The sequence below is a fragment of the Enterococcus asini ATCC 700915 genome (assembly GCF_000407365.1).
GTDB classification, from domain to species: Bacteria; Bacillota; Bacilli; order Lactobacillales; family Enterococcaceae; genus Enterococcus_C; species Enterococcus_C asini.
Genome location: NZ_ASVU01000001.1, coordinates 230,687 through 461,372, shown reverse-complemented (window position 1 = coordinate 461,372; position 230,686 = coordinate 230,687). Strand labels below are relative to the sequence as shown.

The following is a 230,686-nucleotide window of genomic DNA, read 5'->3' as shown; positions in this document are numbered from 1 at the left end:
AATCTACATTTCCTATATCCAAGGGGTGGACGAGTCTTTGCTGGAAGCCGCCGATCTCGACGGTGCGACGGCTTGGCAGAAGTTTTGGAATGTGAAGTTCCCACTGATTATGCCGGGATTTACCGTAAGCTTGTTCATGACTTTGTCCAACTGTTTCAAACTCTACGACCAAAACTTGTCCTTAACTGGGGGCGGTCCATACAATTCGACACAAATGGTGGCTATGAATATTTACAACACCGCCTTTGTGGAAAATAAAATGGGCTACGCACAAGCGAAAGCAATCATCTTTTTCTTGTTTGTAGCGATTATCTCCTTAACCCAGGTCTATGTGACCAAGAGAAAAGAGGTTGAAGCATAATGGAAAAGAAAAAATATCCGCAGTTAATACGAGCGTTTTTCGGATTGTTACTAGGCTTGGTCTGGTTGATTCCTTTTTATTTAATGCTCAGTAACTCCTTTAAATCTAAACAAGAAATCTTTACCTCTCCGTTAAGCTTGCCTAAGGATTTTACTTGGAGTAACTATCCTGAAGCTTTCGAGCAATTGGACTTTTTGAAGACCTTGTTTAATTCTTTGTTAATCACCGTTATTAGCGTAGTGATTATCGTGATTTTCTCCGCCATGGCGGCCTACGCTTTGGAGCGGATCAAATCTAAAATGAGTTCGTTGCTGTTCATGGCTTTTGTGGCGGCGATGTTGGTACCTTTCCAATCGGTGATGATTCCGTTGATTTCGATCTTTGGGAAAATCGAAATGCTCAATCAAGTGGGGATTATCTTCATGTACCTAGGGTTTGGTGCTTCCATGTCGATTTTCTTATACCACGGAGCGTTAAAAGCGATTCCGAAAGCCTTAGACGAAGCGGCCATTATCGACGGAGCCAATCGTTTCCAAGTCTTTTGGAAAGTCATTTTCCCAATGTTAAAACCTACCACGGTTACGGTGGCCTTGTTGAATACCATGTGGATCTGGAATGACTACCTATTGCCATCATTGGTAATCAATTCACCGGAGACCCAGACGATTCCGTTGAAGATGTTCTTCTTCTTCGGTCAGTACACGAAGCAATGGCATCTAGCGTTAGCAGGTCTAGTTATTGCCATCTTGCCGGTTATCATCTTCTACTTCTTTATGCAAAAGCAAATCATCAAAGGGGTGGCAGAAGGTTCGGTGAAATAATCCAGACAAAGGAGTTATATACAGATGAAACGATTATTCGAAATCGATCCTTGGAAATTGGTCACTCATCAGTTAATCCCGACAGAAAAACGCCTGCAAGAATCTTTGACCGCAATTGGCAATGGCTACATGGGCATGCGGGGGAACTTTGAAGAGGGCTATTCCGGCGATCACCATTTAGGTACTTATTTTGCCGGAGTTTGGTACCCCGACAAAACCCGGGTGGGCTGGTGGAAAAACGGCTATCCTGACTATTTCGGGAAAGTAATCAATGGAGTGAACTTCGCCGGCGTAGCAATCCGGCTCAACGATCTCCCTGTGGACTTAGCACAAGTGCCCTATGACGATTTTTACTTGGAATTGGATATGCAAACGGGGATTTTGCAACGAAATTACACGGTGGAATTAGGCGGGGCCCGCGTCCGTTTTACCTTTGAACGTTTTTTGAGCATTGTAAAAAAAGAACTAGGGGCCATTAAAATTACCGCCGAAGTGCTAACCGGGGCCGCTGTGATTACCATGACTTCGAAACTGGACAGTGATGTGACCAACGAAGACAGCAATTACGAAGAACATTTTTGGGAAGAAATCGCCGCCGGACAAGTAAGCGGCTTCGATTATTTGACGGTGCGGACGATTCCTAATAATTTTGGCATTGAGCGTTTTACCATTACCGCCGCTATGCAACACAATGCAAAAGGTAGTTTTACCCAAGAGGCGTTAAAAGTCAGTGAAACGTTTACGTGGCAATTGGCGGCAGGAGAGTCTTGTGAATTAGTGAAGACCGTTTTGGTAGTCACTAGCCGGGATGTTCCAGAAAGTAAACAAGTAGCAAAAATAAAAGAACTCTATCAAGCGTATGGTACGGACTATGAAGCGTTAAAAACCGAGCAGATTGCGGCTTGGGGCCAGCGTTGGGAGTTGGCCGATGTGGAGATTGCTGGGGATGCTGAAGCCCAACAGGGGATTCGCTTCAATCTTTTCCAACTCTTTGCCACGTATTACGGTGAGGACAGCCGCTTGAACATCGGTCCGAAAGGTTTCACCGGTGAAAAATACGGGGGCGCTACTTATTGGGATACGGAAGCCTACGTGATTCCCATGTATCTTTCCGTGGCGCAACCGGCTGTGACGAAAAAACTATTGGAGTATCGGTTGAATCAGCTCCCTGGGGCGTATCTTAACGCCCAGCGCCAAGGTTTAAAAGGTGCTTTGTATCCCATGGTGACCTTTACCGGGGTGGAATGTCACAATGAGTGGGAAATCACTTTTGAAGAGCTCCATCGAAATGGGGCGATTATTCACGCAATCTACAACTACACCACCTATACGGGAGATGAAAGCTACCGATTAGGTGATGGCTTGGCGGTCATTGTGGAAATCGCTCGTTTCTGGGCGGACCGGGTGCATTACTCTAAGGCTAAGGATTGCTACATGCTTCACGGAGTTACCGGCCCTAACGAATACGAAAACAACGTCAACAATAACTGGTACACTAACTATATGGCTCGCTGGATTTTGAACTATGCCCATGAAAGCGTGACTTTGGCAGAAGGCAATCCTTTAGCGGTCACCCCAGAAGAACTCGCTACTTGGCAAGAAATCGCGGCTAAGATGTACTTGCCGGAAGATGAGGAGCGGGGGATTTTCGTCCAACACGATACTTTCTTAGACAAAGAACTGTTGCCAACAACCGCCTTGGATCCTAGTGAACGGCCGTTGAATCAGCATTGGTCCTGGGATAAGATTCTTCGTTCTTGCTTTATCAAGCAGGCGGATGTCTTGCAGGCTATGTACTTTTTCCCAGAGAACTTCACGAAGGCAGAAAAAGAACGGAATTTTGATTTTTATGAACCCATGACTGTCCACGAATCGTCCCTTTCTCCCTGTGTTCACGCGATTATTGCTGCCGAATTAGGGCGCGGAGAAAAAGCGGTGGAGATGTACAAACGTACGGCTCGCCTGGACTTGGATAATTACAACAACGACACGGAAGATGGGTTGCACATCACTTCCATGTCCGGTAGTTGGCTGGCCATTGTCCGCGGTTTTGCGGGGATGCGTACGGTAGGCGGCTTACACTTTGCGCCGTTTTGTCCCGCCGACTGGTCCGGGTATCGTTTCCGGGTGAATTATCGCGGTCGCTTGCTGGATGTGCAAGTGCGCTCGGATTTATTAACTTTGACCTTGAAAGCGGGAGCAGCGTTGGCGGTAACGGTTTTTGATCAAGAAATCGACTTGCAAGATACGGTGACGTTGATGCTGTGAGGACTTGAGACTCATAGGCGCAGTTTTTGTCGCGATTTTACTTACATGGATCCCTGATTGTTTGCCCGAGGGGGACAATCAGGGATCTCTTACTGTTTCAAGCTGTTTTTTTGCCTAGACCACTTCTTGTCGTAAGGTTAGTTTTTCTTAAGAAATCTAGGAGCGGGATCGGGCGCGATGTCGCATTCGTGGTATAATTTAAGTAAATGAAGAGGCTTTTGGAGGAGATTTTATGACGACTTTAGCAGACGTTGCCAAGCGTGCCAATGTCTCGAAAATGACAGTTTCCCGGGTGCTTAATCACCCGGAACAAGTCACCGAAGAACTGAAAGCTTTGGTTCATCAAGCTATGAAAGAGCTGGATTATCGACCAAATGTCGCGGCCAAGGCCCTCGTCAGCAATCGCTCTCAGGTGATTAAAGTGTATATTTTAGAAGAAATCGATACCACGGAGCCTTATTTCATGTATCTGCTAATGGGGATTGCCGCGGCGGTGGGCAAAACGCAATATTCCTTGCAACTGGTGACGAGCGAATTGGCGGATCAGGGTAACTGTGACGGCTATATTATCACCGGCTTCAGGCGGGGGGATTTCGAGTGGATCAAAGCGCTGGATAAGCCGGTGATTCTCTTTGGGGAAAATACGGCGGGGTTTGATTTTGTGGATAGCGATAATCGCCATGGTACTAGAAATGCTACGAAATACGCCCACAGTCGGGGGTATCAACGGTTGATTTACATTGGCATCGCTGTGGATGAGCCCTTTGAACTGTCCCGGGAGTCTGGGTATTTAGAAGTGGTGAAGGATTTGGGGCTCGCTCCAGAAATTCATCGTTTCGAGAATCGTTCCACCGTGACTGAAAATTTTATCGCCCAGCATTTTGACGAACTGGGCAAGGATACTTGTTTTATATGTAGTTCCGATCGCTTGGCTTTAGGGGTTGAGCGGGGCTTGTTGCAACAAGGAGGCAAAGTGCCTGAAGAATTTGGAATCATTGGCTTTGACGGAGTCTTTTTGGATCAAGTGAGCTCTCCTAAACTGACCACCTGTAAACAAGCAATTGTGAAGATGGGAGAAACTTGTGGGGAATTGTTGGTGAAGAAAATCAACGAAGAAGGAGCCCCCCAAGGAATTCGGCGTTTTTTACCCGTTTTAGAAATTCGCGAATCCACCCGTTGAAAAGAGTCTGTTAAAGGCTGTGACATGAGTAATTTCCAAGTGCTACCCAGCGCTTGAAATTTTTAGCAACGAAAAACCGATGTTCTTCCAATGAATGCAATGGAAGATCGTCGGTTTTTGTTTGCGTCTCACGTTTGGTCTGTTCACCTATCATTGTGTTAGTTCAGCCAAGTAGGCAGCCGGTAGGAAATCTCTCGGACCTAAGACTGATTTCTTGTGGCTGCTATTGACGATTGATACTATGCAACGTATAGTATTGTGTGTAAGGTGGTGTTGAGAGTGGACAGTCAGTTAAAACGGGGCCTGGTGGAATACTGTGTGTTGGCCAATTTGGCTGAGGGGGATTCCTATGGATATGAAATCGTTAAGTCCATCAGCAAGCTGATGCCCATTACCGAGTCGACATTGTATCCAATCTTGAAACGCTTGGAACAACAGCAAAAGGTTAAGACCTACTCAAAAGAGCACAACGGTCGCTTGCGCAAGTACTACCGGATTACCGGAGAAGGCCGCAACAGTATTGCCGATTTTTTAGTCAGCTGGGGAGAAGTGGAAAAGATTCACCAGTATATCAAAGGGAGTGTCGAGAATGGATAGAATTACGTTTATCAATGAGCTGAGTCAGGCTTTAAGCTATCGGGTGCGCCCCCGAGAGGTTCATCAATTGGTAGAATATTACGATGAAATGATCTTGGATTTAATGGAAGACGGCTTAAGTGAAGCAGAAGCCGTAGCCAAATTAGGCGATCCGGAAGTTTTAGCCCAAGAAGCAGCGGGAGAAATTCCTGATTTTGAAGTGGAAGTGCCCAAACGCTTTAATTGGCTTTTTGTTTTGATTGCAATTTTAGGTTTTCCTTTGTGGGGCAGCTTACTGCTAGCGGCGGTACTCCTAATCTTGAGTATGTACATCGTGATTTGGTGTGTTCCTTTTTGTACGGGAGTTTTTGGTTTGTCGGCGACTTTTGCGGGCTTAGTCAGTGTCGTATTGAGTAGCTTTGCACTTCAAGACGGACTCTTTGTGGCCATCACCCAGTTAGGCATAGGGGTCTTGTTCTTCGGCTTGGGCATCTTGTCACTAGTCGCTACGATGAAAATCAGTCTGTATTTTGTAAAAATCAGTCGCAATGTTACACGACGACTATTCCGTGGTAGAGGGAGGGTTCATGCATGAAAATCAATCAACGTTTTATCGTCAAACTGGCGCTCGGTTTTGTAGCCATGGGAGGGCTGTTGATCTTGGTAGGCTTTGCCATGTCGGGCTTTTCCTGGGATGCTTATGCCACGGACCGGCATGCGTGGTACCGGACATTTAACGTATCAAGTTCCCATCATGAATTTGGCGTAATGCTAGATGAGGACACAGCAGTACAGGAAGCCACAGAAGAGTCAGCGGAAAAAGCCGAGGAAAGCCGGGAACTAGCTGCTGAAAAAGAAGAAGAAGCGGCAGAGGCCATGAGCGATTTAGAAGAAACGTTGGCCGAACTCCGAAGTGAAGCGCAAGAGCTACAAGGAGTAGACGCCAAAAAAGCCGCAGAAGTGGAGGCTTTGATCAAAGAGTTAGAAGCAGCGCTAAAAAATTAATAAAAAAATCCCTGTACCGTGAGCGGAAAACCCACGTTACAGGGATTTTTTGTAGACTACCTTACCAAGGCTAACTCTGCGTGGCTTTACGAAATCGTTTTGCCTTTTTAGACGGTCATTTCGTTTTCAATGACGGTTTCGCGCAAAATCAAGCGGTGGGGCACGATGACTTTGACCCCGGTGGTCAGGCGATTGTTGAGTTGATCCATTAATTTTTGGGTAGCCAATTTACCAAGTCGCGCCACGTCCACGTCGATACTGGTGATATAAGGGTGGGTCAAAGTGGAGAATATCGAGTTGTTAAAGCTGATCACGGAGAGATTCTCCGGCACTTTATAGCCGTACATCGAAGCCAACTGCATAATGCGCATGGCAAACAGATCATCAATAACCACTAGGGCAGTAGGTTTCACGGTTTTTAATGTTTCCTCAAAGGCTAAGTAGTCTTCCGGTTCCTCAAATTTCACCCCGGGCCAAGTAGGTAACCCGGCCATCATCAGGGCTTTTTGATAACCAAAATAGCGTTCGAAGTAAAGATTTTCCCGAGTGGTATTGGTGACAAATAAAATACGCTCATGTCCTCGGTCCACCAGAAACTGCGTGGCTTGTTTCCCTAGCAACTGGTTGTCGTTGTCCACATAAACGATGTTTTCTTCGTGTTCGTAAGGCTGACCAATTAACGTAAAAGGAATCTTATTTTCATACAAGTAGGCAATTACCGGGTCATGATTTACAGAGTAAGTCAGGATAAAACCGTCCACTTGTTTTTGCAAGTGCATCCGTTTGACGTTTTCCAATAAAGTGGCAAAGTCCGGCGCCGAGGCGACTGCTACAGACATTTGCACCAAGCCGGCTTCTTCGTTTACCGCTTCGATGGTTTCAAGGTAAAAAGGATTTCCTAAGCGCTCCTTGGAGTCCAAGGGAGGCAAGATGACTCCGATGGCACTGGCGATTTGCTTGCCGAGATTGCGGGCCGCCACGTTGGGAACGTAGCCTAGTTCCGCCATGACTTTGCGAACTTTGCGCTTGGTTTCCTCGGAGATACTAGGATGGTCGTTGATTACCCGAGAGACGGTGGATGTGGCTACACCGGCTTTTTTGGCTACCTCTTTAACAGTAATACTCATCACTTTCGCTCCTTTTTTCAACAGTCCCTTTAGAAATTGGTCCAAGCCAACTTCTAAATCGTTCTAATCATAGCAAATTCTGAGAAAAGTTACTATGGTTATCCTTGATTTTAACAGGAAAACCAGCCCGCAAATTCTTCGGGCTGGTTTTTTCATAGGTTAGCGCTGCAATAGAAACTCGTCCTTCAAGGTAATCGTTTCGTCGTACAGGCCAAGTTCTAGCGCTTCACCTGAGACGAGTTCTAGACGAACCGCGTTTTTCGTTACCTGAATGAAGAGCAAGCGTCCCCGATAATTAATGTGGAAACTATAACTGTCCCAACCTTGAGGGACAAACGGTGCAAAGGAGAGTTTTCCTTGGGCGGTCTTCATTTGCGCAAAACCTTGCACGATGGCCAGCCAGCTACCGGTCATGGAAGTGATGTGCAGACCGTCTTCCGTATCGTTGTTGTAATTATCCAAGTCCAGTCGCGCTGTGCGTTCATACATTTCCAAGGCCTTTTCCTCTAGACCTAAATCCGCAGCTAAAATAGCGTGGATGCAGGCAGAAAGGGAAGATTCATGGACGGTCATGGGCTCGTAAAACTCGAAATTCCGGCGCAGTTCTTCTTTGGTGTAGTCATCCCGGAAGAAGTACAGCCCTTGTAAAACATCCGCTTGTTTAATGAAGCAAGAGCGCAAAATCTTATCCCACGACCAGTTTTGGTTCAATGGTAAATCACTTGGATTTAAGTCTGTTACCGGCATTAAGTCTTTGTCTAAGAAGGTATCATGCTGTACAAAAATCCCTAGGTCTTCGTCTTTTGGATAGTACATTTTAGCGATAATGTCTTCCCATTTTGCTTCTTCCTCAGGAGTTAAGGCAACCGTCGTACTAGCCGCGAATTTCCGGTAATTTTCCAAAGTGTAGCGCAAGACCCAAGTAGCGATGGTATTGGTGTACCAGTTGTTGTTCACGTTGTTTTCGTACTCGTTCGGACCGGTGACCCCGTGAATCATGTAGCGGTCTTTGGCCTTGGAGTAATGCACCCGATCTGCCCAGAAGCGAGCAATCTCCACCAAGACTTCCAAGCCTTCTTGGGCCAGGTAGCTTTCGTCTCCGGTGTAGTTTGTGTAATTGTAAATCGCATAGGCAATGGCGCCGTTACGGTGGATTTCTTCAAAGGTGATTTCCCATTCGTTGTGGCATTCCACCCCGGTAAAGGTCACCATAGGATACAAAGCGCCTTTTAGGCCTTGCCGTTGAGCATTAATGTGAGCTCCTGGCAATTGATTGTGCCGGTATTTTAAGAGATTTTTCGTCACATCTGGCTCTGCTAATGCTAGATACAATGGCACGGCATACGCTTCCGTGTCCCAATAAGTGGCACCGCCGTATTTTTCTCCCGTGAAGCCTTTAGGGCCGATATTCAAACGTTCATCTTCGCCATAATACGTAGCGAAAAGCTGGAAGAGATTGAAGCGGATGCCTTGTTGAGCCGCCGGATTACCTTCAATTGTTACGTCGGCTAATTCCCAGCGTTTGCCCCAAGCGGCGATTTGTTCAGCTTTCAACGCTTCATAATCATGACCGTAATCTTGGTATAGCCCTTTGATAGTAGCCACTTGTTCTTCAGGGAGCACATCTCGGCTGGTCACCACTAGGACTTCTTTGATTAATTCACAAGTTTCTCCAGCGGTTAAGGACCAAGTGAAGGTTTTGCTGACTTGTAAATGCTCCTTGTGGTAGGTGCCCGAAGCATTGTGCTTCATAGCAGCGGTCAAGGTAAAACGCTCAATGCCAAAGTTATTGGGAATCGTCCGCACGGTTAAATAGTCAAACTCAGTTTCTTGACCGGCTGCTAATTCTTCCCAAAAACGTTCGTCGTAGTTACTGTCCTCGTTGGTTACCGCGCTGTCCAATTTAGAAGTCATGGTGATATTCGCTGCACCTTCTAGCACTTCGGCGGTAATCTTAATAGCCCCTAGTTCCTTCTTCACGATACTTAAAAAGCGTTGGAAGGAAAAGCGAACCTTAGCAGCATCCACGGTTACGGTAAAGGAACGGTTGAGAATTCCGCCTTGCATATCTAATTCCAAATAGAAGTCTTCATAAGGAATCTTCGCTAAGTCGATGTCGGTGTCGTTGACTTTCAAATCCACGGCAATAAAGTTCACGCCATTAATGACTTTTCCGAAATAGTCGGGGTAGCCATTTTTCCACCAGCCCACCCGGGTTTTATCGGGGTACCAAACGCCGGCAAAATAAGTGCCGAGGTGATGATCGCCAGAATAGTGTTCTTCAAAATTTCCCCGCATTCCCATGTAGCCATTCCCGATGGCGGTCAAGGATTCTTGTAAGCGGCGATGGGTTGTATCTAAAGTCGTGGTGCTGATTTTCCACGGATCAATGTCGAATAAACGTTGAATCTGATTCATAAGATTCCCTCCTGTGCAGTTGTTACTCTCATAATATATGCAATCGGTTGCGTAGTCAAGAAAAGAATTGCTTTGTCCCTAAAAAAACTCTAGTAAAAGGGGAACTTTCGGGAGAAACTGATAGAAAACAGTTGAAAGGACATGATAATACTTGCAAGTATACCTAAAGCAAGGAAATGTTTTACTTCCATAGCCAAGAGGAAAAGCAACATTCGAAACGAAATCGGTTGCGCCAAAAGAGTGATTTAAGCGCAACAAGCAAGATTTTGGTAGAATAAATAGGTAAGGTGCCAGTTGGCCCAAAAGAAGGAAGGGAAAAGGGATGAAAATCTTAACCTTAAATACCCACAGTTGGGTGGATGAACAAAAAGCGCGACAAATTCCCGTTTTAGCGGCAGAAATCGCCCAAGGAGACTACGATATCATCGCTCTGCAAGAAGTCAACCAATCAAAAGAGGCGACGCAAGCATATTTGGATGGCTTTTACTGTCCCACCGCTACGGATGCGCCGGTGAAAGCAGATAATTTTGCTTTAAAATTGGTGGAGGCGTTGCAAGTCTTGGACAAAGAGTACTATTGGAGCTGGAGTTTTTGTCATTATGGCTACAAGCCTTATGAAGAAGGCGTGGCTTTACTGAGCAAAGAACCCATGATTGCCAAAGAGTTTGTCGTGACGGACACGGGGGATTACGAGGCGGATCACGCTCGGCGGATTTTAGTAGGGTTAACGGAAAGTAGTGGTCAGCTGATTCAAGTGGTCTCCGGGCATTTTGACTGGTGGCAAGAACATTTTGCCCAAGAGTGGCAGCGCACGCTAAAGGATGTAGGGCAAGCGTATCCGTTAATTGTGGCGGGGGACTTCAATGAATCTGCAGACGGGCCGGGTTATCACTTGATTATGGACAGTTCGGATTTGGTAGATGCTTTTGTGGTGGCAACTACCCGCATTGGAGAGTTCACCGTGCCGGGGGCGATTGCCGGTTGGGAAAAAGACGCTACACCGAAACGGGTGGATTACGTTTTTGCTGATCCGACATTTGCCGTCCAGCGCTACGAGGTGGTTTTTGATGGCCAAAGAACCCCGCAAATCAGCGATCACTACGGTGTGAGCGTAGAACTGACGTTAAACAACTAAAAAACCTCATGCAAATCGCCGAATCTCGGTGTTTGCATGAGGTTTTTTGTTTGCTTCAGTTAAGCGCTGATTTTCGCTTCAATGTCTGCAAACTCAGGAATATCCAAGTCTGCGCCATAGCGATTGGTTAAGGCAGTTTTCAGTAAACGATAGCCTAAGATTGGATTACGGGCCAAAAGAGGGCCGTGGAAGTAGGAACAAAAGACGTTTTTGTAAATAGCGCCTTCTGACTGATCTTCGTTGTTGTTGCCGTGACCTTCTTGCACGGTACCAAGAGGTCGTTCGTCTTTTCCTAAGAACGTGCGACCATTGTGATTTTCAAAGCCGTAGTAGGTTTCGTTAAACTCAGGGTTGTGGATCACGATATCCCCGATGTAGCGATTGTTGTCTTGACTCAAAGTGTAGTGATCCAAAGCGCCGATGCCTTCAATCTTTTCCCCGTGTGCGCCCATGTAATAGTGACCTAAAAGTTGATAGCCCCCACAGATGGCCAACATGACTTTCCCGGACTCGATATAGCGTGTTAAGTCCGCTTTTTTGTCTTGGATGTCTTGGGAAACAATCAGCTGTTCAAAATCTTGACCACCACCAAAAAAGGTCAAATCAAATTTGTCTGCCTCGAAAGGTTCGTGGATACTGACCACTTCACTGGTCAAGTTGATGTCCATTTTTTCTGCTAGGTATTTCAGCATCAGCAAGTTGCCGTTGTCGCCGTACGTGTTCAGTAGGTTGCCGTATAGATGGGCCATGTTCAATTGATACTTAGCCACGATCCATTCCTCCTTTGATGTAGCCTTTTTCCGCAAGTTTCTTGCGTAATTGCAAGACTGCGGTGTAAGTTGCGAGAATGTAGACGTGTTCTGTAGGCAATTGAGGAATCGCTGCAATCACATCGTCTAGCTCTTTGATTTCTGTTAGTTTATCGCTCGGAATGCCGGCGACTTTGAGGCGCAAAGCCATATCTTCATGGCGTTCACCCCCGGCAATTACCGCTGGCAAATTCATCTCGGCGAACGCTTCATGATTGCCATCCCAAATCCAGCTGACATCGATGCCGTCTGCGTAGTTGGCATTTAACAAAGCCACGAGAGAAAATGGATAAGGGGAGAGGCCAATCATATCGATGACTTGATTAAGTCCCACAGGATTTTTCACCAAGACTAAGGTACACTGCTTACCATCGATATTGATGATTTCTTGACGGCCAAAGACTTTTTCGTCGTAAGCTAAGCCTGCCCGAATTTTTTCTGGGGCTACTTGGTAGTATTCCGCCACACTGGCCGCGGCGAGGGCATTGTAGACATTGTACATACCGCCGACTTCGATGCCGTAGTTTTCCCCGTCAATCACAAAATCTGCGGAAGTATTATCCATATGAGTAACCGCGGTTAATTTGTAATCCAATTCCGGCCGGTGGAAACCACAGTTCGGGCAGTAGTATTTGCCTAAGTTGGCGTAAGTGATCATTTGATAGTGCAAAATGTGGTGACATTTTGGACACAAGACCCCGTCTGTATTGTAATGGGCGAGTTGTTCTTGATCTGGTAAGTGGTCAAATCCATAGTATTTTCTTGGGTTGACCGTGTCCAAAGAATTGAAAATCGGCGAGTCTCCATTGGCTAAAATCAAAGCTTCCGGTGCTTTTGCCGCGCCTTCAACGATTAAGCGATAGGTGGTGTAAATTTCGCCGTAGCGGTCCATTTGATCCCGAAAAATATTGGTAAAGACGAAGAGCTCCGGTTTGATGTACTCCGTTACTTTGGAAAGACTGGCTTCATCGATTTCCAGCACCGCAAAGTTTTTCTGATTTTTCTTCGGCTTTGCTCCAAGGAACGTGGAGACGATGCCTTGGACCATGTTCGCCCCAGTGGGATTGGTTAAAACTTCCTCGTATTGCTGTTTCAAGATATTCACGGTTAATGCAGTGGTTAAGGTTTTCCCGTTTGTACCGGTTACCACTACCACTTCATATAAGTCGGAATAGTGATCCAAAACATTGGGATCGATTTTCAAAGCCAATTTCCCTGGATAGCTAGAGCCACCCTTAAAAAAAGTTTTTAAAATCCATTGGGCGCTTTTACCAGCGGCAATGGCAATATGACTACGTAAACTCATGGACTGAGAGCCTCCAATAACAAGATGCGTTTGACGAAAAAATCCCGCCAAAGTTCAACTTATCATACCATAGGAACAAAAATGAGGAAAATGCTTTTCTCAAGTCTTAAGATTCCCTAGTAAAAAAGCACAAAAGACCCCAAGTTCGACCGCAATAATAGGCCGAACTTGAGGTCGTCGTGAACGCTGATTTTAAAATTGCACTAAAGGCGCCTTTTTAACGGCTTCAATGGTTGGGGTACCGGCTAATTGCATAGTAATGGCTAACTCCTTGTTTAGGTGATCAAAGACGGCTTTGACCCCTTGGGCACCGCCTAAGTTCAGTCCGTAAATCACCGGACGACCAATTGCCACTAAGTCCGCCCCGCTAGCCAAAGCTTTAAAGACGTGCTCTCCCCGGCGAACACCGGAATCAAAAATGACAGGAACTCGTTTGGCAACGACTTTGGCGATACCCGGTAGGACATCAAAGGAAGCGGGCCCGCCGTCTAGTTGCCGCCCACCGTGGTTGGATACCCAGATGCCGTCTGCACCGGCTTGAATGGCTACTTCGGTATCTAATGGAGATTGAATACCCTTAACGATGACTGGTAAACCGGACAAGTCTTTGATTTTTTGAATATCCTCAGGAACGAAATCTTGTTTGGCTGCCGCATAAATTTCGGCGATGCCTTTGCCTTCTCCGTCCCCGGAAGCACTTTGCGCACTATAAGCTGCCAAGTTCGGCATTGGTAGAGGGAATTGGAAATGATTGATCACGTCGGCTTCCCGATAGCCGCCTAATGTGGAATCTACGGTCAAAACGATGGCTTTTGCGCCGGCAGCCACGGCTTTTTTAATGATGAATTCATTGAAGCCGTCATCTTTACTCATATATAATTGGAAAAATTGAGGAGCGCCCGGTGCCGCTTGAGCCGCTGCTTCAATGGTTGTATTGGCATAGGTACTAATGGAGAAAATCGAACCCGCCGCTGCCACTCCTTTTGCAGTGTCCAACTCACCTTTTTCGTGAGCCAACCCTTGGGCTGCGGAAGGGGCTTCGATGATTGGTGTCTTCAAGTCAATGTCCCAAAGTTTCGTGGAAAGATCCGCAGAGGAAATACCTTGCAAAACGCGCGGTGTGATTTGCCGTTTGTTAAAGGCGGCGGTGTTTTCTTTCATGGTCCACTCAGTTTCTGCGCCACCGCGAATATATCCAAATGCGCCAGCTTCCATTCTTGGCCGAACTTCTTCTTCTAAACCAGCGACATTGACGATTTCAATATCCTTTTCTTCATTACTCGTTTGATAACTCATGAAAAACACTCCTTTTACTCAATCAATTTACTAACTTATTGTAAGTCTGTTGCTGTAAAAAGCCAAAGATTTTGTCTCGCAGAAAAAACGATGTGGTAAAATGGTGTTATGGAATAAACTAGGGATGTTCGGAGGGGAAGATGAAGCAAAAACTTGATTGGACGTTGTCTCTTTTGTTTGGTGTTTGCTTGGGAATAGGAATTTTCCCAGAGCTGATAGAAAGAATCTCCTTTTGTGTGACTTTGGGGATTTTGGGCTTGGTAGTTTTAGTAGTTATTTGGGATTTGTTATTAAAACAATGCGACTGGGGGAGGAAATAAGATGAATCGTTATTTGAAATTAGTGATAGGGGAGTTTGTGGTAGGGTTTGGTCTTTTGATTTTGGCGTTGGCCATCTATCCGAAGCTTTTTGATGGTGGGAATGAGGTTGTGCTCATAGTTACGTTGTTGATTATCGCGATTCTATCGACATTCGTGCAGAAGGTCTTTAATTGGCGATCTTGAGAGCGGGGAATGGGATAGTAAAAACTAGTCTGCTATAATAAGCGAAACAAGCCACGGGGAGGTGCCAATTATGACATTGAAAATCGATCAAGAAAAATTGACAATCATGGGGGTTCCTTTTGATAGCCAGAAAGAGTTTCGATTTGTTTGGTATGTGGTTAGTTCGAACATGATTGAAGGTTGGGAGCCATCGGTAGAAGACGTCAAACGGTTACGAGAACGAGCTATTAGTAAACGGGAGGATCCGCGACGTGGCGAGAGATGAATATTTTGAATATCACTATCTGGATCCAAGTAACGAATATATTGATTCCGGTAGTTTGGTTTTAAAGAATATCTTGAAACTTCAAGATGCAGAAATGCTTCAAGTAAGAGAGCACGAAATTTCTGCTAACCGACTTCTCGACTTACTTTTTGATCCGATTATGGTTCATTCCATGGAAGATGTACGAGCCATTCATCATTATCTTTTTCAAGATATTTATGCTTGGGCGGGGAAATATCGCAAAGTAAATATTTCAAAAGAAGGTAATGCTTTTATGGCGATGCAATCATTTGAAATGGGGGGAACAATACCTAGACGAGTTGATTAAACACTTTTGCGACGAAACAATGTCTAAACCAAGTCTAGCTGCTTCGTTAGCAGAAATTCTAGATAATTTGAATTACATGCACTCTTTTCGAGAGGGGAATGGCCGAACGCAGCGAGAAGTTGTTCGGGTATTGGCCTAGAGAAAGGTTACTACTGTGAAATTGATATACAGGGAAATGATGAAATTTACCACCTTTATATGGATGGTACGGTCTATGGCGATAAAGAAAGACTCAAGCAGTTATTTTTGAGAATCTTAACAGAGATAAAAAGGTAACCCATTCACTTAGAAACCAAGTGGGTGGGTTACCTTTTTTACTTCCGAACGAGAGGCAAAATATCTTTACGTACCATTTCATTCAATTCGGTGAGATATGTTTTTTGTATTGATTTGTCACCCAATAATAATCTGTTCTGTGGGGTATTCATACCCTAAGTCCTGCGTTTCTTTCGGTACAAATAGTAGCAAGGTATACAGCATACCGATACGACCGATAAACATCAAGGCGGCAATCACAGCTTGGCCGATTCCAGAGAGGTCGGCGGTGATGCCGAGAGACAGGCCAGTAGTTCCAAAAGCGGAACAGACTTCTACAATAATGGCGATTAGCGGTTCTTCTTCGGTGGCGGTCAGAAAGATCACACAGAAAAAGCACATGCCAAGGGACAGCATGAAGACTACCACGGATTTTCGCACGTCATCATCCGAAATACGCCGGCCAAAGATATTGATCTTGGCTTCCCCTTTTAAGAAGGAGTACAAGTACAAGCCAATGATCGCCAAAGTAGTCGTTCGAATACCCCCACCTACGGAGCTCGGGGAGCAACCGATAAACATCAATAATGAAAAAAGAATCAACGTGGTCACCTGAAAATCGTTCAGGTTGTGAATTTGTAGACCAGCGTTCCGTGTGGTCATGGAGTAAAAAGCACTGTTCATCCACGTTCCAAAGTCCGAAAGATTTCGGAAGAGGTGATCTTTTTCCAACAACCAAATAATCACGGTTCCCCCCACAAAGAGAATCACAAAGGCTAAGACAGCGATTTTTGTAAAGAGAGAAAAGCGAAACGGTAAGCCGGCTTTTTGCTTGGCTTTTTTTCGTAGGTGCCGCTGTTTGCGGTATTTTAGCCATTCTCGGAAATCCATCAATACCGGAAAGCCAATGCCACCGATAAAAATCAAAAAGATAATCCAAAATAAGAAGAAGTAATCATGGGACAAGGGCATAATCGAGTCTCCCGTAACGTCAAAGCCCGAGTTGGTCACTGCCGAAACGGCTTGATAGAAGCCGTAAAAGATCGCGTCACGCCAAGAATCGTAATAGCCTTGGAATTTGAAATACAAGGAGAAGAAAACGCCGAAGATTCCTTGAAAGGCCAGGATAATCGTAAAGGTAGTACGAATCAAGCGTACGATTCCACTTAAGCGAGGCTGGTTCATATCCGTCATGATCAACTGTCGCTGTTTCAAGGTGATTCGCCTTCTTGAGATGATGAAAAAGAAGGTAGAAATCATCATTACCCCGAGACCACCGATTTGAAAGAGGATTTCTAGTAAGACCACGCCTCGGTCATTGAAGACGCTATTGATATCAAAAGTGGTCAAGCCGGTGACGCTGACGGTGCTAATGGCCATGAAAAGCAAATCCATAAAGGTCACTTGGCCGTAGGAATCGACTTCACGGAAAAAGGGCAAATGAAAGAGAATCAAGGAAAAGATGGTCATTAAAATATAGTAGCTGACGATGATTTGAATGGAAGAAATCTTGTTGGTGACAAAATAACGGGCTCGTCGGCTAAAAACTTCATAAAAACGCTGAAGAGAGTCCATAGTATACCTCACAAATGTTTAGGATTGCTGAGTGTTGTCCGTGATGCTTTCACGAAGTAGCTTTGAAAAAAAGCGCTGAGTAGTGAAAGCTCCGTGTCTAAGAATCCCCGACACGGCTTAAGTCCAGTATAGCAGAAGCCTTAAGGAAAGGGGCGCTGGATCTAGATTTCAAAAGAAAATGCCAAGAAGTTCTTTGCGACTATAAAAAAAGCCGAGTTTCAGCTATAATGCTAACAGAAGAAATAGGGGGATTGGCATGGCACAATTGTTTTTTAAGTATGGGGCGATGAACAGTGGCAAGACCATTGAAATCTTGAAAGTAGCCCACAATTACGAGGAGCAAGACAAGCCCGTGGTGATCATGACCAGCGCTTTGGATACACGCTCTGGACAAGGTCGGGTTTCCAGTCGGATTGGCCTGGAACGGGAGGCATTGCCGATTTTTGAAGAAACCGATGTGTTCGCGGTGATTGAAAAAATGTCACCGGCACCTTACTGTGTTTTAATCGACGAAGCGCAGTTTTTGACCAAGGAACACGTTTTGGCTTTCACACGGATCGTGGATGAGCTGCAGATTCCGGTGATGGCCTTTGGTTTGAAAAATGATTTTCGTAATGAAATGTTTGAAGGCTCGAAGTACTTATTGCTTTATGCGGACAAAATCGAGGAGATGAAAACCATCTGTTGGTTCTGCCACAAAAAAGCCAGTATGAATTTGCACTACCTAGATGGCAAACCGGTTTACGAAGGGGATCAAGTCCAAATCGGTGGTAATGAAGCATACTATCCTGTTTGCCGGTACCATTATTTTCACCCTGAAATCTAAGAACCCAAACGGCCTTGCGCCGATTCACGAAAGGAGTACTCATGTACGATCAATTACAATCTATTGAAGACCGCTATGAAGAACTAGGAGAATTGCTCAGTGACCCGGAAGTCATCGCAGACACCAAGCGTTTAATGGAATTGACCAAGGAAGAAGCGAATACGAGAGAAACCGTGGCTGTTTACCGACGTTACAAAAAAACGGTGCAAAGTATCGCAGACGCAGAAGAAATGCTGTCGGAAAATCTCGATCCTGAAATGGCGGAGTTAGCCAAAGAAGAGCTAGCGGAATCGAAAAAAGAAAAAGAAGAACTAGAAGAACAAATCAAAATCTTACTTTTACCTAAAGACCCGAACGATGACAAAAACATCATTATGGAAATCCGCGGGGCGGCCGGGGGCGATGAAGCGGCCTTATTTGCTGGCGATCTCTTTAATATGTACCAAAAATACGCAGAATCTCAAGGCTGGAAAACGGAAGTCTTGGAATCCAATGTTACCGGTATCGGCGGTTTTAAAGAAGTCATCATGATGATTACAGGGGACAATGTCTTCTCGAAATTAAAATACGAATCTGGGGCACACCGGGTGCAACGAGTACCGTCTACGGAATCACAAGGACGGATTCACACTTCGACGGCAACGGTGGTGGTAATGCCGGAAGCCGAAGAAGTGGAAATCGAAATCGAGGACAAAGACATTCGGACGGATATTTACCACGCGTCTGGTGCGGGTGGCCAGCACGTCAATAAGACGGCGTCCGCTGTTCGTTTGACTCACTTACCAACAGGAATCGTGGTAGCCATGCAAGACGAGCGTTCCCAGTTGAAAAACCGGGAAAAAGCCATGAAGGTCTTACGGGCTCGGGTCTACGATCACATTAGTCAAGCGGCGCAAAGTGAGTACGATGCCAACCGGAAATCCGCTGTGGGGACCGGGGATCGTTCTGAACGGATTCGCACGTACAATTTCCCGCAAAACCGGGTTACGGATCACCGTATCGGCTTAACCATTCAAAAATTGGATCAAATTTTAGCCGGCAAATTAGACGAAATCATCGATGCTTTGGTGATTTACGATCAAACCGAGAAATTGGCAGAGATGCAAAATGGCTAAAATCAGCTACCGAGAAGCTCTTCAAAGGGCTTCTTCTTTGCTAGGTGCAAAAGGACTGGAACCGGAAAGCATGCTTTATGTTTTCTTGCGGCGCAAACAATGGGACACCACCCAATGGCTGCTACATTTTTCCGAGGAAATCCCTCCGGCAGATCAAGCGCAATTGGCGGCGGACTTAGAGGCGTTATTGGCTTTTCGTCCGGCGCAGTACTTGTTAGGGTATGAGGAATTTTGCGGCCATCGTTTCAAAGTTACGGAAGCGACTTTGATTCCTCGACCGGAAACGGAAGAACTGGTTATGGCGGCTATTGATAGTTTTCCACCAGACCAATCTGTTCGGGTAGCCGATATCGGCACGGGAACGGGCGCAATCGGTCTGTCGGTGAAATTAGCCCGGCCTCAGTGGCAGGTGGCGTTGACGGATTTGTCCCAAGAGGCACTAGCTGTGGCCAAGGAAAATGCCGAATTACTAGGTACTCAGGTCGCTTTTTATCAAGGGGATACCTTAGAGGCACTGCCCCCAGGTGATGTCGATTTACTCTTGTCCAATCCGCCTTATATCAGTGTTGCAGAGTGGGACTTAATGGATGAAAGCGTCCGACGCTACGAACCTAAAACCGCTCTTTTTGCTGAGGATGAGGGACTTGCCATCTATCGAAAATTAGCTCAACAAGCTCCAGCGCGGCTGACAAAAGACGGGCAAGTGTTCTTGGAAATCGGCTTTGCCCAAGGAAAAGCCGTTCAAGAGATGTTTCAAGAAGCATTTCCAGAAAAAGAAGTTGCAATTTTAAAAGACTTAGCCGGGCAAGACCGGATCGTTCACGTCTTTTAATCTTCAGCCGAGAGTTATCCTCCGGTTGTGGATAAAAACTTTTTTATTTTGTTTCACAAAAGCCAGGCTAGTTCTGGCAAGGTGTTCCACAAGAAAACACTTATCAACATGCTTTTCCACACTTGACAAAGGAGTTATCCACAAAATGTGCATAACTAACCGGAAATTGTTGATAACGTGGTGATTTTTCAAAAAAGGGATGTGTATAAACTGTGGAAACAATTTTATACGAAGGCAACCAAATCAAAGAAGCAGCGGCCGTGGTGAAAAACGGCGGCTTGGTGGCATTTCCTACTGAAACCGTCTATGGGCTAGGGGCCAATGCGCTTTTACCTGCTGCGGTGAAGTCGGTCTACGCTGCCAAAGGACGCCCCTCGGACAATCCGTTAATCGTTCACGTGGCGAACTTTGACCAGGTCAAAGCGTATGTGGACAACTTTCATCCATTAACGGAAAAAATCGTGGCAAACTACTGGCCAGGGCCCTTAACCTTGATCTTTTCCATTAAAAAGGACAGTCTCCCACAAGAAGTTACAGGAGGGTTATCCACAGCGGCATTTCGCATGCCAGATCAGGCCTTGACTCTAGCTTTAATCGAAGCAGCCGGCGTGCCACTAGTAGGACCGAGTGCCAATACTTCCGGTAAACCAAGTCCTACGACAGCGGATCATGTCTATCATGATTTGGCTGGAAAAATCAATGGAATCTTAGATGGGGGAGCTACCAAAATCGGTGTTGAATCTACGGTTTTAGATTTAAGTGATCCTACAAAACCGCCGATGATCTTGCGTCCGGGAGCGGTGACCCAAGAAGAGTTAGAAGCATTATTGGACAGTCCGGTTCTTTTGGATGGTCATCTGGTATCGGCCACAGAGGTCCCCAAAGCTCCGGGGATGAAGTACAAGCACTATGCCCCGGATACGGAAGTCCTCATGGTAAAACCGCAAGATTGGTCGACTGCTTTAAAATGGGTCCAAGAAAAGCAAAAACGGGCGGGAGTAATCGCGGGGCCAGCGGTTTCTGAAACCATGCGCTATGACACGGCGGCGGTCTTTATGTATGCCAAAGACACAGTGGAGGCCGCCTCCAAGAGTTTATTTGCCGGTTTGCGAGCTTTGGATGAACCTCTTTTGGCATTAGACGTCATCTTAGTAGAGACGTTCCCTGATGAAGGCCTGGGCACGGCCTATATGAATCGTCTGAGCAAAGCTGCTAATGGACGTTTTTTTGAAACGGGAGAGCAGTAAGCCAGACTTGAATCGAGCTTTCAGGTCGCCGTTATTTGTGGCTGAAAAGTCATAATTATGCGAATATTTCTTTAAACACTTTTTCGCTTTTGTGTTACAATGCCTGTAACCAAAGTAGAAGGGGTGTTTTTTTGCATGACTTACCGTGATTTCGATCCAGATTTGTGGCAAGCTGTGGATCAAGAGTTAAACCGCCAACGCAATAACTTGGAGCTGATTGCCTCCGAAAACATCGTTTCAGAAGGGGTCATGGCTGCGCAAGGCAGTGTGTTGACCAACAAATATGCAGAAGGCTATCCCGGGCGCCGCTATTATGGTGGCTGTGAATTTATCGATATCGTCGAAAATCTAGCCATCGATCGGGCCAAGGAATTATTTGGCGCAAAGTATGTCAATGTACAGCCACATTCCGGCTCCCAAGCCAATACCGCGGCGTACCTAGCATTGATTGAAGCCGGCGATACGGTTTTGGGGATGGATTTGTCGGCTGGGGGACATTTGACCCATGGTTCACCGGTGAACTTCTCCGGAAAAACCTATAACTTTGTCAGCTATGGAGTGGATCCTGCTACCGAAGTGATCGACTACAATGTGGTGCGGATCTTGGCTCGTAAGCACCAACCAAAACTAATCGTTGCTGGAGCTAGTGCCTATTCTCGGACGATTGATTTCGCGAAATTCCGTGAAATTGCCGATGAAGTAGGGGCTAAGTTAATGGTAGATATGGCTCATATTGCCGGGCTAGTGGCAGCCGGCTTGCATCCGTCTCCGGTACCATACGCAGATATCACGACCACCACTACTCACAAAACTTTGCGAGGACCTCGTGGGGGCATGGTTTTGACCAATGATGAAGACTTGGCGAAAAAGATTAATTCCGCTGTCTTCCCAGGTATTCAAGGGGGACCTTTGGAGCATGTAATTGCGGCCAAAGCTGTCAGCTTTAAGGAAGCTTTGGATCCAAGCTTTAAAGAATACGCTGAAAATGTGATCCAGAACGCTCAGGCTATGGCCAGAGTCTTCAATCAAGCACCGGAAGCGCGACTTGTATCAGGGGCAACGGACAACCATTTGTTGTTGATTGACGTGCGCGGTTTTGAGTTAAATGGGAAAGAAGCAGAAGCGATTCTCGACTCCGTTAATATCACGGCGAATAAGAATTCGATTCCTTTTGAAACCTTGAGTCCTTTTAAAACCAGTGGCATTCGTATTGGGACACCGGCGATTACCAGTCGTGGCTTTACCGAAGATGATGCGGTGGAAGTGGCAAAACTGGTGGTTAAAGCATTGCGAGAACATGAAAATGAAGCAAGCTTAGCAGAAGTAGTGCAAGGGGTAAAAGCCTTAGTGGACAAATATCCGCTGTATCCTGAATTATAAAAAATAGTTATACTCCAAGGGATAGACGATTATTTTGAATTGGAGTACACTATAGCATAAGAGAAAAGCTCACGTTTCGTGGGCTTTTTTGCTAGGAAAAGAACAGTTGGTATAAAGCGAAAAGGGTTTATGAAAAAGGGGGAAGTAGCAATGATTGAGTTTCAACATCTGACAAAAAAATACGGGAATAAAACAGCGCTAAATGATCTGAATTTGACCATTAAAACCGGAGAAATTTTTGGCTTTTTAGGTCATAATGGGGCCGGTAAATCCACGACGATTAAAAGTCTGGTCAGTGTGATTGAGCCGACGAGTGGTTCGATTACAGTGGAAGGGCTACCCTTGACGGAAAATCGTTTTGCTATCAAAAAAAGCATCGGCTACGTGCCGGATACGCCGGATATGTTTTTAGCCTTAACTGCCGGGGAGTATTGGGACTTGTTGGCGGCGGCGTATGAGATGAGCCAAGAAGACAAAAATCGTCGGTTAGAAGAGCTAGGGACATTGTTTGACATGCTAAGTCATCAAGAAGAAACGTTAAGCAGTTTTTCCCACGGGATGCGGCAAAAAGCGATTTTAATCGGGGCCCTCTTGCCCGATCCGGATATTTGGGTTTTAGATGAGCCCATGACTGGCCTTGATCCCCAAGCTTCCTTTGACTTAAAGGAAATGATGAAAAAACATGCAGCAAGAGGCAAGACGGTGATTTTTTCCACTCACGTGCTAGATACGGCCCAACAGCTGTGTGATGAAGTAGCTATTTTAAAAGCCGGGGAACTGATTTATAACGGTACCATGGACGATTTATTGGCGGCATCTCCAGGGGAGTCTCTAGAGTCCATTTACTTGAAAATGGCCGGCCGTAAGACAGACGCTCAGGTGGTTAGCGACTTGGAGGGATCGGGTCATGAATAAAACAAAGCTCTGGCAGTTGGTGTCCGTATCCCTACGTTACGCTTCCCCGCAAATGACGGATAAAGCCCGTAAAAAAGGCTACAGCCAGAAAAAAATGAATCGCTACTTGATTGGTCAATTTCTCTTAGTGGCAGTCCTTTTTCTAGTTTTGTACGGGGGCATGATGGCTACGGTGAATTTTAGCAAGATGCCTGGTTTTTTCACCATGTATCTAGGGCTGTTTGCGATTTTGGCGATTGCCCAGGGGATTTCGGTGATTTACAATATCTTCTTTGAAAGCCGGGACTTACCGGCATACTTGCCACTACCCTTTACTCAAGGAGAGATTTTCACCTCGAAGATTTTGGTAGTGATGCTAAATGTAGTCCCCTATTGTTTGCCTTTGTTAGCTTTGTTTGTCCTTACAGGGTTGCAGTCGCAGATTTTCTGGCCCTTGGCTCTGTTGCTCGGCTTTCTGGCCTTTTTACTACTGACAGGAACTCTGTTGTTTGTGGGGGCTTTAATCGTGCTAGGCTTAACTCGTACGAAAGTCTTTCAGCAACACAAAAAAGTTGCCATTACGGCCTTAATGACACTCTCCACAGTGGGCGCCGTGGCAGGGGTCTTGCTGCTCCAAGGTTCCATGAACGATACCGACTTTTCCCAAATGACGGACCGCAACACTTTGCCTATTTTTCTACCGACCTATTGGGCGCTAAAACAACCACTAACCGGTTTAGGGGCCCTTGGCTGGCTGGTTTTGTTAGGGGTCTTTGTCCTGTTGACCTTGGTGATTAAAAATGGCTTTTTGCCTAAGTTGTATGAGCAATTAACCGAAATTACTGCTGCCAATCAAGTCACTCGGCGTAGGAGTAAGCACAATCGCAATTTGCATCAACAGTTGCGTAGTTACAATCTCCAACTTTTAAAAGAGCCTAATTTATTGATGCAAGTTCTTTCTTCTTCAGTTTTGATGCCGGTAATTTTACTGATATCCATGGGCTTTAATTTCCGGGGCACGCTCACAGGTTTGTCGGGGAAATACGTGGGAGTGGCTTTTGTTGTCGGAATCTTCTTGGCGTACCTGATGACGAACCAAAATTCCTTTGTGGCCAATTTGATTTCGTTGGATGGACCGAACTACGAGTTTATTACGAGTCTACCGATTGAAAAGAAAGCCTATTTAAAGCAAAAATTTCTTTTAGGTTGGTTGATTCAAGCAATCTTAGTCAGCCTAATGGTGATTGCAGTAGGGCTGGTTATCGTACCGGTGCCCCTTTTAATTGGCGCAGGGCTTTTGGGAGGACTGTTCGGTAGTCTGATCTTTAGTCTGTACTTCTTTGCCCGGGATTATCGCTTGTTGCTAACCAGTTGGACCAATGTCACTCAATTATTCGGTCGGGGCGGTGGCTCTTTATTATTTGCTTTTGCCCTTTTCGGAGGAATGTTTATCGGGGCGATTTTGATTACAGTCTATGCTTTAGGAGTCGGAGCCTTTGCCTTTGCGCCTTTGAATCCTTTGGTAATCGGGGGCGTTTTACTGATTGGCACTGGCGTGATTCTTTATTTTAAGACCCAGTTTTGGAATAAATTGGATACTTTGGATTGGCGCAGACGGATTGCATTAGGCAAGAAAGCTCAGAAAAATTAGAAGCTGTTAAAGAATTTTCCGGCTTTTTATCCGGGAGTTGTCGGAATGGCCATCTTGCATTACAATATAGAAAAAACTAAAGGAGCCTACTCATGGGAAAATTCCAAGTCATTGATCATCCATTGATCCAACACAAACTAACCATTATCCGGGATAAAAATACGGGTACGAAAGTCTTTCGCGAGGTGGTCAACGAAATCGCCATGCTCATGGCTTATGAAGTATCACGGGACATGCCTTTAGAAGATATCGAAATCGAAACACCAATCGAAAAAACGGTGCAAAAAACTTTATCAGGTAAAAAAGTTGCCATCGTACCGATTTTACGTGCCGGCATTGGCATGGTAGACGGTATTTTAGAATTGATTCCGGCGGCAAAAGTCGGTCATATCGGCTTATTTCGGGATGAAGAAACCTTAGAACCTCACGAATACTTCTTCAAAATGCCAGAAGACATCGCTGCTCGTCAGTTGTTTGTAGTCGATCCAATGTTGGCTACAGGGGGTTCTGCGATTATGGCTATCGATTCTTTGAAACAACGGGGCGCATCAAACATCAAATTTGTCTGTCTAGTGGCGGCACCAGAAGGGGTTAAAGCTTTACAAGAAGCTCATCCCGACATTGATATTTACACCGCTGCTTTAGACGAACGTCTAAATGACCACGGGTATATCGAACCAGGTCTCGGGGATGCCGGCGACCGCTTGTTTGGAACAAAATAGAAAAATTATTGTTTTTATTTAATTAATAAAAAAGTATGATTAAACTTGTGTAAGTTGCAATGTTTAATCATACTTTTTTGTTTTGAATACTTTTAATATGATTCTACTTGTGCTAGTTAGTTCTAAAGTTTTTGTAGATTTAAAAGCAAAAAAGTACCGTAGGATAGCGTAAAATATTTTGTGTAAATAGAAATTTAGGGTAGAAAAAGAGAAAGTCCATTCTGTAAAATTAAAGTTACGACACCGAAATTTTATAGGAGGACTTTCTCATGACTAATTTTACTACAGAAATTATGCAAACACTACTCAATAAAGGCGATTTAGATGAATTATTTCGGGATCATTTAGAACGAGCGATTAATTCACTTCTACAAGCAGAGCTAACTGCTTTTTTAGACTATCTCAAATGTCAAATTAAGCTAGACAAATCGTCCTGACGCACATGACTCAAAAATACTTCCAATGGTGTCTTGTAATGCAGTGATTTTCTGGGAATATGGTTTCTTTTAGAAGCGACACTCTGAATGAATGATTCGGGGACTTCTCTGAAGTCCATTGACTTAGGAAGCCCATCTTTACGAAGCAACCCGTTTGAATGTTCGTTCAGCCCGCGTTGGGAAGGAGTTCCGGGATCAGCAAAAAAGATCTCGATATCATTAGTATTGCTGATCGATTTCCAGTTGGAAAACTCTTTGCCACAATCAAAAGTGATGGTCTTGAAAAGGTGTGGTGGAAAAGTTTGAAACCAATGATTCAATGTAAGTTCAATGTCTTTTGCCTGTCTACCAGCGGGTTTTAAGGTAATGATTGCTTTGGATAGGCGCTCCACTAGCGTAATCACAGCACTTTTGTGCTTCACTCCAACAATTGTGTCACCTTCAAGGTGACCGAATTCTTCATCGAAATTCTGATAGCGGGCGTTTCTTTCGTGAATCGTTCTTTTGTAAGCTTGCTTACCACGTTTCTCTTGGTGTCCATTGGGTTTACGCTTCCCTTTCATTGGCAAATCCAAAATATTGAACTCATTGTTTTTGAACTTCCGATACAAAGTGCGCGCCGAGCAATCAATTATTTTCTCGCCACGACCGATGAGCACATCTGGTGGCCACCCTTGATTGACCATCTTTTGAATGTATCTTGTTTGATCATCAGGCAAGACAATGGGGCGTCTGCCGCAGCGGGATTTGTTTTGCTTGTATTGTTTATAGTAATCCAGCGCATTCTTTCCCTGTTCCAATGCGTGATAGACATTGTAGATCGTTTGTCGAGAGCGTTTTAGAAGTCCCGCGACTTTGGAAGCGGGTTGGTGTATATGGAAATAAGACTCTATCAATACGAGTTCGTCTGGTGTAAGATGGGTGTAGGCCATTTGTGCTCACTCCTTATAATTCTTTCGACGGAACTATTTTGAGTGTAGCACAAATGGCTTTTTTCAACTGTCTAGCTTAATTTTACAATCGGCGCTACGAAAAATATGATCGAAATGGATTCAATTCAGGAAATTCCCGTAACGGGAATTATTCACGTACATTTAAAACAGAATATGGAGAGCTAAATTTAACTATTCCTAGAGATCGGAATGGCGAATTTTCTCAACAAACACTCCCAGCATATAAGAGAACCAATGATTCGTTAGAAACGACCGTTATCCAATTATTTCAAAAAGGCATTACGATGGCTGAAATTTCCGAATTAATTGAAAAAATGTATGGGCATCACTATACGCCACAAACGATCTCCAACATGAGTAAACTCGTGTCTGAAGACGTTTTAGCATTTAAAGAAAGAACGTTAGAAGCCAGTTATTCCGTTATCTTTATGGATGCGACACATATTCCTTTGAAGAGACAAACCGTTTCAAAAGAAGCCGTGTACATTACGATTGGTATCCGATTGGATGGAACCAAAGAAGTTCTTGGGTTCACTATCGCCCCAACAGAATCCGCGTATATTTGGAAAGAGGTTCTTCAAGATCTTAAAAACCGTGGGTTAGAAGAGGTTTTATTAGTGGTAACCGATGGTTTAAGTGGTATCGAAGAAAGTATCCATAGTGTGTATCCGAATGCACAATTTCAACAATGCTGTGTACATGTATCTAGAAATATCGCACATAAAGTGCGTATTCGAGATCGAAAAGAAATTTGTGAGGAGTTCAAAGCGGTTTACCAAGCAACGTCTAAAGAAGAGGCATTGGCTCAAGTGGACTTTATGGTCAAAAAATGGGGAAAGCAGTATCCAAGAGTTGTCAATCTGCTCTTGAATCCTGCCATAGTCACATTTTATAATTTTCCTCCCACTATCAGACGAACCATCTATTCAACGAACTTAATCGAAGGATTTAATAAACAATTAAAACGGTATACTCGAAGAAAAGAACAATTTCCAAATGAAGACTCTTTAGAAAGATTTTTAGTGTCGCAATTTAATCAATATAACCAAAAATTTTTAGGCAGGATTCACAAAGGATTTAAAGAAATTCAGGATACATTAGAGTCAATGATTTAACTGTAATTAACGGAATGGATTTTCCATTTACACATAATTCTTGACGCTACCTACCGTAGGATTGTTACCGATATTTTAGCAATATTGTAAGCGCATACTTGATATGATGAATATGTAAAAAAAAGAAGAAAAGAGGAAAGAAAATGAAGATTATTGGAATTACTGCGTGCACCGCGGGGATCGCACATACTTACATTGCAAAGGAAAAGTTAGAAAAGGCAGCAATTAAGTTTGGTGATGAAGTAAAAATTGAAACGCAAGGGTCCATTGGTGTCGAAAATGAATTGACAACTGAAGATATTGCTAATGCGGATATTGTGATCTTAGCAACAGATATCGGAGTTAGTAAAGACCGTTTTAAGGGGAAACCAGTGATTGAGATTCCAATTAGCTTAGTCATGAAATCTGCAGATGGGATTATTAAAAAAATCCATCAAAAGTTGACTACGACTGTTTAATTAATATGATTGGAGGTGCCGAAAATGAAAACAAAGAAAAAGATAGAGATAAAGAAGCACGTGCTAACAGGAATTTCTTATATGATACCTATTATTGTTGCAGGAGGGATTTTAGGAGCACTTGCGAAAGGATTTGGCGGGTTTGATATTGGAGATTTAGTAGAACCGGGGGTTACCCCCTTTACTAATATGGATCCATTCACTTGGACTGGTTTTTGGTGGGGAGTTAATAAAATTAGCTCATATGCTATGTCGTTTGCCGTTGCAGTTATGACCGCAGGGACGGCATATTCAATTGCTGGAAGACCTGCTATTGTTCCAGGACTAATTTTAGGTTATGTAGCTACAGAGACAAAAGCTGGCTTCATAGGAGGTCTATTGGTTGCTTTTATTATTGGATATTTAGTTAATCAGATAAAAAAATGGAACCTACCTAAATCTTTTCAAGGATTAATGCCAGTACTAATCATTCCTGTATTGTGTACTTTGTTGGCTGGTATGCTATTTTTAATGGTTCTATCTCCACCACTAGCCTTCATTATGGATAAGTTTCAATTATGGATTATTTCATTAAATGGGGGAGCGAAATCAATTATTGGAGGAGTAATTGGCGGTTGCATGGGATTTGATTTGGGAGGACCAATAAATAAAACGGCCTCTCTGGCAGCTAATGCATTAGGTGCGGATGGTGTTAATGGTCCAATGGCTGCAAAAATTATTGGTGGCATGACTCCTCCAATCGGTGCTTTCATTGCTACAGTATTAGCAAAAAAGAAATTTTCACAAACAGAAGTTGAAACAGGAAAAGCTGCACTTCCGATGGGATTGTGTTTTATTACTGAGGGAGTTCTGCCATTTGCAGCTGCTGACCCATTAAGATTTATCGTTAGCTCTGTACTTGGTTCAGCAACAGCAGGTGCTATTGCTGTTGGTATGGGTGTGGAATGTCCGGCAGCACACGGAGGGATTTTTGTTGTCCCTATGATGACTAACCCTATTTGGTTTTTAATTGCATTAACGATTGGATCATTTATCACGGGAATTGTGTATGCAGTATTGAAAAAACCTGAGACTATCACTGAGCAAAATGAAGAAGATGAAGAAATAGATTTGGAGTCCTTTGATTTTGATATAAATGTTGAGTAGAAGAGGAGAATTAATTATGTTAGTTAATATGAAAACAATATTGGATGATGCCAATAAACACAATTATGGGGTTATGGCGATGAATAGTGTCAATATAGAGATGGCACGTGGTGGAATTATGGCAGCAGCAGAAATGAATTCCCCAATCATTATCCAGTTTGGACCAGGTCAAATGAAAAATCATGCACATAAAGAAGAAATGCTACCTCTTATTAAGGAACTTGCCGAAAGAGTTCATGTGCCAATCGCTTTAAATCTGGATCATGGAATGGACTTTTCAGTTATCACTGATTGTATTAACTCTGGGTTTACAAACGTTATGTTTGATGGCTCGAGTTTACCTTACGAGGAAAACCTGTCCAAAACTGAAATGATCTGTAACCTAGCCCACGGAGTAGGTTGCTCCGTAGAAGCTGAACTTGGTCACGTAGGTCAAGCAATTGATGAAGATGATAATAATTTCGATTTATACACAGATCCAGAAGTAGCAAAAGAATTTGTGGAATACACAGGTGTCGATGCCTTAGCTGTAGCAATTGGAACTGCGCATGGACAATATCCGAAAGGGAAAATTCCTAAATTGGACTTTGATCGATTGAAAGAGTTGAAAGAAAAGCTTAAAATGCCCCTTGTTCTCCATGGAGGATCGGGAGCAGGAGAAGAGAATCTAAAAAAAGCAGTCAAATTAGGAATTAATAAAATTAATGTTGCTACAGATGCATTTGGTATTGCAAAAAAGACTATTGTAGAGGAGTTAGAAAAAGATCCTCACATGGACTATATGCATCTTTGTATGGCAACAGAAGAAGGAATTAAAAAATTTGTAAAAAGTTATATTAAAACAATTGGGTCAAACGATCGTTATATATTTGGTGAAGTTCCTTATACTGGTAATGAGTGATATATTGTTATTTACAGAGTGCTAGTAAGCACTCTGTAAATAACTTTTATAGGAGGTGCTTTTTTGAAAAAAGAGGAATTGCAAGAAAAGTCTATCCTCAAGTATTTAATAAAGAAATCACCAACTACGGTAAGAAAAATTGCAGAAATCACCGAACTATCTGAAAAAACTGTACGTGGAAGATTAGACAAAATTGATACTTTTTTAAAACAAAACAAAATAGGCGAGATTAGAAAGGAACCCGGGAAAGGAATTTCAATCATTGTTTTTGAAGACAGCAAAAATGAACTAGATAATTTCCTATATACTAATGAAACCTTGATTACTGAAAATGAAAGAGTAACGGAAAAGATTTTAATTTATTTGTTGACACTTCCTAAAGATAGTTTCGTTACTCAAGGATGGTTATCAAAAAAACTCTTTTTAAGTATTCCAACTTTGAGAAATGAATTATCCGAAGTAAAAAGGTGGTGCGTTTCTCATAATATTGAACTAGAAATAGTTCAACGAAAAGGTATGAGGATGAATGGAAGCGAATATGCTAAGAGAATTGGAATTATTGACTTAGTTCTGGCAAATAATAAAAATGTGGGTAAATCTTTGTTAGTATTGTGTCCAGGTCTAGATGTTGAAAAAGTAAAAAAAATAATTAAACAGGTTGAAAAGAATTGGAAAATTCAATTTAGCCGGAGCTCATTTAATAAAATCTGGATTATGATCTGTTTATCCATATATAGGGGGAGAAATGGTAAATCGGATGAGGGTGTTCCCGATGATTATAAAGGGATTGAAAGTTATAATGAGTACAATTTTTCTGAATCTATTTATCAATTGCTCAGCGAAAATGGTTATAGGGGATTTCAGGAAAGAGATACGAGACTACTTGCAATGTTAATCATTGGTGCAAGCAAATTGACATGGGATTTTGAATTGGATTCAAATGTTGGTGCCGAGAACAATAAATTAACAGACTTTATTAATCATCTGATAATCTCAATTTCTGATGTTTTGGGAGTTGATCTAAGAGATGATCAGATCTTAGCTAATGACTTGAAGGAGCATTTAAAATCAGCAATCTTTAGAATGAGATTTGGTCAGAAAAATGCTAACACTATGAGTAAACAATTGAAATCGGAATATTCAGATGCATTTTTGAGTGTGTGGTCAACCTCGCAATTATTTGAACAATATTTTGATATTCAAATAACTGAGGACGAAATTAGCTTCATAGTTCTATATGTAGAAGCGGCATTAATGAGACGGAAGAAAACTGTAAAAGCAATATTGTGTTCTAATCTAGGTCGCTCGCAAAGTTTTTTTGTTGCAGAATTAATAAAAAAGAATATTCCGGCAATTAGTGAAATTGAAATTATTCGTGAAAATAATTTTAATAGACCAGTTCCAGATGATGTGAAAGTAGTTTTGTCAAATACGGGAGTTCCATCTAGCAATGTTATACCAATTTCCCCCATCCCTACAAGGGCTGACTTCAATTTAATCAGTCAGTCAATTGATGATGAAGCTCAACAAACTACTACAGAGTTCTATTTTACAAAATGATGTTAGGATGATTTCATGGACACGATTTGGTAGAATCTAACTACTAAGAAAAGGACGTGTCCACGATGGCAAAAGCCAAGAAAAAATTTGATGAAGACTTTAAGAAGATGATCTTAGATTTAAACCAGTCTGGCCAATCGGTCGAGGAACTGGCAGCGCAATATGGTATCGCTACACAAACGATTTATCGTTGGAAGAAGCTTTATACAAAGAATGAAGCAACCGGCATGACTAAGGCAGAAATCCTAGCAATGAAAAAGGAAATGGCCCGCATGCAGGAGGAAAACACTATCCTAAAAAAGGCTTTAACCATATTCGCTCAAAAGTAAAAATGAGTGATGTCTTCGAATTTATTCAATCAAATGTTCATGATCATGACGTAAAACAAATGTGTACCGTTTTGGAAGCACCGAAATCCAGCTACTATGACTGGAAGAAAAAGAAGCCTTCCAAGCGCCAATCAGAAAACAAACGCTTAAACCGCTTGATTTCAGGAATCTACTTTGAAAACAAGGGTATCTATGGTGCGCCCAAAATTCATAAGATTCTTGTTGGCCGTGGCGAGACCTTGTCCCTAAAGAAAGTACAAATACTGATGAGAAAATTAGGCTTGCGTTCAATCACCCTCAAGAAGTACAAGCCTGGCAAACAAGCAAAAGTTAAAAGTGAAGGACGTAAAAACCTGTTAAACCAAGATTTTACCACTACGTCGATCAATCAAAAATGGGTGACAGACATTACCTATATTCATACCCTAAAAGATGGCTGGACCTATCTTTCCACCATCCAAGATCTTCACACAAAGAAAATCATCGGTTGGAAGTTTGGCAAGCAGATGACGAAAGAACTGGTTATCGAAACCCTTGACCATGCGCTCTTAAACCACACGCCCTCCGAGAACTTGATCATCCACTCAGACTTGGGTTCTCAGTACACTAGCGAAGCCTATGAGGCAAAGTTGAAAGAATTGAACATTCGGCACTCCTTTAGTCGTAAAGGCTGTCCGTATGACAATGCCGGTATCGAATCGTTTCACGCCTCACTCAAAAAAGAAGAAGTCTATCCATCAAAAGCGTATGAAAACTTTGAAGCTGCTCATTTAGCGTTATTTCAATACATTGAAGGATTTTACAATCGCAAGCGAATCCATAGTAGTATTAATTATTTAACACCAAATCAGATGGAAGAGTTGGCATTGCAAGCTTAGTTCCTAGCTACCACCTACATTTTTTTTGCGAGATTTCCACAGGGCTTCAACTTCATCGCTTCGATCAGCGGTCAAACGGTTTTGGTTTGACGGCTGGTCGAAACGATGAGATACTAACCCGCTGGAATCTCGAAAAAATTCTCACAAATCGTGTCCGAGGTATTGACTCAAATCCAAAAACAATACAACCGCTGTTTGATCCTAAATTTTTCTTTATTGATTTGGATCTTAAAAATAAAGAAATGATAGTTAAATACATGGTTACTAAATTGGAAGAAAACGGAATTGTAACCCCTTACTTTTTTGATACGTTATGGGAACGAGAGGAAAAAACATCTACATGTATTGGAGACGGCATTGCAATTCCTCATGGAAGTATGGATGAAGTTAATGAAGCGAGAATTTGTGTAGCAACTCTGAAAAGACCAATAGAATGGACACCAGGAGAAAACGTGAGAATAATTTTTTTGTTAGCTGTAAAGATGAACAGCCAAGCAAACATAAAGCGACTGAAAGACTTTTATATTGATTTAATTCGTTTTACTGAAAGTGAAGAGCTATTAAAAGAATTTAGCAATCAAAAATCTGCTATAGACAGTTTTCAATTTCTATTCAAATAACGAGGTGATAATTATGGAAGCAGTACAAATAAAGAGTATTTTAGAGGATGAATTAATCAATCTTACGTTACATGCAAAGAATAAAGATGAAGTGATTCAGTCACTTGTGAGCATGATGTATAATGCAGGTCATATTAAGAGCATAGAGGGATTTACCAATGATGTATATCTACGAGAAAAAGAAGGAATTACAGGAATGGGAAACAATGTTGCAATTCCTCATGGAAAATCAGCTGATGTAACGGAAGCTTGCGTGGCGATTGGGAGAACTAAGGAGCTTATCGAATGGGAGTCTTATGACAATCAACCTTCAAGGCTATTTTTTCTATTTGCAGTTCCCAATGGAAAAGAGGGAGCAAATCTACACTTGAAGTTGTTATCACAATTAGCAACAAAATTGGCAGATGATGAGATAATTGAAAAATTAAAGCAATCTAAAACAATAGAAGAATTTAAAAATTATTTAGCATAGAAAGATGGGAAAATAAATATGAAAATAGCTTTATTGAATGAATTTAGTCAGGCGCCAAAAAATGATATTATTTTTGATGCATTATCCGAAGTCGCTGAATCATTGGGACACAAAGTTTATAATGCTGGTATGAAAAAACCGTTACTAAATCAGGATACCCCTGATGCTTATACGCTGGATAACCCTCGACTAACATATTTGCATTTGGGAATACAAGCTGCTTTATTATTGAATTCTAAGGCTGTGGATTTTGTTGTGACGGGGTGTGGAACAGGACAAGGAGCTTTAATGTCATTGAACGCATATCCTGGTGTAGTTTGTGGGTACTGTGTGGATCCGACAGATGCGTATCTATTTTTGCAAATTAATAACGGAAATGCGCTCTCACTCCCATACGCTAAAGGCTTTGGATGGGGAGCAGAATTAAATTTAAAAACGATTTTTAATAATGCTTTTGCTTCACCAAAAGGGATGGGGTATCCTGCAGAACGCAAAGAGTCACAAAATAAGAATGCCGAATTACTTAACTCATTTAAAAAGAGTTTATCAAAACCTCTTTTAGAAGGATTAAAGTCATTAAACCAGGAGTTCATAAAGGAGTGTTTAACACCTTCATTCATTAATTGTTTTAGTGAGGGTTGCCAAGACACTGAAATTAAAAAATTTGTTGAAAAATTAATGTAAGAAATATAACTAGCGCTAACTTCTAAGAATGGCGCATAACTAAACGTAACAATTTGATAGGAAAATTTTAGAAAGTTCTGAGGGCAGACCAGTTTTTTGCTCTCTCAGAGCTTTTTTTGTTTATATAGCAAATTGGAATTATTTTATATCAAAATCGAAAAAAATGTTATCCAATGATAATATAGTGATATGAGGAGGGAGTTCTCCATGAAATTAACGGTACGGAAGCGTCAAATCGGTGCTATTCCAGTATTAGAAGTGGTGCCAGAAGACTTGGTTTATGAAGCGGTGCCTTTAGTGGTGTACTACCACGGTTGGCAAACGCGCAAAGAATTGGTTTTGACCCAAGGACGGAAATTAGCGGCTAAGGGAATGCGGGTGATTTTGCCCGATGCGGACAATCACGGGGAGCGCCTGCGACCGGTCTCTCCCATTATTTCTCAGACTTTTTGGAGCAGCATTTACAGCAATCTTTTTGAGTTTGAGTATTTGCTGGATTATTTTCGCAAACTGAATTTGGTAACGGATAAAATCGGAGTGGGGGGTGTTTCTATGGGAGGCATGACCACGTGTGCGCTTTTGACCCAGCACCCAGAGATCACCGCCGCAGCTTGTGTAATGGGGACACCTAGTCCGGTGAAATATCGGGACTACATGTTGCGCCGGGGAGCCAAAGAAGGAGTGAAATTGCCTAAGGATTTTGTTCACTTGCTTTCTTGGGTAGAGGATTATGACTTGAGTCGACACCCTGAAACATTGGAAAAGCGACCTTTGTACTTTTGGCACGGTCGTCAAGATGAAAAGATTCCTTTTGAAGAAGTCGCGGCTTTCGTGGACAAACATCCGGAGCAACGTCTGACCTTTGCCAAAGAAGATGCCCACCATTTGGTGCAAGTGGCGACTATGGAAGAAGTCGCAGCTTCTTTTGGCCAGCAGTTGCTTTAGTTTGGCACTAACAAGATACAAAAAACCTCCCAAACTCTGATTTAAAAGAGTTTGGGAGGTTTTCTTTATGCCGGCTATAGGACTTGAACCTACGACCTACGCGTTACGAGTGCGTTGCTCTACCAACTGAGCTAAGCCGGCCTAACGAATAAGATTATAGAGAAAAGATTGGCTTTTGTAAAGTGGAATCTACAAAAGAAGCAAAAATCACAAGTGCTTTGACCGGTTGATTTGTCCGGTTAAGCTCGTCCGGGAAAAAATAAAGAGAGCCTTTTTTTCTTAAGGGATTATTATTTTTGAAACCAAACTCCTGAAAATTTTCACAAAGTGTGCTATAATTGAAAATATGAAGGGGGTTATTTACTTTGGCTACATTTGGAAAGTTTGATGCAACAATCGTCCCGTCGGATATCGGTCAGAAGTTTAAGCCGGAAACCCATGTGAAGTTCTTAGTCTTTGGTAAACCTCAAACCGGTACGATCACTAAGCAATTGCAAAATTCAGCTGTCGTTGAACTAGATGAGACTCCTGAAAATCAAAGTTTGATGGTTCAATACAATGGGGTATTAATCATCAATTATAAAAAGCTTCAAAAACTGTAAAAGTCATCTTAAATAAATTTTCTAGGCAGTCCTTGGTCGTTTTGATCAAGGCTGTTTTTGTATGCTCAGAAGGTGTTTCTTAAGATTTTAATGGATTGCTTGGGACCGGACTTTCTTTTCTGAAGCAAACCCACTATAATGAGTGAATGAGTGTAACTTTACAGAAAAGAGTGAAAGTATGGAGAAAAGAATCTCCCAGAGAAATAGTCAATATCTGAGTAGCAATCGGATCGATTACGGTGTGATTCTGCCAGTTTTTTTATTGTGTTTGGTGGGGATGACCTCCCTGTACACCGCTTTAAGTCATGACCCCAATAATCCGTCTGTGCTTCGAGGGTTGCTAATGCAAGGCCTGTGGTACGCACTAGGGACTGTGGCCATCGTGTTGATCATGCAAATGAAGTCCAAGTGGCTTTGGCGCTTGACGCCGTATATCTATGGGCTAGGCTTGGCGGTTATGCTGGCGTTGCTGAAATTTTACGATAAGTCCTTAGCGGCTTCTACAGGTTCCCGGAACTGGTTCCGAATTACGGGGAATCTGACCTTCCAGCCGGCGGAATTAATGAAAATTGCGTTTATTATGATGTTGGCTTTGGTAGTGACTTCCCATAATGTGAAGCACAAAAATCGTACCTTGACCACGGATTGGGAATTAATCGGCAAAATGCTAGCGGTGACGTTACCAGTTGTCGGTCTGGTTTTGGCCCAAAAGGACTTCGGGACCATGTTGGTCTTCCTGGCGATTTTCGGTGGAGTCTTTCTGATGTCGGGAATTTCCTGGCGCATTATCATTCCCGCTCTAGCGATTATGGTGATCTTAGCCGGTGGGGTCTTGTTTTTAGTCATGACCGATACCGGGCGCGATATTTTGACCCATATTGGCTTCCAGGAATACCAGTTTAAGCGAATCGACTCGTGGCTCGATCCTTTCCATGATATTCAAGGAGACTCCATGCAACAAGCTTATGGGATGATGGCCATTGGCTCCGGTCAAATGGTGGGCAAGGGCTTCAATGTGTCTGATGTCTACGTACCGGTGCGGGAGTCGGATATGATTTTCACCGTTATCGGGGAAAACTTTGGCTTTATTGGCAGTGCCTTTGTGATTTTGTTGTATTTCTTGTTGATTTACCAAATGATCAAGGTTTGTTATGACACGAATAATGAATTTTATACGTATATTTCTTCAGGGATCATCATGATGTTGCTCTTCCACGTTTTTGAAAATATCGGAGCAAACATCGGCCTCTTGCCGTTAACGGGGATTCCGCTACCCTTTATCAGTCAAGGGGGGTCTTCCATCTTGTCTAATATGATTGGGATTGGGCTGATCCTGTCCATGCCTTATCAAGCCGGCGCAACAAAAGCGTAGGCGTATTTCTTTGATGTTTGATGAAAGAAGGGATTTTATTGTACACCTTATACTGGTACCCAAAATGTAGCACTTGTAAGAAGGCTAAGGCCTGGCTGGAAGCTCATCAGGTTGCGTTTGAAACCTATGATATGATCCAAACGCCTCCTGATGCCAAACAAATCGCGCATTGGATTGAAGCAAGTGACTTGCCTGTGCGCCGTTTCTTCAATACCAGTGGCATGAAATACCGAGAGTTGGGACTGAAAGACCAAGTTCCCCACTTGACAATTGAAGAAGCAAGTGTTTTATTGTCTTCAGATGGAATGTTAATCAAACGCCCGCTTTTAGTTTACGACGATCAAGTAGTGGCGGTGGGCTTTAAAGAAACCGATTATGAAGGAGTATTTGAATAAATCATGGAAAAAAAATGCTTAAAAACCAAGGATAATTTGTGGATCTTGTTCAACGGGAAGGAATACGTAGTGGGCTTGACGAAAGCGGCCCAAGAAGAATTGGGAGAAGTAACCTTTGCCAACTTACCAGCAGTCGGCAAAGCTTTTAAGGCCGGCGAACCTTTAGTAGAAGTAGAAGCGGAAAAAGCCGTGCAAGAATATCCTGCACCACTAACCGGTGTGATTTCTTCTGTAAATGAAAAAATCACTGAAGACATCGCCGTTTTAAATCATGAAGACGAAATGACTGCTTGGTTGGTATCCTTTAAAGAAGTTGCTCCTGAGGATTTCGAAGCGTTATAAGCCGTCTTTACGGTCTTACTAGTCAGGAAAAAATGAGTCGCGAGCTGCCCCAATTATGGAGGAGCTCGCGACTTTTTGTTTTCCTCAAATATAAAAGTCCTATTTTTCAGAAAGTTTTCGATTGACACCAAGGAGCGTGCTTACTATAATCATTTCCAATAAGATAGCAATGAACGCTTTGAAAAGAAGAGTACATGTCCGATTCGTTTGACAGAGAGCCTCCTTAGCTGAAACGAGGTAGCGATTGAAGAGATGGAAGATGGTCTTTGAGCAGATTAAGTGAGCCGTGGCAAGCTTAATACGGGAACGCCCGTTACAGCGTCCAGGTATGCGCCCGAGCAGTTTTGATTAGGGGCAAGTACCGCTGGAGGTTATAATCGTGAGGTTATGGCGAAAAAAGGTGGTAACACGAAGTCTATGGGGCCTCGTCCTTTGTGTGATAGATTCACACGGGGACGGGCCCTTTTTGTGTCCGTTAATTTAGAGAAAAGAGGCAGTAAAATGGCATTGATTGAATTAAACCAGGTTAGTAAGACCTTTCTGGTGAAAAAACAGTCCTTACAAGCAGTCAAAGAAGTGTCTTTGACGGTGGAAAAAGGGGACATTTACGGTATCGTGGGGTATTCCGGTGCCGGTAAGAGTACCTTGGTTCGGCTATTAAATGGCTTGGAAATCGCGACTTCCGGCTCAGTAGTGGTAGACGGGGAAAATGTGGAGAGCTTAAAAGCCAAAGAATTGCGGGATTTCCGTAAGAACATCGGCATGATTTTCCAGCATTTCAACCTTTTATGGTCTCGCACGGTGGCGGAAAACATCCAATTGCCTTTGGAGCTTGCCGGAGTGAAAAAAGCGCAACGGCAACAAAAAGCCGCAGAATTAATCGAATTAGTGGGCTTACAAGGCAGAGAAGACGCCTATCCATCTCAACTTTCTGGGGGCCAAAAACAGCGTGTGGGCATTGCCCGGGCGCTAGCCAATGATCCGAAGTTATTGCTTTGTGATGAAGCGACTAGTGCCTTAGACCCACAAACTACCGATGAAGTCTTGGAACTATTACTAGCGATTAATCAAAAGCTTAATTTAACAATCGTATTAATTACCCACGAGATGAATGTGATCCGTAAAATCGCCAATAAAGTAGCGGTGATGGAACAAGGTCGTGTAGTGGAAGAAGGCACGGTGGCAGAAGTCTTCCGGCATCCCCAACAGGCGGTCACTAAGCGTTTCGTCCAACAAGACTTGAATCCGGAAGAAGACTTGCGGGAAGTCTTAAGTGAATTTATCGAAGCCAATCCTCAGGGAACCTTTATGACCTTGAGCTTTGCGGAAGACAATGCCAATGAGCCTATCATTTCCCAGGCGATTCGCCAGTTTGATGTGGACATCAATGTGGTTTCCGGGAAAGTTCAAACGACGAAAGACGCGGCTTTTGGGGCATTGACGGTGATGATTACAGGTAAACCGGCTGCTATTGAAGAAACGACGAAATTCTTTATCGCCCAAAAAGTTGGAGTGGAGGTAATCAAACGTGGATAAGAGCTTTTCAGAAACATATTTGAATTTTGAACGGGTCAACTGGCAACGCATGAAAGAAGCGACCGTTGATACCCTATACATGACCGGCTTTTCACTAATCGCCGTTTTGATTTTGGGCTTCTTGCTGGGCTTGTTGCTCTACACTTTGGGTCGAAAGAAAAGTGCTGCCTATCGAGTGTTATACAATGTGGTCTCCGTGATCAGTAATGTCTTTCGCTCCACGCCATTTATGATTTTGATGGTCTTGATCATGCCTTTTACCAAAGCGATTACCGGAACGATTATTGAACCGGTGGCGGCTTTACCGGCATTGATTTTATCCGCGGCGCCTTTTTACGCCCGGATGGTGGAAATCGCACTGCGGGAAATCTCCGGTGGGGTGATTGAAGCGGCCAATGCCATGGGTGCTACCACGTGGCAGATTATCTACAAAGTTTTGATTCCGGAAAGTTTACCAGCATTGGTTTCCGGCTTTACCGTAACCGCGGTATCCATGGTGGGCTTTACTGCTATGGCCGGGGCAATCGGTGCCGGGGGGCTGGGCTCACTAGCTTGGTCTGAAGGCTTCCAGCTGAACAATCAAACGGTGACGTTAATGGCCACGATCATTATTTTGATCATCGTCTTTATCATTCAAGGGTTAGGCGACTTTTTGACCAACAAATTGGACAAACGCTAAATTAGGTCTTTACTGCAAGGGATTGCGGTTTTGGATAGGAAAATAATAGGGGGTTAAGGAAATGAAGAAAATTTTTGGACTAGCAGCAACACTTTTATTGGTAACAGCAGGCCTGGCCGCATGTGGCGGAGGCAAGGACACAGCAGATAGCTCTGCTAAAGAAAGCAGCACTTTGGTTGTCGGGGCTTCACCAAGCCCGCATGCGGAGATTTTGGAAGCCGCAAAACCAGTTCTAGAAAAAGAAGGGATTACTTTGGAGGTCAAGACTTTCACCGATTACGTCTTGCCAAACAAAGCTTTAGCGGAAAAAGAACTAGATGCCAATTACTTCCAGCACATTCCTTACTTTGACAAACAAGTGGAAGAATACGGCTATGACTTTGCCAATGCCGGGGCGATTCACATTGAGCCAATGGGCATTTACTCTAAAAACATCAAGAGTGTTGATGATATCAAAGAAGGCACGCAAGTCATTACTTCAAACTCAGCTTCTGACTGGGGCCGAATTTTGACTATTTTGGAAGACGCGGGCTTGATCAAGTTGAAAGAAGGCGTGGAAAAAACGACGGCTACTTTTGATGATATTGCAGAAAATCCGAAAAAATTGGAATTTAAACACGACATCGATCCTGGCGTCTTAGTTCCTACCTATGAAAATGAAGGAGATGCACTGGTAGCCATCAATGCCAACTTTATTTTAAGCGCGGGGATGATCCCAGAAGACGACGCTTTGTTGCTTGAAGCGGACAATTCTCCTTATGCGAACATCATTGCAGTACGGGCTGGGGATGAAGACAAGGAAAATATTAAAGCCTTGGTGAAAGCTCTGCACAGCGACGAAGTGAAAAAATTCGTCGATGAAAAATGGAGCGGTGCCGTGAAAATCGTCGACGCAGAATAATTTTTATAAAAAGTAATCAGCTAACAGGAAAACCGTTCCCTCTGTCACTGCGGTGATGGAGGGAACGGTTTTTTTAGATTTCCACGTAGCCATCGGAGGCCTCGGCGGCGAGTTCTTGCATAATGGTGATCCCGGAACTAGTCCCTATGCGAGTAGCCCCCGCGGCTACAAACTGTTTAAATGCTTCAGCGGTGCGAATCCCACCGGCGGCTTTGACCTGGACCGTTAGACCCACAGCTTCTTTCATTAAGTGGACATCGGCTAAGGTAGCGCCACTAGGTCCAAAGCCAGTGGCGGTTTTAATGAAGTCCGGCTGTACCTTTTTGGCGATTTGACACAGGGCGATTTTCTCTTCCTCTGTGAGATAACCATTTTCAAAGATGACTTTGCTCAATGCCCCTTCTTGCCGACACAAAGTGACCAAAGCATGCATTTCTTCTTCTACATATGACCAATCGTGTTCTTTGACCTTGGTCAAGTTGACCACGTAATCAATCTCATCGGCTCCTTGTGCTAGCGCGTCTTTTGTTTCAAAGACTTTGGCGGCGATGCTGGTTTGGCCTAAGGGAAAGCTAATGGCAGCACCTACGTGGACTGGGGTTTCTTTTAATAGTTGGTGGCAAAGGGTGGTTTGCACTTGGTTGATTGCTACCATTTTAAAGCCATGGTCGCAAGCTTCTTGGCACAAGGCGGTGATATCTGCACCGGTAGCCTCTGGATGTAAATTGGTGTGATCAATCAGATTGGCTAGTTGTGTTAATGAATAGCGGGTCAATTTTTATTCCTCCTTTAAAGGTGATTGCACCGGGGATAGGTAGTAGTCGATTTCTTTTTGCATCTCACTAGCCAGAGCGTCTTCTTCAATGGCGGCCAGGATGGTCATGCCTTGGGTAAAAAGGGCTTCGTCTTGTTGGCAGATGCCTTGACGGACTTTGCACACGGCTACAAAATCATAGCGATGGGCGGTTTTGGCCCAGCGTTCGGCCATTAGACTAGCTTCATTGCACTGAGTTAATTTGTGATTTTCCAAAAACAAAGTCGCTAAATTTAAGAGCAAGGCGATTTTTAAGGATTCGATATTCATGTAGTCTTGGTATTTTTCCAAGTTTTTCAAGAGTTTGGGGTACAAGGCTTCTACGGTTTCTAAGGGCAAGTAGTATAAGACTCCGTTTAACATGCGCAAATCATCGGCGTACCATTCATCTAGCTGTTCCAAGTCTCGCCAGACTTCATTTAGCATGCTTTTGCTTAAAGGGGTAATCGTCCCCGGACCCCCAGCCAATGCCAAATACGAAGTCAAAATGCTGAGGATTTGTTCCACGTAGCGATCGTTTCTGGAGCGAAGGTATTTTTCACACTTGGCTTTTAAGGCATAAATCGCGGGCAATTCACTGTTTGAGGCGATTTGAAAGTATTCTTTGACGATTTCTTTTTTCTCGTTTAAGGAATAGGCATTGGAAATGTACTCGAATTCGTCGTAGTCCATGCCGATTTGTTCCAATAAATACTGGAAGGTCTCTAAAGACGGGGTCAGCCGATCGTTTTCCAGTTTGGAAAGGGTAGCGGGAGAGAGGTTTTCGCCAATCACCGCTTTTTGGGTCAAGCCTTTGCTTTTGCGTATTTTTTTGAAGGTACTTCCATAGTTCCAGTGCATGGCATCGCCTCCTGATTTGTCAGAAATCTGTGGTTTCAGTATAAAACAGTCTTTCTTGAAAGCGCAAACCTGATTGTCGAAAACGCGGGAAAAAGTTTCGTAAAGTATAAGTTTTGCATCTTTTGCTAAGAAGTCCTTTATAATGAAGCTATCCAAATAGAGGAGGTTTTGACCATGTTTCGTTTTATCCTATTGAGTTTGACCATCTGGTTCACTGGCAGGTAAAAGTGACGGGCCAAACTCTCAAAAATAACGATTTTGTAGACACTGTGGATTGACTGCTTCGCCATTTTCCTGGAAATCTTCCCCTAGATTCTTTCGTGAATACCTCCATTGCCTTTTCACAGGAGAAGCAGGCAAATCCAATTTTTTAAGTGCTTCGTATCTTGTACCGCCAAGAAGGAAGCTGTGGCCAAGGACGATTTTGTCCTTGGCTTTTTTTATCGGCTAGTATTTTACTGCTTGTTTTGCTATGCTTTACTTATAAAAAAAGCGTTTTACAAAGAAAGAAGGAGCGGATGTGAAATTTAGTAAACGGGGAAAGATACTTTTGGCCATTATTTTAGTGGGGGGTATCGGGGGATTGGTGTTAAACAGTATCACGGGCCATGGGGCGTCTAATCGTAGTTTTATCATTCCGATTGTGGTGGCCTTATTGATCTGTGTGGGCTTTCGCGGCTGGGAAAAATAACAGCTGGCAACAAAAATTGCCAATAAAAAAACGCCGACTGTTAAAGTTGGCGTTTTTTGGTTACCCAATTTTGCGGAAAGTGCTAGGTGCGAGGCCGGTTTTCTTTTTGAAGAGCCGGCTGAAGTAAGAAAAGTTTTCCAATCCGACATTGGTGGCGACTTCTTGGATGGAAAGATCGGAGTAGCGCAAGAGATCCTTCGCTTTGGAAATCCGCTGATGAATCTGGTATTCAATGGGGGGCATCCCAATGTAGCGGGAAAACTCTTTGTTTAATTGATACCGATTCAAGTGGAATTTGTGTTCCAATAGCTCTAAGGTAATCGGCTCTTGCAAATGGTCAATGATGTAATCTTTCATCTCCAAGATGTAGGCGGGAATATCTTGGTCTTGAAAGTTAAGCTGATACTTCTGAATCAATAATTCATTGAGTAGCTCATGAATCAAAACTGAGCTCTCGAAATCGGTCTTAGTAGTTTGTTTGTCTTGCAAGTACAACAACTTGGTCATAATCATGTGCAGCGGATTTTGCCAAGGATCTCCTTGGGTATGAAAGACACTGGTGCCTGTGCGGACGAATTCTTCGTAAAAGGCCTTAGTTTGACCCCCACTTATGTGAATCCAGTCCATCTCCCAAGGTTCTTCGCTGACGGTTTTGTAGTATTGATAGTTGCGACAGTCGATGAAAAAGACATCGCCTGGGGTAATCTGCTCTGTGCGTTCCTGATAGGTCAAGCTACCTTTCCCTGATAAAGTGAATTTAATCAAGTAAGAGGAGAGGCCAGAGCGTTCGGTATAGTAAGGTTTTAGGGCTTTAAAATGCCCCATTTCCTGATAGACATAAAAAAGATCGCGATTTTTTTGCGAAGGTGTGTTAAAAAAACGACTGGAGTCTGGCGTCCAAGAATGATCTGCGGTTTCCCAATAAGCCATCGGTCAGGCCCCTTTCATCAAGATAGTGCAAGTATACGATTAAGGAACGAAAAATGAAAGGGAAAAATCTTGCTTCCTAGATTATTAATGAGATTTTAAAGGGATTTTTATTGTAAGCGTCTAGCGAATCATAAAAGTGCAACCTATTTCAATATTGTGCTAGTGGTTGCTTGTGTCTTTTCTATTTTTTGATGAATCAAAGCCCCATTAATCGGAAAGAAAGTTAACTAAAGAACTAGAATAGACAACAACAGAAAAAACGTCTACCCAAAGATAGACGTTTTTGGTCAATCGGGAAGACCGGATTTGAACCGACGACCCCTTACTCCCGAAGCAAGTGCTCTACCAAGCTGAGCTACTTCCCGTTACATAAAATATAGGACTGACGAGCCTTTTTTTCAAATAAAAGCACTTTTTGAGAAGACTCGGGGGGAGCTAAAAGGGTATAATACGACAAAAGAAGCTTTTTAGGAGGTTGCTATGGCTTTTCCGAAAGAGGATTTCGACTATTATGAGCGTACGGTGAGCATCATGTACCGGAAGTATTTTCGCAAACGCATTACCATTGCCTTAGTGGCAGCGGGAATCATCGCCTTGTACACGGGCATTGTCCGAGAACATTTTTTACTCAATGGACTATTGATGGGGATTTTAGTGGCAATCGGGGTGTATTACGGATTGCAGGCCCAACGCTTCCCTGAAGTGTATCAGCAATTGCTAGGAGAAAATCAACCTGAAGCCCAGATTCGTTCCGTGGTGGAAGATGAGTATAGTTACCACATTTATGAAGGGGAAAAGGCCGTAGCGCGGATCAATAAAGCCGGGGTGCGCAATTTGCCTTCTCAAAACAAGCAATACACGTTAATGGTGGGCTTTGATAAGCGCTTTTTCGCTCAGGAGCCTTTAAAGATGACTTATTATGATATGTTGGATTTGACCTATGAAGAGAAATTTCGCTTGAGTCGCGGTGGCTATTCTAATATGCCTCGTTTTTTGCGTCGCTTTACGTGGCGTAATTTAAAAGCCAGTGCCGGTAATGCAGTAGGCTTCTTATTGAGCAATCTCTTCTTTCTCTTTATCTTGTATCGCTTGATTCGCTATGTCATCGCCATGTTGCGCATGTTGTTTTAATGAAAAAAGGAGGCTTCCCTTGAGGAAGTCTCCTTTTTCATTAAAAGCGGAACAAGTCGCTAATGGTTTGGTAATCGGCTTGGCTTAAGTGAACATCCGTGGCCTTGGCATTGTCGGCGACTTGGGCCGCTTGTTTTGCCCCGGGGATGACCGCTGCAACGTGAGGACTCTTCAAGTACCAAGCCAAAACCAGTTGGGCAACGGTGCAGTCATTGGCTTTAGCCAGTGGTTTTAACTGATTGACGGCCCCGGTGATTTCTTGGAAGCGGGGAGCTTGGAAGTCTGGATTCTTCAGGCGTCGATCCTCTTTTTCAAACTGTTCAGTGCCCGTGTATTTCCCGGTTAAGAGGCCTGAAGCTAGTGGGAAATAAGGAATAAAGCTGATCTCATTGGCTTCTAAATAAGGGAATAGAGTTGTTTCAGATTCGCGATGGAGCAGGCTGTACTTGTCTTGGACCACGTCTAGGTGTCCCTCGGCATTTGCTTCCTTGATTTGATCTAAGGAAAAGTTGGAGACACCAATGGCACGGATTTTACCGGCTTCTTTTAGCTCAGCCAAAGCTGCTACCGCTTCGTTTTTCGGCGTCTTATTGTCAGGAAAATGGATGTAAAAGATGTCGATGTAGTCTGTTTGCAAACGACCTAAGGCATCTTCCACGGCGTTACGCAAAAATTCTGGAGAGTTGTCCATGACCCCAGGCTGTCCCGGTACATGGGCAGCTTTCGTCGCAAGGATGACCCGAGCTCGGTCAAATTCTGGTTCTTGTAAGACTTCACCGATAAGCTCTTCGGAACGACCGTGACCATAGGCATAGGCTGTATCCAAGAGGGTGATGCCGTTGCGCAAGGCTTCTCGTAAGACTGCCTTTCCTTGTTCATCTTCCAGATTGGCAAAGAGATTGTGACCACCCACGGCATTGGTTCCTAGTCCTAGCGTTGAGGCATACACTTGTGATTTCCCGATTTGTACATCTGACATTTTACTACCTCCTTGTGATCTGTCGGCAGGTGGCAGACGGATCATTTTTTATAAATCTTTCATTCTCAGTCTAGTACAAAACGTCTGGGAGCCCCAAATGATTTGTCTTTGAAAAGGAGTTTGTGAATGGAAATACCTTGACTTTTTTCAAGAATTCTAGTAAGTTTATTTGTAATATCGAGAATCTGTGATGGAAAGAGTAAGCAATGTGTGGCTTTTTAGAGAGAGGGATCCTGGCTGGAAGTCCCTTAAGTCCCAGTGTTGAAAGACATTCCGGAGATGAGCGCGTGCAAAGCCGCTTCCGTTTCGAGTACGTTACACTCTTGAGGAAAATCTGCTTTTGTTGCGTAGATTTTTAAAAAACTTGGTGGTACCGCGTATGACTTTTCATCCGCCCTTGTGTTCAGACACAGGGGCGGATTTTTTGTTTACCGCCAAACCGACCTGTACCCAAATTCAATCCAATGTAAGGAGAATGTATGATGTATCAACGTCCAAAAGGCACCAATGATATTTTACCTGGTGAATCCGAAAAGTGGCAATTCATCGAAGAAACTGCCCGGCTTTTGTTCCGGGATTACCAATACCGGGAAGTTCGCACCCCGATTTTTGAACACTACGAAGTCATCTCCCGCAGTGTGGGGGATACGACCGACATCGTTTCTAAGGAAATGTATGATTTTTATGACAAAGGCGATCGCCACGTGACTTTGCGCCCTGAAGGTACTGCTCCTGTGGTTCGGGCCTTTGTGGAAAACAAACTCTATGGACCAGAGTATCCAAAACCATTTAAGGCTTTTTACATGGGGCCGATGTTCCGCTATGAACGTCCCCAAAAAGGTCGTTTGCGTCAATTCCACCAAATCGGTGTGGAAGCTTTTGGTTCTAGCAATCCGGCCACTGATGTGGAATCCATGGCCATGGCTTTGGACTTCTTCAAACAGCTGGGGATTCAAGAAGTTCGGCTGGTGATCAACTCACTAGGGGACAAAGAAACCCGCACCGCTTATCGCCAAGCTTTAATTGATTATTTGGAACCACATTTTGCGGAACTCAGTGAAGATTCTCAACGTCGTTTACATGAAAACCCATTGCGAGTTTTGGATTCAAAAGACAAACGGGACAAGCAATTCGTTGCAGAAGCACCATCGATTTTGGATTACTTAAGTGAGGCTTCTCGGACTCACTTTGAAGCGGTGAAAGAAATGCTGACCGCTTTGGCGATTCCTTTTGAAGTGGATAGCAATATGGTACGGGGCTTGGATTACTACACTCATACGATTTTTGAAATCATGAGCGATGCACCAGGCATGGGCGCCCAAGCGACGATTTGTGCTGGGGGACGTTACGATCACTTGGTAGAAGAACTAGGCGGAGTGGAGACACCAGCTTTTGGCTTTGCCATGGGGATTGAACGCTTATTGTTGACCTTGGAATCAGAAGGCATCACGCTACCGGCGCTAAACGACTTGGATGCGTATGTTGTGGGACTCGGGGAAGCGACCAATGTGGAAAGCTTGAAATTGTTACAAGCGATTCGCAATTTTGGTTTTTCTGCGGATCGGGACTTTATGAACCGCAAAGCCAAAGCCCAGTTTAAGTCTGCTGATAAGGAAGGGGCAAAACTGGTGTTGACCATTGGGGAAAATGAATTAGCTGAAGGTGTCGTGAATATTAAAGGCATGGCTAGCCGGGAAGAAAAAGCCTTCCCACTAGCTGAAGTGTACAGCCGCTTTGATGAGATTTATGACGAAATGACCACGGTCATGTTTGACGAATAAAAAGGGGGAGTTTGGCAATGGCAAAACGTACGGTATATTGTGGACAAGTGACAGAAGCACAGTTGGATCAAGTAATTACCTTAAAAGGGTGGGTCCAAAAGCGCCGGGACTTAGGTGGCGTGATCTTTATTGATCTGCGGGACCGTGAAGGCATCGTGCAAGTAGTCTTCAATCCAGAAAAATCCCGGGAAGCTTGGGAAGTAGCGGACAAGTGCCGCAGTGAATATGTAATCGAAGTTACCGGTTTAGTAGAACGACGGGCACCAGAAGCGGTTAATCCGAAAATGGTCACCGGGGCTTTTGAAATCATGGCAAAAGACATTACGATTTTGAATCGGGCGAAAACCCCACCCTTTGCCATTGAAGACGAACAAGTAATCAGCGATGAAATTCGGTTGAAAAACCGGGCATTGGATTTACGCCGACCAAAAATGACTCAAAACTTAATCATGCGCCACAAAACGACTCATTCAATCCGGGAATACTTGGACAACTTAGGCTTCTTGGATATTGAAACACCTTATCTAGGCAAATCCACACCAGAAGGGGCTCGGGATTACTTGGTACCTTCCCGGGTGCATCCAGGACATTTTTATGCCTTGCCACAATCACCACAGATTTTCAAAGAGTTGTTGATGGCTTCTGGTTTTGATCGTTATTATCAAATCGCCCGTTGTTTCCGGGATGAAGACTTGCGCGGCGACCGCCAGCCGGAATTCACCCAAGTGGATATGGAAATGAGTTTCCTATCTATGGAAGAAATCCAAGAAATCACAGAAGGCTTGTTAGCAAAAGTCATGGAAGATGTCTTGGGCTTATCTGTTACTTTGCCATTCCCACGGATGACCTATGATGATGCCATGAATCAATACGGTTCCGACAAACCGGATACGCGCTTTGACATGAAGCTAATCGACATCTCTGACGTGGTCAAAGACGTGGACTTCAAAGTCTTCCAAATGACCTTAGATCAAGGTGGGGTCGTCAAAGCCTTGAATGCCAAAGGTGCCGCTAGCAAATATTCCCGTAAAGACATGGACAACCTAGGCAAGTACGCTGGCCAATTTGGTGCCAAAGGTTTGGCTTGGTTGAAAGTGGAAGAAGATGGCTTGAAAGGGCCTATCGCGAAATTCTTTGGAGAAAAAGAAGCGGAAATCATCGCAGCAACCAAGGCAGAAGTTGGAGACTTGCTGATGTTTGGTGCGGACAGCTATGGTGTCGTTTCGGCTGCATTAGGCGCTATCCGGACACGTTTAGGCAAAGAATTAGGCTTAATTGATGAATCGAAATTCAATTTCTTATGGGTTACCGACTGGCCACAATTCGAATGGAGCGAAGAAGAAGGTCGCTATGTGTCCGCTCACCATCCATTCACCATGCCAAAAGCCGAAGATGTGGAACTCTTGGCTACAGCACCGGAAAAAGTTTATGCCGAAGCTTATGACATCGTCTTAAACGGCTACGAACTAGGCGGGGGTTCCCTGAGAATTCACGACCGTGCCTTGCAAGAGCAAATGTTCCGGACGCTAGGTTTCTCCGATGAAGCGGCACAAGAACAATTTGGCTTCTTGTTAGACGCCTTGGACTACGGTTTCCCACCACTTGGAGGGATTGCTTTGGGCTTGGATCGTTTGGTGATGCTTTTGGCTGGCGAAGACAACATCCGGGAAGTTATTGCCTTTCCGAAGAACGGGAAAGCTGCCGATCCAATGACGGAAGCGCCAAGTACCGTTTCACCGTTGCAACTTTTCGAGTTGAGTATCAACGTAACAGAAGTAGAAGAATAAAAAAGTATAACAAAGGACAACTTTTTGAGAGTTGTCCTTTTGTTTTTGGGCGTTTCTACGTATAATTGGATGTGGCTTCACGAGGCCCATTACGTGCCTGTGAAAGTTTACTTGAAATGAATGACTGAAACGAGGGAACAATTTCGTGAAAAAATGGTTTACGGCACTGCCTCACCATGACTATGCCCAGAAATTTTCGTTTTCTGTGGTGTATGCACTTTTGGCATCGATTAGTGTCAATGTCTTTTATCAACCGGGACAGATTTACTCTTCCGGTATCACCGGGATCGCTCAGATTTTGAACACGTTGTCGCACAATCTCTTTGGCTTAGATATACCGGTTTCTTTATGGCTCTTATTATTAAACTTACCTTTATTTATTTTTGGCTGGTTCGCTATTGGCCACAAATTCACCTTTTTTACCGGAATTACGGTAGTGTTAACCTCGTTATTCATGCAAATTATGCCGGAAGAAGTGCTGTCCACGGACCCGATTATTTGTGCCATTTTTGGTGGTGCGGTGATGGGAGCGGGGATCGGCTACGCTTTGAGAAACGGCTTATCCTCTGGGGGCTTGGATTTTGTCACCATCGCCATGCGCAAACGCACGGGACGAACGATTGGTTCGCTTTCGATATTCTTTAATATTTTGATTATGGCAGCGGCCGGAGTCTTGTTCGGCTGGCAGTACGCCTTGTACAGCGCCATTGCTATATTTGTTTCCGGGAAAGTCACGGATGCAGTCTATACGAAGCAAAAGAAGATGCAAGTCATCGTCATTACGCGCCATCCGGATCGGGTCATTCACAATGTGCAAAAGAGTTTGCGCCGAGGCATCACGATTATCAATGAAGCGGAAGGGGCCTATAACCACGACAAACAAACCGTGCTTTTGACCGTGGTCACCCGCTATGAGTTGCCGATTTTGCGTCAGGCGATGAAAAGCGCCGATCCCAAAGCCTTTGTCAGTATTGCGGACAATGTCCAAATCTTGGGGCATTTTTATGAAGAGGAGTTATAAGACAGGCAGGAGTTGTGAGAAAGCCTGATACCAAGACTAAAAGAAAAGTTGGAAGAATGCTTATGGAGAAAAAACGAACGAGAAAGCGCCGTTACATAACGGGTTTAGATGGAGTACGCACGCTAGCGGTTTTAGGGGTCATTTTGTATCACTTGATGCCGGATCGTATGCGTGGGGGATACTTAGGGGTGCCGGTATTCTTTGGCATTTCCGGGTATTTGATTACGGATCATTTGCGTATGGAGTGGGAAGCCAAGGGCAAGATTTCTTTAAAGGCCTTTTATGCTCGCCGGCTAAAGCGCCTGTATCCACCTTTGGTCTTTTTCTTGCTGACCACCACGGCTTATATCACGTTGTTTCAGCGGAACCTTTTGAACAATTTAAAGGGGGCCGTAACCTCGGCCTTACTTTACGTGAATAACTGGTGGCAGATTAACCAGGGGATGTCATATTTTGAGCGTTTTACGAATGAGAGTCCCTTTACCCATATTTGGTACCTTTCTGTAGAGGCGCAAAACTATCTCATCTGGCCGTTATTGTTCGTACTGCTAATGAAGGTTTTCAAAAAACGGGAAAAGATTTTTCTCGTAGTCTTTATTGCAGCCTTGGCCTCCGCTTTATGGATGGCCATCGCCTTTGTGCCCGGAGCAGATCCTACCCGGGTGTACTATGGTACGGATACTCGGATCTTTTCGATTTGGCTAGGGAGCGCCATGGCCTTTTTGTGGCCTACTAGTCATCTGCGTAGTCAAATTCCACAAAAAGCCAAGCAGATCTTAAATACGGTGGGCATTGCCTGTCTGATCATCCTTATCGCTTCCTTTTTCTTCTTGGATGCTCATTACACCTTTGTTTATCGGGGCGGGATGCTGTTAATCAGCCTTGTCTCCGTCTTATTGATCATGGTCGTGGCTCATCCGGGGGCAAGTTTGAACAAGTGGCTTAGCAATCCTTTGTTTTCTTATATTGGCAAGCGTAGTTACGGAATTTACTTGTACCAATACCCAGTGATGATCTTCTACGAGGCAAAGGTGAAAAACATCGCCGACAATGTTTGGCTGCACACGTTGATTGAAGTGATTTTGATCGTTTTGATCGCCGAAGTCACTTACCAAATCATCGACAAGCCATTGAGCCGTTTCGATTACTCCAAGACTTGGTCTACCGTTAAAGGTTGGTTTGAAAAACCGCTTTTGACTTGGAAGAAAGCTTTCTTATTGCCGGGAATCTTTTTGGTAGTGACGGCTTTGGTGGGCTTTATCATCGCACCATCAAATCACGTGACGGCGGAACAAAAACAAATGCAAGAACAAATCTTGCAAAATAAAAAAGTTGCAGAAGAATCCAAGAAGAAAGCTAAAGAAAAAGAAACGGCTACTAGTGATTCCACGGCGGAAACGACGAGCTCGGCCGATGCGGCCCATTTAGCAGAAATCGCTACGGAATACGGCTTAAGCAAAGAAGACGCCGCTGCAGCAGCCAAACTTTCCTTTACCGCTTTTGGGGACTCGGTAATGCTGGGGGCTGCTCAAAACATGAAAGACCTCTTCCCTGACGTAGTAGTGGATGCCAATGTAAACCGCCAAGTGTACAGCAGTCAGGATTTGATTCAAAAGCTGGCCGACGAGGATCTCTTAAAAGACCCGGTAGTCATCGGACTGGGAACCAATGGGGACTTTACGGAGACACAATTTGCCGACTTTATGAAATTACTAGGTGATCGGAAGGTGTACTGGCTGAATGTTCATGCCCCATCTTTACGAATTCAAGGCGTGGTCAACTCTGCACTTACGAAATATGCAAGTAGTTACGATAATTTGACGATTATTGATTGGTACAGCTACAGTAAAGACCACAGTGACTGGTTCTACGATGATCAGGTTCACTTGACTCCGGAAGGCCGGATTGGCTATACGAAACTTTTATTTGAAACCTTATCTAAGAAATAAGCAAACAGGCAAGTTGCGTACGAACGCAGCTTGCCTGTTTTTTTAAGCTTCTCTGGAATAGTCTTTCATCCTTTTAGGAATCTGGGCGCTGAGTGCGGTGGGGAGGACGACGTAGTTTTCTTGATACAAAGCGTCGCCAATCTCACTGTGAAGGTAGACTCCGGCGGCAATCGTTTGGACATTTTTGGGGAACTGTCCTAAAAAGGCGGCCAATAGTCCTGCCAAGGTGTCTCCGGTTCCCCCAGTAGCCATGCCGGGATTGCCTAAGGGATTTTGATAGTGGCTATTGTTACTGTAGATTTCCGTTCGGTGGCTTTTTAGGACCACGGTCGCACCAATCAGTCGTTGCAGTTCTTGATTGCGCTTGGGTGTCTGCTCTTGAATGGGGATTCGGCTGAGCCGTTGCCATTCCATTTGATGGGGAGTCAGAACCACAGTTTCCGGATAACGCAACGTGCTAGCTAGCTCTGCAGCTGGTGTAGCTGCCAGTAGCGTTAAAGCAGAGCCATCGAGTATCAGCCATTGTTCCTTGCGCCGGATTTTCAAGAGAAAGTGTAGCAATTTACGGGCGGTTTCGGAGTCTCCCAAACCGGGGCCGACTAAGAGCACATCGGCGGACTCGATGGCTTGTTCCACTTGGGCGAAATCTTGCCAGTCTACCATCATTGCTTCCGGGCGACGGCTGTGTAAGGGAGTGTGATTGACGGCTGCCGTGACTACGGTGGTCAAGCCCGCCCCGGCTAAAACACAGCTTTCCGTAGCCATCAGGATGGCCCCGCCGTAATGGGCGTCGCCACCGATTAAGGTCACTTTGCCAAAATTCCCTTTATAAGCCTTTTCTGGCCGTGGTTTTATGACTGTTTTGACCAAGTCTTTTGTGATGAGTTCCATATACGCACCTTCTTTAGTGACTTTGTCTTTATTATAGCACGAAGCTCGCTTGCTCCTGTTGGAAGAAAAGCCTGTTTTTCAGAGAGGTTGTTTGTCATTTTGCGGGAAGAAGTGTATCATGGAAAACGAGAATAGTACCATTTTTACTTATAAACTGGAGGGAATAACATGTCCATCGATTGGAAAAAAGAAGTAGAACAACGTAAAGATGCTTTACTTGATGACTTGGTTGAATTGCTGAAAGTACGCAGTGACCGGGAAGACGACAAAGCCACGAAGGATGCTCCATTTGGTCCTGGACCAAAAAATGCTTTGATCCACATGTTGGGTTATGGGGAACGGGACGGCTTCACCGTGAAAAATGTCGACAACTATGCCGGCCATATTGAATACGGCGAAGGGGATGAAACCCTCGGCCTATTCTGCCACATGGACGTGGTACCTGCAGGCGACGGTTGGGATACCGACCCTTACGTACCAGTCATTAAAGACAACAAAATCTTTGCTCGTGGTTCTTCCGATGACAAAGGCCCAAGTATCGCTGCATACTACGGCTTGAAGATCATCAAAGAATTGGGCTTACCATTGTCCAAAAAAGTTCGTATCGTTGTTGGTACCGATGAAGAATCTGGCTGGGGCGATATGGAATACTACTTCAAACATGAAGAAAAACCTGATTTCGGCTTCTCACCAGATGCGGAATTCCCAATCATTAATGGGGAAAAAGGGAACGTAACGATTACTATGCACTTTGACGGTAGCAATGCCGGCAGTTTCGTTTTGGAAAGCTTTGATTCTGGCTTACGGGAAAACATGGTTCCCGGTACAGCAACTGCGGTCTTCACCGTAGACGACAGTGCAGTGATTGCCGACTTAACCGTTGCTTTTGAAGAATTCTTGAAAGCCGAAAACCTAAAAGGGGAATTGGTTGCAGAAGATTCATTAGTGAAAATCAGCTTAGTTGGGAAAGGCGCACACGGTGCCAGCCCACAAATCGGCGTGAACGCTGGGACTTTCTTGGCTACTTTCTTAGATCGTTACGACTTTGCCGGTGGGGCGAAGAACTTCTTACACACCGCTGCTAAATATGTTCACTTAGACTTCTATGGTGAAAAACTTGGCGTGGCTCATGAAGATGCTCGTATGGGTCAATTGACTATGAACGCTGGGATCTTGAAATTCGGTCCAGACTTCGACGACAACAAGATTGCCTTGAACTTCCGTTACCCAACTGGGGTTACTGGTGATAGCTTGCAAAAAGCAATCAGCGACTTACTTGGTGACACTGGAACGGCTACAAAGGGTGACCGGGACATGCCTGCTCACTATGTACCAATGGATGATCCTTTGGTAGCGACTTTGTTGCAAGTCTATGAAGACCATACTGGCGAAAAAGGCTACGAACAAGTTATCGGTGGCGGTACATTTGGTCGCTTGCTAGAACGTGGGGTAGCATACGGGGCAATGTTCCCAGGTTACACTGACACAATGCACCAAGCGAACGAATTCATGAGCTTAGACGATCTGTTCAATTCCGCAGTCATCTTCGCCGATGCAATTTACCGTTTGGCAAAATAAGCAACTTAAAAGACCTCTGGATGCAAATCCAGAGGTCTTTTTTCTTGTTACCAGTAAGGAAAGACTCGGAAATGTTCGCCAAAATTCCTTACTTCGGGTATGATGGAAAGAGAATGAAGGCGCTGTTTTAGGAGGGAAAGCCATGGCTTACATTGAGATGATTGAGAGTTACAAACGCTACAAAACTGGGGATACGGTGATTACCGCCAATGATGGCATCACTTTTGGCATTGAAAAAGGGGAATTAGTGGTGATTTTAGGCGCTTCCGGTGCAGGGAAGTCCACGGTTTTGAATATTTTAGGTGGCATGGATACGAGTGATGAGGGCCAGATCATCATCGATGGCAATGACATCGCCAATTATAATGCTAAACAATTAACTACCTATCGCCGCAATGAGGTGGGCTTTGTCTTTCAATTTTACAACTTAGTAGCGAACTTGACCGCTAAGGAAAATGTCGAATTGGCCTCGGAAATCGTGGCCAATGCCATGAATCCGGAAGAAGTCTTAAAAGATGTGGGCCTCGGTAATCGTATGGACAACTTTCCTGCTCAGCTTTCCGGTGGGGAGCAGCAACGGGTGGCTATCGCCCGGGCGGTAGCGAAGAATCCGAAATTACTCTTATGCGATGAACCGACTGGGGCCTTGGATTATCGTACGGGTAAACAAGTCTTGAAAATCCTGCAAGACAAGAGTCGGCTTGACGGTACCACGGTGGTGATCGTTACCCACAATGCTGCGATTGCGCCGATTGCTGATCGATTGATTGAGATTCACGATGGCAAGGTGAAGAGTATGAAAGTCAATCCTCAGCCTTTGGACATTGAAGATTTGGAATGGTAATCAACTAAACATAAAAAGAAACCACTTTTCCTGACATTGGGTTGGGAAAAGTGGTTTTTTATCATGCCTTTTCAATGGCGGCCAAAGCTTTTTTAGGGACTTCTGCTTTTTGGACTTCTTCATAGGTCTCCACGTGAGCGCCTTTGGCTGTGAGTTTCAAGTAACGGTCAGTCTTTAATTCGGACATACCGGAAAATTGAATTTCCCGAGTGTCGCCATTTTGGTCGGCTGCCATTTGTTTGTAGGCGGCAGTGCCGTAGTCATTGACAAAGTCTGGTGTGGTTGTTTTGACATAGAGGTCTTTCGTAGGCAAAAGGGGATTGAGCTGGTCGATGACTTGCGCAACGTCACTAGGGGCATGGCTTGAAAAAAGTGCAGCTCCTCCTAATAACAGTAAGACTCCGGCGGCTAGTTTGATGATAGTTTTCATTTTCTTTCTTCCTTTCACTTTTGATGCATTAAGCATAACAAAGAGTAAAAGGTGCCATATCCGTCTTAAGACTGAAAACTCCCTAACAAGCTTGTCAGGTACTAGACAAGTTTGTTAGGGAGAAAAGGTAGTCTTTAGTTTTCGGGAATTCTACGTTCAATTTCTAGGACGGTACCGGTTTTTGCATCGGCTAAAAATTCATAGGAGACGATTTTGCCGTCTTCTAAGCGGGTGATGCCCCCGGTATAGCCTTCCGAATGCACGGCGAATTTCCGCAGTGGTTGTTTCTCAAAATTAATCCAAGAACCTTCAATTGGGCCTTCCTTAAGAAACGCCTCTTTGACCAGTGTTAGGACGGCATCGGCATTTAAGCGTTGGCGTTTTTTGATCCATAAGGTGGACATGACGCCGCTGACAAGCCCTACACCGACTCCCAGTGCCAAGCCACCTTTAAAAATACTCAGTTGATTGTCATTTTCCATTGGTATCTCCTTCTTTCAGGAATCTCCGTGAATGATTAATTTTATTCTACCATAACTAAAGAAAAAGCCGATAAGAAAAATACTCAAAGGAGCCCAAGTGCGCTATAATGGACAACAGAAACGCAGCCATTCATTGTTATCTTTGAATGCTTTTGGCTGTAACTTCACCAGGGAGCATGCCTCCCTTTAAAGCGAGTCAGTTTGACGCGCTAATTTATGGAGTACAAAGGAGGGACACCTGTTTTCAGGTGACGACAATGGAAGAAAAGACATTTGCACGAATCAAAGAATTAACCGAAATGCAAGCGACCTCAGGCTTTGAAGGCCCGATTCGGGAGTATTTGCGTGGGGCGATGACGCCTTTAGTGGATGAAATCCAACAAGACGGTCTCGGGGGGATTTTTGGGATTCGCCATCACGAAGATGCCGATGCACCAAAAGTCATGGTAGCAGCCCACATGGACGAAGTGGGCTTTATGCTGACAGAAATCACACCTCGGGGTTTATTTAAAGTCGTTCCTTTAGGGGGCTGGAATCCATACGTGGTTTCTGCACAACGCTTTACATTAATCACCGCCAGTGGCAAGCACTACCCATGTATCTCCTCTTCTGTGCCACCACACTTGTTACGAGGAACCAGTGGTCAAGGCAATGTGACTGTGGACAGCATCTTGTTTGACGCAGGCTTTGAATCCAAAGAAGAAGCGGAAGGTTTCGGCGTACGCCCAGGAGATACTTTGGTACCAAGCGTAGAAACCGTAAAAACTGCCAATGGTAAAAACATCATCGCCAAATCTTGGGACAACCGTTATGGCTGTACCGTGATGCTAGAAGCATTGGAAGCTTTAAAAGATGAAAAACTAGGCCATACTTTAATCGCCGGCGCCAATGTGCAAGAAGAAGTCGGCTTACGAGGCTCAAAAGTCTCCACCACGAAATTTGCTCCAGACTTGTTCTTTGCAGTGGACTGTTCTGCCGCAGATGATTTGACTACTACCACTGGGACATTTGGTCACCTAGGAGAAGGTACCTTAATGCGGATTTACGATCCAGGTTTGATCATGTTGCCACGCTTGCGGGAATACTTGTTAGATACCGCAGAAACCAACAACATTCCGTACCAATACTTTGTTTCTAAAGGTGGTACCGACGCGGGTGCCGCACATACTTCTGTGGAAGGCATCCCAAGTACTGTCATTGGTGTTTGTGGCCGTTATATCCACACCCACCAAACTATGTTTAACATTGCGGACTTCGATGCAGCCCGGGAAATGTTGATCCAAACCTTAAAAGGCCTGGACAAATCCACCGTGGAAACCATCGTCAAAGGCTAAAGACGACGTACAAGACAGTTGGTTTTTGCCGACTGTCTTGCTTTCTTTGGCACGGGTCCGAAAAGGTGTATAATAAAAGTAGCAAAAGAGAAAGTAGGCTTTGTATGATTATTCCTGAAAGTTTAGAAGAGTTGGCAGGCTATGTGAAAGCCGGTCGCAATGTATTTTTCTTTACCGCAAGCTGGTGTGGCGATTGCCACTTTATCAAACCTTTTATGCCAGAGATTGCGGCGGATTTTCCCGAGTATCAATTTATTGAAGTAGATCGGGACAAATTTATTGACGTGGCGGCGGAATGGAATATTTTTGGTATTCCTAGTTTTGTCGTGGTAAATGATGGCAAAGAACTTGGGCGCTTGGTCAACAAGGATCGTAAAACCAAAGAAGAAATCGAAAACTTCTTAAAGAGCTTGCCACAATAAAAGCTAGCCCAGGGAGTACAAATCGAGAGGAGTGGTTTAGATGGAACAAGAGTACAAGAGAATCTTAGTAGGGATTGATGGCTCAGAACAAGCCCAATTGGCCTTTGAAAAAGCGGTGGAAGTCGCGCGGCGGAATCACGGGACCGTGTATGTGGCCAATGTGATTGACCAGCAGATTACGACTATGATGGGGTACAGTTCCTTGAATCAAAATATCATCGATCAGGAAACCGCTAGTGCCAAGGAAATGATTGAAGCTTGCAAAAAATACGGGCAAGATCATGATTTTCCAAATATCGAAGGGATCATCGCGTACGGCTCAGCCCGAGAAGCTATGGCCCACAAACTTCCAGCCAAATATGAAATTGATTTGGTTATGGTTGGCCAATCCGGACTAAACGCCGTGGAGCGCTTTATGACCGGTAGTGTCGCTAGTTATGTCATTCGTCAAGCTTTGTGTGACGTTTTAATCGTCACATACAATAAAGAATAAACGACTTGAATGACCGAATACAGACAGCCTCGAAATGTTACGAAAGGAGGGCGGCTTTTAGCGAGCTGCCACACTTTGGTAACAAGTAGGGGCTGTCTTTGTTTTGCTGGGGATGTCTCCTTTTTTTTCAGGAAGTTTTTTTGTACAATCGTAGCTTTTCTGTTATGATACAAGTTGTGAAATTTTTATCATCAAGGAGGGTTTCTTGTGATTTATGCTTATAATCCAGAGCATGTAGGGGATACATTGCTGGTGATTGCTGCTGATTTTAAGGGGCAACCGGTGACCTACGAACGGAAGTACAATATTACGCAAATCAAAAACAGTGACGGCACGATTGTGGGCTGGAATTTCTTTCAGCTTTCCGATATTTTGACCTTGGAAGAAACAGGTCAGGTTTATCCCACGAAAGAACAGATTGCCATTTTGAATCAACAGCTTCACTTGTCCGGTTTTGAAGAAGAGTTGCCTTTGGAAGAGGCACCGAAGTTTGTGGTGGGGTACGTGAAGACTTGTGTGCCGCATCCAGACAGTGACCACTTGTCCATTACGGAAACGGAAGTGGACAATGGGGAAGCTTTGCAAATCGTCTGTGGGGCAGCTAATATTCGCCAAGGACTGAAAGTCGTTGTAGCGAAACCTGGTGCCATGATGCCAGACGGTCTTTTGATTTGGCCCGGGGTCTTGCGAGGAGTGGAAAGTTTCGGGATGATCTGTTCCGCGGCTGAACTGCACGTGCCCAACGAAACCGGTAAAAAAGGAATTTTGGAATTGCCAGACACGGCAGTTACCGGGACGCCTTTTACTCCAGGAAAATAAGTCATTAAAAACGAAAGCTCAAATTAGGGCTTTCGTTTTTTGTTGTGAGAAACCGCTTTATTTGTGCTAGGATAGAAAAGAGTGCTTGTGCGGCACCCAATGGATACTGGAGGGAAAACCATGAGCTTTTTTGGAAAAATTGATTTTAATTCATTGTCGGAAACCGATCGGGCAATTTATCATTTTATGAGTAGCAATTCAGACAAGATTCCTTATATGCGGGTGCGGGATATCGCCAAAGAATCTCACACTTCGGCGTCTTCGGTGATGCGTTTGATTCGCAAGTTAGGCTTTGAAAGCTACATCGAATTTCGTTCTCAGTTTACGGTGACGACGATTGAAACCGAGGACTTTGATAAGGCCTTATCTATTTTAGCTAGGGAACGGTTCCCTCGGGATATTGAAAGCAAGCTAAACCGGATTGCCGAACGGATACAGGATTGCGAGAATATTATTTTCTTCGGAATTGGTGCTTCTGGGGCGATTTGTGAGTATGCGGCCCGGCGCTTTGCCACCATTGGCTACAATAGTTTTGCGTTGACGGATTACACCTATCCCATTAAGTCTAAGCTGAAAAATACGAGTGACAATGTCTTGATTACGTTGTCTGTTTCTGGGACTACCACCGAGGTCGTGGAGGTGGCCAATGGTTTTCGCCGGGAGGATGATTTTACCACGGTGGCGATTACCGCCGATCCTAATTCCACATTGGCGAAGATGACCGATTATTTGTTGGACTACCATGTGGAAGTCTTGCGCGTCAATCAACACGAGGATCTTACCAGCCAAGTTCCTTGTATCTTTTTAATCGATCAACTGTCGGAACGGTTGCGTAAACTAGTGTAAAGAACAGTCGAAAGAGCGGTTTGGTACATCTTGTACCAAACTGCTCTTTTTTTCTATTTGGCACTTAGACTACCAGAATCCGGGGGAATCATTGAGTATTGTAACCGTTGACATATAATGACGGTAATTAAGCAATGAGGTGAAGAAGATGCAAAAAGGATTTTCTGAGAATTTTTTATGGGGTGGCGCAGTGGCTGCCCATCAAGTAGAAGGCGCCTGGGATGTGGCGGGAAAAGGACCGAGTACCGCGGATGTCATGACGGCCGGAGCCAATGGAGTAGCCCGTAAAATCACCAAAGAGGTGGTACCAGGGGAAAACTATCCCAACCATGAAGCAATCGATTTTTATCACCATTACAAAGAAGACATCCAATTGTTCAAAGAATTAGGCTTAAAAGCCTTTCGGACCTCGATTAACTGGACCCGGATTTTTCCTAAAGGAGACGAGGAAACGCCTAATGAAGCAGGGCTGCAATTTTATGATGACTTGTTCGATGAGCTTTTAGCCAACGGTATCGAGCCGGTGATTACGCTGTCCCACTTTGAGATTCCGTTACATTTGTACAAGGAATACGGGGGCTTTAAAAACAAGCGCCTGATCGACTTTTTTGTGCATTATGCTAAGACGGTGATGACCCGCTATCAAAACAAGGTTAAGTATTGGATGACCTTCAATGAAATCAATAACCAAGCAGATGGTCAGCATGCTTTGCACACTTGGACTAACTCTGCCATGCTCTTTGAGGCAGGAGACAACGCCGAGGAATTGACTTTTCAAGCGGGGCTCAATGAATTAATCGCTAGCGCTCGCGTGGTGAAATTGGGCCACGAGATCAATCCCGACTTTCAAATCGGTTGCATGATGGCCTATGTGCCGGCTTATCCTTATTCGTGCAATCCGGAAGATTTAATGGCGGCTGTCAAAGTCATGGATCGCCGTTTCTTTTACTCGGACATTCATGCCCGTGGGGTAGTGCCAAACTACGCTAAGAAATACTGGGAAGAAAAGGGCTACCACATCGAGCTTTCCCCAGAAGAAGAAGCCGACTTAGCAGAAGGAACGGTGGATTACATCGGCTTTAGTTACTACATGTCTACGGCGGTGACCACTTTGCCCGATGTAAAAGGGGATGTCATTACCGATTTTCCGGGAGCCAAAATTGTGAGCAATCCTTATGTGTCAGCCAGTGATTGGGGTTGGCAGATCGATCCAGTGGGCTTGCGGTACACCTTGAACACCGTGTACGAGCGCTATCAGTTACCATTGTTTATCGTTGAAAATGGCTTTGGTGCGTATGATGAATTGGTGGAAGGGGAAGTTCACGATTCCTATCGCATTGCTTATTTGCAGGCCCATATCGAGCAGATGGCACTGGCTGTGAACGTGGATGGAGTGGAACTGGTAGGCTACACTCCTTGGGGCATCATCGATTTGGTGAGCTTCGGCAGTGGGGAAATGGAAAAACGCTACGGCATGATTTATGTAGACAAGGACAATCAAGGCAATGGCAGTCTGAAACGTCTGAAGAAAGACTCCTTTGCTTGGTACCAAAAGGTGATTCGCACCAATGGAACGGAGGCGTGACATGAAAGAACAAGCCTTACGGGAAGTGTTGGACTCTTTGACCTTGGAAGAAAAAGTCGGTCAACTGGTACAAGTCACCCCGGATTTCTTCGATGCCTCTGGGGCGATTACCGGGCCGATGCTAGAGTGGACCATGAGCAATCAGGAGCGCTATCAAAGCGGCTCGGTCTTGGGAACCACGGAGGCTAGTCAAGTGCGAGAGATTCAAGCTCAATACTTGGCTCAAAGTCGGCACAAAATTCCTTTGTTGTTTATGGCAGATGTGATTCACGGCTATCGAGAAATTTTTCCGATTCCCTTAGCCTTAGCTTCTTCCTTTGACGAAGAACTGGTGCAAGCTGTTGCCCGTGTTTCTGCAAAAGAAGCCGCTGGAGAGGGCATTCACGTGACGTTTTCCCCCATGGCGGACTACGTGAAAGATCCACGTTGGGGTCGGGTGTTGGAGAGTAATGGGGAGGATCCTTTACTGTCCCAGCGCTTGACCGCGGCCTATGTAAAAGGCTACCAAGGAGACAATCTTAAAGACGAGAGCAGTCTGGCCGCTTGTGTGAAACACTTTATCGGTTACGGAGCAGCAGAAGGCGGACGGGATTACAATACCGTGGACTTCTCGGATTTGGTTATGTACCAAGATTACTTGCCAAGCTTTCGCAGTGCCCTTGAGGCTGGAGCGAAGTTAGTGATGACCGCTTTTAACAGCGTTCGCGGGGTTCCCATCAGTGGCAATCAGTCCTTGATTCAGCAAGTTTTGCGGGAAGACTTGGCATTTGATGGGGTCTTGATTTCCGATTGGGCGGCGATTCAGGAGTTGATCGCCCATCGTGTGGCGGAAAATCAAAAAGAAGCCGCAACGATGGCCTTTAAAGCAACGGTGGACATGGACATGATGACCAGCTGTTATCAAAGAGAACTTGCGACAATCGTTACAGAACAACACTTGGAACACGAACTGGATGAAGCGGTCTGGAGAGTATTGACCTTAAAAAATGAATTAGGTCTTTTTGAAAATCCGTATCGAGGATTAGACAAGTTAGTCGCGACAGCAGAATTACAGGAGCAAGCGTTTGAAGCCGCGGTTAAATCAGCGGTCTTACTGAAAAATGAACAAGTCCTGCCTCTCCAAAAAAATGAAAAGATCCTTTTGGTGGGAACGAAAGTAGCCACCGGGGATTTATTAGGGGCATGGTCCTGTGTGGGAGATACCGCTCAGACAACTAGTTTAGCCAGTGCTTTCCAAACAGAATTTCCCCAACTAACTAGCATTCCTTTAGCAGCCGATGCCAGTGATCTAGCGGAAAAATGGCCGGAAATTCAAACGGCCGCTTTAGCAGCAGACAAGGTGGTGATTGCCGTAGGGGAAGCCGGGGATGAAGCGGGAGAAGCCGCCAGCAAGACTAGTTTGCGCTTAAAACCTCAGGAAGTTGATCTGATTCAGCAACTCAGTCAATTGAATCAGCATTGTATCGGTGTGATTTTCAGTGGCCGTCCATTGGTGTTGACGGAAGTGGTGGACCACCTTCAAGGCATCATCGCACCTTTCTTCTTAGGCTCTCAGACTAGCGGGGCATTAGCTGCCTTGTTAAGCGGTCGCCGGGATTTTAGTGGACGACTGGCCATGGGCTTTCCTCGCCATGAGGGACAGTTGCCTTATAGTTATCGGGAAATGTCCACCGGGCGCCCGGAAACCGCTGCAAATCACGGGCAACGCTATCTTTCCAATTATTTGGATGAGGAAAATGATGCCCTGTATCCTTTTGGCTACGGTCTTAGCTACAATACTTGGGAATACCAAGACATCACGCTGTCACAAGAACCATTAACCAAAGATGCACCCATTTCTCTGCGATTGACAGTCACCAATCAAGGAACTCAGACCGGCTCAGAAAATATTCAGTTGTACTTCACCGATGAAGTGGCCCAAGTCATCCGGCCGAAAATAGAACTATTGGACTGGCAATTGGTGAGCCTAGCTCCCGGAGAAAGCCGGGAAATTTGCTTTGTCATTCACAGTGATCAGTTGGCTTATGTCCATCAAGACTTGCGTCGTTACCCGGATTCCGGGAGGTTCCAGTTACACCTGGGGAAGAATAGCCGCGAGATACTCGCTAGTTTTATTGTGGAATTGTAGTTTTTTCACGATGGTACCACTTGTACCATCGTGACGCTTTTTTCAAAAGTCAGGCGAGAATACCAGGATGGCCAAAAGCTATTGTGAATGAAAACGTTTTTATTTAGAATGAGCTTGTGTTTAAGAACCGGTTATTTTCCATCACAAAAAATAAAAACGTTTTTATTTCGGAGGTACCCATGAACGAGCGTGTGACCATTCGCGATGTGGCCAAGGAGGCCAATGTTTCCATCGCCACTGTGTCCAAAGCCTTAAACGGTGTGGACGTAGTGCGACCCATGACCAAAGAAAAAGTCTTTCAAGCAGCCAAAAAACTGCATTATGTACCGAATCTTTTAGGCAAGCAACTTAAAACCAAGCGGACCAAGATGATTGGTTTTTACACCCATACGATCGTTGGGCCTTACTTTAGTTCCTTAATCGAAGCCATCGCGGAAGAAGCCGAGCATTTGGGCTACGGTGTGAGCGTGATTATTTCTTCTGACAAGCAAGTGCTCCGATCTCATCTACTAGGAAATATGGTAGACGGTTTTATCGGGTTTGAAAGTTTGATTGATGACGAGGATTTGGCGATTATCCGAGGCGAGCACATTAACGCGGTGTTTATGGATCGTCAAATCAAGGATTTTAGCATCAGTAGCATCGTCTTTGACTCACGAAAGGCCGGTCGCTGGGCTACCGAGTTTTTGATCGCGAAAGGTCATGAGAAAATCGGCTTTCTACCCGGGCATCCCGGCGTCTATGACAGTGACGAACGCTACCGCGGATTTCAAGAAATGATGGCAGAGCATCACTTACCGGTTAATCCAGACTGGGTGATCAGCGGATTGTTTGAAGAGCAAGCAAGTTACTGCAATGTTTTAAACTACTTGCAAACAATCCCTAAAAACTGCTGGCCTAGCGCTTTGATTGCCGGGAATGACTTAAGTGCCATTGGGGCGATTCAAGCTGCGCAAGAAATGGGCTTACGGGTGCCAGAAGACTTAAGTGTAATCGGTTTCGATGACATCGATCTCTTGCGCTATTTCGAACCAAAAGTCACCACGGTTCAAAATCCCATTAAAGAGCAAGGACGACAAGCGGTGATTGAGCTGTTGCAATTAATCGATGGGGTCAAAGAAGGCGAAAATCACATTCTTCCCGGAGAATTGGTCATTCGGGAAACCGTTGAAAATTACGAAGAATAAAAAAGGAGGGATTCAGTTGGAAGCTGGAAAAAACATACGCCCAACACTAGGGGAACGCTTCAAACGTTTTTGGAAAGAATTCGCCCAACAATGGCAACTGCAAACCATGGCCATCCCCGGCGTCGTCTACATGATCATCTTTAGTTTCATCCCAATTTATGGCTTGGTAATCGCCTTTAAGAATTACACGGTCATCGACACCATCGAATCGGCGCAATGGGTCGGGTTGGAGAATTTTAAAATCATTATGGAGGACCGCTACTTTTGGCAGTCTGTAGTCAATACTTTGGGAATTAGCTTCCTGAAATTAGCCTTTGGGTTTGTTTTACCGATTATCTTGGCGGTAATGATTTATGAACTGCGAGATAGCGTCTTTAAACGAGTGATTCAAACGATTTCTTATCTACCTCACTTCCTGTCTTGGATTATTTTAGGGGGCATGTTGATCACCTGGTTTTCTTCCAATGGGATGATCAATGGCTTTTTGAACCTGTTAGGTTTTTCTGCGAATCAGAATCACATGCTAGACGTAGGCAAGTATTGGTGGATCGCCGCCTTGTCCGATGTCTGGAAAGAAGCCGGTTGGGGAACGATCTTGTACTTAGCCGCCATGTCAAAAATCGATCCGACCTTTTATGAAGCGGCGAAAATGGATGGGGCCACTCGCTTGCGACAAGTCTGGAGTATCACCATTCCCATGATTCGCAACATCATTTCATTAAACTTAATCTTAAGTGTAAGCGGTCTATTTAACTCGAACTTGGACCAAACCTTGGTCTTGATGAATTCCCAAAACCAACCGAAAGCAGAAGTCATCAACTCTTACGTGTACCGGATTGGTTTGATGCAAGGGGACTTCTCCTACGCAACGGCGGTAGGCTTGGGTATCTCGATTATCTCGGTGATCCTCTTGACTATTACCAATATCATCACCAAACGCTTAAACGACAACAAATCGGTCTTGTAGAAAGGAGTGAAGGAATTTGATGAAAAAAGCGAGTCTCTCATTTAGTAAACCAAAAAGCAGCGTCGTCCAAGATAAGGACAGCAAAGTCTTCAATATCGTCAACGTCTTTTTACTCTTAGTCTTTACGGTGATTATCATTGTCCCTGTTTGGAACATCGTGGCTTCTTCCTTCGCCTCGGCGGATGCTTTGGCCAAAGGGAACTTTATCTTCTGGCCCTCTGAGATTTCCACGGACAATTATCAACGGGTGCTGAGCGATCCGAGTATGTGGAAAGCTTTGGTGATTTCTCTAGGGAAAACCGCACTAGGGGTAGCGGCCCATACCGCCTTTTGTGCCATTATGGCCTACGCCTTGAGTAAAAAGAACTTACGAGGGCGGGGGTTGTACTCCACCATGGGAATCATCACCATGTTCTTTTCCGGAGGCATGATTCCTACGTACTTATTGATTAAGTCATTAGGGTTATTGAATACCTTTTGGGTGTACATCATTCCTGCCTTGTTTAGCTACTACGACGTGATCATCTTGATGAACTTCTTTCGGGATGTGCCGGACTCTTTAGAAGAATCCGCCAAAATCGACGGGGCCAGCGACTGGGACGTCTTGTTGAAAATCTTCGTACCATTATCGAAACCGGCGTTAGCGACCATCGCTTTGTTTCACGGCGTTTGGCAATGGAACGACTTTATGACCGCCAAATTGTATGTCACCGAGCGAGGCTTGTATCCCTTGCAAATGAAACTGTATGAGATCATTACCCAATCTCAAGCGGCTTCCCAACAAGGATTAAATGCCGCAATTGAAATCAGCACCACCTCTAAGGGAATCCAGTTGGCCACCATCGTGTTGACCACTGTTCCGATATTAGTGATTTACCCAATGGTTCAGCGTTACTTTGTTTCAGGCATGATGCTTGGAGCAGTAAAAGAATAGGAGGAGAAAATATGTTTCGTAAAAAAAGTCTTGTAGGATCCCTTTTGGTTGCCGGCGCATTGTTGAGCTTGGCCGCATGTGGCGGGAGTAAAAAAGAAGACACTACCACAAAAGAAGTAAAATTGCCGGATATCGCCGATCGCTACACTCCGGACAAAGACACCCCGGCGTGGCAATTGGACAAAAAGGAAGAAACCACTAAATTGACCTGGTACGTCAATGCGGACTGGTGGAACACCGAATACGGCAAAGACATGGTAACAAAGAAAATCAAAGATGATTTGAATGTGGACATCAAATTCATCACCGGAGATGACACGAAGTTAAACACGTACTTTGCCGGTGGGGATATGCCGGATATCGTAACGGTGTTTGATTCCAATTCACAAGTAGCTAGAAAAGCCGATTCTTGGGCGTTGCCATTACAAGATTTAGCAGAAAAATACGATCCCTACTTTAATACAGTGGCACGGGAAGAAACTTTGAACTGGTACAAACTAGGGGATGGCAAGTCCTATGGTTATCCCGATTATTCCAATGTGCAAAGTGACTTTGACAGCGGCGATATTTACTCCCGGGATGCCTTCATCATCCGTAAAGATGTGTACGAGGCCATCGGTAAGCCAGATTTCAGCACGCCAGAAGGTTTTGTGGAAGGCATGAAAAAAATCAAAGCCCAATTCCCAGACTTGATTCCATTTGGTTTCAACGACTTTGCTTCCGACGGTTCCTCTAACGGTTCCATGGATAGCGTTGTCCAAGACATGCTAGGGGTTCCTTACACGAAAGACGGCAAATACTACGACCGGAACTTGGATGAAGACTACCTTGAATGGGTGAAAGCATTCCGCCAAGTTCACCAAGATGGCAACGTTTCTGACGATACCTTTACCGACGATGGAGACAAATTCAAAGAAAAACTTCAAACCGGGAAATACGCTACAGTAATGATCGGATCTTTTGTTAACCAAGGGATTCCATTGCAAACCTTTAAAGCTAGCAATCCAGATGCTGAATACATGGCCATTGATGGGATTCAAAGTACTGTGGGCAATGAACCAACCTTGACTCAAGCAGGGATTTCCGGGTGGATGATCAACTACATCAGCCAAAAATGTGAAGATCCTGCCAAAGCGATTCAAGTCTTCACTTACTTGCTTAGCGATGAAGGGGAAATGTTGACCAACTTCGGGATCGAAGGAGACACTTATACGTTAGAAGCAGACGGTACCGTGAAATGGACCGACGAAGCGCGTAAGATTCAACAAGACGATCCTGAAAAATGGCAATTGGAATACCGTATGGGTGAATTCATCCAATTCGGTCACGACCGCTTTAAAGCGATGAACCCAGATTCTTATGTGGATGCCGTGAAACAAATGCAAGAATGGGGCGACGGCAAATTGACTTCTCAATTCTTGACAGAAAACATCGGACCAGATGCCGGTACCCAAGAAGCACGAGCTCAAAGCGCGATTCAAACTAACTGGAGCACTACTTTGGTAGGGATGTTACGGGCGAAAGACGAAGCGACGTTAGAAGGCTTATTGGAAGACTACAAAGCATTCCAAAAAGACAATAAGATCGATGACGTTAACAAAGTTCGTAACGAAAAGATCAAAGAAAACGAAGCAAAATTGAAATAACATAGACTTTTGAAGGGGCGTTGTGCCCCTTCCTACATAGGAAAGAAAGAGGCGAGACCATGACGAACTTATTTCAACCAGACGGCAAACTGTACAATCTTTTGGATCGCTTGTACCAACTATTGGTACTAAACTTCTTGGTGATTTTGACTTGTTTGCCACTGGTGACCATTGGAGCCGCATTGACTGCGGCTTATGGCACGGCTTATCGCATTGCCCAGCACAAAGAATGTGTGCTTTACAAAGAGTATTGGCGCCAGTTGAAAGTCAACTTTGTGCCAGCTACGAAAATTTGGTTGGGCATCTTGGCTATAGGTACGGGGGTATTCTTTGCTTTGCCTTTCGTGCGGGACTATGTTTTAGGCAATAAAGTCAGCTATTACTTGGTTATGGTCTTAGTTACGGTTGTCTTACTGGCCTTGGAATATGTCTTTCCTTTGATTGCCAAGTTTGACAACACGCTCGGAGCAACTTTGAAAAATGCGCTAGTGCTTTCTTTAAAGCATTTGCCCATTAGCATTATTGTCTTTGGAGTGAATCTGGCAGGAATTTTATTGCCGATTTTACTGCCACAAGGGTTTATTTTATGGCTCTTTGTTGGCATCGGCCTAGTGCTTTATCTAAATGGAAAACTCATGAACGCTGTGTTCTTGAAATACAGCTAGGGAAGGGAAGTTGACGAGATGTTTGTAGGATTTGACATTGGTGGGACCACGGTGAAGTATGGGGTTTTAAATGAACAAGGAGAAATTTTAGAAAAAGCGGCGATTAAGACTAGCTATGTGGTGGAGGAATTGCTTGACGACATGGAGGAAATCGTCGTGAAGGCCCAAGCAAATTATGACATTGAAGGTATCGGCATCAGCGCTCCTGGTATCATCCAAAAAGACGGCTATATGCTGACCGCCGGGGCCATTAAACCTTTATATGGAATGAATCTTAAACAAGCGTTGGAACAGCGGTGTCAGTTGCCAGTTTCCATTGAAAATGACGCCAATGCCGCGGCCCTCGCGGAAAAATGGATTGGCAATGCCCAAGGAATCGACAATTACCTATGCATGGTTTTAGGTACCGGCATCGGCGGTGGCATCGTCTTAAATGGGGAGGTCTTCCGGGGGGCTCACGGGATGGCCGGGGAATTCGGCTGGATGGTCATCGATCAGTTACCTGAACAAGGAGACATTGAAGAAGTCTCGGTGAATAAAAAAGTCGCGACCGTGGGGGGCTTATGTTACCAGTACAACTTAGCCCAACAAAAAAACAATCCTCAAGCAGAGCCCGTTTGGGATGCACGAGAATTGTTTGCCCGAGAAGCGGCCGGCGAAGTGCTGGCCACAGAGATTTTAGCAGCCTTCTTCGTCGACTTATCGGTGACCTTGATTAACTTAATCAGCTGTTTTGATCCAGAAGTTATCTTAGTGGGGGGAGGCATCAGTGCCAATGAAGCCTTTACCCAACGCTTGCAAGAAACCTTGAGTACGGTTAAAGCGCGCCATGAATCGATTCACTATTTAGAAGGGAAAACCATTGCCCCTGTGCGAACCGCTAAATTACAAAACGATGCGGGGATGATCGGTGCCGTCTATCAAATCTACCAACAAGTGAAAGGCTAAAAAAACCAGCGAGAATTTTTTCTCGCTGGTTTTTTCCTGTTATTGATTATTGTTTTGATTTTGTTGCAACGCGGAACTGTCGATGGTTAAGTCGACTTTAGCGGTACTTTCTTTATCCCCGCGGTAGTAGGTTATGGTGATCGTATCCCCGACATTCTTACCGTAAAGAATCGATTGGAGATCCGTTGCGCTAGTAACTTCTTCCCCGTCAACTTTGGTAATCACGTCGTATTGTTTCAAACCAGCTTTTTCTGCAGGTGTTGCGTTCATAACGTTGGTAATCACCACACCAGATTTCACGGAACTTGGGACTCCAAGAATTTGTTCTTGTTGTTGAGACGTTACAGAAGACAAGTCCACCATATTGATTCCGAGAGCTGGTCGGGTAACTTTGCCGTCCTTTTGCAGTTGGTCGATGATTTTTACCACATCGTTACTTGGAATGGCAAAGCCCATCCCTTCGACGCTAATATCGGAACTTTCCGTAGAGGTCGAAGCAATCTTACTAGAGTTAATCCCGATGACTTGTCCCGCGATATTTACTAAAGGACCACCGGAATTCCCTGGGTTAATCGCCGCATCTGTTTGAATGGCGCTAATATTGACACCGCTGGTACTGTCGGAAATCGGCCGATTAACAGAAGAAATAATCCCGGAAGTAACGGAGTTGGCATATTGAGAGCCTAATGGAGAACCAATGGCAATCGCAGGTTCGCCGACTTTCAAAGCAGAAGAATCCCCAAAGGTTGCGACTTCATCTACATTTTCCGAAGAAATCTTGATTACGGCTAAGTCGGTTACCGCGTCGGTTCCCATAAGTTCCCCTTTGACCTTCGTGCCATCTGACATGACGACTTCCAAGCCATCAGAGCCTTCTACCACGTGATTATTGGTCACCACATAAGCGGAATCTCCATCTTTATTGTAGATAACCCCACTACCTTCACTGGCTTCTACGAGATTGCTATCATCGGTATTTTCTGCAGAACTGTCTTCTTGCTGTTGACCGAACATGTCTCCCCAGGGGTTATTGGAGCTTTGTTGTTGAGCCTGTAAGTTGATGACAGAAACCACCGCGCCTTGGACTTTTTCCACAGCACTGGTGATATCGCTATCCACATCCACCTTGACATTGGAAACCTTGGCCGGCTCACTTGTGGAACTGCTATTGTTGCTACTGGAGCTGGGAGCTAAAGTCGAGCCATTGGCTAGATAAAATCCACCAACGATCAATAAACCACCCACAGCGCCTCCTAGTAATCCGGTGAGAAAACGTCCCCCGGAACCTTTTCTTTTTTGTTTCATACGATTATCCTCCTAACGATTTTCTATTCAATGAATAATTGCTCAATTCTAGTATAGACTCAATTCCTGTGTTTAGTCTATCGCGAGACTTTGAAAAAAATATGAACGAAATGGGCTTAAATACATGCTAAATCGTGAAAAATTTCTGTAAATCCAACCTTTTTCACAAAAAGATGGGGAAAACTATCCACAGAATTATCCACAACCTGTGGATAGTGTGGGTAAATCTGTGGAGAACGAACGTTTGTATGGAAAAGCACCGGTCCAATCGTTTTTCTTTCCTCGCAGAAAAAAATCATTCGTCATAAAATGTGGATAAAAATTGTGGTAAACTCAAATAAAGTTATGAACAAGTGAGGATAAGTCATGAATATCAAACTAATTACCGTGGGAAAACTCAAAGAAAAGTATTTGGTACAAGGGATCAATGAATACGTCAAGCGCCTTGGCGCCTATGGCAAGATTCAAATCATCGAAGTTCCTGACGAAAAAGCCCCAGAAAATCTCAGTGAAGCCCAAATGATCCAAGTCAAAGAAAAAGAAGGGGAACGCATCTTAGGAAAAATCAAGGACGGAGAATACGTCTTTGCCCTGGCGATTGAAGGGCAAAATCCCAGCAGTGAAGCGTTTGCTAAACAACTGGAGCAACTACAAATTCAAGGAAAAAGCCAGTTTGTCTTTATTATTGGCGGGTCGTTAGGCTTGAGCCAGGCGGTTATGCAAAGAAGCAACGCCCAAATCTCCTTTGGCAAAATGACCTACCCTCATCAATTAATGCGCTTGATCTTAGTGGAACAGATCTACCGAGCGATGAGGATTAATCACGGGGAACCGTATCATAAATGATGCGGTTTTTTTGGTAGACGTTTTGGAGCGTGGATTGGAAATACGAGGAGATAATCCTCCTTGCAAATACCATTAATGGTACTAATTTGAATGTAATAAAAAATGGATACATAATATTATCCTTCTACACAGTTCGATAATATTGATACTTCGAGCTAAAAATCAATGTTCGCTCCATTTTTAGCAGAGGTGGCAGCTGCCCATAGCCGAATGGAAGACAATCGCAATATCGGTAAGATCATCTTGACTGTTGCTGATTAGACTAACAGAATCCTAAATGGAAAGTTGACTGAGATCTTATTTTTTTGCTATACTTCTCGACACACTTTCATGAATAAGGATGATTTTATGACGCTTTATCAAAAAATGCAGTTGAGTCCAGCTGTTCTTCGCCAACATATTCGGGAATCTTTTGCGCAGGAGAAAAAGCAGTATGTCACGGCTCTTGTTTTGCGGAGTGTTCTCTTATTGCTGTTTGCAATTGCCTATATCTCGATTTTTACGAGTCTCTTTGGTCAAAAGAATAGTTATGTTGGGGTAGGCAGTCTGTGTATGCTTTTGAGTATCCGTTTTGTCAATTATGGCTACCATATAATCGATAGTCTGGTGGCTTTGTTTTTTATCTCCAGTCTCTATTTGATAAATAGTTTCTTCTTAGCAGGCTTACCGGTTATCCTGTACTTTGTTGTGCAATTAGCAAGCTTATCGTTCATTCTATTAATGACTACCACTCATCCTGAATATGGAAATGGTGGTGTGTACGCCTTTAGTTATATTTTGATAACGAGTAATACTGTGAGCGGACAGCATGAAATCCTTCAGAGAACAGGAGCCGTGTATTTATCTTTTCTCTTTTGTGGATTGGTATTTCTCCAGAAACATTCTCAAGCTAACCGAACCATTCGATTCCACCATATTTGTAAAGGCTATTCCTTACACCAGACAACCTATCAGTGGCAATTGCGCTTAGCCTTAGGAATTGCGTTTGCTTTATCTATTGGAAAATATCTGGGGATACCTCGTAGTATGTGGATGGGATTTGCGAGTATGTCACTTTTATTACCTCAAACGCATCAAGTTCTTTCACGGGGATTTTCACGGATGATGGGCGTCACAATCGGTTCAGTTATTTTTGTCCTGTGTTTACATTTGTTTCCGATAGAGTGGGTCTTTTTATTAGGTCCCTTGGCAGGCTTTTGTCTGGGGCTGACTCCTCATTATGGTTGGGCGAGCATTTTGAATTGTTTTGGGGCCTTATCGGCAGCCTATGTACTGTTGGGAATTTTACCGGCTGGTGTGATTCGTATTCAAAACAACTTTTTAGGTATCTTGTGTGGGTTAGGGATTGCCTTACTCTTTCAACTGTTGCAAAGAAAGTCGACAAAACGAGTTGGAGAAAGTCAGTGTTAAGCGAATAGCCTTTGTCTTCAGGGGCTAATAAAAGAAACTAAGAATGACATGTGACATTCTTAGTTTCTTTTTTGTTTATAGAAGGAAATGGTGTTTTCGGAATAAACCAGGAATTGTGGTGTATTTTCTTTCGGATTCATTTCTCTATAACAAAACAGCATGCAAGGGAACCTTTGATTGGTGGAGTAGTTTAGTAATAGGATAGCGAAAGATGCTATAATGGCTACATTCGTTTATCAGGGAACGTAAGAGAATTTGTGTGCTATATTATGAATGAGGTATGAACTGCAAAGAGTATCTCGAACATTTTGAGTATAAAATGCAGAAGAAAACTGGATGTACAGAAACTTCTCTAGCTAATTTATACAATTTACTTGTACATTTAGGTGTTAAACAAACAGATTAGAGATGAAAGCTATCGCTGTGGGAGGCTGGTCTCTCAAATGATAGAATAAATATGGAAAGAGAGAACTTCTTACGTAGCAGTAGCAATATACGCGGATACGTCCACATCAACAAAGCTTTTTCAAATAACACCCTGCACCAAAAGCAACACCAAAATGAATCCATGCGGAGGAATAAATGAATAATAATGATCGATTATTGCGCTTGCGTTATGCTATTGACTTGAAGGATCGGGATTTAATCAAAGCCTTTGAGTTAGGCGGTGTACCGCTGACAAAAGAAGAGGCGCGAGCGGTGCTGACCAAAGTGCAAGACAAGCATGAAGAGGATGCGGAGAAAAACGTTTATGAAAAAGCGCTCAATAATCAAGTTTTTGATGCCTTTTTAAATGGTTTGATCCTCCTAGCCCGGGGGCCACAAAAAGAAAAACCGGCAGGAACAGCAGTCCAACCGAGTAAGGACATCAAGAACATCAACATCGTGTTATTAAAAAAGCTAAAAATCGCGCTTTCCATGACCACAGAGGACATCTTAGCTATTTTTGCTGAAGTGGAGCTTTATCCATCAAAAGGAGAAATCGGAGCTTTTTTGCGAAAGGAAGGGCAGCGAAATTTCAAGCCATGTGGGGATAAGTACATGCGTAATTTTCTCAAAGGCTTGGGGATTTACAATCGAAAGAAATAGGGAAGTACGTCTCTTTTAACCACTAATTTGAAAGGATTCGCAATTCTACGTGTTTACGTAGAATTATGGATCCTTTTTTGTATGAACAGGTGTAAACAGATAAAGTGACAAGTCGTCATAAAGAATCGTATACTGTTCTTTGCACAGAAAAATGGCTGGAAATTTCGAGAAATAAGAAATGGAACCTAAGGAGGATGGAGCAAAGATGTTTTTAGCGCGAAAAGAAATGCGTTATGCCAAGTTACGGTATAGCTTAATCATCGGAATCATGGTGTTAGTGTCATATGTGGTCTTTTTGCTTTCGGGCTTGGCAACAGGATTGGCCCATGAATTTGATCAAGGAATTGTTAATTGGCAAGCGGACAAAGTGGTTTTAGCGGCGGATGCGAATCAAAGTTTGAATGCTTCCCAGTTGATCCAAGGAGACGTAGAGCGAGTCACGGCTAGCGAGAAAGCGCCAGTAGGAGTCTTTAGTGGCGCCATCAAAAAAGGCCAGACGAAAGAGGACATCAACCTATTCGCAACGTCATCAGATGCGTTTATTCTGCCTAAAGTGACCAGCGGCAAGAACTTTGCTGCTAAAAATGAGATTATCATCTCGCAGAATTTGGCAGATGCTGGCTATAAAATCGGGGATCAAGTCACGATTGGAAAATACGATGAATCTTTGACGATCACGGGGATTTTTCCAGCAACGTATTACTTGGTATCGCCGGTGGTTTATACTTCTTTGGAAACTTTTACGAGCCTGAAATACGGCGGACAAGAATTTTCGGAGACGGCAGTAGAACCAATCAATGCGGTGGTAGTGAAAGGTACGGCAAAGGTAGACAATGCGGATGCAGCCAGTGAAACTTTGGAAGCAATCAAGACTGCGGGTTTCATTGAGTCGATTCCTGGCTATGCTGCTCAAAACTTAACATTAAATGGGATGATTTATTTCTTATTTGTGATTGTAGCAGCGGTGGTGGGAATTTTCATGTACGTCATTACCATGCAAAAAGCCCCAATCTTCGGTGTGATGAAAGCCCAAGGGATTTCCAATGGATTTATCGCAAAATCCATCGTCGCACAGTCCTTCTTGGTGGGAATCATCGGAGTTGCCGTAGCGATCCTTTTGGCACTGGGCACCAGTTTGATTTTACCGGATGCTATGCCGTTTCTAGTAGTACCAAAACAGTGGGGACTATATAGTGTGATCTTATTGGTGGTAGCGATTCTCGGGGGACTCTTTTCGATTCGCACAGTGACGAAGGTTGACCCGATTAGGGCGATTGGAGGTTGAGGAAAGTGGAAAAAGCATTGGATATGCGTCAGATAAAAAAAGTCTTTGGTAGCGGCCATACGGAAATCACAGCACTAAAAGGCATTGATTTTAGCGTCGCACCGGGAGAATTTGTCTCCATTATCGGGCCTTCTGGTTCGGGGAAGAGTACCTTTTTGACCATCGCTGGCGGCTTACAAAATCCTACCAGTGGTCAGATTTTTATCAATGGGCATGATTTTACGAGCCTTTCGGAGAAGAAACGCAGTAAGCTCCGGTTTAAAGAAATTGGCTTTATTTTGCAAAGCTCAAACTTGATTCCCTATTTGAAAATCCAGGAGCAATTTTACTTAGTGGACAAAGTGAAAAAAGAGGCGCTCAATAAAGAACGAATCGAAAAATTACTGACTTCCTTGGATATTTTGGACTTAAAAGACAAGTATCCCCGAGACCTTTCCGGTGGGGAACGCCAACGAGTGGCAATTGGACGGGCCTTGTACAATGATCCAAGCTTGATTTTGGCTGATGAACCCACAGCCTCACTAGATACAGACCATGCCTATGATGTGGTGAAATTGTTAGCCAAAGAAGCCCATGAAAATCAAAAAGCGACAATTATGGTTACCCATGATCCCCGGATGACCCAGTGGAGTGACCGGATTTTCCGCATGGAAGATGGGCTTTTGGTACCAGAAGAAGCCCCTCAGGGAAACGAAGAAAAATAACAGATACACGGTGAACATTTTATAAAAGATACTGTTACGGAGTAGTGAAAGCTACTTCGTTTTTTTAAGTTGGGCGTGGAGCCCTGTTGAGGTCGCACAGCGTCCGAAACAAAAAACTACCCGCTATGCGGGTAGAGAATCAGAGGCTATGCCACCAAAAATCCCATTCCTGTCGTACAATTGGGTTGTTCAGGCTCAATTGAAAGGAATGGGATTTTTGGCAAATAAAACAAACAGCTTAGCGCATACAAAATGGATGTGTAAGTATCATATTGTATTTACACCAAAGTATAGACGGAAACTAATTTACAATCAAGTACGGCGAGATTTAATTGAGATCTTCCAACTCTTGTGCAAGTACAAAGGAGTCGAAATTATCGAAGGACATATGATGCCAGATCATGTTCATATATTGGTAAGTATTCCACCCAAAATTAGTATCTCTTCATTTGTTGGCTATTTAAAGAGCAAAAGTGCCTTACAAATTTTTGATCGTCATGCCAACTTGAAATATAAGTATGGCAATCGAAAATTTTGGGCAGAAGGATATTATGTTAGTACCGTGGGATTAAACGAAAAAACAATCGCAAAGTATATTCGGGAACAGGAATCACACGATATCGCACTCGATAAATTGAGTGTACGAGAATATGAAGACCCATTTTCAGATGGTGGCTTCAGAAAAAAATAAACCGGTTTGACCGGTAAGTGAAAGTGCCAAGGGCATTGAGCCTGAACAAAGTGAAGGATAACGTCTTTAGGCGTAGCCATAGCAACAAGGGGTTACACCCGCAGAGCAAACCACCCGTTAGACGGGTGGTAATGATTGTTGAGTGAGATGGCAGAAATGGAAAAAATAGGTTGGTAGTTTGAAAGGAAAGAAAATAAAAAATCAATTCAATTTTCTTAACTGTCCGGCTAGTTTATTGGGTGGTGCTATTTTGATATGATAGAGAGTAGATACATACAGGAAAGATTTTGAAACGAAGGAGTGGCTTGGGATGATTACACTAAAAAAAGTTTCACCACCAGCAGTGGAGCAAAACCTCATACCGGTGCCTTTGACGGATGAAACTATTGCAGAACGTAAGAAATTAATTCTGCAAAAAATGCGGGAAGCGGGCTATGATAGCTTAGTTTTTTATGCTGATTTGGAACATGGGAGTAATTTTGAATACCTTACCGGCTTTTTACCGCGCTTCGAGGAGGCCCTGTTGATTTTGCATCAAGATGGAAAAGCCTATGGGGTCTTTGGCAATGAAAACTTGAACAAGGCTCAAAAAGCCCAGATTGACTTGATTCCGGTTCACATGCCCCACCTTTCTTTGCCAAATCAACCTATGGAAACAAAGGAAACCGTGGCAGAGATTCTGGGGAAATGCCACCTAGCAAACCGGCAAAACATCGGCATTATCGGATGGAAGTACTTTACCAATACAGTGGAGGAAGCACAGCAACTATTTGATCTGCCCTACTTTTTAATGGATGCTTTGAAAAAAGTGGCTAAAAATAGCAAGTTTACCAATGCAACGGGCTTATTGATAGGGGAAAATGGCGCTCGGACTACGAATAATGCCAATGAGTTCGCCCATTACGAGTTTGGCGCAGCTTTAGCAGGAAACTGCCTGCTAGAAGGCTTGGAGGAACTCGCCATTGGAAAAACGGAAATGGCGGTTGCAGAAAAATTATCAGCTAAAGGACAGGATCATACGGTTGTGACGATTATGGCGGCGGGCCCCCGCTTTGTGAAAGCCAATCTCTATCCTAGTAATAACCAAATCGCTTTAGGGGATCCGATTTCCATGACCACGGCCTATAAAGGCGGTTTGGAAAGTCGCACGGGTTTTGCGGTTCATCAGGCTAGTGAACTTCCAGCGGGGCAGCAAGATTATTTAGAAAAGCTGGTGATTCCGTATTTTAAAGCATTTACCACTTGGCTGGAAACCATTCAAATCGGCATCACCGGGGGAGCGTTGTATGCAGCTATTGAGGCAGTCTTCCCGAAAGCGAGTTACGGCTGGTCCTTGAACCCGGGGCATTTAGGTGGGGATGAAGAATGGATTGCTTCCCCGGTCTATCCCAACTCTCGAGAACGCATTCGCAGTGGTATGCTGTTTCAGATTGATTTGATTCCTTCGCTTGCGGGGTATCAAGGAGCCGGCTGTGAAAGTAGCGTCTTTTTGGCAGACGAAAAACTTCGAGAACAAATCAAAGCCGACTATCCAGAGGTTTGGGCTCGGATAATTAAGCGCAGAGCGTATCTGGAAGATACATTGGGTATTCGCTTAGGAAAAGAGTTGTTGCCAATGAGCCCGGCCATGGGGTATTATCCGCCATTTATGCTGGATAGAAAACTGGCACTTGTGAAGCAGTAAGAGTCAAAAAGAAGGCTACTTTTATTGACAAAAGAAATGCAGGTGATGACATGAGGCGTTGCATTGACGTGTCTGGAATAGCAAATGAACCAATACTTTTTAGGAGGATCTTATGACTATTCCAGAGAAAACAATTTACCCACGCACCGGGGACTATCAGACGATTTATTTAAATGCAGTGATTGATAATCCCGCTATCGCTATCGGCGACTATACGATTTACAATGATTTTGTCCACGATCCAACCCAGTTTGAAAAAAATAATGTGTTGTACCATTATCCGATTAATCAAGATCGATTGGTAATCGGCAAGTTTTGCTCCATCGCTTGTGGGGCGAAGTTTCTATTTAACAGTGCCAATCACTCCTTGAACTCGCTGTCTACGTACACATTCCCTTTGTTTTATGAAGAGTGGGGCCTAGACAAGAATACGGTGGCCTCTGCCTGGGACAATAAAGGGGACATCGTGATTGGTAACGATGTCTGGATTGGTTATGAAGCGGTGATTTTGGCGGGTGTTCACATTGGGGATGGGGCGATTATCGGAGCCCGCGCTGTGGTGACCAAAGACGTGCCACCTTATACGATTGTCGGTGGTGTCCCCGCAAAAGAAATCCGTAAACGCTTTGACGAGAAAACAATCACTCAGCTTCGGGAAATCAGCTGGTGGGATTGGCCCTTTGCAAAGATTCAGCAAGCTTTGCCTTTGATTCAAAGTGGAGATGTAGAAGGGTTAAGTGGTCTCGGCAAAAAATAGCAAGCGACAGCAGTTTTAGGACGCAACCTTTCAAAAATAAAGGAGGATTTATGGAAAAGTCGATGATTGCCCAACGAATCGCCACTTTCAAGGCTTTTGGGGAAACATTCAAAGGAGCGAAAGTGTACTTTCGGGATGATTGGGAAGTTTTCTATTTTGATCTTCAAGGAAAAATGTTTGGAATGATGAGTGATCAGGCAGGAGAGGATGCGATTATTACTCTGAAAAACTTGCCGGAAAAAAATGAAGAATTGCGCGAAATGTACAAGGACATCGTGATTCCCGGTTACTATGCCAATAAAACCCATTGGAACTCCATTAAGTTGTCTAGTCCAGAAGTAAGCGATGAGGAAATCAAGCAGATGATTACCATTTCCTATCAGTTGGTTTATCAGAAACTGACCAAGAAACAGAAAGCGGAAGTTGATGGAGAATAAAACTATGCTGAATGTTAAAAAATACAAAAGTACGGACAAAACAATCTACCACGCAGCGTTACAATTGCGGGACGTTCTTTTGCGTCAGCCAATCGGAAAATCAATCTATGAAGAAGATTTGACGATCGAACAGGACAACGATTTTTACGGCATCTTTCAAGGGGAGGAATTAATCGGAACGCTAAGTTTTTTTGAGAAACGACCTCGTGTTGCTCAATTAACGGTATTTGCGGTGAAACAAGAATTTCAGCGGCGAGGCTTAGGTAAAACGCTAGTCGCATTTCTGATTGCGGATTTGCGAAAAAGAAGGTATCGCAAAATAATTGTGGATGCGCGATCGGAGGCACGATTTTTCTATCAAAAATGTGGTTTTACGATTGAAAAGGGGCCTGTGATAAATCAAAAGCTTGGGGTCAAAGACTATCAGATGAAGTATGTGATTGAAAAAATAACTGATTAAAAGTGGGCGTTCGCAACCTATTATTTCTATGACTTTAAGAAGAAGCAGTTGGCATCTAGATGCTGGCTGCTTCTTTTGCTATTTATGCGGTAGACGGAACACAATTATTCCCCATGAAAACCGCCCTTTCTACTATTTCTCCAGCTTGTTCAAGGCTTCTTGCTACTACTGAAAGTAAAATGTGCTAAAATAAAAGCGGGTTTTTTCAAGAGAAGGAACTGTCATGGAAATGAAGGAAAAGACAAAGTGAAAAAATACAGAAAACGGGTGGTCGCTGGAATCATCTTGTTTGGCATAACAGGAGGCCTGACGTTTTGGGGATTGCGGGAAGTAAACCTAGTGAAGCCTCAACAAAATTCGAGCCACGAAGTTCAGTCCACCAGTAAAGAATTCACTACAGACCGAGCTTCTAGCCAGACACAATCCTCTAGTGGCACTAGTGGTACAACGGCGTTTTCGAGTGCTGGCCAGGTTTTTTCAACTGAAAGTAGTGGAGGAAGCAGTACCGCTGCATCCACCACGGCTACGGCAAATACTGCTGATAGTGAGGCGGTGCCAACGGGCATTCAGCAGGCCGCAGCTTCCTTATCTGAGTCGGCGGATCAAGTTACTTATGCAATCGAGTATTTTCAATCGGGACAACAATATACGAATCACAACCGACAACCTTTGATTGCCGCCAGTGTAATCAAGGTTTTTGTCATGGAGTATGTGTATTTGAAAGGCTTAGATTTGAATCAGATGGTGGGGGAGAGTTCTTTAGGAGATTTGGTGAGTCAAATGATTCAGATCAGTGACAATCAGGCCACCAATCAGATCATTGAATTCATTGGCATGTCCACTTTGAACTCCTATTTTCAGGCTGCCGGCTATCCAGATACCGTTTTAGAACGGGAAATGCTGGACACTACCGCCCAAAGAGCAGGGAAAGAAAACTACACTTCAATACCGGATGTGATGACATTTTTGCAGCGACTTTATGACCATCAGGGCGAGGCTCCCTATGGGGCGATGTTGCAAATCATGATGGGGCAGCGAGTTCGCACGAAGATTCCTGCTAAATTAAATGCCGCAATCCCCGTTGCAAATAAAACCGGGGAACTAGCGGGAGTGGAAAATGATATCGGCATTGTTTTTGCAGATCATCCCTTTGCAATCGCAGTATTGTCAAATGGGGTTTCTGACAGTGGCGCCATGCGAGAGGCCATCGGGAATCTTGCATCCGCTGCTACTCAATAAATGGAAAATGAAGGGTCGGAAAGGTTTATGAATTATTGTCCAAATTGTGGAGAGCCAGTCAATGAAGGAGCCAAGTTTTGTCCAAAGTGTGGTCAGAATTTGGAAGCAACCACGGGAGCGGCTCCTTTGGGAAAAGCGAAAGCACAGTGGAGTCAGTTTTTAACAGATGAATCCGGGGAGCTTTTGATGGAGCAAGCGAAAGGTTTGGAGGTTACTCGGGGTGATCTAAAGGAAGCTGCTCAGCGAAAATTGTCTGGACGCTACGGCGAGTGGCTAAAGACGATCCTTTGGTATTTAGTCGTGGTTGCGCTAAGCAGTGTTTTCTTATCCGTGGCATTGGGGAAGATGGCCTATCATTCCTTTTGGTATAACTATGGCTATGGGTATGGTGAATTTGGCTCCGGGGTTTCTTATGTAATCTGGTTACTCCTTTTCTTAGTCGTCTTTGTCTTTCTATTTTTAGTAAGCACGTTGTTCCAAGCGGTGATGCAGTGGTGTAGCATTTTCACCTTAAAGGGACAGCGAGCGGATGGAGTGCGGATTTTCCGTTATATGATTCGTTCCCAGAAAAATCGGGTGCTAAAAGCCAACGTACTAACGGGGATCTATACGTTTCTTTGGTCTTTACTTTTGGTGATTCCTGGCATTGTCAAAGGTGCTTCCTATGCGATGACCAATTATTTACTGGAAAAAGAGCCTGATATCACCGCCAGCGAAGCCATTAGCAAAAGTCGGAAAATCATGCACGGCTACAAGCTGGAATTCTTAATTTTACGCTATTCATTTTATCTTTGGTGGTTGGTCATGGCTTTATCTGCTGGCTTAGCTGGTTTTTACGTGTTACCTTATCAAAATGTCACCGAGATGAAGTTTTTGGATCTTTTATATCAAAAGTATCAAGAAAAACAAGCCGAATCAGCGGACTTGTAAGGGGTTAAGGAGGAAATCTGATGAAAGTATGTCCAAAGTGTCAAGCGCAAAATGATGACCAAGCAGCGTTTTGTGAACAGTGCGGCTATCATTTTACTGAAGAAGAAGCTGCAGAACCAGCAGCACAAGGCGAACGGTTACAAACTGAAACCAATCCTGAACCAACCGCAGCGGTGGCTAGTCGACGAACCACGGAAAAAAACGGCAACAAGGTTCCTTGGTTAGTTGGCGGAATCATCGTTCTTTTAGGCGTGGTCTTAGGGTTGTCCTTGTATCTCTTTTTAGGAAATTCAAAACCAGCGCCCACAGCGGCTAGTAGCACGCAAATGGAAAGCACGGCCAAAAGTCAAAACAGTACCGCCGAATCAAGCACGAAAGAAGACGAGTTGGCGAAGTATGATGATATCATCACTGAGGCAAAAAAATTGACCATCGCCGGCAAGTACAAAGAATCCGAATTGCAATTGGCGGCAATTCCTGTTAGTGCTTTGGCTCAGGATAAATACAGCACCATCCGCAGTGCAATTGAAGATTTAAATGCTAAAAACGCTGCGGGGATGAACCAACAAGCCGCAAAAGATACTCAGGGGAATGCCGGGGGCGACTCGACCTTCGTGGGAGATTTTGCCAAATGGGCGAATACCTACACGTTTTATTACTCCCAAGAAGACCAGATTCAAAGCACGTTGACCATCTCAGCCAATGGTGGCGTCACCCAAAATAACTATGATGGCACCCAATATTTTGGCAAAGCGGTCATTACTTCGGCGGATGGGGAATACCTCAGCTATGAAACCAATGAGCTCTATCCAGGGGAAATGCCGGCAACAAAAATGATTGAGCCCAATGTTACGATTACCATTGATTGGGACAACGGCGGTGGCAGCCAAGTTTACTATGGCTATCTCTCCTATTCCTCCCGTTTGGCTTTAACCGACGGAAGAGAAAAAGGTGCCGGCGTCAACGAAGTTTGGATTTCGTATTAGATTGATTCAGTAAAATAAATGGAAAAAGCGATTCAGAAAGCATCACGCTAAGGAGCGGAAGTTTTTCTGAATCGCTTTTTTGTGGACTTGTGTTTATCCCTGGAGAAAAGCAACTAGATTGGGCCAGATTTTTTCGGCTTCCGGTAACTCAAAAAGGGGATAGACATGGAAAAGGCCGGTTTCTTCAAAAAATTGTAAGGAAATCTGTTGCTGGGCACAGATTGCTCGAAATTTTTGACCATCGGGATAGAGGACGTCACTGGTGCCAAAGACAATCATTATCGGTGGCAGACCATGGACCGCTCCGTAGATAGGGGATAGACGGAAATCTTTAGGGTCATTGCCAGCAGCATAGCGCAAACCACTTTCCCTAAGCGAGTCCGGATTAAGCCAAGGGTCCTCTTGATTTTTTGCAGGAATCTCGGGATTGGTCATGGTCACGTCTAGATAAGGCGATAGCAGCAACAACTTTTTCGGTAAGGGTTGCTTTAGGTCACGGAGCTCCATGGTCAAACCTAATCCCAGGCCAGCCCCTGCTGAATCCCCCACAATGAAGATTTCCTCCCCAGGATAGTCTTGTAAAAGCTGATGGTATAAAGCCTGTAAGAGTTGATGGGCTGCTAAAAAATTTCCTTTAGGAAGGATGGGGTAATCTGGGGCAACCAAATGATAACCGGTAGCTTTGACTAGTTTGGCTGCAAAGCGCCAGTGCATCCCACCAAAACTGCGGAGATAAGCACCACCGTGTAGAAAAAGAATGACGCCTTGACGGGAGGAAGGGGAAAAAATAGTGGTGATTTGACAGTCTTGCAACTGGGTTACTTCAAAGTCTAGACCATCGAGTAAGTCGGCAGAAGGAATCGGGTATTGAAGAGCACCACTGTCCAGTGAGTCTTTGCGTCTTTCTTGGCGCATTTGATCTTTTAGTTGTTGGGCTTTTTGACTAATCATCAGCAATCTCCTGCTTTTTTTTCTTTAGTATACGTCTTTGTTACAAGAACGGCTAGCCACTAGCTGAGCGGTACACAGTCTTAGGTTAAGAAAATAGGTGCTGCAGGCTCCTGAAAAAAAGGAGTTCGCAACACCTGTTTTACTGTACTGGATTAGTGAGTTGATATTAGCGCCAGCCTAATTCTGGTGCGACATCTTTTAGAATTGTATCCAGTAAATGAATATTGTAGTCTACGCCTAAAGTATTGGGAATCGTGATGAGCAAAGTATCGGCTTCTTTGATTGCTTCGTCTTCGGCTAATTCTTTAGCGATTTTGTCTGGTTCACCAGCGAAGGTTTTCCCGAAGATCGTTGGATTTTGATGGTAAGCTAAGAAGCTCACGGAATCGTATTTCAGCTCTTCATCTTGGTGGCCAAACAATTGCCGATCGAAATCCGTGGTAATCGGTTGAATGGAGCGGGTAACTAAGGTTCTTGGTTCAAAAGTGTGACCGGCTTTTTTCCAAGCTTCTTTATAAGCCCGCAATTGATTCGCTTGTTGAACATGGAAGGGTTCCTTGCTTTCGTAATTGACCAAGGTGGAAGATTGGAGATTCATCCCTTGTTCTGCTGCCCAAATGGCGGTTTCCTTGGAGCCCGCACCCCACCAGATGCGCTGGCGCAATCCTTCTGAGTAAGGCTCTAAGCGGAGTTTTCCGGGAGCTTGGGGAAACATCGGCTGTGGATTAGGTTCTGCAAAATGATGACCTTCCAATAACTTCAAAAATTCCAAAGTCCGCTCTCTTGCAACTTCCTTCACATCTTCTTCACTGTAGTCATACCCAAAGTATTTCCAACCATCTAGGACTTGTTCCGGTGAACCACGGCCGACGCCTAATTCCACTCGTCCTTGAGTGATGATATCGGTCAATCCGGCATTCTCGGCCATCATGTAGGGATTTTCATAGCGCATATCGATTAAGCCGGTACCGATTTCGATTTTACTCGTCTTCGCACCAATCGCCGCCAGTAAAGGAAAGGGGGAGCCGATTTGATCAGCAAAGTGGTGAACTCGAAAATATGCGCCATCCAGCCCGATTTGCTCCGCCGCAACGGCTAATTCAATGGACTGCAAATAGGAGTCTTGGGCGGTTTTGACTAAGGAGCCTTGGTTCATCCAATGACCAAAACTCAAAAAACCAATCTTTTTCATGAGAGTACCTCCTGCAAACATTTTATTCACCTTACTTTTTGTAAGAAAAAGTATTGTACGTTTTTTTCTAGCAAAAAGCGAGTAATTGTTCTCGGCAGCTCGAATAAGGGGGAAAAGAATGTGTCGTGGTTCTACAAATTATAAGCTAAAAGGCGGAAAAGCCTTCTGTTTGTCAAATATTTTTATTGGTGGTATGCTTTTTGTGTAAGAGGGATGGTGCTCCCTCCTAACTGCTGAGTGATTCAGCTGATGGCGCCTGTTATAAGTTAAATATTTTTAGAGTTCTGCTTATTTGGTATGAGCAGATTTAAAAATATTCAACTTGTAACAGGCTTTTTTTTATTTAATTTGAAGGAGGAATTCAACATGACAGTAGTAATCGAAAGGGTAAAAGCAAGAGAAATCTTTGACTCCCGGGGCAATCCCACCGTCGAAGCAGATGTTTTATTATCGGATGGAACTTTAGGCCGTGCAGAAGTGCCCAGTGGTGCTTCCACAGGGGATCGAGAGGCCGTGGAACTGCGGGATGGTGGCAATCGGTTAATGGGTAAAGGCGTCAAAAAAGCCGTGGACAATGTCAATGATGAAATCAACAACGCACTTAAAGGGCTCTCGCCTTTTGATCAGGCCCATATTGATCAAGTCATGATTGCCTTAGATGGTACACCAAACAAAGGCCGTCTAGGGGCAAATGCGATTTTAGGTGTTTCCATGGCGGTTGCTCGAGCTGCTGCTAAAAGTCAGGGGATTCCTTTGTATCGTTACCTTGGGGGCGTCGATTTGGAATTGCCTCAACCTTTCTTTAACGTGATTAACGGTGGAGTGCATGCCGATTCTGGAATCGATGTGCAAGAGTTCTTGATTACCCCGGTCAAACGCAATTCCTTCCGTGATGGCGTGGAAAAAGTTGCCAATATTTATCATACGTTGAAGAGTGTACTGGGGAAAGAAGGCTATGAAACAGCCGTTGGAGATGAAGGGGGCTTTGCGCCAAAATTAGGCAGTACGGAAGCTGCGATTGAAATGCTCTACCGGGCCATTAAAGAAGCCGGGTATGTACCAGGGGAAGAAATCGCCATTGCACTAGACCCGGCATCAAGTGAATTTTATAGTGACGAAACTAAGAAATACCATTTCGAAGGAAAAGAAATGACTTCAGATGAAATGTTGGCTTACTATCAAGAGCTAGTGAAGAAGTACCCAGCGATTATTTCAATCGAAGACGGATTTTCAGAACATGACTGGGATGGCTTTAAAAAGATGACAGAAGAAATGGGCGATACCATCCAATTAGTCGGGGATGATATTTTTGTCACGAATCCAACCATTTTTGCCGAAGGAATCAAAAAACAAGTTGCAAACTCCATCTTGATCAAGCTGAATCAAATCGGTACAGTTTCAGAATCCATAGAAACGATTAAAATGGCGCGGGCCAATGGGTACACCACGATGATTTCTCATCGTTCTGGTGAAACTGGGGATACGTTTATCGCGGATTTTGCAGTGGCGATGAATGCCGGTCAAATCAAGACGGGTTCGATGGCTCGTAGTGAACGGGTTGAAAAGTACAATCAATTTTTAAGGATTGAAGAAGAACTGGCCGGGTATGGGCAATTGGCTCATTTTCCGAAAGCCTAAACAAAGGAATGCGATAATCATTTAAACAATTGGTAGCATTGGAGCGTTTAAGAGAGCTGTTTTCCAGCTACTTAATGACTTTCAAAGTTTAGAAAAACCGTCAAAAATTGGCTTTTTCAGGGCCAGTTTTTGACGGTTTCTTTTTGGTGAGTTTTTCTCCTTCACAGAGAAAGCAGAAAAACTAGGATCGGGGGCTGTTTTCTTACTTTGCATCTGTAAGCTAAATTCAATAAATAACATTAGTTCCTGTTTAGGATGTGTTCCTTTGATACTTTTTATCTTGCTTCAAACCTTTAAAGGTAGTTCTCAAAGGTCGCTTGCGTTCCTTTTTTTAAGTAACAAATAATGCTCTTTTTTTATAAAAATCAATTTTGTATCAAAAAAATATTAAATAACGATTATTAAGGAAATGTTAAGAACGATTGTTTTCTATCGTCGGATATTGATTAGAACAGGGTTTTTGAAAAGTGCAAAACTTTTTGGAATATCTGAGAAAAAATTTTTTATAGAACAGGGAGTTTTACTTTTTTAGAAAAAGCATATGATTAATTTATAATTAAAATAAAACGAGCGAAACTTATTTTACTATTATGTTGAACTTCTTTGAAAGCGGAATATATAACGTTAGTTTTGCAAGGCCAGGATGATCAAAAAAAAGGTGGGAAGTCGGATGAGTGAAACGATTAGTGTAAGAAGACTGTTCCAAGTAGTAAAGAAGCGTCTGTGGCTACTGTTAGTAAGTGGCGTCATCGGGGGGCTAGTGGCAGGGGGCATCACGTATTTTGTACTTACTGCTCAATATTCCGCCCAAGCGCAGCTAATCGTGACCTTGGCTGCTTCTGAAACCATGAGTGTCAATGATATCGATACGAACTTGCAGTTGATCAATACCTATAAGGATATGGTCACTGGGGATTTGGTTATGGGGGAAGTCAGTCGCTATTTAGAGGACGAGGAGTCTTTGACTGTAAGTAAAAGCGAGGTCCGAGAAGCGATTGAAGTCCAACAAAGCCAGAATTCGCAGATGTTTTCCATCGTTGCTACCAGTGATCAACCAGAAAAAGCAGCTCTCTTAGCAAATACTACCGTGGAAATTTTTAAAAAGAATATCAAGAAGATTCTGAACTTAGATCGAGTTTCCATCGCCTCTTATGCAACAGCGAATCCAGTTCCAGTTTTTCCAGTTCCCCAAAAAATGATTTTAATCGGTGGCATTCTTGGCCTTGTAATCGGCATGATTACGATTTTTTCCTTGGAGATTCTCGGCCCACGGATAAAAAATCAGGCCTACTTAACCGACAATTACGAAGTACCCTTGCTTGGGAGAATTCCCTTAACTAAGAGCCAGTCGTCAGTGGTGAAAAAAACGATGGCGGTTGAAACCCGAAGCTCTTCAGTGAAAGACCGGGGACAATCGGAAAAAGACTATGGCAAAAAAATCATCCGGGGGGCGAAATAACCATGAAAACACAAACTATGACCATCCCAACCTTGATTACGGAAATGGAGCCTACTTCAGGAACAGTGGAGGGCTATCAAGAACTTAGCACCAATTTACGCTTTGCCATGTTGGAAACGAACCTGAAAACGCTGGCCATTACTTCTGCTAGTGAAGGGGAAGGCAAGTCCACAATTACCGCTAATCTAGGCATTCTTTTTGCCCAAAGCGGTCAGCGAGTCTTACTCGTGGACGGCAATTTGCGCCATCCTTTTCTCCATCACCTTTTTGCTCTGAAAAATCAGGTGGGCTGGGGCAACTTGCTAAATGGGCAAGTGACCAATCTACAGGAAATCATCTGTCCCACCAGTGTGGCCAATTTATTTTTGCTACCCAGTGGTGTCAAGTCACCTAATCCAGCACAACTATTGAGCATGAAGAGCCTTGCCTTGTTTATGGAGGATGTAAAGGACGACTTCGATGTGATTTTATTTGACAGTCCGGCCTTAAATAAGGGAACAGAAGCTCAGTTTTTGGCTGCGAAAACGGATGGCACATTAATCGTGGTCAAAGAGAACACGACGAAAAAAGAAGGTTTGCGTCAGGCTTATCATCAGCTGTTGCAAGCTCATGGACGGATTCTCGGCTTTGTTTACAACGGAGCTGACAAATAAAGTTTTAAGAAGGGAATATCGGTTTTGATCTAAGAAGTAGGTTTCTTGGCAGTAGTTTAAGGTAACTCATTTTGTGAATTCGCTTACGTTTTTGTCAATCGGTTTGTCGAGGCAATCGGCTAGTAGGGCAGGGGAAGGTAAGAAAGTCACTAAAGGAGGGACTTTAGATGGTGACAAAAAGAGAAATCATCTTTTCCAGTGAGCTGCTGTGGATCCGATCGGAACATTTGTTAAAGAAAAAAAGGTACGAGGTATTGAAACGGATCATCGACATTGTTTGCGCAACAGTCGGCCTGTTGCTTTTGTCCCCCATTTTGTTGTTTGTCGCTTTGCGGATTAAGTTGGAAGACCCTAGCTGTGGGGTCATCTTTCGCCAAGAGCGGATTGGGAAAAATGAAGTTCCATTTACCATGTATAAATTTCGTTCCATGTGCCAAGATGCGGAAAGTCAGTTAGCCGCTATTTTGGATAAAAATGAAATCGAAGGAGCCATGTTCAAAATTCAAGAAGACCCTCGGGTAACACACTTTGGCAGATTTATTCGCAAGACGAGTCTGGATGAATTGCCCCAGCTAGTCAATGTGCTGAAAGGGGAGATGAGCCTGATTGGGCCACGGCCGCCTTTGCCACGAGAAGTCCTGGAATATACGCCATACGATAAGCAGCGACTCTTGGTGAAACCTGGTTGCTCCGGTTTGTGGCAAGTCAGTGGGCGCAACAAAGTGAGTTTCAAGGAAATGGTGGCCTTGGATTTGGCATATATCCATCAACGGAGTATCTTTTACGATTTTAAACTCATGGCGAGAACGGTGAAGGCCATGATTGTCCCTAGTGGTTCCTATTAAGGAGGTGCCCTCGTGAAAAGACAAGTCTATATCATCGGCTCAAAGGGAATTCCCGCCAATTATGGGGGCTTTGAAACCTTTGTGGAAAAACTAACCCAGTATCAAGCAAGTCAAGAGATTCATTACAACGTGTTTTGCCTCTATGAAAATTCTCAAAAGGCGCATATCCCAGGGGAATATTTCTCCCACAATCAGGCGACTTGTATCAATATTGCCGTGCCTAGCATCGGTCCGGCTAAGGCTGTCTATTATGATCTTAAAGCTTTGGCTTACGGCATTCGTTTGGCCGAAGAACATCACGATGAGCACCCGATTTTCTACGTGCTAACGTGTCGGATTGGCCCTTTTATTGGCTTTTTCAAGCGTAAAATCGAAAAACTTGGGGGCAAACTCTATATCAATCCAGACGGTCATGAATGGTTGCGGGCGAAATGGTCCTATCCTGTGAAGCGCTATTGGAAGCTTTCCGAACGCTTGATGATTAAACATGGGGATTTGATTATTTGTGATAGTAAAAATATCGAGAGCTACATTAAAGAAAGATATGCCCGCTACCACCCAAAAACCGAGTACATCGCCTATGGCACCGAGACTGCCACGTCTACACTTTCCTATACAGATGCGCAGGTTAACGAGTGGTTTCAAAAGCAAAAGATCAGTGAAAATGACTACTACTTAGTGGTGGGGCGCTTTGTTCCGGAAAACAACTACCGGGCCATCATCCAAGCCTTTATGAAGTCGACCACCAAGAAGAAGCTGATGCTAGTAACCAATGTGGCAGAAAATGCGTTTTTCAAAGAATTGAAAGCAGAGACGCAATTTCATCTGGATAGTCGCATTCGGTTTGTAGGGACGGTGTACGATCAGGAGCTATTGAAGTACATCCGGGAGAATGCCTTTGCCTACATTCACGGTCATGAAGTAGGGGGGACTAACCCTTCATTACTGGAAGCCTTGGCCATGACGAAGCTCAATTTATTATTAGGAGTGCCGTTTAATCGGGAGGTAGCGGAAAATGGCGCGCTCTATTGGGAAAAGGATAACTTAGCCGCACAGATTGCTGTGGCGGAAGGGCTGGACCAAGCGACGATTGGCCAGTTGCATGCGGCTTCTGCTTTGCGCATTCAGGAACAATACACTTGGCCCAAAATCGTGAATCAGTACGAAACCCTTTTGACGGAGTGAGCCACAAACACGCTGAAAGGTGTTAGAAACCCAAGGGAGGTGGCAAAATGCAGGCTTTATTAAAAAAGCAAGCGCCATTGGTGATGGGCTTTGCTTGGTTTTTGCTCACACGCTTTGCACCGCCTAATGTGCTTTTGTTACTGGGGGCAGTCGGGTTACTTTTGGTCATTCTGTGGTGGAATCACGGTCGGCTCAGCTTGGAAGGGTATTCTGGTTTTCTAGTGGGGATTCTTTTATTGGGAATTCTCGGAGGAGTCTTTTACGGTGCTCCTTGGCCGTATCTGTTTCGTGATGCCAGTTACTATGTAAGTCCCTTGCTCTTTTTTGCCATTGGCTTTCAGTTGCGTCAAAGTCTGGAAGGAATAGTCCTTCTTCGGAGCTTTTTATTTTACGTTTTGTTTGCCACGATTCTGACTCTAGGGGAAACATTGCTTTTGTTTGCTAATTCTCAGCCGGTGTCTTTTGAAGATTTGCGCAGTGTGCTTGTGGGGATGGAAATGCAGGTTCCACTGGTATTTATGCTCGTAAGTTTTGCGAAAGACTTCGGTCAAGAGCCCCTCTTATCCGGAAAAGGGCAATTTGTGGTTCAGATTATTTTACTCTTACGCATGACCTTTTCTTTTTCCCGGACGATGTATTTGATGTTGGGGCTATCCCTAGTGATTTTTTGGCTCTGTAAACCACGGCGGAAAAGCCTGAAAGTCAGCAGCCTTTTATATGCTTTTCTGGGTGTCTTGCTCGTGGGTGCACTAATTTGGTGGGCTCCAGGGGGCATCAAGGAGAACTTCTTGCATAAATTAACCCAGACTTTTCAAGAAGTTTCAGCAGATACCAACTGGAACATCGAAACCAATATCATTCAAAACTGGCGGGGCTACGAAACGAGTGTAGCCCAAAAACTCTTTGAGAGTGGGTATGCTTTGCAACAGAGCTTGGGCTTTGGTTTTGGTCAATTGATTCCGGTGAGTCACGGAGAGTTAGTCGGGGTTTCTCTTGAAGAAGGTGGCATCACGATTTTACACAATGGCTATTACAGTATGTTAATTAAAGTTGGCACGGTAGGCGTGGGACTGTATGTGCTGTTCTTTATGGGAACACTAATCACCGCTTGGCGTAAAGGCTTAAAACAGCAATTGGCACGGCCGTTGGTACTGTATGTAAGTTGTGCTTACTTACTGGCAACCTTTGTCATTACCGGCTTCTTCGCTAGAGGCGGAGATCCTTGGCTGGTCTTGTTGTTTGCCTATGGAATTGCAACAAAAAAAGAACAAGTGGTAGGAGCGCCTGCTCTGACACACAGACTTCAGCAAAGCGGTCAGTGAAACTCAGTTTGATTGGGAAAGGGCGTGTGATGGATGCGGATTTTGCATTACAGTTTAGGCTTTCCTCCTCAAAGACGTGGAGGCTTAGTCAACTATTGCTTGGATTTGGCGCGTGAGCAAGTACGTGGGGGCAATCAAGTAGCCCTGCTTTATCCAGGGAAGGCGAGTCTGTGGTCGAAAGAACCCCGGATTAAAGCTAAAGCCAAAACGCGCCAAACCTCAGCAGGTGTGGCACCCTATGAGATCATCAATCCCTTGCCTTTGAGTATTATGGGGGGCTTTCGTAATCCGGCAAGCTTTATGAAACCTGTGGCCGACCCAGGAGTCTATGGGGATTTTTTAGCCGAAGTCAAGCCCAGTGTGATCCATTTGCATACTTTGTATGGATTGCACCAGGAATTTTTAGTGGCAGCCCACAGGCAAGGCATCCCGCTAGTTTATACGACCCATGACTACTACGGCCTTTGTGCCAATCCGACTTTTTTTTATCAAAATGAAGATTATTCCCAGAAAAATTCGGTGGACTTGTGGTATGCGATTTCTGCTGAGGGGATGGCTCCGTGGCAGTTGCGCTTACTCCAATCGCCAATCTATCCGGCGGTGCGCTTACTCAGTAAGAAGTTGCGCATCTCTCGAACAGGGCGCATCTCTCGAACAGGGGCATACAAACAAGTAGCGCAACAAAAAGCCACGGGGCAACCACCGGAGGCCACGCAACTAACGCAATTGCAGCAGTTAATGGACTATTACCAAGCGATGTTTCAAAAAATGGATGCCTTTCATTTTAATAGTTCCGTAGCGGAAAGGGTTTATCGGAAAAATATCCAAGGGTCAATTTATGGCTGGCGTATTCCGATTACCAATCAACGGGCTAGTGGGCAAAAGCCCGTGAACAAATCCCCTGCCTCAACGAAACGAGTGGCTTATGCGGGACCTTATGAAGCCTATAAAGGTTACGGAGCATTTCTGCAGTGGGTGGCGGAAAATCGCGACGTACCAGGGATTAGTTTTCATCTGTGGGGGGACTCTAAAGTAGTTCAGACGCCGGCGTACATCACCAATCACGGCCGCTTTCGCACTGCAACAGAGCTATATGAAAAGACGGATGTCCTGATTATTCCTAGTCTTTGGCAGGAAACGTTTGGCTTTCATGTTATTGAAGCCCTGGCTTCAGGGACTCCGGTGTTTACTAGTCACAACGTTGGGGCAAAGGACTTATTGCCTGAGGAGTATGTCTTTGAAAAGTTACAAGACTTAGACATCCGGCGCGTGGAACAGGTGAGTCAAGTACCCGTGACAAAGCTTGTAGACAGCCAGACTCATGCAAAAGCAATCGCAGCCTTGTACCAAGAAGCAAGAAGGAGGCGGCGGTCATGAAGACATGCATCGTGGTTTTAAATTACAACAACGCGCAAGAAAGCTTGGCCTTTGTTAAAGCAATCAAGGAGTATGCTGCTTTTCAGCAGATTCTTTTAGTGGACAATCATTCCACGGATGACTCTTATCAAATCTTGCGGGCAGCTTTTTCCCAGGAAGAAAAAATCATCCTGTTGCAGGCAGAAAAAAATCTGGGCTATGCCAGTGGCAATAACCTAGGCCTGCGCTACGGGGTGGAACAAGTTCATGCTGAGCTACTCTTTTTGGCGAATCCCGATGTGTCTTTTTCAGAAGATGTGGTCACAAGGCTTAGGGAGTTTTATCAAAGTCAGCAGAATGAAACCCTTGGAACCATGGCCCCAGTGATGCTTGTACCCAATCGCAAACAGGAAAACAGCGCATGGAAATTGCCGACTTTTGCCGATTGTTTACTGGCAACTCAGGTGGGCTTGGATAAGATTGCTAGTTTCCGGCAAAGGTACAGCAAGCATCAATTGTCTGAAAAACCGATTCCGGTAGAGGTTTTACTCGGTAGTTTTTTCGCTATTTCAGCCAAGGCATTAAAAGAAGTGGACTACTTGGATGAAGGAACTTTTTTGTACGGTGAAGAAAATATCTTGGCCCATAAACTGCTACAGCGGGGCTACACCAATTATTTACTGCCGGATATTCAGTATCTCCATCAGCATTCCACTACGATTGCAAACCAATTGAAACGGCGTGAGATGTTTCGCATTTACCATCAAAGCTTGCTTTATTACGTCACGAACACGCTGAAAGTCGGCAAAGGAAAAGCGATGCTCTTTCGCATAATTGCCAGTATCGGCTTAGTGGGCCGCAGTGGACGGGAAAAACTTCGCTGGAATCGCTAAAGAAGTGAGTGGCAACACCGAGATCTTCCCCAAAATAAACTAGAGAGGTGACTGAATATGGAGAGAATCAATGTAACGCAAGCCTCATTACCAACTTTAGAGGAATACATGGCGGAAGTTGGGGATTTGTTTGATAGTCACTGGATCACCAACTATGGCTCAAAGGCTCAACACTTACAGAAAAAACTAACCGCCTATTTAGGAGTGGAAAACTTCTTTCTCTTCGTGAATGGTCACACCGCTTTGGAACTGGCTTTACAAGCACTGGAGCTAGAAGGGGAGGTCATCACCACGCCTTTCACCTTTGCTAGCACTACCCACGCCATCGTTCGCAATGGCTTGACACCAGTCTTTTGTGATATCCGCCAAGAGGATTTCACTTTGGATGTGGACAAAATCGAAGCTTTGATCACCGAGAAGACCTGTGCCATTTTGCCGGTGCATGTGTACGGGAATTTGTGCCAAGTAGAAGCGATTGCCGCCTTGGCTAAAAAATACCACCTAAAAGTTATCTACGACGCGGCTCATGCTTTTGGGGAAGCCTATCAAGGTCAACCAGTGGGGAATTTTGGCGACATTAGCATGTTTAGCTTCCACGCCACCAAGGTCTTCAACACCATTGAAGGCGGCGGGCTTTCTTTTCAAGATGCCTCACTGGAAAAGAAATTTTATGGTTTGACGAATTTCGGGATTTACGGGGAAGACATCGTTGAACTAGTCGGGGCCAATGGCAAAATGAATGAATTTCAAGCGGCCATGGGGTTATGTAATTTGCGTAAAGTCGGCGCGGATATTCGTAAGCGAAAAGCTTTGAGTGAATTGTACGATGCTTACTTGGCCGACATTCCAGGAATTCGTGTGAACCAAACTCAAGCAGGGGTAAAACGGAACTACTCTTATTATCCAATCCTGATTGATGAAAAAATCTGTGGCAGCAATCGGGATCAAGTGATTGCCGCTTTACAAGCAGAAAACATCTATCCCCGGAAGTACTTTTATCCTTTGACTAGTGAATTCGCTTGCTACCAAAAAGATTACGATGCCAAAAAAGCGACGCCGGTGGCTTATGAGATTTCCCAAAGAGTGCTGACGCTGCCTTTGTACCCGTCCTTAACCCAAGAACAGGTGGAAAAAATCGTCACTACTCTGATTCATGCGGTACAAGGAGGGCCACCGCAATATCAGTGGGCAGTGGGCTAAAGCTGATTGGAAAAAGAGAGTGAAGGAGGGATGAAGATGAAGCGACAGCCAGTAGCAAAGCCCCCAGAAGCCACTGGGAAAATGGCCCGAGGATTTTTCTGGACAGGGTTGGAATTTATTGGCCGCCAAGGGGTTACCTTTGTGATTCAGATTTTATTGGCGCGATTATTGGTGCCGGATGATTTTGGCTTAGTGGGCATGTTGACCATCTTTATCGCCTTGGCCAATGTCTTAATCGAAAGTGGCTTTCAAACTTGGTTGCTCCATGAGAAAGCCCCCAGTGAGACGGATTTTTCCACGGTGTTCTTCTTTAATTTCTCCATCGCATTGGTGCTGTACGGAATTTTGTTTTTCATCGCACCCTTTGTGGCCGACTTTTACCAAGAACCGATTTTAACTAAAATGCTACGGCTCTTAGGTTTACTGATTGTCTTTGCAGCTTTTTCCATTGTGCAACGAGCCCAGTTGACCATTAAGTTTGATTTTCGCTCCCAAGCGATTATTAGCACGGTGGCCATGGCACTGTCAGGGGCTTTCGCCATTGCTGGAGCACTTGCGGGACTAGGCGTTTGGAGTTTGGTCTTGCAACAAGTGCTAAATCAGCTGTTGCAAACGATACTTTTGACGGCGACGAATCGCTGGTTTCCCCGATTAGTTTTCGATATCCCGGCTTTCAAAAAAATGTTTTCGTATAGCTGGAAGTTGTTGGTTTCTTCCCTGTTAGACACGGTATATCAAAACGGGATTTCTGTATTGGTGGGGAAATTCTTTTTAGGCACCACCTTAGGCTATTACACCAATGCCCAAAAAATGCGGGATGTGGCTGCGATGTCGGTTACCAATGCGGTGAACAAGGTCAGCTTTCCCAGCCTCAGTCGCGTAAAAGAAGATCAAGAAAAACTGCGAAAAGGCTTCAAAGAGATTTTGAGCTTATCCATGTTTTTGACGATTCCCTTGATGCTGGGGCTGGCAGGCTGTGCCTACGAAGTATTCGAAGTTCTGTTTGGTCCAAAGTGGTTGCCGGCGGTGCCGTATTTTCAAATCATGTGCTTATCCGGGGTGACCTATCCTTTGCACATGCTGAATCTGGTGCTGCTACAAATTGTCGGGCGGACGGATTCCTTCTTGCTTTTAGAAATCGTCAAAAAAATCCTCGGCTTTGCTACGTTGGTCAGTGCTTTATTGCTCTTTAAAAATGTGTTTATTTTGATCTGTGTCACTAGTGGAGTGGATTTTCTGATGATCTTTATCAATGGCGTTTATACCAAGGGGATTTTGGATTATTCTTTGAAAAGTCAATTCCGACAAATTGCCAAAAGTGCTTTGGCAGGAGGAATCATGCTAGTGGCCATTTTTAGTTTGAATTTCTTACCTGTCCAGTGGCCGGCGATTGTCATGTTATTGAGTAAAGTGTTGGTCGGCGCTGGAGTTTACTTAAGTTGTACGTACTTTTTCGGCGTCACAGAGATCAAAAAGATTTTCTTTTGGGTCCAAGGTTTGAAGCGACAAAAAGTCTAATGAGAAAAGGAGCGGTGAATTATGCGATTGATTACAGATAAAGCAGCTTGGACTAGTGTAGTGGAGGCTTTTCCAAAGCGGGATGCGGCCCATGAGTGGGGCTATTTTGAGGCCTATCATCAGCGGGAGCCTGCTTTAGAACAAGTCTTGTTTTACCAAGAAAGTCCTCATGGCAAGATTGCCTATCCGTTCTTTTTCAATCAAGAAGCCAAAACCCTGTCCTCCGTGTATGGCTACACCGGACCATTACTGGCGATCAAGGAAGAAGCTGCTTGGCAGAATTTTGCTGATGAATTGGCAGGCTTTTGTCAGGAAGAAGGAATCCAGAAGGTAGAGGAACGGTTCCATCCCTTGCTCCACAATGAGAAGCCACTTTTTGGACAAACCCAGCTGGAAGAAAAGCGCAAGGTTGTTGCTTTGAAAACTGCGGAGCAAGCAACCTTGGCAAAACTGGGGACTTCTGGAGTACGCCGCTTTATCCGCAAGGCCCAGATTAGTGGTATCACCGTTGAAAGTTGTTCCATTGAGGCGATTGATGATTTTTTGACGATTTACAATGCGACCATGCGTCGAAAACAAGCCAATGAGCTGTATTACTTTGAGCGGTCTTTTTTCGAAACATTGGCGGCGGAATTTGGCGAACGCTTTTGGCTGGAGCTAGCTTATTTAGATGGACAAGTTATCGGCGGGAGCGTCAATCTTTCCTCACAAACGTGTGTCTATGGTTTTTTAACGGCGACGAATCCAGTATATCAAAGTCTAGGGGTTTCTCAGTTGTTGTATTATTCTCTGTTGGAGAAAGCCTACGCACAGCAGATTCCCTATGCATTAATCGGTGGAGGCTTTCACACGGATGAACAAGATTCCCTGTTTCTCTTTAAAAAATCCTTTGTGAATCGCCATTTGGAAGATCAGGAAATCTTTCCTTATTACACGGCTACGACGACCTGGTGAAAAAAGGAGGGGGACAGATGTATCTGGTTGCACAATGGGCCAAGCAAGAGGCGCGCACTTGGTCGGGGACGACTTGGAATTTAAGAAATGCCTTGGCCAAACAAACGCAAGTGCATGATCTAGCGTTGCAAAATCCGGGAAAAGTCCAAAAGGCTCGCTACGCTGCTAAGGCTCTGCTTACAAGGAAGAGCCTTGAACCCAGTCCTAATTTTAATACGGCTTATTTACAGGCAACGGAAAGACAAGTCCTGGGAGCATTAAGGCAGCATTCCGTCACAAAGGATGAGCCGGTTTTGCAAGTCGGGGACTTGGCAGAAATTGCGGATTCCTTGATTTACCAAGACTTGTCTATTAGTTATCTGCTGGCTTGTCGCAAAGAAGATCCAACAGCCTTTGCCGCTAGTGGCTTTCAAAAAATTCCAGCAGCTCTCTTGTACAAGCGTAATGAACTACAACTGGAACGCTATCACCGGGCCAAGAAAATCTTGACCATGTCCAAGACTTTGGCTCGTCATTTACAAGAAGACCTAGGCTTTTCCAAAGAGAAAGTCGTTCATGTAGGCGGAGGTACGAATTTTTCTCTCAGTCACAGAGTCAGGGAGAAAAATCGTCGGCGGGTTCTTTTTATCGGTCGGGACTTCTATCGAAAAGGTGGCGATCATGTGGTGGCAGCCTTTCGCTTGTTGCAACAAAAGCTGCCGGATAGTGAGCTGTACATCCTCGGTCCTACGAAGTTACCGAAACAATATCAAGGAAAGAACATCTTCTTTTTGGGGGATGTTCCCCGGGAAAAAATCGAGGACTACTTTGCATTGTGTGACATTTTCTGTATGCCTTCGCGATTTGAAGCCTATGGACTGGTCTTTATCGAGGCTTTATCCCGCGGCCTGCCTTGTATCGGACTAAATAAATTTGAGATGCCTTATTTTATTGAAGAAGGGGTTACGGGGTACTTACTGACGGAACAGGAGAGTGTGGGGGATTTAGCAGAGCGGATGCAAACTTTGCTAGAAAATGAAGCTATTTTTGCCCACGTGGCTAGTCGCAAAGAACAATATGTGGCGGAGTATGCGTGGGATGCCGTAGCCAGTCGGGTGTTGGAACAGGTTTAGTAAAAAGGGGGAGCAAAATGGAAAATCAGGAACCAGTCGTCTCCGTGGTGATGTTGTCTTACAATCACGAAAAGTATTTAGCCGAAGCTTTGGCTAGTGTAGTGGCCCAAGAGACCACCTTTTCCTACGAAATCATTATTCATGACGATGCTTCTCAGGATCGCTCTCAAGAAATTATTCAAGAATTTGTGGCGCGGTATCCCGATCGTTTTGTGGCGATTTTGCAAAAGGAGAATCAGTATTCTCAGGATATCAATTTTGATTGCCAGCAGATTTATCCCCGGTGTCGTGGGAAGTACTTGGCTTTTTGTGAAGGGGATGATTACTGGACGGATCCTAAGAACTTGCAAAAACAATTTCAAGTGATGGAAAAAGATCCTGACTTGGCGATTTGTGTCCACCAGGTGGTCGCCATTTCGGAAGAGGGGATGACTTTGCCTCGCACCTATCCTACAAAAGAACAGCTTGCACAAACGGGTAAGGCAAGTACTTCCGCCTTGATACCTTTGGATTATCCTTTTCATACTACGAGTTTCTTTATCCGCAAAACTGCTCTGGAACCGCTGATGACAGGGAACACTGCACTAGTCCACTACTTTAATGGGGATGAAGTGCTCCTGCGACTGTCTTTAATCCAAGGAGAGCTGTACTATCTTCATGAGGCTATGTCTGTGTATCGCCAATTTTCTGAAGGGAGCTGGAGTACACGGCAGCAACAACTCACCAAAGCAGAACAAGTCCAGAAAATCACGAAACTCATCCAAGGCTATCGAGTATTTGACGAGGAAAGCGGCTATGCCTATCATGAGCTTTTGCAAGAAAAAGTCTTCAGCTTTAATTTGGCCTTGTGCCAGTATGATGTAGGTGCTAGTAAAGAAAATTGGCAGCAAGTAGCACCTTATTTGACCTCTTGGTTAGCCAAAGCACCGCTAAAACGGCGCATGCAGTACGGCCTCTTTCAAGTCTGGCCCGGATTGTATCAGCAGCTTTTCAAGGTTAGTCGAGCTGTGTTATCCCGTTAGTAATAGGGCGAGTAAAAGAACCGGACTTCTCGATGAAGTTCGGTTCTTTTACTTTAATAACGAGTTGTTGCTTTATTCCTTAGCCCGGGCAATCACCCGAGACAAGAGCAAGAAACTAATCAAAGTGCCTTCTCTGACCATTAAAGGTAAATGACCAAGAAAACTCAATGCTAAAGCCAAGCCGATGCAGACAAAGTCGATGGCTTGTCGGTAAAAAGCAAAACTATACTTGGTGCGTTCCGCTAAAAAAACACAAAAGGTTTCAATGGGAAATTTAAGAAACTGGTACTTTAGGACTTTTCCCGTACCAATGCCGGCAATCACGGTGCCGGTGATAAACAATAAGACATTTCCTACATAAGAAGGAACCGCAAAACTGGGCAACAACAAGTAATAGCAGAGATTAATCGTAGAACCAAAGAAAAACAAAGCACTGGCCATCATTAGATAGTTCTGCCAAAGGGGATGCGGGTCGAGGAATAGACATGCTCCGAGAAAGAGCAAGTTCACTCCAGTGGTGATCGTCCCCACCTTCAACTGACTAAAGGCCGCTAAAGTCGCATTAAAAGAGTTGAAGCTGCTGACACCGATACTGGCCTTTAAGGTCAGACTAATCCCAAAAGCGCTGAGCAAGTAAAAAAACAATGAACGAGAAATCGTGGTAGAATTCATGGTAAAGCTTCCTTTCCAAAGTAAATTGATTGCAAGAAGAGTATGCAACAAACTGGAAGGAACCAATTAGGAGATATCGCACAATAAGGAGTTAAAATGACAAAAAGTGTTGATTTGAGCCGATTAGCTGAACTACTACAGAGCTTTCCCTTTCTGAATCAGGAGCTTCTAACAGGGGGACAGCTGCTTTCCTTTGAAAAAAACGAACCCCTTGTACGTCAAGGAGAACCTTTGACGCACTTGTATCTGCTGCTATCCGGAAAAGCTCGTATCGTGAAAAATGAAGCCAATGGCAAACGCCTGATTTTGCAGTTTTTAGAAGCTGGAGATTTGATTGGGGAGTTGACCTTAGTCGATGCGGAAGAAGAAACCAAAGACGTGATTGCCATGGGGACGGTTACTTGCTTGGCGCTACCTTTACCCTTAGTTCGGGAGTATTACAAGTCAGAGGGACATCTGGCTCGCTATTTGGCCCGCTACATTGGGGAAAAGCTTCTGAAACGCATGGAGCATTTTTCTAATGCCCAGACCTTTGAGTTGAAGTATCGCTTGGCAGCACTGCTGTTGGAAGTGGCGGTTCAGGGACGATACGAGGAAAACAATGGGCAAATTGCCGATTACTTAGGTGTTAGTTACCGGCATTTGATGCATACTTTGAAATGGCTGCGAGAACAAGGCTATATCGAAAAGTGTCCTCGGGGTTATCAACTAAAAGTCGAACGCTTGCAGACTTTGGTTAAAGAAGGAGCGACAAGATGAAAAAAGGCAAACGACGTAAAATTCTTTTAAGCAGTATTCTTGGAGTCTTCGTGCTACTACTTGGTGCATGGCTTTTATTAGAAGCCAATACTTATTCCCCGACACAGACAGCAGCTGCCATTAGCGAAACAAGTCAAGAGACTGGGGCGTACTATTTATTTGAAGCGCCAGAAGAGAGTGAGCAAAACTTGATTTTCTATCCTGGGGCGCTGGTAGATGCGGCCAGCTACAGTATTTGGACGCAACAAGTGGCCAAAGCCGGCTACAATGTTTATTTGCTGAAGATGCCATTTAACTTGGCGGTTTTTGGCAAGAATGCGGCCCAGAAGATTATCGCAAAGTATCCTCATGAGACCTATGTCTTAGCAGGCCATTCCCTAGGGGGCGTCATGGCCAGTCGCTTTAGCGCCGAGCATAAAAATGAGGTGGCCGGCATGATTTACTTGGCTAGTTATCCGGACCAAAAGGGCAGTTTAGCCAAAAGTAAGTTGCCCGTGTTGTCGATTTCCGCCAGTGAGGATGGGTTAGTAGAAGCCGCAGATATTGTAAAAGCAAAGGCGTATTTGCCAGAACAAACCCAGTATGAAGTAATCAGCGGTGGCAACCATGCAGGTTTTGGGAGTTATGGCGCGCAGAAAAAAGACGGCCAGGCAAGGATTACCAATCAGGAACAACAGGAAATCATCGGGCAGTTGATTGTCCAATGGCTTCAAACAAATATTCCAGCATAACAAAAAGAGGAGGGCGATTTTGCCCTCCTCTTTTACGATTTTAGCTTAAGAAGCTAAGTCCAAATCTTTTTCTTTAAAAGTGTCTCCGTGCTCTAAATCGCCGTATTTGTAACCCCGGTTGAACCAGTTAATCCGTTGTTGGCTCGTACCATGGGTGAAGCTATCCGGAACCACATAGCCTTGGTATTCCTTTTGTAAGGTATCGTCTCCAATCGCGTTGGCGGCGGTGATGGCTTCTTCAATATCCCCAGCTTCTAAGATGGGCTGGCCATCATGGGTTTCTCCTGCCAAGTATTTCGAGAAGCAACCAGCTAAGTAATCGGCTTGTAATTCCAAGCGCACACTGTATTTGTTGTATTCCGTTTCAGATACTTGCTGACGAATTTTATTCAACTGAGAGGTGATGCCTAGCTCGTTTTGCACATGATGACCAACTTCATGGGCAATAACATAGGCCATAGCATAATCTCCGGTAGCACCGTATTTTTGCGACAGTTCGTCTGCAAAACTCAAGTCCAAGTAGACATTTTCATCTCCGGGACAATAGAAAGGCCCAACTTGAGAAGTCGCTTGACCACAAGCGGAATTCACGCTGTCTGTAAACAAGACGAGGTTGGGATTTTGATAGCTTTCGTTCATTTCACTAAATTCTTCGTTCCAATAATCTTCCAAATGGGCAAAGACCACTGCGGCAAATTCCTTTTGCTCTTGGTATTCGGTAGATTGGACATTTTCTGTTTCATAGCTAGCTGGTGTAATACCACCACCTAATGTATTCGTGACACTGCCGAGATCCCCACCGGAAATCAAAAAGACGATAATGGCAATCACAATCGCACCCAGGCCACCACCTGTCGCCATTTTTCCTACTGAACGACCGCTACTACCGGAACGATCCTCCACATTTGTACTTTGTCGATCCCCGCGCCACCGCATAATTCTTCCTCCTTTTTCGTTTCAACTCAATTTTAATCGAAAAAGGCCTTTCTGCCAAAGGATAGCCATCCTAGATACTAATTAAAAAAAACTCCTTTTTTAATTAATGCTTGCGCTAGTTATTTATTTTTTTCTTTTCACTTATTGGATAAGTTGTAACTTCCGCAGTTTACAAGTGATAATCGTGGCGGCTACTTTGATAGGTAACAGTCACATCGCCTTTATCAAAGCGGTGTCGTGTTTGGGAATATTCAAAGGGAGTACCATCTTTTAAGAACACGATTTGCTCGAACTCCAAAATTGGATCAGTCGGTTCACAATGCAAGTATTTTTGATCGTATGTATCGGGACGATCCGCTTTGATGCGTCGATGGCTTGATCCGAAAGGTTTATTTAAGTCCTGCTGAATATAACGATAAATTGAACCTTTTAAAATCTCCTCAGTGATACCTGGGATAATTAAAACAGGCATAATTGTATATTCCAAAGCTAGCGGCTCACCTTCAAAAATTCGTAAACGGATAATGTCGTATACAGGATCATTCTTTTTAATTCGTAGTTTTTCCTGTTCTTTTTCATTGGGAAAGGAAACTTCAAAGGAGATGATCTCATTTTTGAGATTTCCCAGGTGTCCTAGTTTGCGGGTCATCCCACCGTAGATACTGGCGTCGTAATCAAAGAGTGATTCTGGACCTTTGACATACGAGCCAGATCCTTGTCTTCCTTCGATTAGTCCTTCCACCTGAAGTGTATTAAGTGCTCTTTGGATGGTAACACGACTTGTCCGAAACTCTTTGGCTAAAGTTGACTGATTGGGGAGTCGGCTATCTTTCGGATAGGTACCATCCACTATTTTTTTCCGCAGTTCGGTAGCAATTACTTGAAAATAGGCCATATTCTCAGCTCCTAAATTAAATAAAATAAGGGAACACTCACTTGTAAACATCAGCCTTTACAACTTGAGAGGCAGCTTGTAAAGTTTATTTACAAAATAGCATAATTGCTATAAATTAGCAATGTAATCGATTACTGTTAGCTTGTTTGATAAAATGATTTTGCTGTTGTTCAGATTGTTGTAAAGATTTTATCAAAAAAATTCTATTGATGAATAGGGTATAAGGAGGAAGAAAATATGCAACAAAGTTCATTTCTAGACAAACTGTCGTTAGTTTTAGGAAACGTAGCGACTAAAATTAACTCATTACGATATATCATGGTCATCAAAAATGCTTTTACTGCACTTATTCCAGTGATCATCACTGGGGCTTTTGGTACGTTATTTTCCGCCATGGTCTTCGATGCGGAAAATGGATTGGCGCGTATTAGCTTTCTTAGTTTTTTGGCTGATTTAAAACCGATTGCGGCAACCGTTAGTTATGTTACATTGAGTTTTTTAACAATTTACGCTGTCTTTTTAATCGGAATTGAATTAGCAAAGTTAAATGATATCCCAGGCGTTTTCCCCGGAATCGTAGCGGTTATGTCCTATTTGTCGGTTAACCCGACTACTTATAATTTCTTAACTGAAGAAAATCGGGAAATCTTAGTTTCAAATGTTTTGGCCAAACAGTACACGGATACCAAAGGGCTTTTCCTGGGAATGTTTGTGGCTATTGCTTCAATAGAATTATATTCTTGGTTACTTCGTCAAGATAAGTTGAAAGTAAAGATGCCAGATACAGTGCCACCAAATGTGTCTGCAAGTTTTTCGGCGTTGTTTCCTACCATTATTACCATTGCTGGGATATCCACACTAGGATTTATTATTTATGCTGTGACGGGACAATACGCTTACGACATTATCTATAATGTGATTCAAAAACCGTTAGAAGGAGTAGTTCAAGGATTACCTGGAATCTTGTTATTAATGTTTATCGCGCAAGTCTTTTGGGTCATTGGGATTCACGGAAATCAGATGGTCAAACCTATTCGTGAGCCACTACTTTTAGCGGCAATCGCAGTGAATACTGAAGCATTCGAAGCTGGAAAAGAAGTGCCTAATATTATTACCATGCCTTTTTGGGATATGTACATGAGCATGGGTGGTTCTGGTGTAACTATCGGTTTATTGATTGCGATTTTATTAGTAGGCAAACGAGCAGATATGCGTGAGATTACCAAATTGTCCTTGGCTCCCGGAATCTTTAATATCAATGAACCAGTAATTTTTGGGATGCCAATTATGTTGAATCCAATTTTAGCAATACCATTTATTTTGACACCTTTAGTGACTGGGACCATTGGCTACTTTGCCACAGTTATGGGGTTTGCGGCAAAAGCTGTTGTCATGGTTCCTTGGCCGATGCCGCCGATCGTGAATGCATACTTGGCTACTGCCGGAGATATTGGTGCGGTGATCACTCAGATTGTTTGTATTGTTGTTTCAATCTTAATTTATCTACCATTCGTAAAAGTATCCAATCGTGTGACACAAGAGGTTGCTTAGACACCTAAATCCAATAAAAACAAGGAGATTTTCTTATGAAAATAAATATACCGGAAAATTTTATTTTAGGCGCAGCTTCTTCTGCGTGGCAAACGGAGGGATGGCAAGGAAAAAAAGATGGACAAGACTCTTTTATTGATAGTTGGTACAAAGAAGAACGCTTTGTCTGGCATGAAGGATACGGACCAGGGGTGGCAACACGTTTCATGGAGAAATATCAAGAAGATGTGGATTTGATGAAGGAAATTCACTTAACCCACTACCGGACTTCGATTAATTGGTCTCGCTTTTTTGTAGACTATGAGAATTTGGTAGTAGACGAATCCTATGCTCAGCATATTGACGATGTGGTTGATGCTTTGATTGAAGCCGGGGTTGAACCGATACTTTGTTTGGAGCATTATGAAGTGCCGACCTATTTGATGAAAAAATATGATGGATGGTCTTCTAAAAAAGTCGTGGAGTTATACGCTAGTTATGCTCGGATTGCTTTCGAACGCTATGGAGATCGAGTGAAACAGTGGTTTACATTTAATGAGCCAATCGTGACTCAGACGCGTTGTTATTTGGATGCTATTCGTTGGCCTCATGAACAAAATACCAAGAAGTGGATGCTATGGAATTTTCATAAGACCCTGGCTTCTGCGAAAGCAATCGAAATTTACCATGCTGGAAACTATAGTGGGCGCATTGGCTGTATTTTAAATCCTGAAATGGTGTATCCGCGATCTTCTTCAAAAGAAGATCAGCAAGCAGCGCATATCTATGATTTGTTTTACAACCAAGTTTATTTTGGTCCTATGGTTCTTGGGCATTACCCAGAAGAATTAATTCAATTGTGTAAGAAACATGATATTTACTTTTATCCTACTGTAGAAGAGCTTGCAACCATTCAAGAAAATACGTGTGATTTTTTAGGTGTAAATCAGTATTATCCTAAGCGAGTAAAAGCACCCCGTTTTGCTTGGAATGCCAATACACCCTTTCATCCAGAGATGTATTATGAGCCATTTGATTTACCAGGAAAACAAATGAACAATTCGCGCGGTTGGGAAATTTATCCAGAGATTATGTATGATATGGCCATGTATCTACAAAAAAATTACGGAGATATTCCTTGGGTTGTTAGTGAAAATGGTATGGGACGTGAAAATGAAGAACTGTTTATGGATGAGCAGGGAATCGTTCAAGATGATTACCGAATTGAATTTATCTCAAAACATTTGGAACAATTACTACGAGCAGTAGATGCGGGAGCCAATTGTGAAGGCTACATGTTATGGGCTTTTACTGATTGTGTCTCCCCAATGAATGCTTTTAAAAATCGCTATGGCTTGGTTCGTATTGAGTTAAATGAACAGAGAAGCCGCAGTCTGAAAAAATCGGCTACTTGGTATCGTTCGCTCATAGATGAAAGAGTGTTAGCTGTTTCGGAAGATCCTGAATTCAAATAATCAAAAAACGACCATTGCTCTGTCACTGGTCGTTTTGTCTGGAGGAAAAGATGAAGAAAATTGCATTTATTGGGTTGGGCAAGATGGGATTTGGAGTTGCAGAAAACATCAGTCGCTTGGGAAAATATGAGCTCTCGGGAATGGATCAAAACCCACAAGTAAGAGTTGATTTTGAAGCAATTGGGGGTCAGTTTTTTTCAGATATCAAGACATTATTGGCAGATCCTAGTCCCAAGGTTGTTTGGGTGATGTTACCAGCAGGCACAGTGACGAATCAGATACTGAGAGAAGCGGCTGCTTATTTAAAACCTGATGATGTATTAGTTGATGCTGGCAATTCTAAGTATACGGATACGATTGCCAATGCAGCCTATTGTGATAGCCAACAAGTGACCTTTCTAGATGTCGGTACATCTGGGGGAATGGCTGGAGCGCGCAATGGGGCCTGTATGATGATAGGAGGGGACGAAAACGCATTTATTCAGGTAGAGAGCCTTTTTGCTGATTTATGTGTGGAAAACGGCTATCTTTACTGTGGCCCAAGTGGTAGTGGTCACTACTTAAAGATGGTTCATAATGGAATTGAATATGGTATGATGCAGTCAATAGGCGAAGGATTCCATTTGCTTGCTCACAGTCCTTTTGCTTATCAGCTTGACAAGGTAGCTAAGGTGTTTAACCATGGTTCTGTGATTCGTTCTTGGCTGATGGAGTTAACTGAAGCTGTATTTACAGAACAGGAGAACTTTGAAACTATTGCAGGAGTAATTCCTTCCTCAGGAGAAGGCGCCTGGACTGTGGAAGAAGCTTTAAAACGTAAAGTTTCTTTACCGGTGATTACTCAGGCACTAATGGTTCGCTACGCTTCAGAGGATGAAGATAAATTAAACGAGAAACTCGTGGCTCTTTTGCGCAATCAATTTGGCGGTCATGAGGTTTTAAGATAGGATGGAAAAAGATGGAACAGGGATTTTTGGGAATCGATGTGGGCTCCACCGCAATCAAGGTCGGAATAATTGTCAAAGGAACCAGTATTTACCACAGTAGCCAAGCATTGACGACTTATGATGAAGCGGGTGGTGCACGTTATCAAAAGGCGACAGAAATCTTGCAAACAATCGCTGGCCTGCTTAGTGAGATTCCCAGAGAATTCATGGAGCAGGTAGGTTCCCTGAGCTTTAGTGTGGCCATGCATAGTCTGATGCCGGTAGTGAATGGACAATTTGACAAGATTTTTCTGTGGTCGGATCAGCAAGCTACAGAAGTGATTCGACAACTGCCTGTAGCTACAGCCAGACGGTTCTATCTTCGCAGTGGCACACCGATTCATCCGATGTCGACCTTTGCTAAGCTTTTGTACTTTCAACAAGCTCAGACTTATCCAGAGAACACGTCCTGGTGGGGACTGAAAGAATTGCTAATGGACTACTTTACAGGGCAAGTGGCAATCGATGTGGCTACCGCTTCCGCCACCGGTATGTGCAACGTAGAAAGTGGGCAATGGGATGAGGAAATCTTAGCGTATCTAGGTGTGGAGAAAGGCCAACTGGCACCCATCATTCCAGTCAATCAGGTCTTTGAGATAAGAGAAGAACGAGTAAAACAGTTTGGCCTTAAGCCTCAAACGAGTGTGTATTGTGGTGCCAGTGATGGTTGCTTGGCGGCCTATGCGGGGCTTGCTACCACAGGAATCGCTAATAGTTTGACCATCGGTACTAGTGCAGCACTGCGTTCCATTGGTCCAGATCACAAGTTGGATGTGATCCAGCAGCCTTTTGCCTATCGTTTGACGGATAAGCTGTTTGTCAGCGGAGGCCCTTCCAATAACGGTGGTAGCGTCTTGGCTTGGGCCAGTGGGATTTTTTCTGGCGACAGCAGTACTTTTTTTCGTGAGTTGCCAGAAATCTTAGAAACTACGCCTATTGGTGCCGGGGGCGTCAAATTTTATCCTTTCTTGAATGGGGAGCGGGCTCCTTATTGGGATGCAGAATTGACCGGAGGCTTTCAAAACTTGCGTATCACTACGACTCGTCAGGAGATGATTCGCAGTGTGGTGGAAGGGATCCTGTTGAACCTGCGCACTTTAAAACCAAGTATCATCGGCTCAGGAGCGTTGACTTTGAGTGGGGGCTTTTTCGATACGCCGGAGTTTGCCCAGTTGACTGTGGATGTTTTGGGAAATGAAGCCGTTCTGTCCAAGGAAAACGAACCGATTTTTGGTTTGTATTATCTGTTGGTAGGCGCTAAAAACCCGGATCTGACTTTAACCAATGTGGAAAAGTTAGTTCCTAATCGGAAGAAAAGCGAATTGTACGAGATGCTTCATCAAGGGTATTTTAAATTCTAGAAATTGGCGATGGAGCCTATCAATGAAAGGAGCAAAGCCATGGAGACTTGTGTTTTCTGTCGCAGTAAATTAGACATCGTATTTGAAAATGAAACTTGTTTTGCGATTTTTGATCGCAATCCGGTAACTCAAGGCCACCTTTTAATTCTTCCTAAAGCGCACCGTGAAGATTACTTTTCATTAACTGAAAGGGAGCTTGCGGACACTGACAAATTAGTGAAACTCGGAAAAAAATACTTGGATCAGCGCTATGCTCCATAAGGATATAACATTGGCTTTAATTACGGTGTTGTGGCAGGTCAGACTATCTTGCATTGCCATTGTCACCTGATTCCTCGTTACCAAGGGGATGTTGCTGATCCAAAAGGTGGGGTTCGGGGTGTAATCCTTGTCAAGCAAAAGTACTAAACCATACATTTCATTATAAAAGAGGTCTAATTCATGAACTTAACCCCAGCAGATTTTGATTTATTTCGAAGAGAGCATTATGCTTTCAAGCAACTAAAGGCAGAATTGTCACCCGAACAAGTGGAAGCAATCAAACAGGATTACCAAAGTCATTGGCAAAAATGGAAGAACTTGCAGCTGAAGGTGGCGGCAGATTTGCCGGATGAACTAGGCATGAAAAAGCCGAAAATCGAGATCTGGACGAACGGCTGGAATGTACGCAGCCATTTTTGGAGTGCCTATCGTAGTGAGCATCGCCAGCAAGAAAATGCTTGTCTAGCGGTTTTATTGAATCAAAAGCAGTATCAAGTCTATTTGATGTTTCAACACTATCGCATGAATGAACGCCAAGGCACCCCGTCAGACTACAATCAATTGCTAGACGTACTGCCCCAATGGAGCAAACAAGTTCCGGTGGAGGAGTATTTCATTTGGCCGCAAAAAGAAGACGAGCTAGCGGATCATTTGCCTCTGACAGAGTATTTAGCAAGTCCAAGTTTACAAGAAAAGTTCGCCCGGGATTTACAAGATGGCACGTTTCAAATTGGAAAACTCTTTTTTAAAGGAGAGCTTGTCGGAATCGAAGAACAAACTGTTCAAGCCCTTTTGGAACTCATGCCTTTATACCAAGCTCTGGCAGCTAATCCATAAGAAAAGCCGCTGCTTTCGTGATACAATGAAAACGTGATTGGCCCAATAGTGAGCTACACGTAATCTAGTGCTTTTAACTAAAAGGAGTAACCCATGCGTAATCTAAAATTAACCGTCGAATATGACGGCAAGCGGTATCTAGGCTGGCAACGGCTAGGAGATTCCGAGAAGACCATCCAAGGCAAAATTGAGAAAGTCATTCAGCAGCTAACCGGTGAGACGATTGAAATCATCGGCTCTGGACGGACGGATGCGGGAGCCCATGCCAAAGGACAAGTGGCCAATTTCAAAACGACGTCCACGCTTTCAGAAGACGAATTTTTGACTTTATTTAATCGCTATTTACCCGATGATATCGTGGTAAAAGAAGTGGTGGAAGTGCCAGAACGTTTCCATGCCCGGTACAATGCCAAGGGCAAACAGTACAGTTACTATGTATGGAATGATGTGGTTCCCACGGCCTTTGAGCGGTACCACAGCTTCCAAGTAGTTGAGCCGTTAGATCTTGCTAAAATGGAGGCGGCTTGCGAGAAGTTAGTTGGCACTCATGATTTTCTAGGCTTCTCTGCTTTGAAAAAGTCTAAAAAATCCACGGAGCGTAGGATTGATGAAATCACGATTACGCAAGAAGGCAGTATGTTGCACTTCACGTTTGTGGGCAATGGCTTTTTGTATAAAATGGTCCGAATTCTAATGGGCACCTTAATCGAAATCGGCGCTGGACGCTTGCCTCTTGCGGTCATCGACCAAGTACTTGCCAATAAAATCCGCAGTGAAGCGGGAGAAACAGCTCCGGCCCAAGGATTGTTTTTAGATGAAGTCTATTATTAATCAATCAATTTTCCAATAAAATGAAGAGCTCGGGGATGATTCCTGAGCTCTTTTTCTTGTGATTGTTTCGCTAAGACGATTTCTTTGCTTAGGCACCGTCCCTGAGTTAGACTGAAAGTAGATTCAAAAAAGAAGGAGGAACACTCATGAAAATCTTTGTAGTCGGGGCCACGGGACGTGTGGGTCAATTGTTAACAGAAAAGCTGGCCGCTAAAGGACACAATGTTTTTGCCGCTTCTCGTAGTGCCGAAAAAATTCCAGAGACAGACCGAATTAAGCCGATTCCTTTTGACTTGCATGCTTCTGTCGCCGAGATTGCTCAGCAAATTCGACTGATGGACGTGATTTATTTCGTCGCAGGTTCTCGAGGGCAAGATTTGCTTCAGGCCGATTTATTTGGTGCCGTGAAACTGATGCAAGCCGCAGAAGAAGGCCACGTGCCTCGTTACATTCAATTGAGCTCCTTGTTTGCTTTGGAACCTGAACGTTGGTCAGAATCCTACTTAGCGGAGATTATGGATTACAATATCGCCAAGTATTTTTCGGATAACTGGCTGATTCACAACACAAATTTGGCTTATACGATTTTGCAACCGGGAAGTTTGGTGGAAGAACCTGCCACTGGCGAGGTTTCCTTGCAAGTGACCGATACCGGTAAAAATGCCATTGGTGATGTGGCGGAAGTCTTGGCTAGTTTGCTGGACTATCCAAATACAACTGGAAAAGTCATCACCATGCATGAAGGCTCTACCACGATTGACACTGCCTTAGCAGATATCTAAAATTAACCCCTTGAAGAAGAAAACTTCTTCAAGGGGTTTTGTTTTCCAATAAAAAGGTTTTTTCGACTTAAAATTCTTCTTTTTGTTATTTTAAATACCTGTAAATGGTGCGGTAATCACAGGGTAAATACTTTTGTAACAAGTCTAAAGAATATTCTAAAGATTTCTACTTAATGGCCTTATCTTGCACTTTTGTGTTTTTCATTGTAAGGTGATATTCGAGGATTTTTATATTGGCGATCGTTTATCCAAATGTGCGTAATGTGTTTTGCGAGCAGGAAAATTCTTAAAAAAATGAATAGGAGTGGTTTCATTGTCGAAAGCAGGAAAAGGCATGACATTAAGTGCCTTAGCAATGATGATTTTTACCACGGTGTTTGGCTTTGCCAACGGGCCCGTCGCGTTTTACCTCATGGGCTACGGCTCAATCGTCTTTTACGTCATTGCTGCAATTCTTTTCTTTATCCCTTTTGCTTTGATGATGGCAGAATACGGTTCTGCGATTAAAGGTGAAAACAGTGGGATGTACAAATGGTTGGAGGTCAGCGTTGGACCACGCTTTGCGTTCATCGGAACGTTTATGTGGTTTGCCTCTTACGTGGTATGGATGGTTTCTACGGCTTCAAAAGTTTGGATTCCTTTTACCACCGCTTTTGCCGGAAGTGACCAAACCCAAAAATTGGGGATGTTTGGTCTTAACTCTACGCAAATGGTGGGCTTACTGGCTTGTCTTTGGATGGTCATGGTAACTTTTGTATCCATCAAAGGGGTCAAAGGAATCATCAAAATCACCAGCCTTGGTGGTTTAGCTGTAACAAGTCTGAATGTCATTTTGATCATTATTTCTGGAATTATCTTAGTGGCGAATGGCGGACACTTAGCTCAACCGGTGCAAGACATCATGACTTCACCAAATCCTAGCTACCAAACCCCAATTAGTCTTTTAAGTTTCGCCGTATTTGCGATTTTCGCTTATGGTGGGTTGGAAGCAATCGGGAGTATGGTAGATAAGACCCGTAATCCAGAAAGAACATTTCCACGGGCAATCATGCTTTCCGCTTTGATTATTTCCATCGGTTATGCTTTGGGGATCTTCTTGTGGGGTGTCAGCACCAACTGGAACGCAGTTTTGTCTGGCGAAACAACGAACTTAGGGAATATTAGTTATGTGATGATGAACAACTTAGGGTACGAGTTTGGCCGCGGCATCGGCTTGAGCCAAACCACTGCTTTGACTGTAGGAAACTGGTTCGCCCGTTATACCGGGATTGGGATGTTCTTAGCCTATAGTGGTGCTTTCTTCACCTTGACGTATTCTCCATTGAAGACTTTGATTATGGGTACGCCGAAAAAACTATGGCCTGAAAAGTTCACTCAATTGAACAAAAACGGTATGCCAAGTTTTGCGATGTGGGCTCAATGCGCGTTAGTCGTTGCAATCATTTTATTGGCTTCCTTTGGGACACCAGATTCATCTGCTTTCTATCGAATCTTGACCTTGATGGCCAATGTTTCCATGACGTTACCTTATCTGTTCTTGATTTACGCATTTCCAAAATTCAAGAAGAAAACCGATTTGGAACGGCCTTTTGAAGCCTTCAAGAACTACAAATGGACAGTTGTTATCAGTGTCGTGGTCTTCTTATTAGTATTAGGGGCCAATGCCTTTACGATTTTCCAACCAATGTTAGACGGTACTGGTTACCGCGATACCTTGTGGATGATAGCTGGTCCAGTCGGCTTTACTGTGGTAGGGGTTCTTCTTTACAACAATTACACACGCCGAACAAAGAATGACAAAAAGTAACCTTTGATTACGGATTGCTTTAGCAAAGCAAGCTACCTAGCAGAGACTTCTGTTAGGTAGCTTTTTTTGATTTGACAGGATTAAAAACTTCTGTAGACTACTAAGAGTAATGCTTTCGCGTAAAATCAGCGAAGGGTGAAGGAGTAGGGAAAACTTATGAAAAATAAATTGAAGTTGGCCAAGCGAAAACGTATCTTGTTTTTCGTGATTTTCGTCTTGTTGGCGGCTTCCGTCATTTATGCCACGGTGATGTTTATCCAAGCGCCTTCAGGAGTCTCTACGAAGGAATCAGAGCTGGTCAAAAGTGATTACGTCTTGATGATCTTGCAGTGTCTCGTGGGAATGGTCGTAATCTTTCTGCCGGCCCAGGCGGAGCAACACTATGGGATAGATATCCCGGATATGATGGAAATGATTTACTTTATCTTTTTATTCTGTGCGATTTATCTAGGAGAAGTGCAAAATTTTTATTACCGTGTGCCTTTTTGGGATACGATTCTCCATGGGTTTAGTGCCATTATGTTAGCGGCATTGGGCTTTTTCTTAGTGGATTTTATGAACCGTAGCAAAACCTTACACTTGCGCTTGAAGCCTTTCTTTGTGAGCTTTTTTGCCTTTTGCTTTGCTACGACGTGTGGTGTGGTGTGGGAAATTTATGAGTTTACCGCCGATCAAATCTTAGGAACCAATATGCAGAAGTTTATGACGGCAGAAGGTGTGGTTTTAAGCGGACACCAAGCGCTAGGGGATACCATGAAAGATATCATCGTGGATGTGGTCTGTGCGTTGGCTATTGTGATTTTAGGCTATTGGAACTTAAAACGCCTGGAAAAACGCCGCATGGGACCAAAACCAGAATTGGCGCTAGAGACAAGCCAGCTGTCTCAGAAAGAAAAAACGGTTGAAGCCAATCACCAAGAAGAATCATAAAGAAAAAAAACGATGTGCCTAGGAAGTTTAGCTTCCTAGCACATCGTTTTTTTATGGTCGAATCAATAAATTGTTGTCAAGAATCCCACTACTGGTTTTTAAGGAGAAAGTACTCAAGCGGTCATTGTAGTCCAAGGTCAAATCTTCGTTGATAAAATCTGCCTCACTTGCAGAGGTAAATACTTGAAAACGCTCGGTTGTCACAGGTAGATTGTACTGATCCGTGGGGCCTTTACTAGCTAAAATTTGGAACTTATCACCCACAGCACAAGAGCCACCCACGGTTGAAAATTGATTGGTACCATCATTTAAAGCCAGAATAAACGTAGTGCTTTGCAGGCGCTTCTCAAGGGCGTTGGCTGCAGCATCAGTGATTGTCAGCTTCATAAGTAGACCTCCTTTTCTTCTAGTATACCGGCAGATTGCCTCCCTGTTAAATCATCTGCTTTTACGAGGCTAGAAACCCTTTTCATGCTATACTAAAAAGAAAAGGGGGAATGAAAATGCAAAAGTATATTGATTATTTACGAGGATTATCGGATCAAGCATTGACAGAATCGGTGGAAAATATCTTTTATAATGACTCCACAGATGGACAGGCTCTAGCCGGCAATGAGATTGTGGTTCAGTTGATTCAAAGCGAGGCCCTTCCTTTGGCAGCCTTTGAAAAAGCCGCTCTTTTGGAGTTTGTGTGGCGCGGGCTGACCATCGATCAAGAACAACTGCGCATCCAACTTCACGGGGATTATGGAGTGGATCTCAAAAAAGAAGTGGTGGATGAACGCAGTACTCGGGAGTTAAACTAAGGAGCGAGTAAATTCCTTTTCAAAAGCGTAAAGGAATGCTTAAGATTTTTTCGAGCCTTGAAAAATGAAACGGAAAATGAAATGTGTCTGCTTTTATTCGCTCTTTCTTCTGGGAAACTTGGCTGCTTCAACTGCTTGCATAGGAAGAAAGAAAAGAAAAATAGCACTAAAAGCCGGTGAGAGGTCCTACAACCTATTACCGGCTTTTTTTGATTGATTCAAAAGTAGATAACAATAGGCTTTTGGTGGGGTCTCAGCCAAAAGGAGCTATTTTTGTGGCCCCTGCATTCGTCGCTAAAAAGGCGGTAGTTCAACCAATTTTGAAAAGGATGTTTTCTATTTCTCTATGGTACAGCTGTTTAATCTGTATTACTACACAGAAAAAGATTGTGAAAAAAATCCGCTGTAATATTATTCACAATCTAAAATAAAGCGCTACATCTTCATTTGAACGAGTTTTTTTACAGAAATGTAACGAAAAAATTCACAAGTATAAACTTTGCTTTCTGTATGATTTTCCCCTAGACTGTGAGTGTATTCAATATGAAGGAGGCAATACGAAAATGACAAAAACAGTTATTGTTGGCGCCAATCACGCCGGTGTCGCAGCCGCCAATACAATCTTAGACAACGCACCAGACCAAGAGGTGGTCATGATTGATAGCAATACCAACTTAAGCTACTTAGGTTGTGGGACCGCACTTTGGGTGGGTCGTCAAATCGACTCTTATGAAGGTTTGTTTTATACCAAAAAGGAAGACTTTGAAAACAAAGGCGCCAAGATTTTTATGGAAACTTCCGTAGATCACATTGATTTTATTAAGAAGACTGTTCACTGCCAAACGAAAGATGGGCAAGAATTTACCGAAACCTATGACAAATTAGTTCTCGCAACTGGGTCTACTCCGATTTCACCGAAGATTCCAGGAAACGATTTGCAGAATATTCAATTTTTAAAACGATTCCAAGACGGGCAAGCCGTGGACCATATTCTAGGAGATGACACGACGAAAAACGTGGCTGTCATCGGCGCAGGATATATTGGTGTGGAAATCGCTGAAGCGGCTAAACGCCGGGGCAAAAATGTCTTGCTATTTGATGCTGTGGACCGTGCTTTGCCAAACTATTACGATACTTGGTTTACAGATGACATGGACAAAAACTTAGCTGATAACGGAATCGAGCTACACTTTGGGGAACTAGTGCAAGAATACAAAGGTACCGATAAAGTGGAAGCCATCGTTACCACAAAAGGCGAATACAAAGCCGACCTAGTAATCAATGCGATTGGTTTCTTGCCAAATGCTAAATTAGGCCACGATCATTTGGAACTCTTCAAAAATGGTGCGTACCTAGTGGACCGTCACCAACAGACCAGTGATCCTGATGTTTATGCTGTAGGGGACTGTGCTACTGTTTACTCCAATGCCTTGCAAGCAACGACTTATATTGCCTTGGCAACCAATGCAATCCGTTCTGGTCTAGTAGCAGGCTACAATATTGCCGGCATCCCAACCGAATCAGAAGGGGTTCAAGGCTCTAACGGGATTTCAATCTTCGGCTTGAACATGGTTTCCACTGGTTTGTCCGTGGAAGCAGCTGAAAAACAAGGCTTGGAAGTTGCTTATACAGACTTCGAAGACTTGCAACGTCCAGACTTTATGAAAGAAAATGCCAAAGTAAAAATTCGCATTGTTTATGAAGTATCTTCCCGCCGGATTGTCGGGGCACAATTATCTTCCCGAGAAGACATCGCTGGTACGATTCACATGTTCTCCTTGGCCATTGCAGAACAATTTACCATCGACAAGTTGAAACTATTGGATATCTTCTTCTTGCCACATTTCAACCAACCATACAACTACATCACCATGGCGGCTTTACAAGCAAAATAAAGTGTACTGTAAAAAAGACGGTTCCGAGAGAGCAATCTCGGGCCGTCTTTTTTACGCTTCGTCGCAAATCCGATCATATCTCTACATAAGTATAGACTTATTTTGAGATTTAGATATAATGTAGGAGTAAGCAGGAAAAAATGCAGCGGAAGTTGCTTGGAGAAACAACTAGGAGGAGACTATATGAAACTCACATTTCCCAAAGATTTTTGGTGGGGCGCCGCTACTTCAGGTCCCCAAAGTGAAGGACGCTTTGGCAAAGACCATGCCAATGTTTTTGATTACTGGTACGACATGGATCCCGGTGTATTCTATGATCAAGTGGGACCCAATGTAGCATCAAACTTTTACAACAGCTTTAAAGAAGACATCCGTCTCATGAAAGAAGTTGGTTTAAATTCGGTGCGGACCTCGATTCAGTGGACGCGTTTAATCGATGATTTTGAAACCGCTAGCTTAAATCAAGCCAACGTGGACTTTTACAATGCCGTGATTGATGAATTTATCGCCAATGGCATCCGTCCGGTGATGAATCTGCATCACTTTGACTTGCCGGCGGAGTTGTACCATAAATATGGTGGCTGGGAAAACAAACACGTCGGCGATCTTTTTGTGAAGTTTGCAGAGCAATGCTTCCGCCTCTTTGGAGACCGCATTAAAGACTGGTTTACCTTTAATGAACCTATGGTAATTGTTGAAGGTCAGTACTTGCATCAATTCCACTATCCAAATCTCGTAGATGGCAAAAAAGCCGTTCAAGTGGCGTACAATATTCAATTGGCTTCTGCGAAAACCATTCGTGCCTTCCGCCAAATCAATCAAAATCCAGAAAGCAAAATCGGGATTATTTTAAACTTGACCCCGGCTTATCCGGCGAGTCAATCGGCTGGGGATTTAGCCGCTTCCGAATTTGCCGACTTGTGGCTCAACCGTCTCTTTATGGATGCTTCGACTTTAGGTGCTTTTCCAACTGGACTGGTGGCCCGTTTAGAAGCCGATGGTGTCTTGTGGGAGGCAACCCCAGAAGAATTGGCGATTATTAAAGACAATACCATCGATTATTTGGGGGTAAATTTCTATCATCCACATCGGGTGCAAGCACCGGCAATTTCTGCCAACAGTCTAGCGGTGGATTGGCTACCGGAAAAATACTTTGACGAATACGAAATGCCTGGCCGTCGCATGAATGTGGACAAGGGCTGGGAGATATACCCGAAAGCCGTTTACGATATCGCCTTGGACATTCGGGATAACTACGGCAATATTGACTGGTTCGTCTCAGAAAATGGCATGGGGGTTTCCCGGGAAGACCGCTATTTAAATGACGCCGGTGTAATCGAAGACGATTACCGCATTCAGTTTATTCAAGAGCATCTGTATTGGTTGCACAAAGGCATGGAAGAAGGTTCCAATTGTTTCGGGTACCATTTGTGGACCCCGATTGACTGCTGGTCTTGGAAAAATGCTTATCGCAATCGCTACGGTTTTATTTCCACAGATATTCGCAATCAAAAGAAAACCATCAAAAAATCCGGCCATTGGTTTAAAGAAGTGGCAGCAACGGATGTTTTGGAAGTACCGACTCATTTAGTCGAAATTCTCGAACAAGCATAAAAAGCCTCTGTTACTCTAATTAGTAGGTAGTACTCAGGAAAATTGGAAGGATGAATGTAATGAACGAAGAAAATTTAGAAGCAATTATGGGCCTAATCGTCCACGCGGGTAATGCGAAAAGTGATGCTATGGAAGCCATTCAAGCGGCGAAAAAAGGTGATTTCTCAGAAGCGACGGAAAAAATTCAGCAAGCAGAAGCCTCCTTGGTGGAAGCTCACCATGCCCAAACCGGAATGCTAACAAAAGAAGCTCAAGGAGATCACATGACCGTCACTTTGCTAACGGTTCACAGCCAAGACCATTTGATGACGGCGATTGCTTTTACAGACTTAGCAAAAGAAATCATCGATCTTTACAAACGGGTGTAAGGGAAACGAAAGCCAGCAGTGTTGACTGCTGGTTTTTTTTGTCGAGATTTTTAGAAATTTTTCCTTTGTTATCTATATCCATATATAAATTCATAAAAGTATAGACTAATTAAGATTGGTGTGGTATTCTTTTCTTGTAATCGATTACGAAAAAAATTTTACGAGGTGATCCATGTGAACGGGTTTATGGATAAACTTAGCGAAAAAATCATGCCCTTGGCTAATTGGTTGGGACAAAATCGCTACTTAACGGTATTGCGAGATGCATTTATGCTCTCATTTCCTTTGACAATGTTTGGTTCAATCATTGTTGTATTGAACAACTTGCCCTTTTTCAGTGACGAATTAAAAGGAACTCTAGGCAATCTTTTGGGCAACGGGCAAAATGCCACCATGAGTATTATGACTGTCTTTGTAACATTTGGTATCGGCTATTATCTTTCACAGTCTTATGAAGTAGATGGGATTTTTGGTGGTGCGGTGGCTTTTGCTAGTTTCTTGATCTTGACACCATTTTTTATGACCACGGAAGCCGGGGACACGGTGAGCGGTATTTTGAGTTTGGATCGTCTTGGAGCAAAGGGTATGTTCTTGGGGATGATTGCAGCATTTCTGGCCACGGAACTTTATTGCCGAGTGACCAAAAAAGGCTGGCAAATCAAAATGCCCGATGGAGTACCCCCGGCTGTTGCTAAATCTTTTGCCGCCTTGATTCCAGCAATTTTGACCTTAAGTGTCTTCCTGGTTATCAATGCAATAATGGTAGGTGTCTTCAATGCTAACTTACACGATGTGATTTATGAAGTGATTCAAAAACCATTGACTGGCTTAGGTGGTAGTCTTCCAGCGACATTGATTGCTTTGTTCTTCGTACAATTCCTGTGGTTCTTTGGTCTTCATGGGCAAATCATCGTGAACTCGGTGATGGATCCAATTTGGAACACATTGATGTTGGATAACTTAGAAGCGTATCAAGCAGGAGACAAACTTCCCCATATCGTCACCAAACCATTTATGGAGACCTTCACGGTAGGCTTAGGGGGCTCCGGGATGACCTTAGCAGTGGTGATCATCCTAGCATTCTTTATGAAGAAAAAACAATACAAGGACATCGGACGTCTAGCATTGGGTCCGGGGGTTTTCAACGTGAACGAGCCGGTAATTTTCGGGTTACCGATTGTGTTAAATGCGACAATTTTGATTCCCTGGGTCTTGGCTCCTTTAGTAGTCACTACCTTGAACTACTTGGTAATGGCTGCGGGGATTGTACCGGCGCCTACTGGAGTATCCGTTCCTTGGACGGTGCCGATTATTGCCAGTGGGGTTCTAGCAACGAACTCTTGGCTCGGGGGCTTATTACAAGTCGTGGACTTTGTAATTGTTGCTTTGATCTGGTTCCCGTTCTTAAAAGCTTTGGATCGAGAAGTAGAAACAGATATTTAAATAAAAAGACCTTCGTCGAGAAAATCTGACGAAGGTCTTTTTGGTTATTCGCTTTCTTGATCAAAGGTTTCATGAATCTGCAAGGTGCGATTGTAAAAACGTAAGCAGGTGATCATAATCCAAGCACCCAGCAATCCCAGAAGTCCTCCGAGGATAATTCCTAAAAAGCGATAAGGCAAAAGGGAGTAGAGAAACTGTTGCTTGGCTAAGCTAATCAGTAAAAGCGACATGGGCGTAATAAAAAAATTCGCAATTGCGTAATTGTGTTTAATAATGAATTCGACGGTGACGAAGAAGAACGAAATCAAGAAGATTTTTGGCAGTAATGCTAGGGAAATATTCAGTAAGAATGCGGCGAACCCGATGCCAAGGAGTGTTCCTAGTATTCGTTGGACATTGCGCTCCATCATGGCCCGCAAATTGTTTCCTTGAAGAATCGTAGCGGTAGAGATGACCATCCAATAAGGATTTTCCAGTTGAATGGACTGGCTAAGATAGGTGGCAATCATCAGCAGATTACCAAAGAATAGACTGCTTAAGAGTGCACCAGGATCGGTATATAGACGTTCTTGGAAGCTTTGCTACTGTCTTACTATCGGAACTGGTCGGATTGCACAGAGAATCCAGGGGGGCAATATAACGATACCGATACCTAAGTAAGAAGTAACAAGAGATGAGATGTTGTTTTGAAAGGGCCTCATTCGTACTCGTCCCCATGGCTGTTACCATTACTACGAAGAAAGCTCCCGGATTGATAATCTTGTAAAGGCGAAAAATCAAGCGACTGAAAAAGCCAAAGAAACCCACTACAAAAAGTGCAGTCCAAGGCAACGCGGTGGCAAGCATGCCGAATGCGTGTCCTGCTAAAAGTAATAAGCCAATCAAGAACGTTCGTGGTAGAAGTGTTCTAGCTGCTTGTTTCTTAGAGTAGAGAAACGTCAAGCTACCAAAGGACATGAAACTGGCACTGGTCATATTACCGGAAAAATAGCCAATCAATAGGGGAATCAACATACAACAAAAAGTGCCCACCAATTGATAAGGATCGTCTGGGATCTGTTTGAAATGAGTAATCTCTTTTATGAATGCGTGCAAAAGCGGTCCCTCCTTTCTCTACAACCATAGCATAGAAAGAAATCAGAATGCAGATTTTTTGAATACAACAACTTATTTGCTTTTCCCTTTTTTATAGTGGACATATCAAAATCAACGATTGTAGAAATGAAGCTACTGAAATTTGTAGCGTCATACTACAACTCAACTACAGGTAGTTCTTACTAGTACCGATGCGTATTTCTTGCAGTTTTTATTGCACAGGAGTATGCTATTTCTGTTGAATTTTTGGGATATGGCCAAACTGGTAAGGCGCCTGACTCTGAATCAGGTAAGTGCAGGTTCGAGCCCTGCTATCCCAATAAAAATGAATGACGAAAAAATCTCCCTGCTAAATGCGTGGGAGATTTTTTTGTTTTGTGGGAGTTTTTCTAGTATTTGAGAAAAATCATTTTGCTAGTCGGCATAGGACGGAAGCTGTTGAAAATGATGCGGGCTGATCCTTTTCTGAAGTCTTTTTAGTGGTGGCAATGAGGGTGATAGTCCTTCTCATTTAAGGGCCAACAGTTGAAAATCAAGGGAATTCTTCTATGCTTGAAGTAGGGAAAGAACTTGCTTGAAAGGGGAGAAAGCCCATGAGTCATTTTAAAAAATTTGTGGCAACCATCTTAGTGGGGGTAGCAGCACTGATTAGTCAGTTTGCTTTTGGTCAGCCTAAAGTAGCCTTTTTATTGGTAGCAATTCTTGGAGGAATTGTGGCCTTGTCCATGGTGAAGGAAATGATTGCCACGCTGAAAAGCGGACGCTACGGCGTGGATATTTTGGCGATTACAGCAATTGTGGCAACTTTAGCGGTAGGGCAATACTGGGCTAGCCTAATGATTTTAATCATGTTAACCGGTGGCGACAGCTTAGAGGATTATGCCAGTCAAGAGGCTAGTCGGGAATTGCGTCATTTGTTGAATCAGGCACCACAACAGGCGCACCGAATCGCTGGAAAAGAGCTTCAAGATGTGACTTTAGACCAAGTTAAAATTGGGGATCGATTATTGGTAAAACCTCAAGAAATCGTCCCAGTAGATGGTCTCGTAGTGGCTGGTGCCAGTGAGGTGGATGAGTCTTCTCTGACCGGGGAAGCAAAACCTGTGGCCAAAGAACACGGAGATGAAGTCATGTCTGGATCGGTAAATGGGGCGGTTGCTTTGCAGATCAAAGTCAGCAAATTGGCCCAAGATTCCCAGTATCAAACGATTGTCAAATTGGTAAAAGAATCCCAAGCAAAACCGGCTCACTTTGTCCGCTTGGCAGATCGCTATGCGGTGCCATTTACGATTTTGGCGTATTTGATTGGTGGCATTGCCTGGTTTGTGACCAAAGATCCGGTGCGTTTTGCCCAGGTTTTAGTAGTGGCCTCACCCTGTCCGCTGATTTTAGCGGCGCCAATTGCGCTGATTGCGGGGATGAGTCGCTCCAGTCGCAAAGGGATGATCGTGAAGACCGGGACGACTATTGAAAAGATGGCAACGTTAAAAACCGTAGCCTTTGATAAGACCGGGACGATTACGGCGGGCACGTTGGCTGTAGAAGCCGTGATTCCAGAAGGCCCTTTTAAAGAAGAGGAGCTTTTAGCTTTAGCGGCAGGAGCAGAAGAGAGCTCGACGCATATTCTGGCCCGGTCTTTGGTGCAGTATGGCAAAAGCAAAGTGACCTTGCATCATTTTGAAGAGGTCAAAGAAGTCGTGGGTCAAGGGATTGAAACCAACTACCAAGGGAAAGTTTTGAAAATCGGCAGTGCGGCTTTTGCTGGAGTTCCAAAAGTCGGTACCGGAACAGCAATCTACCTTTCTTGGGGGGATCAAAGTGTGGGGCGGATTACCTTTAAGGATCAAATTCGCCCGGAAGCTGCGGCGACGATTGCCAAACTTCGCAGTCTAGGAACGGATCAAGTCATGATGATCACGGGGGATCAAGCAACGGTGGCCGAGCAAATCGCTGAAAATGCGGGCATCACCACGGTTCATGCCAACTGCTTGCCTCAAGACAAATTGATGATTTTGAAAAATGTGCCGGCAAGCGAGCGGCCCTTGATGATGGTGGGTGATGGGGTCAATGATGCGCCGGCTTTGGCAATCGCCGATGTGGGGGTAGCTATGGGTGCCCGGGGGTCGTCTGCGGCTAGTGAAAGTGCGGCGGCAGTGGTTTTAAAAGACGACCTGAGCTGTGTGGCCGATGGCGTTCAAGTGGCCCAAGAAACCATGAAGATTGCCAAACAATCGGTATTGATCGGTTTATTCTGTTGCGTGGTACTGATGATGATAGCAGCGTTCGGAGTGATTCCGACGCTTTTAGGAGCGATTTTACAAGAAGTCGTGGATACCTTGTCCATTTTAAGTGCTTTGCGGGCGAAAAATGATCGCTGACAGGCTTTAAACTTTTTGAAAGACGTCATTCTTGCCAACTGCTATACTTAAAGAAAAAACTTCCTATTCTAAGGGAGTTGAAGATAGGAGTAGGCAGAAATGGACAAGCCAAAAATTTACCAAATGAGTTTTGCCAGTGTGTATCCGTTGTATGTGGCAAAAGCCGAACGCAAAGGTCGCAGCAAGGCCGAGGTGGACGAGATTATTACCTGGTTAACAGGGTATTCTCAAACGGATTTAGCAAGTCAAGTGGACAAAAAGGTCGACTTCGAGCAGTTTTTTGCAGAAGCACCGCAATTACAGCCCAATCGCCGTTTAATCAAAGGGGTAGTCTGTGGAGTGCGGGTGGAAGACATTGAAGAAGCCTTGATGCAGGAAATTCGTTACTTGGATAAATTGATTGACGAGTTGGCAAAAGGCAAAGCCATGGAGAAAATCCTTCGCCACTAAACCGGGAATCTGTACCTCGTAATAAGCATTGTTTGTCGTGTGGTCAACCCGACTAGCCCGGGGGAAAAATGGCGGGCCTGTGAATAAACTATGAAGAATTTTAGAAACCCTTTACAAATAACCGTCGTCATGGTATAAACTCCAAAAGGGATTTACGAGGTGACGGAAGATGGAAAAATGCGATATTGAAAAAGGGCAGCTTTACGAAGCAGAAATCATCGGAGCAAAAGGACGGCAACAAGTTCAGGTGGTTTCAATCTTGGATAAGACGTGCACGGTGGAAGTCAAAAACACTGGGGAAATTGCCGTGGCGAAAATCGCAAGCTTATCCAAAGTATAATCATGAATTAAAAAACCTCGAAGAACTTTTCCTATGGAGAAGTCCTTCGAGGTTTTTTCTTATGGTTTGATATAAGCATAGCCTAAGTGTTGTAGCTTGATTAAATCTAAAACACCAGCGGGAACCACTGTGACTGGTTCTGGCAGCTGCTCTTCGGGAATCTTAAAGGCCTTTAAAGCGTTGTGACAAGCGTGAAACTCAACTCCGGGTTCTCGTAGAAAGTCTTGGTATTGCTCGTCTAAGAAGCCCGTGATGGCAGCTCCATTGACTAGTAGGACAATTTGGAGATTGGGACAGCCCGCCTTGGCATTGTGGATATTTTTCATTGCCTCGGACCATTTTGGCAGCTCATCCACGTGAAATACTACCTTCATTCTGACACACCCTTTCAGTAATCGTCTTCGGAAAAGTCTGTATGTTCATACGTACCTTCACTACCAAAATAGCGATTGTAGCGTTGTTTAAACTTGCGGAAGGTGTACACGGCAAAGAGTTTGATCAAACTGTAAATGGGAATACCCAAAACAATTCCCACAAAGCCTAGCAAGTCCCCCATGACCATTAAAACGACGATGATGGTGATAGGATGAATCTTCAAGCGATTGCCCAGAACCCGGGGGATGACCAAGTCTCCGTGGAGCAGTTGTACGGCAAACCAGACGATGACAAATTTAAGAACCATAAAACCCGAGTCTTGGAAAGCCACGAACAATCCGGGTAAAAAGGCGATAAAGGCGCCAATGTAAGGCATGATATTCAGTAAGCCTGCCACTAAGGCAATCAAAGTAGCATAGCGCAAGCCAATCAACACGAAGATTGGCCAGTAAATCAGCCCTAATAAAAGAGAGGCGATGACTTGTCCTTTTAAGAAAGCACCGATTTGCTGATTGGCAATGGTGATGATTTCTTCCGTATCGCGGCGAAAGCGGGGCGGAATAATGGATAAAAAAGTTTGGTAGAACTTATGGGGACTTTTGATTAGGAAAAAGGCGATAATCGGTCCTGTCACCAAAGTAATCCCCACGGTGGAAAGGGTAGAGACTAAAGTTCCCAGCCCGCGAGCGCCATCTTGCCAGTTGTCGCTAATAAAGTCAACTAGACTGTCTGTGACCGAGTCCAAGGAATTGGTAATCTGGGCAAATTCATCGGCAAAAGGCGTATTCGCCACGAAGCTTTCCAACCCCTTTTGAAAGTCTTGGGCTAAGGATGGCAGTTGGTCAAACAGCTCCACTGCTTGTTGGCTGATTAAAGGGAACAATTGAAAGCCTCCGAAGACTAACAGCGCCGCTAGTACCAAATAAGCGAAAATCAAACTGACTGTTCGGGGGATTTTTTTACTTTCCGCAAAATCCACAAACGGGCAAAGGGTGTAATACAATACCAAGGCAAAAATAGCCGGGGGCAAAATCGCACCGATTAAAACCATCAAAGGTTGATAGAGAAAAGAGACTTCTCGTAGCAACAAAACGGTGATGGCGAATAAGCAGATTAAACCTAGCACATAGTAACTGGTCTTGCCTCCAAGAAAGGCAATCAACCGATGATTTTTCTTTTCCATCAGAGTCCCTCCTTTTGGAAAACTACTCTTTCATCCAGTATAACGAAACAAAAATTATCTGTACAATGTAAGGCATAAGCCGTTTTTGACGAAAAAAGAGGCCAGGCTGTATGCCTGACCTCGTGAGTTATTCTTCTAAATCGGATTGTTCTTGATGATAGCGCTGGTTGCCTTTGTAAAGGTCGATGATGGTCCACAAAAGTAGGGCCAAAACCGCGGCAATCAGCAAATACGCAATGGTATTTGCCAGGGTGATTTGATTGGCGGAAGGATTGCTACCGAAGAAATCGCGAATGGAGTCGGGCAAGCCTCGTAAGTTGAGGAAGGTTAAGGAAATAACTGAGAACCAGCCTAAGATTTGAATGATTGGGCGATTTTTAAAGCGCGGGCCCATTTCTTTTGTGCTATTGGTCATAATCAGTAAAGGCAACATGGAGAATGGCAAAGCGAAGGCCAGGAAGACTTGAGAATTGTTCATTAAGTTGTTCAAGGCCTGGTGTTCTTCAATGGGATTGTCACTTCTGGTCAACAAGACGCAAATCATAACGGGAATGACAGAAATCAAACGGGTGACTAAGCGTCGTAACCAAAGAGGAATCTTCATGTGAATAAAGCCTTCCATAATGACTTGACCGGTTAAAGTGCCGGTAATGGTCGAGTTTTGGCCGGAAGCTAAGAGCGCTACGGCGAACAAAGTGGATAAAAGACCGGTTTTCGCGACACTCATTAATAAGCCATTGTTCATGGTGCTAGGATCGGATAATGCCTGGAAGAGACCGAAGAAAGAAGGGTCCTTCACGGCGCCGGACTTAAAGACGGCAACCCCCATGATTAACAATAGGGCATTGACGATAAAGGCCATGGAAAGTTGGATATTGGAATCCCAAGTGGTAAAGCGCACAGCTTGCGCCACACTGTCTTCATTTTTGTGGTCGACTTTTCTAGTTTGCGAAACGGCCGAATGCAAGTACAGATTGTGAGGCATGACCGTGGCACCAATAATGCCCAGGGAACCAGTTAAAGGCGTTTGCCCACCAATTGCCGGTGTTTCGGCAAAGGTTTTTGTGGTAGGAATGAAGCCTTTAAAGACGGCTCCCCAATCAGGATCGGACAAAGCGACTTGGTAGACGAAAACGAAAAGAATCACGAAAATCAAACAGACCACAATGGCTTCGATTTTGCGAAACCCGATTTTTGTCAGTAATAAAAGCAAGAGCACGTCGAACACGGTGATAAAAACGGCAATCCATAAGGGGATGCCAAAGAGGAGATACAAGGCAATGGCGGCACCGACTACTTCGGCGATATCCGTCGCCATAATGGCCAGCTCCGTAATGATCCAAAGGACGATGCCCAATCGTTTACTGGTGCGGGCGCGAATCGCTTGAGCCAAGTCCATCTGAGTAACGATGCCTAGTTTAGCCGCCATGTATTGCAGTAACATGGCAATCAGACTCGACATGAGAATCACGGACATCAGTAAGTACTGGAAGTTTTGCCCACCGGTAATCGAAGTGGACCAGTTACCCGGGTCCATATAGCCCACGGCGACTAAAGCCCCTGGGCCGGAATAGGCGAGCAAGGTTCGCCAAAAGCCTTTTCCTTGGGGAACTTCCACGGTACCGTTAATTTCTTCTAAGGACAAGCCACTGCTTTGGGTGACCAACCCGGATTTGTGTTTTGTTTGAGAGTGTGTCACAAACTCTCCTCCTTTACTGTAAAAAAACAAGAATTTTAGGTGTGCCTTATTTCTTCTAAGTCTGTTATACGCATTTTGCTTGAAAAATGCAACTATTTCTGCTTTGAACCTCTCAGGTTTGCCCCCTTTTCTTTGCTAGCGTATGATAAGAAGTACAGATAATTTCAGTCAGTAGTTTGAAAGGAGCCAAAGTAAGATGGATCATGAATTACACACACTTGCGGGAAGTGAGGGCAATCAGCTCGCCTTAGCCGAATTTTATTTAAGCAAACCAAAAGGGGTCGTCCAAATCATTCATGGGGCCTTGGAATACAAGGAGCGCTATTTTGATTTTGCTCGCTTCCTTCATCAAGCGGGCTATGCCGTGGTGCTGTCGGATAATCGTGGTCATGGGCAAAGCTTATCTTCCGAAGATGCCTTTGGCTTAATGAAGGACTTTGACGCTATGGTGGCCGATCAAGTGGTGATTAGTGACTGGCTTCAGGCGCGTTATCCTAGTGTACCGCTGATTCTTTTTGGCCACTCTTTTGGGTCCATTTTGGCCCGGGGGTATTTGCAAGGCCAAGACGGGCGTTTGAGCAAACTGGTGTTAACCGGTACGGCAAATTACAATCCCGTGGTACCAGTAGGATTGTTTGTGGGAAAAGCCTACGTCAAATTAAAAGGCGAACAGGCTCATTCGCCATTTTTAAACTACCTTTCCGGCAATCTCGGTGTAGAACAAGACTGGTTATCCAACAATCCGGAAAATAATGAGCGGGCAAAAAATGATCAGCGCATGGTCCCGCGCTATCCGGTGCGGAGTTTGTTGACGATTTGGGAAGGCGACCATCAGCTCAAAGCCTATGACCGTTATTCCTGTGAAAACCCAGACTTGCCTATTTTGAACTTGGTAGGGGCCGAGGATAAGATTACCGGGGGCAAAAAAGGTGTGGCAGATACACTAGCCACTTTGGAAAAAATCGGCTATCACAATTTAACCAATGTGGTCATGGAACACATGAAACATGAGGTGCTAAATGAACGGGATAATCACTTGGTTTATGATCAGATTTTGCGCTTTTTGGAGCGTTGAAGGTTGAAATTTTTGGGGCAAAAAAATAGCCGAAAGCAGGGAACTTTCGGCAAGTTGGGGAGGTATATCAAAAAGGGAGATACAGGAGGATTACAAGATGGGGATCAAGTAATCCGATACAACAGCTAGAGTAAAACAAAGAGCCAACAAGCTATCCGCAAGTGCTTCCTGAAACGGGGTAGAATCAGGGATTTGCTATAGCTGACATTGGACGCCTTGTAGGAATTGGGGGAACCTACAAGACCTCTTCTTTACATTTTCATTCTAGCGTGAAGTAAAAAGAAATGCGAAGTTTTTCCCTTTGGCGCGACGGAGATTAAACCGTCAAAATTTAGATAAACCTTGTTATTATCGGGTTTTTATGACCTGTTTCATCTTTTTGTGCTTTTGCGAAATAAATGGTCACCTGAAAAGACACGAAGCTAAAACCAGCCCAGTTGCGAATCATCGCAGCTGAGCTGGTTTTTTGCTTGGCTAGAGGCGCTATTTCACTGAACCAGAGGTGATACCTTCCACGTAGAATTTTTGCATGTAGATAAAGAGCAAAGTAATCGGAATGGCGATTAGCACACAGCCGGCAGTAAAGGTCATAAACAGTGAATTGGCCGTAGTCCGAGTCATCATGGTGTAGAGCCCAATGGCCACCGTGTATTTCTCCACATGGTCGCCCATGATGATCTTAGCGAAGATGAAATCCATCCAAGGAGCCATAAAGGCCATTAAAGCCGTGTACACGATAATCGGCTTAGACAAAGGCAAAGTAATCTTCGTGAAAATCTGGAATTTATTTGCCCCGTCAATCATGGCTGATTCATCCAAAGCCATGGGAATCGTATCGAAAAAGCCTTTGGCGATATAGAAGGTCAAGGCCGCCCCGGAAGAATAAATCAGTACCAAGGCAAAGAGGCTTTGGGTCAGGTCTAAGGCTTTCAAGATGTAGTAAACAGCAATCATACTCATAAAGCCAGGGAACATATTTAAAACCAAAGCGACTTTCAAAAAAGGCTTCCGTAAACGAAATCGTAGACGAGACAAGGAGTATGCCATGGCAATCGTAATCAAGGTAGACAAGAGGCAACTGATTACGGCCACGAAAAAGGTGTTCAAGAACCATTGGATGAAAGGATAGCTCCCTGAAGCGTCGGTTAAGAGTTTGATGTAATTATCCAAGGTGAAGCTTTTAGGGACGATGTAGGGAACAAAGGCGCCCCCTTCTTCACGAAAGCTCGTTAAAACGATCCAAACAATAGGGAATAACCAGACGATGGCTAAAATGATTAAAATGGCATAAATCAAGCCAGTAGTCATTGTCTTTTTGCGATGGTAACTGCTAGTGCTAGGTTTGACAGACATATTTAGCCCTCCTTAAATGAATTCGTGCGGGTGTACATTAAGAGACTGAAGAAGGCGGAGAGGATAAAGATCAAAATCCCGATGACGGAGGCTAGGTTGTAGTCCATCTTGTCCACCGTTAATTTGTACAACCAAGTAACCAGTAGGTCCGTGGAGCCGGCGCCGTAAAAGTCGGAGTTTGAAGGATAGCCCCCGGTTAATAAGTAAATCACGTTGAAGTTGTTGATATTGCCGATGAATTGTTGAATCAAAGATGGCAACATAACAAAGAGAATCTGGGGAAATGTGATGCTGCGGAAAATCTGGAACTTGTTGGCCCCATCGATTTCGGCGGCTTCAATCTGTTCTCGGTCTAGATTTTGAATAATCCCCGTGGAAATTAACATGGTAACCGGAATCCCGATCCACATGTTGACTACGATAACCGTGATCTTGGCCATTAAAGGATCCGTTAAGAATGGAATCGCAGAGGAGATCCAGCCGAGATTCATCAATAAGGAGTTAATCGGACCGGCATCGTTTAAGAGATTGCGCATTAAGAGCAAAGATACGAACTGAGGCACGGCCATAGTAATTACAAAAAGCGTGCGCCAGAATTTTTTATACTTAATACCTTTTGACTGAATCAAAAGGGCTAAGATGACCCCAAATAGGAAGTTGGTAACTGTTGCTAAAACGGCCCAAACCAACGTCCAAATTAACACGGGAAGAAACGTGCTAGCCAAATCTCCAGACAAGACACTGCCGAAGTTTTTGAAGCCTACCCAAGAAAAGAGGCTTTTTGGTGGCAAGTGGTTGTGGTCGTAGTTGGTAAATGCGATCGAAATCATGTAAAGAAGCGGTAAAATCGTGAAAAACAAGACCCCAATCAAAGGAATCGTCATCAAAGTTGCGTGGAAACGTTCGTTGACTAGGCTCTTGAGATCTTCCTTAGTAGTGGGAATCGGTTGACCTACTTCTTTTAGTTCGTAGAGGTGGCGAGCGCTTTTTAGATTGATGACATACATGATGACTAAGAGCACGCAGACTAAGATTGCGGCAATCCCAAATAACAGGATCAACATGGAGTTATCGCCTTTTTGCAAAATTTCGATGCCTAGTTTTTCGTTGTACACCAATCCTTGTTTTTTCGTTCCTAAGGATTGAAGCATGGACAAGGCGTGGAAGCCATTGGTAATGAGCCAGTAAAGAATTCCGACTTGAGTGGCTAAAAAGACTAAGCCTTTTGGAATCTGTTTGTTGGCAAAATTGGCAGAGCCCATAATCAAGAATGAGAGCTTAGTGGGAAGATCCCCTTTTTTGAATAATTGAATAAAGGAAAGCGATTTGGAACGCTGCGACTTAAACATTCATTTCACCTGACTTTCTTTTGAAAAGGTTGTAGCAAGTGGGCCATCCCCCTTGCTACAACCTACTTTTTGCTATTCTACTTCTTTGGAAATATCGGCAACTAATTTGTCGAGTTTTGCTTGGTAATCAGCGGGCTTGATATTGCCTTTGTAAGTGTCATTGATGATGGAGTCCATTGGTGGCCAGAAGGAAACCATTTCTGGTAATTTCGGCATTACAACACTGTGTTCAGGGTCAGCCATTTCCATAACCGCTTTGGCTACTGCATCAATTTTAACATCTGCATTTTCTTGCAATTCTTTATTTGATGGGATAACGCCCATGTTTTTGAATTCTTCCATTTGTGAATCTTCGTTGGTCAAGTATTCCGCCAAGGCCATAGCCGCTAATGGGGATTCGGTTTGTTGGTTCACGCCGTAAAGTTTTACCCCCAGGAAGGCTTTCATTTGTTTCGCGCCATCACCGAAGTCGATTGTCGGATAAGCTGCTACACCCATGTTTTCGCCAAGGGCTTTTTCAACGTCGTTTTTAGACCAAGGACCGGATAAGAAGGCATCTGTTTTACCCGATTGCAAATTAGACAATGCGGAATCTGCGGATTGAACTACCCCAGGATTGTCTTTTTGAGCGGCAATCCAGCTTAAAACTTGTACGCCGGCTTCGTTGTTAAAGTTGGTTCCTTGCAAGTCTTCGCCGTTTTCACCGAAGAGCACATCGCCATTACTCATGAAGAGTGGGCCAAAGATGTAGTTGGCGCCGTCTTCGCCAAAGTTGGTTCCGATTTTCCCTTTTTCAGTCATGGTTTCCCAAGTTTTAACGTCATCTTCAGAGAGGGTAGAAGTGTTGTAGTAAAGAACTTGTGATTCGACCCCATAAGGGAAGCCGTAGATTTTATCGTCCCAAGTTACACCATTGACAGCAGCTTCAGTACTGTTGGTTTTGATGTCTTCTGCTTGTTTTGTTGCCACTGGATATAAAAGTCCTGCTTCGGCCATTTGTCCGATTTGGTCATGGGGCATCATGAAAACGTCTGCCGCTTTTTCCGGGTCTTTGGAAACTTCGGACTTCGCATCAGCAGAAGAAGCTGCTTTGACTTCCACGTTTACATCGGGATATTCCTTCTCGAAGTCACTGACGAGTCCTTTAATGGTATCCATGTGTTCGGTGTCGACCCATAATTTCAAATCGCCCGCTACGGCAGCTTCGTCCTTGCCGCTTGCGCCATCGCTGGCTGCTGTGTCACTGTCGCCCCCGCCACAAGCTGCTAAAGTTAACGCTGCCGTGCCTAACATTAAACCGCTCATTAAAACTTTTTTCCAGTTTGCTTTCATTTCTTGTTCCCTCCATACGTGGTTTGTATTCTTTTGCAAGTGAACTTGATTCCGCTTACAAAGTACAAACACTATTATGCAATCGATTGCGTTATAAGTCAAGAAGAAAATGCTTTTTTGCTGGATTAAACAAAATACTACAAACCAGTGATAAGGGGAAAGACTAGGGTAATAAGTAGTAGAAGAAACTTTCTTTTACTGGGGAAATGTGAAGATATCTCAATGAGGGCTATCAAGAATCACTTGAGCAACTAAAGGGTGGAAATCAAAAACAGGTATAAGCAACTAACGAAAAAATGTGCAAACGATTGCTTTAATTCTTGAACTGGAACTGTGATTGTGCCATAATGATGCTGAAAAATGATTTTGAGAGGAGTATCACCTATGAATACAGCCGCGCTTTATCATCGACCTGAAAGTGAATTCGCTTTCCTCTATACAAACGATACATTGCGGATCCGTCTGCGGACCGCCAAAGGAGATTTGAAGCAAGCCTATTTGCTTCATGGAGACACCTACACCATCAATGCCGAAGACTGGTGTCAAGAACCGCTGGCCATGAAGCGCTATCTCTCGACTAATGTGCATGATTACTGGATCTGTGAAACCGGCGCACCTTTTAAGCGTTTGGCTTATGGCTTTCACTTAATCGGCGCAGACAATACGGAAGTCTTTTACGGAGATCATGGGGTCTTGCCTTACACAGAGGAAATGTTAGCCATGCCCAATAATTATTTCCGCCTACCTTATTTTCATGAAATCGATCGGTTTCACGTGCCGGAATGGGCGAAAAAGACGGTTTGGTATCAAATCTTCCCTGAGCGTTTTGCCAATGGAGATACAAGTAATGATCCAGCAGGGACGCTTCCTTGGGGATCAAAAGCGCCAGATCGACAAGATTTTTTTGGCGGGGATTTACAAGGTATCTTGGATCATTTGGATCACTTAGAGGCGCTAGGGGTCAACGGAATTTATTTTTGTCCGATTTTTGAGGCATACTCCAATCATAAATACGACACGATTGACTACTTAAAGGTGGACCCGGCTTTTGGTGACGAAGCCTTACTGAAAAAATTGATTCAAGAATGCCACGAGCGGGGGATCAAGGTCATGTTGGATGCGGTCTTTAATCATATGGGAGATACTTCGCCTCAGTGGCAAGATGTTATCAAAAATGGCGCAGATTCTCCTTATGCGGACTGGTTTCATATTCATGAGTTTCCTGTAAGTTACACACCGGGAGATGATTTTGAAGAAGCCAAAGATTTGACCTACGATGTTTTCGCCTTTACGCCTCATATGCCGAAACTCAACACGGCCAATCCCGAAGTCCAAGAATACCTCTTGCATATTGCGAAGTATTGGATTGAAGAATTCGACATCGATGCTTGGCGCCTTGATGTGGCCAATGAAGTGGATCATCACTTTTGGAAGAGATTCCGCCAAGTCTGTGATGAGACCAAAGGGGATTTTTATATTTTAGGAGAGATTTGGCATTCGTCTCAGGCTTGGCTCCAAGGAGACGAGTTCCATGGAGTGATGAACTACGCCTACATGGATGCTATTAAAGACTACTTTGTCAAAGGCATTATCTCCATGGAACAAATGATTGCCGAAATCAACCAACAGTTGATGCTCTATCGGGATCAAACCAATCAAGTGCAGTTCAATGTCTTGGACTCCCATGATACGCCACGGATCTTAACGGAAGCGCAAGGGGACAAGGACTTGATGAAGCAAGTCACGGCCTTTACTTATTTGCAGCCAGGAGTTCCTTGTGTCTATTACGGGGATGAATACGCCATGACCGGGGAAATGGATCCGGATTGTCGCAAGTGTATGGTTTGGGATTCGGATGAACAGGATCAAGATATGTTCCAATTTTTCCAAGACTTGATTGCCTTTCGAAAAGACTGGCAACCGATTTTAGCGGCAGGAGAAATGCAGTGGGACGTAGTGGATGTAGAGGCTGGCTTGATTCGCCTTAGTCGTAGAACACCCGAAGGAATCATCAGCGGGGTCTTTCACACGGGAGAAACTGGAACTGAAGCTTGCTCTGTGGCGCTTTCAGGGAAACTCTTGGTGAGTAATTTAGCCGTGATAGGTGATCAAGAAGTACTACTTTCGCCAAAAGGTTTCGTGATTTTTGCGGAGACTTCAAAATAAGGAAAGAGTCAGTTGGATAGGAGGATATTTCATGGCAACACATTGGTGGCAAGAGGTAGTCGTGTATCAAGTCTACCCGCGGAGTTTTTATGACACAGACGGAGATGGCATCGGAGATTTACAAGGGATTATCGCAAAACTGGATTATTTAGCGGAGTTGGGCATCGGGGCGATTTGGTTGTCGCCGGTGTACCAATCGCCAAATGATGATAACGGTTACGATATTTCTGATTATCAAAATATCATGGCTGAGTTTGGTACCATGGCGGATATGGATCAGTTGATTCAAGAAGCGAAGCGTCGGAATATCGAAATTGTTATGGATTTGGTGGTAAATCACACCTCAGATGAGCATCCTTGGTTTGTGGATGCCAAAAAAGGCAAGGAAAGTCCTTACCGTGATTACTACGTTTGGAGCGATCCGGCCGCAGATGGAGGCGTGCCCAATGGTTTGATTTCCAATTTTTCAGGGAGCGCATGGACATTAGATGAAGCCAGTGGTCAGTATTACTTGCATCTCTTTAGTAAAAAACAACCGGATTTAAATTGGACCAATCCTCAATTGCGTCAAGAAGTCTATGACATGATGAACTACTGGATCGACAAAGGCATTGGTGGCTTTCGGATGGATGTCATTGATTTGATCGGCAAGATTCCGGAAAAAGAAATCATCGGCAACGGGCCAAAACTTCATGACTACTTACAGGAGATGAATCGAGCAACATTTGGCGACAAAGAACTGTTAACCGTGGGGGAAACTTGGGGTGCCACTCCAGAAAATGCCAAACTCTACTCGGATCCTAAGCGTCACGAGTTGTCCATGGTCTTTCAGTTTGAACACGTGATGCTAGATCAAGAACCGGGCAAGACTAAATGGGACTTAGCGCCTTTGCCTTTAAATGAGTTAAAAGTAGCCTTGGCTCGCTGGCAAACGGAATTAGGCACGGAAGGCTGGAACTCACTTTTCTGGGAAAATCACGATTTGCCCCGGGTGATTTCTCGCTGGGGCAATGACCAAGAGTACCGAGAAGCTTCCGGTAAGTTTTTTGCGATTATCCTTCATCTGATGAAAGGCACCCCTTATATTTACCAAGGGGAAGAAATCGGGATGACCAATGCTCCGGTAACGGACATTGGCCAAGTGGCGGATATCGAAAGTATCAATCTCTATCATGAACGGTTGGCCCAGGGCTACTCGAAAGAAGCGATTTTGGAATCCATCAATCGCAAAGGTCGGGACAATGCACGTACGCCAATGCAATGGGATGATAGTGAAAATGCCGGCTTTACTACTGGTACTCCGTGGCTTGCGGTGAATCCAAATTACCGTGAAATCAACGTGGCCCAAGCGTTAGCCGATGAGAATTCCTTGTTTTACACCTATCAAAAGCTGATTCAATTGCGCAAAGATCATCCCCTGGTTGTTTGGGGAGATTTTGAACTTTTGGATACGGCACCGGAGTTATTTGCTTATGTGCGCCGGTATGAAGGGCAGACTTGGCTAGTGGTGGGAAACTTCTCCAATGAAAACCTGGCCTTGGACTTACCTGGTTATCAAGTAGTAGAGACGCTGATTCATAATTATCCAGGAGAGATCGGGGAACTGACCAATCGCCAGTTGGCTCCCTGGGAAGCCATGGTAGTCGCGGTGACGGAATCATGACGGCGGCGAATAGTTGGTGGAAAAACGCGGTGGGCTACCAAATCTATCCCCGGAGTTTTTATGATAGCAATGGCGACGGTATCGGGGATTTGCAAGGAATCATCCAAAAACTGCCATACTTAAAAGAATTAGGCGTGGACTTTATTTGGCTCAATCCCATTTACACTTCTCCAAATGTGGACAATGGCTATGATATTTCAGATTACCAAGGAATTCAGGCAGAGTATGGTACCATGGCGGATTTTCAAGAACTCTTGCGAAGTGCCCACGAGCTCGGTCTGAAATTGATTTTGGATCTGGTGGTCAATCATACCAGTGATCAACATCCATGGTTTTTAGCCGCTAAAGCAGACAAGGACAGTCCATATCGAGATTACTACCACTGGCAAAGTGCCACGGAAGCAAAAGCACCGAATGAGTGGCAAAGCTTTTTCGGCGGTTCCACTTGGACGTATGATCCAGAAAGCGGGGAAAGTTATTTTCATGTCTTTGCTCCGGAACAACCGGATGTGAACTGGCGGAATGAGCGACTGCGAAAAGAAATGTATCAAATGATCGACTGGTGGTTGGAGCTGGGGATTGATGGGTTTCGTCTAGATGCTATTAGTCATATTCAAAAAGAACCTTGGGATTTCAAAATTACAGACAATCCCTGGGCACCTTTTATGAACGTGACGGGAATCGACGACTACATGGTGGAACTTCAAGCAATTTTCGACAAGCATCAAGCCATGACCGTGGGAGAAGCTAGCGGGGTATCCAGTCGAGCGGCGGTTAATTGGACCAATGAAACTGGGTATTTGGACATGATTTTTGAGTTGGAACACAATGTGCGCCAAGGCTTGCCGGGGGAAGAACGAATCAATGTCCTAGGTTTTAAGAAAGTTCTCGCTCGTTGGCAAAAGCACTTGGAATGGTCGGGATGGAATGCCTTGTACGTGGAAAACCACGACAATCCTCGGATTAATTCTATTCTAGGCAATGAAACGCCCCAGTCCGCCAAGGCGATTGCTGTTTGTTACTTGTTGTTAAAAGGCACGCCTTTTATTTACCAAGGACAAGAATTGGGAATGACGAATTTTCCTTTTACTGAGATTGATCAAGTAGATGCTAAGGATTCCCACAATCAGTACCGCTTGCTTTTGGCAGCCGGACATAGCCCGGAAGAAGCCTTGCAGTTGACGACTCATTGGACCCGAGACCACGCGCGTACACCTATGCAGTGGGATGATGAAGTAAATGCTGGCTTTACCAGCGGCACCCCGTGGCTTGGTGTGAATCCAAATTACTCAAGGATTAATGTTGCAAAAGAGTCCCATGAGTCAGATTCGGTTTTGCACTTTTATCAAAAACTGCTCGCTTTTCGTAAAGAACATGAGACCTTTGTGGAGGGAAGTTTTGATTTAGTCGCGGCTAATGATCCAGATATCTTTGCTTATGTTCGGCAAGATGGGCGAGAAAGCTTCCTAGTTCTCGTGAATTTATCAGATAATGCCCGGACGTTAACAATGAAACAAGCCTTGCTGAACAAAGAGTATCAGTATGTCTTTGGCAATGGCGAGCGTAAAAAACTCACAAAAAAAATGCACTTTGAACCATACGAAGCCCTTGTTTTTCAAGGAATAGGATAAAAAAGAGTCTGTTCGGCCCGGGTCGGACAGACTCTTTTGCGGTTTACAGGTGTTATCTCAGGATTTTTTTGAACTATCCCGTATAATAAAGGAGAATCTAGAAGGAGTGAGCGAGGATGGAAAAGAAAAGCAATGGCATGATGGCGGTAATTGCTGCTTTAGTGGCCAATATTTTAGTCGCCATTAGTAAATTTGTCGGCTATCTTTTAAGTGGTAGTGCGGCCATGTTGAATGAATCAATCCACAGTGTGGTGGACTGTGGCAACCAAGCCCTATTACTAGTAGGGGACAAGCGGGCTGGACGCAGACAAAGCGAGCTGCACCAGTTTGGAGAAGGGCGGGCCAAGTACTTCTTTAGTACGATTGTGGCTACTATGCTCTTTTTCGGTGGTGGCGCGCTAGGGGTCATGGAGGCCGGAGAAAAACTCTTTCACCCAGCCCATGAGGTAGGCAATCAAGGAATCGTCATTGTCATTTTGCTCTTTGGGATGGTAGTGGAAGGGAGCTCCTTACGAGTCGCCTTGAAAGAAATCCGTGAATTGAACAAAGAAAAATTGCCTTTGTTTCGCTTTTTACGGGAAAGCCGTCATAGTGAAATTTTGATTATCTTTACGGAAGACTTTTGTGCGGTGATTGGGTTGCTCTTGGCTTTGTGTGGCACCTTGTTGACCATGGCGACGGGAAATGCCTTTTTCGATGCCTTTAGCGGTTTGTTGATTGGTCTTTTGCTGATGTTTGCGGCACTGTTCTTGGCGCGGGAATTTTACAGCCTGATTGTTGGGGAAAGTGTTACGGCCAGTGATTTGGCGAAAATCAAAGAAGCGTTTGTGCGACCAGAGGTGAAACGCTTGATTGATTTGAAGACTTTGCACTTGTCAGCAGATGAAGTCATGATTGCTGCCAAAATTGACCTGGTGGATCAAGAAGAAGGGTCTGCTTATCGGATTATCAATGAAATCGAAGCCACCATCCGTCAGGCTTTATCCGATAAGAAAGCCTATATCTATATCGAAGTCGACGAATACCAAGTCGATTACCATCCTCATAAATAACAATCGTCTTAACGGTTTGAGCTAGTTTTCCGAAAGAAATCTGGGCAAAAGGTGGCGTAGTTAGCGGGCTTTTGCTAAAATGGACGAGGACTATTGAATAGGAAAGAAGGATTAACATGATTTCAGCAAGTGATTTGCGTGCCGGGATGACTTTCATCCAAGACGGGAAATTGATTAAAGTATTAGAAGCGAGCCATCATAAACCAGGAAAAGGGAACACCGTAATGCGTATGAAATTACGCGATGTTCGTAGCGGTGCCACTTACGATACAACTTTGAGACCGGATGAAAAATTCGAAAAAGCACACATCGATACAAAGAACGTACAATACTTGTACACCATGGACGACATGGGCTTCTTCATGGATACCGAGTCTTACGAACAATACGAAATTCCTTTGGATACCATTGCCGACGAGATGAAATACATCTTGGAAAATATGGAAGTGAAGATTCAATTTTACGGTAGCGAAGTGATTGGGGTGCAATTACCATCCACAGTTGTTTTGCGCGTCGTAGAAACCCAACCTTCAATTAAAGGTGCGACAGTTACCGGTTCTGGTAAACCAGCAACGATGGAAACTGGCCTAGTGGTGAACGTACCGGACTTTGTCGAAGTAGACGAATTACTAGAAGTCAACACGGCTGAAGGTACTTATGTAAAACGGGCAGGAAAATAAACAAAGTAAAAGCGGGCAATCTTGGTTGAATCAAGATTGTCCGCTTTTTTTTTTAGAAATGTTTCTGCAGGGAGTAGATGGTTTGTCCGCGACTGAAAACAGCGGCTACGGCACAAACGATGAAAAAGTAAGGCAGATAGGCAAAGCCAAAGACTTCTCCGCCGATAAAAATCGGTGCTAAGAGCGTGCTCGTGGCACTACCAAAGACCGCCGCATACCCTAAAGCCGCCACAAAGACCAAAGGCAGCCCCAATAAATGCGCCAAGACGATGCCTAAAGTTGCCCCAATGGTGAACAATGGGGTCACCTCGCCGCCTAAGAAGCCAACGCTAATGGTTAAGACTGTGAGCAGGAGTTTTAAAAGCCAGTCATAAAAGTAGATGGTTTCATTATGAAAACTCATGTCGATTAAATTGGTACCCAGACCGGAGTAGCGTCCTTGATACAAAGCCAACATACAAAGGCTGATAACCACGCCCCCGATGCCGATGCGTTTAACCGGATCGGGAATCTTGTTTTGAAAGACGGCCTTGCCCCAGCTGAGTAACTTGGCAAACAACCCACCGGTCAAACCAAAGAGGATGCCTAAGAGGATTAATTGTAAAAACAAGGTCCAAGTCAACTCAATGGGTACGTCTAAGGCAAAGGTGAATTTTTCCAGGCCTAAGCTGTGGGAGACGGTGCTCGCCACATAGGAGGCTACCAATGACTGAAGCAGTACTTCGTATTTTAATTTTCCCACCACCAAAAGTTCTAAGGCGAAAAAGGTGGCGGCAATTGGTGTTTGGAAGAGGCCGGCGAATCCGGCAGCCATCCCGATAACCACTAGATTGCTCTTGTGATTTTCTAAGTAAAATTGGCGACCAAACCAGTTGGACACGGTAGCCCCTAGCTGCACTGCGACGCCTTCACGACCCACACTGCCCCCAAATAAATGGGATAGCCAGGTACCAACCATGACAAAAGGAATCAGGCGTAGGGGAATTTCGTCTTCTTCCTCGTGACCTACGAGAAAGACTTGCCCCATACCTCGGAGACTTTTGCCACCGTATTTTTGATAGAGGGCCATAAAGAGCATCCCGGCAATGGCCAAAAAAGGAATTAAGTAGAAAAAGTGCTGGCCACGAAAATCTGTGACAAATAATAGTACCCGGCCAAAAAGAGCGTCTAGGGCTCCGACTAAGAGTCCGATTATCAGGCTGAACAGTAGGAGTAGACCTTTTTGTTGCCATTGTTTGTTCATGTACATAACCTCGCTTTTCATTTATTAGGGAAAAACGCAAAAAATGACCCCTGCCAAAACTGAGGCAGAAGTCATTAGCAAGTTCATTGCGGTTTCAGTAAAAACTGAGGGAGACATCATTCCCCTATTAACAGAGAAAGTATCTCTTACTCGGCCTTTTTTGTCAAGAAATTCTGCTGGTCCGAAAGGCTTGGGGCGCAATTTTCTGCAAGATGCTCTTTTAAATAGCGTTCCTTTTGCCCACGAGACAAGCGCTTAAAAGCGGCTTCTGCCCGGGTAGCCTCCACCCGGGTGGCAAAGCGCTCGGCATGAATCATCTGCAAAGGCCGGCGACTAGCCGGGTGGGTGTACTTGGCACCTTTACCGGAATTGTGTTCATAAAAGCGACGCAACAAATCCGTGGTATAGCCACCGTAAAAGCTTCGATCTTTGCAATGAAGGACGTAAAAATAATGCTCACTGGCGACCATAAAGCAGCTCCTTAATAGCAGGCGTGTAGGTGCCATCACTGCCATAGGTGATTAAAGGCGGAGCGACTTTAAAGCCATCGGTCTTGCCATCTTTAATGCCTTCGATTAATAGAATATTGGCGTCTTTGCCAGCTTTCGGATAGACGAATTGGGCACGCTTTGGGGCAATGCGATAGTCCTGCATCACTTGCAAGATTTCCAAGAAACGCTCCGGCCGATGAACCATAGCAAAGCGTCCGTTCATTTTTAAAAGTTGGCTGGAGACTTTTACTACATCTTCTAAGCTAGCGTGGATTTCGTGTCGGGCTATAGCCAAATGGGGATTAGGATTTTTGCTATTGGTAGGCAAGTCCTTGAAGTAAGGGGGATTGCACAACAAAAGATCCACCGAGTCGCTTGGAATTACTTGTAAGCTATCCTTTAGATTGAGTTGATGCACGGTAATCTGGTCTTCCAAGTGATTCAAAGCCACGCTTCTTTGGGCCATGTCTGCCAGTCGTTCTTGTAGTTCAATCATTTCAATCGCACCTTGGGTTTTGCCAGCGATAAATAAGCCTACCGCTCCATTACCGGCACATAGATCCACAATCTTTCCCCGTTTGGGAATCCGCGGAAAATTGGCTAATAAGACCGCGTCCAAGGAAAAGGAAAAGACTTCAGGACTTTGAATGATTTGGACGTTTTGAGCATAGAGTTGATCGATGCGTTCACCGGGTTGTAAGGTCACGGGGCCGCCTCCTAATCTTGTAATTTTGTTTAGAGTTTTCATTGTCAGGGTACATTTTCAGCAAGTTGTATTATACTATTGACTGCCCTGAGAAGCAAAATGGAAAAAGCACTTGCCACTTGGGGAAAAGTTTTGCATACTAAAAGATATGAATGTAGGAAGGAAGATCCCATGTTTTATTCGTTTATTCGCGGATTGGTGCGAGTGTTGCTGCTCTTGTTGAACGGGCGGGCGGATTTTCAAAACCGTCAAGCACTCCCTAGTCAAGCCAATTATATTTTAGTCGCGCCACACCGAACTTGGTGGGACCCCTTATACATGGCGCTAGGGGCCTCTCCCAAGAAGTTTGCCTTTATGGCCAAAGAAGAGCTGTTTAAAAATCCCATTTTGCGTTTTATTTTGGTGCATTGCAATGCCTTTCCCGTAGACCGGGACAAGCCGGGACCAAGTGCGGTGAAAACACCGATTAAGCTTTTGAAAAATACCGAGTTAGGCTTGGTGATGTTTCCCAGTGGGACCCGTCATTCTTCGGAATTAAAAGGCGGCATGGCTTTGATTGCCAAAATGGCCAAAGTGCCCATCGTGCCTTGTGTCTATCAAGGGCCGGTGACCTTTAAAGGGTTGTTGGCGCGGAAAAAAGTCGTGACTCGCTTTGGCGACCCGATTGACATTTCTGATATTAAGAAGATGGATAAAGCCGGTTTAGCGGAAGTGGAGCGCCGGATTCAAAGCGCCTTTGATGCCTTGGATCAAGAAATCGATCCCAACTTTACCTATCACGCAAAATAAGCATCGGTCGGACCTCCCTTTTGAGGAGGTCCGACTTTTTTGTTGTTCTCGACAGCTTCTTTCCAGCGAACCCGGCGAGGCTTGGCAAAAAGTGATATAATGGCGAGAAGGAGTTTTTTTGAAAGGACTGAGAGGATGCGCTTTTTGCATACGGCAGACTGGCATGTGGGCAAGAAATTCAATGGCTACGATCTGTTAGCGGATCAAGGGAAGATTCTCGATCAGATTACAGCGATTGCGTTGCGAGAAAAAGTGGAGGCGGTGGTGATTGCCGGAGACTTGTACGATCGCACGGTGCCCCCGGTAGAAGCGGTGGCGCTACTAAATCAAAAAATTCAACACTTGAACTTACAAGAACAATTACCGGTTTTAGCCATTTCCGGCAACCATGACAGTGGCACGCGACTAGCCACGGGAAGTCCTTGGTATACACAAACCGATTTTTACTTACATACAAACTTGGAACAAGCTTTTACTCCGGTCGTTTTAGGAGATACGCAATTCTTTTTGCTGCCTTATTTTGAGCCCATCGCCGCTCGACTGTATTTTGACGAAGAAGTTCGCAGCATCCAAGAAGCCATGGAGCTAGTGATTGCTAAAATCAAGAGCGCCTTTGATCCCAAACTCCGCCATGTCTTAGTGACGCATTTTTTTGTGGCGGGTTCGTTACGCAGTGATTCGGAAACGAAGATCGAAGTCGGGGGCTTGGACAGCGTACCGGCGGAATTATTGGCCGACTTTGATTATGTGGCGCTAGGTCATCTTCATGGACGCAATGCTTTGCAACACCCGACGATTCAATACAGCGGCTCACCTTTGAAATTCTCCTTATCCGAGGCCCATCAGGAAAAAGGTGTTTTTCTCGTGGATACTACAGCGGGTACTCGACATTTTATCCCTTTGGTGCCGGAACACGAGGTCCGGATATTGGAGGCTTCTTATGAAGAACTGCTAGACCCGGTCTTTTATCAAAACCAACAGCGGGAAGACTTTTTGCAAATCAAGTTGACCAATCGGGGCGTGATTCCCAATTTGATGAATACTTTACGAGGCATTTATCCCCGGATTTTAGGTCTGGAACGCACTGCCGGTATCGAGCGTTCGACGGAGATTAAGCAGACAGAAAGTCAGTCCCCGGAACAAGTGATGGCGGATTTTTTCTATGAGATGACGCAGGAAAAATTGACCAAACAACAAAGCCAGTGGCTAGAAGACAGCCTTGGGGCACAAAATCAAGAGTAGGAGGAGCAAGTTTGCAACCACAGAAACTAAGGATGAAGAATTTTGGACCTTTTATCGATGAAACCGTAGATTTTCGGGTTTTCGATGGCCAAGGCCTCTTTTTAATCAGTGGGAAAACCGGCGCCGGTAAGACGACGATTTTTGATGCCATGACCTATGCTTTGTTTGGTCAGACCTCGGGAAAACTGCGCTCCCCTAAAGAAATGCGTTCGAGTTTTGCTGTGGCCAGTGAGGCTACGGAGGTCTCGTTTACCTTTGAACACGGGGGCTTTGCCTATGAAATCACTCGGCGCCCAGAACAAGTTTTGACTCGCACACGAGGGGAAGGACTGGCGAAAAAAGCAGCAAAAACCAGTCTCGTAATCTTTGATGATCAAGGTCAGGAAAAAGAGCAATTAACCAAGGGCGTGGACAAGTACATCCAAGACTTGTTACATCTCACGGCAGACCAGTTTTTTAAGATTATCATGTTGCCCCAAGGAGAGTTTCGCAATTTCTTGGTAGCTTCTAGTCTGGAAAAAGAACAAGTTTTGCGCAAGCTCTTTGACACCCAACTGTATCAAGACGTAACTGATTGGCTGAAAGATCAGGCAGCCGCTGGAACAGAAGCTCTAGAAGTTTTGTCTGTGAAAGCTACCACGGTGGCGGAACACTTTCAATGGGAACAACCGCAAACGGTAACTTCTTGGAGGGAATTGCCAGACTTGTGGCAAACAGATTTAGCTAGCTTACAAGACAAAATCAGTGATCTGGAACCAGCGGTGTCTTCTGCCCAAGCAGCTGAAAAAGTAGCGGAGCAAGCCTTTTACCAAGGCAAGGAATTGCAAGGATTCTTTGATGAACAAGTCGAGTTAGACATTCAAGCTAAAGAGTTAGCCGAAAAAGCGCCCGAGATTTTAGATATGCAAAAAGAGATTGCAGCCTTAACCTGGGCTCAGTCCAATCAACATCTTTTACGCGAGCTGGACCAAAGCCAAAGCACCTGTGAAGGCTACGAAAAACAAGTTGCAGCTTCAAAGACCCAGTTGCAGTCGCTAGCAGAACAGCTAGCGGCTTGGGAAGCAGAAAAGACCACTTTACAATCAGCGGAAGCAACATTGGCCCAAGAGCAAAAAGAGCTGACACAAAAAGAATTATTATTGCCCGTGGCCCAGCAGCATGAACGGTTGACTGATGAAGTTTCAGCGGTTAGACAAACTTTGAAACAATTCGCTCAGGTGCAAGACAAGTTAACAAAGCAGCAAAACGATTTGGCCAAAGAGCAGGAAAAGCTAAAGTCTCTTGTGGGCGAGGCGCAGGCATTACAAAGTAAAAAACTGCAACTGACCCAGCTAGCACCATTGAAAGAGCGCTTGGTTCAATTGACCAAAGAGCAAGAGGATTTGGCTCAAGAAATCAGTGAGAAAACAGTGGCCAGCGATGGTCAACGGCAAAAAGCTCAAGCGTTGGCAGAACAAGCGGCGACTATCAAAGCCGAGCTCTTACAAGTAAAAAGTCGGCAGGCGGCGTTGATGATCGCCAAGCTATCGCAAGATTTATTGCCTGGGGAGCCTTGTCCGGTCTGCGGTTCACGGGAACATCCCGCCCACCAAGTAACGGAGCTACCCACAGTAGATTTCGGGGAAAATGAATCCCGGCTGACGCAATTAGAAACTCAGTGGCAGGAACTGAGTCAAGCCAGCACCTTGGCGTATGCCGAAATGGATCATTTAATCCAAGGAGTGGATCAGTTAGTTCGCCAAAAAGAACAGGGACTAACGGCTAGCCAAGAGATTTTGGCCCAATTTACGGCAGAGTTGGCACACTTTACTCAGGAAAAGCCCGGGGATGTAGCTACTAGTCTTGGATTATACGAAGAACTACAAGACCAGGTGACCAAAGCTTTGGCTGAAAGCGCCCAAGCAAAAGAGCAACTGGCAAGCCTAAGTGAGACGGTTGACCATTTGGCCACTGAAAAAGAACAACTGGCTCAGCAACAACAAGAAGCCCAGGCTCAAAAAAATCGCTTAGACGGGGAAATCACTAGCCTTAACCGACAGCTAGATGGTATTTCGTTAAGTGATTTACAAGAGGCAATCAAAAGCTTAGAGACAGAGATTCAGCTGAAAAACCAATGCTTGCAAGCTTTTGCACACAAAGGGACGCAATTGCAGCAAGAGCGGACTGCCTTAAGTGCTACGCTAACCCAGCAAACAGAGCAGGCGGCAAAAGCTCGTATCACGGCGGATACTGCGACAAAAGCAGTAGCAGATTGCTTAGCCCAAGCTCCCAGTCCCACCAGTGAAGCAGCGTTTCGAAACTTGGTGACAGGACTGGAGCAATTGGTGGTCTTACAAGAAACAGTCCGTAAGTACGAGCAACAACGGGATTATGTGACTCGCAGCCAAGAGAAAGTGACCCAGCGATTAGCCGACAAAGTGCCACCGGATTTGGCTACTTTAAGCGTAAAACAAGCAGAAGCCCAAGAGCAGACGACAAAATTGCGCAATCAACTGGCTAGCTGCCTGGCACAAAAGGAAAGCAACGAACAGATTCAGGCGCAACTAGTCCAGTTAATCAAAGAAAATGAAGCCTTAGTCGCTCGGCAAAGTGAACTGACTCAATTGACAGATACGATTAGCGGGAAAAATCGCTACAAGACGAGTCTGGAACGATATATTTTGCAAAAGTATCTCCAAGAAGTCTTGGTGGTGGCCAATGAACGCCTCTTGCGCTTAACCAAAGGACGCTACCAGTTTCAATTAGCGGAAAAAGATACTGGCGGCCGAGGGCAAAAGGGTTTGGACGTGGATATCTACGACGACAACTCCGGGCAGACGCGGCGGGTTCAGACCTTATCAGGGGGGGAGAGCTTTATCGCCGCTTTGGCCCTGGCTTTATCCTTAGCTGATGTGATTCAAAATCGCGCCGGGGGTATTCCCATTGAAGCCTTGTTTATCGACGAAGGCTTTGGTTCGCTAGACGAGGAGTCTTTGGAGATGGCCTTAGAAGCGTTGAGTATGATTGAGACGGAAGGCCGACTGATTGGTATCATCAGTCATGTGCAGGAGTTAAAAGAGCGGATTAGTCGCAAATTGTTGGTGAAAGCCCAAGGTACCGGGCAAAGTCGCATCGAATTGCAAGCATAGTGTGGCATAATAAAGAGTAAGTGGATTTGTAAATCGGAGGAACGGAAAATGAAATGGAGTATTCCAGAAAAGGTCATTGAACGTGGGCGTCAATATGTAAAAGAAGGCCGAGTCTTGTCGGTGACACCGGATGCAGGAAACAATGTCTGGCACGGGGAAGTCTTAGGCAGTGAGCTGTACTTGGTGGATTTAGATGCCACAGCCAAAGAAGAGGACTATTGCCAGTGTCTGTATTGGGAGGAGCACCATTACTGCAAGCACACGGTGGCAGTGGAACTCTATTTGCGCCAGGAAGGCAAGGGCCGGCGGATTAAAAGCGATGATTTGGTGAAAGCCGCTGACTTTTCCCCTTCAGAAATGTTTTCCAGTGGCTTTGCCCATGTGCGCAGTAGTCAAGGCAAGCAATTCCAAGCCTTGCAAGTACAATTTCAAATCGAAGCCATCGAGACCAATCCGTTTCATCCGGAGCTCTCGGTTTTAGGCATCTCGTTGAAACTAGGGAAGCGAGATCAAAGTCGGAATTATGTGGTAAAAAACATCTATCGCTTTTTACAAAGTTATCAAGAAGAAAAGAAACTATTGGTCAATAAGCAATACCAGTTTCAATTGGGCACAGAAGCCTTTACCCCCGACGAAAACAGTCTGTTGCAAGAGTTGGCTGGCTTAGCTGCCACTCAGGAATTAATCGGGCAGACGGGAATTTTAAACAAGGGCAAGCTAGACAAGAAATATTTGATGTTGCCGGTAGCTTTAGGCCGTCACTTATTGGAGGCTATGAGTGAATTAGGTGGCATCTTGCAACTAGATACAGGCAAGATTTCCCCAATTGTCTTTCATGAAGGGACTCCTTTGCATTTTTCCGTGACAAAAGATGCAGAGGGTTTTCGCTTAACTTGTGACCGCCGTTTTGATGCTTTGTTCAGTCACTATCACTGGGGTGTGGTGGATCAGCAGTTGTATGCATTAACCCCGCGACAAGTGGAAATCAATCTGGTCTTGGAGCAATTACTAAAACGCCTCCCCACAGCAGAGATTCATTATCCGCAAAAGGAACTTTCCGTCTTGTTCATGCAGGTCTTGCCCTTATTGCGCCAGTTAGGGGAAGTGTCTGTAGAAGAGGTGGTCTATGACTATATCAGTGACCAACCCTTGACCGTCCAGTTTATTTTGCGGAAAAAACAAGGGAAAGTCCAAGTGCAATTGGATTATCAATACGGCACTGTAGTCTTTTCCAGTGATTCCAAACACACGAAAGAACCGGCAAAGGGTCAAGGAGAAGTCTTGCGAGACTATCAAAAAGAAGAACGGGCCCGACATCTTTTGCAACAGCTAGGCTATCGGCCGAATGATCGAGGCTTTGAAAAGGAACTGCCTTCTGGAATTGGCGTGTTTGATCTCTTTACTAAGGAAGTACCGGCCTTGCGTCAAATTGGGGAAGTCCTAATGGGGAAAAAGCTTCGGGAACTCTATCTCGATGCCAAAAATCATCCACCAAAACTCACGGTAGATCAAGAAGGGTCTTGGCTGGACATCCAGTTTGATATTTCTGGTATCGATCAAAAGGAAATCGACGCGGTTTTGGCGAGCTTATTGGCGAATGATCATTTTTACACTTTGGAAAATGGGCAAGTCATCACGTTTGATTCCGAGGAATATCAGGAAACCAGTAAAGCGCTGAAATCTTTACGGGAGCAGTTGACCAGCTCGCAAGGCCACGTGCAATTGCCTTTATCCCAAGGGCTTGCCTTGGAAGAACGCTTGGACAAAGACCATGTGACTTTTTCTGAAGCTTTTCATGGGATGGTGAAAGATTTACTTCATCCAGAAGAGTTTCCAGCAAAATTACCCGAGGGTTTAAACGCCGACTTGCGTTCGTATCAAGTAACCGGATTTCGCTGGTTAAAGATGTTGAGCCACTATCATTTTGGGGGCATTTTAGCCGATGAAATGGGGCTTGGGAAGACATTACAGGCAATCACGTATCTCTTGTCGGAAAAACAAGCGGGTGAATTACAAGGCTTGATTATCTCGCCGGCGTCATTGACTTATAACTGGCAACAGGAATTCCGTCGTTTTGCGCCGGAGTTGACCACGCAAGTCATCTCCGGAAATCAAAGCGAACGGCAACGACTTTTAGCTCAGCCGGCAGACGTGTACATCACTTCCTATGCCAGCTTGCGACAAGATATCGAAGTCTATCGGGAACGTTTCATCACCCATTTGATTTTGGATGAAGCGCAAATGGTGAAAAATAGTACCACCAAAACCGCTCACGCCTTGCGTTCACTGTCCATTGACAAGCGCTTTGCTTTAAGTGGTACGCCGATTGAAAACAACTTAGAGGAACTCTGGTCCTTGTTCCAAATGATCATGCCAGGTTTCTTCCCCACACGGCAGAAATTCCGGGAGCTAGCCACAGAAGAAGTAGCGAAAATGATTCGACCTTTCGTCTTGCGGCGGGATAAGAAGACTGTGCTCCACGACTTACAGGACAAGCGAGAACGGAATTATTACAGTGGTCTGACACCGGAGCAAAAAACGGTGTACTTGGCTTACTTGCATCAGATGCAAGAGCAGATCAATGGCATGGACTCTCAAGCTTTCCGGAAAAACCGCATTGGGATTTTAGCTGGGTTGACCCGCTTGCGGCAGATCTGTTGTGATCCGAAACTCTTTTTAAGCGACTACGAAGGCACTTCAGGAAAATTAGAGCAAGTGAAGGACTTAGTAGTGGCCGCTAAGGAAAATGGTCGCCGAATTCTACTCTTCTCCCAGTTCACCGGGATGCTGGACATCATTCAAGAAGAGTTCACCAAGCTTGGCTTAACGAGTTTCTACTTGCGCGGCTCCACACCGCCTAAAGAACGGATTGAAATGGTAGATGCCTTTAACGCTGGAGAGAAAGATGTTTTCTTGATTTCCTTGAAGGCTGGGGGGACCGGACTCAACTTAACCGGGGCAGATACAGTGATTCTTTACGATCTCTGGTGGAATCCTGCGGTGGAAGAACAAGCTGCCGGGCGCGCTCACCGGATTGGGCAACAAAAAGTGGTGGAAGTTTGGCGATTGATCGCAGAAGGAACGATTGAAGAGCGAATCGATTTGTTGCAAAACGAAAAACGAGAACTCTTCCAAAAAGTCATCAGCGGCAATGAAACCCAAATCCAACAATTGACAGAAGAAGACGTCCGCATGATTTTAAGCGGAGAATAAACAAAAAAAGACTGACGGCCAGAAAAGGCGCGTCAGTCTTTTTGTTTAGACAGTTAATGGTGTACAGATGTTGCAAATGGTTGGGTAAAGTTGGTCGAAGTCGTGAAGCTCGATATCGTAAATGGCTTCAGCGCCTTCTGGTAGGCAACGATCACGGTGGTTAAACCAGAGGGCTTGCCAGTTGCGACTCTTGGAGCCAACCACGTCGTTTTCAAAGCTATCTCCCACATATAGGGTGGTCTCTCCGTTCAAATCAAAGCGTTCTTCCGCTAATTGGAAGATGTCTGCTTCTGGTTTTTGGAAGCCAGTTGCTTGGGAGATTAGGATGTGTTCAGGACGAACCCATTTAAAGAGGCCTAACTGTTTGATTTTTTTAAACTGGTGATCGGTAGGGCCGTTGGTGATGATCCCCATGGGAACGCCGAGTTTTTTCAAGTAATCCAAGGTCTTTTTGACCTCGTCGTGCATGGTGATATGATCCAATTCGTTTTCGTAAATTGCTTGGAAAGCCAATGCGGTATCGTCGTCAATCGTCGGATAGCCTAAGTCTTTGAGAGATTGTTGGATACGGAAGTTACGCATGGTAACTAATTCCCATTCACCTGCTAAGACTTTTGGAAAAATCTCGTCACTGTGTACTCTAAAGCGGATGTACAGATCGTGCATATCCTCAGCTTGGAAGTCAGGAACGATTTGGTAAACGGCATTTCGGAAAGGTTGTTGCTGATCATAAAGAGTATCATCCACATCAAAAACGATTGCTTGAATCAAAATTTGCCACGCCTTTCAAATTTCAGTAAATTTTCAGTTTTTGTTCTCGAACATATTCTAGCAGATTTTGGCGGGAAAAAAAGGCGAAAACCTTGCTACAAAAAGGTTTATTATACCTAATTAGCCCCGGTGATTGCTCTCATGGGCTTTCTGTGTTTTCAGTTTTCTTTACCGAAAAAGCCCCTTGCAGTCTTTTGGGGCCTTGCTATAATAGAAAGAATGAAAGGGAGTGTTCGTTTGTTTCGTCGGTTTTTTAGTTATTATCGTCCCTATAAAGGATTATTTTTACTAGATTTTGGTTGTGCGATTCTCGTGGGGCTTTTGGAATTGCTCTTTCCGGTGGCAGTGAATCAGGTGATCGATCAGATCATGCCCCAGAAGAACTTTCAATTAGTGGTTTGGGCGTGTATCGGGCTCTTTGTCTTTTATGTGATCAACACGGCTTTGCAATACGTGGTGATTTTCTTTGGGCACAAGCTAGGGGTGAATATCGAGACGGATATGCGTCGGGAGCTGTTCCAACACTTGCAACGGCAGTCTTTTCGCTACTATGATGAGCAAAAGACTGGGAGTTTAATCAGTCGTTTAACCACGGACTTATTTGAAATTTCCGAAGTAGCCCATCATGGCCCAGAAGATGTCTTTATTACGATTATGACCCTAATAGGCTCCTTTATCCTCATGTATCGAGCCCATGCCAAGCTAGCTTTGGCCACTTTTGCATTATTGCCTTTGATTACCTTGGCTTTAGTCTTTTTCAATAAGAAGATGACCAAAGTCAATCTGGAGATTTACGAAACACTAGGGGAATTCAACTCCGGTGTGGAAGCGTCGGTGAGTGGCATTCGCGTGACCCAGTCTTTTGCCAATGAACCTTTTGAAGCAAGCCGCTTTAAAGGCCTTAGTGAAAGCTACCGCCGGGCCAAAATCCGCTTTTACAAAGTGATGGCCGCTAGTTCCGCATATAATTATTTGCTGATTCGCTCCATTAGCCTGTTTACGCTGATTTTCGGTGCGTACTATGTGATTCAAGGTGAGTTGACTTATGGGGAGTTCGTCTTCTTTATTCTCCTATCCAATGTTTTTGTGCGCCCGATTGAGAAGGTCAACAATATGATTGAAAGCTATCCTAAAGGTTTTGCCGGCTTCAAGCGTTTAACAGAAGAGTTGGACCGCAATCCGGAGATCATGGACAAGCCAGATGCACTGGTAGTGGAGTCGCTGCAAGGAGATATCCATTACGATCACGTCTCCTTCTCCTATGGAACGGAAGAAAAGCGGGTGCTAGAAGACATCGACTTAGCCATTGCTCCGGGAGAAACGGTAGCTTTGGTGGGCCAGAGTGGCTCCGGTAAGACCACCTTGAGTAATTTACTGCCAAGGTTTTACGATGTTACCAAAGGAAGGATCACCATTGACGGGATTGATATTCGGGATATGACGTTAACTTCCTTACGAGATCAAATCGGTATCGTGCAACAAGATGTCTTTTTATTCCCCGGCACTATTCGGGAAAATATCGCTTATGGTCGCTTGGATGCCAGTGAAGAGGAGATTCAGCAAGCAGTCCGTTTGGCTCATTTGGAAGGGGCGGTTGCGGATATGCCTCAAGGCCTGGATACCTCTATCGGGGAACGGGGAGTCAAACTCTCTGGGGGACAACGACAACGAGTGGCCATTGCCCGGATGTTTTTGAAGAATCCACCAATCTTGATTTTAGACGAAGCCACCTCTGCTTTAGACAGTGAAACCGAGCAAGTGATTCAAGAATCCTTGAATTCTTTGGCTACGGGACGGACGACTTTGATCATCGCCCATCGTTTGGCGACGATTAAATATGCGGATCGCATTATCGTAGTAAGCCCCCAAGGAATCTTGGAGCAAGGCACCCACGATGAACTCTTGGCAAGCCAAGGGCACTATGCGGAACTGTACCGCAGTCAATTTAGATAATTGTCAAAAATTTCTAAAATAAGGAAAAAATTTGACACAAAAAATTAAGAATCGTCTTTTCTGTCATGACATTACTTTTCTTAAAAAAAGAGTTCAAGAAATCATAAAATGAATTAGAAAAATGAGTATTCGAAGTGATGGGAAAACGGGTAGACCGATTATTTCCAGGTGTTTTTTAGCAAATATTCCTTGTGAAATTTTATTTTTAAAATAACGACCCTCTGAAAACGGAGCAGCCATCTTAGGAAATTAAAAGGCCTAGATAATCCGTGGCCGGAGGGTCTTTTGGGAAATGGAAAGCTTTTTCAAGAAGTGGGATGAAGTGATTTGTTTTCGGCTGATTAAACAACGAGTAAAAGTATACCAGTGAAAAAATTTGTTTTTTTTGCAAAAATCAAATTTTAAAAAAGCAAGAGGGCACTCTTTTTGAAAATGACATAAAAATTAGAGTATTATAATAATGTATAATGATAAATTTCTTTAATCGTGATAACGATAGGAATTTAAGACTTAGTTAAATTTAATTATCAAAAGTATTTTTTGAGAAAGTACTAGATATTTGTTTTTTCATTCGGTATAATAGAATCAGATTTAAAGTGATGCGTCATTATTTTACCCATCACTTATAAACAAAAAGGAGTGATTACGTTGTTGACACTTTATACTTCCCCTAGTTGTACGTCCTGCCGAAAAGCTCGCGCGTGGTTGCGAGAGCACGAAATTCCTTTTGTAGAAAGGAATATCTTTTCCGAACCCTTGAACATTTCTGAGTTGAAGTCGATTCTGCAGATGACTGAAGATGGTACTGAAGAGATTATTTCGACACGTTCCAAGGTTTTCCAAAAGTTAAATATTGATTTAGATGAGTTGCCGTTGAAAGAATTGTTGGATCTAGTCCAAGCAAATCCAGGCCTTTTACGTCGTCCAATCATGATTGACGAAAAACGTCTGCAAGTTGGATTTAACGAAGATGAAATCCGTCGCTTCCTATCACGGGAAGTTCGCCAATTGGAATTGCGCCAAGCTCAATTGATGGCTGGTCTTTAATCCTAATAAATGAAAGTTGCTGCTCCAGCCGAAACAAGGCTTGGAGCAGTTTTTTTCATTCTTATGAATCTCTTTAAAGGAACAGGTTTTCCTTTACATTTCAATAAGTTTCGCTACAATGGTTAGTAACGAATTAGCATCTGAGAAGGGGTGTGGCTAAGATGGAAATGGAACACATTAATGACAATACAATTCGTGTTTTGATTAAAAGCGAAGATTTAGCTGCCCGGGGAATTACGTTTTTAGATTTACTAGGGAATCACAATGAAATCGAAAACTTTTTCTACAGTATTCTAGAAGAAGTCGATATAGAAGAAGAGTTTAAAGGCAGTGAAGCTGTTACCTTCCAAGTATTGCCTAAGGGCGATGGCCTAGAGCTTTTCATCAGTAAAAATATCACTCCCGAGGATATGGAAGAGTTTGAAGAGTTCTCCGAGGGCTTCAGCGAAGAGCCAACCGCGGCTTTGCGCAAGACGATTGCCGATCAATTGCAAGAAAAGAGCAAAGAAACAGAAGCACCACTACCACGGAAATTCATCTTTGAAATGGTGGATTTTGAGCAGTTGGTACTTTTGGCCAATGAAATCCAGTTGGACTTTGTGATTAGCAACTTGTACAGCATGGGTGGTTTTTATTTCTTAGAAGTAGAATTTGTGGACGAATTGATTTCCGATGGTCAAGTGGAAGACTACTTGGCGTACTTGTCGGAATTTGCCCGTAGAAGTACCGCTACTTCCGAGGTTTTAGCCGAGCACGGCAAGCTCTTAATGGAGCATGATGCCTTAGAGTTGACCCGACATTATTTTGCATAACGAGTAAAAGCCTTGATGAAGAATCAAGGCTTTTTTCTTTGCGTATCTCCTGATAAGACGGGAGGTGCGAGGGATGTTACTAGCAAATGATGCTCAGGGGCAGTTGATTTTAGCGGATAGGTTTCAAAAAAAGAATGGGGAAAAGTGTTTTTGTCCAGGGTGCCAAGGGGAGGTCATCTTTAAATGCGGCCCACAAAAGATTCCTCATTTTGCGCATCGCAGCATGCAAGAGTGTCAGCACTTTTCAGAAGGAGAAACCGCAGAACATTTGTTGGGCAAGCACTTATTGCAACAGGCACTACCTGTGGATACCCAACTGGAAGCTTATTTACCGGAATTAGCCCAACGCCCGGATTTACTGTGGCGTAAGTTAGCGGTGGAATTTCAGTGCTCGACGCTAAGTCGAACGCGTTTTGCAGAACGCACGAGTAATTATCTGGCTCATGGTTATACTCCTTGGTGGCTTGTGGGGCAGCAGTTTTTCCCTCAGAAGCACTGGCGGCAAGTAACCAGTTGTTGCTTACAGGAAGCTCCCTTTGGTCTAGTCTTGTGGGGTGTTGAGGTAGCCAAAAGAAAGTTGGTCTTGTTTCATTCTTTTGATTGGCATTACCAAAAGGGATTGTTGTTTGAGACTAGCTCCCAAACTTTGCAAGGCCAACTTTTTGGCGAAATCTTGTCATTAGCAAAAATTGCTAGTAAACCGTGTGCTTGGTCGGTTTCTGACTATCAGCTACGGATTCAAGAAAAGTTGAATCGTAAGGAAAAAGGGTTGTTGCTGCTACAAGCTCAAAGCTATCTTCACGGGGTGAACTTAGGGGCGCTCCCTTCATGGGGATACGCTCCAGGATGCCATCAAGCATTGTTGCAAGAGGGTTTGCTAGTTTTACGAGGCCTGTATCTTGCCGGCTTTCGCGAGTTTGACTGCTGGTATGAAAAAAGTTGCCAAATATTGGATTGGCCATACTTTTTAGTAAATCGACGGCGAATTTATCAGGAGATTTTTGCCGAGTGTGTCTTACTAACGGAGCGATTTGGAAGCGAAGAAACTAGAAAATTCTGAAGACTGTGATACCATAGAGAAAGAACCGCAATTAGAATCTAGCGTAGAGGAGAGTTCAGATGAGTGAAACAAAACAATTACCAAATCGCGAGGCTTTGCCAGAAGAATTGACCTGGGATTTAACGACGATTTTTCCTGACGATGCCGCCTTTGATCAAGCGTTTGAAGACGTCAAAGTGGCAGTGAAAGAAGTTGCTGGCTATCAAGGAACGCTGCACGAGGGAGCCACTACGTTCTTACAAGCCTTAGAGGGAATTTTGGCGGTCTATCGTCAGTTGGAAACACTGTACGTCTACTCCCATTTGAAAAACGACCAAGACACGGGGAATACCCAATATCAAGGGCTTTATGCCCGGGCTTCTAGCCTGTTAGCGGAAGCCAGTGAAGCGTTGGCTTGGTTCGAACCGGAGTTATTGACATTGTCAGACGAGCAGATTGCTGCTTATTTTGAAGAGGCACCAAAACTGGCAGAGTACCGTCATTACATTCAACAGATGTTAGACAATCGGCCTCATACTTTACCGGCGGAACAAGAGGCATTATTAGCGGGAGCCGGAGAAATTTTTGGTGCGGCTAGCAATACTTTTGCCGTATTGAACAATGCGGACTTGGTCTTCCCGGTGATTACTGACAGTCAAGGAGAGCACATTCAACTGTCCCATGGTGTGTACGGTCAATTGATGGAAAGCACGGATCGTACTGTACGACAAGCAGCCTATGAAGGGCTGTATCAAGTCTACGAACAATTCCGCAATACCTTTGCTCAGACCTTATCTACCAATGTGAAAACCCACAACTACCGGGCAAAAGTTCGACACTTTGACTCTGCTCGGGCTGCGGCGTTAAGTGGCAATCACATTCCAGAAAGCGTCTATGACACGTTAGTAGCGGTAGTCAATCGGAACTTGCCGCTGTTGCATCGCTATGTTGCGTTGCGCAAGCGACTGTTGGGCCTAGAAGAGCTGCATATGTATGATATGTACACGCCACTGGTGGGGGAAGCACCGATTCAATACACCTATGAAGAAGCCGTGGCGAAGGCGAAAGAAGCGTTGACGCCTTTAGGAGATGAGTACCAAGAAGTAGTGGCAGAAGCTTTTTCCAGCCGGTGGATCGACGTGGTGGAAAACAAAGGCAAACGCAGTGGGGCTTATTCTTCTGGGGCCTATGATACTGCTCCTTACATTCTTTTGAACTGGCATGATACTTTGGATCAATTGTTTACTTTGGTTCATGAAATGGGGCACAGTGTCCACAGCTATTTCACTCGGAACAATCAGCCTTATGTTTATGGGGACTATTCGATTTTTCTAGCGGAAATTGCTTCGACAACCAATGAAAATATCTTAACCGAGTACTTGTTAGAGACAGAAAAAGATCCACTAGTGCGGGCCTACGTCTTGAACCATTACTTGGATGGCTTTAAGGGAACTATTTTCCGTCAAACGCAATTTGCCGAATTCGAGCACTTCATTCATGAAGAAGATGCTGCGGGAGTTCCTTTAACGGCAGAATACTTAAGCGAAAATTACGGGAAGCTAAATGCGAAGTATTATGGAGAAGCGGTGACTTACGATGATGAAATCAAATTGGAATGGTCACGGATTCCGCATTTCTACTATAATTACTACGTTTTCCAATACGCCACCGGTTTTTCTGCGGCGTCGGCTTTGTCTAAGAAAATCTTAGCCGAAGAACCCCAAGCTTTGGAAAACTATTTGAACTACTTAAAGGCTGGTTCTAGTGATTATCCAATCGAAGTAATGAAAAAGGCCGGCGTGGATATGACCAAGCCAGACTATTTAGAAGAAGCGATGAAGGTCTTCGCCGCACGCTTAGACGAGTTGGAAGCTTTATTAACAGAACTTGGCAAATAAAACTTGTACAGTGATTTGAGAAAGATAAAAGAGGTTGGGCAATTGCCCAACCTCTTTTATAGTTGCTGTTTTTTTGGTTTTGCTACGTGACTTGCTAGCTGGAAAAGCGGTAAGCGATAGGCATCGCTTTGACAGAGCTTCGGCAAATCACTAATACAGGCGGCGCCTTCTAAAAGAACCCCGTAGTCTCGGTGGCTGGAAAAATTGTACACCACTTCGGAAGGATGCTGGGTAATGCCCATGTCCCGGGCGGTGTCCTGGTCATTTTGAAACATCTCTTTGACGAATGCCGATGGTCGGTCTTCAAGAAACATCTCCAAATCAGCACCGACTTCATCGATGATGGCACATACCAACTCTTGGGAATAAGGAATCTGCTCACAAGCCACGGCTTGCTGCAGACGCATCATGAACTTGCGCCCAGTTTTTTTGCCTTGCAACTGAACCGCTTTGCAATCCAAGGCGGCAGAATATGTATCGGTAAATAATTTATTGCGAGCGTCGATGTCTTTTGCATCAATGCCACGACGTTTCATCACCTGGTGAATCGTCTGCATATTGACCAATGGAATCACACGAAATTGAATTTTTTTATCGCTGTTGGCTATGAAATCCAGCAGTTTCGTTTCCGTCTCCAGGCAGATGGAGCCGATTGGATTGACGAACAAATAGATCTCAATCAATTGTATCTCCCCCGTTTTGCTTTGACTTCCCCAAATCAAAACCTTTTATATAATAGTAATCTAACAGAAACATACGCAAAAAGAAACCATTGTGTTTTTTTATCGCTGACTTTATTTTTCCTTAAATGCCCGAGCAATTTTATTTTCTCCCGGCCGATAGTTCAAATTTAGCGAGCGTAAAAGCGTATGAAAATCCTCTTTTCCTTGCAGGGGATCCTTGACTTCCAATTCCAGTTCAAAGTCGTGTTGGGAGCCGTACCAACTTTCATCCAGTGCTAAGAGGCCTTCTGGAATGGCAAATTCCCAGCGAGCCGTCTTGAGGCTGGCGAGAGGGTGTAAGTCACTAGGAGCTACGTCAATCGTTGCCAGTTTGGTGGCAACTTGTCCCGGTGCTTTAATGGTGCCGTTTTTGGTTAAGGTAGCAGCTTCTTGTAAACTCAGCTTATCGGTGATTTCCCAGAGACCACCATCCGTGGCTGGGACTTTTAAAGTTTGTTCGCCATAATCGGCATATGTACGAATGCGCAAGCCCCAGTGCTGATTTTTCAACTGCTGTTTTTGAGTATCAAAATAGTAGTTGGTTTGGGTTTTCCGACGATCTGGAGTCAGTTGGTAATGGGCGACGACTGATTGAAATTCAGCAGGGGTCAATAATGTTTTGAATTCAATTTCTCTTGATGGCATAGCTCTTGCCTCCTATTAGCGCAATTTCTGCTAGTATATTGTGACATAGAAAGCTTTTTTTGACAATGAAGAATATCAGAAGGTTTTCATGGTTCTTACAAAACGGCTGGAAAAGAACGACCTGAGAGCAAAGGCAATCGGTGCCTTACGCTTACACTGCTTTCGGAGATTTCATGCCGTATCATTAGGGAAAATATGGTAAAATCAATGTTGGATGCAAAATAGCTGAGGACAATAAGATACCTTGTTCCAAGTCTTTTTGCAGTAAGGAACGGCCTGAGAGGGTCGCAGGGAAATCGAGGGATCAAGATGAAACGAGATTGGGATCTTTTTTTAGCACCCTATGAACAAACCGTCGCAGAATTAAAAGTCAAGCTCCGGGGTATTCGCAAACAGTACCGGGAGCAAAATCGTCATGTACCCATTGAATTTGTCACCGGCCGGGTCAAGCCGGTGGAAAGCATCATTACCAAAAGTCAGATTCGTCACATTCCCATGGAACGCTTAGAAGAGGAAATGTCGGATATTGCCGGGCTGCGAATCATGTGCCAATTTGTTGAAGACATTCATCAAGTGGTACAAATTATTCGCAATCGTAAGGATATGAAAGTTTTAATCGAGCGGGATTATATCACCAATAAAAAAGAAAGTGGCTATCGTTCCTATCATTTGGTAATCGAGTATCCCGTGCAGTTGATCAGTGGGGAGAAGAAAATTCTAGCAGAAATTCAGATTCGCACATTGGCCATGAATTTTTGGGCGACCATTGAACATTCATTGAATTATAAATACCAAGGGGCATTCCCAGAAGAAATGAAGGATCGCTTGCAACGAGCGGCTGAGGCAGCCTACCAGCTAGACGAAGAAATGTCGAAGATTCGAGAAGAAATCCAGGAGGCCCAGCGGTTATTCGCCCACGGTCGCGGAAAATCCGACGACGGCTATTACTTGGCGTCTATGGATCAGGAGCAACAGTCTGAGGAGGAAGGCAAATGACCTTGAAGGTAGCCATCGTTGCCAATCAAGAGCCCCAGACACTACGAGTGTTGAATCAGTTGTATCATTTATTAGCAGAAGCCAATATCCCCATCGACCAAGATCAGCCTAATTTGGTGATTTCCGTAGGGGGCGACGGGACCTTGTTATCGGCCTTCCATCGCTATAGTGAGCACTTGGAAGAGGTGCTCTTTATGGGGGTGCACACCGGTCATTTGGGGTTTTATACCGATTGGCGAGACTATGAGATTGAAGAAATGGTGCAAAAGCTTCGAGACGAAACGCTAACGAGCACCAGTTATCCTTTATTGGAAGTCCGCATTACTTATACGGATGGGCAACCGGAACGGCGCTTTTTAGCGTTAAACGAGTCCACGATTAAGCGGGGCAACACCACCATGGTGGCGGATGTCTATATCCGGGATGAGCTTTTTGAGCGTTTCCGAGGGGATGGTCTTTCCGTGTCTACGCCCACTGGTTCCACAGCTTACAACAAAAGTGTGGGAGGCGCGGTGATTCATCCGTCAATTAATGCCATGCAATTGGCAGAAATCGCCTCTTTAAACAATCGCTTGTTTCGAACGTTAGGTTCTTCTTTGGTGATTGCCGCAGACGATTGGTTGAAAATTGCGTTACAACCTTCTGGGGATTACTTTGTTACAGTGGATCAGTTGGATATCCCCCAAGATCAGATGGCGGCGGTACACTACCGAGTGGCCAAAGAGCGGATCCGGTTTGTATCCAATCGCCACATGCATTTTTGGCATCGGGTACAAGATGCCTTTATTGGAGATATTGAAAAGTCATGAGATTCGAATACCACTATCAGGGGCTAGAACCCAAATTATTACGCAGTTTTCTAAAAGAGCAAGGGATTTCCAAAGGGCTGTTGGCTAAGGTTAAGTTTCAAGGAGGCCAGATTTTGGTAAATGAGGAAGAGCGCACCGTGCGTTTTTCTTTGAGCCCAGGAGATCGGGTTAGTTTTGTAATTCCCGATGAAAAGGAACACGAAACCATGCTAGCGACTCCGGGACCAGTGGACATCGTCTATGAAGACGAGCATGTCCTAGTGGTAAATAAGCCAGCAGGAATTGCCTCGATTCCTGCCCAGTATCACCCCCAGGGGACTTTGGCTAATCGGGTGAAAGCTTATTACCAAGATCAAGGCTATGTGGACCAAGTGATTCATATTGTGACTCGCTTGGATCGAGATACTTCTGGTTTAATGGTTTTTGCGAAACACGGCTTTGCCCATGCGAAGCTGGATAAACAATTGCGAGCCCATAAGTTTTTAAAGAAGTACCAAGCGTTAGTCGGGGGCAATGTAGGTCGCTTAAAAGAGCACGAATTAATCGATCGGCCGATTTCTAGAGAGCGCAATTCTTTAATGCGCCGGCAAGTGGATCCGGCAGGGCAAGTGGCCCAGACGGAATATTGGCTGGACTATCGTAGCGTGCCAGAATCATTGGCCTTGGTGGACATTCGTTTACATACGGGGCGAACTCACCAGATTCGCGTGCATTTTGCCGATCTCGGTTGTCCTTTGTTAGGAGACGATATGTACGGTGGGGATACCGCCCGCATCCAGCGCCAAGCGTTGCATTGTTATGAGTTGGCCTTTGTCCATCCTTTTACCGGGGAGCCTTTGCACTTTATTCAAGAACCACCGGCGGATATTCAGCACTTAGTCAGTCAGATTTCCTCCGATAAAACACGATAACCAGCAAAAAATGGAAATGAGGTGAGCAGATTGGATGAAAATCAAGAAGCCCTAGAGCTGCAATTCGATCAATTGCAAGCGGCCTTGGCAGCAGATGACATGAAGCAATTCCGGGAACTTTTCTTGGAACTTCACATCTTTGAGCAAGGTCAGTTCTACCAATCCCTCACAGATGAGCAACGGCGTCAGATGTATGCCTATTTGTCGCCAAAAGAAATCGCAGATATGTTTGACGTGATTGAAGAAGACAATATCCACATGACGGACTACTTGTCCGAGATGCGGCCCGGCTATGCGGCGGATATGCTAGCAGAGATGTACACGGATAACGCGGTGGATTTGCTGAATACATTGGATAAGAAGCAAACCGCCAAGTATTTGAGCATCATGCCCCACGAGTCTGCCCGGGAAATTCGGGAATTGCTTCATTATGAGGATGATACCGCTGGGGCCATCATGACCACGGAGTACGTCTCTATCGTAGCCAATCAAACCGTGCGTTCAGCTATGTATGTCTTGAAAAATGAAGCGACTGCGGCGGAAACGATTTACTATATTTATGTAGTGGACCAGGCCAATCATTTGGTCGGGGTTATTTCTTTGCGGGATTTGATCATTAATGATGACGATGTGATGATTGCGGATATTTTAAGCGAACGGGTTATTTCCGTCCATGTGGGTGATGACCAAGAAGACGTGGCTCAGACTTTCCGGGATTACGACTTTCTGGCGTTGCCGGTAACGGATTATGATGAGCACCTGCTAGGGATTGTCACCGTCGATGATATCATCGACGTTATCGATGATGAAGCGGCTAGCGACTACTCCGGTTTGGCCGGGGTCAACGTGGAAGAGGTCTCGGAAAATCCCATGCGTTCAGCCATGAGTCGTCTACCTTGGTTGATTACGTTGCTCTTTTTGGGGATGGCTACGGCTAGCTTAATCAGTCATTACGAGGAGTTAGTTAGTGAGGCCTCGATTTTAGCGGTCTTTATCTCTTTGATTACCGGGACAGCGGGGAATGCCGGCACCCAGTCTTTGGCGGTGGCCGTGCGTCGCTTGGCTATGACCGAGGACAAAGAGCGTTCGTTTTTGGGAACGGTCATGGGGGAAATCTTAACCGGGCTCATTACCGGAGCGATTACTGGGTTGACGATTTTTGCCATCGTTTCGATCTGGAAAGGCAATCCTACTTTGGGTTTTGTTATCGGGATTGCCATGATGTTTGCCATTACCGTGGCAAATCTAGCGGGGAGCTTGATTCCCATGTTAATGGATAAGTTGGGCTTTGACCCGGCTGTAGCCAGTGGCCCTTTTATTACCACGTTAAGTGATTTGACCTCGGTGTTGATTTATTTCAATATCGCCAGTCTCTTTATGCAACAGTTTATCGGTACGTGAATCAAAAAAAACGGAGGCCTACTTTAAGGCTTCCGTTTTTTTTATTAATGATTTAAGAATTTGTCTTTGTATTCGTCGTATTCTTCTTGGGAAATCAAACCGTCTTCCAACGCTTTTTTTCGTTCTTTGAGTTTGTCATAGTTGGTCTCCGTGGTCAAGGGAGCGCTTGGGTTAGTAACCTTTTGCCGATTGGCGGTAGTGATCCCATCCATAAGCCCGTCTTGTAAGTCGCTTTTGCTGTCTTCTAAGAGTTTAGCAATGGCAAAAACTACCCGTTTAGTCCAGAAGATACTGAAGACTTCCCGGAAACTTTCGATTCGCAAAGAGCCCCAAATAATCCGGGTATTGGGATTGATGGTGTTGATATTGTTTAAAGGTAAACTCTTATAGTCATTGTGGAAAGGTACCCAGCGAGCAAAAATCAAGCGCCCGGAATTGGTCACGGCATAAGCGGTGAAGCCTTTGCAGCTAAAGTAGCGGACCTTGTTCGTCTGGCTGGATTGCACTCGATCTCGAAAATCGGCGGCGGATTCTCCTTCGTATTGTTGGAAATTTTCCCGGTCTTCCGGATGATGCCGGCCGATAAAGGTAACCAATGCCTCTTCGTCTTTTCCTAGCGCGTCTTCGATTAGTTTAAAATGTTTTTTTTGCAACCAACCGCCGATAATCGGGGTGAGGTTGAAACCCAGCTTGTGATTGCGGGCATAAGCGTACATTTCCTCTGCTTTTTTCATTTTTCTTGGCTCCTTGTAGTCAAATGTAATCTTCGGTTTTAGTATAGCATAAACCGTTGCAGATGACTGATTTCAAGGGTGTGAGCTACCGCTTTGCTTGGCGCAGTTGTGCCAAGAGAGCTTGGCCTTTTTCGAAATCCTTGGTGCCAGGCAGCAGTTGATAGCCTAGTTTTTCATAGAGAAAAATCGCGGGATAGCTCCAAGTTTGCGTGTGAAGAAAGAGGTCTTCCCCGGGATGTAAGGTGGCTAGCCTGCGGGTGATCTCCACGGCTAAAAAGGTTGCTAGTCCATTTTTTTGAGCGCTGGGATGCACCGCTAACCAGTGCAATAAAGGTTCGTCTTTTTTCCCCCACCAAGCTGTACACGTGGCGACGATTTCCCCACTTTTATCCGTGATAAAGACCATGCGCCGGGGCAGCTCTTCCGGATAAGGAGCGAAGGTTTTGGCAAAATAAGCCGCGGCTTCTGCCAACGTGTCGAATTCGCCCACAGCATATTCCACAGCACACCAGCTAGCCTCGTCCCCGGGCTGATACTCTTTTAGATGAAAGCCCGCGGGGAGTTTCCGGGAAAATTTTGGTAGGGGCAATTGATTTGGTCGTTTCATTTCAAATTCAATATAGGGTAAAGTTTTGTCTAGCATGTGTTAGCTCCTTTCGTCTTGTTTCTCAAAAGCTGAAGGGGCGCTCCCGTACTGTTTCTTAAAGGATTTACTGAAGTGATAGGCGTCTTGATAGCCTACCAGCTGCGCCACTTCTTTAATGGTGTAGGTGCCTTTTTTCAGAAGATCTCGGGCATGGGTTAGGCGAATCTTGATTAAATAGTTAATCGGACTCATACCTACCGCGTCTTTGAAAATCCGGGAAAGGTAAGTGGGACTGACGAAGTGGTCTTGGGCTAGTTTTTCCAAAGTAATCTCTTCGGCATAGTGGTTTTCAATGAAGTAAATCGTTTGATTGACGATTTGCTGGTGACGCTTTTCACTGGCGGACAATTGTGGATAGACGCTATCTTGGGCTTCGTTTAAGCCACGCAAAATATAGGCGAGGATTTGTAGTACTTGGCCCTTGTGCATTAATTGGAATTCAAATTGCTCGTAGTTTAATTCTCGAATGGTGGCCCAGGCTTGATCGATGACTTGGTGTTGGTAGCGTCCCAAGTTTAGCAAGGGTTCTTTATTGGGAAAGAAATTGCGCTTTAATCCGTCTAAAGAAATGTTTCTAAGCCCGATGTGAAGTTGATGGGAGCAGGTGTTTTCCGGTTGCCATTCACGATGCAAGACCCCTGGGTTGAATAAAAGTAGGTCTCCGGCATGGAGGTTCACCGGTTTTTCTTTGCCAAACTGATACATGACTTCTCCTTCTAAGATGATACTGATCTCTAGGAAGTCGTGGCTGTGTAATTCATTGGCATGCTGGCCTTTGTTCCAAGGATCGAATAAATACAAAATTTCAGGGTTAAATGTTTGCGGATTGACATATTGCATGGCACTTCTCCGTTTTCTAGAGACGCAAAGTCTCGATTGATTACCTCTAGTGTACCTTATAAGGGGGAAGCATTTCCAAAGAAAAAACGGAGCCCATAAATGCGGACTCCGTTTTTTCTTAAAATGAAACGATCTTGGTGCCGTGGGCTTCTTTTACGCCTAATGTAGTGATCACTTCTTCGACATTTTCAGCGGTTACGCCACCACCAGGTAAGATGATGATGCGTCCAGCCGCATAGTCGACTAATTCTTTTAAGTAAGGCAAGTTTTCTTCTAAGGAAGAGCCGCTTGGTCCGCCGTGGGTCAAAATTCGATCTACCCCGTGGGCGGCTAACCAGTCAAGAGCCTCTTTTTGCCGCGCTTTTGGAATTGCATCAAAGGCCATATGGAAAGTGACTTGCAGGCCTTCTGCGGTTTCTAAGAAGAGTTCCAAGCTTTCCTCGTCAAGCCAACCATCTTCTTGCAACAGACCGAAGACGACGCCATCTGTGCCTAATTTTTTGGCTTCGATTAAGTCCGTGTGCATGATTTTTAGCTCGATGTCATTGTAGACGAAATCACCACCCCGGGGGCGAATCATAGTCATTACCGGAACATTTTTTTCTCCGGCATAAGCCAAGACTTCTTCTATGACCCCGGTGGAAGGAGTAGTGCCTCCTACGAATAGGTTGTCACAAAGTTCGATTCGACTTGCTCCCGCAGCCAGGGCCTTAGGAATATCCGTAAAATTCTCGGCGCAAAATTCTTTGATCATTTTTGATTCCTCCAGTTCTCTTGTCTTCAGTAGAATTCTAACATATCTCTGTGGTAAAGTAGTAACCGAGGTGATCAGGGTGGAAAAAAAGATTGAACGAGGGCAACGTTTTGTAGCCCAGCACGGGGAATTGTTTCGTTGTCCCTTGTGCCATCAGGAAATGTTGCCGGATGAGAAGGGGCTCTTATGTGCTTCAGGGCATCGCTTTGATGTTTCCAAAAAAGGAACGCTGTTTTTCTTGCAACATCCGGTGAAAACAGAATACGATCAAGGAATGTTTGCCGCTCGACGCAAGCTAATCCAAGGGGGCATGTATGAGCCTTTATTAGCCAAACTGGCTCAGTGGCTTCCTAAAAAAGGCAGCCTTTTGGATGTAGGCTGTGGGGAAGGGAGTTTTTTGAATCTCCTATTAGAAAAGCAACCCCAAGAGGTAGCGGTAGGTTTTGATATTTCCAAAGCAGGAGTTCAAATGGCTACGGATTTTCAAACAGAAGCTTTTTGGTGTGTGGCAGACTTAACCAACTTGCCTTTTGCAGATAATCAGTTTGATTGCGTCTTAAATATCTTTTCTCCATCAAATTACCATGAGTTTCAGCGGATTCTAAAACCAAGTGGTCAGCTATTGAAAGTCGTGCCAGGACCGCGTTATTTGCAAGAGTTACGACAAGCATTCTTCCCTGAAGATACTACAAAGCAGAGCTACTCCAATCAGCTGGTTCAAGAAAAATTCACAGAGGCGTATCTGTACAACCAATCAGAAAAAATAACCTACGAATTTCAAATTCCAGAAGCGTTGCGTTTAGACTTATTAGAGATGTCACCTTTGGAATGGAGTGCCAGTGACGAACAGAAAGAAAAAATAAAAAAACAACCATTAACGAAAATTACCATTGACTTATTGCTCTTAAAAGGGCAGAATCAGCCTTTTTTGTGAAAAAATTATGATTTAATAGTTGCATTTTCGCCTAAGGGGTGATATAGTTACGTCAAGTCATTTTTCATTGGTTTTTATCAGGTTCCTGTTCTGATAAAAGTTAGTGAAAAGAGCTTCACTAACGTAACAACTTGCCGTGCTTGACACCGAGTTGGTACGTTTTTTTTGTGTCAAAAAGCCCAATTCAGCCGATTTATGCTATAGTGATACAGAATGTTCAAAGATTGCTAACTGATCTTTGAAGAATAAAAGGAGCGAGTCATGATGAACCACATTGTCTTATTTGAACCCTTGATTCCGGCGAATACGGGAAATATCGCCCGCACATGCGCCGCTACCAATACCCCTTTACACTTAATCGAACCACTGGGCTTTTCCACAGATGACAAGCATCTAAAACGAGCAGGTCTGGATTATTGGCATGCTGTCGATATTCATTACCACCAAGATTTGGCTGCTTTTTTGGCGTATTTGGCAAAACAGGAAAATGCCCAATTGCATTTGATTTCGAAGTTTGCCAATCAAGTCTACAGTGATGTGAATTACCAAGACGGCAATCAGCATTTCTTCTTATTTGGCAAAGAAACTACCGGCTTACCAGAAGACTTTATGCGGGAAAATGCGGAAAAATGTCTGCGTATCCCCATGAATGACGAACACGTGCGCTCATTGAACTTATCCAATACGGCGGCGATGATTGTCTATGAAGCATTGCGACAACAGGGCTTTCCGAATATGGAATTGACCCATCATTACGATCACGACAAATTAGACTAATTTGGTATAAAGGAGTATTTGTAATGGAATTGTATTTTACCCGCCACGGCAAGACCCAGTGGAATCTGGAACGTCGTTTTCAAGGTAGGGAAGGGGACTCTCCTTTATTACCGGAAAGTTTGGCAGAAGTAGCTCGCTTAGGGGATCATATGGCGAAAGTTCCCTTTGAAGCCGTGTATGCCAGTAGCTCCCCTCGGGCAAAGACCACAGCAGAAGAAATCATCAAACGCTTGGATACCCCTGTCCCTCTTTATCTCACGGATGATTTGCGGGAGTTGGGCTTAGGAACGTTAGAAGGTCAGTTAATCGATGAAGTGGTTCATGACCACCCCGTGGCTTTGGACAATTTGCGGCATCATTTAGACCGCTATGATCCTGGTGCTTTTAATGGAGAAGCGGTGCAAGATGCTTTGGAGCGGATTACCCAAGTGGTCGTGCAAGCTGCAGCAAGTCACCAAGGTCCGGTGTTGTTTGTGGGCCATGGAGCATCGTTAACGGCAGCGATTCAGTGGCTAGCCGGTAAAGAATTAGCCGAATTGCGGGCCATGGGTGGCTTGGTGAACAATAGTTTGACCATTATGGAGACGACGAATACAGCCAAAGTCCCTCCGTATCGGTTGAAAGTGTATAATGATGCTAGCTTTTTAGCGAATTCTGATGGACGGGACGCTTTGTCTTAGTAATAAGGATAGGAAAAGGAGCGACAACGATGTCAGCAACAGGCGTGATTAGCGGCAAAGTAGTCGCTATTTTTTATCAAAATCCCAGTAATTTTTTCAAAGTTTTATTGGTGAAAGTCACAGAAAACGACTTGGAGTATGACGAGCCGGAAATCGTGATTACCGGTAGCTTTGGGGAGGTTCAAGAAGGGGAAGAATATCGTTTCACTGGAGAATTGGTGAATCATCCGAAGTATGGTCGCCAGATGAAGGCTGAAAGTTACCAACAGGCACAACCAACATCGGCGGCAGGATTGATTCACTTTTTTGCCAGTGATAAGTTCCCTGGCATCGGGCGCAAAACGGCAGAAAAAATCGTGGCTGCTTTAGGCGAAGGGGCCATTGATCGTCTTTTGGCAGATCCGGCAGTTTTAGCGGACATCCCCGGATTAACCAAGGCAAAGCAAAAGATGATTGTGGATACCGTGCGTGCCAATCACGGGATGGACCAAGTGATTGTCGCATTGACGCAATACGGATTCGGTAGTCAGTTGGCCTTTGCCATTTATCAGACCTATAAAGAGGCAACCTTGGATATCTTGCACGAAAATCCCTATCAGTTGGTGGAAGATATCGAGGGCATCGGCTTTAAAAAGGCGGATCAATTGGCGGAAGGCTTAGGCATTGCGGCGGACTCTACCCAACGCATTCAGGCTTGTGTCATGCAGCAGTTGGCCAGTGCTGGGGCGACATCGGGCGATACCTTTGTACCAGCTCAAGAATTACTGGAGCAAGTTTTGGAAGTCTTGGAAAGCAGTCGGCCGGTTGAAATTCAGCCGGAAGCTTTGGCCAATGAAATCATTCATTTGGTAGAAGCCGGTAAAATCCAACAAGAAGGCACCAACCTCTATGAAAATAGTTTGTACTTTGCGGAGTGGGGGATTGCCAGCTCGGTGCAACGTCTTTTGCAACGGAAACAGTCCTTGTCATATGATAAAAAACGAATCAGTCGAGAATTAAAGAAAATCGAAAAGCAGATGAACATCTCCTATGGCAGCTCCCAAGAAGAAGCCATTCGTGCGGCTATCACGTCGCCTTTATTCCTGTTAACCGGGGGTCCGGGAACGGGGAAAACTACGGTGATCAACGGAATCGTGAAACTCTTTGCTGCGTTAAACGACGTGGATCTCAGTCCCCATAATACCGGACATGAAGGCTTTCCCATTTATTTGGCAGCCCCTACCGGTCGGGCGGCCAAACGGATGAACGAAACCACGGGCTTACCGGCGGGGACGATTCATCGTTTGCTAGGGATTAATGGTCGGGAAAAAGTCCCTTCTTTAAATGCTCGGGAACTTTCCGGAGGCTTGTTGATTCTAGACGAGATGTCCATGGTGGACACTTGGCTGGCCAATACTTTGTTTAAAGCCATTGGCAACGATATGCAAGTAATCATCGTAGGGGATAAAGATCAGCTGCCTTCCGTGGGCCCGGGGCAAGTGCTCCATGATCTTTTGCAAACCACTGAAATTCCTCAGCGAGAACTGACAGAGATTTATCGGCAAGGGGATGGTTCTAGTATCATTTCCTTGGCCCATGAGATAAAAGACGGACAAATACCCGCCAATCTAACGGTGAACCAAAAGGATCGTTCCTTCTTCCGCTGTGATGCGTATCAAATTGAGCCGATTATTGCGCAAATCGTGGAAAAGGCCAAAGTAAAAGGCTTCACTGCCCAAGACATTCAAGTTTTGGCACCGATGTATCGCGGACCGGCGGGAATCAATGCTTTGAACAAAATGATGCAAGAAATTTTTAATCCCAATGATGGCAATAAACGAGAAGTCATCTTCAATGAGGTGGCTTATCGTGTAGGGGACAAAGTGTTGCAGTTGATAAATGATCCAGAGGCTAATGTCTTTAACGGGGACATGGGGGTTATTGTAGGGATTACTTATGCGAAGGAGTCCGAAGACAAGACCGATGAGTTGACCATCGCCTTTGACGCAACGGAAGTCGTCTACAAACGCAATGAATGGAATAAGATTACCTTGTCTTACTGTTGTTCCATTCACAAATCCCAAGGTAGCGAATTTAAAATGGTCATCTTGCCCATGGTGAGTCAGTATCAGCGAATGCTACAGCGAAACTTGTTATATACGGCGGTGACTCGGAGCAAAGATTTATTGATTTTACTAGGGGAACCTCGAGCTTACGAACAAGCAATTCACCGAGAGTCCGCCGTGCGTAAAACGACTTTGCAACAACGGATTCAAGAGGTAGGGGGAATTTCCACTGCCTTGACCATGAAAATTCACCAATACGAAGATGAAATGGCCGCTGAAACTCACGGATTGGTGACGTCGCTTCCTTTGGCGAAAAACGATTTGCCCCAAGAGAAAAAGCAGTCGGCTGACAAATTGGCCGAAGTCCCTCAAGAACAAAAGCCAGCCGTTCAGTATGACCAAGTTACAACAGAGCCAAAAGCGCCACAAGAAATCATCGAAGAAACGCTAACGGAGGATCATCGACTAACTTTGGCTATGATTACTAGCAATCAAGTAGATCCTTTGATTGGAATGACTGGAATCACCCCTTGGCAATTTCAAGCTCAATAATAAAAAACAAGCGCCCTGTCCATGAGAAAATCGACAGGGCGCTTGTTTTCGTCTATTTTTGGTACCAAACTAATTGATTGCGAGTGGTAAAGGTGATATCAAAGGATTGCGGCTGTAAGACTTCACCGTCTGCTTGACCATACTGGGGAATCGTGGAAACAATGCGCAGCCGGCTGCTGGTGAAATGATGAAAGTGCTTGGAAGTCGTATGCGTTTTTCGCGCCAATTTGATAATCAACCAAAAGAGCTTATACATAGGAATGCGTTCCACGACCACGAGATCCAACGAGCGCTTGTCCGCTTGGGCCATGGGGGCAATTGCCACGCCACCGCCGAAGTAAGGATGATTCGTCGTGGTACAGAGAAAGGCCTTTTTAAAGAAGTGTTCATTGCCATTTAATTCCACTAAAATGGGAAAACCTTTTTGAGTAAAGAGCAGTTTCAAAATGGATGAAATGTAAGAGAGGGAACCTAGATTGTACTTATTGAGCTGTTTTTTAGCAGTGGATTCGTTAGTGGTAGCCACGATTGCCGCATCCAGCCCGATGCCCACGTTGTTTAAGGCTACACCTGTTTCTTGTTGGACTTTTTCATCATAGACGATGGTATTAATCGTTTGTGGAGCAGGAGCTTTGACAATCTGCCAAAAAGCTTGCTCAGGTTTCAGTGACAGTCCGATACCACGAGCAAAGTCATTGCCGGAACCTCCAGGTATGTAACTGACTGGTAAGTCGTAATTCAGCCGGTAAAATTCATTGATGACTTGGTGTAAGGTGCCGTCGCCGCCAATAACCATCAATAAAGGAAAAGGTTCTTCGCTTTCTTTGGTTTCCTCGTTCCACGGAAGAAGGGTGGTTTCTGCCAAGTTGCGTGCGATTTCTCGCTCGTGACCGGCGTATTCGCTATAGTAAAGCGTATGTAAAAAGTTTTTTTCTAGTAGAAGGGTGCTAATCTTATCGCCCACTTTTTTTCCTTGGCCACTGCCTGAGGCTTGGTTGATCAACACATGGAAGTGAAATTTCATAATTGCATTGTATCTCCGTTCCCAATTATATTCGTGCAATGTATTTTAACAGAGGAATTCCAGATTGGGAAGAAAAGCGCACAAAAATAGTCTAGTGAGGGATTTGTTGCTTTCCTGCTTCTACTTCAAGGTTCTGATGTCCACTTGATTCCGCAGTTTCCGCTCACTAGACCGATTCAGTTAGTAAGGAGTTACTCAAATTCCCACGTCCTTTACTTGTTTTTTCAAGTTCATAACAATTCTCTCGCACTTGCTTTTGATGTGGCAAATACTTTTTTGGGAATTCCTATGACCCCTTACACTTATTTTATACCATATCCCAAGATTTATTGCAAGCGCTATCAAAATAAGTCCTGCATCTTAAGAATGTTTTATACATTTGGCTTTGAGGAAAGAAATCGGGAAATCGGATTAAAAGGGAGGCGATGGTTTTCATTTCCAGCAATCTCTGCTATACTACAACACGTATTTAGGGACTTGTTCCCAGCGGTTCATCAACCATCCCGCTTTACCAAAACTCGGAGAAAGAAGGAAAAAGAATGCAAACGAGAACCAAACCTATGAGTAAAGTGAGTCTTTTGACCACGAATGCCATCATCGCCGCTCTTTATGTGGCTTTGTCGCTGATCACACCGCTAGCTGCCGGACCGATCCAATTCCGTATTTCGGAAAGCCTCAATCACTTGGTGGTCTTCAATCGCAAATTATTATGGGGTGTCTTTGCCGGCTGTGTCTTGTACAATGCACTTTTTGGTATGGGCATCATGGATGTGCTTTTTGGTGGGGGTCAGACCCTTTTGGCACTGTCCTTGACGGCTGTTCTACAAAATAAAATCAAAAACCCTAAAGTGCGCTTGGGACTGAATAGTCTCTTTTTCACCGCTAGCATGTTTATGATTGCAATCATGTTGCATATCGTGAGTGCTGCACCATTTTGGGCAACTTATGGCACTTTGGCTTTAAGCGAATTTGCTGTTATGGTTGTTACGGCACCGATCATGTATTACTTGAATCAAAAATTAGACTTTGCCAATCGTCTGTAATTGACGTAAGTCTTCTTGCAAAACTCTCTTGCCAAACTATTGGTAGGAGAGTTTTTTTGCGAGAAATTCAGTAAGGAAACTAGGTAAAAAAGCCGGCGTCGCTTTGTTTGGAGTAGCAGTTGATTAATTGCTCGTGCTATAATAAAGAAAACGCACCCAAAGGAGGAGTTTTCATGGATGATTTCGACGACTTGTTTGGTTTTGACAGTGCTTTTGAGGATGATTTGGAAGACGACGCTCGCTTGGTGATGGATGAGGATGATTTTGAAGAGGAATGAAAAGGAAAGAACCGGCTGCCGTCTTGACGCTCCTTTTAATTCGTGGTATTTTAGGATGTACGCACTTTGCGTAAGGAGGAAAGCACATGGCGACAAAAAAGGCGGCATTAGCCTGTTCTGTTTGCGGCTCCCGTAACTATTCCAAATCGGTAAGCGAAGGAAAAAAAGGGGAACGCTTAGAAATCAATAAATTTTGTAAATATTGCAATCAATATACATTGCATCGGGAAACCAAATAATTTGCTAAAGGAGGAGCGGCTATGAAATTCATTAAAAGCGTAATCGCGGAAATGAAGCAAGTCACCTGGCCTACGAAAAAAGAATTGCGGAAAGATACCCTAGTGGTCATCGAAACATCCATTATTTTCGGGCTGATGTTCTTTGTGATGGATAGCGTGATTCAAGCAGTACTGGGTTTGATTTTGAAATAATAACACTGGTATAAACCCTTAAACGGTGCTATACTGTCTGTGAGGAAAAACTTCGGGGGACTGAGGTTTTTTTATTTGCCCAAAGAAGAGGAGAGCGAAACAATGGAATCATTTGAACGCAATTGGTACGTGTTGCATACATATTCTGGCTATGAAAATAAGGTTAAAGCAAATTTGGAATCCCGGGCACAAAGCATGGGCATGGGGGATTATATCTTTCGAGTAGTCGTACCGGAAGAAACCGATACGGAAGTTAAAAACGGCAAAGCCAAAGAAGTCGTGCACAAAACCTTCCCTGGTTACGTTTTAGTAGAAATGATCATGACGGATGAATCTTGGTACATCGTCCGCAATACTCCAGGAGTGACTGGATTTGTGGGTTCCCACGGCGCCGGTAGTAAACCAGCTCCTTTGTTGCAAGAAGAAATCAATCACATCTTGCGTTCTATCGGTATGAGCACCCGTCAGTCTGACTTGAAGGTAGCGGTAGGCGATACGGTGAAAATCATCGAAGGAGCCTTTTCTGGATTGGAAGGACAAGTGGCTGAAGTAGATGAAGAACGTCAAAAACTTAAAGTCAACATTGATATGTTTGGTCGGGAAACCAGTGCCGAACTAGACTTTGACCAAGTGGATAGTTTATAAGCTAGATAAGTTTGAAGCCTGCCAATTTGGCGGGCTTTTTTTGTGAGAAACTAAGAAAACAAAAAGTTCCTTGAAGCCCAGGCTTCAAGGAACTTTTTTATTTTTCATTTTTCGGTTGGCGCTAGAGCTTTCAAAAGCATTTCTGCCCAATATTCCGCATAGTGGACGTTGATTTTTTGGTAGATAGCCGGATCCGAGACTCCCTGGACCATGGATTCTAAGTAAAGTAAAAGAAATTCATCGGAGTATTTCAAGTCGATTTTGCCTTCTTTTCGTCCTTGTTGGAGCAGTTGGACCATCACATCGTAGTAACGTTGGTTGTAAGCGTGCATTTTAGTGGCTAATTCCGCATCGGCTTTTTGGCTGTATTGGGCCATTAAATCGAGGAAAAACTGCTGATCCACAGTATCCAAATACTGAATCTTTACTTTGGCTAAGGCCATTAATTTTTCTTCAAAAGGAAGGTCTTGGGAAAGAAAGGTCATACTTTCTGCGCCCATCCGGTCAAGAAAATCCATAAAGACCTGTTGAATCAATTTTTCTTTACTGTGAAAGTATTTAAAAATAGTCGCTTTGGAGACACCGGCTTCTTTGGCCAAAGTGTCCATACGCAAACCGTCAACACCAGCAGGCTGGTTCAAGAGGGCAAAAGCAGTATCTTTAATCGTTTGCATTTTTTGCTGGGTGCGTTTTTCAAAGCCGTTCATGACAAGACTCCTTCGCTGAGATTACTTCCTATTATAATAGGGATTGATTTAAACTGCAAACAAAAAAAGAGTTCAAAATATCTGAGATTTTCTTTGACTTTTCCAAAGCAGAAGAATATTATGAACTAAAATCGTTTGTTTGGTTTAAAAAACGATTGAATCATTCTGGATGGAGAAATGAGGAGCAGAAAATGGAAGAAATTGTAAAAGTGGCACATTTGCAAAAGCGTTTTGGAAAATTCCAAGCTTTGAAAGATGTTAGTTTTACTGTGGAAAGAGGCCAAGTGGTTGGGTTTATCGGGCCTAATGGAGCAGGGAAGTCCACGACGATTCGGACGCTTTTGGGCATTATCAAAAAAGATAGTGGCGAGGCGACGATCTTTGATAAAGATGTATGGAAAGACAGTATCGCAATTCACGAGGAACTTTCCTATGTACCTGGGGATGTGGCCTTGTGGGGGAATCTGACCGGTGGAGAAATCATTGATCTCTTTATGAAGCTCCATGGTGGTGGCGATGCTCGTAAACGCGATGAACTGATCAAAAAATTTGAACTGGATCCTAAGAAAAAAGCTAAGAACTACTCAAAAGGGAATCGCCAAAAAGTGGGCTTGATTGCTGCTTTATCCGTGGAATCTGAGCTCTATATTTTGGATGAACCCACGTCTGGTTTGGATCCTTTGATGGAAGCTATCTTCCAGGAAGAAATCGCTAAATTAAAAGCAGCTGGCAAATCCATCTTGCTTTCGTCCCATATCTTAAGTGAAGTCGAGCGTTTAGCCGATAAGGTCGTGATTATTCGCGAAGGCCAAGTCGTCGAAAGTGGGACATTGGACGAAATGCGCCATTTGACCCGTTCCCAAGTAATCTTGGCCAGTGAGGAAGATGTCAGTGAACTACAAGGAGTTGCTGGGGTTCATGACTTCAGTCAAAAAGGTCAAGAAGCAACCTTTGCAATTGACAACAAAGAAATGAACACACTGCTTGGGGCGGTGGCGAAACTTAAGGTGACGAAATTTGAAGTCGTGCCACCAACCTTGGAAGACCTTTTCATTCGCCATTACGAAAAATAAAGGCGGTCAATTGGCTTGAGGAAGAAAGGATGACGAAGGTTGAAAGAGAAATTTGCGTTATGGCAATTGTTGTTTTTGAAATATGTACAGCGAGATTGGAAGAAAATCTTGCTTTGGGTGGTTTTATTAGGGGGATTTTCCGGAGGCTTCGTACCGTTTTTTGAAGAAATCGCAAAAGGGACAGGCTTGCAAGGCATGTTTGAAACCATGCAAAATCCCGCCATGGTCTCTATGGTAGGGCCGACCCCGGTCACTGAAGCGAGCCAATATACCATAGGCGCCATGTATGCCCATGAGATGTTGCTGTTTTGTGGCTTGTTTGCCATGATTATGACGGCCTTACACGTGATTGGCCACACCCGCAAGGAAGAGGATTTAGGCTTACAGGAGTTAATTCGTTCCTTCCGAGTAGGGCGACAAGCCAATTCTTTAGCCGTTATGGTGGAAATGGTCTTGATTAATCTGTTAGTCGGTATTTTTACCGCGGGGTTAATGATTAGTTTCCAAGTTGACAGCGTTGATGCTGCCGGAAGTGTGCTGTTTGGGGCTTCTGTCAGTCTAGCCGGGATTTTAGGTGGGGTCATCGCCTTGTTCTTTGCTCAAATCATGGCGACTTCCGCTGGTGCTACCGGAGCTTCACTAGGCTTTATTGGGCTTTTGTACCTACTTCGGGGAGCGACGGATGTCTCAGCTGTCAAATGGTCCATGGCCAATCCTATGGGGTGGACGTATTTAACCCATCCCTTTACCGAGAATCGCTGGTATCCGCTACTTTTCGGAATCGTCTTTAGTCTAGTGGTTATGGGGATTTCCTTCGTATTAGAAGGGGGGCGGGATTTAAACGACGGCTACTTACCGGAATGGGAAGGTCGAGCTCATGCGCCAAAGTCATTGCTTTCGGTCAGGGGCTTATTGTTCCGCTTGAACCGTGGCATCATCATCAGTTGGCTACTCGCTTTTGCGGTGTTAGGTGCTGCTTACGGTTCGATTTATGGGGATATGCAAAGCTTTTTGGAAAGCAATCAATTAATGGAAGCCATGTTTACTCAGTCGGGGACTTCTATTGAAGCCTCCTTTACCGCCACCATTATGATGGTGATGATGGGTATGGCGACGATTTTACCCATTGCCATCGTGAACAAATTAGGGGCTGAAGAAAGTCGTCAACATTTTAGCCAGTTGTTTTCCACTAAGGTTTCTCGATTACAGTTTTATGGCTGGACGATCTTTTTGGCAGTCATCTCCGGAGCATTGGGGATTTTGGCTGGGGCTGGTGGTTTAGGTGCCAGTGCGCTAGCCGTTATGAGTGATAAGACGACGATGACCATGAGTGACTTTTTGCAAGCGGGCTTTAATTTCTTCCCGGTAATTTTGTTCTTTACCGGTTTAGCCGGATTAGTGCTAGGCTTTGTGCCTTCTTTAGGAAAATTATTGTACGTGTATCTGGGCTATTCCTTCGCTTTGAGCTATTTTGGGGGGATTTTAGACTTACCTAATTGGTTGAGTATGACATCTGCTCTTAATTGGCCAAGTCAAATGCCTATGAAAGACTTTGATGCCACCGCCTTTTTCGTAGTGTTCGCTGTGAGTCTAGTCTTAGTAGTCTTAGGCTTGTGGGGCTATCAAAAACGGGACTTAAAAGAAGGAGCATAAGCAAACAAAGAAACCGACACGAGGGTGTCGGTTTCTTTGTTTTTAATTTTCTTCGTAATAGGCATGAAGGTTAGCCAAAGCATGAGCCACCGTCGCGTGTTCTTTTCGTTGATCATCTTGCCAGAGATGGGCCAGTTGTTTTTTTACATCGGGTTGTAAGGAAGTGTAGATGACCAATTGATTGCGCTTAGCAGCTTGCGCCTGAAAATCATCGAGCACGCCAATCGCCGTCAAGTCGATATTCGGCACCCCCCGCATGGAGAAAATAATACCATCGTGTTCCTGTAATCCGGCCAACGTGCTTTTCAATTTTTCTGCTGACATGAAAAACAGCGGACCGCTAATGTAGACCACCGACCAGTTTTTTAGCTTTTCCGTCTGGGGCAGATTCATCCGCGCCCAATCAATGCGATCCACCGAAATCGTAATGGCAGCACTTTTCCAAATAAAGAAGATGCAGCCACCGATTACGCCAATCACGATGGCGATGCTTAAGTCAAAGACTACGGTACAGATCATGGTCAAAAGAAAGAGACTGATTGCCGCCCAATTGCGCTTAGCGAAAAGCTCTCGAATGGTGTGCCATTCATTCATCCGCCAAGCGGTGACGATTAAGACACCGGCCAAAGCAGGCATAGGGATTTGGGACATGATCGGACCTAGGAGAATCATGGAGAGGAATAAGACCAAAGCGTGAACAATTCCTGCCAGACGAGTTTGGGCGCCAGATTTCAACGCCACACTAGTACGAGCAATCGCCGCCGTGGCGGGAATCCCGCCGAAGAAAGGCAAGATGAGATTGCCGATACCTTGAGCGACTAACTCTTGGTTGCTGTCTAAGGGTTGATTGGCCATGCGTCCGGCAGAAGCCCCACAGAGAAGACTTTCCACCATGCCGAGTAAGGCGATGCTAATAGCGGGCATCAGGACTGCTTGTAGTTCTTTTAAGGTAAAGCCTAGGTGTAATCGTTGCTCCCCAATCAAAGTCTGGGGGATGCGTCCGACTGTGGCAATCGGCAAATCAAAAAGCATCATCACAGCTGTACATAAGATGATCAAAACCAGTGAGCCGGGAACTTTTTGATTCCAAGACTTAGGATAGGAGACTAATCCGAGAATAACTAAGAGCCCCATAATCCAAGTAGCAGTAGCAGGGGAAAATCCCAACTCCTGGTAACTAGCCATTTTTTCGATGACATTACTACCTTCTGAGTGAACCCCAAAGAGATTGTCCACTTGTCCCAAGGCGATGATAATGGCAATCCCAGAAGTAAAGCCGGTAATCACTGGAGCGGGAATGAAAGAAGTCAGTGCCCCTAGGCGGAAAATCCCAGCGATTAATAAAAAGAGACCGGCTAAAAAGGTAGCAAGAAAGACGCCTTGCATCCCTTGACTGGCTACAATGGACATTAGAATAGCTGCCATGGCCCCAGTTGGACCAGAAATCTGATAAAAGCCTCCAGACAAAGAACCGATAACCAAGCCGGCAATGACTGCGGTGATTAAACCAGCCTGGGCATCGGCACCGCTACTTACACCAAAAGCCAGCGCCAAAGGCAGAGCTACAGCTGCCACCGTAATTCCTGCCATAACATCTTTTTGCAATTTGGTGCCGTTATACCCCCGAAATTCATTTTGTAATAAGACCAAAAACTTTTTAACCAACCCTCAAACTCCTTTTCATGAAAATTTTCTTGTATTATCTTCATTAGCATAGCATAGAACCTAGAGGATTTGTATCGAAATTCACAAGGAAAACCAAGGTCTTTCGCAATTAGTGACAAAAAAAGAGATCAGGCAAAGTGCCTGACCTCAGGATGGGAAGAAATTTAACTTTGGCGTTCGAGAATTTCTTTTTGCAAGCGTTGGGCAGTCGGCGTTACGGCGAGGCCACCTTCTGCTGTTTCTTTAAAGATACCAGGCATTTGCCGGCCCACTTGGTACATGGCTGCGACCACTTCATCCGGGGGAATCACGCTTTCAATCCCCGCCAAGGCCATATCCGCGGACACCACGGCTTGAGAAGACCCCAAGGCGTTGCGTTTCACACAGGGGACTTCCACCAAACCGGCCACGGGATCACAAATTAAGCCCATCATATTTTTCAAAGTAATGGCCACCGCTTGCGCTCCTTGGTGAGCACTACCTCCTTTGGCACAAACCAGGGCCGCTGCTGCCATGGCCGCCGCCGAGCCGATTTCTGCTTGGCAGCCACCTTCAGCCCCAGAAATGGAAGCATTGTTGGCAATGACCAGGCCAAACGCCCCAGCAGTAAAGAGAAAGTCCAATTGCCCTTGCCGATCTAATTGCAACTGCTCCCGAAACGCCACTAAGACGCCGGCAACCACGCCAGCACTTCCGGCAGTGGGGGTGGCACAAATCAAGCCCATTTTCGCGTTGACCTCATTAACCGCAATGGCATTTTGGACAGCGGTTAGGAGCGTAGTACCACTGAGAAATTCGCCGGAAGCGATGTAGTCTTGCAATTTTTTGGCATCACCACCGGTTAAACCCGTGACAGATTTGACCCCGGCAACCCCTTCTGCAATGGAATTTTCCATGACGGTTAAGTTTCGGTCCATAAGTTCGATGATTTGCTGGCGACTGCGACCGGTTAATTCCTGTTCCGTGGCAATCATCAATTCCGCCACACTAGGATAATTTTGGCTTTGTTCCACCAATTCAGCGATTGAAAAAAACATCTAAATTCCTCTTTTCCTAGATAAAATCGAATTATACAAAATAGGTTGCATTGTAAATATGATCGAGCTTTTTCAAGTCATGGAGAAGATCCGGACGGGCTTCGTCGGATTCGATGATCATAATGGCTTTTTCGCCTTTTGATTCCCGGGTGACGGTCATGGTTCCGATATTGACACCGGCTTGGGAGAACAGATTAGTGACACTGGCAATAATTCCCGGCACATCTTCGTGGACGGTGATAAAGGTCGGCGTACCCATGGTCAAGGAAATCTTAAAGCCGTTTAGCTCGCTGATTTGGATATTGCCGCCGCCAATGGAAATACCGGTAACCGTCATTTTCCGGTCTCCTTTGGTTAAGAGCATTTTCACCGAGTTTGGGTGTTCAGCTTTTTCGTTTCGTGGCACAAAAAGAACTTCCATACCGGACTCATAAGCAATTTTTAAAGAGTCGGGTAACGCGGGATCGTCTGGTTCCATGCCTAACAGTCCGCCTACTAAGGCGACATCGGTACCGTGTCCTCGATAAGTCTTAGCAAAGGACTCGTACAAGTAAATATCTACGGAGTCTGGTTGCTCCCCAAAAATATTTCGGACGATTTTGCCAATGCGAGCGGCCCCCGCAGTATGGGAACTAGACGGGCCTACCATGATTGGCCCGATGATATCAAAGACGCTTTTGTATTTTAATTGTTCCATTTCTACACCTCTTATATATAGAAGAAATCGGATCGTAAAGGATCATTCCAGTGGGTAGTGTACCACATTTTAGTGAAAAGACGGGAAGAAGCTTTCGTGGGTTTGGGCTTTTTTAAGAAATCAATGGCTGAAAGGAATGTCTTGCATTTTTTTATGATGATGCTATAATATTTGGGTGTGTGTCGCGAAAGTGATTTTGCGATAGGCATATAGGTACAAAGTGGGAGGAGAAATATAGATCTCCAATACACCACATCACGGACTCAAGGAGGTATGTCTCGTGGCAAAAAAAGTAGAAAAAATCGTTAAATTGCAAATTCCTGCAGGTAAAGCAACACCAGCTCCCCCAGTAGGTCCTGCGCTAGGTCAAGCGGGTGTGAATATCATGGGCTTCACCAAAGAATTCAACGCTCGTACAGCTGATCAAGCAGGTTTGATCATTCCAGTTGTGATTTCTGTATACGAAGACCGTTCATTCACCTTCGTTACGAAAACACCACCGGCTGCAGTATTGTTGAAAAAAGCTGCGAAGATCGAAAAAGGTTCTGGTGAACCAAACAAAACAAAAGTAGCATCTGTTACTCGCGACCAAGTAAAAGAAATCGCTGAGTTGAAAATGGAAGACCTAAACGCAGCTGACGTTGAAGCAGCTATGCGCATGGTTGAAGGAACTGCACGAAGCATGGGGATCACTGTCGACTAAGCACGACACCCTAAAGAAGTAGCTTCTCAGTTAGCTCTGTCTTGAAAGACACAGAAGACGTGGGAGGTTCTACCGTTATAACCACATCAAGGAGGAAACAAAATGGCTAAAAAGAGCAAAAAAATGCAAGATGCATTGAAAAAAGTTGACAACACGAAAGCTTACTCCGTAGAAGAAGCTGTTGCCTTGGCACAAGAAACAAACATCGCAAAATTTGACGCAACGGTTGAAGTTGCATACCGTTTGAACGTTGACCCTAAAAAAGCAGACCAACAAATTCGTGGGGCAGTTGTCTTGCCAAACGGAACTGGTAAAACACAAACTGTTTTAGTTTTCGCAAAAGGCGAAAAAGCTAAAGAAGCTGAAGCAGCTGGTGCTGATTTTGTCGGCGACGATGACATGGTTCAAAAAATCCAAGGTGGCTGGTTTGACTTTGACGTAGTCGTAGCAACACCAGACATGATGGCAACTGTCGGTAAATTAGGTCGTGTCTTGGGGCCAAAAGGCTTGATGCCAAACCCTAAAACCGGTACTGTAACGATGGATGTCACCAAAGCAGTTAACGAAGTAAAAGCTGGTAAAGTAACATACCGTGTGGACAAAGCTGGTAACGTACACGTGCCAATCGGCAAAGTATCATTCCCTGCTGAAAAATTAGTAGAAAACTTCAAAACAATCAACGATACATTAGTGAAAGCTAAACCATCTGCAGCCAAAGGTATTTACATTAAAAACATTTCTGTAACAACTACATTTGGCCCTGGGATCCACGTTGATTCCGCTTCTTTCTAAGCATTTTTTAGAAAAACAACCAATTAAACTTGACTTGACCGCCTTGTCTGTGATAAGGTGGTCAAGGTTAAAGTTTAACCGTACCGAAGACAGTAGGTGACGCAAGTCTTAATTTCCTACCGAGGACAACGATTGAGAACAGTCAATGGTCCCTCTATGTCTACGGTGGCATGGGGTTATTTTTTTGCCCTAACCCATCAAATCTTGGAGGTGAAATACAAAATGAGTGAAGCAGCTATCGCTAAAAAAGCGCAATTAGTTGATGAAGTCGCTGAAAAATTCCAAGCAGCCGCATCCGTAGTCGTTGTCGACTATCGTGGTTTGACTGTAGACGAAGTGACTCGTCTTCGTAAACAATTACGTGACAACAACGTGGAAATGAAAGTTATCAAAAACTCAATCCTTTCCCGTGCTGCCAAGCAAGTAGGTCTAGAAGGTTTAGACGAAGTATTCACAGGTCCGACTGCCGTTGCATTTAGTAACGAGGATGTCGTTGCTCCTGCGAAAATCATCGACGAATTTTCAAAAGACGCGAAAGCATTGGAAATCAAAGGCGGTATCATCGAAGGCAAAGTATCATCTGTCGACGAAATGGTCGCTTTGGCAAAATTGCCAAACCGCGAAGGACTACTTTCTATGTTGCTATCTGTGCTTCAAGCACCAGTCCGCAACGTGGCATACGCAGTCAACGCAGTTATCGAATCAAAAGAAGGCGACGCCGCTTAATCAGCGCCGCGTAGCTTAAAAGTATTACCCAAAAAAATCATCCAAATGGAGGAACTCAATCATGGCATTGAACATTGAAAACATTGTCGAAGAGCTAAAAGGCGCGACAATCCTAGAATTGAACGACTTAGTTAAAGCTATCGAAGAAGAATTTGGCGTATCTGCTGCAGCTCCTGTTGCTGCTGCTGGCCCTGTTGCTGCTGCTGAAGAACAAACTGAATTCACAGTTGAATTAACTGCAGCTGGCGACCAAAAAGTTAAAGTTATCAAAGCAGTTCGTGAAGCAACTGGCTTAGGCTTGAAAGAAGCGAAAGCAGTAGTTGACGGCGCTCCTTCAGCTGTTAAAGAAGGCATCTCTAAAGAAGAAGCAGAAGCATTGAAAGCTTCTTTGGAAGAAGTAGGCGCATCTGTAACTGTCAAATAATTTTTGACATTTCTATGACTCGGATCCTGGTAAAGGGATTCGGGTCTTTTTTGCATTTTGAGAGGCTTTTCAGTAAATAAAATAACAAAGAGAATAATGACATCTCTAAGAGTAAAAAAGAACAACAATTCATCGACACTTTCTGCTCATTTTCAGAAAAAATAAGCGTGAAATTTGCTCAAAAACAGAATGAATTCCCGGCTTGACGAGTCTATGGATTACGATAGTTGTTTTATGAAACCGAGGTTAAAAATAAAATAATAGGGCAAATGAAATATGATTGTAACATTCCTAATATCTGATTGATAAATAGAAATGGTAGAATTCTTCTTGTAGCGAAGAATCGTTAGGAACTAATGAAGACTTATAAAACTTTTAGAAAATGTCGGAGGAGCCCCTAATTGAAAAAGAAATCACTTGTTGCTTTATTGGTTTGTACCATGACCCTTGCGTCAACACCGGTTGCAGTATTTGCAGACTCGTACGATGATCAAATCGAAGCAAAAGACAAACAAATTAATAAATTGAAAACTGAACAAGCAGATGCCCAAGCGCAAATCGACGCTTTGACAGCTGATATCGAAACCGTTAATAAAAAAGTCAAAGAGTTAGAAGCAAAAGAAGAAACCTTGACCAACGAAACTTTGGAATTGCAAGATACCATTGCAAAACTAAAAGTTCGGATTGCTAAGCGTCAAGAAAAAATCAATGCGCAAGCTCGGGACACCCAAGTAAATGGACAAGCATCAACCTTCATCGATGCAGTCTTAGGTTCTGATTCCGTATCAGAAGCCATCAGCCGGGTTCAAGCCATGTCTACATTAGTAGGGGCGAACCAAGATCTCCTGAAACAACAACAAGAAGATGAAAAAGCGGTTGAAGAAAAAGTTCAAGAAAATGAAGCTAAGATCAAAGAATTGGCTGCGAATCAAGAAGAATTAGCCAATCAAAAAGAAGCCATTGCCAATCAACAAGCTGAGTTGAAAGTAATGAAAGCTTCCTTAGCTACTGAACAAGCGAAAACTGAAAACGATAAGAAAGACTTACAAGCGAAGAAAGCCGCTGCAGAAGCAGAAGCTGCTCGCATTAAGAAAGAACAAGAAGCTGCCGAAAAAGCACGTCAAGAAGCCGCGGCAAAACAAGCGGCCGCAGCGAAAAAAGCACAAGAAGAAGCAGCGAAGCAAGAAGCTGCTGCTAAAGAAAAACAAACTACGAACACTTCTTCCAGCTCTAGCGACTCAAAAGCAGATGTGGAAGAATCAGTGACGACACCTTCTAATGATGATTCTAATAATGGTGGTTCCATTTCAACTGAACCATCTACACCGGCTACACCTTCTGAACCAGAAGAAGAAATCGAAACACCGTCTACTGGAACGGGTGGTAAAGATCACTCTAACTCCGGTAACATGTACGCTTATGGTCAATGTACTTGGTACGTGAAATCTGTCGCTCCATGGGTAGGCACTTACTGGGGCAATGGCGCACAATGGGGTGCTTCGGCTGCAGCGGATGGCTATCGTGTCGATGGTTCTCCAGAAGCAGGCTCCGTGGTAGTCTTCGGCGCTGGCCAAATGGTTGGCGATTGGCAAGCTAGTGGTGCGTACGGTCACGTGGCGTATGTACAGTCTTACAACGCTTCAAGCAATACCATCACGATTACACAAGGCGGAATGGGCTTCTCCAATCCTGGCGGACCAAACACGCAAACGTTGAGTGCATCAGGTTTCCAATACATTCACCGTTATTAAGAAGCAAAAGTAAAAGCTGAGATCCTTTTGGATCTCAGCTTTTTTGTGATTTTATACTGTCTATGGTATCGTCATTCCTCATGTAGAAGCCTAGATTGAAATTTTAAACCGAATACTCGTGATTTTGCTGAACGCTAGTCGCGCTCTCTATATAAAACTTAAATTGAGTTTTTCTATGCTATGTTATTTAGTATTATAATCATTTTTTATTATAGAAATAGAACTCGACTGTTAGTAATCTAGAGTTTTAACTATTTTTTGTATCAAGCACCCTCTTCGCCTTCGGTAGCGTCAAGAATTATGTGTAAATGGAAAATCCATTCCGTTAATTACAGTTAAATCATTGACTCTAATGTATCCTGAATTTCTTTAAATCCTTTGTGAATCCTGCCTAAAAATTTTTGGTTATATTGATTAAATTGCGACACTAAAAATCTTTCTAAAGAGTCTTCATTTGGAAATTGTTCTTTTCTTCGAGTATACCGTTTTAATTGTTTATTAAATCCTTCGATTAAGTTCGTTGAATAGATGGTTCGTCTGATAGTGGGAGGAAAATTATAAAATGTGACTATGGCAGGATTCAAGAGCAGATTGACAACTCTTGGATACTGCTTTCCCCATTTTTTGACCATAAAGTCCACTTGAGCCAATGCCTCTTCTTTAGACGTTGCTTGGTAAACCGCTTTGAACTCCTCACAAATTTCTTTTCGATCTCGAATACGCACTTTATGTGCGATATTTCTAGATACATGTACACAGCATTGTTGAAATTGTGCATTCGGATACACACTATGGATACTTTCTTCGATACCACTTAAACCATCGGTTACCACTAATAAAACCTCTTCTAACCCACGGTTTTTAAGATCTTGAAGAACCTCTTTCCAAATATACGCGGATTCTGTTGGGGCGATAGTGAACCCAAGAACTTCTTTGGTTCCATCCAATCGGATACCAATCGTAATGTACACGGCTTCTTTTGAAACGGTTTGTCTCTTCAAAGGAATATGTGTCGCATCCATAAAGATAACGGAATAACTGGCTTCTAACGTTCTTTCTTTAAATGCTAAAACGTCTTCAGACACGAGTTTACTCATGTTGGAGATCGTTTGTGGCGTATAGTGATGCCCATACATTTTTTCAATTAATTCGGAAATTTCAGCCATCGTAATGCCTTTTTGAAATAATTGGATAACGGTCGTTTCTAACGAATCATTGGTTCTCTTATATGCTGGGAGTGTTTGTTGAGAAAATTCGCCATTCCGATCTCTAGGAATAGTTAAATTTAGCTCTCCATATTCTGTTTTAAATGTACGTGAATAATTCCCGTTACGGGAATTTCCTGAATTGAATCCATTTCGATCATATTTTTCGTAGTCTAAAAAAGCAGTTAGCTCTGCTTGTAGAAGTGAATTAATCGCTCGTTCTAAATGATCCCGAAATAATTCATCTAAATCGCCTTTATTGAGTAGTGTTTGCATAATTTCTGTAGTAAAATTAGTCATGAGAAAGTCCTCCTATAAAATTTCGGTGTCGTAACTTTAATTTTACAGAATGGACTTTCTCTTTTTCTACCCTAAATTTCTATTTACACAAAATATTTTACACTCTCTCGCCTTCCTTCTCACACCATGCTAAAATAATACATAGATGGTGTTTAAAAAATGATGGACAGTTGAATTTCATGACCAATCCTTTTCATCAATCTCTCAGATTCCCGCACTTGATTTTGATGCATGCTACGCTAGTAATCTGGAAATTCTAATTGAATATGTCAATCATGTACGGTGTTTGAGATTCCTTTGCGGCTTAGTCGAAGAAAGGAGGAGCTTCGCATGGGAAAACCTGAATTAATCGATCCTCGCGCGCTTTATCACGGGGATGAGTTTGCCCCACAAAAGCAAAAGGGTAAGGGGCCAGCGTTACAGAAGGAAATGACCCCACGACCGGATTGTGGGGAGGAGAGTTATGTTGGTACTAGCCGGTTGAAAAATCGCCGGGCGTTGATCACGGGAGCGGATTCGGGAATCGGTCGGGCGGTGGCGATTGCTTTTGCCCGAGAAGGAGCGAATGTGGCGATTCATTTTTATCCTGGTGAGGAAGAAGACGCGGCAGAGGTAGCCGAGTATGTACGGGCTGCTGGTCGTAAGGCTGTGTTGATTCCCGGAGATTTTCGGGATGAGACGGTGCCAGATCAAGTTGTAGAAAAGGTCATTGCTGAATTGGGTGGTTTGGACACGCTAGTTTTAAATGCCGCGCATTAAGTGGCTCAAAGCGATATTTTGACGCTGCCTGTACAGCAAAGTCAAAGATACCTTTATGGTGAATATCATCTTTATGTTTGCTTTGATGAAAGCAGCCAAGCCCCATTTGGAACCAGGTAGTGCGATTGTGACGACGACCAGTGTGCAAGCCTTTGATCCCAGTCCGAATTTGATGGATTATGCGGCGACGAAAGCGGCAATTCACAACTTCACGATTTCCTTAGCTCGACAGTTGATTGACGCTGGGATCCGTGTGAATGGGGTGGCCCCGGGGCCGATTTGGACGGCCTTGCAACTCAATGGCGGCCAGCTTCCTGGAGAGTTAGCAGCATTCGGCCAAGAGAGTCCTATGAAACGAGCGGGGCAGCCGGTGGAACTGGCTCCGGTTTATGTCTTTTTAGCCTCCAATCAAGCAAGCTACGTGACCGGGCAAATCTATGGGGTCACTGGGGGCAAGAAAATCAATTAAAACTCCAAATCAGATAATAGTAAATGAATAGTTTTTCTAAGGACTGACGCTTGGAGGGTGTCAGTCCTTTTTGCCATTGTCTATCTTTGGGCTGTCAGTTATACTTTTGGGTGAGGTGAGGCAGATGTTGAAATATGTTGAAATTGCAGATGTTATTCGAGAGCGAATTGAAAACCAAACCTATCCCACTGGTTCTTTTTTGCCGAACCAGGTGGATTTAGTGACTGAATTTCAAGTCAGTCGCATGACGATTAAAAAAGCGATTAATATCTTGATTATGGAAGGTTTGGTACTCTCAAAACGGGGCTCGAGGACGAAGGTTTTGGACCATAGTTTTTGGGGCAAAGAGACTAGCCCCATGGATCAGTATCAAGGATTGACCTACCAGATGAAACAAAGAGGACGGACGATTACCAGTCAGATTATCCGTTTTGAAGTCGTTTTACCGGAAAAACGGGTCCAAAAAATGCTGAAACTAGCAGATGGGGCCAAGGTTTACGAGATTATTCGCTTGCGTCTTTTAGATGAGCAACCTTACGTTTTGGAGCATTCCTTTATGCCCCTTTCTTTAGTGCCGAATCTTAAGGAAGAGCACTTGTTGGCCTCGATTTATGACTATCTGTTGGATGAACTGGGCCTGCGTTTTGCGGGGATGTCCCGGACGATCCAAGCGGATAAGAGCCACGAATTGGATCAGACGTATCTGGATTGCGGTGTTCACGACCCAATTTTGGAAGTGGAGCAAGTGGTTTATTTGGAAAATGGGGTGCCGGTGGACTACTCTACTAGTCACAACCGCTACGATACCCGGGGCTACTCCATGCTGGATTTAAAAAACATGAATCTTGATTAAGCCTGTTTTTAAATGCAAATTAAAATCACAGGAAAAGCGATTGAAAGAGCCGTTTTTTCCCGTGAGAAGAAGATGAGAGCAAGCGAATTTCTCACAGCGCCCACTTGCTTAAATGGGGATTTGCTTGGAAAATTTATGCAGAAACACCTAAAAACCCTCCCAGGTTGGTTAGTCCTGGGAGGGTTTTTAAATAAAGCTGGTGTGAATGGAATAAGTTTCCAACACGTTGTTGTGAGAATCTTCCCCAAAATTCTCTGCACCTTCATTATAGCGGAAAGTCCTTGATATGTTAAACAATGTGTGCTTGGAAATAAATAAAAAGTATTTCAAAAAGTAAGGTTCCTTTTGCGTAATTTATTTAATGTCCAAATAACGAAGAGAGAAAAATGAGAATATAATTTAAAAGCAAATGAAAATCCCCTTAGCCCGTCAGCTTTCCTAGGATAATAAAACAAGAGAAAAGAAGAATCATTTTTTGAAATATATTTCAGCTGTTTTTTAAAGAGCTTAAGCTTTCTTAGGATTCACTGACTTTTCTGGGCATTGCTAAAGTCCCTAAGGCTTATTTTCGAAGGAAGGGATCACTGGAAATTCCTTGTTGCAATACTTGGCGAGCGTATTCTTGGGCGGAGAATAGAGAATGATCCCGGTAATTGCCACATTCTTTGGCAGAAACGGCAGGAACGCTAGTAGCCGCTACTACGTGTTTTTCCAGGACGGTAGTCAATGCATCCCGGATTTCTTCCGGTGTGTGGTTGCCCCAAAGAATCAGGTAAAAGCCGGTGCGGCAGCCCATGGGAGACAAATCAATGACCCCTGTCAGGTAGTCTCGCAGATTAACGGCTAATAAGTGCTCCAAAGTGTGCAAGGCACCAGTAGGCAGGGCATCTTGATTTGGCTGCAAAAAGCGCAAATCATATTTCTCGATGCGGGCTTCTCCTTGTTCTTCCACCCCTGCCCGTCGAACATACGGAGCCTTTACTAAATTGTGGTCTAATTCAAAGCTTTCAACTTTTGCCATTTGTGTATCCTCCAAAGTTTTTTTGTATGTGTCATCATAGCAAATTTTACATGGAGGTGCAATTTACGAAGGCCTTTTAGCGAAAGCCAAAGGTTCAATGGATTAAATTGAATAAATATACGGATTTTTCGGAGTTTTTCCAAAACTGTACTGTAATTTTTGAGGAAATATGCTAAAATAGCACAAATATGATAGGGAGTGGTAGGAATGACTGGTTATAAGGTTGCTGTCGTGGGTGCAACAGGTGCTGTGGGGACAAAAATGATCGAAATGTTGGAACAATCTACTTTGCCAATCGCTGAGGTAAAGTTGTTGGCTTCTGCCCGTTCCGCTGGCCAAACACGAAAGGTAAATGGCGTGGAGGTCGTGATTGAAGAGTTGGTACCTGATTCCTTTACGGGAGTGGATATCGCTTTGTTTTCTGCCGGGGGTGGCATCTCCAAGCAGTTTGCTCCGGAAGCGGTGAAGCGGGGAGCCGTGGTTGTGGACAATACCAGTGCCTTTCGTATGACCGATGGGGTGCCATTGGTGGTACCTGAGGTGAATCGAGAAGCCTTAAAGCGTCACAAAGGAATCATCGCCAATCCTAACTGTTCAACGATCCAAATGATGGTAGCCCTAGAGCCTATTCGCAAAGCTGCGGGCTTAAAGCGGATCATCGTGTCCACTTACCAAGCGGTTTCCGGCGCAGGTGCTAAGGCGATGGAAGAGTTGAAGCGGGAAACCTTGGCTTACTTGGACGGGACTCCAAAAGATCAGCTAAACCCTGAAATCTTGCCTTGTGGAGGAGACAAAAAGCACTATCCAATCGCGTTTAATGCCTTACCGCAAATCGATGTCTTTGCCGATGAGGATTACACGTATGAAGAGTGGAAAATGATTAATGAAACCCATAAAATCATGGAAGACGATCAAATCAACGTAGCGGCTACCTGTGTGCGGGTACCGGTCTTTTCCGGTCATTCGGAGTCGGTCTATATTGAAACCGAACAGGAATTAACCGTTGCGGAAATCAAAGACTTATTAGCCGGGGCACCAGGCGTTGTTTTAGAAGACGATCCAAGCCAACAAATCTACCCGCAAGCGCTGAATGCGGTTGGGAAAAAGGAAACTTTTGTGGGCCGGATTCGCCGGGATTTACATGTGAAAAACGGCTACCATCTGTGGATTGTTTCCGACAATCTGTTAAAGGGGGCCGCTTGGAACTCCGTACAAATCGCCGAAACCTTACATGAAATGCAATTGGTAGGCGTAAAGTAATCGTTACTTTAAAAGAAGCGGGCATAAGAACCCGCTTCTTTTTTGGTGCCAAAATTTGTCAAAATTCGCAAACTATGGGAAAATGATGCTATTATATCTGAGGAGTTTTGTGAATGATTGCGTTATTTTTAGTCTTTTTTCTATTTGGCATTTTGGCCTTTGTGACTGCGGATAAGCCGGATGGATTGCGGTATAAGGGGCTAGCTCAAAAGGCCTTGGGCAAAGAAGTGATTCCTTTCGTCCATCGTCTATTGGGAATCTTATTGATGCTCTCTGCGGCCGTAGGGAGTATTTGGTACTTTTTCTTTCCACCTTTTTCAAACAAGACCTTTTTCTGGGGCTACTTGTTAAGCACATTGCTGTGTTTTTTGATCAGCGATGGCGTCGCATTGCTCCGCTTTAAAGGCAAATAGTTTTTCTAAAGGCGAGTCATGAGACTGGCCTTTTTCTTATACAAGAGATTCGGAAACGATTTCATCTAAGGTTTTCATTAATCTTCGTCTCCCTAAAGCACTTTTTGGCCTTCATTAGTGTATAATGTTCACTGGATGCTTAGGCGCATGAGGCTTTTTTATCTTCGAATCATCTTTTTGCAGGGAAGCTGTATGCAGGTGGTTGCGAACAATCCAACGAAATTTTAATTATTATGAAGAGGTGAATGTTTTGAGTAAAAACACAATCAAAATCATTCCACTCTCTGGAGTACGAGAAAACGGCAAGAATATGTACTTAGCAGAAGTGGAAGAAGATATTTTTATCTTCGACTGTGGATTGAAATATCCTGACAATGAACTACTAGGAATCGATACGGTGATTCCTGATTTTACGTATTTAGAAGAAAATGCGGACCGAGTAGTGGGCATCTTCTTGACCCATGGACATGCCGATGCCATCGGGGCGTTGCCTTATTTACTAGAACGCTTGGAAGTGCCAGTCTTTGGTACGAAGCTTACCATCGAACTAGCAAAAATCAACGTCCATAAAAATGAAGCAACGAAAAAATTCAAAGACTTTCATGTAATCGATGAACATACGGAAATCGACTTTGGTTCTGGGGTAGTCAGCTTCTTCCCAACGACACACTCGATTCCAGATTCAGTGGGCATTTGCTTGAAAACCAGCGAAGGCAATATCGTCTACACCGGGGATTTCAAATTTGACCAGTCCGCTGTTCCTATGTATCAAACCAACTTCGCCCGCTTAGGGGAAATCGGCAAAGAAGGCGTCTTGGCTTTGTTGAGTACTTCTAGCAATGCGGAAAATCCCACACCAGTGGCTTCCGAATTAACCATTGCCGATGAAGTCAGCGATACGATTTTTTATTGGGAAGGTCGTATCATCGTAGCTATGGTGGCTTCCAACTTGCAACGATTGCAACAAGTTTTAAATGCCGCACACCGGGCAGATCGTAAAGTGGTCTTAACCGGCCAAGACTTCGGTCGGATCATTCGCACGGCGATGAAACTTGGAAAGATCGAAGTTCCTGAGGACAATTTGATCATTACCCAAAAAGAAATGAAACAATACCCACCAGAACGCTTGATTGTTTTGGAAACCGGGCGCATGGGGGAACCGATTAAATCCTTGCAACGAATGGCCAATGGTACTCACCGCACTTTGCGGATTCAAGAAGGGGACTTGGTCTACATCACTACCACTCCAACCACGGCGATGGAAACCAACGTGGCCAAAACCGAGGACATCGTCTTTCGGGCTGGCGGTACGGTGAAGATGATTTCCGAAAATCATCGAGTGTCTGGCCATGCCAATCCGGATAACTTGCAATTGATGCTAAACTTAATGCATCCAAAATACTTTATCCCAGTTCAAGGGGAATACCGGCAGTTGGCCGCCCATGCTGAACTAGCGGAAAAAGTTGGTATTCCAAAAGAAAACATTTTTATTACCGCAAAAGGTGATGTACTGGAATATCGCAAAGGACTTTTGGAACCAGGAGGCGCCGTACCAGCAGAGAACGTACTTATCGACGGAATCGGTGTGGGGGATATCGGCAATATCGTCTTGCGGGATCGGAAAATCTTGTCCGAAGACGGCATCTTTATCGCGGTAGTGACCATTAACCGCCGGGAAAAGAAAATCGTGGCTCATCCGCAAATTACTTCCCGGGGCTTTGTCTATGTGAAGACTAGCCGGGACTTGATTCGGGAAAGTGCCGATATGATTACGACGATTGTAGAAAAACACTTGCAAGACGAAGATTTTGAGTGGAGCAAGTTGAAACAAGACATCCGCGATCGAGTAGGACGCTACTTGTTTGAGCAAACGAAGCGTCGCCCAGTGGTCTTGCCGGTGATTATGGAATCTAGTCAACGGCACAAACCCCGTCGCTAAAAAAAATTATGTAGGGCCGCGCTTTTTAAAGGCGTGGCCCTTTCTTATAAAGGAGGCAAGTTGCATGGGCTTTTCGAAGTATACCTTACGAGTGGTCATCGCGGGCATTTTGTTTTATTTGGTATTGAATCTGTTGTTTCCTAGTTTGAATTTTGTCTTGCAGATTTTAATCGCTTTTGTCTTTTTCTTTGGCATTTTATGGTTCTTTCCCAGCGTGCGACGCTTTTTTATCGATAAGCAGTAGCTTTATGGCACAAAAAGTCCTGGACCGGCAGCTAGTCAGTCTAGGACTTTTTGTGTGATGGACTAAGGAGATTGTAGCTAAGTCGGACTTAAGTGAAAAAGTTGCGTTTTTTTTAAGCTACAGAGGAATTTTTGGTCTAGACAATTGCACCTGAAAAAAAAGCGTGCTATAATTGGGCTATACCAAAAACAAGAAAGCAGGGCTGAATATGGAAATCATTCGGGTGAAAGATGCACAAGCAGGCGGAGAAAAAGCATTTGAACTAATTAAAGCGGGGATGGACAAAGGCATTCAAACATTAGGTTTGGCTACCGGCAGCACACCAATTCCTTTGTATCGCCAAATGACCGGCAGCGACTTGGATTTTTCAAACATGACCTCAATTAATTTGGACGAATATGTAGGACTAGGCGTTGAGGATGAACAAAGCTATCGCCACTTTATGAATGACAACCTGTTTGATCAAAAGCCATTTAAAGAAACTTTTGTACCAAACGGCAAAGCAGAAAATCTTGAAGCAGAATGCCAACGCTACGATGCGATTATCGATGCTCATCCAGTGGATATCCAAATTCTAGGGATTGGTCGTAACGGCCATATCGGCTTTAACGAACCAGGAGCAGACTTAAATGGTACAACTGCCGTGGTAAACTTAACTGAATCCACTATTGAAGCCAACAAACGCTTTTTCGATAAAGTAGAAGACGTGCCAACCAAAGCGATTTCCATGGGGATTGCTTCCATTATGAAAGGCAAACAAATCATTTTAATGGCCTTTGGGGAAGACAAAGCCGAAGCGATTTACGGCATGGTGAAAGGTCCTGTGACCAATCATGTACCCGCATCTGCCTTGCAAAACCACGACGATGTCATCGTAATTGTCGACGATGCAGCCGCTGCAAAACTATAAAATAAAAACGAAAAAAAACGCTGAGGATGCTCCTCGGCGTTTTTTTGTAGCATCAGATTATTGAATCAAAAAAGCGAATACTCCGGTTAAGACGCCTGTGACAAAATTCACCCCGTCGTTGGTGAAATGAGGCAGACCTTTTGCGTAGGCATTCGGCTGTTGCCCAGTGTGAGCTTTGTCCGTCAGTTTGCCGGTGGCAGTGCGATATTTCACTTGCAAGAATGCACCTAACAAACTATCAATCAGCGTCCCGGCAAAACCTAGCAGTAAGACTAATCCATAGGAGAAGGGCGTTTTAAGTGCAAAGAGCCAGTGGAGCACTCCCCAAGAACAAGCGATTAAGCCGCTGCCAGCAACACCTGCCAAAGTACCCAAAAGACTCACGGCACCGGACAATCCGGCAGTCGCGGGTTTCAGTGAAAAGAGTAGTCGCGGAGGGCGTTTGCTTAAGACACCGATTTCTGACGACCAGGTATCGGCGGTAGCGGCTGCAATGGCGGTGATTTGACACAAGGCAAAGCGCGGGTCGTTGGTCCAGAGTTCTATTAATAAAAACAGCAGCAAAGGGCCACAGTTGGCTAAGACTTGCCAAGCATCCCGGGGGCCATTTTTGTCACTGGCGAGCTCAGTGTGTAATTGCTTTTTAAGGGCCTGAATACCGTAGCTACTGGCAAAAAACAGTGCCAGATAAAAGGTCATTTCCGGTGACAAGGTGAAAATTGCGGTACCCAAAACCACCATAGTCAGTGCACCGCTTTTGGTGAGCCAACCGGCAATGTTACTAAAAAACGCCAAGATACTCGTGCCGATTAACCCAAACAAGGCTAAGTAAAAGAAAATCACAGCTGGGCTCCTTTCTACTAGGTAAGAATTTGACTCTAGTGTATCATAGGATAAAATACTAAAAAAGCTGCCGCGAGCTTCCTTCAAGGAAAGATTGCGGCAGCTTTTAGTACGCTTAGATGCTTAAAATTGATAATCTTCGTCCGTCATGGCTTCCACGGTTCCTAACAAGTAGCCATTCCCCACTTGGGAAAAGAAGTCGTGGTTTGAGGTGCCGGTGGAAATCCCGTTCATAACGATTGGATTGACATCATCGGCGGTATCGGGGAAGAGCGGATCTTGTCCGAGGTTCATCAGCGCTTTGTTGGCATTGTAGCGCAAGAAGGTTTTGACTTCTTCCGTCCAGCCAATCTCATCGTACAAAGCTTCCGTATACAAAGCTTCATTTTCATAAAGCTCGTACAATAAGTCGTAGAGCCAGTCCTTTAGCTTTGTTTGTTCATCTTCCGGCAGTTCATTAAAGCCTAATTGGAACTTGTAGCCAATATACGTGCCGTGAACACTTTCGTCTCGAATGATCAGTTTGATGATTTCCGCCACATTGGCTAGTTTGTTATTCCCTAAATAATACAGCGGGGTATAAAAGCCGGAGTAAAATAAGAAAGTTTCCAAAAAGACACTGGCAATTTTCTTTTCCAAAGGGGTCCCGTTTTTGTAGATTTCATTGATGCGCTCGGCTTTTTTTTGCAAGTAGACATTGGTATTGGTCCATTCGAAGATTTCCGCGATTTCCTTCGTAGTATTTAAGGTGGAGAAAATCGAGGAGTAACTCTTGGCGTGAACCGACTCCATAAACTGGATATTGTTCAAGACGGCTTCTTCATGAGGAGTCCGTACGTCTTTGCGCAATTGATCCATGCCGCTTTCCGACTGTACGGTATCCAGTAAGGTCAAGCCTCCGAAGACCTTGCCGACCAAATCTTTTTCCGCAGGAGTTAAACTGCGCCAGTCGTCTAAATCATTGGATAAAGGAATCCGGGTATCCAACCAAAATTGCTCGGTTAGTTTTTCCCAAGTGGATTTGTCGATAATATCTTCAATTTCATTCCAGTTAATCGCTTTGTAATAGGTACTCATGTTTCTCCTCCTTGTCAGGCCTTTTGTTCGTAGCTAGTTGCCTGAGCTTAAATGACACAGCTTTCGCATTGGTTGGCTCCGATTTCTTCTTGATCATCTGTGAAGGTCCGTACGTAATAAATCGACTTGATGCCCTTGTGGAAAGCGTAATGGCGCAAGATGTTCAAATCCCGGGTAGTTTGCTTATTGGTCTTGGTTTTCCATTCGTACAAACCGGCTGGAATTTCCGAGCGTAAGAACAAGGTCAAACTCATGCCTTGGTCGATGTGTTCTTGGGCTGCGGCGTAGACGTCGATGACTTTGCGCATATCCATGTCGTAAGCGGACTTGTAATAAGGCAGTGTGTCATTGGACAAGTAAGCGGCAGGGTAGTAGATCTTACCAATTTTCTTTTCTTGTCGTTCTTCAATCATCCGGGTGATAGGATGCAAGCTAGCACTAGTGTCATTAATGTAGGAAATAGAGCCATTCGGTGCTACGGCCAGGCGATTTTGGTGGTACAGTCCAGTTTCTTGGACTTTTTCTTTCAACGCTTGCCAGTCTGCACCACTAGGTAAGAAGATCCCCTCAAAGAGTTCTTTGACCTTTGGTGAACGAGGCAAGTGTTGGCCAGAAGTATACTTGTCGAAGTAGCTACCGTCCGCGTATTGGGATTTTTCAAAGCCGACGAAAGATTCGTTTTTCTCTTGGGCAATTTCATTGGAAGCTACCAAAGTCCAGTAATTCAGCAACATAAAGTAAATGTCCGTAAACTCGATGGATTCTGGTGAGCCGTATTCAATGTGATTTTTCGCAAAATACGTATGCAGGCCCATGGCACCGAGGCCGATGGTGTGGGCTTCTTGGTTTCCTTGGGCAATCGACGGCACCACGTCGATGTCGGAGTGATCCGTCACATAGGTCAACGCACGGGTCATGCTTTTCACAGAGCTACCGAAATCGGGACTGTCCATCAAATTGACGATATTAGTGGAGCCGAGGTTACAAGAAATATCGGTACCTAGCACTTCGTATTCTTGGCGGCCATTGATTACAGAAGGTCGTTGTACTTGCAAGATTTCCGAGCAGAGATTGCTCATGATGATCTTACCGTCGATTGGATTGTTTTTATTAGCCGTGTCGATATTGATGATATAAGGGTAGCCGGATTCCTGTTGTAATTTGGAAATTTCATTTTCCAAATCCCGGGCCTTGATTTTGGTCTTGCGAATTTTCGGGTTGGCGACTAAGTTGTCGTATTCCTTGGTAATGTCCACGTAAGAAAACGGCATGCCGTATTCCAATTCCACGCTGTATGGGCTAAAGAGGTACATGTCTTTATTTTGTGCCGTTAATTCATAAAATTTATCCGGCACCAAAACGCCCAGGGATAAGGTCTTCACGCGGATTTTTTCATCGGCATTTTCTTTTTTAGCAGAAAGGAAGTTGATGATATCCGGGTGGAAGACGTTCAGATAAACTACGCCGGCCCCTTGACGTTGGCCTAATTGGTTGGAGTAACTAAAGCTGTCCTCAAAGAGTTTCATCACCGGCATGACACCACTTGCGGCGCCTTCGTACCCTTTAATCGGCGCTCCGGCTTCCCGTAAGTTGGATAGGGTAATCCCTACGCCACCGCCGATTCGAGACAGCTGCAAGGCGCTGTTAATGCCCCGGCCGATGGAGTTCATGTCATCGGTAATCTGAATCAGAAAACAAGAAACCAATTCCCCCCGGCGTTTTCTGCCGGCATTTAAAAAAGAAGGGGTAGCTGGTTGATAACGTTGGTGAATCATTTCGTCGGCTAAGCTCATGGCTAATTCTTCATCGCCCGCGGCAAAGTACAACGCATTCACCGCGACCCGGTCTTCGTAGCCCTCTAAGTATTGGGTGCCATCGTTAGTCTTTAATGCGTATTGGGAATAGAACTTATAAGCCGCCATAAAGGATTTGAACTGGAAATTTTGCTCCTCTAAAAAGGCGTAGAGCCGATCCAAAAATTCCGGCGTGTATTGAGCTAAAAATTCCGCTTCGAGAAAGTCTTCTTTGACCAAATAGGCCAGTTTTTCTTGGGTATTGGCGAATTGTTTGGTGTTCGGTTGCACGTTTTCGGCTAAAAAGGCCGCCAGTGCTTCCTTGTCCTTGTTCAAAGGAATTTGACCGTTTACCGGGCGATTGATTTCGTTGTTTAATTTATAATAGCTGACATCTTTTAATGTTTTCAGACTCATTGTAATCCCTCATTTCCATAATCTAAGCCGGCAAATCCGGTAAAAAAGAGGCTGGGACAAGATTGCCCCAACCTCTTGTGTCTGTGGGAACGCAATAGAAACAGCGACTTAAGAAACAAGCTGCCTCAATTCTTCCGGACGGAAACCGACGATTGCTGTATTTTTCGTCGTTAAGACCGGTACGGAACGATAGCCTGCTGATTTCAAGTTTTCCACGGCTTCCGGTTGTTCGTCGATGTTAATCTCGCTAAAGGGAATCTGATGTTCCGCTAAAAAACGTTTGGTTAATTTGCATTGCATACAGTTATTTTTTGAATATAAAGTAATCTCCATGAGTTCGTCCTCCAATTTAGGTCTTGGTATTCTTTAGTATAGCCATCTTGGGTGGGAAGTCAAAGGATACGCACTATATATTGTGTCCTGTTGATAGAATAGGCACTATACGTTGTGGTGTATAAAAATAAGAAGGCCACTGTAATTTTTCTACTACAAGAGCTTTGCCAGACCTTGATAGACCGCGTATTTTTCAAAAACAGCATAGTGTTATGTGTTTTGTGATTATACATTTGGGAAAATGAACTAGGAATTAAAAAGCAATCTGACACCAATCACAACGCTTGAAATGAAGCAGGGGTGACACAAAGCTGGTACCTCTAAAAGATCATGTGATAATTATTACAAATTCGGAAAATTCATTGACAGACCACGCTTTTCTCGTTATTCTCAAAGCAGAAGTTTTATTGAGAATAATTATCATTCCCGTTTAGTAGAGGGATGATATTTGTTGCGTTTGGGAGAAAGCGGGGAAAAATTTTGGGGAATTTAAGCGAGGCAATACCACATAAGACCTACCAAGTTACCGCGGTGCCGGAACATGCGGAAGTGAAAAAGCATTTACAAGACTTGGGTTTGATTCCAGGGAGCCAAGTGATTTTATTGAAAACCCAAGGAGCAAACGGCATTGTTTTGTTACATAAATCACGCTTAGCCTTGGATCAAAGCGTTTTGCAGCAGATTCAGGTCAAAGAAGTCACCAGTCAAACTGAAGTCCTGCCTTTAAGTGACTTGGCCGTGGGAGATCAAGGCAAAGTCGTCTCCATCTTTGGGGAAGGAGCGGTTAGACGACGCTTAATGGATATGGGCTTAACAAAAAATGTGCAAGTTACTGTACGGAAACTGGCGCCTTTAGGAGATCCTATCGAGTTGAGTTTGCGAGGCTATGCGCTATCCCTTAGAAAAAGTGAGGCCGAGTATATCTTGGTTGAAAAGGAGGTCACCCCATGAATGAAATCCAAATCGCCTTAGCAGGCAATCCCAACTGTGGCAAAACCAGTATTTTTAATCAATTAACTGGCTCTAGCCAATACGTGGGTAACTGGGCGGGAGTGACCGTGGAAAAAAAGGCCGGCCGTCTGAAGAAAAACAAACAAGTCTTTATTCAAGATTTGCCAGGGATTTACTCCTTGTCGCCCTATACGCCAGAAGAAGTCGTAGCCAGAGATTACCTTTTACAAGATCAGCCGGATGCCATTTTGAATATTATCGATGGCTCCAATATCGAACGAAATTTGTATTTAACCACGCAATTGATTGAAATCGGTCTGCCCTTAGTTTTAGGGGTCAATATGATGGACATCGTGAAAAAATCTGGGCGTAAGTTGAATTTAGACAAATTAGCTTATGGCCTAGGGGTCGATGTGATGGGTATGAGCGCCTTGAAAAAGCAGGGATTGGATCAAGGGGTGCACAAGGTTTTAAGTAATTTGAAAAATCCCAAAGAGCCTCAGTTTCCGACTTATGACGAACGCTTAGAAGCAGCTTTAAGCGAAATCATCACGGTTATGGGCAATACGCTACCTAAAAAGCAAGCCCGCTTTTTTGCCATTAAACTTTTTGAAAAGGATCCTTTGACCCAAGAAAAACTCGCTCTTAGTTCTTTGCAACAAAAGGAAATCGCCGAAATTATCGGAATTACGGAAAAGCTTTTCGACGATACTAGCGATGGCATCTTGGTCAATGAACGCTATGAATTTATCAGTCGCTTGATGCAGTTGTGCCTTGTGGAAGAAGACGAGCTACGGCTGTCGGTATCCGATCGCATCGATCAAGTGGTAACCAATCGCATCTTGGCCTTGCCAATCTTTGCTTTGGTCATGTGGGCAGTGTACTATCTTTCCATTCAAACAATCGGTGTCATGGGGACGGACTGGGTCAATGACGTGCTCTTTGGGGAAATCGTACCAAACCATGTGAGCAATTGGCTGGTGGCAGGGAATGTGGCTGCTTGGATGCAAGACTTGATTTTGAATGGGATTATTGCCGGTGTGGGGGCTGTAATCGGCTTTTTACCTCAATTATTAGTCTTGTTTTTCTGTTTGTCCCTTTTGGAAGACTGTGGCTATATGTCTCGGATTGCTTTTGTTATGGACCGGTTTTTCCGTAAATTAGGCCTGTCTGGGAAGTCCTTTATTCCCATGCTGATTGCGACTGGTTGTGGAGTTCCCGGGGTCATGGCCAGCCGGACGATTGAAAACGACAAGGATCGCCGGATGACGGCCATGATTACCACGTTTATGCCTTGCTCGGCGAAGTTACCGATTATCGCTTTGATTGCTGGGGCCTTTTTCCCAAATACCAGTTGGGTGGCACCTTCCGCGTACTTTTTAGGAATCGGCGCCATTGTGCTATCCGGGATTGCCTTGAAAAAGACCCGTCTTTTTGCCGGCGATCCGGCACCGTTCATTATGGAATTACCCGCCTATCACTTGCCCCAGTTTAAGAGTGTCTTTAAACAAGTGGGGGATCGGGGGCTGTCTTTCGTGAAGAATGCGGCGACGATTATCTTTGTTTCGAGTTTAGTGATCTGGTTTGCCTCTAGTTTCAATTTCCGCCTCCAAGCAGTCGCGGAAGATCAAAGTATTTTAGCCAATCTAGGTCGCGTCATTGCACCTTTGTTTGCACCCCTTGGTTGGGGCCACTGGCAAGAAGCCGTGGGGACCATTACCGGTTTGATTGCCAAGGAAAACGTGATTGGTACCTTTGGCGTGTTGTATGGTGGGATGGATGAAGTGGCCGAAAATGGCGCCGAAATCTGGGGGGCGCTGCGGAGCGCCATCACCCCAGTGGCGGCTTATTCATTCTTAGCCTTTAACTTGCTATGTGCCCCTTGTTTTGCGGCCATTGGTGCAATTCATCGGGAAATGGGCGAAGTAAAATGGACCTTACGTGCTATCGGCTATCAATGTGGCTTGGCCTATGCCGTGAGCTTGGTGATTTATCAATTTGGTCATCTGTTCTTTGAAGGAGGTAGCTTTGGCCTTGGTACAGTAGGTGCCATGGCAGTCTTGTCAGGGATGGTTTGGGCTGTGATTCGTAAGCCAGGGAAAGCAGCTTGTGAAGAAGAGTGCGTGTTGACCATGCCAACGATTGCGAAAGAAGGCGTGAAATAATGATTTGGACGATAATCTTGAGTATTTTGATCTTTGGGGGCGCAGGCTGGATTTTATACAGTCGTCTGACCGGCCGTTCTTCTAGCTGTGAAGACTGCCAATGCAGTTGCAGTGTGAAGGATTTATCTAATACCGAAAAAAATTAATAATCGATAGTGAAAAAGACTTCCCAGGCGTAGGCGCGCCTAGGAAGTCTTTTTTTGGAGCCTCTTGCTTTTATCCGGCAATGGAAGATGGTTTTTTTTCCCTCCGATTAATGATAAAATGAGCGTGTTTGTTTTTGTGATAGAAAATACAAAGATGAGTCAGTCCTTGTTGACTGAAGTCATTGGCAATCGGGAAAGGATCTAACTATGGCTTATAAGAGTCTACAAGAATTTATTGCAACATTGGAGTCTGCTGGGGAACTCAAACGGGTTACTGCAGCGGTTTCGGCGGATTTGGAGATCACCGAAATCACGGACCGCATTTCCAAAGCCCACGGACCAGCCTTGCTTTTTGAAAATGTCAAAGGCTCCCAGTTTCCCGTCTTGATTAATGCCATGGGTTCAGAAAAACGTATGGCCCAAGGGTTAGGCGTCAAGAGTTTGGATGAAGTAGGGGAGCAAATTGCCGACCTAATCAATCTAGGAAATTACAGCGGTTGGCTAAAGAGCGCCAGTCAGTTACCAAAATTGTCACGTATGGCGGCGGTCTTTCCTATTAAAGTGAAAAAAGGTGCTTGTCAGGAAGTCATCATGGACGAACCGGATTTGACTAAGTTGCCGATTTTAAAGTGTTGGCCGCAAGACGGGGGGCCGTTTATCACTTTGCCATTGGTGATGACGAAAGACCCGGACACCGGGCAACAAAATACCGGGATGTATCGCATGCAAGTCTATGACCAAAAGACTACGGGGATGCACTGGCATTGGCACAAAGACGGTCGGGAAATCTATGAAAAATACCGCAAGCTTGGGGGGAAGATGCCGGTTTCGGTAGCATTAGGTGGGGATCCTGCGATTACCTACGCCGCCACGGCACCATTACCCAAAATGATCGATGAGATGATGTTGGCCGGTTTCTTGCGGAAGCGTCCGGTCAAAATGGTGAAATCGATCACCAATGATATTTACGTGCCAGCGGAGTCTGAGTTTGTTATTGAAGGCTATGTGGATGTCAATGAGCCTTTGCGAGAAGAAGGACCTTTTGGGGATCACACAGGGTATTATTCCTTGGAAGACCAGTATCCGGTCTTTCATGTGACGTGTATCACCCACAAGAAAAATGCAGTCTACCCGGCAACGATTGTGGGCCAGCCACCTATGGAAGATGATTATATGGGGCTGGCGACGGAACGAGTTTTCTTGCCATTATTGCGCATGATGGCACCGGAGATTGTGGACTTGGCTATGCCGTTTGAAGGAGTCTTCCATAATTGTGTGGTTGTTTCGATTAAGAAGAAATTTCCTTATCATGCTCATAAGGTCATGAATACTTGTTGGGGCATGGGGCAGATGATGTACACCAAGATGATCATCGTGGTGGAAGACGACGTGGATCCCCATGATTTTTCCAAAGTAGCTTGGAAAGTGTTCAACAATATCGACGCTAAACGGGATTTCGTATTAAACGAAGGGCCGCTAGATGCTTTGGATCATTCTTCTCCTCATGCTTTTTACGGCACTCGCCTTGGTATCGATGCCACGCGGAAATGGCCGGAAGAAGGTCATACGCGGCCGTGGCCGGATGATGTGACCATGGATGAAGCGACCAAAGAGTTAGTCGGGAAACGGTGGGCTGAATATGGCTTGGATTAAAACCCTCGGCAAGAAACTTCATGGCTACGGCGTTTTAGTCATGTTTCAGCATACGATTTTTTCCTTTTCCTTTGGCTTGGTCTCTTTGCTATTAGCTTCTCAAGGAGCCTTTCATTGGCGGAAAATCGCGTTACTACTAGTGGGCTTATTGGCCGCACGCACGGGAGCCAATGCCATTAATCGGGTGATCGATGCTAAGATCGACAAGGTGAATCCCCGTACCGCCACTCGCCAGATTCCTCAGGGGAAAATGAGTCAAAAAGAAGCCCTGTGGTTTGCTATTTTCTGTTTTGTTGTGACGGTAGTTGTGGCGGCATTATTAGGCCCGGTGACCTTGGCCTTGTCGCCAATCGCATTATTGTTTATGGTGGGCTATTCTTATACGAAGCGTTTTACCGCATTGTGCCATTTGGTCTTGGGCTTTACGTGTGCCATGGCACCGGCGGGAGCGTGGATTGCCATTACGAATAGCTTTTCTTGGACGGCGCTGTTTTTGGCCGGAGCCAATATGTTTTGGGTGGCCGGCTTTGATATTATTTACGGCTCTCAGGATGTGGACTTTGACAGAAGCTACGGCATTCACTCGATTCCAGCAGCAGTAGGAGTGAAAAACGGGCTTTTGATCGCTCGTTTGTTTCACGCCATTGCCTTTGTTTGTTTAGTAATAGTAGGTTTGGTCACACCACAATTTGGTTTCTTATATTTTGGTGGCCTACTGATTATTGGCATTTTACTGATCGTGGAACACGCCGTGGTGCGGCCGGATCATTTGGCCCACGCGGAAATCGCTTCTTACAATGTCAATGAAGTGGTCAGCCTGGTCTTTTTAGTGGCCGGGGTTTTGGATGTATTTATTTAAGAAAGAAAATGGATATGGGACGAATAAATTGGAAAAAGAGGTAGCAAAATGAAGAAATGGATGACAACAATGGGGCTGTTGGCGCTAGCAGTAATGACTTTAGGCGCTTGTGGAAATGAAGGGAAAGAAGCGGAAAAAACAGCCGCAAGCAGTGACAAAGCGGTGGAAACTTTGACCTTAGGCGTGATGCCTTCGACGGACAATATTCCTTTGATTTTAGCCCATGAAAAAGGCTTCGACAAAGACCACGGGGTAGAGATCAAATTAGAAAACTTCAAAGCAGCGAAAGATCGGGATGCCGCCTTTCAAGCGGGGAAAGTCGACGGGGTTTCGACAGACCTTGTGGCTATTGCCATTTATCAAGAAGCCGGCATGGATGTGAAGATCACCGGGAATACGTACGGACAGTTTGACCTGATTACCGGAGACGATAGCGTGAAAACCACGGCAGATTTGAAAGGCAAAGACGTGATTTTGTCGAAAAAAACCGGGACCGAATACGCAGTTACCATGATGTTGGAAAAAGCTGGTTTGACGGATCAAGACATCAATGTGAGCGAAGTGCCACAGGTGCCTACTCGTTTGGAACTGTTGAAAAATAACCAAGCCCAAGCGGCGATTTTACCAGAACCATTTGCCACTATGGCGACAGCGGACGGTTTGCGAGTTTTGGATTCCACTCGTAAAATCGGGATCAATCCTTTTGTCATGGGGATGCCTCAAGACGTGATTGAGAAAAAAGCAGACGCCATTAAAGGCATGTACGAAGCATACAATGAAGCGGTAGATTACATTAAAGACCATGACAAGAGTGACTATATCCAATTGTTCATCGATGAAGTGGGCTTCCCTGAAACCTTAAAAGACCAAATTACCGTACCGGATTACACTCATGCCGAACAAGCCACAGATGAAGACATTACTTCTGCTTTCACTTGGGCCAAAGAGCACGATTTGTTGACCAAAGACTTGCAACCAAAAGATGTTTTGTCTGACGTGTATTTCAAATAATTACCCCACAGCGACCTTTTTTCAGGTCGCTGTTCTTGAATGGACCAGAAAGGAAATGAACGATGACACGAGTTTACCAAGATCGCAGTATTGAATTATTAGCACCGGTGGGGACCTTTGAAGACTTTCAACAGGTGATCAGAAGCGCCGCGGATGCCGTCTATTTAGGTGGCAAGCAGTTCAATATGCGCATGCACAATCCAAAGCACAATCTCACCAATGAAGAAATCACTCAGGCGGTGGCCATTGCCCATGAGCTAGGGAAGAAAGTCTATATGACCTTTAACAATATGATGACCGACGAAGAATTAGGACAAGCAGAAAGCTACCTGCGTTTTTTAGAAGCAACTAAAATCGATGCTTTGATCATCCAAGACTTCGGCGCCGTGCAATTAATTAAAGACTTAGGCATCGATTTGGAAATGCACCTGAGCATCATGGCCAATGTTCACAGCCGGGAAATGCTGGCTTCTGCTAAAGAGCTAGGTGTGACCCGCTGTGTGATTTCCCGGGAAGCCAGCTTAGCCGATGTGGCGGACTTTGTGCGGGACTACCCCGAGTTGGAATACGAATACTTTATTCACGGAGATATGTGCATTGCCCACGGAGCTCAATGTTATGCTAGTGGGGTTTATTTTGGGAAAAGTGGCAATCGAGGCTTGTGTATGAAGCCTTGTCGCTGGGCATATCAAGCAGACAACCGGCAAACGGATGAACTTGTTTACCCCATGGCAGTGAAGGATATGTCTTTGTATCAGCATATTCCTGAGCTGATTTTGTCCGGGGTGAATTCTTATAAAATCGAAGGCCGCATGCGGGGGACGGACTATCTGGTGGACTTGATTAACCTATACGGGGAAGCCATCGATCGCTTTTTAGCCGATCCTGTAGGCTATCAAACCACACCAGAGCGGGTTCAATATTTGGAAGAAAACCGGGTGCGAGATCTGTCTACCGCTTACGCCTTTGGCAAGCCCGGCAGTAACAATATCGCCTTGGATGGCAAGCGAGAACCTCGCGTTTTCTCACGCCCGCTGGAAGAGCCGGTCATGAAACCACGACGAGTGGAAAAAGTCGTGTCTGGCTTCCAAGAACTATTGTCAGAATCAGCCGTATCAAAAGCGACTGAACTGCGGGTAACCGTGGATACGCTGGCCAATGCCAAAGTCGCTCTTCAAGCAGGAGTGGCAAGTCTTTATGTATCCGGTGAAGTCTTTGCACCGAATCAAGCTTTGACCGCAGCTGAACTACAAGAAATCGGGGCACTAGCTCAGTCTGCCAAGATTCCGGTTTACTACGTCTTACCTCGAATGTTAAATCAAAATCAGTACCGGATTTTAGATGCTTTAGTGGCTCAGTTAGCAGACTGGGGCTTTACCGGTTTGTTGGTGTCTAACTTAGGCGAGATTCATCGTTACCGCAATAGTGGGTTGAAAATGCGAGGGGACTACGGCTTAAATGTCTACAATCATCTGAGTGGCAAATTTTACCAAAGCCAAGGCCTAGAATCTGTGACCTTGTCCATTGAAGCACCGGTTAATATTCTGGCCACCACGCCGCAACAAATGCCTTTAGATACGGAATTAATCGTCCAAGGAGCCCCGACTTTGATGTACATGGAGCATTCATTTAAAAAAGCGCAGGCCCATCAAACCAGTGAAGACTGGGTGACTCCGGATAGTGAGAACGACAATTTAGACCTTACGGATGAAAATGGCTTCGTCCGGAAAATTCGCGTGGATCAATACGGTAAAAACCATCTGATTCCTACAAAAGACTTTTCTTACGCTGTGTTGGTGCCGGAACTGCGCCGTACCGCTTTAACCGCTCTGCGGATCGAAGGCAAAACATATAGTCCGGAAACTTTGAAGGATGTTATCGCTTTGTACCAAGGATTATTAGTCGCTGACCAAGTTGATGCAACCTTATCAGAGCGTTTAAGTTGGGCGGAAAAATGTAGTGACTACACCGGTCAGGAACAAAGCTTGCAAACGTTGATTTTCTAAGGAAGAAAGGAGCAGTTAGATGTATTTAGGACCAGAAGGCGTAATCGCCAAAAAAGAAGAGTACTTCGTGCCTTGTATCAATCATTTTTATCAAAACCCGCCGGAATTCGTAAAAGGGGAGATGCAGTACTTATACGATTCCACCGGGAAAAAATACTTGGATTTTTACGCGGGAGTTTCGGTGATGAACTGTGGTCACTCTAACCCAGCCATCATCAATCCGGTTATGAACCAAATCCAAAACTTGCAACACGTGTGCAATATCTATTTGACAGAAAACGGCGTGAACTTAGCGGAACAGCTGGCTGCGGTAACGCCAGGGCAGCTTAAGCGGACCTTTTTTGTCAACTCCGGTACCGAGGCCAATGAAGGGGCGCTTTTAATGGCGCAGCTCTATACAGGGGCCCATGAATTTATCGCTTTAGATCTAGGATTGCACGGTCGTACGCAATTGACCATGAGTCTGACTGGGATTGGCATGTGGCGCACCACAGATACCCCAAATGGAGGCATTCATTTTGCGAAAAATCCGTATTTTTATCGCGATGGACGTCACGAGGAACATCAGAGCCAAGAAGCCTTTGAAGACGAATGTATCGCAGATGTGGAACGAGTGATCCGTCGCCGGACCTCAGGAAAAATCGCCGCTATGATCGTCGAACCAATCCAAGGCAATGCCGGGATCGTAACGCCAACTCCAGGCTACTTTAAAAAGTTAAAAGCACTCTTGGAAAAACACGGTATCTTATTGATAGTGGATGAAGTCCAAACCGGTTTTGGCCGTAGCGGGAAAATGTTTGCCATTGAAAACTTTGGCGTGGTTCCAGATATCATGACCGTGGCCAAGGCTCTAGGAAATGGCTTCCCAATTGGCGCTTACATCACCACCGATGAGATTGCGGCCGCCTTTACAAGACCATCTGCTTCCACATTAGGGGGCAATCCCGTTTCCACCGCAGCTGGCATGGCCGTCTTAACTTACTTGCAAGAGGCGAAACTTTTGGAAAACGCTCAAGCACGTGGCGCACAATTGCAAGCCGGTTTAAAAGAATTGCAAAAGCGTCATGCGTTAATCGGGGATGTCCGTGGTCTAGGTTTAATGGTCGGAGCCGAGTTGGTGACAAGCCGCGAAGCTTTGACACCGGCTGCGACAGAGGTTGATGAAATCTTAGAAAAAATGAAGGACCGGGGGATTTTAGTCGGCAAAAATGGGGAGAACCGCAACGTCTTAGCCATGCAACCGCCACTAGTAATCACGGAAGAAGACGTGGTTTTCTTTTTGCAAAACTTAGATGAAGTCTTAAGTGAAGTAGCAAACTAGCTTTCAGAAAGAAAGGAGATGGGCATAGGATCATCTCCTTTCTTTTTTATTAAGTTAATGGAACTTTTTTTATGAATTTCACTTGCATTTTCAAATTCGGAGTGCTAACATAATAAAGTACTTTTCGTAAGGGAAGTTACGGGCTGTTAGCTCAGTTGGTAGAGCAGCTGACTCTTAATCAGCGGGTCGCGGGTTCGAGCCCCTCACAGCCCATTGGGTGCCAAACCCACGCCATCGGTACGTTCTTGGTCTCCTTGGAGATTTCGAAAAGAATGTGCGCGATGGTTTTTTTATCATAAAAACTGTAAGCAGACGTGGTGGGGCTTGATTAATTCCATCGTGTCTCTTTTTATTTTTAGGTGCTAGCATTACGCTAGGGAAAAATCAAAAAGTAAAAAAATCTAAAGCTAATCTGAAAAAAATCAGCTTCAAGACCTTGTTCACAAAAAATTCACAATTAGTTTGTATAGTACGAGTGTACCAACAAACAACCTGTCTTATTCCAAGACAAACCCTAACACTTTTTCATTTTTACTCCTGCCTACTGGTCCCCCGCCAGTAGGTCTTTTTATTTTGGTAAAGAGACTTGGGGAGGCGCTTTTTTTCTAAAAGGTCTTGTGCTATACTCTATGTAGTTTTTAAAACTAGATGTACTCATAATAGAAATGTGAAGGTGAAAGCATGAGTGATTTGGATCCAAAGCTTCAGGAATGGGGCGCGAAGTTGACGACGTTTCATTTGTCACGATGGGGAGAGCTGCCGGAGTTGGACTTGTATATGGATCAAGTCTTGACCTTGGTGACGGTTTATTTGTCTCCGGTGATTCCCCCGGAAAAGCACAATTTGCTGACCAAATCCATGGTTAACAACTACGTGAAACTAGGAATGATCCCCGCTCCAAAAAAGAAGCGCTACGACAGGACCCACGTGGCTTTTCTAGTGGCCATCACTATTTTGAAGCAAGTGCTAACCATTCCGGAGATCAAGGAAGGGATTTTGTTCCAAGCTCAAGTGGACGGGATTCAAAAGACCTATGATCTTTTTTGTCTGGAGACGGAGTTAGCGATTAAGCGCACGGGGAATCTGGCACAAGGAAAGCGTCCTGAGACAGATACGGCCGCCAGCTCTTTTGCTTACTTAGCGGTGCGAGCCGCCACCGGATCATTTGCCAATAAATTACTTGCAGAAAAAGCCATTGAGTGTGAGATTGCTTACCTGCAAAAAAAGGAGAACCAGCATGATGAATAAAAAAATTGTAATTTTAGCCGATTCAGGCAGTGATGTGCCTCAGGATTTTTGTGAAGCCCATGATGTTTTTACATTACCCTTAAAAGTGATTTACCCAGACCGAGAGTACACGGATAAGGTGGATATCACCTCCGAAGACGTTATCGCTCGCATGCCCCAAGAAATCCCTAAGACTTCGTTACCCGATGGAGCTAGTATCGTGGCTTGCTTTGATGAGATTAAAGCTGCCGGCTATGAGCAAGTGATTGCTGTGACGATTTCCAGTGGACTGTCGGGAACGTTTAACATGGTGCGGATGATGGCAAAAGACTACGATGGGTTAGAAATCTTTGTCTTGGATACGAAAAATATCGGGATCGCCTCTGGCTTACAAGCGATTCGCGCCGTGGAATTAGTGGATAGTGGTTTAGAGTTTGCCGCTATTTGCCAAACTTTAGAAAATGAAGTCTTTAAGAACAAAGTCTTTTTCAATGTAGCTACTCTGGAATACTTGCAAAAAGGCGGACGCATTGGTTTGGTTACGGCGATTTTTGGTACAGCACTAAAACTCAATCCGATTATTTCCTGTAACGAAGAAGGGGTTTACTACACTGTGGCCAAATCCCGGGGACGCAAAAAGAGTTTAGCGAAGTCTTTGGAGTTGGTGAAAGACTTTGCTGGTAGTAGTAAGAAGTATCGTTTAGCGGTCGCTCATGCTGGGGCCAAGGAAGAAGCCCAAGCCATGATGGAACGCTTGACGACACTTTTGCCTAACGCGGTGGAGCGCTACTTCGGGGAAATTTCTCCGGCTTTAGTAGTGCATACGGGGCCAGGACTATTAGGTGTGGGAATTCAAGTATTGGATTAAAGGATAGAAGCAACGGTGTGATTACTCTTTCGCAAGTTTTGGGAAAGTAGTGACGGAACCGTTGCTTTTTTTGTAAAAAAGTTTTCGAAGAGAATTTAAGAAAGTATAGCGACAAAACCGCCGAAATCCAGGTTTTCGTGAAAACAAGGTGAAAATGCGTTATAATGAGTGACATAATCTAAAGAATAGACGAGGTGCTCTTTGTGAAAAAGATACTAGTTGTCGATGATGAGAAGCCGATTTCCGACATCGTGAAGTTTAACCTAGATAAAGAGGGCTACGATGTGTACACAGCCTATGATGGGGAAGAAGCTTTGGCAAAGGTCAAAGAAGTTGAACCAGACTTGATCTTATTGGACTTGATGTTACCAAAAATCGATGGTTTGGAAGTTGCCCGGGAAGTCTGGAAAAACTATGATATGCCCATCATCATGGTGACAGCAAAAGATTCCGAAATCGACAAAGTCCTAGGATTAGAACTAGGCGCGGATGATTACGTGACGAAGCCTTTTTCCAATCGGGAATTAATCGCCCGTGTGAAGGCGAATTTGCGTCGCGGCTCACAAGCAGCCAAAGAAGCAGAAGAAGAGGCCAACAATGATTTGACCATTGGCAATCTGACCATTTTGCCGGATGCTTATATGGTGACGAAAAACGGTAGTACCATTGAATTGACCCATCGGGAGTTTGAACTGTTGCATTATTTGGCGAAACATCTAGGCCAAGTCATGACCCGGGAACATTTATTGCAAACCGTGTGGGGTTATGATTATTTTGGGGATGTTCGGACCGTGGACGTAACCGTGCGTCGCTTACGGGAAAAAATCGAAGACAACCCTAGCCATCCGAATTACTTAGTGACACGACGGGGCGTAGGGTACTACTTGCGCAATCCGGAACAGGAGTAGCAAATGAAAAAGAAAGTTCGCTTTTTTCAATCGGTGAACTTTAAGATCGCCCTGGCATTTATCTTGATCCTGTTGATTTCGATCGAGATTATCGGGGCGTATTTTATTCGCGGATTGGAACGTTCGACGATCAAAAATTTCACGGACAATATGAAGGATCAGGCGGCAGCTTTGGCCCCTTCTTTTGCCAATGAATTAGGTCAAAAGGAAACCGATGAAACCTATGACAATATCCAACGCATTATCGAAAACAGTCGCTCCACAGACGTTGTCGAGATTCGGGTAGTGGATGCAAATGGCATCATCATGGGGGCGTCACCTTTGACGGACAACACGTTGATCGGCAAGAAAAATGACTATCAAGATATCAATGACTTAAGCTATCTGACTAAGACGGCTTATGATGAGGACACCAATCGTCGGGTCTTTATCGTGGTGCAACCGATTTTATCGACCACGGGAGACACGGTGGTGGGTGCCTTGTTTATGAAGAGTGATATCGAAAAACAATACAGTGAAATCCGTGATACCGCCTTTATTTTTGTGACGGCCTCCTTGTTAGCCGCAGCGATTTCCATTGTGGTGGCGGTCTTAGTGGCCCGCTCCATTACCCAGCCAATCGGGGAAATGCAGGAGCAAGCCATGCGCATCGCTCGCGGAGATTACAGTCGGCGCGTCACTGTTTACGGTAAAGACGAGTTGGGCCAGTTAGCGGAAACCTTTAATCAGTTAGGGGAGCGAATCGAGGAAACTCAAGATGCCATGGAATCCGAGCGTAATCGACTGGATAGTGTCCTTTCCCACATGACCGATGGGGTGATTGCCACGGACCGCCGAGGCAAAGTCACTTCCATCAATGAAATGGCCATGACCTTGTTGAATGTTAAAGGGGAAGAGGTTATCGGAGAGTCTATTTTGGAACTCTTGGGCATTGAAGAAGACTATACTTTGCGCAAACTCTTAGAAAAACCAGATGAAATGCTGATTCATCGGGAAAATCCCTATCGTGGAACGGTGATTTTACGGACGGATTTTGCCATGATTCGCCGGGAGTCGGGCTTTATTTCGGGGTTAGTAGCGGTAATGCACGACGTTACCGAGCAAGAAAAGACCGAGCAGGAACGGCGAGAGTTCGTTTCCAATGTCTCCCATGAACTCAGGACTCCATTGACGAGTATGCGTAGTTACATTGAAGCGTTAAGTGAAGGGGCTTGGAAAGACGAAGAAATCGCGCCGAATTTCTTGAAGGTCACTCTGGATGAAACCGATCGGATGATTCGCATGATCAATGATTTGCTGGACTTATCCCGTATGGATAGCCAGCAATCCAACTTGCAATTGGAATATATCAATATCAATGAATTGGTTTCTTTTGTTTTGGATCGTTTCGATATGATTATGAACAACGAAGAAAAAGGCAAGAAATACCGCATTCGCCGGGACTTTACCCAAAGAGAGCTGTGGGCTGAAGTGGATCCGGACAAGATCATACAAGTAATCGACAATATCATGAACAATGCGATTAAGTATTCGCCAGATGGGGGCACGATTACCGTGCATCTATCCGAAACCCATAACAATATTTTATTGAGTATTACCGACCAAGGCTTGGGGATTCCGAAAAAAGATTTGCAAAAAGTCTTTGATCGTTTTTATCGAGTGGACAAAGCCCGAGCTAGAAAACAAGGGGGTACCGGTCTTGGATTGGCTATCACCAAGGAAGTCATCAAAGCCCATGGGGGAAATATTTGGGTGGAAAGTCAAGAAGGCCGTGGTTCCACCTTCTACATTACGTTGCCTTATGAACCTTACGAGGAGGATTGGTGGGAATGAAGCGATCGGAAAAAATCATTCGAGTAGGGCTCATCTTTTTAATCCTGTTAAGTGTTTATCTCTCCTATGAAATCTGGCTCAGCTCCGACGCCCGCACCCAAATAGGAGATGAGGAAAACAACGTGGTCACCACCACGACTTATCGAGAAGCAGATGAAGTGTTTTTGCCTACACGCCTGATTTGGATCAAAGCTAAAGATGATATTCGCATGGGCACCGGGGAAACGCTGATTGACAAAGTCCACGAGCAAGCCTTAAAAGGAAAAGTTACCAATGTTAAGGAACGTACTTACAGCGACACCGAGGCCTTTATTCAAGCGGATGACATTTCAGAGGGCATCGAGCTGAATTACTTTGGGGCTTTCCAGCTTTATGAGTACGTGAAGATTTTTGGATTAGACATGGACTTAGCGAAGTTAGCAGAGGGGAAAGAGCTTTACTTTACGAAGATTCAGCTGGATTTTGCGGAAAAGCGCATTCGCTTTCTTAATACCAAACAGCATCAAATTGTTGAAGGTAAACTAGATTTAGATTTAAGTGGTGTCAAAGATGCGCTAAACGAGACCAAGGTCAGCTGGGTAAAGATGACCGGAGAAAATCGGGCCCAAGGATTGCAGTACGATTCCGATGAGCCGATTACTTTGAAGCAGTACAGCTACATTGCCTCCACCCAGACTTACGGTGTGTTCCGCAATGCCTTTTTCCAAAAGCCGGAAAACGTCAAGAGTAGTGAAGAAGGTGGCGATACGGTTTTATATGGAGACTCGGAAACATTACGAGTGCATGAAGAACAGCAAATCGTGGAATTTCAAGGAAAATTTACCACAGACGAAGAGGTAGAAGACGATATTTATGATCAAAGCTATCATTACGTGAATCGGCTGGAGTCCAGTATCGGTTCTTTGCGCTTCTTTGACCGAAGCAAGGATATCATTACGTACCGGACCTTTACCGAAGGGTTCCCCGTGTTTGGGGATGAATACCAAGGCGAAGTCAGCTTTACTTTGGAGGATACGGGAAGTGCTACACCGCAAGTTACCATTAAAAGTAGTATGAATACCATCCAGATTCCGATTCCTTCTGAGGAGACGGTTCAATTGCCGGCAACGAAGACCGTTATTGAAAACTTGCTGGCTGCCGGAGCCAATCAGTCCTTGCTTCAAGGCATGGTGATTGGTTATCAGCGACAAAATGTGAAAAATGCCGATGAAATCGTGGATATGATTCCCATGTGGTATCTCAAGTATGACGGTCAGTGGTATTCGGCAGCAGAGTTGCAGACCAAGATTGCAGGGGAGGGAAATTGATTGGATTTTAAACGAATCGAATGGATCTTTTTCCTAGCCTTTCTCGGGGTTAATATCTTCTTGTTAAGTATTTTTCGCTCGGCGCAAAGTGAGGTTAGCAATGTAGCGGCCTCTGATCAAAAAATCGCCATTGAACAACGCTTGAAAGCCGACGACATCAAATACGATGCACCATTGGAAACCGAAAAAGCGGAAGGGTACTACCTTAGTGGGGAGCCAACAGACCTGTTGGCAGCAGTCAAAGAGGCTCGCCAAGAAGCTGGGGATACCAATCTTTTACGGGGAATTACCATTGATGGCGACCAACTGACGCGCAATGTCAGTGACGGTTTTAAATTGAGTAATACCGACGATCTGGAACCGGCACTGACGAAGTTTTTGCAACAAAAGGGTGCCGTGGTCTTTGGCACGGAGTATATGTATTTGCCTACCCTGTCCATGACGGATGAGGAATATCCGGAAATTATGGCCAGCCAAAGCTTTGAAGGGATTCCTTTTAATGATCCTTCCAGTCGTTTGGAGTTGACCTTGGAAAATAGCGATGACCTTTTGAAGATTACCCGCTACACCCAAACCCATCTTTCAAACATTGAAAAATTACGGGAAAAGATGACCTTGTACTCAGAGCAAGATGCGATTGAGACTTTGTATATTAACAATCGGATTCCACCGAAATCAAAGATTGCTTGGCGCATGTTGGGCTATACCTTAAGCTTGCAATTTAGAGGAACCAATGTCTATGTGCCGGCTTGGTTTGTAGCTGTTGACACCGGTTCGAAAAATTACCAAATCGAGCGGGTCAATGCATTGACCAATCGGGTCTTCACCAGTAATTCTGTTCAAAAGGTGGAAAAAAATTAACGCACGGCTTATAATGAGTCGGACGGAGCAAGGGCTCCTAGAGGTAGTGAATCGACTGCCTTGGAATCAGGAGGGAAGTTTCAAAATGGCAAACAACGCCTTTAATGTTAGTATCTTAGCCAGTGGTAGTTCCGGAAACACCCTATATATAGAAAGTCCCAAGAAACGAATTTTAGTGGATGCCGGCCTTTCCGGTAAAAAGATTACGTCTTTATTGGCAGAAGTAGATCGGCGCCCAGAAGACTTAGATGCAATTTTAGTCACTCATGAACACCGGGATCACATTCACGGTGTAGGGGTCATGGCTCGGAAGTATCACTTGGACATTTATGCCAATGAAAAAACTTGGGAAGCCATGGACGGTATGATTGGTAATGTACCAGTGGAACAAAAGCAAATTTTCGAAATGGGCAAAGTCTTAACTTTTGGAGATTTGGATATCGAAAGCTTTGGGGTTTCCCACGATGCGGCGGCACCTCAGTTTTATCGTTTCCATAAAGATGGCAAGTCCTTTGTCATGTTGACAGACACGGGCTATTGTTCCGATCACGTGCGGGGAATTATCCGAGACGCGGACGCTTACTTAGTAGAAAGCAACCACGATTTGGAAATGTTACGCATGGGACCTTACCCTTGGAGCTTGAAACAGCGGATTTTAGGGGATCGGGGTCACTTGTCCAATGACGATGGAGCGTTGGTGATTACCGATGTAATTGGTAATAACACCAAGCGGATTTATCTAGGGCATTTGAGTAAGGAAAACAATATGAAAGAACTGGCTCATTTGACTATGGTGAATACTTTGAAAGAACACGATCTAGGCGTGGGGGAAGACTTTGAAATCTATGATACGGATCCAAATTACGCCACAGAACTTTTTGCTATTTAACAATATCGAAAAGAAAAGACTTGCAATGCTACTACGCATTGTGGGTCTTTTTTTGTGCTGCGGGAAAGTTCACAAAATCTTCATGAGTTTTTTGTGAGTAATTCGACTAAAAAACTTGCCAAGCCTGTTAAAAATGAGTATCATAAGTCTTGTGAGTTAGCACTCTTAATCGTCGAGTGCTAATAGCTTGAAAAGCAAACGAAAAAACTATTGGAGGGATTCATTGTGTTAAAACCATTAGGCGACCGCGTGATTATCCAAGTCGCAAAAGAAGAAGAAAAAACGATTGGTGGCATTGTACTGGCATCATCAGCACAAGAAAAACCACAAATTGGTGAAGTCGTTGCAGTAGGCGAAGGACGGACTTTGGAAAACGGTGAAAAAGCCGAATTGTCAGTCAAAGTCGGGGACCAAGTGATGTTTGAAAAATACGCTGGTTCAGAAGTGAAATTTGAAGGCCAAGAATATCTTATCGTCAACGGCAAAGATATCATGGCTATCGTGGAATAAAACGCAACACAGAATACATTATGAGGTGAAGAAATTATGGCAAAAGAAATCAAATTTGCAGAAGATGCCCGGGCAGCGATGCTTCGTGGGGTAGATAAGTTAGCGGATACCGTCAAAGTAACCTTAGGGCCAAAAGGACGGAATGTTGTTTTGGAAAAATCCTATGGTTCACCATTGATTACTAACGATGGGGTAACCATTGCCAAAGAAATCGAATTAGAAGATCACTTTGAAAACATGGGGGCAAAACTAGTTTCTGAAGTTGCTTCTAAAACCAATGATATTGCTGGTGATGGTACAACTACCGCAACTGTTTTGACTCAAGCAATCGTTCGGGAAGGCTTGAAAAACGTTACCGCTGGGGCAAATCCTCTAGGCATTCGTCGCGGGATTGAATTGGCAACAAAAGCTGCTGTAGAAGGCTTGCACAAAAACTCAACAGTGGTTGACTCTAAAGAAGCCATCGCTCAAGTAGGTGCCGTTTCTTCCGGTTCTGCTGAAGTCGGTCAATACATTGCCGATGCGATGGAAAAAGTTGGCAATGACGGTGTTATCACCATTGAAGAATCAAAAGGGATCGAAACTGAATTAGACGTAGTCGAAGGGATGCAATTCGATCGTGGCTACTTGTCTCAATACATGGTAACCGACAACGACAAGATGGAAGCTGTCTTGGACAATCCTTACATCTTGATTACCGACAAGAAAATCTCCAACATCCAAGATATCTTGCCATTGTTGGAACAAATCTTACAACAATCAAAACCATTGTTAATCATCGCTGACGATGTGGACGGGGAAGCATTGCCTACCTTGGTTCTGAATAAAATCCGGGGTACTTTCAACGTAGTAGCAGTTAAAGCACCAGGCTTTGGGGATCGTCGGAAAGCGATGTTGGAAGACATTGCCATCTTAACTGGCGCAACTGTGATTACAGAAGATCTTGGTTTGGAATTGAAAGATGCAACGATTGAAAGCTTGGGTCAAGCAAGCAAAGTTGTAGTCGACAAGGACAACACCACTGTTGTGGAAGGTGCCGGTTCTACGGATGCCATCCAAGCACGGGTTCAATTGATTAAAAACCAAATCGGCGAAACGACTTCTGATTTTGACCGAGAAAAATTACAAGAACGTTTGGCAAAATTAGCTGGTGGGGTAGCCGTAATCAAAGTCGGCGCACCAACTGAAACCGAACTAAAAGAAATGAAATTGCGTATTGAAGACGCCTTGAACGCTACTCGTGCCGCAGTCGAAGAAGGTATGGTTTCCGGTGGGGGAACTGCCTTAGTAAACGTAATCGATGCAGTTTCTGCTTTGGAAGCTGAAGGCGATGAAGCTACCGGGATTAAGATCGTGCAACGGGCTTTGGAAGAACCAGTTCGTCAAATCGCTGAAAATGCCGGTTACGAAGGTTCCGTGATCATCGATAAATTGAAGAATGCGGAATTCGGCATTGGCTTCAATGCTGCAAACGGCGAATGGGTCAACATGGTGGAAGCCGGTATCGTGGATCCTACTAAAGTTGCCCGCTCTGCTCTGCAAAACGCTGCTTCCGTTGCTGCTTTGTTGCTAACCACTGAAGCGGTAGTGGCAGACAAACCTGAACCAAACGTACCAGCTGCTCCAGCAATGGATCCTGGCATGGGCATGATGTAAGCCAAGCATACATTTAAACTTGTTCGCAAGGAGCAATCTTTGCGAACAAGTTTTTTTGTTTGTCAAAGCCGGTACTGACTAGAAATAATGGAGAAGATAGTAAATAAATGACAAACGAACAATTATCTATTATGAAAGCTAGTCCTCTTCTTCGAAATATGTTACAGTCAATTTAAAATTGATAAAGATATTGAGGCGAAGTGTGTGAGAATCGTAATTTTGGGAGCAGGGAAAGTTGGCGTAACGCTGACAGCTCAGCTAACCGAAGAAGGTCACGATCTGTTGGTTATCGATAGAGAAGCAGACAAGGTAGAGCGTTTAGTAGAGCGCTATGATGTTTTTGGAATAACCGGTAACGGGGCTACCTTCAAGATATTAGAAGAAGCAGAAGTGGCCGAATGTGATGTGTTCATTGCTGTCACTGAATCCGACGAGCTAAATTTACTAGCTGGTTTATTAGCCAAGCAAATAGGTGCGGTAGATTGTATTGTACGTGTGCGTAATCCGGAATATTTGGAGCAACGTGATTTTATGAAGAAAACCATGGGGCTATCGATGATTGTAAACCCGGAATTAGAAGCAGCCTATGAGATTCGTCGGATGATTTTGTTTCCGGCTGCAGTCAAAGTCGATACGTTTGTTAATGGCCGCATAGAGTTAGCCGAGTTTCGTGTGACGCTAGGGAGTTCTTTAGTGGGATTACCACTGTTTCGTTTGCCCAAAGTTTCGAAAGCAAAAGTTTTGGTCTGTGTCATTAGTCGCCAAGGAGAGATTATCATCCCAGATGGTAATGTAATCTTACAGGAAAATGACCGGATTTATGTAGTAGGGCAACACGATAAACTTGTCAAGTTTTGCCAAGATATTCACCTGTTTGAACAGAAAATCAATCGCGTGATGATTGTTGGTGGAGGTAGAATTGCTTACTATTTGGCGATTCAACTAACAAAACTGGGATTAAGTGTGAAAATCATCGAAAATAATCCCAAAAGAGCACGGGAGTTATCAGAAAAATTCCCTCATTTGACGATTATCCAGTCAGATGGCAGTGATGAGCTTGTGTTGAAAGAAGAAGGCTTGAGCCGAATGGATGCTTTTGTAGCGCTCACCGGTTTTGATGAGGAAAATATTGTTATGTCATTGTATGCCAAGCAACAACAAGTTAGTAAAACCATTGCCAAAGTGACACGCATGGATTTTGCTACAGTCTTGGAGCAGTTGATGATTGACAGTGTTGTCTCACCAAAACGGATTGTGGCCAATCAAATATTGAGCTATGTCCGGGCAAAGGATTTACAAGAAGAGGAATTGGGAGTAAAAAGGATGTACAAGTTAATCCAAGATCAAGTGGAGGCGCTAGAGTTTCTTGCAACGGAACAGACTTCTTTTTGTTATCGTCCTTTGAAATTGGTGGCAACCAAAGACAACGTTTTGATTGCAGCCATTTCCCGAGGGAAGCGGACCTTGGTACCAGATGGTGAGACGAAGATTTTGCCTGGGGACCATGTGATTATTGTTGCTAAAAATCAAAAAATCCAATCGTTGGAAATGATTCTTGAAGGATCTCGTTAGTTATGAATAAGAAAATGATTTTTTACATCATTGGTAAAATTCTTCAAGTGGAGGGAATCTTACTACTTTTGCCGGTTATCGTTTCTTTGATTTACCAAGAGCAAGTAACTAGAATTTACGGAGTAATCGCCCTTCTTTTATTGGTGTTAGGTAGCTTGATTAGTCGCAGTGCTCCTCGGGATAAGGACTTCTTTATTAAAGAAGGCCTCTTCATTGTGGGGATTAGTTGGTTTTTAATGGCTGTCTTTGGCGCGTTACCGTTAGTGTTTTCTGGGGAAATCCCCCATTTCGTGGATGCTTTTTTTGAAATTGTCTCAGGCTTTACTACCACCGGAGCAACTGTCTTAAGTGATATTGATCAATTGAGTCATGCAAGTCTTTTTTGGCGAAGCTTTACCCATTGGGTGGGCGGCATGGGCATTCTCGTGTTTACAGTAGCCTTCATCCCTTTAACCTCTGGGCGAACGATGCATATCTTGAAAGCAGAGATGCCTGGTCCCATTGTGGGCAAATTAGTCTCAAAAGCTCAAGTGACGGCCCAAATATTGTATATTCTTTATGGTGCATTAACTTTGATTGAAGTCTTGTTATTATTAGTTGGAGGAATGCCACTGTTTGACAGTCTACTGACGACTTTTTCTACTGCGGGAACAGGTGGCTTTACTATGAGTAACGCCGGTATCATCGGCTATCATAGTCCTTACATCGAGGGTGTCTTAACTGTTTTTATGATTATCTTTGGTATTAATTTTAATCTTATTTATTTGGCAGCTCTAGGTCGGGGCTGGCTTGTTCTGAAGAATGAAGAATTGCGTTGGTATTTAGGCATTATTGCCACTAGCACCGTATTACTCACAGTGAATATTCGCAGACTCTATGGTTCAATGGGGGAAGCTTTTCGTTATGCGGTTTTTCAGGTGGCTTCGATTATTACTACTACAGGATTTGCTACCACGGATTATGATCAATGGCCGATGTTTGCCCAAAACGTATTACTCTTGCTAATGTTTGTTGGGGCAAGTGCAGGTTCTACAGGAGGCGGAATCAAAGTTTCTCGAATTGTTATGGTGGCTAAAAGCGGATTAAAAGAAATTAAACGTATGCTTCATCCACATGGAGTGGTTACAGTGGATTTTGAAGGAGCTACAGTGACGGCTAGAACGCTAAACAATATTCACAGTTATCTGCTTTTGTATGCTTTGGTATTTTGTGGTGCTTTATTGGTTGTTTCTTTAGAAAATCTAGATTTTCATACGACTTTTTCTGCAGTAGCTACGACGATTAATAATGTGGGACCAGGGTTTAATGGGGTTGGTCCTATGAAAAACTTTGGCGATTTGACAGCTCTGTCTAAATACACATTGGCTTTTACTATGTTGGCAGGACGATTGGAAATTTTCCCCGTATTACTGCTGTTTTCAAAATATTTTTGGCAAGAATAATAACGGATTCTTCTAAATTAAGACAAAAACTTCTTACTGGTTATTAGTAAGAAGTTTTTGTCTCTTTTTTGCTTTTTTTGCCAGATTGTGAATCAAGCTAGTAAAAAATGGGGGAGGATTATTTTTTGAAAACCGTTTTGTGGAAATTTCATATTCTTTCACAAAATACCGCGACTGATTTTTGAATAACTATCTTTTTTAGCTTAAATTCAAAGTAAAACGCTACAATTAGCAATTTTTGGTAGTTTTTGGTCAATTAATGCTATTTATTTGATGAGGATAACTTGTTAAACTATGGTCAAGTTGAACAATGTAAACGCTTTTGATAGTTTTCTGAAAAATGTTTTGTTTTAGGATGTCCTATTGATGAGAAGCATTGTTTGCAAAACTTGTCCAACAGAAGATCAGCTTTTGATATGGATAGGATTGCTAAGGAGGAAATGTAATGAAAAAACAACTACTATCTGGTTTACTTCTTTCAGCCATGGGTTTGGTTGTCTTAAGCGGCTGTGGTACGACAGAAGCATCATCTGAAGAACAAATCGTATTACGCTACGCTTATGCCAGCAATAGTCAGCCGGTCATCGATTCCATGGTGGAATTTGGTCGTCTGGTGGAAGAGAAGACGGATGGTCAGGTGACGGTGGAGTATTTCCCAGATGGCCAGCTCGGTAGCGAAACGGAGTTAATCGAATTAACGCAAACCGGGGGGATTGATTTTACCAAAGTCAGTGGCTCCGCTTTAGAAGGATTTTCCAAAGACTACTCGATCTTTTCGGTACCGTATTTGTTTGACAGTGAAGAGCACTTTTTTGAAGTCATGGAAAATAAAGCAATCACTGATGAAATCTACAATTCCACGGAAGAGTTGGGCTTTGTGGGGATTACGTACTATGATTCCGGTCAGCGGAGTTTCTACATGACAGACGGTCCGGTGAATTCTCTAGCCGATTTAAAAGGGAAGAAAATTCGTGTAATGCAAAGTGAAACCGCTATAAAAATGGTGGAATTATTAGGCGCATCCCCGGTACCTATGGGCAGTTCGGAAGTTTACACGTCTTTGCAGTCCAATCTGATCAATGGGGCCGAAAATAATGAGTTTGTGTTGTATACAGCCGGCCACGGGGGCGTTGCAAAATATTACTCTTACGATGAGCATACTCGGGTGCCGGATATTGTCATCATGAACTCTGAGGTGAAAGAACGTTTAACTGATGAGCAGTATGAGGCCGTTTTGGCAGCCGCTAAGGAATCCACGGAGTTTGAAAAAGCCGTCTTTAAAGATGCAGTGGAAGAAGAAAAAGCCATTGCTGAAAAAGAATACGGTGTGGTTTACAACGATTTAGACACCACGGAATTCTTAGCAGCGGTACAACCATTGCACGAACAGTTTAAAAACGACGAAAACTACAGTGAATTGTATCAGGAAATTCGTAGTTTAGTCGGCGAGTCAGAGTAGGAGGGCCTTATGAAAACGATCCGAAAAGTGTTAGACAAGTGTTTAGAAGTATTTTGTTCGGCGTTGTTAGCCATTATGATCTTAGTCGTTTTGTACCAAGTCTTCACCCGAACGGTGTTGAATAACCCGAATACGGTCACCGAAGAATTCGTGCGTTTTGGTTTGGTGTGGTTGTCCATGCTGGCTTCGGCTTATGTGGTAGGCAAAAAGAGCCACTTGGCAGTGACCATGCTCAGTGACAATCTGACCGGCTCAAAAAAACGTTTATTGGAAATCGTGGTACAAGTTTTGTTCTTGATCTTTGCGGCAGTCATTATGATCTTTGGTGGTTGGAAAGCCGTTACGGTAACCATGGGCCAAGTGTCACCTTCCTTGTCTCTTTCCATGGGCTATGTGTATTTAGCCGTGCCTGTTGCTGGTGTATTCATGTTTATTTATAGTTTGCTGAACTTATTCGATGAACACCAAGAAATCGAAATGGAAAAAGAGGAGGTTTCATAATGGCGTTAGAAGCAGGGTTAATTTTATTTGTAGTTTTTGCCATTTTATTGATTTTGGGGATGCCCATTGCCATTAGTGTGGCGGCTTCCTCGATTTGTACATTATTGTTGGTAGTTCCTTTTGATATTGCGGTCTTCACTTCTGCTCAAAAGATGGTGTCCAGTTTAAACAGTTTTTCGCTAGTAGCTATTCCGTTCTTTGTCCTTTCCGGGATTATTATGAATGGTGGGGGCATTGCGGAGAAGCTAGTGAACTTTGCCATGTTGTTTGTCGGTCGGGTACCCGGTGGTTTGGCCCATACAAATATTTTGGGGAATGCCTTGTTTGGGTCCATGTCGAGTTCTGCGATTGCGGCTTCCACGGCAATCGGTGGGGTCTTGATTCCTCAACAAGTGAAAGCGGGCTATGATCGAAAATTCGCCACAGCGGCGAATATCGCTTCTGCACCTACTGGCATGGTGATTCCTCCCAGTACGGCCTTTATCATGTACTCTTTAGTTGCCGGTGGGGCTTCGATTTCTTCCTTGTTTCTAGGAGGCTATCTAGTAGGGGCTTTATGGGCTTTGAGTATCATGATTGTCGCGTTTCTTCATGCGAAAAAACACCACTACAAAACCATTGACCGCAGTGAATTAGGTTCAGTGGGGACGGTCTTAAAAGAGGCACTACCCAGTGTTATGTTGATTGTTATTATCATTGGCGGCATCTTGTCCGGCTTGTTTACCGCAATCGAGGCTTCTGCCATTGCGGTAGCCTACTCCTTAATCATTGCGATGTTTTTCTACAAAACAGTTACGGTAAAAGACATTCCGACGATGTTACGAGATGCTGTTCTGACTACCGGGACTATCGCGTTCTTATTGGCCACAAGTTCCATGATGTCCTTTGCCATGGCCTTTACCGGGATTCCTCAAGCAATCAGTGCGGCGATTTTAGGGTTGACTTCTAATAAGTACATCATTTTGTTAATGGTCAACTTGGTCTTGTTAGTCGTAGGAATGTTTATGGACGTAGGTCCGGCGATCATGATCTTCACGCCAATTTTCCTACCAGTGGTTACTAGCGTAGGCGT

Annotated in this window: 216 protein-coding genes, 4 tRNA genes, 6 pseudogenes, 2 riboswitches and 1 other annotated feature (2 of these 229 cut by a window edge); of the genes and pseudogenes, 172 read left to right on the top strand and 54 right to left on the bottom strand. The window is 44.4% G+C overall.

Annotated elements, in window-relative coordinates:
• The 7 genes from I579_RS02280 to I579_RS02250 all read left to right on the top strand — a co-directional run.
• Positions 1–361: the final stretch of a carbohydrate ABC transporter permease gene (locus tag I579_RS02280; RefSeq protein ID WP_010752811.1), read on the top strand. It extends 503 nt beyond the left edge of the window; 361 of the gene's 864 nt are visible here — the last part of the coding sequence; its start codon lies beyond the left edge, outside the window; it ends in the stop codon at positions 359–361.
• Positions 361–1,182 carry a carbohydrate ABC transporter permease gene (locus I579_RS02275; protein WP_010752812.1) on the top strand — a complete coding sequence of 274 codons (822 nt, stop codon included), beginning with the start codon at positions 361–363 and terminating at the stop codon, positions 1,180–1,182. Before I579_RS02280 ends, I579_RS02275 begins: the two co-directional genes overlap by 1 nt.
• Positions 1,183–1,206: 24 nt before the next feature.
• The gene (locus I579_RS02270; RefSeq protein WP_010752813.1) at positions 1,207–3,450 is read left to right on the top strand and encodes a glycoside hydrolase family 65 protein; all 2,244 of its coding nucleotides are present in this window, start codon (positions 1,207–1,209) and stop codon (positions 3,448–3,450) included.
• A gap of 232 nt (positions 3,451–3,682) precedes the next feature.
• A complete protein-coding gene (locus I579_RS02265) occupies positions 3,683–4,630 on the top strand; it encodes a LacI family DNA-binding transcriptional regulator (RefSeq protein WP_010752814.1) in 948 nt (315 codons plus the stop codon).
• A gap of 279 nt (positions 4,631–4,909) precedes the next feature.
• A complete protein-coding gene (locus I579_RS02260; RefSeq protein WP_010752815.1) occupies positions 4,910–5,227 on the top strand; it encodes a PadR family transcriptional regulator in 318 nt (105 codons plus the stop codon).
• Positions 5,220–5,801: a DUF1700 domain-containing protein gene (locus I579_RS02255; RefSeq protein ID WP_010752816.1), complete on the top strand. Its 582-nt coding sequence runs from the start codon at positions 5,220–5,222 to the stop codon at positions 5,799–5,801. The genes I579_RS02260 and I579_RS02255 overlap by 8 nt, the downstream gene beginning before the upstream one ends.
• On the top strand, positions 5,798–6,211 hold the full coding sequence (locus tag I579_RS02250; protein ID WP_010752817.1) for a hypothetical protein: 414 nt from the start codon (positions 5,798–5,800) through the stop codon (positions 6,209–6,211). The genes I579_RS02255 and I579_RS02250 overlap by 4 nt, the downstream gene beginning before the upstream one ends.
• A gap of 107 nt (positions 6,212–6,318) precedes the next feature.
• Here I579_RS02250 and I579_RS02245 read toward each other — a convergent pair whose 3' ends face one another.
• A complete protein-coding gene (locus I579_RS02245; protein WP_010752818.1) occupies positions 6,319–7,338 on the bottom strand; it encodes a LacI family DNA-binding transcriptional regulator in 1,020 nt (339 codons plus the stop codon).
• 159 nt (positions 7,339–7,497) lie between these two features.
• A complete protein-coding gene (locus I579_RS02240; protein ID WP_010752819.1) occupies positions 7,498–9,756 on the bottom strand; it encodes a glycoside hydrolase family 65 protein in 2,259 nt (752 codons plus the stop codon).
• Positions 9,757–10,078: 322 nt separating this feature from the next.
• On the opposite strand from I579_RS02240, the gene I579_RS02235 reads away from it, so the two are divergent.
• Positions 10,079–10,891, top strand: coding sequence for an endonuclease/exonuclease/phosphatase family protein (locus I579_RS02235; protein ID WP_010752820.1), 813 nt, complete (start codon positions 10,079–10,081; stop codon positions 10,889–10,891).
• A 59-nt stretch (positions 10,892–10,950) separates the two neighbouring features.
• On the opposite strand, the gene I579_RS02230 is transcribed toward I579_RS02235, so the two are convergent.
• The 4 genes and pseudogenes from I579_RS02230 to I579_RS02220 form a co-directional block, all read right to left on the bottom strand.
• Complete coding sequence (locus I579_RS02230) at positions 10,951–11,661, bottom strand: type 1 glutamine amidotransferase (RefSeq protein ID WP_010752821.1); 711 nt, start codon at positions 11,659–11,661, stop codon at positions 10,951–10,953.
• A 64-nt stretch (positions 11,662–11,725) separates the two neighbouring features.
• A pseudogene (locus I579_RS13115) lies at positions 11,726–12,202 on the bottom strand (DUF1727 domain-containing protein); the annotation flags it as partial.
• A 300-nt stretch (positions 12,203–12,502) separates the two neighbouring features.
• Positions 12,503–13,006 (bottom strand): annotated as a pseudogene (locus I579_RS13110) (Mur ligase family protein); the annotation flags it as partial.
• 192 nt (positions 13,007–13,198) lie between these two features.
• Positions 13,199–14,302 carry a lactate oxidase gene (locus tag I579_RS02220; protein ID WP_010752823.1) on the bottom strand — a complete coding sequence of 368 codons (1,104 nt, stop codon included), beginning with the start codon at positions 14,300–14,302 and terminating at the stop codon, positions 13,199–13,201.
• A 140-nt stretch (positions 14,303–14,442) separates the two neighbouring features.
• Here I579_RS02220 and I579_RS02215 point away from each other — a divergent pair, with 140 nt between their 5' ends.
• The 5 genes from I579_RS02215 to I579_RS13075 all read left to right on the top strand — a co-directional run bounded on the left by I579_RS02215 (position 14,443) and on the right by I579_RS13075 (position 15,538).
• A complete protein-coding gene (locus I579_RS02215; protein ID WP_010752824.1) occupies positions 14,443–14,622 on the top strand; it encodes a hypothetical protein in 180 nt (59 codons plus the stop codon).
• A gap of 1 nt (position 14,623) precedes the next feature.
• Positions 14,624–14,806 (top strand): hypothetical protein, encoded by a 183-nt coding sequence (locus I579_RS02210; RefSeq protein ID WP_010752825.1) that lies wholly within the window; start codon positions 14,624–14,626, stop codon positions 14,804–14,806.
• A gap of 70 nt (positions 14,807–14,876) precedes the next feature.
• Positions 14,877–15,071, top strand: coding sequence for a hypothetical protein (locus I579_RS02205; protein WP_010752826.1), 195 nt, complete (start codon positions 14,877–14,879; stop codon positions 15,069–15,071).
• Entirely contained in the window at positions 15,058–15,399 is a 342-nt protein-coding gene (locus tag I579_RS13045; protein WP_010752827.1) for a Fic family protein, read from the top strand. The genes I579_RS02205 and I579_RS13045 overlap by 14 nt, the downstream gene beginning before the upstream one ends.
• Positions 15,338–15,538: a Fic family protein gene (locus tag I579_RS13075; protein WP_336433117.1), complete on the top strand. Its 201-nt coding sequence runs from the start codon at positions 15,338–15,340 to the stop codon at positions 15,536–15,538. Before I579_RS13045 ends, I579_RS13075 begins: the two co-directional genes overlap by 62 nt.
• Positions 15,539–15,792: 254 nt before the next feature.
• Here I579_RS13075 and I579_RS02195 read toward each other — a convergent pair whose 3' ends face one another.
• Entirely contained in the window at positions 15,793–17,229 is a 1,437-nt protein-coding gene (locus I579_RS02195) for a TrkH family potassium uptake protein (protein ID WP_010752828.1), read from the bottom strand.
• Positions 17,230–17,485: 256 nt separating this feature from the next.
• Here I579_RS02195 and I579_RS02190 point away from each other — a divergent pair, with 256 nt between their 5' ends.
• The 9 genes and pseudogenes from I579_RS02190 to I579_RS12765 all read left to right on the top strand — a co-directional run.
• The gene (locus tag I579_RS02190; RefSeq protein ID WP_010752829.1) at positions 17,486–18,055 is read left to right on the top strand and encodes a thymidine kinase; all 570 of its coding nucleotides are present in this window, start codon (positions 17,486–17,488) and stop codon (positions 18,053–18,055) included.
• A 41-nt stretch (positions 18,056–18,096) separates the two neighbouring features.
• A complete protein-coding gene (gene prfA / locus I579_RS02185) occupies positions 18,097–19,170 on the top strand; it encodes a peptide chain release factor 1 (protein WP_010752830.1) in 1,074 nt (357 codons plus the stop codon).
• Positions 19,163–20,002, top strand: coding sequence for a peptide chain release factor N(5)-glutamine methyltransferase (prmC, locus tag I579_RS02180; protein ID WP_010752831.1), 840 nt, complete (start codon positions 19,163–19,165; stop codon positions 20,000–20,002). Before prfA ends, prmC begins: the two co-directional genes overlap by 8 nt.
• 212 nt (positions 20,003–20,214) lie before the next feature.
• Positions 20,215–21,249 (top strand): L-threonylcarbamoyladenylate synthase, encoded by a 1,035-nt coding sequence (locus I579_RS02175; protein ID WP_010752832.1) that lies wholly within the window; start codon positions 20,215–20,217, stop codon positions 21,247–21,249.
• A 135-nt stretch (positions 21,250–21,384) separates the two neighbouring features.
• Entirely contained in the window at positions 21,385–22,629 is a 1,245-nt protein-coding gene (gene glyA, locus I579_RS02170; protein WP_010752833.1) for a serine hydroxymethyltransferase, read from the top strand.
• 150 nt (positions 22,630–22,779) lie between these two features.
• A complete protein-coding gene (locus I579_RS02165; RefSeq protein ID WP_010752834.1) occupies positions 22,780–23,544 on the top strand; it encodes an ABC transporter ATP-binding protein in 765 nt (254 codons plus the stop codon).
• Positions 23,537–25,174: a putative ABC transporter permease subunit gene (locus I579_RS02160; protein WP_010752835.1), complete on the top strand. Its 1,638-nt coding sequence runs from the start codon at positions 23,537–23,539 to the stop codon at positions 25,172–25,174. The genes I579_RS02165 and I579_RS02160 overlap by 8 nt, the downstream gene beginning before the upstream one ends.
• A 92-nt stretch (positions 25,175–25,266) precedes the next feature.
• Entirely contained in the window at positions 25,267–25,896 is a 630-nt protein-coding gene (upp, locus tag I579_RS02155) for a uracil phosphoribosyltransferase (RefSeq protein ID WP_010752836.1), read from the top strand.
• A gap of 269 nt (positions 25,897–26,165) precedes the next feature.
• A pseudogene (locus I579_RS12765) lies at positions 26,166–26,303 on the top strand (IS256 family transposase); the annotation flags it as partial.
• A gap of 2 nt (positions 26,304–26,305) precedes the next feature.
• Here the strand turns inward: I579_RS12765 and I579_RS02145 are convergent.
• Positions 26,306–27,265 (bottom strand): IS30 family transposase, encoded by a 960-nt coding sequence (locus I579_RS02145; protein ID WP_010752838.1) that lies wholly within the window; start codon positions 27,263–27,265, stop codon positions 26,306–26,308.
• Positions 27,266–27,360: 95 nt separating this feature from the next.
• On the opposite strand from I579_RS02145, the pseudogene I579_RS02140 reads away from it, so the two are divergent.
• The 10 genes and pseudogenes from I579_RS02140 to I579_RS02090 form a co-directional block, all read left to right on the top strand.
• Positions 27,361–28,401, top strand: a pseudogene (locus tag I579_RS02140) (IS256 family transposase); the annotation flags it as partial.
• A gap of 143 nt (positions 28,402–28,544) precedes the next feature.
• Positions 28,545–28,859 (top strand): PTS fructose transporter subunit IIB, encoded by a 315-nt coding sequence (locus tag I579_RS02135; protein ID WP_010752840.1) that lies wholly within the window; start codon positions 28,545–28,547, stop codon positions 28,857–28,859.
• 24 nt (positions 28,860–28,883) lie between these two features.
• Complete coding sequence (locus I579_RS02130; RefSeq protein ID WP_010752841.1) at positions 28,884–30,005, top strand: PTS fructose transporter subunit IIC; 1,122 nt, start codon at positions 28,884–28,886, stop codon at positions 30,003–30,005.
• A 16-nt stretch (positions 30,006–30,021) separates the two neighbouring features.
• Positions 30,022–30,906, top strand: coding sequence for a class II fructose-bisphosphate aldolase (locus I579_RS02125; protein ID WP_010752842.1), 885 nt, complete (start codon positions 30,022–30,024; stop codon positions 30,904–30,906).
• Positions 30,907–30,969: 63 nt separating this feature from the next.
• The gene (locus tag I579_RS02120; RefSeq protein WP_010752843.1) at positions 30,970–32,466 is read left to right on the top strand and encodes a BglG family transcription antiterminator; all 1,497 of its coding nucleotides are present in this window, start codon (positions 30,970–30,972) and stop codon (positions 32,464–32,466) included.
• Between the two features lie 65 nt (positions 32,467–32,531).
• A protein-coding gene (locus tag I579_RS02110; RefSeq protein ID WP_129316744.1) for an IS3 family transposase occupies positions 32,532–33,673 on the top strand; the annotation gives its coding sequence in 2 pieces (ribosomal slippage) (positions 32,532–32,760 and positions 32,760–33,673; 1,143 coding nt in all).
• An 86-nt stretch (positions 33,674–33,759) separates the two neighbouring features.
• Complete coding sequence (locus tag I579_RS02105; RefSeq protein ID WP_034810316.1) at positions 33,760–34,293, top strand: PTS sugar transporter subunit IIA; 534 nt, start codon at positions 33,760–33,762, stop codon at positions 34,291–34,293.
• A gap of 13 nt (positions 34,294–34,306) precedes the next feature.
• A complete protein-coding gene (locus tag I579_RS02100) occupies positions 34,307–34,765 on the top strand; it encodes a PTS sugar transporter subunit IIA (RefSeq protein ID WP_010752847.1) in 459 nt (152 codons plus the stop codon).
• Positions 34,766–34,783: 18 nt separating this feature from the next.
• Positions 34,784–35,449 (top strand): RpiB/LacA/LacB family sugar-phosphate isomerase, encoded by a 666-nt coding sequence (locus I579_RS02095; RefSeq protein ID WP_010752848.1) that lies wholly within the window; start codon positions 34,784–34,786, stop codon positions 35,447–35,449.
• A 207-nt stretch (positions 35,450–35,656) separates the two neighbouring features.
• A complete protein-coding gene (locus I579_RS02090; protein ID WP_010752849.1) occupies positions 35,657–36,394 on the top strand; it encodes an alpha/beta fold hydrolase in 738 nt (245 codons plus the stop codon).
• Positions 36,395–36,462: 68 nt separating this feature from the next.
• Here I579_RS02090 and I579_RS02085 read toward each other — a convergent pair.
• Positions 36,463–36,535, bottom strand: a tRNA-Thr gene (locus tag I579_RS02085).
• A 224-nt stretch (positions 36,536–36,759) separates the two neighbouring features.
• Here I579_RS02085 and I579_RS02080 point away from each other — a divergent pair.
• The 7 genes from I579_RS02080 (at position 36,760) to I579_RS02050 (ending at position 42,221) form a co-directional block, all read left to right on the top strand.
• Complete coding sequence (locus I579_RS02080) at positions 36,760–36,996, top strand: hypothetical protein (RefSeq protein ID WP_010752850.1); 237 nt, start codon at positions 36,760–36,762, stop codon at positions 36,994–36,996.
• Positions 36,997–37,174: 178 nt separating this feature from the next.
• The gene (locus tag I579_RS02075) at positions 37,175–38,368 is read left to right on the top strand and encodes an FtsW/RodA/SpoVE family cell cycle protein (RefSeq protein ID WP_010752851.1); all 1,194 of its coding nucleotides are present in this window, start codon (positions 37,175–37,177) and stop codon (positions 38,366–38,368) included.
• Between the two features lie 38 nt (positions 38,369–38,406).
• Entirely contained in the window at positions 38,407–38,763 is a 357-nt protein-coding gene (locus I579_RS02070) for an arsenate reductase family protein (RefSeq protein WP_010752852.1), read from the top strand.
• Positions 38,764–38,766: 3 nt separating this feature from the next.
• Entirely contained in the window at positions 38,767–39,105 is a 339-nt protein-coding gene (locus I579_RS02065; protein WP_010752853.1) for a glycine cleavage system H family protein, read from the top strand.
• Between the two features lie 501 nt (positions 39,106–39,606).
• Entirely contained in the window at positions 39,607–40,641 is a 1,035-nt protein-coding gene (locus I579_RS02060) for a methionine ABC transporter ATP-binding protein (protein ID WP_010752854.1), read from the top strand.
• A complete protein-coding gene (locus tag I579_RS02055) occupies positions 40,634–41,320 on the top strand; it encodes a methionine ABC transporter permease (RefSeq protein ID WP_010752855.1) in 687 nt (228 codons plus the stop codon). The genes I579_RS02060 and I579_RS02055 overlap by 8 nt, the downstream gene beginning before the upstream one ends.
• A gap of 61 nt (positions 41,321–41,381) precedes the next feature.
• Complete coding sequence (locus I579_RS02050) at positions 41,382–42,221, top strand: MetQ/NlpA family ABC transporter substrate-binding protein (protein WP_010752856.1); 840 nt, start codon at positions 41,382–41,384, stop codon at positions 42,219–42,221.
• A 73-nt stretch (positions 42,222–42,294) separates the two neighbouring features.
• On the opposite strand, the gene deoC is transcribed toward I579_RS02050, so the two are convergent.
• Together deoC and I579_RS02040 are read right to left on the bottom strand one after the other, a co-directional pair.
• Positions 42,295–42,996 carry a deoxyribose-phosphate aldolase gene (gene deoC / locus I579_RS02045; RefSeq protein WP_010752857.1) on the bottom strand — a complete coding sequence of 234 codons (702 nt, stop codon included), beginning with the start codon at positions 42,994–42,996 and terminating at the stop codon, positions 42,295–42,297.
• A 3-nt stretch (positions 42,997–42,999) separates the two neighbouring features.
• Entirely contained in the window at positions 43,000–43,875 is an 876-nt protein-coding gene (locus tag I579_RS02040) for a helix-turn-helix domain-containing protein (protein WP_010752858.1), read from the bottom strand.
• Positions 43,876–44,395: 520 nt separating this feature from the next.
• Here I579_RS02040 and I579_RS12760 point away from each other — a divergent pair.
• Positions 44,396–44,566, top strand: a complete 171-nt coding sequence (locus tag I579_RS12760) for a hypothetical protein (protein WP_010752859.1) — start codon at positions 44,396–44,398, stop codon at positions 44,564–44,566.
• Between the two features lie 60 nt (positions 44,567–44,626).
• Here the strand turns inward: I579_RS12760 and I579_RS02035 are convergent, their stop codons facing one another.
• Both I579_RS02035 and I579_RS02030 read right to left on the bottom strand, forming a co-directional pair.
• On the bottom strand, positions 44,627–45,496 hold the full coding sequence (locus I579_RS02035; RefSeq protein ID WP_010752860.1) for an AraC family transcriptional regulator: 870 nt from the start codon (positions 45,494–45,496) through the stop codon (positions 44,627–44,629).
• A 291-nt stretch (positions 45,497–45,787) separates the two neighbouring features.
• Positions 45,788–45,861 (bottom strand) — tRNA-Pro (locus I579_RS02030).
• A 115-nt stretch (positions 45,862–45,976) separates the two neighbouring features.
• On the opposite strand from I579_RS02030, the gene I579_RS02025 reads away from it, so the two are divergent.
• Entirely contained in the window at positions 45,977–46,627 is a 651-nt protein-coding gene (locus I579_RS02025; protein ID WP_010752861.1) for a hypothetical protein, read from the top strand.
• 40 nt (positions 46,628–46,667) lie between these two features.
• Here I579_RS02025 and I579_RS02020 read toward each other — a convergent pair whose 3' ends face one another.
• Positions 46,668–47,606 carry an aldo/keto reductase gene (locus I579_RS02020; RefSeq protein WP_010752862.1) on the bottom strand — a complete coding sequence of 313 codons (939 nt, stop codon included), beginning with the start codon at positions 47,604–47,606 and terminating at the stop codon, positions 46,668–46,670.
• 479 nt (positions 47,607–48,085) lie between these two features.
• On the opposite strand from I579_RS02020, the gene hisS reads away from it, so the two are divergent.
• The 4 genes from hisS to I579_RS02000 all read left to right on the top strand — a co-directional run bounded on the left by hisS (position 48,086) and on the right by I579_RS02000 (position 54,144).
• Entirely contained in the window at positions 48,086–49,387 is a 1,302-nt protein-coding gene (gene hisS / locus I579_RS02015; RefSeq protein WP_010752863.1) for a histidine--tRNA ligase, read from the top strand.
• A 17-nt stretch (positions 49,388–49,404) separates the two neighbouring features.
• Complete coding sequence (aspS, locus tag I579_RS02010) at positions 49,405–51,174, top strand: aspartate--tRNA ligase (RefSeq protein WP_010752864.1); 1,770 nt, start codon at positions 49,405–49,407, stop codon at positions 51,172–51,174.
• Positions 51,175–51,319: 145 nt separating this feature from the next.
• Positions 51,320–52,195, top strand: a complete 876-nt coding sequence (locus I579_RS02005) for a YitT family protein (protein ID WP_010752865.1) — start codon at positions 51,320–51,322, stop codon at positions 52,193–52,195.
• A 62-nt stretch (positions 52,196–52,257) separates the two neighbouring features.
• Entirely contained in the window at positions 52,258–54,144 is a 1,887-nt protein-coding gene (locus I579_RS02000; RefSeq protein WP_010752866.1) for an acyltransferase family protein, read from the top strand.
• 42 nt (positions 54,145–54,186) lie between these two features.
• On the opposite strand, the gene I579_RS01995 is transcribed toward I579_RS02000, so the two are convergent.
• Positions 54,187–55,035 carry an NAD(P)H-hydrate dehydratase gene (locus tag I579_RS01995; protein ID WP_010752867.1) on the bottom strand — a complete coding sequence of 283 codons (849 nt, stop codon included), beginning with the start codon at positions 55,033–55,035 and terminating at the stop codon, positions 54,187–54,189.
• 168 nt (positions 55,036–55,203) lie between these two features.
• Between I579_RS01995 and pepV the strand changes: the two genes are divergently transcribed.
• Together pepV and I579_RS01985 are read left to right on the top strand one after the other, a co-directional pair.
• Positions 55,204–56,613, top strand: a complete 1,410-nt coding sequence (gene pepV, locus I579_RS01990) for a dipeptidase PepV (RefSeq protein ID WP_010752868.1) — start codon at positions 55,204–55,206, stop codon at positions 56,611–56,613.
• A gap of 142 nt (positions 56,614–56,755) precedes the next feature.
• Positions 56,756–57,457 (top strand): ABC transporter ATP-binding protein, encoded by a 702-nt coding sequence (locus I579_RS01985; RefSeq protein WP_010752869.1) that lies wholly within the window; start codon positions 56,756–56,758, stop codon positions 57,455–57,457.
• 61 nt (positions 57,458–57,518) lie between these two features.
• Here the strand turns inward: I579_RS01985 and I579_RS01980 are convergent, their stop codons facing one another.
• A complete protein-coding gene (locus I579_RS01980) occupies positions 57,519–57,887 on the bottom strand; it encodes a YxeA family protein (RefSeq protein WP_010752870.1) in 369 nt (122 codons plus the stop codon).
• Between the two features lie 134 nt (positions 57,888–58,021).
• On the bottom strand, positions 58,022–58,369 hold the full coding sequence (locus tag I579_RS01975) for a hypothetical protein (RefSeq protein WP_010752871.1): 348 nt from the start codon (positions 58,367–58,369) through the stop codon (positions 58,022–58,024).
• Positions 58,370–58,626: 257 nt separating this feature from the next.
• Between I579_RS01975 and pepA the strand changes: the two genes are divergently transcribed.
• The 13 genes from pepA to I579_RS01910 all read left to right on the top strand — a co-directional run bounded on the left by pepA (position 58,627) and on the right by I579_RS01910 (position 72,343).
• Positions 58,627–59,703, top strand: a complete 1,077-nt coding sequence (gene pepA, locus I579_RS01970) for a glutamyl aminopeptidase (protein ID WP_010752872.1) — start codon at positions 58,627–58,629, stop codon at positions 59,701–59,703.
• 104 nt (positions 59,704–59,807) lie between these two features.
• A complete protein-coding gene (locus I579_RS01965) occupies positions 59,808–60,125 on the top strand; it encodes a thioredoxin family protein (RefSeq protein WP_010752873.1) in 318 nt (105 codons plus the stop codon).
• Between the two features lie 40 nt (positions 60,126–60,165).
• Complete coding sequence (locus I579_RS01960; RefSeq protein WP_010752874.1) at positions 60,166–60,618, top strand: universal stress protein; 453 nt, start codon at positions 60,166–60,168, stop codon at positions 60,616–60,618.
• 207 nt (positions 60,619–60,825) lie between these two features.
• Positions 60,826–61,437, top strand: coding sequence for a YtpR family tRNA-binding protein (ytpR, locus tag I579_RS01955; protein ID WP_010752875.1), 612 nt, complete (start codon positions 60,826–60,828; stop codon positions 61,435–61,437).
• Positions 61,438–61,557: 120 nt separating this feature from the next.
• A complete protein-coding gene (locus tag I579_RS01950) occupies positions 61,558–62,283 on the top strand; it encodes a MurR/RpiR family transcriptional regulator (RefSeq protein WP_010752876.1) in 726 nt (241 codons plus the stop codon).
• A gap of 148 nt (positions 62,284–62,431) precedes the next feature.
• Positions 62,432–63,868 carry a 6-phospho-beta-glucosidase gene (locus tag I579_RS01945; protein WP_010752877.1) on the top strand — a complete coding sequence of 479 codons (1,437 nt, stop codon included), beginning with the start codon at positions 62,432–62,434 and terminating at the stop codon, positions 63,866–63,868.
• 1 nt (position 63,869) lies between these two features.
• A complete protein-coding gene (locus tag I579_RS01940) occupies positions 63,870–65,996 on the top strand; it encodes a glycoside hydrolase family 3 N-terminal domain-containing protein (protein WP_010752878.1) in 2,127 nt (708 codons plus the stop codon).
• Between the two features lie 179 nt (positions 65,997–66,175).
• Positions 66,176–67,183, top strand: a complete 1,008-nt coding sequence (locus I579_RS01935; RefSeq protein WP_010752879.1) for a LacI family DNA-binding transcriptional regulator — start codon at positions 66,176–66,178, stop codon at positions 67,181–67,183.
• A gap of 106 nt (positions 67,184–67,289) precedes the next feature.
• Positions 67,290–68,150, top strand: coding sequence for an ABC transporter permease (locus I579_RS01930; protein WP_231452300.1), 861 nt, complete (start codon positions 67,290–67,292; stop codon positions 68,148–68,150).
• A gap of 19 nt (positions 68,151–68,169) precedes the next feature.
• Complete coding sequence (locus tag I579_RS01925; protein ID WP_010752881.1) at positions 68,170–69,084, top strand: carbohydrate ABC transporter permease; 915 nt, start codon at positions 68,170–68,172, stop codon at positions 69,082–69,084.
• A gap of 11 nt (positions 69,085–69,095) precedes the next feature.
• The gene (locus I579_RS01920; protein ID WP_010752882.1) at positions 69,096–70,730 is read left to right on the top strand and encodes a type 2 periplasmic-binding domain-containing protein; all 1,635 of its coding nucleotides are present in this window, start codon (positions 69,096–69,098) and stop codon (positions 70,728–70,730) included.
• Between the two features lie 59 nt (positions 70,731–70,789).
• Positions 70,790–71,395 carry a YesL family protein gene (locus I579_RS01915; protein WP_010752883.1) on the top strand — a complete coding sequence of 202 codons (606 nt, stop codon included), beginning with the start codon at positions 70,790–70,792 and terminating at the stop codon, positions 71,393–71,395.
• An 18-nt stretch (positions 71,396–71,413) separates the two neighbouring features.
• Positions 71,414–72,343 (top strand): ROK family protein, encoded by a 930-nt coding sequence (locus tag I579_RS01910; RefSeq protein ID WP_010752884.1) that lies wholly within the window; start codon positions 71,414–71,416, stop codon positions 72,341–72,343.
• 39 nt (positions 72,344–72,382) lie between these two features.
• Here I579_RS01910 and I579_RS01905 read toward each other — a convergent pair whose 3' ends face one another.
• Complete coding sequence (locus tag I579_RS01905) at positions 72,383–73,648, bottom strand: S1C family serine protease (RefSeq protein WP_010752885.1); 1,266 nt, start codon at positions 73,646–73,648, stop codon at positions 72,383–72,385.
• Between the two features lie 366 nt (positions 73,649–74,014).
• Here I579_RS01905 and rlmH point away from each other — a divergent pair, with 366 nt between their 5' ends.
• From rlmH to I579_RS01840, 13 genes are all read left to right on the top strand, one after another.
• Positions 74,015–74,494, top strand: coding sequence for a 23S rRNA (pseudouridine(1915)-N(3))-methyltransferase RlmH (gene rlmH, locus I579_RS01900; RefSeq protein WP_010752886.1), 480 nt, complete (start codon positions 74,015–74,017; stop codon positions 74,492–74,494).
• A gap of 330 nt (positions 74,495–74,824) precedes the next feature.
• On the top strand, positions 74,825–75,904 hold the full coding sequence (locus tag I579_RS12460) for an FUSC family protein (RefSeq protein WP_081633648.1): 1,080 nt from the start codon (positions 74,825–74,827) through the stop codon (positions 75,902–75,904).
• 582 nt (positions 75,905–76,486) lie between these two features.
• Complete coding sequence (locus I579_RS01890; RefSeq protein ID WP_010752888.1) at positions 76,487–76,993, top strand: YehS family protein; 507 nt, start codon at positions 76,487–76,489, stop codon at positions 76,991–76,993.
• Positions 76,994–77,198: 205 nt separating this feature from the next.
• Positions 77,199–78,278 carry an ABC transporter permease gene (locus I579_RS01885; RefSeq protein WP_010752889.1) on the top strand — a complete coding sequence of 360 codons (1,080 nt, stop codon included), beginning with the start codon at positions 77,199–77,201 and terminating at the stop codon, positions 78,276–78,278.
• A 5-nt stretch (positions 78,279–78,283) separates the two neighbouring features.
• The gene (locus I579_RS01880) at positions 78,284–78,982 is read left to right on the top strand and encodes an ABC transporter ATP-binding protein (RefSeq protein ID WP_010752890.1); all 699 of its coding nucleotides are present in this window, start codon (positions 78,284–78,286) and stop codon (positions 78,980–78,982) included.
• A gap of 208 nt (positions 78,983–79,190) precedes the next feature.
• On the top strand, positions 79,191–79,673 hold the full coding sequence (gene tnpA / locus I579_RS01875; RefSeq protein ID WP_169337950.1) for an IS200/IS605 family transposase: 483 nt from the start codon (positions 79,191–79,193) through the stop codon (positions 79,671–79,673).
• Between the two features lie 310 nt (positions 79,674–79,983).
• Positions 79,984–81,357, top strand: a complete 1,374-nt coding sequence (locus I579_RS01870) for a M24 family metallopeptidase (protein ID WP_010752892.1) — start codon at positions 79,984–79,986, stop codon at positions 81,355–81,357.
• A gap of 112 nt (positions 81,358–81,469) precedes the next feature.
• Entirely contained in the window at positions 81,470–82,114 is a 645-nt protein-coding gene (locus I579_RS01865; RefSeq protein ID WP_010752893.1) for a CatB-related O-acetyltransferase, read from the top strand.
• Between the two features lie 50 nt (positions 82,115–82,164).
• Entirely contained in the window at positions 82,165–82,551 is a 387-nt protein-coding gene (locus I579_RS01860) for an MmcQ/YjbR family DNA-binding protein (RefSeq protein WP_010752894.1), read from the top strand.
• Positions 82,541–83,011 carry a GNAT family N-acetyltransferase gene (locus I579_RS01855; protein ID WP_034810318.1) on the top strand — a complete coding sequence of 157 codons (471 nt, stop codon included), beginning with the start codon at positions 82,541–82,543 and terminating at the stop codon, positions 83,009–83,011. Before I579_RS01860 ends, I579_RS01855 begins: the two co-directional genes overlap by 11 nt.
• Positions 83,012–83,257: 246 nt before the next feature.
• A complete protein-coding gene (locus I579_RS01850) occupies positions 83,258–84,250 on the top strand; it encodes a serine hydrolase (protein ID WP_010752896.1) in 993 nt (330 codons plus the stop codon).
• Positions 84,251–84,277: 27 nt separating this feature from the next.
• Positions 84,278–85,180, top strand: coding sequence for a DUF975 family protein (locus I579_RS01845; RefSeq protein ID WP_010752897.1), 903 nt, complete (start codon positions 84,278–84,280; stop codon positions 85,178–85,180).
• A 20-nt stretch (positions 85,181–85,200) separates the two neighbouring features.
• Entirely contained in the window at positions 85,201–86,166 is a 966-nt protein-coding gene (locus tag I579_RS01840; protein WP_010752898.1) for a zinc-ribbon domain-containing protein, read from the top strand.
• A gap of 93 nt (positions 86,167–86,259) precedes the next feature.
• Here the strand turns inward: I579_RS01840 and I579_RS01835 are convergent, their stop codons facing one another.
• Both I579_RS01835 and I579_RS01830 read right to left on the bottom strand, forming a co-directional pair.
• Positions 86,260–87,117 (bottom strand): alpha/beta hydrolase, encoded by an 858-nt coding sequence (locus I579_RS01835; RefSeq protein WP_010752899.1) that lies wholly within the window; start codon positions 87,115–87,117, stop codon positions 86,260–86,262.
• A 166-nt stretch (positions 87,118–87,283) separates the two neighbouring features.
• On the bottom strand, positions 87,284–88,309 hold the full coding sequence (locus tag I579_RS01830) for an LLM class flavin-dependent oxidoreductase (protein ID WP_010752900.1): 1,026 nt from the start codon (positions 88,307–88,309) through the stop codon (positions 87,284–87,286).
• 200 nt (positions 88,310–88,509) lie between these two features.
• A riboswitch (Fluoride riboswitch) is annotated at positions 88,510–88,575 on the top strand.
• A 100-nt stretch (positions 88,576–88,675) separates the two neighbouring features.
• Here I579_RS01830 and eno point away from each other — a divergent pair.
• On the top strand, positions 88,676–89,947 hold the full coding sequence (gene eno / locus I579_RS01825) for a phosphopyruvate hydratase (protein ID WP_010752901.1): 1,272 nt from the start codon (positions 88,676–88,678) through the stop codon (positions 89,945–89,947).
• Positions 89,948–90,028: 81 nt separating this feature from the next.
• Here the strand turns inward: eno and I579_RS12755 are convergent, their stop codons facing one another.
• Positions 90,029–90,187, bottom strand: coding sequence for a hypothetical protein (locus I579_RS12755; protein ID WP_155854771.1), 159 nt, complete (start codon positions 90,185–90,187; stop codon positions 90,029–90,031).
• A gap of 430 nt (positions 90,188–90,617) precedes the next feature.
• Here I579_RS12755 and I579_RS01820 point away from each other — a divergent pair, with 430 nt between their 5' ends.
• The 12 genes from I579_RS01820 (at position 90,618) to I579_RS01765 (ending at position 103,466) form a co-directional block, all read left to right on the top strand.
• Positions 90,618–91,406, top strand: coding sequence for a YveK family protein (locus tag I579_RS01820; protein ID WP_010752902.1), 789 nt, complete (start codon positions 90,618–90,620; stop codon positions 91,404–91,406).
• A 2-nt stretch (positions 91,407–91,408) separates the two neighbouring features.
• Positions 91,409–92,059 (top strand): CpsD/CapB family tyrosine-protein kinase, encoded by a 651-nt coding sequence (locus I579_RS01815; protein WP_010752903.1) that lies wholly within the window; start codon positions 91,409–91,411, stop codon positions 92,057–92,059.
• 167 nt (positions 92,060–92,226) lie between these two features.
• Positions 92,227–92,904 carry a sugar transferase gene (locus tag I579_RS01810; protein WP_010752904.1) on the top strand — a complete coding sequence of 226 codons (678 nt, stop codon included), beginning with the start codon at positions 92,227–92,229 and terminating at the stop codon, positions 92,902–92,904.
• Between the two features lie 12 nt (positions 92,905–92,916).
• Positions 92,917–94,089: a beta 1-4 rhamnosyltransferase Cps2T gene (gene cps2T / locus I579_RS01805; protein ID WP_010752905.1), complete on the top strand. Its 1,173-nt coding sequence runs from the start codon at positions 92,917–92,919 to the stop codon at positions 94,087–94,089.
• 47 nt (positions 94,090–94,136) lie between these two features.
• Complete coding sequence (locus I579_RS01800; protein ID WP_010752906.1) at positions 94,137–95,411, top strand: O-antigen ligase family protein; 1,275 nt, start codon at positions 94,137–94,139, stop codon at positions 95,409–95,411.
• 33 nt (positions 95,412–95,444) lie between these two features.
• Positions 95,445–96,788 (top strand): glycosyltransferase, encoded by a 1,344-nt coding sequence (locus tag I579_RS01795; RefSeq protein WP_010752907.1) that lies wholly within the window; start codon positions 95,445–95,447, stop codon positions 96,786–96,788.
• Positions 96,785–97,660 (top strand): glycosyltransferase family 2 protein, encoded by an 876-nt coding sequence (locus I579_RS01790; RefSeq protein ID WP_010752908.1) that lies wholly within the window; start codon positions 96,785–96,787, stop codon positions 97,658–97,660. The genes I579_RS01795 and I579_RS01790 overlap by 4 nt, the downstream gene beginning before the upstream one ends.
• Before the next feature lie 57 nt (positions 97,661–97,717).
• A complete protein-coding gene (locus I579_RS01785) occupies positions 97,718–98,860 on the top strand; it encodes a DegT/DnrJ/EryC1/StrS family aminotransferase (RefSeq protein WP_010752909.1) in 1,143 nt (380 codons plus the stop codon).
• Between the two features lie 36 nt (positions 98,861–98,896).
• On the top strand, positions 98,897–100,378 hold the full coding sequence (locus I579_RS01780) for a lipopolysaccharide biosynthesis protein (RefSeq protein ID WP_010752910.1): 1,482 nt from the start codon (positions 98,897–98,899) through the stop codon (positions 100,376–100,378).
• A 21-nt stretch (positions 100,379–100,399) separates the two neighbouring features.
• Entirely contained in the window at positions 100,400–101,332 is a 933-nt protein-coding gene (locus tag I579_RS01775; protein WP_010752911.1) for a GNAT family N-acetyltransferase, read from the top strand.
• A 17-nt stretch (positions 101,333–101,349) separates the two neighbouring features.
• The gene (locus I579_RS01770) at positions 101,350–102,444 is read left to right on the top strand and encodes a glycosyltransferase family 4 protein (protein WP_010752912.1); all 1,095 of its coding nucleotides are present in this window, start codon (positions 101,350–101,352) and stop codon (positions 102,442–102,444) included.
• A 17-nt stretch (positions 102,445–102,461) separates the two neighbouring features.
• Entirely contained in the window at positions 102,462–103,466 is a 1,005-nt protein-coding gene (locus I579_RS01765) for a glycosyltransferase family 2 protein (RefSeq protein WP_010752913.1), read from the top strand.
• A gap of 72 nt (positions 103,467–103,538) precedes the next feature.
• On the opposite strand, the gene I579_RS01760 is transcribed toward I579_RS01765, so the two are convergent.
• A complete protein-coding gene (locus tag I579_RS01760; RefSeq protein ID WP_010752914.1) occupies positions 103,539–104,138 on the bottom strand; it encodes a YczE/YyaS/YitT family protein in 600 nt (199 codons plus the stop codon).
• A 96-nt stretch (positions 104,139–104,234) separates the two neighbouring features.
• On the opposite strand from I579_RS01760, the gene I579_RS01755 reads away from it, so the two are divergent.
• Together I579_RS01755 and I579_RS01750 are read left to right on the top strand one after the other, a co-directional pair.
• A complete protein-coding gene (locus I579_RS01755) occupies positions 104,235–104,897 on the top strand; it encodes a cyclic nucleotide-binding domain-containing protein (RefSeq protein WP_010752915.1) in 663 nt (220 codons plus the stop codon).
• Positions 104,894–105,628 (top strand): alpha/beta hydrolase, encoded by a 735-nt coding sequence (locus I579_RS01750; RefSeq protein WP_010752916.1) that lies wholly within the window; start codon positions 104,894–104,896, stop codon positions 105,626–105,628. The genes I579_RS01755 and I579_RS01750 overlap by 4 nt, the downstream gene beginning before the upstream one ends.
• 45 nt (positions 105,629–105,673) lie before the next feature.
• Here the strand turns inward: I579_RS01750 and ypfJ are convergent, their stop codons facing one another.
• On the bottom strand, positions 105,674–106,564 hold the full coding sequence (ypfJ, locus tag I579_RS01745) for a KPN_02809 family neutral zinc metallopeptidase (RefSeq protein WP_010752917.1): 891 nt from the start codon (positions 106,562–106,564) through the stop codon (positions 105,674–105,676).
• 169 nt (positions 106,565–106,733) lie between these two features.
• Positions 106,734–107,459, bottom strand: a complete 726-nt coding sequence (locus I579_RS01740) for a GntR family transcriptional regulator (RefSeq protein WP_010752918.1) — start codon at positions 107,457–107,459, stop codon at positions 106,734–106,736.
• 237 nt (positions 107,460–107,696) lie between these two features.
• Here I579_RS01740 and I579_RS01735 point away from each other — a divergent pair, with 237 nt between their 5' ends.
• The 10 genes and pseudogenes from I579_RS01735 to I579_RS01690 all read left to right on the top strand — a co-directional run bounded on the left by I579_RS01735 (position 107,697) and on the right by I579_RS01690 (position 118,259).
• Positions 107,697–109,010 carry a PTS sugar transporter subunit IIC gene (locus tag I579_RS01735; RefSeq protein ID WP_010752919.1) on the top strand — a complete coding sequence of 438 codons (1,314 nt, stop codon included), beginning with the start codon at positions 107,697–107,699 and terminating at the stop codon, positions 109,008–109,010.
• 35 nt (positions 109,011–109,045) lie between these two features.
• A complete protein-coding gene (locus I579_RS01730; protein WP_010752920.1) occupies positions 109,046–110,464 on the top strand; it encodes a glycoside hydrolase family 1 protein in 1,419 nt (472 codons plus the stop codon).
• A gap of 50 nt (positions 110,465–110,514) precedes the next feature.
• Positions 110,515–111,411, top strand: a complete 897-nt coding sequence (gnd, locus tag I579_RS01725) for a phosphogluconate dehydrogenase (NAD(+)-dependent, decarboxylating) (RefSeq protein WP_010752921.1) — start codon at positions 110,515–110,517, stop codon at positions 111,409–111,411.
• A gap of 11 nt (positions 111,412–111,422) precedes the next feature.
• Entirely contained in the window at positions 111,423–112,811 is a 1,389-nt protein-coding gene (locus tag I579_RS01720) for a gluconokinase (protein WP_010752922.1), read from the top strand.
• A gap of 39 nt (positions 112,812–112,850) precedes the next feature.
• A pseudogene (locus I579_RS01715) lies at positions 112,851–113,219 on the top strand (HIT family protein).
• A gap of 33 nt (positions 113,220–113,252) precedes the next feature.
• Positions 113,253–113,909 (top strand): HI_0552 family protein, encoded by a 657-nt coding sequence (locus I579_RS01710; protein ID WP_010752924.1) that lies wholly within the window; start codon positions 113,253–113,255, stop codon positions 113,907–113,909.
• Between the two features lie 93 nt (positions 113,910–114,002).
• Positions 114,003–114,740, top strand: a complete 738-nt coding sequence (gene truA, locus I579_RS01705; RefSeq protein ID WP_010752925.1) for a tRNA pseudouridine(38-40) synthase TruA — start codon at positions 114,003–114,005, stop codon at positions 114,738–114,740.
• A gap of 146 nt (positions 114,741–114,886) precedes the next feature.
• The gene (locus I579_RS01700) at positions 114,887–115,522 is read left to right on the top strand and encodes an NAD(P)H-binding protein (protein ID WP_010752926.1); all 636 of its coding nucleotides are present in this window, start codon (positions 114,887–114,889) and stop codon (positions 115,520–115,522) included.
• Between the two features lie 313 nt (positions 115,523–115,835).
• Positions 115,836–117,329, top strand: a complete 1,494-nt coding sequence (yjeM, locus tag I579_RS01695; protein ID WP_010752927.1) for a glutamate/gamma-aminobutyrate family transporter YjeM — start codon at positions 115,836–115,838, stop codon at positions 117,327–117,329.
• Positions 117,330–117,485: 156 nt separating this feature from the next.
• A complete protein-coding gene (locus I579_RS01690) occupies positions 117,486–118,259 on the top strand; it encodes a DUF2238 domain-containing protein (protein WP_010752928.1) in 774 nt (257 codons plus the stop codon).
• Positions 118,260–118,310: 51 nt separating this feature from the next.
• On the opposite strand, the gene I579_RS01685 is transcribed toward I579_RS01690, so the two are convergent.
• Positions 118,311–118,646 (bottom strand): iron-sulfur cluster biosynthesis family protein, encoded by a 336-nt coding sequence (locus tag I579_RS01685; protein WP_010752929.1) that lies wholly within the window; start codon positions 118,644–118,646, stop codon positions 118,311–118,313.
• A gap of 116 nt (positions 118,647–118,762) precedes the next feature.
• Here I579_RS01685 and I579_RS01680 point away from each other — a divergent pair, with 116 nt between their 5' ends.
• The 5 genes from I579_RS01680 to celB all read left to right on the top strand — a co-directional run bounded on the left by I579_RS01680 (position 118,763) and on the right by celB (position 124,385).
• Positions 118,763–119,065, top strand: a complete 303-nt coding sequence (locus tag I579_RS01680; protein ID WP_010752930.1) for a hypothetical protein — start codon at positions 118,763–118,765, stop codon at positions 119,063–119,065.
• Between the two features lie 563 nt (positions 119,066–119,628).
• Positions 119,629–120,960 (top strand): H2O-forming NADH oxidase, encoded by a 1,332-nt coding sequence (gene nox / locus I579_RS01675; protein ID WP_010752931.1) that lies wholly within the window; start codon positions 119,629–119,631, stop codon positions 120,958–120,960.
• 183 nt (positions 120,961–121,143) lie between these two features.
• On the top strand, positions 121,144–122,574 hold the full coding sequence (locus I579_RS01670; RefSeq protein ID WP_010752932.1) for a glycoside hydrolase family 1 protein: 1,431 nt from the start codon (positions 121,144–121,146) through the stop codon (positions 122,572–122,574).
• A 59-nt stretch (positions 122,575–122,633) separates the two neighbouring features.
• A complete protein-coding gene (locus I579_RS01665) occupies positions 122,634–122,942 on the top strand; it encodes a PTS sugar transporter subunit IIA (protein ID WP_010752933.1) in 309 nt (102 codons plus the stop codon).
• Between the two features lie 174 nt (positions 122,943–123,116).
• Positions 123,117–124,385, top strand: a complete 1,269-nt coding sequence (celB, locus tag I579_RS01660; protein ID WP_010752934.1) for a PTS cellobiose transporter subunit IIC — start codon at positions 123,117–123,119, stop codon at positions 124,383–124,385.
• 44 nt (positions 124,386–124,429) lie between these two features.
• On the opposite strand, the gene I579_RS12960 is transcribed toward celB, so the two are convergent.
• Together I579_RS12960 and I579_RS12955 are read right to left on the bottom strand one after the other, a co-directional pair.
• A complete protein-coding gene (locus I579_RS12960) occupies positions 124,430–124,894 on the bottom strand; it encodes an FUSC family protein (protein ID WP_010752935.1) in 465 nt (154 codons plus the stop codon).
• A gap of 7 nt (positions 124,895–124,901) precedes the next feature.
• Complete coding sequence (locus tag I579_RS12955) at positions 124,902–125,480, bottom strand: hypothetical protein (RefSeq protein WP_010752936.1); 579 nt, start codon at positions 125,478–125,480, stop codon at positions 124,902–124,904.
• A 247-nt stretch (positions 125,481–125,727) separates the two neighbouring features.
• Here I579_RS12955 and I579_RS01650 point away from each other — a divergent pair.
• From I579_RS01650 to I579_RS12750, 4 genes are all read left to right on the top strand, one after another.
• Positions 125,728–125,800: transfer RNA gene (locus I579_RS01650), tRNA-Gln, on the top strand.
• 273 nt (positions 125,801–126,073) lie between these two features.
• Positions 126,074–127,858, top strand: a complete 1,785-nt coding sequence (locus I579_RS01645; RefSeq protein WP_010752937.1) for a heavy metal translocating P-type ATPase — start codon at positions 126,074–126,076, stop codon at positions 127,856–127,858.
• A 99-nt stretch (positions 127,859–127,957) separates the two neighbouring features.
• Positions 127,958–128,308 (top strand): DUF2200 domain-containing protein, encoded by a 351-nt coding sequence (locus I579_RS01640; protein WP_010752938.1) that lies wholly within the window; start codon positions 127,958–127,960, stop codon positions 128,306–128,308.
• Between the two features lie 169 nt (positions 128,309–128,477).
• Positions 128,478–128,648, top strand: a complete 171-nt coding sequence (locus I579_RS12750) for a hypothetical protein (protein WP_010752939.1) — start codon at positions 128,478–128,480, stop codon at positions 128,646–128,648.
• 59 nt (positions 128,649–128,707) lie between these two features.
• On the opposite strand, the gene I579_RS01635 is transcribed toward I579_RS12750, so the two are convergent.
• The 3 genes from I579_RS01635 to I579_RS01625 all read right to left on the bottom strand — a co-directional run bounded on the left by I579_RS01635 (position 128,708) and on the right by I579_RS01625 (position 131,905).
• Entirely contained in the window at positions 128,708–129,022 is a 315-nt protein-coding gene (locus I579_RS01635) for a DsrE family protein (protein WP_010752940.1), read from the bottom strand.
• A 14-nt stretch (positions 129,023–129,036) separates the two neighbouring features.
• Positions 129,037–130,206 (bottom strand): AI-2E family transporter, encoded by a 1,170-nt coding sequence (locus I579_RS01630; RefSeq protein ID WP_010752941.1) that lies wholly within the window; start codon positions 130,204–130,206, stop codon positions 129,037–129,039.
• Between the two features lie 127 nt (positions 130,207–130,333).
• Positions 130,334–131,905: an Nramp family divalent metal transporter gene (locus tag I579_RS01625; RefSeq protein ID WP_010752942.1), complete on the bottom strand. Its 1,572-nt coding sequence runs from the start codon at positions 131,903–131,905 to the stop codon at positions 130,334–130,336.
• A gap of 196 nt (positions 131,906–132,101) precedes the next feature.
• Between I579_RS01625 and I579_RS01620 the strand changes: the two genes are divergently transcribed.
• On the top strand, positions 132,102–132,980 hold the full coding sequence (locus I579_RS01620; RefSeq protein ID WP_010752943.1) for an alpha/beta fold hydrolase: 879 nt from the start codon (positions 132,102–132,104) through the stop codon (positions 132,978–132,980).
• A gap of 483 nt (positions 132,981–133,463) precedes the next feature.
• Here I579_RS01620 and I579_RS01615 read toward each other — a convergent pair whose 3' ends face one another.
• The 3 genes from I579_RS01615 to I579_RS01605 form a co-directional block, all read right to left on the bottom strand.
• On the bottom strand, positions 133,464–134,288 hold the full coding sequence (locus I579_RS01615) for a sugar ABC transporter permease (RefSeq protein WP_371168156.1): 825 nt from the start codon (positions 134,286–134,288) through the stop codon (positions 133,464–133,466).
• A 47-nt stretch (positions 134,289–134,335) separates the two neighbouring features.
• Positions 134,336–135,682 (bottom strand): carbohydrate ABC transporter permease, encoded by a 1,347-nt coding sequence (locus I579_RS01610; RefSeq protein ID WP_010752945.1) that lies wholly within the window; start codon positions 135,680–135,682, stop codon positions 134,336–134,338.
• A 72-nt stretch (positions 135,683–135,754) separates the two neighbouring features.
• The gene (locus I579_RS01605; protein ID WP_010752946.1) at positions 135,755–137,014 is read right to left on the bottom strand and encodes an extracellular solute-binding protein; all 1,260 of its coding nucleotides are present in this window, start codon (positions 137,012–137,014) and stop codon (positions 135,755–135,757) included.
• 384 nt (positions 137,015–137,398) lie between these two features.
• Here I579_RS01605 and I579_RS01600 point away from each other — a divergent pair, with 384 nt between their 5' ends.
• From I579_RS01600 to efp, 5 genes are all read left to right on the top strand, one after another.
• Entirely contained in the window at positions 137,399–139,180 is a 1,782-nt protein-coding gene (locus tag I579_RS01600; RefSeq protein WP_010752947.1) for a glycoside hydrolase family 13 protein, read from the top strand.
• A 31-nt stretch (positions 139,181–139,211) separates the two neighbouring features.
• Positions 139,212–140,843, top strand: a complete 1,632-nt coding sequence (locus I579_RS01595; RefSeq protein ID WP_010752948.1) for a glycoside hydrolase family 13 protein — start codon at positions 139,212–139,214, stop codon at positions 140,841–140,843.
• A complete protein-coding gene (locus I579_RS01590) occupies positions 140,840–142,474 on the top strand; it encodes a glycoside hydrolase family 13 protein (RefSeq protein WP_010752949.1) in 1,635 nt (544 codons plus the stop codon). The genes I579_RS01595 and I579_RS01590 overlap by 4 nt, the downstream gene beginning before the upstream one ends.
• Before the next feature lie 116 nt (positions 142,475–142,590).
• Positions 142,591–143,526: a cation diffusion facilitator family transporter gene (locus tag I579_RS01585; protein WP_010752950.1), complete on the top strand. Its 936-nt coding sequence runs from the start codon at positions 142,591–142,593 to the stop codon at positions 143,524–143,526.
• 116 nt (positions 143,527–143,642) lie between these two features.
• Positions 143,643–144,206: an elongation factor P gene (gene efp, locus I579_RS01580; RefSeq protein ID WP_010752951.1), complete on the top strand. Its 564-nt coding sequence runs from the start codon at positions 143,643–143,645 to the stop codon at positions 144,204–144,206.
• A 52-nt stretch (positions 144,207–144,258) separates the two neighbouring features.
• Here efp and I579_RS01575 read toward each other — a convergent pair whose 3' ends face one another.
• From I579_RS01575 to I579_RS01565, 3 genes are all read right to left on the bottom strand, one after another.
• Entirely contained in the window at positions 144,259–145,449 is a 1,191-nt protein-coding gene (locus I579_RS01575; RefSeq protein ID WP_010752952.1) for a chloride channel protein, read from the bottom strand.
• Between the two features lie 58 nt (positions 145,450–145,507).
• Positions 145,508–145,582, bottom strand: a riboswitch (Fluoride riboswitch).
• Positions 145,583–145,595: 13 nt separating this feature from the next.
• Positions 145,596–145,919, bottom strand: a complete 324-nt coding sequence (locus I579_RS01570; RefSeq protein WP_010752953.1) for a GIY-YIG nuclease family protein — start codon at positions 145,917–145,919, stop codon at positions 145,596–145,598.
• The gene (locus I579_RS01565; RefSeq protein ID WP_051091734.1) at positions 145,906–146,688 is read right to left on the bottom strand and encodes a tRNA1(Val) (adenine(37)-N6)-methyltransferase; all 783 of its coding nucleotides are present in this window, start codon (positions 146,686–146,688) and stop codon (positions 145,906–145,908) included. The genes I579_RS01570 and I579_RS01565 overlap by 14 nt, the downstream gene beginning before the upstream one ends.
• Before the next feature lie 129 nt (positions 146,689–146,817).
• Here I579_RS01565 and I579_RS01560 point away from each other — a divergent pair, with 129 nt between their 5' ends.
• The 4 genes from I579_RS01560 to I579_RS01545 all read left to right on the top strand — a co-directional run bounded on the left by I579_RS01560 (position 146,818) and on the right by I579_RS01545 (position 155,018).
• Entirely contained in the window at positions 146,818–147,435 is a 618-nt protein-coding gene (locus I579_RS01560; protein WP_010752955.1) for a lysophospholipid acyltransferase family protein, read from the top strand.
• A gap of 135 nt (positions 147,436–147,570) precedes the next feature.
• Positions 147,571–148,677, top strand: coding sequence for an exonuclease SbcCD subunit D (locus I579_RS01555; RefSeq protein ID WP_010752956.1), 1,107 nt, complete (start codon positions 147,571–147,573; stop codon positions 148,675–148,677).
• An 11-nt stretch (positions 148,678–148,688) separates the two neighbouring features.
• Positions 148,689–151,805 carry an AAA family ATPase gene (locus I579_RS01550; protein ID WP_010752957.1) on the top strand — a complete coding sequence of 1,039 codons (3,117 nt, stop codon included), beginning with the start codon at positions 148,689–148,691 and terminating at the stop codon, positions 151,803–151,805.
• A gap of 48 nt (positions 151,806–151,853) precedes the next feature.
• The gene (locus tag I579_RS01545) at positions 151,854–155,018 is read left to right on the top strand and encodes a DEAD/DEAH box helicase (RefSeq protein ID WP_010752958.1); all 3,165 of its coding nucleotides are present in this window, start codon (positions 151,854–151,856) and stop codon (positions 155,016–155,018) included.
• A gap of 45 nt (positions 155,019–155,063) precedes the next feature.
• On the opposite strand, the gene I579_RS01540 is transcribed toward I579_RS01545, so the two are convergent.
• Positions 155,064–155,789, bottom strand: coding sequence for an HAD family hydrolase (locus tag I579_RS01540; protein ID WP_010752959.1), 726 nt, complete (start codon positions 155,787–155,789; stop codon positions 155,064–155,066).
• 237 nt (positions 155,790–156,026) lie between these two features.
• Between I579_RS01540 and I579_RS01535 the strand changes: the two genes are divergently transcribed.
• The 5 genes from I579_RS01535 to pepF all read left to right on the top strand — a co-directional run bounded on the left by I579_RS01535 (position 156,027) and on the right by pepF (position 162,538).
• On the top strand, positions 156,027–157,742 hold the full coding sequence (locus I579_RS01535; RefSeq protein WP_010752960.1) for an ABC transporter ATP-binding protein: 1,716 nt from the start codon (positions 156,027–156,029) through the stop codon (positions 157,740–157,742).
• Positions 157,743–158,390: 648 nt separating this feature from the next.
• A complete protein-coding gene (spxA, locus tag I579_RS01530) occupies positions 158,391–158,789 on the top strand; it encodes a transcriptional regulator SpxA (RefSeq protein ID WP_010752961.1) in 399 nt (132 codons plus the stop codon).
• Positions 158,790–158,950: 161 nt separating this feature from the next.
• On the top strand, positions 158,951–159,601 hold the full coding sequence (locus I579_RS01525) for an adaptor protein MecA (protein WP_010752962.1): 651 nt from the start codon (positions 158,951–158,953) through the stop codon (positions 159,599–159,601).
• Between the two features lie 73 nt (positions 159,602–159,674).
• Positions 159,675–160,661 (top strand): competence protein CoiA, encoded by a 987-nt coding sequence (locus tag I579_RS01520; protein ID WP_010752963.1) that lies wholly within the window; start codon positions 159,675–159,677, stop codon positions 160,659–160,661.
• Positions 160,662–160,720: 59 nt separating this feature from the next.
• Positions 160,721–162,538, top strand: coding sequence for an oligoendopeptidase F (gene pepF, locus I579_RS01515; RefSeq protein ID WP_010752964.1), 1,818 nt, complete (start codon positions 160,721–160,723; stop codon positions 162,536–162,538).
• A gap of 56 nt (positions 162,539–162,594) precedes the next feature.
• Here the strand turns inward: pepF and I579_RS01510 are convergent, their stop codons facing one another.
• Both I579_RS01510 and I579_RS01505 read right to left on the bottom strand, forming a co-directional pair.
• On the bottom strand, positions 162,595–163,221 hold the full coding sequence (locus I579_RS01510) for a DsbA family protein (protein ID WP_010752965.1): 627 nt from the start codon (positions 163,219–163,221) through the stop codon (positions 162,595–162,597).
• A gap of 111 nt (positions 163,222–163,332) precedes the next feature.
• Positions 163,333–163,905 carry a CYTH domain-containing protein gene (locus I579_RS01505; RefSeq protein WP_010752966.1) on the bottom strand — a complete coding sequence of 191 codons (573 nt, stop codon included), beginning with the start codon at positions 163,903–163,905 and terminating at the stop codon, positions 163,333–163,335.
• A gap of 309 nt (positions 163,906–164,214) precedes the next feature.
• On the opposite strand from I579_RS01505, the gene yjbM reads away from it, so the two are divergent.
• From yjbM to mgtE, 4 genes are read left to right on the top strand one after another with little or no spacing between them, the layout of a single operon-like run.
• Positions 164,215–164,901, top strand: coding sequence for a GTP diphosphokinase (gene yjbM / locus I579_RS01500; protein WP_010752967.1), 687 nt, complete (start codon positions 164,215–164,217; stop codon positions 164,899–164,901).
• Between the two features lie 2 nt (positions 164,902–164,903).
• Complete coding sequence (locus tag I579_RS01495; RefSeq protein ID WP_118340015.1) at positions 164,904–165,710, top strand: NAD kinase; 807 nt, start codon at positions 164,904–164,906, stop codon at positions 165,708–165,710.
• Entirely contained in the window at positions 165,707–166,621 is a 915-nt protein-coding gene (locus I579_RS01490; protein WP_010752969.1) for an RluA family pseudouridine synthase, read from the top strand. The genes I579_RS01495 and I579_RS01490 overlap by 4 nt, the downstream gene beginning before the upstream one ends.
• 30 nt (positions 166,622–166,651) lie before the next feature.
• Entirely contained in the window at positions 166,652–168,022 is a 1,371-nt protein-coding gene (gene mgtE / locus I579_RS01485; protein WP_010752970.1) for a magnesium transporter, read from the top strand.
• Positions 168,023–168,066: 44 nt separating this feature from the next.
• Here mgtE and I579_RS01480 read toward each other — a convergent pair whose 3' ends face one another.
• The 4 genes from I579_RS01480 to I579_RS01465 all read right to left on the bottom strand — a co-directional run bounded on the left by I579_RS01480 (position 168,067) and on the right by I579_RS01465 (position 170,996).
• A complete protein-coding gene (locus I579_RS01480; RefSeq protein ID WP_010752971.1) occupies positions 168,067–168,756 on the bottom strand; it encodes a hypothetical protein in 690 nt (229 codons plus the stop codon).
• A gap of 85 nt (positions 168,757–168,841) precedes the next feature.
• Positions 168,842–169,399 carry a GNAT family N-acetyltransferase gene (locus I579_RS01475; RefSeq protein ID WP_010752972.1) on the bottom strand — a complete coding sequence of 186 codons (558 nt, stop codon included), beginning with the start codon at positions 169,397–169,399 and terminating at the stop codon, positions 168,842–168,844.
• Between the two features lie 3 nt (positions 169,400–169,402).
• Positions 169,403–170,242 carry a helix-turn-helix transcriptional regulator gene (locus I579_RS01470; protein ID WP_010752973.1) on the bottom strand — a complete coding sequence of 280 codons (840 nt, stop codon included), beginning with the start codon at positions 170,240–170,242 and terminating at the stop codon, positions 169,403–169,405.
• Positions 170,243–170,360: 118 nt separating this feature from the next.
• Positions 170,361–170,996 carry a copper homeostasis protein CutC gene (locus tag I579_RS01465; RefSeq protein WP_010752974.1) on the bottom strand — a complete coding sequence of 212 codons (636 nt, stop codon included), beginning with the start codon at positions 170,994–170,996 and terminating at the stop codon, positions 170,361–170,363.
• A 79-nt stretch (positions 170,997–171,075) separates the two neighbouring features.
• Between I579_RS01465 and I579_RS01460 the strand changes: the two genes are divergently transcribed.
• The 4 genes from I579_RS01460 to recD2 all read left to right on the top strand — a co-directional run bounded on the left by I579_RS01460 (position 171,076) and on the right by recD2 (position 175,984).
• Positions 171,076–171,930: a methyltransferase domain-containing protein gene (locus I579_RS01460; RefSeq protein WP_010752975.1), complete on the top strand. Its 855-nt coding sequence runs from the start codon at positions 171,076–171,078 to the stop codon at positions 171,928–171,930.
• Between the two features lie 261 nt (positions 171,931–172,191).
• Positions 172,192–172,707, top strand: coding sequence for a tRNA (uridine(34)/cytosine(34)/5-carboxymethylaminomethyluridine(34)-2'-O)-methyltransferase TrmL (gene trmL, locus I579_RS01455; protein WP_118339785.1), 516 nt, complete (start codon positions 172,192–172,194; stop codon positions 172,705–172,707).
• Positions 172,708–172,730: 23 nt separating this feature from the next.
• The gene (locus I579_RS01450) at positions 172,731–173,387 is read left to right on the top strand and encodes a histidine phosphatase family protein (RefSeq protein WP_010752977.1); all 657 of its coding nucleotides are present in this window, start codon (positions 172,731–172,733) and stop codon (positions 173,385–173,387) included.
• A gap of 29 nt (positions 173,388–173,416) precedes the next feature.
• Positions 173,417–175,984 (top strand): SF1B family DNA helicase RecD2, encoded by a 2,568-nt coding sequence (recD2, locus tag I579_RS01445; protein WP_010752978.1) that lies wholly within the window; start codon positions 173,417–173,419, stop codon positions 175,982–175,984.
• 52 nt (positions 175,985–176,036) lie between these two features.
• Here recD2 and I579_RS01440 read toward each other — a convergent pair whose 3' ends face one another.
• Positions 176,037–177,008, bottom strand: a complete 972-nt coding sequence (locus I579_RS01440; RefSeq protein ID WP_010752979.1) for a diacylglycerol/lipid kinase family protein — start codon at positions 177,006–177,008, stop codon at positions 176,037–176,039.
• Between the two features lie 539 nt (positions 177,009–177,547).
• Here I579_RS01440 and I579_RS01435 point away from each other — a divergent pair.
• The 4 genes from I579_RS01435 to nusG all read left to right on the top strand — a co-directional run bounded on the left by I579_RS01435 (position 177,548) and on the right by nusG (position 179,405).
• Complete coding sequence (locus I579_RS01435; RefSeq protein WP_010752980.1) at positions 177,548–178,051, top strand: QueT transporter family protein; 504 nt, start codon at positions 177,548–177,550, stop codon at positions 178,049–178,051.
• Positions 178,052–178,415: 364 nt separating this feature from the next.
• Positions 178,416–178,568 carry a 50S ribosomal protein L33 gene (rpmG, locus tag I579_RS01430; RefSeq protein ID WP_005229764.1) on the top strand — a complete coding sequence of 51 codons (153 nt, stop codon included), beginning with the start codon at positions 178,416–178,418 and terminating at the stop codon, positions 178,566–178,568.
• 21 nt (positions 178,569–178,589) lie between these two features.
• Entirely contained in the window at positions 178,590–178,760 is a 171-nt protein-coding gene (secE, locus tag I579_RS01425; RefSeq protein ID WP_010752982.1) for a preprotein translocase subunit SecE, read from the top strand.
• Positions 178,761–178,862: 102 nt separating this feature from the next.
• Entirely contained in the window at positions 178,863–179,405 is a 543-nt protein-coding gene (gene nusG / locus I579_RS01420) for a transcription termination/antitermination protein NusG (RefSeq protein ID WP_010752983.1), read from the top strand.
• A 104-nt stretch (positions 179,406–179,509) separates the two neighbouring features.
• Here the strand turns inward: nusG and I579_RS01415 are convergent, their stop codons facing one another.
• Positions 179,510–180,112, bottom strand: coding sequence for a TetR/AcrR family transcriptional regulator (locus tag I579_RS01415; protein ID WP_010752984.1), 603 nt, complete (start codon positions 180,110–180,112; stop codon positions 179,510–179,512).
• A gap of 191 nt (positions 180,113–180,303) precedes the next feature.
• Between I579_RS01415 and I579_RS01410 the strand changes: the two genes are divergently transcribed.
• Together I579_RS01410 and I579_RS01405 are read left to right on the top strand one after the other, a co-directional pair.
• Positions 180,304–181,185 (top strand): ABC transporter ATP-binding protein, encoded by an 882-nt coding sequence (locus I579_RS01410; protein WP_010752985.1) that lies wholly within the window; start codon positions 180,304–180,306, stop codon positions 181,183–181,185.
• 39 nt (positions 181,186–181,224) lie between these two features.
• Positions 181,225–182,838 carry an ABC transporter permease gene (locus I579_RS01405; protein WP_010752986.1) on the top strand — a complete coding sequence of 538 codons (1,614 nt, stop codon included), beginning with the start codon at positions 181,225–181,227 and terminating at the stop codon, positions 182,836–182,838.
• A gap of 42 nt (positions 182,839–182,880) precedes the next feature.
• On the opposite strand, the gene I579_RS01400 is transcribed toward I579_RS01405, so the two are convergent.
• The 3 genes from I579_RS01400 to sdaAB all read right to left on the bottom strand — a co-directional run bounded on the left by I579_RS01400 (position 182,881) and on the right by sdaAB (position 186,237).
• Complete coding sequence (locus I579_RS01400) at positions 182,881–184,503, bottom strand: SulP family inorganic anion transporter (RefSeq protein WP_010752987.1); 1,623 nt, start codon at positions 184,501–184,503, stop codon at positions 182,881–182,883.
• 164 nt (positions 184,504–184,667) lie between these two features.
• Positions 184,668–185,540, bottom strand: a complete 873-nt coding sequence (sdaAA, locus tag I579_RS01395) for an L-serine ammonia-lyase, iron-sulfur-dependent, subunit alpha (RefSeq protein ID WP_010752988.1) — start codon at positions 185,538–185,540, stop codon at positions 184,668–184,670.
• Positions 185,541–185,571: 31 nt separating this feature from the next.
• Positions 185,572–186,237, bottom strand: coding sequence for an L-serine ammonia-lyase, iron-sulfur-dependent subunit beta (gene sdaAB / locus I579_RS01390; RefSeq protein WP_010752989.1), 666 nt, complete (start codon positions 186,235–186,237; stop codon positions 185,572–185,574).
• A 280-nt stretch (positions 186,238–186,517) separates the two neighbouring features.
• Here sdaAB and rplK point away from each other — a divergent pair, with 280 nt between their 5' ends.
• The 5 genes from rplK (at position 186,518) to I579_RS01365 (ending at position 190,633) form a co-directional block, all read left to right on the top strand.
• Positions 186,518–186,940: a 50S ribosomal protein L11 gene (gene rplK / locus I579_RS01385; protein ID WP_010752990.1), complete on the top strand. Its 423-nt coding sequence runs from the start codon at positions 186,518–186,520 to the stop codon at positions 186,938–186,940.
• A gap of 102 nt (positions 186,941–187,042) precedes the next feature.
• A complete protein-coding gene (rplA, locus tag I579_RS01380; protein ID WP_010752991.1) occupies positions 187,043–187,732 on the top strand; it encodes a 50S ribosomal protein L1 in 690 nt (229 codons plus the stop codon).
• 65 nt (positions 187,733–187,797) lie between these two features.
• Positions 187,798–187,924 (top strand) — a sequence feature (ribosomal protein L10 leader region).
• A gap of 30 nt (positions 187,925–187,954) precedes the next feature.
• Complete coding sequence (rplJ, locus tag I579_RS01375; RefSeq protein WP_010752992.1) at positions 187,955–188,458, top strand: 50S ribosomal protein L10; 504 nt, start codon at positions 187,955–187,957, stop codon at positions 188,456–188,458.
• A 61-nt stretch (positions 188,459–188,519) separates the two neighbouring features.
• The gene (gene rplL / locus I579_RS01370; protein ID WP_010752993.1) at positions 188,520–188,882 is read left to right on the top strand and encodes a 50S ribosomal protein L7/L12; all 363 of its coding nucleotides are present in this window, start codon (positions 188,520–188,522) and stop codon (positions 188,880–188,882) included.
• 401 nt (positions 188,883–189,283) lie between these two features.
• Positions 189,284–190,633: a CHAP domain-containing protein gene (locus tag I579_RS01365; RefSeq protein WP_010752994.1), complete on the top strand. Its 1,350-nt coding sequence runs from the start codon at positions 189,284–189,286 to the stop codon at positions 190,631–190,633.
• A gap of 335 nt (positions 190,634–190,968) precedes the next feature.
• On the opposite strand, the gene I579_RS01360 is transcribed toward I579_RS01365, so the two are convergent.
• Positions 190,969–192,138: an IS256 family transposase gene (locus I579_RS01360; protein ID WP_010752995.1), complete on the bottom strand. Its 1,170-nt coding sequence runs from the start codon at positions 192,136–192,138 to the stop codon at positions 190,969–190,971.
• Between the two features lie 330 nt (positions 192,139–192,468).
• Here I579_RS01360 and I579_RS01355 point away from each other — a divergent pair.
• The 3 genes and pseudogenes from I579_RS01355 to I579_RS12865 all read left to right on the top strand — a co-directional run bounded on the left by I579_RS01355 (position 192,469) and on the right by I579_RS12865 (position 194,504).
• A pseudogene (locus tag I579_RS01355) lies at positions 192,469–193,366 on the top strand (SDR family oxidoreductase).
• Positions 193,367–193,490: 124 nt separating this feature from the next.
• Positions 193,491–194,219 carry a GntR family transcriptional regulator gene (locus tag I579_RS01350; RefSeq protein WP_010752998.1) on the top strand — a complete coding sequence of 243 codons (729 nt, stop codon included), beginning with the start codon at positions 193,491–193,493 and terminating at the stop codon, positions 194,217–194,219.
• A gap of 12 nt (positions 194,220–194,231) precedes the next feature.
• The gene (locus I579_RS12865; protein WP_034810320.1) at positions 194,232–194,504 is read left to right on the top strand and encodes a hypothetical protein; all 273 of its coding nucleotides are present in this window, start codon (positions 194,232–194,234) and stop codon (positions 194,502–194,504) included.
• Between the two features lie 277 nt (positions 194,505–194,781).
• Here I579_RS12865 and I579_RS01340 read toward each other — a convergent pair whose 3' ends face one another.
• Entirely contained in the window at positions 194,782–195,240 is a 459-nt protein-coding gene (locus I579_RS01340) for an S-ribosylhomocysteine lyase (RefSeq protein ID WP_010752999.1), read from the bottom strand.
• Between the two features lie 207 nt (positions 195,241–195,447).
• Between I579_RS01340 and I579_RS01335 the strand changes: the two genes are divergently transcribed.
• The 5 genes from I579_RS01335 (at position 195,448) to I579_RS01315 (ending at position 200,006) form a co-directional block, all read left to right on the top strand.
• Positions 195,448–196,500, top strand: coding sequence for an aspartate-semialdehyde dehydrogenase (locus tag I579_RS01335; protein WP_010753000.1), 1,053 nt, complete (start codon positions 195,448–195,450; stop codon positions 196,498–196,500).
• Between the two features lie 113 nt (positions 196,501–196,613).
• On the top strand, positions 196,614–196,913 hold the full coding sequence (locus tag I579_RS01330; RefSeq protein ID WP_010753001.1) for a hypothetical protein: 300 nt from the start codon (positions 196,614–196,616) through the stop codon (positions 196,911–196,913).
• Between the two features lie 250 nt (positions 196,914–197,163).
• Complete coding sequence (locus I579_RS01325) at positions 197,164–198,852, top strand: ribonuclease J (RefSeq protein ID WP_010753002.1); 1,689 nt, start codon at positions 197,164–197,166, stop codon at positions 198,850–198,852.
• 64 nt (positions 198,853–198,916) lie between these two features.
• A complete protein-coding gene (locus tag I579_RS01320; RefSeq protein WP_010753003.1) occupies positions 198,917–199,096 on the top strand; it encodes a hypothetical protein in 180 nt (59 codons plus the stop codon).
• 208 nt (positions 199,097–199,304) lie between these two features.
• Positions 199,305–200,006 carry a glucosamine-6-phosphate deaminase gene (locus tag I579_RS01315; RefSeq protein ID WP_010753004.1) on the top strand — a complete coding sequence of 234 codons (702 nt, stop codon included), beginning with the start codon at positions 199,305–199,307 and terminating at the stop codon, positions 200,004–200,006.
• Between the two features lie 57 nt (positions 200,007–200,063).
• On the opposite strand, the gene I579_RS01310 is transcribed toward I579_RS01315, so the two are convergent.
• The 4 genes from I579_RS01310 to nrdH all read right to left on the bottom strand — a co-directional run bounded on the left by I579_RS01310 (position 200,064) and on the right by nrdH (position 204,469).
• Positions 200,064–200,849 (bottom strand): DUF92 domain-containing protein, encoded by a 786-nt coding sequence (locus I579_RS01310; RefSeq protein WP_010753005.1) that lies wholly within the window; start codon positions 200,847–200,849, stop codon positions 200,064–200,066.
• Positions 200,850–200,972: 123 nt separating this feature from the next.
• Positions 200,973–201,926: a class 1b ribonucleoside-diphosphate reductase subunit beta gene (gene nrdF / locus I579_RS01305; RefSeq protein WP_010753006.1), complete on the bottom strand. Its 954-nt coding sequence runs from the start codon at positions 201,924–201,926 to the stop codon at positions 200,973–200,975.
• Positions 201,927–201,973: 47 nt separating this feature from the next.
• A complete protein-coding gene (gene nrdE, locus I579_RS01300) occupies positions 201,974–204,136 on the bottom strand; it encodes a class 1b ribonucleoside-diphosphate reductase subunit alpha (RefSeq protein ID WP_010753007.1) in 2,163 nt (720 codons plus the stop codon).
• A gap of 108 nt (positions 204,137–204,244) precedes the next feature.
• Positions 204,245–204,469: a glutaredoxin-like protein NrdH gene (gene nrdH / locus I579_RS01295; protein ID WP_010753008.1), complete on the bottom strand. Its 225-nt coding sequence runs from the start codon at positions 204,467–204,469 to the stop codon at positions 204,245–204,247.
• 441 nt (positions 204,470–204,910) lie between these two features.
• On the opposite strand from nrdH, the gene I579_RS01290 reads away from it, so the two are divergent.
• From I579_RS01290 to I579_RS01185, 23 genes are all read left to right on the top strand, one after another.
• Positions 204,911–205,420 (top strand): FeoA family protein, encoded by a 510-nt coding sequence (locus I579_RS01290; protein WP_010753009.1) that lies wholly within the window; start codon positions 204,911–204,913, stop codon positions 205,418–205,420.
• Positions 205,417–207,585, top strand: a complete 2,169-nt coding sequence (feoB, locus tag I579_RS01285; RefSeq protein WP_010753010.1) for a ferrous iron transport protein B — start codon at positions 205,417–205,419, stop codon at positions 207,583–207,585. The genes I579_RS01290 and feoB overlap by 4 nt, the downstream gene beginning before the upstream one ends.
• Positions 207,585–207,731 carry a hypothetical protein gene (locus I579_RS12745; protein WP_010753011.1) on the top strand — a complete coding sequence of 49 codons (147 nt, stop codon included), beginning with the start codon at positions 207,585–207,587 and terminating at the stop codon, positions 207,729–207,731. Before feoB ends, I579_RS12745 begins: the two co-directional genes overlap by 1 nt.
• Positions 207,732–207,938: 207 nt before the next feature.
• Positions 207,939–209,384, top strand: a complete 1,446-nt coding sequence (locus I579_RS01280) for a menaquinone biosynthesis decarboxylase (protein ID WP_010753012.1) — start codon at positions 207,939–207,941, stop codon at positions 209,382–209,384.
• Positions 209,371–210,243 carry a 4-hydroxybenzoate octaprenyltransferase gene (locus tag I579_RS01275; protein WP_010753013.1) on the top strand — a complete coding sequence of 291 codons (873 nt, stop codon included), beginning with the start codon at positions 209,371–209,373 and terminating at the stop codon, positions 210,241–210,243. The genes I579_RS01280 and I579_RS01275 overlap by 14 nt, the downstream gene beginning before the upstream one ends.
• 48 nt (positions 210,244–210,291) lie before the next feature.
• Positions 210,292–211,254: an ABC transporter substrate-binding protein gene (locus tag I579_RS01270; protein ID WP_010753014.1), complete on the top strand. Its 963-nt coding sequence runs from the start codon at positions 210,292–210,294 to the stop codon at positions 211,252–211,254.
• A gap of 62 nt (positions 211,255–211,316) precedes the next feature.
• The gene (locus I579_RS01265; RefSeq protein WP_010753015.1) at positions 211,317–213,260 is read left to right on the top strand and encodes a peptidase U32 family protein; all 1,944 of its coding nucleotides are present in this window, start codon (positions 211,317–211,319) and stop codon (positions 213,258–213,260) included.
• 19 nt (positions 213,261–213,279) lie between these two features.
• Positions 213,280–214,581: an aspartate aminotransferase family protein gene (locus I579_RS01260; protein ID WP_010753016.1), complete on the top strand. Its 1,302-nt coding sequence runs from the start codon at positions 213,280–213,282 to the stop codon at positions 214,579–214,581.
• A gap of 140 nt (positions 214,582–214,721) precedes the next feature.
• Positions 214,722–214,794: transfer RNA gene (locus I579_RS01255), tRNA-Lys, on the top strand.
• A 468-nt stretch (positions 214,795–215,262) separates the two neighbouring features.
• Positions 215,263–215,829, top strand: coding sequence for a DUF1836 domain-containing protein (locus I579_RS01250; protein WP_010753017.1), 567 nt, complete (start codon positions 215,263–215,265; stop codon positions 215,827–215,829).
• Positions 215,822–216,676, top strand: a complete 855-nt coding sequence (locus I579_RS01245) for a DegV family protein (RefSeq protein ID WP_010753018.1) — start codon at positions 215,822–215,824, stop codon at positions 216,674–216,676. Before I579_RS01250 ends, I579_RS01245 begins: the two co-directional genes overlap by 8 nt.
• A gap of 203 nt (positions 216,677–216,879) precedes the next feature.
• Positions 216,880–217,584, top strand: a complete 705-nt coding sequence (yycF, locus tag I579_RS01240) for a response regulator YycF (RefSeq protein WP_010753019.1) — start codon at positions 216,880–216,882, stop codon at positions 217,582–217,584.
• 3 nt (positions 217,585–217,587) lie between these two features.
• Positions 217,588–219,417, top strand: coding sequence for a cell wall metabolism sensor histidine kinase WalK (gene walK / locus I579_RS01235; protein WP_010753020.1), 1,830 nt, complete (start codon positions 217,588–217,590; stop codon positions 219,415–219,417).
• Entirely contained in the window at positions 219,414–220,724 is a 1,311-nt protein-coding gene (locus I579_RS01230; protein ID WP_010753021.1) for a YycH family regulatory protein, read from the top strand. Before walK ends, I579_RS01230 begins: the two co-directional genes overlap by 4 nt.
• Positions 220,725–221,585, top strand: coding sequence for a two-component system regulatory protein YycI (locus tag I579_RS01225; protein WP_010753022.1), 861 nt, complete (start codon positions 220,725–220,727; stop codon positions 221,583–221,585). It abuts the gene before it with no gap.
• Positions 221,586–221,670: 85 nt separating this feature from the next.
• The gene (locus I579_RS01220) at positions 221,671–222,474 is read left to right on the top strand and encodes an MBL fold metallo-hydrolase (RefSeq protein ID WP_010753023.1); all 804 of its coding nucleotides are present in this window, start codon (positions 221,671–221,673) and stop codon (positions 222,472–222,474) included.
• 225 nt (positions 222,475–222,699) lie between these two features.
• Positions 222,700–222,984, top strand: coding sequence for a co-chaperone GroES (gene groES, locus I579_RS01215; protein WP_010753024.1), 285 nt, complete (start codon positions 222,700–222,702; stop codon positions 222,982–222,984).
• A gap of 36 nt (positions 222,985–223,020) precedes the next feature.
• Positions 223,021–224,640: a chaperonin GroEL gene (gene groL / locus I579_RS01210; protein WP_010753025.1), complete on the top strand. Its 1,620-nt coding sequence runs from the start codon at positions 223,021–223,023 to the stop codon at positions 224,638–224,640.
• Positions 224,641–224,844: 204 nt separating this feature from the next.
• Positions 224,845–226,212 carry a Trk system potassium transporter TrkA gene (gene trkA, locus I579_RS01205; RefSeq protein ID WP_010753026.1) on the top strand — a complete coding sequence of 456 codons (1,368 nt, stop codon included), beginning with the start codon at positions 224,845–224,847 and terminating at the stop codon, positions 226,210–226,212.
• 2 nt (positions 226,213–226,214) lie between these two features.
• The gene (locus I579_RS01200; protein WP_010753027.1) at positions 226,215–227,654 is read left to right on the top strand and encodes a TrkH family potassium uptake protein; all 1,440 of its coding nucleotides are present in this window, start codon (positions 226,215–226,217) and stop codon (positions 227,652–227,654) included.
• A 445-nt stretch (positions 227,655–228,099) separates the two neighbouring features.
• Positions 228,100–229,113 carry a TRAP transporter substrate-binding protein gene (locus tag I579_RS01195; RefSeq protein ID WP_010753028.1) on the top strand — a complete coding sequence of 338 codons (1,014 nt, stop codon included), beginning with the start codon at positions 228,100–228,102 and terminating at the stop codon, positions 229,111–229,113.
• Between the two features lie 9 nt (positions 229,114–229,122).
• Positions 229,123–229,614, top strand: coding sequence for a TRAP transporter small permease (locus I579_RS01190; RefSeq protein WP_010753029.1), 492 nt, complete (start codon positions 229,123–229,125; stop codon positions 229,612–229,614).
• A protein-coding gene (locus I579_RS01185; protein ID WP_010753030.1) for a TRAP transporter large permease crosses the window boundary here: on the top strand, positions 229,614–230,686 show its 5' portion. Its footprint extends 223 nt past the window's final position; only the first 1,073 of its 1,296 coding nucleotides appear in the window; it begins with the start codon at positions 229,614–229,616; its stop codon lies off the right edge, out of view. Before I579_RS01190 ends, I579_RS01185 begins: the two co-directional genes overlap by 1 nt.

What these genes read in the sequence shown, in the direction of transcription:
- I579_RS02275 (WP_010752812.1), top strand. Translation starts at nt 361, where the DNA reads ATGGAAAAGAAAAAATATCCGCAGTTAATACGAGCGTTTTTCGGATTG.
- I579_RS02270 (WP_010752813.1), top strand. Translation starts at nt 1,207, where the DNA reads ATGAAACGATTATTCGAAATCGATCCTTGGAAATTGGTCACTCATCAG.
- I579_RS02265 (WP_010752814.1), top strand. Translation starts at nt 3,683, where the DNA reads ATGACGACTTTAGCAGACGTTGCCAAGCGTGCCAATGTCTCGAAAATG.
- I579_RS02255 (WP_010752816.1), top strand. Translation starts at nt 5,220, where the DNA reads ATGGATAGAATTACGTTTATCAATGAGCTGAGTCAGGCTTTAAGCTAT.
- I579_RS02250 (WP_010752817.1), top strand. Translation starts at nt 5,798, where the DNA reads ATGAAAATCAATCAACGTTTTATCGTCAAACTGGCGCTCGGTTTTGTA.
- I579_RS02245 (WP_010752818.1), bottom strand. Translation starts at nt 7,338, where the DNA reads ATGAGTATTACTGTTAAAGAGGTAGCCAAAAAAGCCGGTGTAGCCACA.
- I579_RS02240 (WP_010752819.1), bottom strand. Translation starts at nt 9,756, where the DNA reads ATGAATCAGATTCAACGTTTATTCGACATTGATCCGTGGAAAATCAGC.
- I579_RS02235 (WP_010752820.1), top strand. Translation starts at nt 10,079, where the DNA reads ATGAAAATCTTAACCTTAAATACCCACAGTTGGGTGGATGAACAAAAA.
- I579_RS02220 (WP_010752823.1), bottom strand. Translation starts at nt 14,302, where the DNA reads ATGAGTTATCAAACGAGTAATGAAGAAAAGGATATTGAAATCGTCAAT.
- I579_RS02215 (WP_010752824.1), top strand. Translation starts at nt 14,443, where the DNA reads ATGAAGCAAAAACTTGATTGGACGTTGTCTCTTTTGTTTGGTGTTTGC.
- I579_RS02210 (WP_010752825.1), top strand. Translation starts at nt 14,624, where the DNA reads ATGAATCGTTATTTGAAATTAGTGATAGGGGAGTTTGTGGTAGGGTTT.
- I579_RS02205 (WP_010752826.1), top strand. Translation starts at nt 14,877, where the DNA reads ATGACATTGAAAATCGATCAAGAAAAATTGACAATCATGGGGGTTCCT.
- I579_RS13075 (WP_336433117.1), top strand. Translation starts at nt 15,338, where the DNA reads ATGCTTTTATGGCGATGCAATCATTTGAAATGGGGGGAACAATACCTA.
- I579_RS02195 (WP_010752828.1), bottom strand. Translation starts at nt 17,229, where the DNA reads ATGGACTCTCTTCAGCGTTTTTATGAAGTTTTTAGCCGACGAGCCCGT.
- I579_RS02190 (WP_010752829.1), top strand. Translation starts at nt 17,486, where the DNA reads ATGGCACAATTGTTTTTTAAGTATGGGGCGATGAACAGTGGCAAGACC.
- prfA (WP_010752830.1), top strand. Translation starts at nt 18,097, where the DNA reads ATGTACGATCAATTACAATCTATTGAAGACCGCTATGAAGAACTAGGA.
- prmC (WP_010752831.1), top strand. Translation starts at nt 19,163, where the DNA reads ATGGCTAAAATCAGCTACCGAGAAGCTCTTCAAAGGGCTTCTTCTTTG.
- glyA (WP_010752833.1), top strand. Translation starts at nt 21,385, where the DNA reads ATGACTTACCGTGATTTCGATCCAGATTTGTGGCAAGCTGTGGATCAA.
- I579_RS02165 (WP_010752834.1), top strand. Translation starts at nt 22,780, where the DNA reads ATGATTGAGTTTCAACATCTGACAAAAAAATACGGGAATAAAACAGCG.
- I579_RS02160 (WP_010752835.1), top strand. Translation starts at nt 23,537, where the DNA reads ATGAATAAAACAAAGCTCTGGCAGTTGGTGTCCGTATCCCTACGTTAC.
- upp (WP_010752836.1), top strand. Translation starts at nt 25,267, where the DNA reads ATGGGAAAATTCCAAGTCATTGATCATCCATTGATCCAACACAAACTA.
- I579_RS02145 (WP_010752838.1), bottom strand. Translation starts at nt 27,265, where the DNA reads ATGGCCTACACCCATCTTACACCAGACGAACTCGTATTGATAGAGTCT.
- I579_RS02135 (WP_010752840.1), top strand. Translation starts at nt 28,545, where the DNA reads ATGAAGATTATTGGAATTACTGCGTGCACCGCGGGGATCGCACATACT.
- I579_RS02130 (WP_010752841.1), top strand. Translation starts at nt 28,884, where the DNA reads ATGAAAACAAAGAAAAAGATAGAGATAAAGAAGCACGTGCTAACAGGA.
- I579_RS02125 (WP_010752842.1), top strand. Translation starts at nt 30,022, where the DNA reads ATGTTAGTTAATATGAAAACAATATTGGATGATGCCAATAAACACAAT.
- I579_RS02100 (WP_010752847.1), top strand. Translation starts at nt 34,307, where the DNA reads ATGGAAGCAGTACAAATAAAGAGTATTTTAGAGGATGAATTAATCAAT.
- I579_RS02095 (WP_010752848.1), top strand. Translation starts at nt 34,784, where the DNA reads ATGAAAATAGCTTTATTGAATGAATTTAGTCAGGCGCCAAAAAATGAT.
- I579_RS02090 (WP_010752849.1), top strand. Translation starts at nt 35,657, where the DNA reads ATGAAATTAACGGTACGGAAGCGTCAAATCGGTGCTATTCCAGTATTA.
- I579_RS02075 (WP_010752851.1), top strand. Translation starts at nt 37,175, where the DNA reads ATGGAGAAAAGAATCTCCCAGAGAAATAGTCAATATCTGAGTAGCAAT.
- I579_RS02065 (WP_010752853.1), top strand. Translation starts at nt 38,767, where the DNA reads ATGGAAAAAAAATGCTTAAAAACCAAGGATAATTTGTGGATCTTGTTC.
- I579_RS02060 (WP_010752854.1), top strand. Translation starts at nt 39,607, where the DNA reads ATGGCATTGATTGAATTAAACCAGGTTAGTAAGACCTTTCTGGTGAAA.
- I579_RS02050 (WP_010752856.1), top strand. Translation starts at nt 41,382, where the DNA reads ATGAAGAAAATTTTTGGACTAGCAGCAACACTTTTATTGGTAACAGCA.
- I579_RS02040 (WP_010752858.1), bottom strand. Translation starts at nt 43,875, where the DNA reads ATGCACTGGAACTATGGAAGTACCTTCAAAAAAATACGCAAAAGCAAA.
- I579_RS02035 (WP_010752860.1), bottom strand. Translation starts at nt 45,496, where the DNA reads ATGGCTTATTGGGAAACCGCAGATCATTCTTGGACGCCAGACTCCAGT.
- I579_RS02025 (WP_010752861.1), top strand. Translation starts at nt 45,977, where the DNA reads ATGGCTTTTCCGAAAGAGGATTTCGACTATTATGAGCGTACGGTGAGC.
- I579_RS02020 (WP_010752862.1), bottom strand. Translation starts at nt 47,606, where the DNA reads ATGTCAGATGTACAAATCGGGAAATCACAAGTGTATGCCTCAACGCTA.
- hisS (WP_010752863.1), top strand. Translation starts at nt 48,086, where the DNA reads ATGATGTATCAACGTCCAAAAGGCACCAATGATATTTTACCTGGTGAA.
- aspS (WP_010752864.1), top strand. Translation starts at nt 49,405, where the DNA reads ATGGCAAAACGTACGGTATATTGTGGACAAGTGACAGAAGCACAGTTG.
- I579_RS02000 (WP_010752866.1), top strand. Translation starts at nt 52,258, where the DNA reads ATGGAGAAAAAACGAACGAGAAAGCGCCGTTACATAACGGGTTTAGAT.
- I579_RS01995 (WP_010752867.1), bottom strand. Translation starts at nt 55,035, where the DNA reads ATGGAACTCATCACAAAAGACTTGGTCAAAACAGTCATAAAACCACGG.
- pepV (WP_010752868.1), top strand. Translation starts at nt 55,204, where the DNA reads ATGTCCATCGATTGGAAAAAAGAAGTAGAACAACGTAAAGATGCTTTA.
- I579_RS01985 (WP_010752869.1), top strand. Translation starts at nt 56,756, where the DNA reads ATGGCTTACATTGAGATGATTGAGAGTTACAAACGCTACAAAACTGGG.
- I579_RS01980 (WP_010752870.1), bottom strand. Translation starts at nt 57,887, where the DNA reads ATGAAAACTATCATCAAACTAGCCGCCGGAGTCTTACTGTTATTAGGA.
- I579_RS01975 (WP_010752871.1), bottom strand. Translation starts at nt 58,369, where the DNA reads ATGGAAAATGACAATCAACTGAGTATTTTTAAAGGTGGCTTGGCACTG.
- pepA (WP_010752872.1), top strand. Translation starts at nt 58,627, where the DNA reads ATGGAAGAAAAGACATTTGCACGAATCAAAGAATTAACCGAAATGCAA.
- I579_RS01965 (WP_010752873.1), top strand. Translation starts at nt 59,808, where the DNA reads ATGATTATTCCTGAAAGTTTAGAAGAGTTGGCAGGCTATGTGAAAGCC.
- I579_RS01960 (WP_010752874.1), top strand. Translation starts at nt 60,166, where the DNA reads ATGGAACAAGAGTACAAGAGAATCTTAGTAGGGATTGATGGCTCAGAA.
- I579_RS01950 (WP_010752876.1), top strand. Translation starts at nt 61,558, where the DNA reads ATGAGCTTTTTTGGAAAAATTGATTTTAATTCATTGTCGGAAACCGAT.
- I579_RS01945 (WP_010752877.1), top strand. Translation starts at nt 62,432, where the DNA reads ATGCAAAAAGGATTTTCTGAGAATTTTTTATGGGGTGGCGCAGTGGCT.
- I579_RS01940 (WP_010752878.1), top strand. Translation starts at nt 63,870, where the DNA reads ATGAAAGAACAAGCCTTACGGGAAGTGTTGGACTCTTTGACCTTGGAA.
- I579_RS01935 (WP_010752879.1), top strand. Translation starts at nt 66,176, where the DNA reads ATGAACGAGCGTGTGACCATTCGCGATGTGGCCAAGGAGGCCAATGTT.
- I579_RS01930 (WP_231452300.1), top strand. Translation starts at nt 67,290, where the DNA reads ATGGCCATCCCCGGCGTCGTCTACATGATCATCTTTAGTTTCATCCCA.
- I579_RS01925 (WP_010752881.1), top strand. Translation starts at nt 68,170, where the DNA reads ATGAAAAAAGCGAGTCTCTCATTTAGTAAACCAAAAAGCAGCGTCGTC.
- I579_RS01920 (WP_010752882.1), top strand. Translation starts at nt 69,096, where the DNA reads ATGTTTCGTAAAAAAAGTCTTGTAGGATCCCTTTTGGTTGCCGGCGCA.
- I579_RS01915 (WP_010752883.1), top strand. Translation starts at nt 70,790, where the DNA reads ATGACGAACTTATTTCAACCAGACGGCAAACTGTACAATCTTTTGGAT.
- I579_RS01910 (WP_010752884.1), top strand. Translation starts at nt 71,414, where the DNA reads ATGTTTGTAGGATTTGACATTGGTGGGACCACGGTGAAGTATGGGGTT.
- I579_RS01905 (WP_010752885.1), bottom strand. Translation starts at nt 73,648, where the DNA reads ATGAAACAAAAAAGAAAAGGTTCCGGGGGACGTTTTCTCACCGGATTA.
- rlmH (WP_010752886.1), top strand. Translation starts at nt 74,015, where the DNA reads ATGAATATCAAACTAATTACCGTGGGAAAACTCAAAGAAAAGTATTTG.
- I579_RS12460 (WP_081633648.1), top strand. Translation starts at nt 74,825, where the DNA reads ATGAATAAGGATGATTTTATGACGCTTTATCAAAAAATGCAGTTGAGT.
- I579_RS01890 (WP_010752888.1), top strand. Translation starts at nt 76,487, where the DNA reads ATGAATAATAATGATCGATTATTGCGCTTGCGTTATGCTATTGACTTG.
- I579_RS01885 (WP_010752889.1), top strand. Translation starts at nt 77,199, where the DNA reads ATGTTTTTAGCGCGAAAAGAAATGCGTTATGCCAAGTTACGGTATAGC.
- tnpA (WP_169337950.1), top strand. Translation starts at nt 79,191, where the DNA reads ATGGGATTTTTGGCAAATAAAACAAACAGCTTAGCGCATACAAAATGG.
- I579_RS01870 (WP_010752892.1), top strand. Translation starts at nt 79,984, where the DNA reads ATGATTACACTAAAAAAAGTTTCACCACCAGCAGTGGAGCAAAACCTC.
- I579_RS01865 (WP_010752893.1), top strand. Translation starts at nt 81,470, where the DNA reads ATGACTATTCCAGAGAAAACAATTTACCCACGCACCGGGGACTATCAG.
- I579_RS01860 (WP_010752894.1), top strand. Translation starts at nt 82,165, where the DNA reads ATGGAAAAGTCGATGATTGCCCAACGAATCGCCACTTTCAAGGCTTTT.
- I579_RS01855 (WP_034810318.1), top strand. Translation starts at nt 82,541, where the DNA reads ATGGAGAATAAAACTATGCTGAATGTTAAAAAATACAAAAGTACGGAC.
- I579_RS01845 (WP_010752897.1), top strand. Translation starts at nt 84,278, where the DNA reads ATGAATTATTGTCCAAATTGTGGAGAGCCAGTCAATGAAGGAGCCAAG.
- I579_RS01840 (WP_010752898.1), top strand. Translation starts at nt 85,201, where the DNA reads ATGAAAGTATGTCCAAAGTGTCAAGCGCAAAATGATGACCAAGCAGCG.
- I579_RS01835 (WP_010752899.1), bottom strand. Translation starts at nt 87,117, where the DNA reads ATGATTAGTCAAAAAGCCCAACAACTAAAAGATCAAATGCGCCAAGAA.
- I579_RS01830 (WP_010752900.1), bottom strand. Translation starts at nt 88,309, where the DNA reads ATGAAAAAGATTGGTTTTTTGAGTTTTGGTCATTGGATGAACCAAGGC.
- eno (WP_010752901.1), top strand. Translation starts at nt 88,676, where the DNA reads ATGACAGTAGTAATCGAAAGGGTAAAAGCAAGAGAAATCTTTGACTCC.
- I579_RS12755 (WP_155854771.1), bottom strand. Translation starts at nt 90,187, where the DNA reads ATGTTATTTATTGAATTTAGCTTACAGATGCAAAGTAAGAAAACAGCC.
- I579_RS01820 (WP_010752902.1), top strand. Translation starts at nt 90,618, where the DNA reads ATGAGTGAAACGATTAGTGTAAGAAGACTGTTCCAAGTAGTAAAGAAG.
- I579_RS01815 (WP_010752903.1), top strand. Translation starts at nt 91,409, where the DNA reads ATGAAAACACAAACTATGACCATCCCAACCTTGATTACGGAAATGGAG.
- I579_RS01810 (WP_010752904.1), top strand. Translation starts at nt 92,227, where the DNA reads ATGGTGACAAAAAGAGAAATCATCTTTTCCAGTGAGCTGCTGTGGATC.
- I579_RS01800 (WP_010752906.1), top strand. Translation starts at nt 94,137, where the DNA reads ATGCAGGCTTTATTAAAAAAGCAAGCGCCATTGGTGATGGGCTTTGCT.
- I579_RS01795 (WP_010752907.1), top strand. Translation starts at nt 95,445, where the DNA reads ATGCGGATTTTGCATTACAGTTTAGGCTTTCCTCCTCAAAGACGTGGA.
- I579_RS01790 (WP_010752908.1), top strand. Translation starts at nt 96,785, where the DNA reads ATGAAGACATGCATCGTGGTTTTAAATTACAACAACGCGCAAGAAAGC.
- I579_RS01785 (WP_010752909.1), top strand. Translation starts at nt 97,718, where the DNA reads ATGGAGAGAATCAATGTAACGCAAGCCTCATTACCAACTTTAGAGGAA.
- I579_RS01780 (WP_010752910.1), top strand. Translation starts at nt 98,897, where the DNA reads ATGAAGCGACAGCCAGTAGCAAAGCCCCCAGAAGCCACTGGGAAAATG.
- I579_RS01775 (WP_010752911.1), top strand. Translation starts at nt 100,400, where the DNA reads ATGCGATTGATTACAGATAAAGCAGCTTGGACTAGTGTAGTGGAGGCT.
- I579_RS01770 (WP_010752912.1), top strand. Translation starts at nt 101,350, where the DNA reads ATGTATCTGGTTGCACAATGGGCCAAGCAAGAGGCGCGCACTTGGTCG.
- I579_RS01765 (WP_010752913.1), top strand. Translation starts at nt 102,462, where the DNA reads ATGGAAAATCAGGAACCAGTCGTCTCCGTGGTGATGTTGTCTTACAAT.
- I579_RS01760 (WP_010752914.1), bottom strand. Translation starts at nt 104,138, where the DNA reads ATGAATTCTACCACGATTTCTCGTTCATTGTTTTTTTACTTGCTCAGC.
- I579_RS01755 (WP_010752915.1), top strand. Translation starts at nt 104,235, where the DNA reads ATGACAAAAAGTGTTGATTTGAGCCGATTAGCTGAACTACTACAGAGC.
- I579_RS01750 (WP_010752916.1), top strand. Translation starts at nt 104,894, where the DNA reads ATGAAAAAAGGCAAACGACGTAAAATTCTTTTAAGCAGTATTCTTGGA.
- ypfJ (WP_010752917.1), bottom strand. Translation starts at nt 106,564, where the DNA reads ATGCGGTGGCGCGGGGATCGACAAAGTACAAATGTGGAGGATCGTTCC.
- I579_RS01740 (WP_010752918.1), bottom strand. Translation starts at nt 107,459, where the DNA reads ATGGCCTATTTTCAAGTAATTGCTACCGAACTGCGGAAAAAAATAGTG.
- I579_RS01735 (WP_010752919.1), top strand. Translation starts at nt 107,697, where the DNA reads ATGCAACAAAGTTCATTTCTAGACAAACTGTCGTTAGTTTTAGGAAAC.
- I579_RS01730 (WP_010752920.1), top strand. Translation starts at nt 109,046, where the DNA reads ATGAAAATAAATATACCGGAAAATTTTATTTTAGGCGCAGCTTCTTCT.
- gnd (WP_010752921.1), top strand. Translation starts at nt 110,515, where the DNA reads ATGAAGAAAATTGCATTTATTGGGTTGGGCAAGATGGGATTTGGAGTT.
- I579_RS01720 (WP_010752922.1), top strand. Translation starts at nt 111,423, where the DNA reads ATGGAACAGGGATTTTTGGGAATCGATGTGGGCTCCACCGCAATCAAG.
- I579_RS01710 (WP_010752924.1), top strand. Translation starts at nt 113,253, where the DNA reads ATGAACTTAACCCCAGCAGATTTTGATTTATTTCGAAGAGAGCATTAT.
- truA (WP_010752925.1), top strand. Translation starts at nt 114,003, where the DNA reads ATGCGTAATCTAAAATTAACCGTCGAATATGACGGCAAGCGGTATCTA.
- I579_RS01700 (WP_010752926.1), top strand. Translation starts at nt 114,887, where the DNA reads ATGAAAATCTTTGTAGTCGGGGCCACGGGACGTGTGGGTCAATTGTTA.
- I579_RS01690 (WP_010752928.1), top strand. Translation starts at nt 117,486, where the DNA reads ATGAAAAATAAATTGAAGTTGGCCAAGCGAAAACGTATCTTGTTTTTC.
- I579_RS01685 (WP_010752929.1), bottom strand. Translation starts at nt 118,646, where the DNA reads ATGAAGCTGACAATCACTGATGCTGCAGCCAACGCCCTTGAGAAGCGC.
- I579_RS01680 (WP_010752930.1), top strand. Translation starts at nt 118,763, where the DNA reads ATGCAAAAGTATATTGATTATTTACGAGGATTATCGGATCAAGCATTG.
- nox (WP_010752931.1), top strand. Translation starts at nt 119,629, where the DNA reads ATGACAAAAACAGTTATTGTTGGCGCCAATCACGCCGGTGTCGCAGCC.
- I579_RS01670 (WP_010752932.1), top strand. Translation starts at nt 121,144, where the DNA reads ATGAAACTCACATTTCCCAAAGATTTTTGGTGGGGCGCCGCTACTTCA.
- I579_RS01665 (WP_010752933.1), top strand. Translation starts at nt 122,634, where the DNA reads ATGAACGAAGAAAATTTAGAAGCAATTATGGGCCTAATCGTCCACGCG.
- I579_RS12960 (WP_010752935.1), bottom strand. Translation starts at nt 124,894, where the DNA reads ATGATTGCCACCTATCTTAGCCAGTCCATTCAACTGGAAAATCCTTAT.
- I579_RS01645 (WP_010752937.1), top strand. Translation starts at nt 126,074, where the DNA reads ATGAGTCATTTTAAAAAATTTGTGGCAACCATCTTAGTGGGGGTAGCA.
- I579_RS01640 (WP_010752938.1), top strand. Translation starts at nt 127,958, where the DNA reads ATGGACAAGCCAAAAATTTACCAAATGAGTTTTGCCAGTGTGTATCCG.
- I579_RS12750 (WP_010752939.1), top strand. Translation starts at nt 128,478, where the DNA reads ATGGAAAAATGCGATATTGAAAAAGGGCAGCTTTACGAAGCAGAAATC.
- I579_RS01635 (WP_010752940.1), bottom strand. Translation starts at nt 129,022, where the DNA reads ATGAAGGTAGTATTTCACGTGGATGAGCTGCCAAAATGGTCCGAGGCA.
- I579_RS01630 (WP_010752941.1), bottom strand. Translation starts at nt 130,206, where the DNA reads ATGGAAAAGAAAAATCATCGGTTGATTGCCTTTCTTGGAGGCAAGACC.
- I579_RS01620 (WP_010752943.1), top strand. Translation starts at nt 132,102, where the DNA reads ATGGATCATGAATTACACACACTTGCGGGAAGTGAGGGCAATCAGCTC.
- I579_RS01615 (WP_371168156.1), bottom strand. Translation starts at nt 134,288, where the DNA reads ATGACTACTGGCTTGATTTATGCCATTTTAATCATTTTAGCCATCGTC.
- I579_RS01610 (WP_010752945.1), bottom strand. Translation starts at nt 135,682, where the DNA reads ATGTTTAAGTCGCAGCGTTCCAAATCGCTTTCCTTTATTCAATTATTC.
- I579_RS01605 (WP_010752946.1), bottom strand. Translation starts at nt 137,014, where the DNA reads ATGAAAGCAAACTGGAAAAAAGTTTTAATGAGCGGTTTAATGTTAGGC.
- I579_RS01600 (WP_010752947.1), top strand. Translation starts at nt 137,399, where the DNA reads ATGAATACAGCCGCGCTTTATCATCGACCTGAAAGTGAATTCGCTTTC.
- I579_RS01595 (WP_010752948.1), top strand. Translation starts at nt 139,212, where the DNA reads ATGGCAACACATTGGTGGCAAGAGGTAGTCGTGTATCAAGTCTACCCG.
- I579_RS01590 (WP_010752949.1), top strand. Translation starts at nt 140,840, where the DNA reads ATGACGGCGGCGAATAGTTGGTGGAAAAACGCGGTGGGCTACCAAATC.
- I579_RS01585 (WP_010752950.1), top strand. Translation starts at nt 142,591, where the DNA reads ATGGAAAAGAAAAGCAATGGCATGATGGCGGTAATTGCTGCTTTAGTG.
- efp (WP_010752951.1), top strand. Translation starts at nt 143,643, where the DNA reads ATGATTTCAGCAAGTGATTTGCGTGCCGGGATGACTTTCATCCAAGAC.
- I579_RS01575 (WP_010752952.1), bottom strand. Translation starts at nt 145,449, where the DNA reads ATGAACAAACAATGGCAACAAAAAGGTCTACTCCTACTGTTCAGCCTG.
- I579_RS01570 (WP_010752953.1), bottom strand. Translation starts at nt 145,919, where the DNA reads ATGGTCGCCAGTGAGCATTATTTTTACGTCCTTCATTGCAAAGATCGA.
- I579_RS01565 (WP_051091734.1), bottom strand. Translation starts at nt 146,688, where the DNA reads ATGAAAACTCTAAACAAAATTACAAGATTAGGAGGCGGCCCCGTGACC.
- I579_RS01560 (WP_010752955.1), top strand. Translation starts at nt 146,818, where the DNA reads ATGTTTTATTCGTTTATTCGCGGATTGGTGCGAGTGTTGCTGCTCTTG.
- I579_RS01555 (WP_010752956.1), top strand. Translation starts at nt 147,571, where the DNA reads ATGCGCTTTTTGCATACGGCAGACTGGCATGTGGGCAAGAAATTCAAT.
- I579_RS01545 (WP_010752958.1), top strand. Translation starts at nt 151,854, where the DNA reads ATGAAATGGAGTATTCCAGAAAAGGTCATTGAACGTGGGCGTCAATAT.
- I579_RS01525 (WP_010752962.1), top strand. Translation starts at nt 158,951, where the DNA reads ATGGAAATGGAACACATTAATGACAATACAATTCGTGTTTTGATTAAA.
- I579_RS01520 (WP_010752963.1), top strand. Translation starts at nt 159,675, where the DNA reads ATGTTACTAGCAAATGATGCTCAGGGGCAGTTGATTTTAGCGGATAGG.
- pepF (WP_010752964.1), top strand. Translation starts at nt 160,721, where the DNA reads ATGAGTGAAACAAAACAATTACCAAATCGCGAGGCTTTGCCAGAAGAA.
- I579_RS01505 (WP_010752966.1), bottom strand. Translation starts at nt 163,905, where the DNA reads ATGCCATCAAGAGAAATTGAATTCAAAACATTATTGACCCCTGCTGAA.
- yjbM (WP_010752967.1), top strand. Translation starts at nt 164,215, where the DNA reads ATGAAACGAGATTGGGATCTTTTTTTAGCACCCTATGAACAAACCGTC.
- I579_RS01490 (WP_010752969.1), top strand. Translation starts at nt 165,707, where the DNA reads ATGAGATTCGAATACCACTATCAGGGGCTAGAACCCAAATTATTACGC.
- I579_RS01480 (WP_010752971.1), bottom strand. Translation starts at nt 168,756, where the DNA reads ATGAAAAAAGCAGAGGAAATGTACGCTTATGCCCGCAATCACAAGCTG.
- I579_RS01475 (WP_010752972.1), bottom strand. Translation starts at nt 169,399, where the DNA reads ATGCTAGACAAAACTTTACCCTATATTGAATTTGAAATGAAACGACCA.
- I579_RS01470 (WP_010752973.1), bottom strand. Translation starts at nt 170,242, where the DNA reads ATGCAATATGTCAATCCGCAAACATTTAACCCTGAAATTTTGTATTTA.
- I579_RS01465 (WP_010752974.1), bottom strand. Translation starts at nt 170,996, where the DNA reads ATGATCAAAGAATTTTGCGCCGAGAATTTTACGGATATTCCTAAGGCC.
- trmL (WP_118339785.1), top strand. Translation starts at nt 172,192, where the DNA reads ATGATGAACCACATTGTCTTATTTGAACCCTTGATTCCGGCGAATACG.
- I579_RS01450 (WP_010752977.1), top strand. Translation starts at nt 172,731, where the DNA reads ATGGAATTGTATTTTACCCGCCACGGCAAGACCCAGTGGAATCTGGAA.
- recD2 (WP_010752978.1), top strand. Translation starts at nt 173,417, where the DNA reads ATGTCAGCAACAGGCGTGATTAGCGGCAAAGTAGTCGCTATTTTTTAT.
- I579_RS01440 (WP_010752979.1), bottom strand. Translation starts at nt 177,008, where the DNA reads ATGAAATTTCACTTCCATGTGTTGATCAACCAAGCCTCAGGCAGTGGC.
- I579_RS01435 (WP_010752980.1), top strand. Translation starts at nt 177,548, where the DNA reads ATGCAAACGAGAACCAAACCTATGAGTAAAGTGAGTCTTTTGACCACG.
- rpmG (WP_005229764.1), top strand. Translation starts at nt 178,416, where the DNA reads ATGGCGACAAAAAAGGCGGCATTAGCCTGTTCTGTTTGCGGCTCCCGT.
- secE (WP_010752982.1), top strand. Translation starts at nt 178,590, where the DNA reads ATGAAATTCATTAAAAGCGTAATCGCGGAAATGAAGCAAGTCACCTGG.
- nusG (WP_010752983.1), top strand. Translation starts at nt 178,863, where the DNA reads ATGGAATCATTTGAACGCAATTGGTACGTGTTGCATACATATTCTGGC.
- I579_RS01415 (WP_010752984.1), bottom strand. Translation starts at nt 180,112, where the DNA reads ATGAACGGCTTTGAAAAACGCACCCAGCAAAAAATGCAAACGATTAAA.
- I579_RS01410 (WP_010752985.1), top strand. Translation starts at nt 180,304, where the DNA reads ATGGAAGAAATTGTAAAAGTGGCACATTTGCAAAAGCGTTTTGGAAAA.
- sdaAA (WP_010752988.1), bottom strand. Translation starts at nt 185,540, where the DNA reads ATGTTTTTTTCAATCGCTGAATTGGTGGAACAAAGCCAAAATTATCCT.
- sdaAB (WP_010752989.1), bottom strand. Translation starts at nt 186,237, where the DNA reads ATGGAACAATTAAAATACAAAAGCGTCTTTGATATCATCGGGCCAATC.
- rplA (WP_010752991.1), top strand. Translation starts at nt 187,043, where the DNA reads ATGGCTAAAAAGAGCAAAAAAATGCAAGATGCATTGAAAAAAGTTGAC.
- rplJ (WP_010752992.1), top strand. Translation starts at nt 187,955, where the DNA reads ATGAGTGAAGCAGCTATCGCTAAAAAAGCGCAATTAGTTGATGAAGTC.
- rplL (WP_010752993.1), top strand. Translation starts at nt 188,520, where the DNA reads ATGGCATTGAACATTGAAAACATTGTCGAAGAGCTAAAAGGCGCGACA.
- I579_RS01360 (WP_010752995.1), bottom strand. Translation starts at nt 192,138, where the DNA reads ATGACTAATTTTACTACAGAAATTATGCAAACACTACTCAATAAAGGC.
- I579_RS01350 (WP_010752998.1), top strand. Translation starts at nt 193,491, where the DNA reads ATGTTGAAATATGTTGAAATTGCAGATGTTATTCGAGAGCGAATTGAA.
- I579_RS12865 (WP_034810320.1), top strand. Translation starts at nt 194,232, where the DNA reads ATGCAAATTAAAATCACAGGAAAAGCGATTGAAAGAGCCGTTTTTTCC.
- I579_RS01340 (WP_010752999.1), bottom strand. Translation starts at nt 195,240, where the DNA reads ATGGCAAAAGTTGAAAGCTTTGAATTAGACCACAATTTAGTAAAGGCT.
- I579_RS01335 (WP_010753000.1), top strand. Translation starts at nt 195,448, where the DNA reads ATGACTGGTTATAAGGTTGCTGTCGTGGGTGCAACAGGTGCTGTGGGG.
- I579_RS01330 (WP_010753001.1), top strand. Translation starts at nt 196,614, where the DNA reads ATGATTGCGTTATTTTTAGTCTTTTTTCTATTTGGCATTTTGGCCTTT.
- I579_RS01320 (WP_010753003.1), top strand. Translation starts at nt 198,917, where the DNA reads ATGGGCTTTTCGAAGTATACCTTACGAGTGGTCATCGCGGGCATTTTG.
- I579_RS01315 (WP_010753004.1), top strand. Translation starts at nt 199,305, where the DNA reads ATGGAAATCATTCGGGTGAAAGATGCACAAGCAGGCGGAGAAAAAGCA.
- nrdF (WP_010753006.1), bottom strand. Translation starts at nt 201,926, where the DNA reads ATGAGTACCTATTACAAAGCGATTAACTGGAATGAAATTGAAGATATT.
- nrdE (WP_010753007.1), bottom strand. Translation starts at nt 204,136, where the DNA reads ATGAGTCTGAAAACATTAAAAGATGTCAGCTATTATAAATTAAACAAC.
- nrdH (WP_010753008.1), bottom strand. Translation starts at nt 204,469, where the DNA reads ATGGAGATTACTTTATATTCAAAAAATAACTGTATGCAATGCAAATTA.
- I579_RS01290 (WP_010753009.1), top strand. Translation starts at nt 204,911, where the DNA reads ATGATATTTGTTGCGTTTGGGAGAAAGCGGGGAAAAATTTTGGGGAAT.
- feoB (WP_010753010.1), top strand. Translation starts at nt 205,417, where the DNA reads ATGAATGAAATCCAAATCGCCTTAGCAGGCAATCCCAACTGTGGCAAA.
- I579_RS12745 (WP_010753011.1), top strand. Translation starts at nt 207,585, where the DNA reads ATGATTTGGACGATAATCTTGAGTATTTTGATCTTTGGGGGCGCAGGC.
- I579_RS01280 (WP_010753012.1), top strand. Translation starts at nt 207,939, where the DNA reads ATGGCTTATAAGAGTCTACAAGAATTTATTGCAACATTGGAGTCTGCT.
- I579_RS01275 (WP_010753013.1), top strand. Translation starts at nt 209,371, where the DNA reads ATGGCTTGGATTAAAACCCTCGGCAAGAAACTTCATGGCTACGGCGTT.
- I579_RS01270 (WP_010753014.1), top strand. Translation starts at nt 210,292, where the DNA reads ATGAAGAAATGGATGACAACAATGGGGCTGTTGGCGCTAGCAGTAATG.
- I579_RS01265 (WP_010753015.1), top strand. Translation starts at nt 211,317, where the DNA reads ATGACACGAGTTTACCAAGATCGCAGTATTGAATTATTAGCACCGGTG.
- I579_RS01260 (WP_010753016.1), top strand. Translation starts at nt 213,280, where the DNA reads ATGTATTTAGGACCAGAAGGCGTAATCGCCAAAAAAGAAGAGTACTTC.
- I579_RS01250 (WP_010753017.1), top strand. Translation starts at nt 215,263, where the DNA reads ATGAGTGATTTGGATCCAAAGCTTCAGGAATGGGGCGCGAAGTTGACG.
- I579_RS01245 (WP_010753018.1), top strand. Translation starts at nt 215,822, where the DNA reads ATGAATAAAAAAATTGTAATTTTAGCCGATTCAGGCAGTGATGTGCCT.
- walK (WP_010753020.1), top strand. Translation starts at nt 217,588, where the DNA reads ATGAAAAAGAAAGTTCGCTTTTTTCAATCGGTGAACTTTAAGATCGCC.
- I579_RS01230 (WP_010753021.1), top strand. Translation starts at nt 219,414, where the DNA reads ATGAAGCGATCGGAAAAAATCATTCGAGTAGGGCTCATCTTTTTAATC.
- I579_RS01220 (WP_010753023.1), top strand. Translation starts at nt 221,671, where the DNA reads ATGGCAAACAACGCCTTTAATGTTAGTATCTTAGCCAGTGGTAGTTCC.
- groL (WP_010753025.1), top strand. Translation starts at nt 223,021, where the DNA reads ATGGCAAAAGAAATCAAATTTGCAGAAGATGCCCGGGCAGCGATGCTT.
- I579_RS01200 (WP_010753027.1), top strand. Translation starts at nt 226,215, where the DNA reads ATGAATAAGAAAATGATTTTTTACATCATTGGTAAAATTCTTCAAGTG.
- I579_RS01195 (WP_010753028.1), top strand. Translation starts at nt 228,100, where the DNA reads ATGAAAAAACAACTACTATCTGGTTTACTTCTTTCAGCCATGGGTTTG.
- I579_RS01190 (WP_010753029.1), top strand. Translation starts at nt 229,123, where the DNA reads ATGAAAACGATCCGAAAAGTGTTAGACAAGTGTTTAGAAGTATTTTGT.